Here is a 230,686-nt window from a genome sequence, read left to right as displayed (position 1 = left end):
CTGCGGGTCCATTTGCTGCTGGCAGTGTTCGAGGGCCTTCAAGATATAGCGTCCGGCCATGCTTTCCGAGACCCCCAGGCGTTCACCGATCTCACGCTGGGTCAGCCCGTCCAGGCGATTCCACAACAACGCCTGGCGCAGGTGCGGCGGCAAATCCTGAACGACGCGCTGCAGTCGCTCCAGGCGCTGGGCGTCGCTTACCGCTCGCTCCGGACCCGGCTGGGCACTGACCAATTCGATGGATATCTCCTCCTCGATGGGGCGCGCTTTCTGCTGACGGCGGTAGTCAATGATCAGGTTGCGTGCGATGCGATAGAGGAAGGCGCGAAGATTGCCGATCTCCTCGCCGGACGCTCGCCGGCGGAAGCGCAACCAGGTCTCCTGGCGCAGGTCGGCCGCCAGCTCTTCGCACTTCACCTGCCGCGTGAGGAAGCGCAGCAGTTCGCTCGAATGGTTTTCGAACTGGCCGTCGGCGGAATGAGGATCGGAGGGCCGGGACACGCAAGCGACTCGAACGGGAAAGAGCCGCGATGTTATATAAAATGATAATGATTTGCAATTGCTGCGATGTTCGCGCCTCGCCCTTTACCTGCCGCAATGGGCGAGGCTTATTGCACTTAGGCTGAAAATTCTCGTGCCAACGTCTATGGTAGACAGTTGCAGCTGCGTTCAGCGTCTGAATGGCGCGTCGCAGTGGTGGCACTTTGCGGACTTCACGCCTGACTGGAGCATTTCATGACCCCGCATAGCACGCAGGCAACTCCCAGCGAACTTGCAGCGTTCGTCAACGACCACTTTTCGGGGCGCGGGATCCGGCCGGACGGCGTCATCGCCCAGTCCTGGTACCGCAGCGTCGTTGAGCACCGCCTCGACCCTGGCGCGGCAAGCCGCAAGAACATCCTCAGCGCCGAGGACATCCGTCGCCATCAGCAACACCATCAGCAATACCTGGCCATCGCCAGCCAGGGCGTCAGCGGACTGGCGCGACGCGTGGTGCCGGCCGGCTTTGCGGTGCTGTTGAGCGACGAATACGGCATTACCTTGGATTCTCGGTTGCCTAGCCAGCACGATGCCTACACCCAATCAGGCTTGGTGGTGGGCGCGAGATGGGACGAATCGGTGGTGGGCACCAACGGCATCGGTACCACGCTGGCAGCGACGCAGCCATTGATCATCCATCGTGACGAGCATTTCCTGGCGGCCAATTCCCGCCTGAGCTGCTCGGTAGCGCCCATCTTTGATGCCCAGGGCCTGTTGCGCGGTTGCCTGAATGCGACCTGCATGAACAGCGACGGTCCTCGGGAAAGCCAATACCTCACCTTGCAACTGGTGATCATGTACGCGCGCATGATCGAGAATGCACACTTTCGCCAGAGCTACCGCGACCGTTTGACCCTGTCTCTCGTACCCATCGATGAGATCGCCGACCTGGGCAATGAACAATTGCTCGCCCTGGATGAAAGCGGGCGCGTCATTGGGGCCAACCGGGCCGCGTTTATCGCCCTGGACGCGGCCGACACACCAGCATTGATCGGTGCCTCCATCGAGCGCCTGCTCTCGATCACCGTGGATGAGCTGCTCCAGCTCACCAGCGGCGGCGCCCGTGGCGTGCGTCTGCGGGGCCCTCGGCACGAATCCCTGCTGGACGTCGGCCTGCGTATCCCCTCTGAACGGCACCGTCCGCTCCCCGTCGCCCGCCCTGCTCTTCGGGCTCACCCGGATCTTCAGCAACTCGCCGGCCTGGATGCCCGGCTGCAGCAAAACACCCAGCGTGTGCGCAAGGTGATCGACAAGGGCATACCGATCCTGATCACCGGTGAAACCGGCACCGGCAAGGAGGCGTTTGCCCGTGCGATCCACCATGCAAGCCATCGCCGCGCCGGGCCTTTCGTGGCGTTGAACTGCGCGGCGATCCCCGAGACGCTGATCGAGAGCGAGCTGTTCGGTTATCGCGCCGGCAGCTTCACGGGCGCTAACCGAAAAGGCATGAAGGGCAAGCTGGAACAGGCCAACGGCGGGACGTTGTTTCTCGATGAGATCGGCGACATGCCTGCCCATTTGCAAACCCGCTTGCTGCGGGTGCTGGCGGAGCGAGAGATTTCGCCGCTGGGGGCCGAGGCGCCGGTGACGCTGGATGTTCAGGTGATCTCGGCCACTCACCAGGATCTGCATGCGATGATCCGCGACAAACACTTTCGCGAAGACCTGTTCTACCGCCTGGCCGGCATGAACCTGGCGCTGCCGGCCCTGCGCGAGCGCAGTGACCGAGCCGAACTGATCGATACGCTGCTCGCGGCCCAGCCCGGCGCCCAAGGGTTACAGCTTGACGCCGATGCCCGCCAATGCCTGCTTGATTACGCCTGGCCCGGCAACATTCGTCAGTTGCTCAATAGCCTGCGCTACGCAGTCGCCCTGGCCGAAGGCGGCGTGATTGATCGGGAGTGCTTGCCCTGTGAATTGCTGGCGCCGCAAAAGCCGTCCCCGTCAATCAGCGCCGTCGCGCAGGCCAACCACCTGGAGGCGCAACTGGACGGTGAGGAGTCCCGCCACTTGCTCGGTACTCTGCGCCGGCATCGCTGGAACATCAGCGCCGCCGCGACGGACCTGGGCATCTCGCGCTCGACGCTGTATCGCAAGATGAAAAAGCACGGTCTTGTCGCGCCCAACGACCTGCCCTGACAGCGGGTCCCGCGGCCAATGAAAATGCCGGCGCCCGTTGCAGGCGTCGGCATTTTCCAGGGGCAGACTATGGATCAGATCTGAATGTAGACCACGTGGGTGTGGGTGTACTCATACAAGCCGTGTTTGCCGTCCGCGCCGCCAATGCCGGATTTGCGCGCCCCCGCATGGAAGCCCTGCATCGCTTCAAAGTTCTCGCGATTGATGTAGGTCTCGCCGAAATCCAACTCATTGCTGGCGCGCATGGCCGCGCTCAGGCTACGGGTGTAGACCGAGGATGTCAGGCCGTACTCGCTGTCATTGGCCAGGGCGATGGCTTCGTCCAGGTCCTCCACGATCTGGATCGGCAACACCGGGCCGAAGATTTCCTGGCGCATGATCGCCATGTCGCTGCCACAGCCAGCCAACACCGTTGGCTGATAATGAAAGCCCGCGCCCTTGTCCGCCACCGCCCCGCCCGTGACCACTTCAGCGCCCTGCCCTGTGGCGGTCCTGACCATCTGCGCGACTTTGTCCAGCGCGGCCTGGTTGATCAGCGGCCCCATGTCCAGGTCGTCTTCAGCCAGCGGGTCGCCGTACCGGGTCGCGGCCATCGACGCGGCCATCTGCTCGATGAACTGATCGGCGACCTTGCGTTCGACGTACACCCGCTCGGCGCAATTGCACACTTGTCCGGTGTTGATCACCCGCGACGCAGTGACGGCCTTGACCGCCAGTTCCAGGTCGGCGTCCGCGAGCACGATGGCCGGCGCCTTGCCGCCCAGCTCCAGGTTGAGCTTGGTGATGTTCGGCGCCGCTGCGGCCATGATCCGCGAGCCGGTATCGACGCTGCCGGTGAAGCTGATCAGGTCGACGCCGGCGTGACGGGTCAGGCGTTGCCCCGCAGTCGCTCCCGTACCGCTGACCACATTGAATACCCCGGGCGGCAGGTCGGTCTCGGCCACCAGGCGGGCAAACTCGAAGCAGTTGATGGGGGTTTCTTCGCTGGGTTTGATCACGATGGTGTTGCCGGTCACCAGCGCGGGCGCCATCTTGCGAGCGATCAGGAAGAACGGGAAATTCCACGGCAGAATGCCGGCCACTACGCCCAAGGGCTTGCGCAGCAGGAAGATGTTTTCGCCGACACGGTCGCTGGTCAGCACCTCCCCTTCAAGACGCCGTGCCCATTCGGCCATGTAATCCAGGTAATCGGCGGTGAAGTTCACCTCCACCCGCGCCAGTCCCAGCACTTTGCCTTGTTCGGCAGTGATGAGGTGGGCAAGTCGTTCGGCGTTGTCGCGCACTTTGCTGGCGATCTTGCGCAGGTAACCTGCGCGCTCGATGGCCGGACGGGCCGCCCAATTTTTCTGCGCGTGGCGCGCCGCGGCAATGGCCGCTTCAACCTGCTCGCCGCTGGCTTCGGGCACGCGTGCCAACAGTTGATTGTTGGCCGGGTTGCGCACTTCGATGCTGGGGTCGCTGGGAACGAAGGCATTGGCGATGAAGTTCTGGTAATGGATGATTTCGGTCATGTGCTTGCTCTCGCGGACAGTGTCGAAAACGATGCAGCGGCGCCCCGCCCCTGCATCACGGGTATTCATTGGGCGCTGAAGGTCTTCCAGACGCCGCCTTCCTGCTGCAGGTCGTGGGCGCGCTTGATCAGGTATTGGTGGATCTGCTCCACCTGCTCCGGCGTGAAGGCGTCGGCAAAGGACGGCATGCCGTCAGGCACCCGGCCGCCGTAGAGAATGCCGAGGAACAACTGGTGTTTTTCCGGCGTCAGCTTGCGCAGGTCCGGCAGCACGCCACCGCTGACCGCATGAATGCCATGGCACTGCGAGCAGTAGCCGTCATAGAGCTTGCCACCCGCGTCCACCGCGACGGTGTCACCGGTCAACGGCGGCGGCTTAGGGGTCTCGGCAAGCGGTGCTGGCTCGTTGAGTTTCGCGGTGCCACCCAGTTTGTAGGTCAATACCTGGGAAAACGGACGGACCCCGGCGCGCAGCGACAAAGCACCGGCAAAGGTCGAGAAGGCTCCGCCCCAGCCGGCCATGAAGGTGACGTATTGCTCACCGTCGACACTGTAGGTAATCGGCGCGGCCATGACGCCGCTGGCCGCCGGTTGTTCCCACAGCTTCTTGCCGGTATCGGCGGCATAGGCTATTACCCGGCCATCGGCGCTGCCCTCGAACACCAGGTTGCCGGCCGTGCTCAAGGTGCCGCCGTTGAAGATCGTCACATAGGGCACTTCCCATGCCGGCTGCTGCTTGACCGGGTCCCAGGCGATCAGCTTGCCAGACCAGCCCTTGGCCATTTCCAGCAGCCCGTCAGCGTTTTCCGGCATCATCCCGGTGCGCAGGCCCAACTGATACATGCTTTTGAATGGGTTGCGCTTCGGCGCCTCGGGGATGTGCTCGTAATAGGCGGACATGATGTGCGCCGGGATGTACACCAGCCCCGTGTTCGGGTTGAACGACATCGGCTGCCAGTCATGGGCGCCCCAGAACGCAGGCGTCACCAGTTTGCGCTTGCCGTCCTTCCAGTAGGCGGCGTTCTCGTCATCGACGATGGGCCGGCCCGTCTTCATGTCCATGCCCTTGGTCCAGCTCTGCGGCACGATGCCCTTGGCCGACAACAGCTCCCCCGTGGCGCGGTCGATCACATAGAAGAAGCCGTTCTTGGGCGCTTGCATCAACACCTTGCGCGGTTTTCCATTGATCGGCAGTTCCGCCAGGATCATGTGCTGGGTGGCGGTGTAGTCCCAGGCATCTCCCGGCGTGGTCTGGTAGTGCCAGACGTATTCTCCCGTGTCGGCATTGACCGCGACGATCGAGGACAGGAACAGGTTGTCACCCTTGGCCTGGCTGCGCCATTTCGGGTCCCACAACGAACCATTGCCCACGCCGATGTACAACAGGTTCAGCTCAGGATCGAAGGCAAAAGAGTCCCAGGCGGTGCCGCCGCCACCCTGCTCGACGAACGCGTCGCCGTGCCAGGTCTTGGCGGCGATGGCCATGGCCTTGTCTTCCGGCGGCAGCTTGGGGTCGCCCGGTACGGTATAGAAGCGCCAGGCCTGCTTGCCGGTTTCTGCATCGTAGGCGGTGACGTAGCCACGCACGCCGAATTCAGCGCCGCCGTTGCCAATCACCACCTTGCCGTTGACCACCCGAGGGGCACCCGTGATGGTGTAGCTGCGCGCGTGATCGGCCCGGGTGTCCACCGACCAGGCGCGCTGGCCGGTCCTCGCATCAATGGCTTCCAGGCGCCCATCGAGCACGCCCACGTAGACCTTGCCCTTCCACACCGCAACACCGCGGTTGACCGCATCACAGCAAGCCTCACCGGCGCGGTTGCGGTCGGACTGTGGGTCATACTTCCAGATCAGCTTGCCATTGCGTGCATCCAGGGCGTACACCACCGAAAACGGCCCGGTGGTGTACATCACGCCGTCGACCACGATGGGCGTGGCTTCGACACCACGGTCAAGATCCAACTTGTAGCTCCACGCCAGGCCGAGCTGGCTGACGTTCTGGTCGCTGATCTTGTTGAGCGGGCTGTAGCGTTGCTCATCGTAGGTACGACCGGTGCTCATCCAGTTACCGGGTTCCTGGTTGGCGGCAATGATCCGCTTGCCATCGACATTGGCCGGCATGTCCTGCGCCCAGGCCGGCATGACGCTCAGGTTCAGAGCTAACGCGACGAACAGGCTCTTGAGCGGAGCGCCGATGGGCGCGGTTCGGGGGGCGGGAGGCACGGCGAGACCAAACTGTGTCATGGGGAACTCCTGATTCTTATTAGTAGCGAAGCCATTGCGCTGCGCAGGGGGACAAGAGCAACCCCTGTGCCAGCCTTCGCCAAAGACCTGCAAGCCACGTCATACAAGGCTTGCAAGCCGGATCGCTGACTGCGTCAACCTGCGACAGGTGTCGCACCCATGGGGCATCTGTCCCACCCTTGGCACACTTGGGTTTTATTAATAGGAATGTGGTTAAAATCCGATCGCCCCACGACAGTCGCCACAGGAACCCGCTAAATTAGCGCCTCCAGACCTGATGAGGTTCTGCGTCATGCCTTTAGAGTCCGATGTCTTTTTCAACCGCCGCGAGCAACGCGGCGCAGACCTGCTCGTAGAAGTGCTTCGCAGCGAAGGTGTGCGCTACGTCTTCGGCAATCCGGGAACCACCGAACTGGCTTTGCTCGACGCCCTCTCAGGCGCCCCGGACCTCCAATACATTCTCGGCCTGCAGGAGGCCTCAGTCGTCGCGATGGCCGACGGTTATGCGCAGGCATCCGGTCGCCCCGCCTTCGTCAACCTCCATACGGCCGGTGGACTGGGCAATGCCATGGGCGCAATGCTCAACGCCAGGATGGCGAACACGCCGCTTGTCATCACGGCAGGTCAACAAGACACGCGACATGGCGTGACCGACCCGCTGCTCCACGGAGACCTCGTCGCTCTCGCCCGGCCGAGCGTCAAATGGGCGGAGGAAATTCATCATCCCGAACATATCCCGATGCTGCTGCGCCGTGCGTTTCAGGACTGTCGCACGGGGCCGGCCGGCCCGGTTTTCCTTTCCCTGCCGATTGACGTGCTGGAGCAACACACGGATGTCACGGTAGGCCCACCATCGCGAATCGAGCGCGGTGCCGTGACCGGGGCGATTGAGGAACTGGCCGCTGCCCTGGCGAACATCACCCCCGGTCGCCTGGCGATTCTCGTGGGAGAAGAAGTGATCCAGTCGCGCGCGGAATTTGAAGCCGTGAGGCTTGCCGAGGCACTCGGCGCGCCGGTCTACGGGCCGTCCTGGCCCGGGCATATTCCGTTCCCGACGGCTCATCCGCAGTGGCGGGGAACGCTGCCTGCAAAAGCTTCCGATATCAGGGAGACGTTCTCCGACTTCGACGCGGTCTTCCTGCTCGGCGGCCATTCGTTGATCAGCTATCAATACTCCCAGGGCCCCGCTATCCCTTCTCACTGTCGCCTTATCCAATTGACCAGCGATGGACACCAACTGGGCAGAGTCCACGAGACTGCGCTAGGGCTGATCGGCGATGTAAGACTTTCCTTGCAAACGCTGTTGCCGATACTGGACAAGCGATTGGCGCCACACCGGGAGACCATCGCGACGCTGCGACACGTTGCGAGCCAAGCACGCGATGCACGTCGCGCCGACGTCGCCGCTCGCTTCAGTCGTGAATTCAGCGCGCCGGTGACGACACCTTTCGTGGCTGCCCACGAGGCCGTCCGGGCCATCGGGCCGGACGTCTGGATCGTCGACGAAGCACCCGCCACGATTCCCCATGTCCGCGCCTGCCTGGATTCCCATTCGGCCCGCCAGTATCTTTTTACCCGCAGCGCCATCCTCGGCTGGGGCATGCCGGCGGCTGTCGGAACATCGCTTGGCCTGGACCGCAGCCCGGTCGTGTGTCTGGTCGGTGATGGCTCGGCCATGTACTCACCGCAGGCACTCTGGACGGCGGCGCATGAACGGTTGCCGGTCACGTTCGTTGTGATGAACAACGGCGAATACAACATTTTGAAGAACTACGCTCGTGGCCAGGCGCACTACCTGAATGCGAGCAGTGACCAGTTCATCGGCATGGACCTGCGCGATCCGGCGATCGATTTCCTGGCCCTCGCCTCTTCCCTGGGGATCGCTTCGCGCAGGATCGAGCGCGCCGGCGACATTGCCGGCGCGGTGGAAGAAGGTATTCGTTCAGGCGTCCCGAATCTCATTGAATTGCCGATCATGGCCTGAAGATTGCCCAACCTCGAAGCACATCCACCGCGCTGAAGAAAACGACATCAAGCGGCAGGCGGCCCACCCCGACCTTTATTGGTGAAGCCCTTACGGCCCTCAGCTATCCCAAAAGTGAGTCGATTTCCCTGGGGGATTTGAGCTGCGAGATGCCCTAAGCACCGCGGCTTCGAACTCGGCGATCATCCGGTCCCGATTATCAGCGACCAGCTTCTTGACCATGGCCGAGTAGGGTTTCGAGGGGGCAGTCCGGGCTTGCAGTTCAGCGAAAATGTTCTTGGCTTCATCGCGCAGGTGTTGGAAGAATGGTTCGCTGTGATCCATCGGGGCGGCTTTCTTGAGCGCGTTTTCCGCCTTCATCAACTGGTTCTGAACCTCCAGCATCAGCTCGGTGCGCGCCTCCACCAGGTACACTCGGTTCAAGCCAAATATTTGATAGGTGGCAAGTCCGTAAGGGTCCCAGTCATTCCCCACTTTCAGCGGAGCAATCAGACTCAGGCCCCGTTCGACGATCCATTGCAGGTGCATATCCGGGTTACGTTGAGTGGGGTCGATGAGGCAGGCATCCTCGGCCTTCAGATCATCGCCTTTAGCCATGGCACGCTGCCCACGAATCGGGAAGGCATCATATTTGCCGAGCTTATAGGCGCTCCCCTGCATTTTTTGCGTGTAGGGCTGTTCAGCCGTGAAGGTTTGAACTTCATGGTACTCAGAACTATTGCAGTGGATACAGCTGGGCAGCAGATTGGTCCAGTCGGACGCCAGCCACCAGTAGCCCGTATGGCCAGGATGGTCGATCACCCGGTTCTTGGGCCGAAAGTGTTCGACCTGAACGGGGCCCACCGCTTTGTAACTGGATTCGCAATAGGCACATTTTTTATGGAACAGCGTATTCAACGCCTGCCTTACGTCTTTTGCCCCATAGGCCTTGAAGTTGAATTTCTTGGATTTTTTAGCTTGTTTGGCCGTCTTCCCCTTGGCTTTGGCATTCGTTTTCGCAGGCGCCGGCTGAGTGGCTCGGGCCGCATAAAAAGCGGCCGCTCGGGTACGCTCCTTGGCCGCCGGGCTGTTCAATTCGGCAAGCGATAAGGGCTCGTCGACATCCTCGCGCTTAACATAAATCATTGTCCGGCCTCGCCAGCTTCGCGAAGCGTCTCCAGGATCAGGCGTACCGATTCCTCACGCACTTCTGCCCGGTCAAGCCGATTGGAGTGAAACTGTTCGACGATGTGCCGGCGCAACGCTTCATTTACGACTTGGCGTTCCGGGGTGTCGCCAATCATCGAGAACGCCTCCAGCCGCTCGGAGAACTGCTCTTGTGGCTCAAGGCTACGGGATTCGGAAAGCAGCAACTGATCGATACGCCGAAGGGTCTCGGGCTCGGCGGTACTGGCGAGGCCGAAGTATTCGGACGTCAACAGTTGCTCGGCCCGCATGGCACTGACATCGGGCAACCCGGTCATTTCAACGACGGCCCGGTCCTCATCGCGGACCAGTACATGCACTTCACCATCGAGCATCCCCCTCAAGCAAAGCGGATCGTGGGTGGTGAAGATGAACTGGACCTGCGGCAACGCACGACGCAAGGCGCCAACCACCTGCATTTTCCAGCGTGGGTGCAGATGGATTTCGATTTCGTCGATCAGCACGATGCCTCGTGAGCTCTCCAGGTCACCCCAACGCTTCACCATGTTGCGGATGATGTCCAACGCCATGGCGAATAACGATCGGTAGCCATCGCTCAACCTCGACAGTGGTATGTCTTCGCCGTGCTTGCTGATCATCAGCCCGGAGCGCTCCGTGCGAATGATTTCATCTTCGTCCGTCAGGTTGAGGATTTCCCGAAGTGCTCGGGCCACCGTTGGAAAGATTTTCTCGTCAAGTGATTCGAGCCAATCGGCCGAATGTGGCAGCACGCGTTGTTTGTTGAATAATGAAACGATGCTCGAGACTGGCTTGATGTTCTTGTAGTTCGTCGGTTGTTCGCTGAATTGTCGATGGGCACCATAGCCAAGCACCAGCGCGCTCTCGAAAGACACATCGTGGATCTCGCCACCCCGCAGGATGTGCACTTCATTGAAGCTGCCGTCGTCAAATTCGATCCGGATACTGGCCTGAGTCGCGCCTTTGCTGCCGGAGAGCTGTTGCCAACCCTGGTCTGCGCGGCTTTGCGGCTTTCGAAGAAAGGCATCGAAGTCTGTCTTGACCTGGTTGCGCAAATGCCGACCCATTGTGCCCAAGGCAATGGCCTGGAGCAGAGAGCTTTTGCCCACCGAATTCTCCCCTAGCAGCACCACCGCCGGCGCGATGCCCTGCTCGGCCACGGACCGACTGGAAAAGTCCAGGGTAAAGCGTTTGAACCCTTTGAAGTGTTTGATATCGATCGAGCGGATACGGGCAAACTTGGTCGTCTGCACCTCGCCCACCGCGTCGACGAGATCCGACCGCAGAATGCGCCGGGGCTCGTGCTCAACCTTGAGGTGATCGATGAACCGGCGCCACATCGGCGGATTGCAGAGGCTGATGAAACCTGCCAACTCACTGAAAAATTCAGCTTCGCGTGGCAGTGTGCTCCTCTCTGAGGTCGCCAGCAACGAGTCACTGATCCAGATCCTGACCGCCCCGACATGAGCACGGCGATCATCCAGCCGGTTCTCGATCTCGGCGAGGATTACTGCATAGTCCCTGCCGCGCAGTTTTTCGAAGAAGACCACCCACTCAGAAAAAATGGCGGCACGTCGACCGACCAGCTCGCTTCGATTGAGCTTCAAGACGTCGATCGTTTCCTTGCCGCGATCGTTTTTGCCCAGGCAGATCCCTTCGACGGTGAATGCCAGGTGCTCAAAAGGCTGGTCGTTCGAGGGGTCAATCAGGACGGGGCGCTCTTGATCGGCCAGCGCCAGCGGGGTAAAAGGCGCGACACGCTCGTGTTGCGTGGGGAACTGAGAACTCTTGTAGCGCGCACACACGGAACAGGCCAATACCAGGTTGGCCCATTCATAGGCATACCAGGCGTAATGGTCAGGGCTCGGAGTGGCCGAATAACCCAACCGATTCTTGGCGTTGAGCAGTGGACGGTGGTGATGGACTTCGAAATCGAAGGGGCCGGTCTCTTTCTCGCAGTAACCGCACTTCTCATGGAAGGCCGCGACCAGCGCTGACTTTACTTCCCGGGAACTCCATTTTCGTCGGTTCAACTTTGGGCGTCGGGTCAGCCGAGAGGCAGTTGCCCTATCAAAGTGCTCCCGCAGGAGCGCCATTTCATCGACCAACGCCTCGGCTGTGAGCGAAACAGGTGTACTGCTGGGATCCCGCCAAACAAATCTCAAAGTCAGTTCCTTTTAACTTTAGAAGGCATAAAGATCCATCAACCATCCAGGCAACGCTGGAAATCGCTCTGGACCGCGAGCTCTGGCTCGCACCGCCGAGTGAAATCTAGCACGTTTGATGAATGGAAAGCAGGCACAACGACATCATTGGTCCCGTCGCAAAAACGCCCCTCCCTGCTCCATCCTGGCGAGGCGTACCGAATATGCCGGCCCTTCTAGAACAAGCCACCCAGCCTGGACAGGCTTGCCGACAGCTCATCCTTGCGAAACGGCTTGTTAAGGCGCGGGATATCCGGGTCAAGTCCTCTGCGTTCGGCGTAACCAGAAACGAGCAGGATCGGAATACCGGGCCGCGAAACGCGGACCGCCCGGGCCAGTTCAGTGCCGCTGATACCAGGCATCAGGTGGTCGGTGACAATGAGATCGAATTGTTGCCCCGCCTCCAGCAATTGCAGGGCCTCTTCGCCTGATGCGGCCTCGATGACGTGGTAACCGAGGTCTGCCAGCATGTACGAGGTCGTTGCACGTACCAGTTCTTCATCGTCGACTAGCAGCGCAGTGCCTCGCACCGATTGTCGATCCAGGGCCTCGGTATAAGGCAAGGCCGCTGTCGGCAGGGTCATGCTGCGCTGGAGCCAAAGCTCGACGTTTGTCCCTAAGCCGGGTGAACTCTGAATCGTGAGCGCGCCGTTCAGTTGGGATGCCAGGCCATGGACCATCGAGAGGCCGAGCCCCGTGCCCTTTCCGATCCCCTTGGTCGAAAAGAACGGCTCCACCGCCCGGGCCAGTGTGGTCGCGTCCATGCCAATGCCCGTGTCCGCCACCGAAAGGCAGACGTAGTGACCTGCAGGAAGATGCGAACGGTGGCCGTTACCCACCACCTCGGTGCTCGCCGATATCCTCATCGTTCCGCCTTCCGGCATCGCATCGCGCGCATTCACGGAGAGATTGAGAATCGCCATTTCGAGCTGGTTCGGGTCCGCCATCGCCGCCGGCAGTTCCATTGGCGCTTCGACGACCACCTTGATCTGTGGCCCGGTCGTGCTGGCCACCAGGTCACCCATTTCGCCAACCAGCTTTGCCACGTCCACGGGAACGGCTTGGAGCGGTTGGCGGCGGGCAAAGGCGAGCAATCTCTGCACCAGCGTTTTTGCCCGATCAGCCGATTGCAGCGCGCCGCCAATCAGCCTCTGTTCCCGATCCCCGCCCACACCTCTGCGCTGGAGCATGTCGAGCGTGCCAACGATCGGGGTCAGCAGATTGTTAAAGTCGTGGGCCACACCGCCGGTGAGCTGTCCCATCGCTTCCATTTTCTGACTTTGACGCAATGCCTGTTGGACCTCTTCCCGCTCGGCGATGGCATGGGCCACCCTCAATTCAAGCGTGGCGTTGAGCTCGCGCAGTTCCTCTTCGGCCACCTTGCGAGGGGTGACATCCACCGCCGTACCGGTGAAGCGCAAGCAGCGGCCGAACGCATCGAACACGGCTCGGCCCTTGGCCGCCACCCAGCGAACGATGCCATCCTCGCGACCAATCGTGCGGTAGTCGACTTCATAGAGTGCACGCCGTTGCGGGTCGATGGCCGCCGCGAATGCTTCGATCGTTGCCTCTCGGTCCGCCGGGTGCAAGCCGTCATAGAAATCCTGCAACGTGACTGGCACATCAGCAGAGATGCCGAACATCGCTTTGGTTTGAGCGGGCCAGATCAGCGTGTTGTGAACGATATCCACGTCCCAGAAGCCGATATCGGCGTTCTCGACGGCCAGTCGTAGTCGCTCCTCGCTCTCACGCAAGCGCATTTCGGCGCCTACCCGTTCCACGTGCGCCCAGCAACGTTCCGCCACCTCCCTCACCCACGATATTTCGGACTGTGACCAATCCCTGGGCGAATTCTGATGGACGGCCATCATCGCGGTCAGACGACCGTCCTTGACCAACGGGCAGCAAATAATCGCGTGAATGCCAATGGACAGAAAGGTCTCAAGCCCTTCGCCGTGGGTCAGCTCCACGGCGACGTCACGTATGATCAAGGTTCGCCCGGCGCGCATATCGGCAGCAGCCCGTGGTCCGAAGACATCGAGGCTGTACGTCCCGACCGAGCTCTCGATGCCGGGCGCGCTGTAGTCACTGCGAATCCAGAAACGGTCATGATCGCCATCGACATCTGCATAGGCGCAGCGCGATACGTTGAGCTTCTCGCCCAGCAAGCCGGTCGCGGCGATCATCGCGTCTTCGGCCTGATGGACGTGAAAGAGGCGGCCATCGAGTTCATCGAAAAAGCCCAGTCGCGACGCGCTCTGCTCCAGCGCCGCTTCCGCTTGATGCTCGACCGTCCGGTCGCGGAAGATCTTTACAAAACCGCCGTGATCCAGGGCCAATGGCATCATCAGCCCCGAACCCCAGAAACGCGTACCGTCCTTGCGCACGTGCCAGCGTTCGTTGACAGCCCGGCCGTGATCCTGGGCGATGTGGAGTTCGCCGTAAAACACCCGCTCGGCCTGGTCCAGGGCGGTATAGAAGAGGTCACCCTTACGCCCCACTACCTCCTCGGCGACGTAGCCGACGATGCGCTGTGCACCGGTGCTCCAGCTCGTGACCGTGCCTTGCGCATCGAACGTGATAATCGCGAAGTCTTCCGCGCCCTCGACGATCTGGCGATAGCGCGCCTCGCTAATGCGCATCTTGGCTTTAGTTTGCTCGCGGTCCAGGACCAGCCCGACTGTCTGGACAATGAAGCCGAGGATCTCGACATCCGTCGATAAAGGCTCATGTGGTTCAGGGTGATACAACATGAAGACACCCAGCACAGCGCCTTGGGCTGAAAGGATCGGGAATGAGGAGCACGTGTGCAGGCCATAAGCGGTAGCCAGCGCCTGTAACTTGGCCGAAAGCAGATCGTTGAGCGCCCCGGGTAAAAGCCCGGTATCGCTCGGCAACGGCGAGGTGCGGGTGGCGCCACCGCTCAAGCCCGCGATCAGTTTTTTTACCTCGTCATTGTAGGCGCGGGGAAGACTGGGGCCTGCGCAATACCGCAGATTCGGGTCATCGTCGTTGAGAACCACGATGCTTCCCAGAAATCGGGACATGGACAACGCCTCGACCTCGCGAACGATCGCATCCAGCGCGACGTCGAGGGGGGTATCTTCAACAGACAGTTTCAAAATGCGGTTCTGTGCCTCCCCAAGCGCCGCCGCACGATTGCGTGCCTGGGTGAGGCGCGCGTTCTCGAGCGCAATCGTCGCCAGGCTCGCCAGGCTTTCCAGCCGCTTGATCGTATCGCGATCGGGGGTGTGAACCTGCGACCAGTACGCGCCCAGCGCTGCAACCGCAACGGGCCGGCCGATGGGCACTATGATGAGGCTACGGACGAACGTCGCGGCGTAAGCGTCCTTGGGAACGCGTGGATCCAGCAGAACGTCATGGATGACGACCGTTTCGCGATGGCGCATCGCCCAGCCTGAAACACACTGGTCGACCGCAAAGCTCTGGCCCTGCCAAAGCGCAGAGACCGCATCCTCCGCGACGTAATGACAACGCCCATCATGCTCAATGACAACCGCGATGCCCTCAGCCCCGACGGCGGCACGTGCGGTGTCGCGGAGCACTGCAACCACGTCCTCTACCGATCCAGCGGCAGCCAAACGCTCACTGGCATCGAGCACATGAAACAGGCGGTCCTCGCCTTCCAAATCAACCGGTACAGTAGACAAACTGGGTCTCCAAATGCCGGCCAAGTGTTCTCTTCCCGGACTGGCTGAAATAAATGTGGTTCATTGAGGCAATGGAAGTCATGACATCCGGAGTCGGTTCCCGTTCGATTTTGTAGACGCGTAGCGCCGCGCCTCGTTTCAAACGGAACTCGTTCGACAGCTTGTATCGAGCCCCCAACCTCTGGATTGCAACAAACTGACGAAATTGTAATACACCCATCACCTTGGCGTTATCCGCAGATTGCAACGATGTCACACGGCGACCATGCCGGTGGGTCCTTGCCCGCCGAACAATAAAACCTACGCCGACGCACGTTCCCGTTCTGCCGAACCCAAGGAGTGATTGATGGTTAACCCTTCAAAGATGTCGATGGCCGCTTTAGCGGTGATCGCGGGCGTTGGTTCGCCCGCGGTGTATGCCGAGGAAAAATCCGAGGGCTTTATCGAGGGCAGCAGCCTGACGGTGCTCAACCGCAACTTCTACTTCAATCGTGATCACCGTAACGGCCAGTCCAGCCCAACCGGCATTGGCTATTCCGAGGCCTGGGCCCATGGCGTGATCGGCAGGTTCGAGTCCGGTTTTACGCAGGGCACCGTCGGGTTTGGTGTCGATGCATTTGCAATGATGGGTCTCAAGCTCGATACCGGTAACGGTCGCAACGGCGGCCGCAGTTCGTTCGACGTACTGCCGGTCGACCGTGATGGTGAGGCACGGGACGAATACTCCAAGGTCGCAGGCGCCGCCAAAGTGCGTGCATTCGATACCGTGGTCAAGGTAGGGGACGTGTTCCCCGCCACCCCAGTGGTCGCCGCCGGTGATTCGCGATTGCTACCGGAAAGCTTTCGTGGCGTCACGGCTACCAACACCAGCATCGAGGGCCTGTCGGTCCAGGGCGGTCGCCTGCATGCGATGAGCCAGCCGGTGTCAGCGACATGCGCGAGAACTTCTCGACTTTCTATGCAGGCCCCGTCGATTCGCCGTGGGTCGGCTATTTCGGTGGCGACTACACGCTGAACAAGCACCTGGGTTTCAGCCTGTACTCCAGCCGTCTCAAGGATGCCTGGAACCAGTATTACGCCGGCACCGCCTGGACCTATCCGCTGTCGGACAGCTTGTCATTGTTCGGTGACCTGAACTATTACAAGGCGGTCGACGAAGGCAAACAATTGCTCGGCAAGTTCGACAACGACATCTGGAGTGGTCGGGTCGGGGTGAAACTCGGCGCGCATTCCCTGGCCCTGTCGCACCAGCGCAACAACGGCGACGACGACTTCGACTACTTGCGCCAATCCGACTCGATCTTCCTCGACAACTCCATCCAGTACAGCGACTTCAATTCGCCCAAGGAGCGTTCGTGGATGGTGCGTTACGACCTCGACATGACCTCCTATGGCGTGCCCGGCCTATCGTTCATGACGCGCTACGCCCGCGGCACCGATGCCGATTACTCCAACGCCAACGCCACCTACATGCGCCGCGATGACGCAGGCACCCCGTTGACCGACCAGAAGCGCTGGGAGCGCAACATCGAGGTCAAATACGTCGTGCAGACCGGTTCGCTCAAGGACATGTCCCTGCGTATGCGCCAGGCCACCACGCGCGCCACGGCGTTCGAATCGGACCTGGATGAAGTCCGGGTGATCGTCGAATACCCGCTGGCGATTCTCTGATTGTGCGGTTGATCCAAATTCACCTTTAGAAGCGCCTTGCTCCTTTGGTAAGAGGTGAATCCTTTGGCGTCCTTCGGGACGCTTTTTTTATGCTATTCACTTAAGGTCTATCACTTATCGTGGCGAGGGAGCTTGCTCCCGCTGGGCTGCGTAGCAGCCCCAAAAGCCTGAGACCGCTACGCGCTCCAGCGCGAGAAAGCGTTCTCCTCGCCACGGGACGGTGAACGGTATCACGCCCCCAACAGGAGCATTCAGCCCCCTCGCTGGCGGCATTCCCCCGCCACGCTGTACCGGATGGTGTTGAGCTGCCCGCTGGAGTCCTCGTAGGTCATCGCCGCCGGGACCACCTCACAGGCGGTCTGCGGGCGCACGACGCTGACCACTTTCACCACGTCCAGCGCCATCCCGTACTCATACTCTTTCACCACCGGCGCAGCCTTGCCCTGGTTGGCAGCGTATTGCGCCATAGCGCTGGCATTGGCCCCGAGCGCCCGGTCGAACGTCCGGTCACCGCCGCCTTCGGCCAGCGCATTCAGCGACACGGCCATGGCTGTGGCGAAGGTCATCAACGTGATCAACTTCATGTACATCTCCTCCAAAATGGCGCTCAAAAAAAACCCGCCATCGACAGTCGATGACGGGCTGATTCATGGGCGGTACGCTTACAAGTTTTGGGTGTTGTCGTCTTTCTTCTCGTTCACGACGACGGGGTTGCGCGCCTGTTCCTTGGCGACGAACAGCTCCATGGAGCGGTCGCGGGATGTCATCATGTTCTCGAAAGTCTTGTCGCCACCCCCTTCCGCCAGTGCTACGCCCGATATCAACAACGCTGCTGCAAAGGCACTCACTTGTGCAAATTTCATGTTTTCAGACCTCGTTTGGGTTAACGAGATCAGGTTAACAATCGGTACCTATCATCACGGTGGCGGGTAAATTACATATCCGTCATGTACCCGGCCTCGGGGCATGCCCGGTCAGGTGTTCAAACCGCCGAGGCCTGCTCATCCCGCCGATGTGCCAACTGATACAACGCCGGCAAGATCAGCAACGTCAGGATGGTCGAGGACAGAATCCCGCCGATCACCACCGTCGCCAACGGTCGCTGCACTTCCGCGCCGGTCCCGGTGGCCAGGGCCATCGGAATGAACCCCAGGGAAGCCACCAGTGCCGTCATCAATACCGGGCGCAAGCGGGTCAACGCACCTTCGCTGATCGCATCGGCCAGGGAACGGCCCTCCTCGCGCAGGTTACGGATGAACGCGATCATCACCAGACCGTTGAGCACCGCCACCCCCGACAAGGCGATGAACCCGACACCGGCCGAGATCGACAGGGGAATGTCGCGCAGCCACAGCGCCATCACGCCGCCGGTCAACGCAAATGGAATTCCGGTGAACACCAGCAAGCCATCCTTCAGGTTGTTGAACATCATGAACAACAGGCCGAACACCAGCAGCAACGCCACCGGCACCACGATCTGCAGGCGCTGGGCCGCCGACTGTAATTGCTCGAACTGCCCGCCCCAACGGGTCCAGTAACCCGCGGGAACCTGAACGTCGCGAGCAATCACATCGCTCGCCTCGGCGACGAACGAACCTATATCGCGCGCCCGTACGTTGGCGCTGACGATCACCAGGCGCTTGCCGTTTTCACGACTGACCTGATTGGGCCCCTGCACCAGGTCGAGGCTGGCGACGTCCTTGAGCGCGATGAAGCCGATCTGCCCGGTATTGCCATTGGCCGGTGCCGGCACTGGAATCAATAGCGCCGACAAGCCTTCGATGTCCTTGCGCATGGCGTCGGACAGCCGCACCACCATGTCGAAACGACGGTCGCCCTCATACAGGGTGCCGGCCTGACGCCCACCTACCGCGACGGCGATGGTGTCCTGCACGTCGCCAACGTTAAGCCCGTAACGCGCAGCCTTGTCGCGGTCGATGTTGATGGTCAGCACCGGCAGGCCGGTGGTTTGCTCGACCTTGACCTCGGACGCGCCATTGACCTTCTGCATGGCCGCGGCAATTTTTGCCGCCGTGGCGTTGAGCACTTCCATGTCGTCGCCGAACACCTTGACCGCCACGTCACTGCGCACGCCGGAGATCAATTCGTTGAAACGCAGTTGGATCGGCTGCGACAGCTCGTAATTGCTGCCTGGCAACAGCGCAGCGGCCTGCTGCAGTTCCGCCATCAGCGTCTCGCGCGACTTGTCCGGGTCCGGCCATTGCGACTTCGGCTTGAGCATCACGTAGCTGTCGGAGATGTTCGGCGGCATCGGGTCGGAGGCGATTTCCGCGGTGCCGGTACGGGCGAACACACGCTCGACTTCCGGCACCTTGCCCAGAATCAGCGTCTCCAGGCGTTGCTGCATATCGACCGACTGAGTCAGGCTGGTACCGGGTACCCGCAAGGCTTGCAGGGCAAAATCGCCTTCACTGAGGCTCGGTACAAACTCGCTGCCCATACGGCTAGTCAGCACGCCACTGAGCACAATCACGCCCAGCGCCATACCCACCGCCATTGTCCGGTGGCGCATCACCCAAGCCAATGCCGGCGCATACGCCTGGCGCGCGCCCCGCATGACGGTGCCTTCTTCTTCCTTGACCTTGCCGGTCACGAACAGCGCGATGGCGGCCGGTACAAAGGTCACCGACAACAGCATCGCACCCAGCAAAGCGATGACCACGGTAAAGGCCATCGGGTGGAACATTTTGCCCTCGACCCCGCTCAGGGCGAAGATCGGCAGGTACACCACCATGATGATCAACTGGCCGAAAATCAGCGGTCGTCGCGCCTCTTTGGCCGCCGCGAAGACTTCACGAAAACGCTCGGATCGCGTCAGCAGGCGCCCATGGTGCTGCTGCGCATGGGCCAGCCGGCGCAGGGTGTTTTCGACGATCACCACCGCACCGTCGACGATGATGCCGAAGTCGAGCGCACCGAGGCTCATCAGGTTGGCGCTGACCTTGTTGCTGAACATCCCGGTGAAAGTGAACAACATCGACAGCGGAATCACCATCGCCGTGATCAGCGCCGCACGAATGTTGCCCAGGAACAGAAAAAGAATCGCAATGACCAGAACCGCCCCTTCGACGAGGTTCTTCTTCACCGTGGCAATGGCTTTGTCCACCAGGTGCGTACGGTCATAGACCGCGACAGCCACCACGCCCTTGGGCAACGAGCGGTTGACCTGTTCGAGCTTGCTGGCCACCGCCTGCGAAACCGTGCGGCTGTTTTCACCGATCAGCATGAACACGGTGCCGAGCACCACTTCCCGGCCGTTTTCGGTAGCGGCACCGCTGCGCACTTCCCGGCCGATCTCGACCGTCGCGACGTTTTTCACCCGGATCGGCGTACCGTCGACATTGGCCATGACGATGTTGGCGATGTCCTCGGTGCTTGCCACTTGTCCCGGCGCACGGATCAGCAACTGCTCGCCGCTGCGCTCGATGTAGCCGGCGCCGACGTTGGCATTGTTGCGTTCCAGCGCCGTCACCAGGTCGGTGAGGGTCAGTTTGTAGGCGGCGAGTTTTTTCGGGTCCGGCGCGATCTGGTACTCCTTGGCAAACCCGCCGATGGTGTTGATCTCGGCCACGCCGGGCACGTTGCGCAGTTGCGGCTTGATGATCCAGTCCTGGATCACCCGCAGGTCGGTCGGTGTGTAAGGCGTGCCGTCCTCCTTGAGCGCGCCTTCCTGCGCCTCAACGGTCCACAGGAAAATCTCGCCCAACCCGGTGGAAATCGGCCCCATCAGCGCTTCGGTGCCTTCGGGCAATTGCTCCCTGGCAATCTGCAAACGCTCATTGACCAATTGCCGGGCAAAGAACAGGTCGGTGCCGTCCTTGAAAATCACCGTCACCTGCGACAATCCAGAACGCGACAGCGAACGGGTCTGCTCCAGCGCCGGCAGACCGGCCATGGCCGTTTCGATCGGAAACGTGATGCGCTGCTCGGTTTCCAGCGGCGAGAAGCCGGCGGCGCCGGTGTTGATCTGCACCTGGACGTTGGTGATGTCAGGGACGGCGTCAATCGGTAGTTTCTGGTAGCTGGCGATACCGAGGCCGGCCATGAGTAGAACGGCGAGCAGCACGATGATGCGCTGCTCGATGGCAAACTGGATCAGGCGTTCGAACATGAGAACTGTCTCGTCGAGGGGGCGAATCGTGGGAGTCGTCAGTGAGCGTGTTCAGCCGAAGCCTTGCCCAGTTCGGACTTGAGAACGAAGCTGCCGGCAGCGGCGACCTGCATGCCGGACGCCAACCCCCGGGTAACTTCCACCTGGCCCTGTGAACGACTGCCCAGCTCCACCGCCTGCGCCTTGAAGCCGTCGTCGGTGCGCACGAATACCGTCGGTTTGTCCTCAATTGTTTGGATCGCGCTTTCCGGCACGGCGACCCCGGCCTGGCGGCTATCGGTAGCCACCAGTGCCGTTACGAACAACCCCGGGCGCCACGCGCCCTGTGGGTTTTCCAAGGTCACGCGTACAGTGGCGGTGCGCGTCTGTTCGCCGAGCAGACTGCCGACATACGCCACGTTGCCAACGACCTCGGCGCTCAGTTCCGGGACACTGACCGTCACCGACTTGCCCACCTGTACCTTGGGCAGTTCCTTGGGTGACACACCGAAGGTCACCCACACCCGCGACAGATCCGAAAGCGTGAACGCATTGCTGGTTTCATTCACCACTTCCCCCGGCGTCAGGTGTTTTTCGACCACCACGCCGTCGAACGGCGCGCGCAATTCATAGCGATTGCCACCCGTGGCAACCACGCTGCCACTAAGCGCGCTGATTTTTTGCCGGGCATTGTTCAGTGCAATTTCCGCCTCTTCCAATGCCTGGCGCGCCTGGAGGAAATCCTGTTCAGCGGAGATCTTGTCTTGCCAGAGTTTTTTCTCCCGCTCGAAGGTGGTCCGTGCAAGCACCACGCGCCGTTGCGCCGCCGCCTGCTCGCTGCGCTGATCGGAAATCTGCTGACTGGCGATCACCGCCAGCAACTGCCCCTTCTTCACCGTTTGTCCAAGATTGACGGAGACCGACTCGACCACACCGGGCACCCGTGGCACCACGTGCGCGGTGCGATCTTCATCAAAGCGCACTTCCGCGGGAAACGGCAGGCCAAGGCTGATGCTCTGTTCGCGGGCTTGCGCCAGTTGAATACCCGCCGCCGCAATCTGTTCGGTGCTCAGGGTCAGGTGCCCTTCTTCTCCTTCGGCATGTTCAGCCTCGGCTGCTTCCCCCTCCTCGGCATGTTCGGCGTGTTGCGCCGCTTCATCGGCATGCGCATCGATCGCTCCATCGGTCTTCCACTGCGACCCGATGCCTATGCCCAGCGCCAAAGTCGCCACGGCGACCACCAGCCATTTTTTATCCATGCAAACTCCTCTGCGCCGTACCATCACGCAGTTATCTGAAAGGTGAAATTCAACGGTGGACGGCAAGCTCGCCGAGGTCACCGAAAATGCGTTCGATACGCACTCGGGCGTCGGTCGCGTCGGCCACCGCCTGGATGTATTGGCTGCGGGCGCTGATCAGGGTGCGCTGGGCATCGAGCACGTCAAGAAAGCCGAACTTGCCCATCTCGAAACCGCGGGTGGCGTTGTCGACGGCACTTTGCGCGGCGGGCAGGATGGTTTGGTTGAAAGCCAGGACCTCGCCGTTGGCGGTTTGCCATTGCTCCAGGGTGGTCCGGGTCTCGGTGCGCAGCCGCAACTCGGTGGCATTGCGCATATCCCGTGACTGGTCGGCCCGACGCGCCGCCGCGAGCACGTTGCCCTGATTTCGGTTGAACAACGGAATCGGCATCGACAACCCGACCACGTTGACCCGCTCTCGCTCCGTTTCGCTGTATTGGCTGCCGACGCTCACCGTCAGGTCGGGGATGCGCTGCGCCTTCTCCAGCCCCAGCGACGCCTCGCGCTGACCGATCTGCAAAGCGGCCAGGCGCAATTCGGCCGTGTCACTGAGTCGATCGAGCAAACGGTCTGCGGGTGGCGCCACCGCCAGGTTGCGGGACGCCGCTTGCACGTCGACCTTGGGCGGGAGCGGCGTACCCATGACCTGTGCCAGTTGCTGCCAGGCATTGGCGCGATCGCGTTCGGCACGGCTCAGTTCCAGGCGCACCTCGGACAACTGCACCTGCGCCCGAGTGCCTTCGACCGGTGAGGATTTGCCCGCCTCGATACGCCCTTGCGCCACGCGCAGGCCCTGCTCTGCAAGTTGCAGCGACTGACGCGACAACAGCACGCGCTCCTGGGCGGTCTGTACACCGGAAAAAGCCTGGATCACATCCGCACGCAAGGCATTGCGCCGTCGCTCCAGTTCGATCCCGGCGGCGTCCTGCGCCCGGCTGGCAACATCAATCCGCGCGCCACGCTTGCCGCCCAGCTCAATGGGCTGACTGAGCAGCACGGTGGTGGTGCGTGAGTCGCGCCGGGTGTCTTCGGCCTCCCAGGACACTTCAGGGTTGGGTATCAGGCCGGCCTGCCTGCGCTCGCCTTCGGCGATGCCGATCTCCCACTGCGCCGCCGCCAGTTCGGGATTGGCGGCAAAGGCCGATTGCAAGGCCTGGTCGAGGGTCATTGAGGAACCAGCCGCAAGACTTGGGCCGAGCAGTAATAGAAGGCCTGCGGCGCTCACCCACCGCAGCACCTGTTTCGGGCGTGTTTGCGCCGCCAGTTCTTTTGCACCGGGCAATTGAATACTTCCTCTTTAAAGCAGCTGAATTCGATTGCGCCACGGTAGGGTTTTGAACTTATCGACAAGGTGACTGCAACATTACAAATCCGTTATCAACGGCCACCACAAGTTGATTTGCTCTAGCATGCGAAGAGCTTCGGCTTATTCGGCAACACATCGAAACACAACTTCTTCTCTCTCCGCCAAACAGTACTTGTTCGAAAGACCTTCTTGTGAAGGTGAGGATTCAAAGCGAATTCAACCTGCGACAGCCTGTCGCAGAGTGGCGTTCCAGACAGTCCAAGGTGGAAAAAACAGATTAACTCTGTAGCCACTACAACCTTTACCGTGCTCGCGCTGAAAGCACGAACGCGAAATTCCAAGCCGCCGCTTACTGACTAACAAAACATTAAAACTCGTTAGAAAAACCTTACAAAAAAAGCAACTTCCCCAACCCTCTTAATAATTTACCCACTCACTAAAAGGGGTGATTGACCATGCGAATCCTTGTGATTGAGGACGAGCTTAAAGCTGCCGAATACTTGCATCAGGGCCTGACGGAAAGTGGCTATATCGTGGATCGTGCGGCCACTGGCGCCGATGGCCTGCACTTGGCCAGACACCAGCTGTACGAGCTGATCATTCTCGACGTCAACCTGCCGGAACTGGACGGCTGGAGCGTGCTGGAACAACTGCGTCGCACCCACTCGACCCGCGTCATGATGCTGACCGCGCGCGGTCGCTTGACCGACAAAGTGCGCGGCCTGGACCTGGGTGCCGACGACTATCTGGTCAAGCCGTTCGAGTTTCCGGAACTGTTGGCGCGGGTGCGCACGCTGATGCGCCGTAGCGACACCATTGCGGTGCCACAGGTTTTCAAGGTCGCTGACCTGGAACTTGACCCGGCCCGCCACCGTGCGTTTCGTGGCGAGCAGCGCATCGACCTGACCACCAAGGAGTTTGCCCTGCTGCATTTGTTGATGCGCCAGTCCGGCGAGGTGCTGACCCGGACCCAGATCATTTCTCTGGTGTGGGACATGAACTTCGATTGCGACACCAATGTGGTCGAGGTGTCGATCCGGCGCCTGCGAGCGAAGATCGACGATCCGTTCGAAAACAAGTTGATCCACACCCTGCGCGGGGTCGGTTATGTGTTGGAGGCGCGCGAATGAAGCCGGCCAGCCTGTCGCTGCGCCTGGGCCTGACGGTGAGCATTCTCGGGGCGCTGCTGGTGGTGTTCCTGGCCATCCTGGCCTACTTCGCCCTCACCCATGAGCTCAACACATTGGCCAGGGACAGCCTGGCAAAGAAGATGGCGCAGGTCGAACACAGCTTGTCGTTGTACGGCGACGTCGCTGAAATCAGCGGCAAACCGCATATCCTGCTCGATCAGGTCATGGGCCATGACAATCTCACGCTGAGCATCTACGACCTGAACAATCTGCGGGCACCGGTGCTCAAGTCGGGCTCAGGGATGAGCGAAACGCGTCTGGAGCTCAGGGCCGTTCGTGCGGCCACCGAACAACTGGCCTACTCCAGCAGCACCGATGACCAGGGCATGAGATTTCTCACGGCATCCAGGCTAGTCCGCCTCAAGGACGGCAGCCGAGTGCCGGTCCTGTTGTCGACCGACAGTGCTCACGATCAGGCCTTGCTCAGTGCCTATCTGCGCTCGACCCTGATCGCCTTGCCCTTGCTGTTGATCTGCATCGGCCTCAGTGCCTGGGCGGCGGTGCAACGGGGCCTGGCACCGCTGCGTGGATTTACCGCCGTGGCCTCTCGGGTAACCACCCAGGACCTTGGCCATCGCCTGTCAGTGCTGAACATGCCTCAGGAGCTCAGCGAGTTGGCCCAGAGCATCAACTTCATGCTGTATCGCCTCGACAACGGCGTACAGCAGCTGTCGCAATTCTCAGACGACCTTGCCCACGAATTGCGCTCGCCGATCAACAACCTGATGGGCAAGGCCCAGGTGGCGCTGTCGCGCGAGCGCAACCCCGAGGAATACAGGAATGTGCTCGTCAGTTGCATCGAGGAACTGGAACGCGTTGCGCGAATCGTCAGCGACATGCTGTTTCTGGCACAGGTCAGCCATCCGGCGGAGCACGCCCCTTTCGAACCGATCACCCTGGAGCATGAAGCACTAAAAGTGGCTGAACTGTTTAACCTGGTGGCGCAGGACAAGCAGATCGAACTCAACGTGATCGGCAACGCGCAAGTGCAGGGTGACCGCCTGATGATTCAGCGGGCTATCTCCAACCTGCTGTCCAATGCATTGCGCCACTGCCCGCCGGGCAACACCGTGTCGTTGAGCATCGAATCCGGCGCCAGCCAGGCCTCATTGTTGGTCAGCAACCCAGGCCCGGGAATCGAAGCACGACATCTGCCGCACTTGTTCGACCGGTTCTACCGTGTCGACAGCAGCCGCTCCCGCTCGCAGGGCAGTACCGGCCTGGGCCTGGCAATCGTGCGTTCGATCATGAGCCTGCACCGGGGGAGCGTGAAGGTTGAAAGCCAGCCCGGCGGGATCACTCTTTTCAGCCTGACTTTCCCTAAAAGATGAAGCCAGGGACTGTACGAAAGCCTTTGAAACCGCCGTCCAACCTGGTCCGCCACGAATAGGACCAGAGCCCGCCGTGGCCATTTTCTCCATAGCCTTTAACCGCCCTGCCCGGCCAAAAACGCCAACATAATGGCGCCGATTTTGGCCAAATCAACAACACAGGCAACAGGCGACATTTTTCCGACGGAAGGCATCGCCGTGCCATTGCTGGAGGTTTGAGGGAGGGCTCATCATCCGCTTGTCATTGCTCCTCGCCTGAGCCTTTCGGGGCCAATGCAAGGTGCATCAATCGCATCGTTTCGATGGGAGCAATATCAGGATGATGACCGTCTACGTTATGGTTATGACCATTTGCACTGGCGGCGAAGGCTGCGTGGAAGAACGCAAGCACGAGCCCACCTACGCCACTAAAGCGATGTGCGTGGAATCGGCCAGGCACATGGCGGCGCGCAAAGGCGTGAAGTTCAAATGCCGCAGCGAGCGGTCGTGGGTGCCGAGCACTGCGTCGGGCGCGAGCGGCCAGGAGCGTGTCGTCTCGACCGACGTCAAGGCGCACCCGTGATCGTCCTCAGGAGCCCGGCATCTCCAGGTCCAGCAACGCCGCCCCCAGTGCCTTCCCATGCGCATCGAGCGCCAGCGAACGGGTAACCCCACCCCGCAAGATGCCAGGCAGGACAAAGTTGAGCGCCCGCACATTGGGCAGTTCATAGCGACGGATCATCGGCCCTTGCGGCTCCAGCAGCCCGGCAAAATGCTCGGCGACGCGCTCCACCGTGAGCCACTCACAGAGGCGCGGATAATCTTCGGCGTTGAACGCAATCACGGAGATATTGGAGGTGTCGCCCTTGTCCCCTGTGCGGGAATGGGCCAGGTCTCGCAGTTTGAGGCGACTCATTGCAGGTCCTCCGAATGAATCTTCACGCTGACCGCGTCGCGCGGCAGTAACAACGAAGCCACCGCCACCACCTGACGCACCGATTTGCTCGCCCCGCCACCGCCGTAAGGCCCATTGGTGTAGAGGGTTTCCACTTCGTTACCGATGCGCACGGCCGCGGCGCGCTCAGCGCAACGGGCCGCGACCCGCAAACGCACTTCCCAAGGCTCGCTGCCCGAGCGCGCGCCCAGCTCGGTGCCGTGCAGCGCGTCGACCCCGATCAGCTCGGCGCGGATCTCTTCATAGACCACGCCGGTCAGTTTCAAGCGCTCCAGCACCACCTCCCGGGCCAAACGGCCGCGCGCCAGGGCCCCCGGCCCGCCATAGGAGATCTGGCCCTCGCCGATCCAGCCATCGAGGTAACCCACCGACACTTTGAGGTCGGCGGGTCGCGCCTGGCCACCGGCCCCCTGGACGGCGACCTGGTCCGGCCCGGGCGCCGTGAACGAGACACCGGAAAAATCGGCACTGACATCGGGGGTGAGGTACGCGGCGGGGTCGTGCACTTCATAGATCATCTGTTCGGTGCAGGTCGCCGGGTCGATGCGCCCACCGGAACCTGCGACCTTGCTGATCACTGCATGGCCCGTCGCGTCCACTTCAGCCAGGGGAAAGCCCAGGCGCGCCAGGTTGGGCACATCCTTGAACCCCGGATCGGCAAAGTAGCCTCCGCTGAGCTGCCCCGCGCATTCGAGCAGATGCCCCACCAGGGTGCCGCGACCCAACCTAGTCCAATCGTCCGCCGCCCAGCCGAACTCGAACATCTGCGGCGCGAGAAACAACGACGGATCGGCCACCCGACCGGTAATCACCACGTCGGCGTCGGCCTGCAATGCCTCGATGATGCCGTCCACCCCCAGGTACGCGTTGGCCGATATCAGACGCTTGCCCAATGACGCCAAGGTCTGGCCGTTATCCAGGGTCTGCCTCGAATCTTCCAGCACGGTGGCCAGCACATCGTCGCCGGTCACCGCGACCACCTTCAGCCCCGACAAGCCCAACTGCCGGGCGATGCACCGTACTTCCCGGGCCGCGCCCAACGGGTTGGCCGCGCCCATGTTGGTGATCACCCGCAATCGGCGACGACCCTCGGTGCCACGGCCGACAAAGGGCAGCACCCGGAGCATCCGCTCACTGAGCAACGGATCGTAGCCGGCCTGCGGATCAGCAAGCCGCGCTTGTTGGGCCAGGGCAATCGTGCGCTCGGCCAGGCATTCGAACACCAGGTAATCCAGCTCGCCGTGCTCGGCCAGCTCGATCGCCGGCTCGATACGATCGCCCGAGTAACCGGCACCGGAGCCGATGCGTAAGGTTTTCATTCAAAAGACTCCAATGAGCAGCGCCGTCACGGTCATCAGCACCGAGGCGGCGAACAGGAAGGGAATGGTGAAGCGTTGGTGATCGGCCAGTTCGATCTTGCACAGCCCCACCAGCAGGAACGTCGCTGGGGTCAGCGGACTGACCGGGAAACCGGTGGTGTGCACACCCAGCAGTGACGCCTGGGCCACTTGCAATGGATCGACGCCCAGGGCGCGCCCGACTTCGGCCACCACCGGCATCACGCCGAAATAGAAGGAATCGGGGTCGAACAGCAGGCTCAGCGGCATGGAGATGAATCCCACGACCATCGGGATCAATTTGCCGTGCCCGGCGGGAATCTGCGCCACCGCCACCTCAGCCATGGCCTTGAGCATGCCGCTGCCCTGCATGATGCCGGTGAAGACCCCGGCAGCCAGCAGAATGCTCGCCATCGTCAGGGCGGTTTTCGCATGGGCGTCGATACGGGCGCGCTGGGCATCGACGTTCGGGTAGTTGATGCACAACGCCAGGACCGTGCCGAGCATGAACATCACCACCGGATCCACCACGCCGGCAATCATCACACCCATCACCACCACGGTCAGGACCAGGTTGAGCCAGAACAGGCGCGGCTTGCGCAAGGCGACTTCCGCCTCGCTGAGCACCCGCTGCGCGACCACCTCGACGGTTGCCCCGGCGCCCAGCCCCAGGCGCTTTTCTTCGCGACGCCCCAGGTACCAGGCGCAGGCAAACACGAAGACCAGGCCGACGAGTTGCACGGGAATCAGCGGCTGGAACAGATCGGCCACCGGCACATGCAAGGCCGCCGACGAGCGCAAGACCGGGCCGGTCCAGGGCAGGAAGTTGACCCCGGCGGCCATGGCGGTCACGCAGGCCAGGATGCGCTTGTCCATGCCCAGGCGGGTATACAGCGGCAGCATGGCCGGAATGGTCACCAGGAAGGTCACCGCGCCGGAACCGTCCAGGTGCACCAGCAGCGCCAGCAACGCGGTGCCCATGACGATACGCGTCGGCCGGGTGCCGACACGCTTGAGGATGCGGTCGATGATCGGGTCGAGCATGCCGGCGTCGGTCATGACGCCGAAGAACAGAATCGCGAACACGAACATCCCGACCACCGGGGCGACGTTCTTGATGCCGGTGATGATGAATGCGCTGGTTTGCAGGCCGAAACCGCCGATCAGCGCGGCGATGATCGGCAGTGCGATCAGGGCGACCAGGGGGGACAGGCGTTTGCTCATCACACAGGCGAGCAGACAAAGGATGGTGACGACACCGAGTATGGCGAGCATGGGGAGGTCCTGTTCGGCATCTCTGTTCGCGGTGGCGATGAGATGCGCTGTTGTTGTTTTCCCCGAGTATTGGAATTGCCGGTATTCTTTGTAAATTGAAATGTTCGGTGACCTGCATTCGGAAAAACAAAATGAAGAACTCGATCCAGCACATCCGCGCCTTCCTTGCCGTGGCGCAAACCGGCAGTTTCGCCAAGGCCGCGGCGGCCCTGAACCTCTCGCCTTCAGCGCTGACCGTGCAGATCCAACAATTGGAAGACTGGCTCGGCGTCGCCTTGCTCGAACGCAGCCCGCGTCACGTGGCCCTGACCAGTGCCGGGCAGAACAACCTGCTGCCGATGGAGAAACTGCTGCTGGACCTGGACAACATCGTCAACGCCTCCCGGGACCTGGCGGCGCTGCGCCGAGGCGTCGTCACCCTCGCCGCCCTGCCCTCGCTGTGTGCCGGTGCGCTGCCGCCGTTGTTGAAACAGTTTCGTGAGCAGTTTCCGGGAATCGAGGTGCGCTTGCGGGATGTCGTGGCACGCCGGATCGACACCCTGGTGCGCGACGGCGAAGTGGACTTTGGCCTCGGCGTGCGCGCGCGGACGAACCATGGGTTGGCGTTTGAAACGGTGTTGGAAGATCGGCTCTGCCTGTTTGTTCCGGCCGGTCACCGGTTGGCCCGGCGACGCACGATCAAGCCAAGCGAATTGACGACCCAACCGATCATTCTCACCGGGCGCGACAGCAGCGTGCGCGAGTTGGTGGAGCAACTGTTCGCCGACGCCAACCTGACACTCATGCCGGGACTGGAGGCCAACTACATGTCGACGGTCCTGGCGTTGGTGCGCCAGGGCTTGGGGGTGAGCCTGCTGCCGGAATCGGCGGACGATGACCGGGCGGGACTGGTCAGGATCCCCGTGGACCATCCGGACGTCACCCGCCAGCTCGGCCTGATCACCCGCACCGGCCAGGCACTGTCGCCGGCCGCCGAGCAGTTCATCGCAATGGCCAAGGCGTTTTTCTAACGCCTGGACGCAGGCGTAGGCTCACCGCTGCACCACCGTTTGCAACGCGCCCCTGGCTTCAGGCTTTTTTGCGAACAACCTCTGCGGCAACAGGAAGTACGCCAACGCCGGCAGCAGGATCAGCGCGCCGAGCATGTTCACAAGGAACATGAACGCCAGCAGGATACCCATGTCGGCCTGGAACTTGATCGGCGAGAACGCCCAGGTCGCCACGGCGATCGCCAGGGTAATGCCCGTCAACAGGACCACCTTGCCGGTGAACAGCAGCGCCCGGTAATACGCCTCGGACAGCGAGGCGCCGGCACGCATGTGCGTGAGGATCACGCTCAGCACGTAGAGGGCGTAGTCGACGCCGATGCCCACCCCAAGAGCGATCACCGGCAGCGTGGCCACCTTGACGCCCATGCCCAGGCCCACCATCAGGGCCTCGCAGAGGATCGAGGTGAGCATCAGCGGCAGCACGGCGGCGAGCACCGCGCGCCAGGAGCGGAACGTCACCCAGCAGAGCAGGATGACCGCGCCATAGACCCAGAACAGCATTTCGCGCATGGATTTCTTGACCACGATATTGGTCGCGGCCTCGATCCCGGCGCTGCCCGCGGCGAGCATGAACTTCACCTGCGGCAGTTGCTGTTGTGCAAAGAAGGCTTCGCTGGTCTGCACCACCCTTTCCAGAGTGTCGGCCTTGTGGTCGGCGAGGTAGACGTACAGCGAAAGCAGCGAACAGCCCTGGTTGAACAGCTCTCGAGGCGCTCGCGTCTGCACCGCGCCCAGGGCACCGTCGTTGGGGATCAATTCGTACCACTTGAAGTTGCCTTCGTTGTAGCCGGCGGCGGCGATCTTGCTCAGGGCGGCCATTGAGTTGGTCGACTCGACGCCCGGCAGCTGTTCCAGTTGCCAGGCCAGGGCGTCCACGGCGGCCAGGGTCGAATAACGGGTGCACTGGTCTTCTGGGGTCTTGACCATGACCACGAAGATGTCCGAACTGGCCGCGTAGTTTTGCGTCATGAAGGCCGCGTCGCGGTTGTAGCGTGAGTCGGGACGCAACTCCGGAGCACCTGGGTCGAGGTCGCCGATCTTCAAGTGCAGACTGATCGCGAACCCTCCGACCGCCAGCAGCAAGCCCGCCAGGCACGCCCCATAAGCCCACGGTTGTTGGGTGAACAGGTCGAGGAAGCGCCACAACGGGTGCTTGACGTTCGCCTGCACTTCGGCGGTTTCCGCCCGCAGGCTGCGCGCCGCCGCCTGGCTGCCAACGCCGATGTAGCTGAGCAGGATGGGCAGTAGGATCAGGTTGGTGAAGATCAGCACCGCCACACCGATGCTGGCGGTGATCGCCAGGTCCTGGATGACCCGGATCTTGATCACCATCAGCACGGCGAAACCGACCGCGTCACACAGCAGCGCGGTCATGCCGGCGGCAAACAGGCGGCGGAAGGTGTAGCGCGCGGCAACCACCCGGTGCGTGCCGCGACCGATGTCCTGCATGATGCCGTTCATCTTCTGCGCGCCGTGGCTCATGCCGATGGCGAACACCAGGAACGGCACCAGCGCCGAGTACGGGTCAAGGTCATAACCGAGCGTAGCCAGCAAACCCATCTGCCAGAGCACCGCCACCAGGGAGCAGAGCACCACCAGCGCGGTGCTGCGGGCGCAACGGGTGTACCAGTAGAGCACCGCCACGGTCACCAGTACCGCGACCACGAAGAACAGCATGACCTGCAGCAACCCGGCGACCAGGTCGCCGATGATCTTGGTGAAGCCGGTGATGTGGATCTGGATGCGCTCGTTCTGATACTTGTCGCGCAGGGCCTCCAGTTGCCGCGAGAACGCGCCTGCGTCCAGGGCCTTGCCAGTCTCCGGGTTGATTTCCAGCAACGGTACGAAGATCACGCTGGACTGGAAGTTGCCGGCCACCAGTTGCCCGATCTCGCCGGAGCGGGCCACGTTGGTGCGCACCTGTTCCAGGCTGGCCGGCGAACCGTCGTAGGTGTCGGGGATGACCGTGCCGCCATCCAGCCCTTCTTCGGTTACTGAGGTCCAGCGCGTGGTCGGCGTCCACAGCGACTTCATGTAGGGCTTGTCGACGCCCGGCAGCAGGTAGATTTCGTCGTTGAGCCTGGCCAGGGTGTCCAGGTAGTCCTTGTCGAAGATGCTGCCCTCGGTGACCGCCACGGCGATGCGGACCGAGTTGCCGAGGCCACTCAGTTCGCTGCGCTGTTCCAGGAAGTTGGCGACGTAGGGATGGGAGGTCGGGATGGTCTTTTCAAAACTGGCATTGAGGCCGATCTTGCTGGCCTGGTAGCCCAGCACCAGGGTCGCCAGCAGGCAGAGCAGGATCACCCAGGGACGGTGATTGAAGATCGCCCGCTCACCCAGGTTGCCGGAACGCGGATCGAAATCCTCCAGGCGGGCGATCACCACTTGCTGTTCGAGGGCAGGATTATGCTCGTTCACATCGGACTCCGAATACGGCCACAGGGGGCGCGGGTACAGTGCGCGCTGGCGAGTTGCTCAACGTTGCGCCGAAGAAAAAAGGACATGGTCGAGGCGGGTCGGACCGTTCAGACCGACGCATACCAGGCTGCCGTCCGGTGCCGCCACCACGCCAGCGATGGAGGTCGCGGCCGGGGCCGGTGAACGTCGAAAGTGACGTCCCGGGTCAAGACTTAGCAGCACGTCGCCGGCCTGGCTGGCCAGGACCCAAGTGCCATCCGCCAATCGGGTGGCGGCGGACAGGGCCACTTCCAGGTCGGTGTCGATCGGTTGCCAGCGGCCGCCTTGGTCCCCCGACCAATAGGCGTTGCCACGCAAACCGAAGGCCACCACCTCTCCCGTCGAACTGCCTTGCAGGCCGAAGAAGCTGCCCTCATAGGGTGATTCCAGTGCCTGAAAGCTGTGCCCGTTGTCCTGTGAACGCAGCAGCAACCCGCGCTCGCCGACGATGAACAGCGCACTCCCCGCCGCACGAATGCCGTACAGGTTGAGGTCCTCGGGGTTTTCCAGCTGCCGCATCCACGGCTGCCAGTGACTGCCGCCGTCACGGGTGTGCAGGATCAGGCCATAGGCACCGACCGCGTAGCCGGTGCGCCGGTCACTGAAGTACACGTCGAGAAAAGGCTTGTCCGGCCCGTCGGCCACCAGCCGCTCGGCGTCCTTCAACGCCTTGGGATCATCCCCTTCGCGTGCCTGGGCCAGGGCCAACTGCGCGGCGGCGACGCCGTCCAGTTGCTTGCTCCACGATTCGCCGCCGTCGGTGCTGTGCAGGATCACACCCATATGGCCCACGGCCCAACCTTCCTGCGCATCCACGAACTGCACCGCCGTGAGACTGACGCTGACCGGCACCCTTGCCTGGCGCCAGCTCACGCCGGAGTCATCCGACAGCAACACGATGCCGCGCTCGCCGACCGCCACCAACCGTTCACCGGCGCGAGTCACCGCCAGCAACACCGAATGGGCTGCCTTGGCACTTTGCAGCGCCGCCTGGTCGAGCAACGCAACCCGTGGAGTCGCCATCGCCCAGCCCGGCATCAGCATGATCGCCAGCAGCAGGGCCGCCGGCAGCGTGCGCGTGAGTGAAAATTTACCGATCATTGTCCGCTCCAACCGCCCAAGAAGAGTGATCCAACTGCCCGCCTGCGAGCGCCGAGGCCGCAGCCTCGGCGCCCTGCCCCAAGGCTCAGCGGCTGCTGTCGTTGGCCATGGCGTCCGGGGTGAAGAACGCCGCTGGAGGACGCGGATAACTCTGGTACTGCACATCCAGGTCGTTAGCCGACGAGTTGAGGAAGTAGGCCCCGGTTTCCAGGTTGTAGCTGCCCCACGACATCTGGGCCGTCAGCGCCGGCATTTCCGGTGCCAGCAAGGTCAGCGAGTAGTTGTGGCGGCCCAATTTGCCCTGGGCGTCGTAGCCGTCGACCAGCAGCACCTGCCAGGAATCCTCATCCACGTAGTAGGTGCGCTTGGGCACCACGTGGCGCTTGCCGTCCTTGAGCGTGGCACTCACCACCCAGACCCGGTGTTTCTCCCAGCGCACCAGGTCCGGGTTGAGGAAGTTCGGCTTGACCAGGTCGTCGCTTTTCGCCGCCGCCGCACGGTTGTTGTTGTAGGGCACCAACAGCTCTTTCTTGCCCACCAGCTTCAGGTCGTGCCGGTCGGTAGGGCCGAAGACCATGAACGCCTCATCGAAGAAACCGACGCCCGAGGTGACGAAGTCCGGGGTGTCGTAGGCGATGTTCGGCGCCCGCCGTACCCGACGCTGGCCAACCAGGTACTGCCAGGCGGCACGCTTGCCCGGGTCCATGTCCCAATGGGTCATCAGGCCTTCGCCGGCCTTGGAGGACGGCAGTTCCGTCGCCAGTTTGCCGATCAGGAACTTGCTCCCGAAGGTCTCCAGGCTGCCTTCCTTGAAATAGTAGGGATTCTGGTACCAGAACCGCGCCCGGGTGGCCTGGATCTTCTTGCCGCCGGCGGTCATCAGCCAGGTGTCGAACGGCGAGTAGAACGTGTCGGCGCCCTGCCAGGACAGGCGGTAGTTCCACAGCACCTCGGCGCCGTTCTGCGGCAATGGGAAAGGAATCCCGCCATAGGCGCCGCTGACTTTTTCGGTCTCCAACTCCAGGCTGGCACGGGTCGCGTTCTTCAGCGTGTTGTCGTACACCCATTGCGGCGCGGCGGCACTGCGGTGAGTCGGATAGACATCGAGCCGGTAGCCCGGATACTTCTGCAGCAAGGCTTTCGTGCCATCGGCCAACTGGTCGGCGTACTGCGCCATGTTGGCGGCGGTCACCGAGAACAATGGCTTGTCGGCGGCGAAGGGGTCGGCACGTTTGTCGCCGTTCTTGTAGCCTGCCGGCACGGTGGTGTAGCCCCCGGTCCACGCCGGAATGCTGCCGTCCTTGTTGCCGGCACGCTCGGCGCCCATGGGCGTGAGGTCACTGTTGAGCCGCGCGGCCTGCTCGGGGGACACCGCCGCCTGCACCAGGCCGGCACTGAGCAAGGCAATGGCCAGGGCCGAAATACGCAAGGAAATTTTGCTTTGCATAGCGGATGAAACCTCTTATTAGAATGTGGTTTTCACGTACATGGAAACGAAGTCGCGGTCCGCCAGCGATTGCGCATAGCTGAAGTTGCCGTCTTCGCGCAGACCCGCCGCGGCCTTGCCGAAGAAGTTCACGTAGTTGATGCCAAAGTCCCAGCGCTGCAGGTACGTGGCCTTGACGCCGACACTCCAGTCACCGGCATGGGAGTTGCCGAAACCGCCTTTGCTGACGGCCGACGAGCGCCCGTCCAGCCCGACGCCAAACCCCACCGGTACGCTCAAATCGAGGCCGTCGGCCACCTGGAAGTACGCCGGCTCGGCCAGCACCCGCAGCGCGGTGGCGTCGCGGGTGGTGTTGGGGTCCAGGGCGGCGCGGTTGTCCGTCACGCTGAGGGTGCGGTTCCAGGCCAGTTCGGCGAGCACCGAGCCGCCGTCCCAGAACGTGCCGGGCGACAGCAGGTAGATCGTCGACAGGTTGACGTGGGCGGTCTTGCCCTTGGCGTAGAGCGCGTCGCCGCTGTTGTCCGCCGCGGTACCCGGGGTCACCACCTGCAGGTTGCTGACCAGCGGCGCGTCCCAGCGCACCGAGGTTTCACCGGCGAAGTTGAACGGGCCATAGGCCGTGGAGAAACTGGCGCCGACGGTCTTGATATCTTCGGCGTAGACCTGGCGATAGGCATTGAGGATCGGCAATCCGGTGGCCGCTGCCGCGGCGCCGTCGAGGTAGGCGTACAGCGCACTCGGCGTCTTGTCGTGGTACTTGGCGGCGTAGAAACCCAGCTCCAGCTCGGTGCCTTCAGGCTTGAAGCGCAACTGCATGCCGCCCTGCCCCGAGTTCCTGGCCTCGATGTCCGAAGCGTGCACGGTGGTATTGCCGAACACCTCGGTCCAGTCACCCGCGCCCTTGCCGATGCCATCGTTGTCGCTCAGATAACTGCCCGCTCCCGGGACGTTGGAGCGTTCCCACTCGAACTGGTAGTAGGCGCCCACGGACAATTGTGGGTTGATCTGCAATTGCCCGGACACTTGATTGACCGGACGCAGGATTTCCTTGAACTGCGTCCCCGGCACGCTGAGCAACTTGACCACGTCGGTGGGCCCCTGGGCCGCGGCGATGCCGTTGCTGCCGTAGAACAGGCTCTCGCCGTAGATCAGGCTGTGCCGCCCCAGGCGCACCGTGCCCTGGCTGGTGTCTCCCACGTCGCCGCGCAGAAACACGAAGGCGTCCAGCAGTTCGGCGTCACGCCCGTGCAGCTCACGGGTGTCGTCGAGGAAATGCGGATTGGCGCTGTCGTCGGTGTCCTTGTTGTAGACATCGTCGTACCAGGCCGCGCCGCTGATGCGCAGGCCGTAGTTCTGCCGGCTCAGGTCCATTTCACTGAACAGGTCCAGGCGGTTGGAGACCAGGCCCCGGCTGAAATTCCTGTCACCCTGGCCCTGGATCGAGGGGTACAGGCCGCCTGCCGTCGATGCATTGGTCAAGTGGTCGTCGGCACCTTGCAAGCGCCAGGCCTGGCTGTACTTGATGGTGTTGTCCCAGCGCAGGCGCCAATCACTGTCACCGAGGTCGATTTGCGCAGCCTGGGACTGAGTGGCCCAACCGGCCAGACACACCGACAGGGCCAGGGCATTGCGTGTAAAGCCCGGATAGCATCGAGAATTGTGCATGGTGTTCCTCATTGTTCTTGTTGTGGGAAGCCTGTTCTGTACGCGGGTCGCCCGAAACACGAGCGCCAGCGGGTTGCACGAAAATGCGCGGGGTACCTTTCTCCCTCAGATGTAAGTGGACGCCAGGCCACCATCGACCGGCAGGTTGATGCCGTTGATCCAGCGAGACTCATCGGCACAGAGAAACGCGATGGCAGCCGCCACCTCATCGGCGTAGGCCGGCCGCTTCATGCGATGGGCATCCGCCTCGACGCGCGCTTGGCCGAGCATGCTGACGAAGTCGCCTAGGATGGGCGTGAACACCGGGCCAGGCGCCACGCAGTTCATGCGCACCGAGGTTTGCAAGAACCACGGCTGGGCCTGCTGATAGCTCCAGACGATCAGCGCCTCTTTGAAATACTGGTAGCAACTGTCTTGCGGCACCGGATGCTGGTTCAGCCAGGCCTGGGCCTGGGCAAAGCCATCGATGGCGGCCAGGGTCTTGTGCAGCGCCAGCCGCTGCGGCCATTGCGCCCCCAGGATCGATGCGACGTTGACGATGCTGCCGCCGGCCCGGATGCGCGGCAGCAGCGCGGCGCACAGGTGCCGCACCCCGAGGTAATTGACCTGGGCGACCAACTGCGGGTCGGCGGTGCCCGGAACCCCGGCGATGTTGCAGAGCCCATCGAGGGACGCCGGCAGTGACTGCACGGCGGCGTCGATGGCATCCGGGTGGCTGAGGTCGGCCTGGATGAACTGGTCCAGGCTCAGGTTGGGCGCATTGCGATCCATGCCGATGACGCTCGCTCCGTGAGCACGCAGGGTTCGGGCCGTTTCGGCGCCGATGCCCGAGGAAACGCCGGTCACCACGATCGTCTTGTTGGTCAACTTCATAGCAGGTTCCCGATTCGTGCTTGTGCTGCCCGTACGGGCGGAGGCAGCCAAGCCATGTTGTTATTGTGCCGAATTAGTTAATCTCGGTAACTAGTTGTAGCAAGCGATATGCCATCTCCTGACAAACGACCGCCGACCGCTCAAGCACGCGACATCCAGGCAGTTCAGGAAGATCAAGGCGCAGGCGCGCGGCGATGAGGGCGTTAGAAAAGTGATGATTTCAGCAATTTCGTGCTGCACTATGCGCAATATGATTAATCGAATTAGGGAATTGCGATGGCAGATAAGCTGATCTCCCTGGCCGAACTGTCCCGGGGCACGCAAAAGCAACCAGCGCGCGGCGCCAGTGAACAGTTGCCGCCCGGCGCCGCGCCGACGCTGCAGGACCTGACCGAATGCCTGATGTTCAGCCCCGGCGATGGACGCATCTGGCTGAACGGCGCGCGAATGTTGCTAATGCACAACAGTGGCGTGGGCGCCTTGCGCCGCGAACTGATCGAAAGCATGGGGCTGGCCCGCGCCCGGGGCATCATGCTGCGTACCGGCTACCATTGCGGTGCCCGGGACGCGGCGCTGATCAAGGAGCGCTTCCCCGAAGCAGACATCCTGGCGCTGTTCGCCGCCGGCCCGATCATCCATGCCATCGAGGGCGCGGTGAAGGTCGAGCCGGTGCATTTCGAATTCGACATGAACCTGGGCACCTACTACGGCGAGTTCCTCTGGCATCACTCCAGCGAAGACGACGAACACATCGCCCAATACGGCATCGGCACCGAGCCGGCCTGTTGGATGCAGACCGGCTACGCCATCGGCTATACATCGGCGATGGTTGGACGGCTGATTCTCTATCGGGAGGTCGAATGCCGTTCCACCGGATCGAGCATCTGCCGGCTGGTAGGCAAGCCCGCCGAAGAATGGGACGACGCCGAAGAGGACCTGGCCGACCTGAACGCCGAACCCTTCGTCAGCACCGGCGGACGCAGCGCGGCGCCCCAGGGCCGGGGCGATAAAGGTGCCCTGCCCGCTCGCCTGCAAGCAGACCCGACACCGGCCCAGGACAGCGACATGGTCGGTATTTCCTCAGCCTTCAACGCGGCCTGCCACATGCTGCGTCGGGTGGCGCCGACACAGGCGACGGTGCTGTTCACCGGTGAGTCCGGTGTCGGCAAGGAAATGTTCGCGCGGATGCTGCACCGCATCAGCCCGCGCCACGACGAGCCCTTCGTGGCCATCAACTGTGCGGCCATCCCAGAAAACCTGATGGAGTCGGAGCTGTTCGGCGTCGAGCGCGGCGCCTACACCGGCGCCACCCAATCGCGCGCCGGACGCTTCGAGCGCGCCAATGGCGGCACGCTGTTCCTGGACGAGATCGCCACCCTCAGTTTGGTGGCCCAGGGCAAGCTACTGCGCGCCTTGCAGGAAGGCGAAGTCGAACGGGTGGGCGGCAGTCGCACCCTCAAGGTCGATGTGCGGGTGGTTGCCGCGACCAATGTCGACCTGCGCGCCGCGGCACAGCGTGGCGAGTTTCGCGAGGACTTGTTCTTTCGCCTGAACGTGTTTCCGATCCACCTGCCGCCGCTGCGCGAACGCAAGGAGGACATCCCGCTGCTGATGACCCATTTCCTGCATCGCTTCACCCAGCGCCATGGCCGCCAGATCAGCGGCTTCACCCCGCGCACGGCAGACACGCTGCTGGCCTACGATTTTCCGGGCAACATCCGCGAATTGCAGAACCTGGTGGAGCGCGGCGTGATCAGCGCCCCGGACGGCGGCGCCATCGACCTTTCGCACCTGTTCACCAGCGGCGAGCGCCTGGCCCTGCCGATGTTCTCCATTGGCACCCGCGGCCAACTCGCGGCTGCACCGAACGCTCAAGCGGCGCCGCCTCAGGCTCCCGCCGCATCGATCCGAAGCGGCGATGAAGCCCTCCAGCAACTGTTCGGCGGCAAGGATTTGAGTCGGCTGTCGCTACAGGAAGTCGAGGACGCGATGATCGACCGCTGCCTGAGCGAAGTGAAAGGCAACGTCTCCGAAGCGGCCCGCCGCCTGGGCCTGACTCGGGCACAGTTGTCCTATCGATTGTCGCGGCGCCCAGCCAGCGACTAAACGTGGCGGGGGGCCATTCAGTGAGGGATGAAACAGCGCCCGAACATGACAAGTGCCACGTCGACCCGTTGGTCGATCTGCTCGTCGGACCAGTTTTGTTGCACGCCCAGGGTGAACAGCTTGAGCGGCTGCGAAATCAGCAGTGCGTCGATCAACTCGATGGCCGGCTCGACATCCTGCCGCGCCAGCAGGCCCTTGCCCGCAGCCTTGCCCAGCAAACCCCGCAACAGGCCCAGGCAACGCTCGGCCCCTTCCTGGTACCAGATTTGCGCAATCCCCGGCGCATGCTCGCGCCCCTGCGCGGCCATCAGGTAAAGCCCCAGCGCCAACGGCGACAGCGTCAACCGTGCCCATAACGTCAGGTACATGCGCAGCTCGCTGAGCAGATCCTCGGCGCTGTCGATGCCACTTTCCAGCAGCAGCTCAAGGGTCGACAGGTCCCGCGCAACCAACTTCGAGAGCAGTTGCTCCTTGCTCGCCACCAGTTGGTACAGGGTTTTCTTCGAAATGCCGGCAGCACGGGCAATGGCATCCATGGTGACGTTGGCAAAATGACCGCTGCCGAGTATCTGCGCCGCGGCGTCCAGCAACAGGCTCATCTGCTCTTCACGGCTGCGGACCGGCGGACGACCGCGAACGGGCTTGACGGGTTGCGAGGGGGTTGCGGGCATGGTGAATCCTGGTGAATGGCAGCGGGTGAGTCTGCCACAGGTTAAATCGCGCACCTAACCTGTGGCGAGGGCGCGTGCTCGCGCCCCTCCCTCAAACAACCGCACCCTCGCCAGCGCTACCCTCCCGCGCCGTCGCCGCTGCGCGAAACGCCTCGCCCAGCGCAGTTTCGATAACCCCCCAGGCCTCTTGCGCCGAAGCTTCCGGGCCGAGGTGGGTGAACATGTGATCGCAGCCTGCGAACATCCGCGCGTTGACCGCCACACCGGCCTGGCGCAATTTCTCGGCATAGGCCTCGCCTTCGGCGCGCAGGATGTCATGTTCGGCCGTGATCAGCGTGGTCGCGGGCATGCCCCGCAACGCCTCGACGCTCGCCAGCAACGGCGACACCAACGGGTCACTCGCCTGATCGGGATCGCTCAGGTAACAGCCATTGAAAAAACGCACCAGCCCGGCACCGAGCAATGGTTTGTCGAGGCTCGAACGCTTCAGGCCGGGGTCCTGGACCAGGTCCAGGACCGCATAGTCGATCACCTGGTGCACCACCCGCAACCGCTGATGCCCCCGCGCCAGATTGGCCACCCCGGTGGCCAGGTTGCCGCCGGCGCTGTGCCCACCGACGGCCATGCATTGGGGGTCGATGCCCAGGCTTGCCGATTGCCCGGCCAACCATTCAAGCACCGCGAAGCTCTGTCGCAAGCCCGCGGGAAATGGATGCTCGGGCGCCAGGACGTAGTCCAGGTTGACCACCAGGCAACCCAGGTTGTGTGCCAGACGCCGACAATAGCTGTCGTCATGCTCCGGCACGCCAGCGACGAAACCGCCGCCGTGCAGGTTCAGGTACACCGGCAATCGCGCCCCGTCCGAAGCCGCCGGCCAGTAGAACAACGCCCGCGCCGGGCCCCAGGACGTCGGGATGAACCGCGCCTCGACCGCACGCAGCGGGTACTGCGCCGAGTCGTAGACGAACTTGCCTTTCATGCGCTTGGCAAAGGCGCGCAACAGCTTGGCCTTGAGGGTTTGAGGCAACGTCATGATCAGGCTCCCGGCGGCTCAGTGGGCCGTCAACAATTGATCCAGCAGGCCGTGGACCATCGGCCCATACGGCGCGCGCATCGCCAGGTTGGATTCACCCACCGGGCTTTGCACCACCACCGCCTTGGCGTGGCTGAACGTGCGGAAACCATGGGCACCGTGATAAGCCCCCATGCCGGCGTGCCCCACGCCGCCGAACGGCAGCGCCTCGAACAGCACATGGCTCATGACGTCGTTGATCACCACGCCACCGGAGGTCGTGCGTTGCAGCACCTGCTGGCGCTCGCTGGCGTCCTCGCCAAAGTAATAGGCCGCCAGGGGCCGAGGTTGCCCGTTGACGTAGTCGATCGCCGTGGCGAAATCCTGGTAGGTCTTGATCGGCAACAGCGGGCCGAAAATCTCCTCGCGCATCACCTGCATGTGCTCGTTGGGGTTGAGCACCAGGGTCGGGGCGATCTTGCGGATCTCGCGATCGTTCAGGTCTTCCTGCTCCGGGTTGATCTCGATCAGCCGCGCGCCCTTGGCATGGGCATCGACCAAGTAGCCTTGCAGGCGGCCGAAATTGCGCGGGTTGATGATGGAGGTGTAGTCCGGGTTGTCGCGCAGCGTCGGGTACATCTGGGCGACGAAGCGGATGGCCTCGACGGCGAAGTCTTCCAGCCACTCTTGCGGCAGCAGCACGTAGTCTGGCGCCAGGCAGATCTGGCCGGCGTTGAGGGTTTTCACCGTCATCACCCGCTGGACCACGGTCGCCAGGTCGGCACTGCGCGAGACCAGCACCGGCGACTTGCCGCCCAACTCCAGGGTCACCGGCACGAGATTGTCCGAAGCGGCGCGCATGATGTGCCGCGCCACCGACGTGCCGCCGGTAAAAATCAAGTGATCGAACGGTTGCGCACTGAACAATGCGCCGACCTCGGCCCCACCCAGCACCGTGGTCAGCTCGTGTTCGTCGAAGTAACGGGCGATCAGCTCGGCCAACAGCGCCGAGGTGCGCGGCGTCAGCTCGGACGGCTTGAGCATGGCCCGGTTGCCGGCGGCGAAGATGCTGGCCAGCGGGCCGAACGCCAACACGACAGGAAAATTCCACGGGCTGATCACCCCCACCACGCCCAGCGGCTGATACTCGACCCGTGCCTCGCAACCCGGGAACGGCGCCGGATGGGTTTCGGATTGCGCCCACTCGGCCAAGTGCTCCCGGCAATGCTTGAGGCTTGCCACGGAGCCTGCGATATCGGTCAGCAGCGTCTGTTCACGACTGCGGTTGCCAAAGTCCGCCGACACCGCCGCGACGATGGCTTCGCGGTTGTCCAGCAACAAGGCGATCGCCCGGTCAAGTCGATCACGGCGCAGCGCCAGGCTGGGCGGCCCCTCGTCCAGATGGGCACGTTTCATCCGGGCGAGTGCCGCAGCGAGTTGTTCGGCGCTGACGGCCGTATCGTGGTGACCGAGAATGCTCATGGCGTGTCTTCCTGCTGGTTAATTGTTATGAGTCAGTACTAAATGCCCGGCAAGACAGCCACCTCTGCTGCCTCGCCGGGCGAGTATGACAAAAAACCAGACAAAGGAAACCATTAAGTTTCCTAACTTTAAAAAAGCGACAAGAGGCCTGTAGCCCCATAAAAATAAGGCTAATGGCTAGACGGGAGAGCTACGTGGATCAGTAGCCACAGCGAGCAAGACGCCATCCGAATGGTTTTCGGACAGCGGCGCAATACGCAAGCCCTTGATAAATGATTAATTACATTAATCATAGATGATGACCCAGCGAAGCCAACAAGGCCTCGCCGGGATGGCAGCCCACTACTGCTGCGAGGGAAACACCGGCGCCTGGTCCTGCTGCTCAGCCGTCGCTTCCAACGACCGCCCCGCAAGCGTCTGCAGGTACAACGCAAGCACGAACCCGGGCGCTGTCGCCAAGGCGACGTCGACGGGCGGGCTGACGCTGTCGGGGATCAGCTTGCCGCTCGTGTCCTGCTCCTCGTTCAGTTCCTGCTCCACCTTCAGCCCATACCGCTTGAACTGCACGAACCGCGGATCGGTGACCGCGACGGCCGCCAGCGGATCCCAGAAGTACAGGTACTTGCCGATGCCGGGAGCGATGGTCGAGCTTTGCAGGACCTGGGTGAGGAACTGCGCGACCGGGTTGTGGATGCGCGAGAGCTGGGCGACGAAATCCTGGCTGATGGGGATCTGGTTGCAGGCGTTCAGCGCAACCAATTGCACCCGGTTCCCGCCGCCAAAGACGTATTGCGCGCCGAGTGGGTCAACGAAAATGTTCCACTCGGCGACTTTGTTGGTGTAGTACGGCGTGTCGCCCAGGGTATCGATGATGTTCCCTCCGGCACCGGGCTGGACGTACTCCGGCAGCAGGTTGCCACCCATCATGACGATGCGCTCGACCTTGCTGGCCAGCAGGTCTCGCAGCGTCCTGTCTGTCCTGGCCTGCAAAAACAAATGCCCCCAGGTCGTGCCGCCGCCGATCATCAGCACGGTAAAGGGTTGCTTGGCGTTCTCCAGGGTTTCCCTGAGAAAGGCCACCGCATCCGTTCTCGTGGGGTTGGGGTTCGCCCGGGGAAACCGTGCGTCGTAATGCTGGTCCGCCGCCTGGCGGGTTTCGAATGGAAAGGTGTTGCTGTAGACCATGGGCCGCTGGAAGCCGGCGACCACGGGGATCCGCTCGACTTCAGGGTCTTCGAACAGCGTGAGGAAGTGGCTGATGTTCGCCACGCCATGGCTCAGGTGCACGGCACCCACGCCGGTGACGGTGATGCCTTCGACCTTGACCGCGTGGTGCTTGAGCAAATAGCCGATGGCCAGGTAGTCGTCGAAGTCGACATCAGTATCGACGAGCACGTGTGTGAGGGGTTGTACCGACATGTTGGCAGGCCTCCTGGCAATGGATGGGATCATCCTGATGTGCCAGCAAATGCTGGCATCGAGTTAAAAGTAGCACCTCCCGAAAAAAGCGAACGCTCAATGGCGTGGATTGCCTGGGGCAACAGCCAACGTGGCGAGGCACCGGCGTCCTCACCACGCAACGAGCGACCCGACTTACCAGAGCGTCATCGTGTAGCTGACGATCAGGCGGTTTTCATCCAGGTCGTTGCCGAAGTTCGAGCGCACCGATGCGTTGCGCCATTTGAACCCCAGCCCCTTCAACGTCCCGTCTTGCACGACATAGGCAATGTCGGTGTTGCGCTCCCACTCCTTGCCTTCGCCGGGTGCGGCGCGCTGTACGTTGTCGCCGGAAATGTAGCGGGTCATGAAGGTCAGGCCTGGTACGCCCAGCGACGCAAAGTTGTAGTCATAGCGGGCCTGCCACGAACGCTCGTCGATGTTGGCGAAGTCGCCGATCTGCACGAAGTTGACCAGGTACGGGTCACTGCGACTGATGTAGGGGAACGGGTCGTCGCCGCTCATGCGCTGGTAGCCCAGGCCCAGTGCATGCCCGGCGAAGCCATAGGTGAACAGCGCGCCAAAGGCCTGGTTGTCGAGGTTGCGGAAGTTGCCATCTTCGGTACTGCGCGAGTAACGCACGTCACTCTTGAGCGACTGGCCCGCCCCCAGGTCCAGGGTATGCACGAACCCCAGGTAGTTTTGCTGGTAGATGTCCTGCAACTTGCCATAGCGGTACTGCGCCGTCAGGTTCGGCAAAAATTGATAATCCGCCCCGGCAAACTGGAATTTGTCGCTGTTGCCGCCGATGCGGTTGGCGCTCATGTCCTGGTAATCGGTGGAGTCGACGACATTGATCTGCGTAAATTGCCCGCCCGTCAGCTTCAACCGGTCGATTTCCTGCACGCTGGCCAGTCCCCCCTTGAAGGTGGCTGGCAGCAGGCGCGTGTCGTTGGAGCTCACCACCGGGTCCTTGATCTGCAAGGTCCCCAGCTTCAGGGTGCTGTTGGACACGCGCACCTTGGCAGTCAGGCCCAGTTCGCCATAACGGTCTTGAGAACCGCCGGACAAATCCGCAGGCAACAGATTGGTGCCCGCCGTGCCGCCGCCGGAGTCCAGTTTGAAACCCGCCATGCCCAGGGCGTCCAGGCCAAACCCCACGGTGCCTGCGGTGTAGCCCGACTCCAGGCGCAGCAAGAAGCCCTGCGCCCATTCTTCGGCCTTGTCCCGCGCCCCTGTCTGGCGGAAGTCGCGGTTGAAGTAATAGTTGCGCGCTTCCAGGCTGCCTTTGCTGTCGGCGATGAAATCCGCGTGGGCGCTTGGCGCTCCGGCCAGGCTCAAGCCCAGCAGTGTACCGACGGGCTTATAGATCCACGGGAGGGAGGTGAACTGTCGCATGGGTGCTCCTTTTGCGGGCACGAACGAACCCGCTCGGGGCATCGCTTGCGTCCGATGTTTTTATTGTGAAGGCGCTGTGCTGGGAAACGGACGCAGTAGCCTGCGTCGTGGAGCGGATTCTTTGCGCCGCGCTCTGGGAGCGTCAAACGGGAAAAAAGCCGCATCGGACATAAGAAAATTTGATGCCCTGATCGAGCGGTTCTGGAGTAACAATTGCAACCATAAGAACGACAAGCACCAAGAGAGCCTTCATGAACCTCAAATTCCTCGAAACCTTCGTCTGGGTCGCCCGGCTGCAAAGCTTCAGCCTCACCGCCGAGAAAATGTTCAGCACCCAGGCGGCGATCTCCAGCCGGATCGCCTCGTTGGAAGAAGAGCTGGGGCTGCGCCTGTTCGTGCGTGACTCGCGAGGGGTGTCGCTGACGCCCGAAGGCTTGAAGGTACTCGACTACGCCGAGCAGATGCTGGAGGTCCAGCGCGCCTTGAAGCAATCGCTGGACACCCGCAGCCCTCAACAGGGCCTGGTGCGCATCGGCGTGATGGACACGGTGATCCATACCTGGCTCAGCCCGTTGATGTCGATGCTGATGCAGGCCTTTCCCGCCGTCGAAATCGAAATAACCGCCGATGCCGCGCGCAACCTCTGCGAGCAACTGCAAAAGGGTTACCTGGACATCGTGTTCCAGACCGACCTGGTCCGCCACGAAAGCGTGCGCAACCTCGAACTCGCGCACTACCCCATGCACTGGGTGGCCGCCAGCCACTCGATCTACGCCCGGCCCTATGCCTCGCTATTGGAGATGGCCAGCGAGCGCATCATCACGTTCGTCAAGCAGTCGAGGCCGCACCAGGATGTGCTCAACCTGTTGTATGCCCATGGCGTCGGCGCGCCGCGGGTCAGTTGCGTCAACTCGGTGTCGGCCATGACCCGGCTGATTCGCGACGGCTTCGGCATCGGCGCCTTGCCCGCGGCCCTGGTGGCCAAGCCGCTGGCCAGCGGTGAATTGATCACCCTGGAGCCCGGCACGGCCCTGCCCCAGCTTGACGTGGTGGCGTCCTGGCGCGCCGGGGTGGGGCTGGAACTGATCGAGGATATTGTCCAGATGAGTCGCCAGGTGGTCAGCCAATACGCCATCGATGTCGGCCCGCAGCGCATGGTCGCGGCACCGGGCCTGGCCGGTCATAACGTTTAGTTGTCTGTGGGTACCACTATTCCTTGTTGGACGTCATCGCCCGGCCCCTCTAAAAAATGGGCCATCCATCCCTTGGAGATACCGCGATGAGTCAACCCGCTCCGTCCTTCGAACAACTGCGCCAGTACGACCCGCTCGCCCTGCGCCAGAGCATTGCCGCCGGCCAGTACCAGGGCCATACCAGTGGCCTGGGCCAGGGTCGGGTACAAGCCAACATCGTGATACTGCCCGGCGATTGGGCCACCGAGTTCCTGCGCTACTGCACCCTCAATCGACAGGCCTGCCCGGTGCTCGACGTGACAGAGCCGGGCGATCCGTTCTTTCGCAACCTCGGCGCCGCCATCGATATCCGCCATGAGGTGCCGCGCTACCGGGTCTATCGCCACGGCGAACTGAGCGAAGAGCCGCTGGACATCGAACACGTGTGGCAGGATGACCTTGTCGCCTTCGCCCTGGGCTGCTCGTTCTCGTTCGAACAACCGTTGCTCGAAGCCGGCATCTACCTCAGGCACATCGACCTGGGGCGCAACATCGCGATGTTCCGCACCAACATCGACACCCGCCCCACCGCCCGCCTCTCTGGCAAAATGGTCGTGACCATGCGCCCGATGAAAGCTGCCGCGGCGATCCAGGCGATCCAGATCACCGGGCGCATGCCCAATGTCCACGGTGCCCCGGTGCACATCGGCGACCCGTCGCTGATCGGCATCCACGCCCTCGACGCACCGGACTATGGCGATGCCGTGCCGGTCGAAGCGGACGAGATCCCGGTGTTCTGGGCCTGTGGCGTGACACCCCAGTCGGTGGTCCAGGCGTCGCGCCCACCGTTGTGCATCACCCATGCGCCTGGCTGCATGCTGGTGACCGATTTGTGGAACCGCGATTTGTAAGCGTCTAGAAGCCGCATTCACCTGACAGGAACAGACGATGAACACCGTCCAGCAATCGATTCAAGCGTACATCAAGGCCAAGGATGGCAACCGCCCTCACCTGCTGGAGCAAGCGTTCGAAACCCAGGCGATCCTCGACATGATCGTGCGCACCGGCGCCATCTCGTTTCCTGACCACGTCGAAGGCCGTGCAGCCATCGGCGAGGTGCTGGTCAGTCGTTTCGCCCAGACCTTCGAAAACGTCTACACCTTTTGCTTGGGGCCGCCACCGGCAGCGAACCTCGACCGGTTCCAATGCCCGTGGCTGGTGGCGATGTCTGGCAAGGACGGCGGCGAGGCGCGCGTCGGCTGCGGCACGTATGACTGGCAATTCGATCCGGTGTCCAAGCGGGTCGAGCGATTGACCATTACCCTCGAACACATGAAAACCCTGCCGCCGGACAACCTGCCGGCGATCATGACCTGGGTTTCGCGACTGGACTACCCATGGTGCAACGTCGAAGCCGCCCTGGGCGACATCCCCAACCTGGGCGAGCTTGGGGATGTGATCGAGTACCTGGCCAACCGGGAACACCTACGCGCGGCGCAACGGCCGTGACCCACCCAAGGAGCCGCCTCGCGTGAACATCAAGTTTCTTGAAACCTTCGTCTGGGTCGCACGCCTGAAGAGTTTTCGCCTGACGGCGGAGAAACTGTTCACCACCCAGGCTTCCGTCTCTAGTCGCATCGCCGCCCTGGAGGACGAGATGGGTGTGCGCCTGTTCGTGCGCGACGCCAAGGGTGTGTCGCTGACCTCCGAGGGCCAGCGGGTGCTGGAATATGCCGAACGCATCATGGACACCCTGCAAAGCATGAAGGCCGTGATCAAGGACCCACGTCAGGTGCGCGGGCGGATTCGCATCGGTGCCATGGACACGGTCATCCACACCTGGCTCAGCCCCCTGGTGACACGCCTGATGGACTACTACCCGGCGCTGGAGATCGAGCTGTCGGCCGACACCGCGAGCAACCTGTGTTCGCAACTGGAAAAGGGTTACCAGGACATCATTTTCCAAACCGACATCCTGCGCCTGGACAGCGTACGCAATGCACGGCTGGCCCGTTATCCGATGCATTGGCTGGTGCGGACCGGCTCGGCCTATGACCGTCACTACTCGTCACTGGAAGACCTGTCCCAGGAACGCATCGTGACCTTTTCGCGCAATTCCCGGCCACACCAGGACATCCTCAACCTGCTGCACTCGGCCAACATCGTCTCGCCGCGCATCAACTGCGTGAACTCGGTGTCGGCCATCACCCGCCTGGTTCGCGACGGCTTCGGCATCGGTGCCATGCCGGCGGCGCTGGTCCTGGGTGAGCTGGCCCAAGGCACGCTGAAACGGGTCGATGGCGTGCCGTTGCCTTCGGTGATGGACATCGTTGCCAGTTGGCGAACCGGCGCGGGCATGGAGCGGGTGGAAGAAGTCATCAGCCTGACCCGGGACGTGGTGGCGGAATTCGTCGCCGAACTGCCCGCGGAATACCAACTGGCCGCCGACTAACCCCTTCATTGTGAAAGCGGGCTTGCCCGCGAAGACGGCTGCAAATCCGACATCTCCGTTGACTGACACACCGCTTTCGCGGGCAAGCCCGCTCCCACAGGTTCTTCGGCCTACCCGGATGGCATGTCCGACGCCCATTCATTGTGGGAGCGGGCTTGCCCGCGAAGCCCCTGGGCTTCATCAAGCGGCCTGTCAGTGAATTGCAACATCCCCGACTTAATCTGGATCGAGCGCACGGCGGCGACCCGCTGGATGTGCCTGTCTGCCCGCTCGCAATGGTCCAGGGAGTCCGCCATGAAAATCAGTGTATTGGGAAGTGGTTACGTAGGCTTGGTGCAAGCCGCCGTGATGGCCGAGGTCGGCCATGACGTGGTGTGCATGGACGTTGACGAGCAGAAGGTCGAACAACTGCGCCACGGCCAGGTGAGCATCTTCGAGCCAGGGTTGGCGGCGCTGGTGCGGGAGGGGCTGGAGGCCGGGCGCTTGCATTTCACCAGTGATGAGTCACTGGCCGTGCAGCACGGCCAGGTGCTGTTCATCGCCGTGGGCACGCCTTCGCGAGACGATGGCTCGGCCGACCTGAGCCAGGTCATGGCCGTCGGTGAGGCGGTCGCCCGCTACCGGGAGTTGCCGCTCATCGTGGTGGAAAAGTCCACCGTGCCAGTGGGCACCGGTGATCTCCTGCGGGCTCACATCGACAAATGCCTGCTCAAGACCGGACGCTTGTTGCAGTTCGATATCGTGTCCAACCCGGAATTCCTCAAGGAAGGCTCGGCAGTCGCCGATTGCCGCCGCCCGGATCGCATCGTGATCGGCTGCGAACGCGATGAAGTGCGCGCAACCATGCGCGACCTGTACGCTCCGTTCAATCGCAACCACGACCGGGTACTGTTCATGGACGTGCGCAGCGCCGAGCTGACCAAATACGCCGCCAACGGCATGCTGGCGACCAAGATCAGCTTCATCAACCAGATCGCGGAACTGGCCGAGCACCTGGGGGCCGACATCGAATCGGTGCGCCTGGGCATCGGGGCCGACTCGCGCATCGGCTATCACTTCATCTACCCAGGCTGCGGCTATGGCGGCTCGTGCTTCCCCAAGGACATGCGCGCGCTGATCCACAGCGCTGAGCAGGCCCATTGTTCCAGCGACCTGCTGCAAGCGGTGGAATCGATCAACCGCCGGCAGAAACACAAACTGTTCGAACGCATCCATGCTTTCTACAAGGGCGACCTGCGCGGCAAGACCTTTGCGCTGTGGGGCCTGGCCTTCAAGCCCAACACCGACGACATGCGCGACGCGCCGAGCCGTACCCTGCTCGAATCCCTCTGGGCGGCGGGTGCCAGTGTCCGTGCGTTCGACCCCGAGGCCATGCAGCAAACCCAACGGCTCTACCCCAACGAAACGAAGCTCATGTTGATGGGCACGCCGGAGTCGGTGCTGCCGGGGGCCGATGCACTGGTCATTTGCACCGAGTGGCAGGCCTTCAAGGCGCCGGACTTCAACCTGATCCAGCAGCGGCTCAAGGCCCCGGTGATTTTCGACGGGCGCAACCTCTACGACCCGGAGCGCATGCAAGACAAAGGCTTCACCTACTTCCCCATGGGTCGCGGGCAATCGCGCGACCTGCCCATCGCCGAGCAGTCCTGGTTTCAAGCATCCAAGCGTGCTTGAAGCCCTTAACCTCAAAATTAATGAACTCAACCTGCATTAATATGAATTTGTAAGCGTGAGTGACGAACGGCACACTGAGCACCGTTCCTCCCCCAACTGTTGGAACACTTAAAGGGCTTTCAGGGATTCCCCCGTAAGCCCCTTTTTTTGCTCGTTTTTTGGATCGGTGCTTAATGCTCTCTCGCTGGTTCCCCGCTGCTATCAATACCCGTCCCACCGAATGGAGCCGTGCCGCCTTGGGCATGGCCTTGGGAACGATGTTCAGTATCTGGCTCTGTGGCCAGGTGTACGGCTTGGAGGTGGCACAGCACATCATCGGCCCGCTGGGGGCTTCGGCGGTGCTGCTGTTTGCCGTGTCGTCCGGTGCCCTGGCCCAGCCGTGGTCGATCGTGGGCGGCTACCTGTGCGCCTCGGTGGTGGCGGTGCTGGTGGCCCACGTGCTGGGCCGCACTCTGGGCAGCGCCTGCCTGGCGGCCGGCATGGCGCTGGTGCTGATGTGCTGGCTGCGTTGCCTGCACCCACCGGCGGGCGCCGTGGCGGCGACGCTGGTGTTGGCGGACCCGTCCATCGCGGCCCTCGGCTGGCAGGCCGTCGGCGTGACGATGCTGGCTGGCAGTGGCCTGCTGGCCTTTGCACTGGCCTACAACAACCTGACCCGCGTGCGCTACCCCAAGCGCGCCAGCGAGCCGGTGGCGGTCATTCCGGCCGACCACCCGCCCGTCGACCGGCAGGCCATCACCGCCCAGGACCTGAAATTGGCGCTGGCGGAAATGGAAGCCTTCTTCGACGTCACCCCCGAAGATCTTGAGCAATTGGTCCATGCCAGCGAGCGTCATGCCAAGCGTCGCAGCATCACGGAGGTGCTGTCGGGTCGCGGATGATCCTGTGGCTGCTATAAATATGCAGACAGGACCTGCACGTATGCCGGTTGTGCTGTGCAAATTTGCACTGTTACGATCCCGTTCGCATACGCGCCTAAAAAATTGCAAAAGACAATAAAAGCAGGGAGTTAGCGATGACAGCTCAGGTTTCATCACAGGCCAGCGGAACGGTCGCCGCCCAGGTTTACGACGTGCTGGTGGAGGTCCGTAACCACATTGGCCACTTGACCCTGAACCGCCCTGCCGGCCTCAATGCGCTCACCCTGGGCATGGTGCGCAGCTTGCAGCAACAGCTCGATCGCTGGGCCCTCGATCCGCAGATTCACGCGGTGGTCCTGCGCGGTGCCGGCGACAAGGCGTTTTGCGCCGGCGGCGATATCCGCTCGCTGTACGACAGCCACAAGCAGGGCGACACCCTGCATGAAGACTTCTTCGTCGAGGAATACGCCCTCGACCTGACGATCCATCATTACCGCAAGCCGGTCCTCGCCCTCATGGACGGTTTCGTCCTGGGCGGCGGCATGGGCCTGGTGCAAGGCGCCGACCTGCGGGTGGTGACCGAGCGCAGCCGCCTGGGCATGCCAGAGGTCGGGATCGGTTACTTCCCGGACGTAGGCGGCAGTTATTTCCTGCCACGCATTCCGGGTGAGCTGGGCATCTACCTGGGGGTCAGTGGCACCCAGATCCGCGCCGCCGACGCCTTGTATTGCGGGTTGGCCGACTGGTACCTGGACAGCCGGAAACTTGCCCAGCTCGACGAACGCCTCGATCGACTGGAGTGGCATGACACGCCGCTCAAAGACCTGCAAAGCCTGCTGGCGAAGCTGGGTGTGCAGCAGCTGCCGGCGCCCCCCTTGGCTGACTTGCGTGCGGTCATCGATCATTTCTTCGGCCTGCCCGATGTGCCGAGCATGGTCGAGCAATTGCGTCAGGTCACGGTCGCCAACAGCCACGAATGGGCGCTCAAGACCGCCGAACTGCTGGAAACCCGTTCCCCCCTGGCCATGGCCGTGACCCTGGAAATGCTCCGGCGCGGGCGGCACCTGAGCCTGGAAAACTGTTTTGCCCTGGAGCTGCACCTGGACCGTCAATGGTTCGAACGCGGCGACCTGATTGAAGGCGTGCGCGCCTTGCTGATCGACAAAGACAAGAACCCGCGCTGGAACCCTCCCACGTTGCAAGCGCTGGACGCCGGGCACGTGGCCAGTTTCTTCGACGGCTTCGACGACCACGGGAACTGAACATGCACGACCTCGAACTGACCGAAGAACAAGTGATGATCCGCGACATGGCCCGGGACTTCGCCCGCGGCGAAATCGCCCCCCATGCCCAGGCCTGGGAAAAGGCCGGGTGGATCGACGACGCTCTGGTGGCGAAGATGGGCGAACTGGGCCTGCTTGGCATGGTGGTACCGGAAGAATGGGGCGGCACTTATGTCGACTACGTGGCCTATGCCCTGGCGGTGGAAGAGATCTCCGCCGGCGATGGCGCCACCGGTGCACTGATGAGCATCCATAACTCGGTGGGCTGCGGCCCGGTCCTGAACTTCGGCACCGAGGCCCAGAAACAGACGTGGCTGGCCGACCTTGCCAGCGGCCAGGCCATTGGCTGCTTCTGCCTGACCGAACCCCAAGCCGGCTCCGAAGCCCACAACCTGCGCACCCGCGCTGAACTGCGCGACGGCCAGTGGATCATCAACGGCGCCAAGCAATTCGTCAGCAATGGCAAGCGGGCAAAACTGGCGATCGTCTTCGCCGTGACCGACCCGGACCTGGGCAAGAAAGGCATCTCGGCGTTCCTGGTGCCCACCGATACCCCGGGGTTCATCGTCGACCGCACCGAGCACAAGATGGGCATCCGTGCCTCGGACACCTGCGCGGTGACCTTGAGCAATTGCGCGATCCCTGAGGCGAACCTGCTGGGTGCACGTGGCAAAGGCCTGGCCATCGCCCTCTCCAACCTCGAAGGCGGCCGCATCGGCATTGCCGCGCAGGCCCTGGGCATCGCCCGCGCCGCATTCGAAGCGGCGCTGGCCTACTCGCGTGACCGAGTGCAATTCGACAAGCCGATCGGCGAACACCAGAGCGTCGCCAATCTGCTGGCCGACATGCACACCCGCCTGAACGCCGCCCGCCTGCTCATCCTCCATGCCGCCCGCCTGCGCAGCGCTGGCAAACCCTGCCTGTCGGAAGCCTCCCAGGCCAAGCTGTTCGCCTCCGAAATCGCCGAGAAAGTCTGCTCCTCGGCCATCCAGATTCATGGCGGGTACGGTTATCTGGAGGATTACCCGGTGGAACGCTACTACCGCGATGCGCGGATTACCCAGATCTATGAAGGGTCGAGCGAGATCCAGCGGATGGTGATTGCCCGGGAATTGAAACACTACCTGGTGTGATCGCTTAAAAAGCATCGCGAGCAAGCTCGCTCCCACAGGGTCCAGTGGCGTACACAAAGGCTGCGTACACCTGAGATCCAGTGTGGGAGCGGGCTTGCTCGCGAAAGCGTTAGGTCAGTCACTTCTATGCTGGGTGTGCCGGCGTCTTCGCGGGCAAGCCCGCTCCCACAGGGTCCAGTGGCGTACACAAAGGCTGCGTACACCTGAGATCCAGTGTGGGAGCGAGCTTGCTCGCGAAAGCGTTAGATCAGCCACTTCTATGCTGGGTGTGCCGGCGTCTTCGCGAGCAAGCTCGCTCCCACAGGGTCCAGTGGCGTACACAAAGGCTGCGTACACCTGAGATCCAGTGTGGGAGCGGGCTTGCTCGCGAAAGCGTTAGGTCAGTCACTTCTATGCTGGGTGTGCCGGCGTCTTCGCGGGCAAGCCCGCTCCCACAGGGTCCAGTGGCGTACACAAAGGTTGCATGCACCCCAAATCCCCTGTGGGAGCGAGCTTGCTCGCGATGGCGCCAGTGACGGCGTCGGGTTACTTGTCCTGGAACTCCGCCGCCCGCTTCGCCACGAATGCCGCCATGCCTTCCTTCTGATCCTGCGTCGCGAACGCGGCGTGGAACACCCGGCGCTCGAAGCGCACGCCCTCGGACAGGCTGACCTCGAAGGCGCGGTTGACGCTTTCCTTGACCATCATGCTGATCGGCACCGACTTGGAGGCAATCAGCGCCGCCGTCTTCAGCGCATCATCCAGCAGCTCATCGGCCGGTACGATCCGCGCCACGATGCCGCAACGCTCGGCTTCCACCGCGTCGATAAAGCGCCCGGTCAGGCACATTTCCATGGCCTTGGCCTTGCCCACCGCGCGGGTCAGGCGCTGGGTGCCGCCCATGCCCGGGAGCACACCGAGGTTGATTTCCGGCTGGCCGAACTTGGCGTTGTCCCCGGCCAGGATGAAGTCGCACATCAACGCCAGCTCGCAACCACCACCCAAGGCAAAGCCGTTCACCGCCGCAATGATCGGCTTGCGCCGGTTGGCCACCCGATCGCTGTCGCTGAACAAATCATCCAGGTAGATCTGCGGATAGGTCAGTTCAGCCATTTCCTTGATGTCGGCACCGGCGGCAAAGGCCTTCTTCGAGCCGGTCAGCACGATGCAACCAATCTTCGGATCGGCCTCCAGGCTGTCCAGTGCCTGGTTCAATTCACTGACGATCTGGGCGTTCAGGGCATTCAATGCCTGAGGGCGGTTGAGCGTGATCAGGCCGACGCGGTCCTTGATCTCCAATAGAATCGTTTCGTAGCTCATGCAGCACTCCTGTTCAAAGATTGCGCGAAATGACCATGCGCTGGATGTCGCTGGTGCCTTCGTAGATCTGGCAGACGCGCACGTCGCGGTAGATGCGTTCCAGCGGGAAGTCGTTGAGGTAACCGTAACCGCCCAGGGTTTGCAATGCCATCGAGCAGACTTTTTCGGCCATTTCCGAGGCGAACAGCTTCGCCATGGAGGCCTCCACCAGCGCCGGCTGGCCGTTGTCCCGCAGCGCGGCGGCGTAGTGCACCATCTGCCGGGCCACGGCGATCTGGGTCGCCATGTCGGCCAGGCGGAACGCCACGGCCTGATGCTCGATGAGGGCCTTGCCGAAGCTTTCCCGCTCCCGGGCATAGTCCCGGGCCGCCTCGAACGCGGCGCGGGCCATGCCCACCGATTGCGCCGCGATGCCGACCCGGCCGCCTTCCAGGTTCGCCAGGGCAATCCTGTAGCCTTCGCCCTCCTCACCCAGCCGATTGGCCACCGGCACCTTCACGTCCTCAAAAAGAATCTGGCAGGTGTCCGAGGCGTGCTGACCAAGCTTGTCCTCGACCCGCGCCACGGTGTAGCCCGGCGAATCGGTGGGCACGACGAACGCACTGATGCCGCGTTTGCCAGCCGCCGGATCCGTCACCGCAAACACGATCACCACCCCGGCGTTCTGCCCGGAGGTGATGAACTGCTTGCAACCATTGAGTACGTAATGATCCCCGTCCAGCCGTGCCCGGGTCTTCAGGCTGCTGGCGTCCGAACCGGCCTGGGGCTCGGTCAGGGCGAACGCGCCCAGCATCGCGCCGCTGGCCAGCGGCGTGAGGAACCGGGCCTTCTGTTCGTCGTTGCCGAAGGTCAGGATCGGCACGCAGCCCACCGAGTTGTGCACGCTCATGATCGTCGAGCACGCCCCGTCACCGGCGGCGATTTCTTCCAAGGCCATGGCGTAGGCCAGGTAGCCGGTGTCGCAACCGCCCCACTGCTCCGGCACGAGCATGCCGAAGAAGCCCAGCTCGGCCATTTCACCTATGGCTTCCTTGGGAAAGCGGTGCTCGCGGTCCCACTCGGCCGCGAACGGTTTCAAACGCTCCTGGGCAAATTGCCGGGCGGCGTTGCTGATGTGTGTCTGTTCTTCAGTCGGGAGCATGGGGGTTCCTCAATACAGGCATTCGACAGCCATGGCCGTGGCTTCGCCGCCGCCGATGCAAATGGCCGCGACGCCGCGCTTGAGGCCCTTCTGGCGCAAGGCCGACAGCAGGGTAACCAGGATTCGCGCCCCGGACGCACCAATGGGGTGACCCAACGCGCAGGCACCGCCATGGACGTTGACCTTGTCATGGGGGATTTCCAGCTTGCCCATGGTCACCAGGCCCACCACGGCGAAGGCTTCGTTGACCTCGAACAGGTCGATGTCAGCCACGGACCAGCCGGTCTTCTTCAGCAGTTTCTTCACCGCGCCAACGGGAGCGGTCGGGAACAGACTCGGGGTGTCGGCGAACGCCGCATGGCCGTGAATCACCGCCAGGGGCTTCAAGCCACGCTGGGTCGCCTGGCTCTGGCGCATCAGCACCAGGGCGGCGGCCCCGTCGGAAATCGAACTGGCATTGGCCGCCGTCACCGTACCGCCGTCACGGAACGCCGGCTTGAGCGAGGCGATCTTGTCGATTCGCGCCTTGGGTGGTTGCTCGTCGTGGCGCACCGTCACCTGCTCCTTGCCGACCATGACCTGCAGCGGCACGATCTCGGCATCGAAGCGGCCGTCCTTGATCGCCTGCTGGGCCCGGGTGGTGGAGGCAATGGCGAAGGCGTCCTGGGCCTCGCGGCTGAAACCGTTGGCTTCGGCGCAATCCTCGGCAAAGGTGCCCATCAGGCGGCCCTTGTCGTAGGCGTCTTCCAGGCCGTCGAGGAACATGTGGTCGAGCACCTTGCCGTGGCCCATCCGATACCCGCTGCGGGCACGGTCGAGCAAGTAAGGCGCGTTGGACATGCTTTCCATGCCGCCGGCCACGACCACGTCGGCGCTGCCGGCAACGAGCATGTCGTGGGCCAGGATCGTCGCTTCCATGCCCGAGCCGCACATCTTGTTCAGGGTGGTGCAACGGGTCGAATTGTCGAGCCCGGCACCCAGCGCAGCCTGGCGCGCCGGGGCCTGGCCGAGGCCGGCCGCCAGCACGCAACCGAACAGCACTTCTTCCACGCTGTCGGCCGCAATACCGGCGCGTTCCACCGCGGCCTTGATGGCCGCCGCGCCCAATTGCGGGGCGCTGAGGCTCTTGAGTTCGCCCTGGAAACCGCCCATGGGGGTGCGGACGGCGCTGACGATGACAATCGGATCGTTGGACATGACAAGTGCTCCTTATTTGGCGGCCATGCGCAAGGCACCGTCGAGACGGATCACCTCACCGTTGAGCATGCTGTTTTCAATGATATGCCGCACCAGCGCCGCGTACTCGTCCGGTTTGCCCAGGCGTGGCGGGAATGGCACGCCGGCGGCCAGCGAGTCGCGCACCTCAGGGGTCATGCCGGCCATCATCGGGGTTTCGAAAATGCCCGGGGCGATGGTCATCACCCGGATGCCGAAACGCGCCAGCTCCCGGGCGGCCGGCAGGGTCAGGCTGGCGATGGCGCCCTTGGACGCCGCATAGGCCGCCTGGCCGATCTGGCCGTCGAACGCCGCCACCGAGGCCGTGTTGATGATCACCCCGCGCTCACCGTCGGCGTTTGCCTCGGTTTCGGCGATGGCCGCAGCCGCCAGGCGCAACAGGTTGAAGCTGCCGATCAGGTTGACGTTGATCACCTGGCTGAAGCTGGCCAACCCGTGGGGGCCGTGCTTGCCCAGGATCTTCTCGCCGCGCACGATGCCCGCGCAATTCACCAGGCCATTGAGGCCACCAAAGGCATCGACCGTGGCCTTGACCGCGGCTTGCGCCGCCGCTTCGTCGCTGATGTCCGCCACCACGCTGTGGCAACCCAGTTTCTGCGCCCGGGCCGCCACGGCGTCGGCGTTGAGGTCCACCAGCATCACCTGGGCGCCGGCCTTGACCAGCATCTCGCCGGTGGCCGCACCGAGGCCGGACGCACCGCCGCTGACGAGGAAAATCTTGCTGTCGATCTGCATCATGGTTTCCTTGGGTTCAAGCTGAAACGTTCTGCACCGCGGCTTCTTGGGCCTTGGCGATTTCCTGGTTGCGCAAGATAAAGCGCTGCAACTTGCCGCTTGGGGTTTTCGGCAAGTCACTGACAAATTCGATTTCACGGGGATACGCATGGGCAGCCAGGCGCTTGCGCACGTGTTGGCGAAGTTCCTCGGCCAACGCCGGGTCGGCGCGGTATTGGGCACTGAGCACGACGAACGCCTTCACCAACTCGGTACGCTCCAGGTCAGGCTTGCCGACCACCGCGGCCTCGACCACCGCCGGGTGTTCGATCAGGGCGCTTTCCACATCGAACGGGCCGACGCGATAGCCAGAGGTGGTGATCACGTCATCGCTGCGGCCGACGAAACTGATGCTGCCGTCCGGGTTCAGCTCGACGGTATCGCCGCTCAGGTAATAGTCGCCCACGAACGCCTTGGTCGGCCCGCCCTGGTAACCAGCGAACCAGCACATGGGCGATTGGCTGCGATCCACGGCGAGGATTCCCGGCTGGCCGACGCCCAGTTCCTGATGCTGGTCATCCAGTACCACGATCCGGTGGCCCGGCGAGGCGAAGCCGGCGGCCCCCAGGTGCACCGGATGTTCGAGCCCGTGGTGGTTGCACAGCACCATGCCCAGCTCGGTCTGGCCGTAATGGTCGTGGATGACCACGCCCAGGTGATCGGCGAACCAGCGGATCACTTCCGGGTTCAACGGTTCGCCGGCGCTGCTGACAATGCGCAGCTTGCCCTTGATCGACCGGGCGAACTGCTCGCCCCCGGCGATCAGCATGCGATAGGCCGTGGGCGACCCCGTGAGATTGGTGATGCCGTACTTGTTGATCACCCGGCAGGTGCTTTCCAGGGTGAACGGGCCATCGTAGAAGGTGATCGGGTGCCCCATCGCCAGGGGACCGGTCACGCCAAAGTAGATGCCGTAGGCCCAGCCCGGGTCGGCGAGGTTCCAGAAAGCGTCTTCGGGGCGCAGGTCCACGGCATCACGGGTGTAGCTCTGGAACGCCACGATGGCCTTGAGCGGCACCGACAGCGCCTTCGCAGGCCCGGTGGTGCCGGAGGTGAACATCAGCAGGAACGGGTCTTCGCCGGTGAGCATCACCGGTTCGCACTGGTTGGAATGGTTCGTCACTTCGGCCCAGAAACTGTAGTCGCCGCGCACGATGCCTCGGCCCTGTTCACCGCCGACCGTGACCACGGTGGGGCAACCGGCGACTTCGGCGAGTTTCGGTCGGTTGACCGCGTCGGTGACTACCAGGCGCGCACCGGAACTGCCCAGGCGATGCTCGATGGCCTTGGGCCCGAACGCGGTGAACAACGGCTGGTACACCGCCCCGATGCGCCAGGTGGCGAGCACCACGATCAGCAACTCGGCGGTGCGCGGCAGCAGACCGGCCACTTTGTCGCCCTTGCCTACCCCATGGGCCAGCAGGAAATTGGCGAAGCGTGCGGCCTGGTCCTGCAAGTCGCGGAACGTCCAGGTCGCCTCGCGGCCATCACGCCCTTCCCAGAACAAGGCGATGTGCCCCGGCAAGGCATGCCGGTCGCAACATTCGACACAGGCGTTGAGTGCCTCGAGCGAGCCATGCAGGGCGGCGTTGACGGTGCCTGGGTAGTCGAACTGGGAAATGGCCGACGAGTAATCGCGCATGAGCAGAATCCCTCTGTACTTTTTATTGGTTGGGGAGCCGTAGACAGCAGGGAAATACTCGCGCCGATGGGCGGGGGCGGCAATGGTCAAAGCCATCAAGTTGCTTGACTGGTTTGGCCATGGTTCAGGGTGGGGACAGAGGCCGCTCCCACGCAAAGGCATACACCTTGTCCAATTCGGCCACCTGGCAGTGGTGGTTGTCCGCCTCGGCCCCCACCAGGAACCATTCGGCCCTGGAGGTACCGCCCACGCGACGGGCTTTCTGCGGATCGTAGCAGCGGGCCATTTCCTTGCCAGGCACCAGGACGAAAGCCTGCGGGTGGCTGCGCAGCCACTGGGCGGAATGTTCCAGCGAATGACGGTTGTAGAAACCGAAATGCACCACCGGCTGGCGGGCGAACAACCAATGCCCCTCGCGCCAACCGACCAGGGCCAGCTCGGCGCCGCCGGTCAGTTGCGCCACATCGCGCATGAGGGTTTCGTGAGGGTTGAGGCCTTCTTTGTGGGGCTCGATGAAACCACGGGCAAACCAGGCGCACAGCCAGAACACCGTCAATGCCGTGAAGACCCACCGGCCCCTGGGGCGCTGGCGGAACCAACGGCGCAGCATCCACGGGAGCAACGGCGCGGCGATCAACACCAGGGCTGGCAACGCCGGGAAGATGTACAGCTTGCGCTTGCCGCTGCTCAGGCTGAAAAACAGCAACACCAGCAGCACCCAGCCCAGCAGCACCAACACTCGCCCATCGTGCTTGCGCAACTGTTTGCGCCAGGCCGGCACCAGCCAGGGCAGCATGAAGACCAGCGGCAGCCAGTATTTCGGAATCACGTGGACGAAGAAATACCAGAAGGGTTCACGATGCTCCCAGGCGTTGGCGTAACGGCTGGCCGTCTGCTTGAACAGGATTTCCTGGGCGTACGCCAGGCTGTCGGCACCGCCCTGCCCCACGATCAGCAGCAACGGCCCCAGCCACAGCGCAATGGCGGCCAACGCCACCAGCAAGCCCAACCACCATGCCCCGGCCTTGCCGGGCATCGGCACCACGCCTTTCCAACCTTTACGCACCGCATAAGCATAGGGAAACAGCATCAACGCCGGCAGAAAGCCCACACCCTTGCTGATGATGCCCAACCCCATCGCGGCGCAGGCCACGTAGTACCAGCGCCAGGCCGGTCCCAGCAACAGGTGCCGGCACAGGCCATAGATCCCGAGGATGGTCCAGAGCGCGAGGAAGCCGTCGATTTGCCCGGTGCGCAAAATGCTGTAGGTCTGGTAGGTCGCCAGGAACAACAGCGCGGCGATCACCCCGATACGCCGTCCCCACAGCCGGCGCCCCAGGTCATACAGGCACGCCGTGGTCACGGCGCTCGCCACCAGCGCCGGCAGGTACAGCGCGACTTTCGGCAGATGGGTGAGCTGCACGAAGAGCGCCACCGTCCACATGAACAGCGGCGGTTTGTCTGCGTAGATCTCGCCGGCGCGGTGGGGAATGAACCACGATCCGTTCTGCAGCATTTCCAGGGCCACGCCGAGGAAACGCTCCTCGTCGACATTCATCGGTTGGCGCCATCCGAGACCGGCACCCACCATCACCAGTGCCAGCAACACCAGGGCCAGCAGCTCCCACCGCGAAGAAGCCAAGCGTATCCGCACCGGTCAGCCCTTTTGGTCCAGTTCATGGTTGGCTTGCTCGGCCTGCTTGGCGATCAACTGCAAATTGCGCAGGTACACCACGAAGCCGAACGACTGGCCGACGATGAAGACCGGATCCTGGCGGTAGATGGCATAGGCCAGCAACAGTGCACTGCCGACGATGCTCAAGTACCAGAACCCTACGGGGATCAGGCTGCGCTTTTTGTACTCGCTGTAGAGCCACTGCAGGGCGAAACGCCCGGTGAACGCCAACTGGCCGCCGAAGCCAACCGCCAGCCATATCGATTCTCTGCCCATTTCAGACCTCGGTTTCTTGTGCGTTGACGTCCAGCCGCGTGCGCTTTATCAGCCACCACACCCCAAACAGATCGACAATGCCCACCAGGGCGCGGTCGAGGTTGCCGTAGTTGGAAACCCCGGCCCCGCGCTCACGGTGGTTGACCGGCTGCACCAGCATTCGGCCGTTGTGGCGGCGGATCAGCGCAGGAATGAAACGGTGCATGTGGTCGAAGTACGGCAGGCGCAGAAACGCCTGGCGCTCGATCAACTTGATGCCGCAACCGGTGTCGGGCGTCTGGTCCTTCAGCAGGCCGGCGCGCAACTTGTTGGCAAATCGCGACGCCCAGCGCTTGCTCGCCGTGTCCCGGCGGTTGACCCGGTGCCCGGCCACCAGCTTGACGCTGCCTGGCTGGCCTTCGGAGCCGCGCACCAGCTCAATCATCCCGGGCAGGTCGGCCGGATCGTTCTGACCATCACCGTCGAGGGTGGCCAACCAATGCCCACGCGCCACCTCGGCAGCGTGATGGATCGACGTGCTTTGCCCCAGGGAACGGGCATGGGTGAGCACGCGCAACTGCGGGTAGTCGCCGCTGTCGTGCAGCGTGCGCAATTGCGCGGCGGTGGCGTCGGTGCTGCCGTCGTCCACCACGATGACCTCGAAGGCTTCATCGGCTAATGCGGCACGCACCTCTTCGAGCAACGGAATGAGGTTGCCTGCTTCGTTCTTCGCCGGAATCAGGACCGACACATAGGGATCTTGCTGCATGACGCTCCCGCTAGAGGATGGAAAAGGAAGGGATTAGACGCCGTAATAGCCGCGGTACCAGTCAACGAACGCCTGCACGCCCACAGGCACCGCAACCTGCGGCCGGAAGCCCACGCGCGCTTCCAGTTCGCGGGTGTCCGCCCAGGTGTTGACCACGTCGCCTGCCTGCAACGGCATGCCATGCTTGATCGCACGAATGCCCAGGGACTCTTCCAGGCATTCGATGAACTGCAGCAACTGGACCGGCGCGCCAAATCCGATGTTGTAGACCTTGTTGCGCACCGCGCCCGTCTCGGCCGGTGGCAACGGCAACAGCCGCACCAGGGCCTCCACGATGTCGTCGATGTAGGTGAAATCCCGCGACATGGCGCCGTCGTTGTAGACCTCCAGAGGCCGGCCACCCAGGATCGCCTCGGTGAACTTGAACGGCGCCATGTCGGGGCGTCCCCATGGCCCGTACACGGTAAAGAAGCGCAGGCCGGTGGTGGGAATGCCGTACAGGTGCGAGTACGCGTGGGCCATCAGTTCGTTGGCGCGCTTGGTGGCCGCGTAAAAGGACACCGGCTGGTCGACGGGGTCATCCGTGCTGTAAGGCAGGCGATCATTCAAGCCATAGACCGAGCTGCTCGAAGCGAACACCAGGTGCGCCGGCCTATGGGCCCGACAGGCTTCCAACACATTGAGGAAGCCCACCAGGTTGCTTTGCGCGTAGACGTCGGGATGGTCGATGGAATAGCGCACCCCCGCCTGGGCGGCCAGGTGGACGACATGGTCGAACGCATGCCGGGCGAACAGATCCAGCAACGCCGGCTTGTCCGCCACGTCCATCCGCTGGAACTGGAATTGACTGCACGTGGCCAACTGCGCGAGCCGGGCGTGTTTCAGCTCGACGCTGTAGTAGCTGTTGAGGTTGTCGATGCCAATGACTTGATGGCCATCGCGGCATAGCCGCCTGGCGGTATGGAACCCGATGAAACCGGCGACACCGGTGACCAGGATTTTCATCGGGCGCGCCTTAACGCGATCCCGGCCAATGCATGTTCCCGCAAACCGACACAATCGTTACCCACAACGGTCATTTCCATTCACTACTCTGCTCGATGGCCTGTTTTTTCTATACCGAGGCTTATAGCAAGCAGACGTGACAGATTTATGAGCGCCGACCCGGTCGGGTCAGTGGGCGTCGTTGAGGATCAGGCTCCGATAGTGCCCCGGGTTGGATCCGGACCACTTGCGAAACGCCTTGTAGAAGGAACTGGCGTCGGCAAAGCCCAGGCGCGTGGCGATCTCGACGAAGCTGATGGCGGGCTCGGCCAGCCAGGCGATTGCCAACTCTCGACGCACGCTGTCCTTGAGGCCTTGATACGTCTGGCCCTCCTCTGCCAGGCGGCGACGCAGGGTGGACGCCGAGACGCACAACTGCTGGGCCAGGGTTTCGGTTTCCGGCCACTGTTCGGCGGGCAGTTGCCGCAGGTCGTGGCGGATGCGGCTGGCCAGGCTCTGCGGGTCGCGGTACTTGACCAGGATATTGGCCGGGGCGTGGGCCAGGAACCGCTTGAGTTCCTCGGGGCTGCGTCGGATGGGCAAGTCCAGGCACTCGGCGGCGAAGATCATTCGCGTGCGCGGCCGGTCGAAGCGCAGGTTCTGGGAAAACATCACCCGGTAGTCGTCGCAGAAGTCCGGCGCCGGGCAGCGCAGTTCGACGGAAAGAATCGGAATGCGTCGCCCCGCCAACCAGCAGGCCACGCCATGGACGATCATCCAATAGGTGAAATAGGTAAAGGCCCGCTGCGGTGCCTGATCGTCTTCGCAAAGGACGATTTCCGCCAGGCTTTGCTGGCGCACCCACTGCGCCGGCAGGTGTTCGAGCATCAGCGAAAGAAAGCCCAGCCCGGCCGTCAACCCCGCCGCCAGCGTCGGCTGGGCCATGGCGCACTGGCAGAGAAACGCCAGGCTGCCGGACCTGAGCTTGCGCGGGTCCATGCCGAAGAATTCGTCATCCAGGCGCCGCGCCAGCAAGCGCCAGAGCCGCGCATAAGCATGAGCCGGCACTCGGGCCTGAGGATCGTCCAGCAGCGCCGGGTCGATGCCGACCTTGCTCAGAACCTCGGCGCTGGCCGCACCGGGGGCGCAGCTTTGCAGCAGCGCCTCGCGGACCAGTTGAATGGAGATAGTGTCTTTTTCAGACACGACGCGGCTGTTCACAGGATCCGGTAAAGCAGCCGTTCTATCCGCACCCGGCTGACCCGTTTCAGGAACTTGGCAACGGCAGCCGGGTAATCCGGCAGGCTTTCAAGGTCCAGGAAGCGCTCGATCCGACGCGTGTGGCGGTAGATCTGCTCAAGCTCGGCCCGACGAGGTTCCAGCAGCTCGCCCTTGGGATCGTCCAGCAACAGGGCGTTTTCCAGGTCCAGGCGAAAGGCACGCGGGTTGAGGTTGTTGCCGGTCAACAAGGTGTAGCGCTCGTCGACCCACATGCCCTTGAGGTGATAGGTGTTGTCGCCATCGCGCCACAGGTGCAGGTTCAACTGGCCGCTGTCGATGTAGCGCTGGTGGCGCTTGGCGAAGCGCCGCAAGCTGATTTCGTACAGGTAGGGCAACGCCGCGATGATCTTGAACGGCTCGCTGGGCGGAATATAGAAATCGTTGGCGGTCTTGTCGCCGACGATGATGTCGATCCTGACCCCGCGGGCCAGGGCGCGATTGAGTTCGCGGGTCACGGCCAGCGGCAGGTTGAAGTATGGCGTGCAGATGGTCAGTTGCTGGCGGCTGCTGGCGATCAACTCGCCGATGACCCGGCTCAGCGGGTTGTTCTTGCCCACGCCCAGCAACGGACTGACCGACAGGCCACTCTTGTCGAGGCTGCCGGCGGTGGTGTCATAGGCCGCGTATTTCAAGCGGCTGCGCAAGTCGCCGATGTCCTTGCGCAGGCTTCGGGTGCTCGGCAGGTTCGGCAAGTCCAGGCGATGCACCGCCCTGGAAGTGACCAGGCCATGTTGCACCAGGTGATGCATGGAATCGGCCAGCGCGGTGTTGTGCAGCAGGTGGTAGCGGTCGTAACGGTACTTGTCGAACTTGTGCAAGTAGACGTTGTTCAGGCTGGCCCCGCTGTAGAGCACGCAGTCGTCGATCACGAAGCCCTTCAAGTGCAGCACGCCGAACAGCTCGCGGGTCTGCACCGGTACGCCGTAGATCGGCACTTCGCTGTCGTGCAGGCGGGTTTGTTCCTGGTACCACGCCGAGTTGCCCGGCTGCTTCTTGGCGCCGATCAGGCCCCGCTGGGCCCGCAGCCAGTCCACCACCACGACCACGTCCAGTTCCGGACGGGCCGCCTTGGCGGCATGCAGGGCATCGAGGATTTCCTGGCCGGCTTCGTCCTGTTGCAGGTACAGGGCGACGATATAAATGCGCTGGGTAGCCTGGGCGATTTTCTCCAGCAGGCAACGGCGGAACTGGGCAGCGCCATCGAGGATGGTCACCGCCTCGGCGGTCAGTGCAAAGCTGCGCAGCTTGGGCAGCAGAGAGCGTTTGAAAAGCGACGGCATAGGGCTCGCAAAAGGTCGATTCCGAAGAACGGATGAGCTTACACCATGGATCGGCTCGGGTCTTCCCGTCGTCATGAAAAAAACATTTGACCAAGGAGAACGATCGTTCTACTGTCTATTCCATGAATGAAATTACTAGCAGTGAAACACGAGACATCATTCTCGATGTCGCCGAAAAGTTGATCTATAAAAGTGGCATTGCGGCCACCGGCATGGACCTTCTGGTGAAAACCGCCGGCGTCTCGAGAAAAAGTATCTACCGTTACTTCGCCAATAAGGACGACCTGATCGTGGCCGCCCTCAAGCGTCGCGATGAACGCTGGATGCACTGGTTCAGCAGCGAGGTCGACAAGGCACCGACCCCCGCCGCGCGCTTGCTCAACCTGTTCACCGTTCTCAAGGGCTGGTTCGACAGCGAGGGCTTTCGCGGTTGCGCGTTCATCAACACCAGCGGTGAGACCGGCGATCCCGAGGATCCGGTCCGCCAGTTAGCGAAGTTGCACAAACAGAAGTTGCTCGACTACGTCACCCGACTGTGTGCCGACCAGGGTGTCGAAAAACCCGATGCGCTGGCCCGCCAACTGCTGATCCTGATCGACGGCGCCATCACCGTGGCGCTGGTGATGGGCGATCACGGCGCGGCCGACCAGGCCCGGGACATGCTGGGCAGCTTGCTGAAGCTGGACGAATCAAACGTATGACCCATTGAACCGCTGTGCCCTTCATTTATCCATTGGAGATCTGCCATGTCTGCCTCTTCCGACGTTCGCCCGCCTTTGCCGCCCTTCACCCGTGAATCGGCCATCGAGAAAGTCCGCCTGGCCGAAGACGGCTGGAACTCCCGCGATCCGCAGCGGGTGTCACTGGCCTATACGCTGGACACCCAATGGCGCAACCGCGCCGAGTTCGCCCATAACCGCGAGGAAGCCAAGGCCTTCCTGACCCGCAAATGGGCCAAGGAACTGGACTACCGGCTGATCAAGGAACTCTGGGCGTTCACCGACAACCGCATCGCCGTGCGCTACGCCTACGAATGGCACGACGACTCGGGCAACTGGTTCCGCTCCTACGGCAATGAGAACTGGGAATTCGACGAGCACGGGTTGATGGCCAACCGCTTTGCCTGCATCAACGACATGCCGATCAAGGAAAGCGAGCGCAAATTCCACTGGCCCCTGGGCCGCCGCCCGGACGATCACCCAGGGTTGTCCGACTTGGGGTTGTAAGGGCTGAATCGGCAGCCGCCGCAACGAACAGGTTGGCTGCCAGGCCGTTTTCGCGGGCAAGCCCGCTCCCACAGGGATCAGGTACAGCCGCAAGAGCCAGGTCGGTTTTGAAGCCGCCTCGGCAAGCTTCTGATCTGGGGCGCCCCGTTAACCACGAGGGCCGAACGCAAGTGTTGCGCAGTGGAAAACCCGGCATGGATGCCGGGTGCTGAGCCATGAAGGGCCCTTCGCGGCCCACGGAGCCAGGTCTGCGTTCGGGCACACCGAGCCTGAGCGAGGTGCCGAGTGGTGGGGCTTGGGTTGCTATTGGCAGGTCCGGCTCCCGGCTTTTCCAAGAGTGACCACTGTAAGACCGCAACTCTAAGCGGCCATTACGGCAGCAATGGATATGTACACAGATACACCTATACGCCAGCAGCCAAGCCTCTTCGTCAACCCCGCCTGTCAACGGCCCAGCAAAAAAGCCAATAACGTCGCCGCACAAGCTTCGATGCTTCCCTCCAGGATCAACTCATACCCATGGGTATTCTCCGTGGGGATCGCGATGCAACCGCCCTTGGCCGAGATCCCGCTGCCCATGATCGCGCTGGCGTCGCTGGCGAAATCCACCAGCAATGCAAACTGCGGCTCTAGCCCGCAGTGCTTGCCGGCACGATACAACCGGTCGACGATGTCGCGGCTATAACAGCCTTTCTCATCGCCGGTATTGATGATCGGGTTGACGCTCAGTTGCGTACCGTATTCTGCCGCCACCGGCCCAACCTCGACCGCCACGCTGACTTCCCCCGGCAAATGACTCGCCGCATACAGCGCGCCAGCGTTGGACTCTTCCTCCTGGGTGGTGAAGACAAAGTACACATCATCAGCCACCTCGCCCCGGCGCAGGGCCAGTAAAGCAGCAGTCTGCAACGTCGCGACCATGGGCGCGCGGTCGTCGAGAAAGTGCGCAGCTATGGCATCGTTGACTCGAAACGGGCGGCGCCAGTGCTGGCTCAGGACCACCCGAGTTCCCGGTCGCACACCATGCTTCTGCAACTGCTCGACCGAGCAGCGGGTAATCACATGGACATCGTCCCAATGCACATTCCCCGACAGCACGTCGGCGCCCTGGTGGGTTTCGCCCGTGCAGTGCATTGAGCCGAACGACAACACACCAGGGATGAAACCGCGGTCGCCGAGGATGTCCACCGGGCAGACGCCGAAGTTCACCGGGTTGGCACCGCCCAAGGCCAGCACCCGCAGGGTTCCGTCGGGTTCGATGCCCTTGACCAGCATGGCGATTTCGTCCAAGTGCGCCATGATCCGCACCGGTGCGTGACTGTCGCCGGCCGTACCGGTGCCCTTGATCAGCCCGATAACGTTACCGGCCGGATCGGTCCAGGTTTTATCGCAGTGGGGCTCCAGCTCTCGCAAGCATAGGCTGCGCACTTCGTCTTCCTGGCCGCCCGGACCACGGGCCATCAGCAACTCTTCCAACAGGGGCAATGTAGAGGGGTTGACGTGCATGGGTGAACGCTCTCCTTTTCCGCGCGGTTGACGCCACTTGTCTTCTTGAGGCCGCCCTTAGGGGGAAAAATTGACTGAATCACCCTTTAACCGGACGAACGGCCTTAAGCTCGAAGAGAGGCAGGCAGACAGCCGGACGCTCGCCGGGGTTGACCACCGTGGCGCCAGCCATCACATTGCCCCTCGGAGAGCGTTTCGCTGTGTTGCCGACTGTGTGGAGCCCATGACCGCGTCGATCCCGATCCGTCCCCCCTGCCCGCCTGGCGTCTGTGATTGCCAACGCGATGAGTTGCTGCAAACGCCCGGCAGTGACGTGCGCATCCTTTGCCTCAACCGCCAGGAAGAAAAGCGCTTGCTCGAACGCCTGGAGAACATCCAGAGCCTCGACGAACTCCAGCACTTGCAACAGCGCTTGTACGAGAACCTTGGCATCCGCCTGAGCATCGAGCCCGGCTACAACGAAGTGCGCACCATGCGCGGTATCGCCATCGAGTTCCAGGCGCAAGCTGGACTGTGTCGCAAAATTCGCCAGTCGATCCCCAGCGCCATCCGCCGCGGGCTGGAAAGGCGCCCGGAAATCGCCTGGCGCCTGCTCGATGCCCACGACCTGTTTCGCGACGCCTAGAAGTCGACCGTCGCCGACAGCAGGTAGGTGCGCGGCGTCGACAGCGTCAAGCCCGGCTCGCTGTCATCCGAGGCCCCGGCCGAACTCCAGTAGCGCTTGTCGGCCACGTTCTCGACGTTGGCCCGCAGGGTCACGCGCTTGTCATCGACCTTGAAGCCATAGCGGGCGCCGACATCGAAACGAACCCAGGAATCGATCTCCTTGTCGTTGGACGGGTCCAGGTACTGCGAGCTGGAGTAGATGCCGCGGCTGGTCAAGGTCAGGCCCTGCACCGTCGGCACATCCCATTCGGCGCCCAGGTTGACGTTGTACTTGGGCGTCGCCGGCGCCCGGTTGCCGTCGAAGGTCCCGCCCGTGGTGTTGGTCAACTCGCTGTCGATGAACATCACCCCGCCGAGCAAGCGGGTGCCCTTGAGCGGCTCGCCGAACACGCTCAGTTCCACCCCGGTGTTCTCACGCTTGCCGTTCGGGCCAAAGACCCGTGTCGTCGCGTCGGTGGCATAGGCCGGCTGCTTGATGCGGAACACGGCGGCGGTCATGGCGAACGGGCCGGTGTCGTATTTGGCGCCGACTTCCACCTGACGGCTGATGAACGGCGGGAAAATCTCGTCCTCGTTCACCGAGGTCGAGGGCGCGATCTTGCCCTGGCTGAGGCCTTCCATGTAGTTCGCATACAGCGACAGCTTGTCGGTCGCCTTGAACAGGATACCGCCGGACGGCGAGACCTTTTCTTCATCGTAGGCGGTCACGCCCTTGACGTCGTTCGACCAGTCATCGACCTTGACCCGCTGCCAGCGCGCACCGAGGGTCAACAACAGTCGGTCGTCGAAAAAGCCCAGGGTGTCGGACAACGCCACGCCGCTGAAGCGATTTTCGGCGTAGACCTTGTCGTCCTGGCGCGTCGGCGTGCCTGGCGTTGGTGTGTCCACCGGGTCGTACAGGTTGCTGCGACCGTTGGCATAGCGGGCGCCGCCGTTGGTGAAGTCCATGTAGAAGTAGCTGGCCGCGAGGTTGACCTCATGGCTCACGGGCCCGGTGTGGAACCAGTTGCGCACGCCGGCGGTGGCCGTCCGGACGTTTTCGTCACGGGTAAAGTCGCGGGGCGAAACGGTGAAGTCACCGGCGTCGTTGGTGACTGAAACGGCATGGCGGAGAAAGTCGTGGTTGCTTTTGCGTGCGCCCACGCCGCCATACAGCATGACGGCATCGCTGACGTCGAATTCGGCGTTCACCGCGCCGAACGTGTCGGTGGTGCGCGCCTTGCTCCAGGCCTGGGCATAGTTGCTGCGAACATCGCTGGCGTGGGGCACCTGGGCGTTGGCGCCGACCTGCACGCGCTCCTGGGGGGCGTCGGTGTCGCGCTCGGTGTGGCCGATGTCCGTCGAGAGCCGCAGGCGTTCACCGCGAAAGTCCAGGCCCAGCACCGCCATCTCACGGTCCACGCTCTGGTGGTCCCATTCGGTGTCGCCGGACTGCTTCACGCCATTGAAGCGCAGGCCGAACTGGTTCTCCTCACCGAAACGCCGGCCGACATCCACCGCGCCGCCCAGTTGGTTGTTGGAGGCATAGCTGCCGGTGAACGAGTTGATGGGGGTGTCGGTGGCCCGCTTGGGCACCACGTTGATCCCGCCACCGACGCTTCCCCTCGGCGAGATACCGTTGATGAGCTGGGTCGGCCCCTTGAGGATATCGACGCGATCGGCCATCTCCATGTCGATGGTGTAGGTCGGCAGGACTCCGTACAGGCCGTTGTAGGCGACATCGCTGTTGAACAGGCTGAGCCCGCGAATGGTGAACTGTTCGTAGCGTCCGCCCGCCGGGTTGGTGGCCCGCACCGATGGGTCGCTGGCGATCAGGTCACCGAGGGTGCGGGCCTGCTGGTTCTTGACCGCTTCGCTGGTGTAGGTGGTCATGCTGAACGGCGTTTCCATGAAGTCCCGCGACCCCAGCAGGCCTTGGGAACCGCGCCGTGCGACCTGGCCGCCGGCATACACGGGGGCGTCCGTCGCACCGTTGGCCCCGAGGATCGAGGTCGGCGCCAGTTGCAGGCTGCCGCCTTGCGGCGCGGGCATCAGGATGTAGGCCTGCTCACCCACCGGTTGCAATTGCAGGCCGGACCCTTGCAGCAACCGGGCGAAGCCTTCTTCGACCCCGTACTCGCCCGAGAGCCCGGCGCTGTTGCGCCCGCTCACCAACGCCGGGTCCACCGACAGGTTGACGCCCGCCAGCCCGGCAAACCGGGTCAGCGCCGTGCCCAGGCTGCCGGCAGGCACCTGGTAGCTGCGCCGAGCGGCCTCCTCGGCCTGGCTTGAAGCGATGAAGAAAGGGCTGGCGCTCAGGCTCAGCAGGAGGCTGAGGTTCAACAGCGGGCGCCAGCCGGCGAAGGCCGGGCGCAAACGCAACGGTACAACTGCGGACATGGGGAGGCGCTCTCATTTTGTTCGATTGCCTTGAATGACAAGCGAGACAAAAAAACGGGACAGGCTTCAGGCACTATTTTTTCGAAGCGTCAGGGTGACCCAGTAACGGGTGCGCAGGTGCACGTCCATCGGCAGGCTGGCCGAGAGCAGCGCCAGGATCCGGTCGGTGTTCTCCAGACGGAAACTGCCGGTGACGCGAAGCGACTCCAGGGCTTCGTCCCAGCGCAGTACACCTGGGCGATAGCGGGCCAGATCCCGCAGGAAATCGCCCAGTGGCTGGTCCTGCGTCGTCAGCACGCCGTCGCGCCACCCCAACTGCAACACATCGAAGCGGCGCACCGAGCCTGCGCCCGTGGCCTGGAAGTCGACCTGCTGGCCCGGCTCCAGCCCCAACAGCGGCCCACGCAACGGTTGCACCTGCGCCGCACCGCTGAGCACCGACACCCGGCATTCGTGCTCGCTCAAGCGCAGGCACGCTTCCCCCCGACTGACGCTGATCAACCCATAGGGCGACTGGATCGACAGCGGCGCGTCCCCCACCACCTTGAGGGCCATTTCGCCGCGCAGCAGCACCAGACGCCGCGTGGCGAGGTCCAGGTTCACGGCGCTGTCGGTGTTCAGTTGCAAGGCGCTGCCATCGGCCAGCGCCCAACGTCGCTGCTCACCGGTGGCGGTGTGCAGGTCGGCACGCCAGACATCCAGTGGCAGCTCTCGCCCCAGCAACCAGGCAGTGGGCACCAGCGCCGCGACACCCAATGCCCGCTTGAGCACCGCACGGCGGGCCATGGCCGGGCGATCCAGGGTGGCCATGCCCACGGAAGCCGGGACCGCAGCGAAGCGCTGGCGCAAGCGCAGGGCCTTTTGCCAGGCCGCCTCGTGATGAAGACTGCTGTCGCGCCAGCGTTGCAACGCGGCGGTGTCGAATGCCGCGTCGGCCGACTCCAGCAGTGTCAGCCAATGGGCCGCCGCCCGGGCGGCGTCGCGGGCTTCGGGTGATGGGCCTTGGCGGTTCAAAAGTCCACCAGCAGGCAGTGTTCGTAGGCCTGGGCCATGTAGCGCTTGACGGTCCGCTCGGACACCTGCAAACGCTCGGCGATCTCCCGATAGCCCAGGCCTTCGAGCTGGCTCCAGAGAAAGGCCCGCCGTACCAGGGGCGGCAGGCCGTCGAGCAATTCGTCCAGGGCGTGAAGGGTTTCCAACAGCAACCAACGCTGTTCGGGGGACGGCACGCAGGCTTCGGGCAGGCTCGCCAACGCGTCGAGATACGCCTGCTCCAGGTTGCGTCGGGTGTAGAAGTTGCTCAACAGTCGCTTGCCGACCGTCAGCAGGTAGGCCCGGGGCTCCTGCAGCTCGGCCAAGGCCTGGGAGCTGGCGAGCACGCGCAGGAAGGTATCCTGGCGCAGGTCCGCCGCATCCCAGGCATTGCCCAGGCGCCGTCGCAACCAGTTTTCCAGCCAGCCGCCGTGGTCACGGTACAACGCGTGGAGGGAGTGTTCCGTCGGCGAAGCTGCATCACCCATGTCAAGAAGCCTGTGCAAGGTCTTAAATGAGACTGATTCTAATTAATGTTCATGAACGAATCCAGGCTCTTTGGCTGATGCCCTGCACGCCAGCGAAAAAAACGGCGGGAGCCGAGGCCCCCGCCGATGCGCAGTGCTTGAAGGTGGGCTGACCCAGAGATCAGTGACTGGCGTGCAGCGCCTTGGGCACTTCCGGCATGGCCGAAGAGTGATGGTTGATGATCTTCCACTGCCCGTCGAGGCGCTCGTAGAGGAAGGTATAGCGAGCCTGGACGTTGCGCTTGGAGCCGTCGGCATTGGTCAGGGTGAAGGTGTAGACCCCACTGTCCATGGCCGCATCGGGGCCCATGTGGCGAATTTCCCGGTAGTTGATCTGCCCCACCGGCTTGCCGACCAGGAAATGGTCGAAGTAATCCTGGATCTGCGCCGGCGTGGTGCGCACCTTGTTGGACAGGGTCGGTTGCAGGACCGCATCCGGCGCATAGAGGCCGGTCATCGCGCTGGCGCTGCCAGACTTCAGCGTGGTGTTCCAGCGATCGAACAGCGCGGCAATTTCCTGGTCATTCACGTTCTTGGGCTGTTCGGCCACGGTGCGGTACACGTAGGGCGTGGCATCCACGGCGTGGACAAATGGCGTGGTCAGCAGGAAAAAAGCGGCCAGGGTGAAGGTTTTCATTTTCATCGCAGGGTTCCTTTGGGTTTCAATGGCCCCACTTTGCCGGCCCGCGCTGGCGCCGCCATCGGCCAACCGGTGCCGCTCGCCTATGCCATTCGGCAGATAGGCCCGGTGCCGTCGACACGTTTTAATGACGTCACCGCGAACCCTTGCAGTCTCTTTTCATGCTGGAGCCCCCCATGCAAAGCCCGCCCCATGACCCCGGCAGCGCCCTGGCCATCCGTAGCCAGTACCGGCAATCCCAGAGCCGCGCGGCACGCCTGGGCCTGTTGCTGGGCACCGGGCATGAACTGACCCAGCTGCCCCTGGCACAGATGCGCCAACGCGCCGTGCAGCGGGCCTGCGCGTTCATGGCCATGGACCACGGCCTGCTGCTGGAATGGACACCGGAGGCGCCGGTGCGCGCCATTGCCAGCCACGGCAGCGGCGAGCGCCTGGCACTGCTGGCCAGCTTCGCCCAGCCGCCGTCGCCCGGCCCGCAATGGCAGGAGCACCCTGGCAGCGCCCTGCCCCAGGTCTTGCGGGTGCCGTTGCGCGCCTCCGACGGCGCGGTGTTCGGGGCGTTGATGCTGGGCAACAGCGTGGCCCTCGGGGCGCCGGACACCGAGGACATCGAGTCGCTGCAACTGCTGGCGACCCTGCTGGCGGCGCACCTGGAAAACAGCCGGCTGCTCGAAGCGCTCCAGGCCCGCGAGCGCACCATGTCGGAGCTGGTCCATCGCCTGTTCAGCGCCCAGGAGGCCGAGCGCAAGCGCGTCGCCTACGACCTGCATGACGGCCTGGCGCAGAACCTGGCCGGGTTGCATCAGCGCCTGCAAGGGTTCGCCGGGCGCTGCCCGACCTTGCCGCCGGCGCTGGCCAGCGAGTTGCGCACGATTCTCGACCTGGCCCAGGGCTGCGTCGGCGAAGGCCGGCAATTGATCGGCGGCTTGCGTCCCCACGTGCTCGATGACTTCGGCCTGTACAAGGCGGTCGACAAGGAAGCCGACCGCCTGCGAGAGGCCGGCCTGGCGGTGACCTGGGCCGAACACAGCACCGCCCGCCTGCCCGGCCACGCCGAGATCGCCCTGTTCCGCATCGCCCAGGAAGGCATCAATAACATCCTCAAGCACGCCCAGGCCCGGCACGTGAGCCTGGCGCTGGCAGTGGGCGATGATTACGCGGCGCTGCGGGTGGAAGATGACGGTCGCGGCTTTGCCCTGGAACAACCCATCGAGGCCTGTCACCTGGGCCTGGCGGCCATGCAGGAACGGGCCAGCCTGCTGGGCGGCCAGCTGTCGTGCATCAGCCAGCCCGACGCAGGCACCCGACTGTTGGCCCGCGTGCCACTGCCGGCCCAGGGAGTACAGCCATGAACCGTCCCCTGCGCCTGTTGCTGGCCGACGATCACGAAGTCACTCGCACCGGGTTTATCAGCATGTTGGCCGGCAGCCCGGGGTTCGAGGTCGTCGGCCAGGCCCGCGATGGCCAGGAAGCCCTCGACCTGTGCGAACGGTTGCAACCGGACATCGCGATCCTCGACATCCGCATGCCGGTCCTCAACGGCCTGGGGGCGGCGCGCATCCTGCAGCAGCGCCAGCCGGGCATCAAGGTGGTGATCTTCACCATGGACGACAGCCCCGATCATCTGGAAGCTGCCATCGGCGCGGGTGCGGTCGGTTACCTGCTCAAGGACGCCAGCCGCGATGAAGTCCTCTACGCCCTCATGCGGGTCGCCGCGGGCGAAGAAGCCCTGAACAGCTCAGTCAGTGCCCGCCTGCTGCGACGCATGGCCGAACGCGGTGCCACGGGCGCGGCGCCTGTCCAGGCCCTGACTGCCCGGGAACGCCAGGTGCTGGGCCTGGTGGCAGCCGGTTTCAGCAATCGGGAGATCGGCGAAAAACTCGGCATCGCCTCCGGCACCGCCAAGGCCCACGTGGAGCGCGTCATCGGCAAGCTCGGCGCCGCCGACCGGACCCAGGCCGCCGTGCGCGGCGTGGCGCTGGGGCTGGTGGCGCAGCCTTCGGGGCAGTGGCCATGAGGTTCCTCGCCGCTCGCCGTTGGGCCGACCTGCCGTTGCGCGGCAAGGCCCTGGTGGTGATCTCGCTGCCGCTGGTGGTCCTGTTGCTGTCGCTGGTGCTGATCTACATCACCGAACGCCAGACCGCACGCGCCGAGGAGGACGTGCGCCGGGTGTTGCTCGTGCAGGGCGATATCCAGACCGTGCACACCCTGCTGGCCGAAGCGGCGGCCAGCGTGCGCGGCTACCTGCTGACCCGCCGCGAGGACTTCCTGCCCAGCTACGAGCAGGCCACGCCGCTGATCCAGGCCGCGTTGCAGCGCTTGGACCACAATATCCGCGATGCCCGGATGCGCGAGCACCTGCAGACCATCACCCCGCTGATCGCCGACAAGCTCGCCGGACTGGTTGCGTTGCGCGCCAACCACGGCGACGACCCCGGAGCCATCACCGCCATCCTGATCGAGAACAAGCAGGTGCTGGACGTCTTGCGCGAGCAGATCAGCGCCATGCGCATACGCGAAGACGCCCTGCTCGCCGACCGCAGCGCCGCCGCCTCGGCCACGCGCATGCGCCTGTTGTTCGCCACCTTGCTGGCCGCCGTGTGCGGCCTGCTGGGGGCGATTGTCGCGGTGCTGTTCTTGTCCAAGGGCATCGTCGCCCGGGTGCAGCAGGTGCAAGGCAACGCCCAACGCCTGGCGCTGGGCCAACCCTTGCTGCCGCAGCCGCCGGAGCAGGATGAGATCGGCCAGCTCGGCACGCGCCTGATCGAGGCCGGACAGTTGCTGGCCGAACGCGAACGGGCGCTGCGCGACAACGAGGAACGCCTGCGCCTGATCATCGATGGCGTGAAGGACTACGGGATCTTCGCCCTCGATGCCCAAGGCCACGTCACCACCTGGAACGTCGGGGCCGAGCGGATCAAGGGCTACACCGAGCAGGAGATCCTCGGCCGGCACTTTTCCCTGTTCTACCTGGCCGAGGAGTGCCCGGAGCACCCGGACATGGCTTTGCGCGAGGCCACCCGGGACGGGCACTACATGGAGGAAGGCTGGCGCTGTCGCAAGGACGGCAGCCGTTTCTGGGCCAGCGTGGTCATCACCGCCCAATACGACAGCACCGGCGCGCTGCGCGGTTTTTCCAAGATCACCCGCGACATCACCGACCGCCGCGCCGCCGAGATCGCGCTGCGCACGGCGCGCGAAGAAGCGGAAAGCGCCAGCCGGGCCAAGAGCGAGTTTCTTTCGCGCATGAGCCACGAACTGCGCACGCCGCTGAACGCGATCCTCGGCTTCGCCCAGTTGCTGGACATGGATTCCAACGCCGGCCAGCGGCCCCAGGTCAGTCACATCCTGCGTGCCGGCCAGCACCTGTTGGCGTTGATCAATGAAGTGCTGGACATCGCTCGGATCGAAGCCGGACGCCTGCCATTGAACATCGAGCCGATCGCCCTGGCGACGGTGTTGCACGAAGCCCTGACGCTGGTCTCTCCCATGGCGGCCGATGCCGGCATTCGCCTGGTCGAGTTGCCGCCCCTGGCTGACGACAGCGGCGTGCTCGCCGACCGCCAGCGCCTGGTGCAGGTGCTGCTCAACCTGCTGTCCAACGCCATCAAGTACAACCGCCCCGGCGGTGAGGTGCGCATTGAAGTGAGCGTGCGGCAGCGACAGGTGAGCATCGCCGTCATCGACACCGGCCAGGGCATCGACCCGGCCCTGATGGACCAGTTGTTCAAGCCTTTCGAGCGCCTGGGGGCCGATCCCAAGGTCGAAGGCACCGGCCTGGGATTGTCCTTGAGCAAAAGCCTGCTGGAAATGATGCAGGGCCAGCTCCAGGTCCACAGCGAGCCGGGCCACGGTTGCTGCTTCACCCTGCAATTGCCCGCCGCCCAGGTGGCCGGCGCCGGCCTGCCGCCCATCGCCACCCTGGCAGCGCCCCACGCGCCGGTCGAATACCAGGGCAAGGTGCTGTGCATCGAGGACAACCTGTCGAGCCTGGCACTGATCGAGACCCTGATGCAGCGTCGCCCCGGCATCCAGCTGTTGTCGAGCATGCAGGGCCAGTTGGGCCTGGACCTGGCTCGCCAGCACGCCCCGCAGATGATCCTGCTGGACGTCACCCTGCCGGATCTGGAAGGCCTGGAAGTCTTGCGTCGACTGCGCCAGTCAGCGGCCACCGCATCCACGCCGGTGCTGATGATCACCGCCGACGCCAGCGACCTGACCCACCGCGCCCTGCGCGAGGCCGGCGCCACGGCCATCCTGACCAAACCTATTCATATCCAGGCCTTTCTGGGCCACCTCGAACAGTATCTACCGGAGCCCGCATGAATCGCGACTTGCGCATCCTGATCGTCGACGATCAACGCCCCAACCTGGACTTGATGGAACAACTGCTGGCCCGCGAAGGCTTGCACAACGTGCTCAGCAGCACCGAGCCGTTGCGCACCCTCGACCTGTTCAACAGCTTCGAGCCGGACCTGGTCATCCTTGATCTGCACATGCCGGCGTTCGATGGCTTTGCCGTGCTGGAACAGCTCAACCGGCGCATCCCGGCCAACGACTACCTGCCGATCCTGGTACTGACCGCCGATGCCACCCGCGACACCCGCCTGCGCGCCCTCGCCCTCGGCGCCCGAGACTTCATCAGCAAGCCCCTGGACGCATTGGAAACCATGCTGCGCATCTGGAACCTGCTGGAAACCCGGGCGCTCTACAAGGCCTTGCGCGAATTGATACCGTCCCAGCAGATCGAGCTGCTCAGACAGCATCGACCCACTGCCGAGTCTCGCTAGCGCGATGGCGGTCAACGCAGAGCCCGGTAGACGCATGTCCCTGTGGCGAGGGAGCTTGCTCCCGCTCGGTTGCGCAGCGACCGCCAGCAGAGCTGGCAGACCAGGAAAAGACCGCGCGCTCAATGCCCGCGAATGTAATGCTCCAACTGCCGAATCAGGTCTGCTTGTTCAACGATAGCTTGCTTGACCAGGTCACCAATCGACAACAGACCGATCAACTGGCCGTTATCCAGCACCGGCAGGTGCCGCAGGTGGCTGTCGGTCATGACTTCCATGCAGCGCTCGATGCTCTGCTGGCTGTCGGCGGTGATCACCGGCGTGCTCATGATGGTGCGCACCGGGGTGCCCACGGACGAACGCCCGTGCAGGACCATTTTGCGTGCGTAGTCACGCTCGCTGAACACCCCCACCACCTGCCCGTCTTCGATCACCGGCAAGGCCCCGACATTCTTCTCGGCCATGATCTGCAACGCTTCGAGCACGGTCTGTTCCGGCGCGATGCTGTGGACCTGCTGGTGCAGCACACTTTTGAGTTTCACCAGTTGAGCGGCGGTTTTCATGGCAAATTCCCGGTTTGAAATAATGGCGTGCTTGTAAATCCTTGGATGGCAAGGGCGCTTGCGCCCTCGCCATCCCGTGCTCGCAGGTCAGCTTTCACCAATCTCCACCACGTCACCGTTCAAGCGCACCGGCCATACTCGCAGGCGCTGCTCCGGGTATTCCAGGCAATGGCCGTCTTCCAGGCGAAAATGCTGCTTGTACATCGGCGAGGCAATCACCAGCTCGCCCTTGATGCTGCCCAACAGGCCGCGGCCGATGACATTCGCACCCGACTTGGGGTCGCGATTGTCGAGGGCGTACAACGGCTTGTCCTGCTGCTCAGGCAGGTACAGCAGCGCAACCTGGCTGCCCTCGTGCCAGGCGACCACGCCGGAGTTGGCCACCAGGTCCTCGCGGCTGCACAGTGCGCGCCATTGCACAGGCGCCTGGGCGACTTCGCGAGTGGAAAGACGAACGACGTTTGACTGGCTCATCAGAGCACCTCCTCGGTGACGGGAATCAGGTGAAGTTCGCCGGCATGAACCGGCCGGCGCTGGCCGCGTTCCCTGACGAAATGAACGTCCGGATCGCCGCGGCCATCGTTGACGAAGGTCCGGAAACGCTTGAGCTTGTCCGGATCCTTGAGGGCGTTGGCCCATTCGCATTCGTAGCGGTCGACCACCAACTGCATCTGGGCTTCGAGCTCGGCGCCCAGGCCCAGGCTGTCGTCGATGATTACGTCCTTGAGGTAGTCCAGGCCGCCCTCCAGGCTTTCGCGCCAGACCGAGGTGCGTTGCAGCTTGTCGGCGGTGCGGATGTAGAACATCAGGAAGCGATCGATGTAGCGGATCAGCGTGGCGTCATCCAGGTCGGTGGCGAACAGTTCGGCATGGCGTGGACGCATGCCGCCGTTGCCCGCCACATAGAGGTTCCAACCCTTCTCCGTGGCGATCACGCCAACGTCCTTGCTCTGTGCTTCAGCGCATTCGCGGGTGCACCCGGAAACGGCGAACTTGAGCTTATGCGGCGAACGCAGGCCTTTGTAGCGATCCTCCAGGGTCAGGGCCATCTGCACGCTGTCCTGCACGCCGTAGCGGCACCAGGTGCTGCCCACGCAGGACTTCACCGTGCGCGTGGATTTGCCGTAGGCATGACCGGTCTCGAAGCCGGCTTCGATCAACTCGGCCCAGATGTCCGGCAACTGGTGCAACTGGGCGCCGAACAGATCGATGCGTTGGCCGCCGGTGATCTTGGTGTAGAGGTCGTATTTCTTCGCCACCACGCCGATGGCGATCAGTTTGTCCGCCGTGATCTCGCCCCCGGCAATGCGCGGCACCACCGAATAGGTGCCGTTCTTCTGCATGTTCGCCATGAACGTGTCATTGGTGTCCTGCAACGGCACCAGGGACGGGTCCATGATCGGCTGGTTCCAGCACGACGCCAGGATCGAACCCACCGCCGGTTTGCACAGGTCGCAACCGGTGTGGCCACGACCGTGCTTGGCCAGCAGCTCATCGAAACTGATGATGCCTTCCACCCGCACCAGGGCGTACAGCTCCTGGCGGGTGTAGGCGAAGTGTTCGCACAGGCTCTTGTCGACGCTGACGCCACGGGCGATCAGCTCGTGTTCGAACACCTGCTTGACCAGGGCAGCGCAGCCCCCGCAACCGGTGCCGGCCTTGGTGTCGCACTTGAGTTGGCCAAGGTCCGTGCAGCCACTGTCGATGGCCGAACAGATCGAACCCTTGGTGACGTTGTGGCACGAACAAATGGTTGCCGCGGCGGGCAATGCGGCCGGGCCCAGGGTCGGCGCGCCTTCGGAGGACGGCAGGATCAGGCTGGCCGCGTCCTTGGGCAACGCGATGCCGTTCTGCATGTACTGCAGCAAGGTGTCGTAGTAACTGTTGTCACCCACCAGCACCGCGCCGATCACGCGCTTGCCGTCGGCGTCCACCACCAGGCGCCGGTAGCTGGCGCTGGTTTCGTCGATGAACTGGTAGCTGCGCGAACCCGGCGTATTGCCTTGGGCGTCGCCAATGGAGCCAACGTCGACCCCAAGCAACTTGAGCTTGGTAGACATATCGGCGCCGGTGAAGGCTTCGCCGTGCTCACCGCACAGTTGCGCGGCGACGCTGCGGGCCATCTGGTAACCCGGAGCGACTAGACCGAAAATGCTGCCGTTCCAGGCCGCGCACTCGCCGATGGCGTAGATGTCCGGGTCGCTGCTCAGGCATTGATCGTCGATCACCACGCCGCCGCGCGGGCCGATGTGCAGGTCGCTTTGGCGCGCCAGGGCGTCCTGGGCGCGAATCCCGGCGGAAAACACGATGAGGTCGGTTTCCAGGAAGTCGTCGCTGCCGAAATTCATCCGATAGCGGTACTGTTCGCCGGCGCTGATGGACTGGGTGCCCTTGGACAGGTGCACGCCGACGCCCAGCGATTCGATACGGGCCTTGAGGGCCAGGCCACCTTGCGGGTCCAACTGCACCGGCATCAGACGCGGGGCGAATTCCACCACATGGGCTTCGAGGCCGAGACTCTTGAGGGCATTGGCCGCTTCCAGCCCCAACAGCCCGCCACCGACCACCACGCCACGCCGGGCATTGTTGGCGGCGGCCCGGATGGCATCCAGGTCTTCCAGGGTGCGGTAGACCAGGCAGGCGTCCCCTTCGGCGCCGTCGATCGGCGGCACGAACGGGTAGGAACCGGTGGCAAGCACCAGTTTGTCGTAGCTGATGCGCTCGCCGGCGGTGACGACCTGACGGGCCTGGCGGTCGATCTCCAACACCGGCACGCCCAAGTGCAGCGTGACGCCAGGCGTCTTGTACAGCGCGGCTTCGCCCAGGGCCAGGGATTCGGCGTCGCGGCCGGCGAAATACTCGGACAGGTGCACGCGGTCATAGGCGCGCATCGGCTCTTCGCTGAACACATGCAGGCGGTAATGATTGAGGGCACCGCGCTCCACCAGTTGTTCGACGCAATGATGGCCGACCATGCCATTGCCGATCACGATCAGCGTTTGCAGCTTGTTCAGAGACGCAACGTTGGAATTCATAAAAGCACCCGACAAAAGCCCATCACGATTTTTGAAAGCAAAAAAAAGACGCCTGAAACCTTGCGGTTCCAGGCGTCTTTGCCTGTTCTGTGCGGTATCGACCCGGCGACTGCGCCCCGATCTACCGATATCCCCCGGCCTGCTGGCGCTCGATCTTCGTTGACCGACGGGGCTGCCCACTCGAGTGTGTTCGCGGTGGGCCTGGACAGGCTCTTGCAGCGAGCGTGCCAACCCACGCATCGCAACGCTGCACGCCGTTGCAGCCCTTGCGGGCATGGGTTTACGGGCACCGGCGCCGGGGCTGCAAGCATTCAGGCCTCAGGCCAACGATTGCATTCCCATGGTGCGAGCCGGTGCAGTTGGCTTCATAAAAGTGCAGCCTGCCGGTGCACGGCAGACCTCATCCTTTGAAGAGGCAGCCGCTATTCGCGGGCAAGCCCGCTCCCACAAGGGATTTGGGATATACGCAGCCTTTGCATACCGCCCAATCCTGTGGGAGCGGGCTTGCCCGCGAAGACGGCGGCACATTCAGCCTCTTCATGACAGACACACCGCATTCGCGGGCAAGCCCGCTCCCACAGGGGCTGGCGCTGTTTGGGTTCTTTCACAAACAGCGGCTATACGGCCCGAGACGACCTCAGAGTGCCCGCCCCCGGGCCGCCGACAGCGGAGCATCGCGCCCATAGACATCGGGGATGTACACCGCCTGGCCTTGGCTGTCCGCCTGCACGGTCCAGTAACCCAGCAGGATCGGCACCGGCTTGGCCAACCTGAACTCGTGGGTCAGTTCGGTGGCCAGCAGCGTGTCGGTGCGGTCGCGCTCGGCCGGGGTCACCAGCAGGTCCCGCAGGTGCAGCACTTGCTCGATGCGCACGCAACCCGAGCTGAACGCCCGTGGCCCTTTGCTGAACAAGGCCTGGCTGGGGGTGTCATGCAAGTACACCGAGAACGGATTGGGAAAGCGAATCGCCATTTTTCCCAGCGGGTTCTTCGGGCCGGGATCCTGGCGCAGCATGAGGTTGCCCGGATGCTCCCAGTCGATCTGCTCGGCGGTCAACGGCAGGCCATCACGGTCGAGGATCTTCAGGTTGTGCCGGTTGAGGAATTCCGGGTCGCGACGGATCTCGGGCAGCTTGTCCTCGCGCATGATGGTCGGCGGGATGGTCCAGGTCGGGTTGAGCGTCAGGCGGGTGACCCGGGATTTGAGCAGCGGTGTCTGCCGTTGGGCACGTCCCACCTGGGTACGCGTCTGCCAGACCGGCGCACCACCCTGGTAGACCGTCAACTGGGCGGCCGCAACGTTGACCAGGACGCTGTCGGGCTCAAGGTCCTGGGCCAGCCAGCGCATGCGTTCAAGGTTGATGCGCAACTGCTCGCGGCGCATCGCCGGGCTGATGTTCAACTCGGTGACCGTCCACGGCCCTACCACCCCATCGGCTTGCAGCGAATGCTGGAGCTGGAAGCGCTTCATCGCGTCCACCAACGTGGGGCTGTAGTGCTCGTCATCCACGGTCGGCGGCGCGCTCAGGTAGCCTTCGTTGTACAACCGTTGGGCCAGGGCCGGGATGCGGGCATCCTGTTTGTCCGGTTGCAGCAACGGACCGCCGGGCACCGGTTGCCAGTCGGCCAACGGCTGTTGGCGCAATCGCGCATAGAGGCTGCGCAGGTTGCGATACAACTCCAGGTTCGGCCGCGCCTGCTCGAATGCCTTGGCCAGGTCCTGCACGCCGGGCACGGCAATGGCCAGCACCAGGGCCGGACGGTCGACGGCTTGTGGGTCGGCTTTCCACACCGGCTCCAGCCGGTCCTGGGGCAAATAGCCGAAGCGCAGCTCGTACAAGGCTTGCAGGTAGCGCTGAGTGATGGCGATGTCGACGCAATGGGCGCCCTGCAGCGAACCGGCGGCGGGCAAGCCGTAGCGCGCCGGATCCAGCCCGTCATCGGCCAGTTGCTGCAACTGCTGGTGCAACGCCTCCAGTCGCTCGTCGGTCGACCAGACCTCCTGGCCTGCGTTTTGCTGATAGAACGCCTGCAAGTTGATCATCGTCGAAAAGTCGACGCTGGCCGCGACTTCCGGGCATGTGACCGACAGTTGCGCCAGTGTGGTCTGCACCAGCGCCGGGTCGCCGTCCTCGGCTGTTGCGACCAATGGCGCGGTGAGCAACAAAAGGCTCAGGTAACATGCGGATTTTTTGAACAACTGCTTTACTCCACTCCATGGCCGTCTCGTTGACGGTCAAACATTGCGACAGGTACGACCCGCCATTATGCAAACGAACAAGACCGGACGGGATGCCGCACACACACACCGCCGTGGGAATTTTTCAATCGTGTCGGGCCTGGTGCGCCGACTCGGCCTGGTCATGACCGCATTGGGCATCACGTGCAGCCCGGCGCTGGCTGGCCAGCCCAATTCCCAACTCCTTTACAACAGCCTCGCCCACGCGGCGCCGGAACTCAATCCCCAGGCGTTGAAAAGTGCCTTGAGTGCCATGCAATGCGCCGTCGCCAACGGTGCTACCCAGGCCCGCCACCTGGCAGTGATCGACTATTCGCAACCGTCCACGGCGCGCCGCCTGTGGATCTTCGACCTGCGCCAGAAAAAACTGGTGCTACGCGACCTGGTGGCCCACGGACAGAAATCCGGGGAAAATTTCGCCACGCAATTCTCCAATCAACTGGGCAGCTACCAGTCCAGCCTGGGCCTGTTTCGTACCCAGGAAAGCTACCAGGGCACCCACGGCTACTCGCTGCGCATGGACGGCCTGGAGCCGGGCTTCAACGACCAGGCCCGCGACCGGGCGATCGTGATCCACGCCGCCGACTACGTGAACCCGCTGTGGAGCGCGCGCCAGGGCCGTATCGGCCGCAGCCAGGGCTGCCCAGCGGTGCGTCCCAAGGTGGCACGCCAGGTCATCGACAAGCTCAAGGATGGGCAATTCATGTTTTCCTGGTACCCGGACCCGAGCTGGCTCAAGCGTTCCGCCTACCTGAACTGCCGGCCACAACAGGTGGCGAGCATCCTGGCGACCCGTGGCGGTTGAACCGAGCGGTAAATCGCCTCGCCACAAGGATTGCACCTGACCGGGCTATCGCTAAAATGCCGGCCTTTCGACTCGCCGGCGTTGCCTGATGAACCCTGAAGCCCTTCACACCCTGCAGACCCATTTGCTGACCGCCCTGTCCTGCGTGCCGGCAGAAACCCGCCGCCTGTTCCATGGCCGGGGGCGTTGCTGGCCGGGGTTGGAGCAGCTCACCGTCGATTGGCTCCAAGGCGTGGTGTTGGTCTCGGTGTTCAAGGAACCGGAACCGGCACAGTGGCAAGGCCTGTTGTCGACCCTGCTCGCCCTCACGACTACGCCGGCCTGGCAACAGAGCCAGGCCCATACCCTGGCGGTGCAACACCGTTACCTGCCGCAGAGCCTCACCCAGTGGCTGGTGGGCGAGCCCATCGACGAATGGACTCTGACCGAAGGTGGCCTGCGTTACCGGATCGACCTGGGCAAGAAGCAGAACAACGGCCTGTTCCTCGACATGCGCTATGGCCGCGACTGGGTACGCACCCACGCGGCGGGCAAACGCGTGCTGAACCTGTTCGCCTACACCTGTGGTTTTTCGGTGACGGCCATCGCCGGCGGCGCGCAGCACGTGGTCAACCTGGACATGTCCCGCGCGGCCTTGAGCCGCGGCCGCGACAATCATCGCCTGAACGGTCATGACCTGGGCCAGGTGAGTTTCCTCGGCCACGACCTGTTCAAGTCCTGGGGCAAGGTGATCAACAGCGGACCCTACGACCTGGTGATCATCGACCCGCCGACCTTCCAGAAAGGCAGTTTCCTGCTGACCAAGGATTACCAACGGGTGCTGCGCCGGCTGCCGGAACTGTTGACTGCCGACGGCACCGTCCTGGCGTGCAGCAATGACCCGGCCACCGGCACAGACTTTCTGATCGACGGCGTCACCCGCGAAGCCCCCGGGCTGGCCTTCAGCGAACGCCTGGCCAACCCGCCGGAGTTTCCCGACATCGACCCTCAGTGCGGCCTGAAGGCGCTGGTCTTCAAAGCGGCAGCACCGGCCACCAGACATTGACCAGGCTTGCAGTCACTCGACGTACCAATGCCTCGATCTCCCGACTCTTGACCGAGCGATAAATGGCCATGGTCCGGCGCAGTTGGTCTTCGGTGAGGGTCACCGGCCGGCCCGCCGTCCAATCCACGTCCGCCACCGCTTCCAGCCTGACGCGGCGCCAGACCGTTTGCCCGTCCTCCATGATCGACTCCCAGGCACTGGGCAGGTCGGCCTCCGGGTGCGCCAGGTTGTCCAGCATGACCTGGGGCCATCGCGAGGGATCCACAGGCCCGCTGAAGGCGTCCACCAGGTCATCATCGACCGCTTCCCAGAGCGCCAGTCCTTCGGACCACTCCTGGGACATCAACCCCAGGTAGGGTCGCCAGGTCATTTCGCCGATGCGCGGGTCCTGGTCGTTGCTGTTGAAGGTGTCCTGGGCATCGCTGAGCCAGTCGGTGAACGCGTCGCGGTTCATGTGTCCCTGACGTTGCACGGCGTCGGGGTAGCGTCCCGTCAGCGCTTGGTCCCAAAGGGTGTGGTGAGTGTTCAGAAAAGTCCCGAACGGCGGGCCACGTCGGACCAGGCGGGCGTGCATCACCGACTCGAACATCAGGAAATGCATTTCCAGCTCGGCCAGGTCGGGCGGCTGCCTGTCGAGGCTGCGAACATGCAGGCGTGCGCGCAGTTGCTGCAATTGCTGGTCGAAATCGCCCAGTTGCGTCGGCAGGTTGACGTAGACGTCGCGATAGTTGACGTACTGCCGCATCACGCTCGCCGCTCTCTCACGGTCAGCGAACGTCAACCCGGTCGGCGAACGACCGTCGGCGGCCTGGATGCCGGAGGAGAACCAGTCGATGAACCGACGCATCGCGGGATCATCACGGGCCACTTCCAGCGCCCTTTGCAAGGGAGGAGAAATGTACAGCCAGTCATCGATGCTGTAGCGGAAAGCGTCGGGCATCAAATCGCGAAGCGACACGATTTGCGCGCTGGGCAATGGATTATCGTCGAGCCAGATTCCCAGTGTCTCCTCATTGGTCAAGCGGCGCAGCGCAGGCAGCAGGTCGTCCTCGATATTACTGATCCGGTTGTCCCGCAGATCGACAACGAACATGTCAGGAAAAAAGTTCTGCTCGGTATGCCTGGCCAACACCGACAGCACCTGCGGCGGCACCCGATCCAGCCTGGACCTCGCCAGTTCCAGCTCCAGCAGGCTCGTAAGTTCGGGCAACGCTGGTAAATCCCGGCAATTGTTTTCGCTCAGGCGCAGCTCCCGTAACGCCGTGGCCGTGCGCAGGAAGGCGCTGCCCTGCTCATCCAGGCGCAGCCCACAGCGCATCAGGTTCAAGGTCCGCAAGCCCGGTACCGCACTGGTCAGGGCTTGTAGCTGCTCAGCCGTAAAACTCAGGTTGTCGGTCCATACGACCTCACGCAAGGACGGTAGCGCGGACAGGCTGCTGATGGCCGCAAGCACCTGGGCGCTGGTGCCCGCCTCTGCACCGCTGCTGATGCCTGACAGGTTCAAGGTCCATAAAGGAACGGGCATTTCGCTGCCCAACAATGGCGCGAACACATTCGCGTTCAGATGCAGCGGATTGTGCTCCAATGACAGGTCGACCAACGTGGACAACTCAGCCACCGCCGTCGGGATGCTGGTGAGGTGATTGCCGTGCAGGTTCAGCGTGTCGATCTGGGGGAACATACGCAGAAAGTCCGAAGGATCCTCCATCAGGCCCGCGTTGCTCAAGATCACCGCTTCGATATGCTCGAAACGAACGCTGACCGGCGGCAGCCGACCCAGGGTGACGTTTTCTATTCGCAGCACCAACTCGCTGCCTTCTCGACCCGGATCCGGTGCGCGCTGCCACGCACGACGGATTCTCCTGGCAATCAGCCGCCGTTGTGCAATCAGCGTCTCGCGGTCCAGGGCCTGCTCGACCGGGTGATGGAAGCCTTCATGATCCGTCCACTGGCGCAGCTGTTCGTCCAGCGTGGCCCAGTCGCTTTCCAGGCGACTGACCAGTTCACCGATGCTGATGCCCTGGATTTCAGCCTGGTTGGCCAGACCTGACCGCAGTCGTTCGAGGCCGCCCCCAGCGTGCGCGGGATAAAGCCGCTCAAGACGCTGATTCAAACTGTCGATCCATTCTTGCAACCCGAGCCTACCGCGGCCGCTGAGCGGATACACCAGGTGTCCGTTCAACCACTGTGGCTTGGAGCCGAGGCTGCCCTGGCGGCGCATCGACAGATAGGAGCGAAGGGCTTGGCGATCGTCCAGGGCTTGAACCAACAGTTGGCTGCGCAGTTTGGCCGCCTCCCAGATGTTCAAGCCCAATGCGCCGCGGGCATCGTCCGGCATGGCTCTCAACAGCGCCTCCTCCAGGCTCAAGGCGCTGGCCAGCTCTTCACCGGTTTCGTCGAAGGGACGATACAGGTCGCCTTCCTGACGGATCACTTTCAACGGCCCGGAGCCCCCCAGTTCGAGCGGGCCCGGCAGCTCGCGTAACCACAGGCGCAGGTACACGCGGCCCTTCAACCCAGGCGCCTTGGCGAGCAGGCTGATGACGATGCGATCGCGGTCGAGCGTACTGTCGCCGCGCTCCAGCGCCCGCAGGGCCCGGCTCAGGCGCAGCTCGCGCAAGGCTTCGGCGCACTGGGTGCCGAGGTTCTCAGCAACCCGCCCCTCCAGCAGGCTCAGCCGATCATTGCCCGCCACTTCGTAGACCAGCTCGTTGGCGATGGACTCCGGCAGACCCGGGAACGCCCTGGCCAGGGGCACGGCCAGGGGTTCAAGCTGGACAGACCTGACCATCGCCAGGGTCACCCGTCGGGCGCTTCTTTCCAGGTGTGCGGCCCAACGCCCGGCCAACAGACGACTGCGCTCCAGCGGCGGCAACCCGAGACTGTTTTGTCCCAGCAGCGCACTTTGTTCATTGACGCTCAAGTCATCCAGGACCCGCGCGGCCCACGCGTCGCTGGCAAGGTCCATTTTGCTCAGCAGGATAAACCGCGTGTCGCTCATGCTGCCCACGGGATAAAGCGTGACGCCATCGTGATAACGCAGCGTTGTGTTCTTCGGCCAGCCCGGCAGTTCCGCGAGGGTCTGGACGATGCGAAAATGCCTGCCCTGGGGCGCTTCACCCCGGCGCAGGCGCTCGATGGTGTAGCGCACCCATTGCCAGTTCCGCGCCTCATCCAGCGCGTCGGCCAATATCGCCGGCATCGGTCGCGCCTCGACTTGCAGGAAGCGCAGATGCGCCTCGCTGATGCCGACCCGACGTTGCACCGCGAGAATCGTCGCGTCGTCCAGATCGGCAGGCGTCTGGTCAAAGGTGCGCAACAGCCCCAGGTTGTCGCGCTGCATCGGGTTGCGATGAGCCCACTGCCAACCACGGCTGCGGCTCCATTCCAGCGGCGGCGTCACGCCCCGATGCCCGGACGGCAGGCGCAGACTCAGATTATCCCGGGTTCCCTGCACCTCGAAGTAGCGATCCTCGATACGCACCCAGGCTTCGTCCGTGGTGCGCCAGACACCCCAGGCGTCCTGCTCGGCCTCCCGCGGTGGCAAGCGCTGCGCTTCGAAGGGACGCACGTCGCCATTCCACAGACGGGTGGTGCCGTCAGCCACCGGCATCGGCTCGATGGCCCCGCCGATGAAGCCCAGGTAGGCACCTTGTGCGACCCCGAACAACACGTTGAAGATATGCTCGATGCCTTCCTGCGCGTGGCCTTCGTTGAAGGCCTGGATACCTTCGAAGATTTCGTACACCAGGCGCACCCCGCCCACCGCCGCTGCCACCATGCCAATGGGTGCGCAAAATGGGAAAAAAGTCGTGGCGAGCATCAGTGAGCGCTCCACCAGGTTTTCCCAATACGCGAACTTCGCCAGCCACGCCCGCCAATCCTGATCCTGGGTCGGCACCATCAGCGCCGCAGCGTTACCCAGCGTATGGCCACGCCATTCATGGTAGGCGGCGTACCAATGATCCTCGCGCATCTCATTCAGGCTCCAGGGCACCTTGGGCACGGGAATGCGGATGCGCCGGGGGTTGTCGTCCTCGCCCCGTTCCCCCTCGCGCCAACCGGTGATGCGCGCGTGGATTTCCTGGAAGAGATTGGGATTGTCCGTGATCGTCCATTCCACTTGGTCATGCAGGGCTGGGCCCAGGCTGGCCTGCAGACGCTGAGGAAAATACTTCACCAGACCCTGGCGATAACGACGCTTGCGCACCCGTTCAGTCAGCTCCGCCGACAGCGCCTGCAAACTGGCGAACTGCTTGAGCGGCGCCACCCTGTCGTGGGGCATGTGCAGGACGATCGGACGAACGCCGTTGGCGTCCCCCGCCAGCCCCCAGTACACCCGAACGCCGAACAATGGCGCCCCCAGCAGCTCCAAGGCCTTGACCTCGCAGGCCAAGGGCACCACAGGCTGCTCTTCGAGATGGACGCCCGCGTAGGCCAGCAACCGCTCGCCCGTAGCGTCCAGGCGTCCGTCCAGTTTGGCCTCGTAGGCATCGTGGAGCAGTTGGCTGCGTGCATAGGCGATGTAGGCCTTCGCCACGCCGGGGAGTTGGCCGGTGATGCGCGGGAGCTTGTGTTCAAGTATCTGCCGGTAGGCTCCGCCGACGTCCATCTGCCGACAAAGGTTGGCGAAGCTGGCCGGGCTCATGCCCAGGGGCGCGCTGTCCGATGGGGCATCGCCGTGGCCGAACTCCCCTCGCCGGCCCTGGATGAACAGCTCGCCTTTCTGGTCGAAATCCCCGCCGGCAACCGCGTCGACAGGCGAATAGTTGGCCATGGCCGCCTCGATCACGGACATCGACGGATCGCTCACGGAAGGCCCGCGTCGCACCCGTGCCCGGCGCAACGCGTCGGTGACGCTGCCGCCGCCATTGACCAGGTGCCAGCCTTGCACCTGCGGCTGCACCTTGAGCCGGTCGAGGGTGAAGGCGTAAGGCGAAGGCAGGTCGGCCAGCAACGCGTTCAAGGCGTCGCTGTCGCGCTGCAACTGCCGGGTAAGCGCCTTGAAACGTTGCTGCCGGGGCCGTGTGGCCTGCTTCAACCAGGCGGGCAGCCTGGCTTCGATGAACTCGACATGGGTATCGAGGGTAGACATGGTGGACCTCCATCCTTGGGGGCAATGCGTCGTTCGACGGGTAGCGCCGGCCGAGCCGGCGCGAACTCGATGCTCCAAGAAAAGGCCGCTGTTTAAAACTCTCCAACCGTTGCAAGGGGTTGCCGGCGCCGGGCGTCTAAACCAACAGCGTCAACCACGCCGACAGCAACAGCAGCACTGCCATGGCCCGATTGAATCGCCCCATCGCCACGGCGGACCGACAGAACTTCGCGGCGCCAAGGCCCAGGCAGGCCCAGACGGTCAGGCACGGAATGGAAATCGCGAAAAATGCCAGGGACAGCCAGAGCACCCGCACCGTGCGGTCGGCGTCGGTGCCGGCAAACACGCTGACCACCGCCAGCGCCATCATCCAGGTCTTGGGGTTCACCAGTTGCAACGCGGCGGCGCCCGCCAGGCCCAGGCGCGGGCCTTCCACAGGCTGGGCCGGGTCGATGGCCTCGGCCGGGGTGCGGAAAATCTGCCAGGCCATCCAGCTCAACCAGGCGATGCCGGCCCAGGACAGCAGCGTTTGCAGGGTCGCATGGCGCGCCAGCACATCCCCCAACCCCGTCCCCACCAACAGCACCAGCAATGCCGCCGCGGCGCAGGCCCCCAGAATGATCGGCAAGGTGGTCGCCAGGCCGAAGCGCGTACTGTGGCTCAGTACCAGGATGTTGGTGGGGCCGGGGGTGATGGAGGCGACAAAGGCGAACAAGGCAAACGGCAGTAACTGGTCCATGGAGCAACATCTCGCTAGGTGATCGTGTGTCGATCATCCCGATCCGCGAGTGCTCAGTCTGGAACAATTGAGCAGCGTTTGCGGTAGTCCGCCGGGCTCAGCCGATAGGCGCGCTGGAACCAGCGCCCCAAGTGACTCTGGTCGGCAAAGCCGAGCAATGCTGCCACCGCCACGGCGCTTTCGCCACGGGCCAGCAAGCGCCGGGCGCGGGCCAGGCGCAGTTGGATCAGGTAGGCGTGGGGCGCCAGGCCGAACGCGGCCTTGAACGCGCGGGTCAGGCGAAAACGATCGACGCCGGTAACCTGTGCCAGGTCGTCCAGGCCGATGTCTTCGTGCAGGTGACTGTGCAGGTAGTCGCGGGCCTGCTGCGCCACCAGCGGCAAGCGGGGATCGGGATTGATCCGCGCCCGCCAGTGCAAATGCTGGGTCAGGTTGGCCAGCAAGGTGTCGAGCGCCGTTTGCCGGACGATGCGGATTTCCTGGTCATGCAGGCTCTGGAATGCCATCGCCGTTGCGCTGGCCAGGCGCGCGTCGTCGGCCAGGGTGGCGGCGAATCCCAGTTGCCCATGGTCCGGCGCGACGTCGAACAACGAGCGTAACTCACGCTCCAGCCAGAGAGGGTCGAGGTACAGGGTGCGGTAGGTAAAGCCACCGGCCTGGGGGGCATTGCCGTCGTGGAGCTCGCCGGGCTCCAGCAGGAAGACCTTGCCCGGCGTGCTGTTGTGTTGCTGGCGGCGGCAATGAAACTGCTGCAGGCCCTGCTCGGTCACGCCCACCAGATAAGCGTCGTGCCAATGGGGATCGTAGGCATGCCCTTCAAAATGCGCGCGCACGGTCTCGATACCGGACGTGGCGTCCTGCTTGAGATCGATCCAGTTATGCGCCGTCATGCCTTGCCCTGCTCGTTGTAGGTGCCCTGGCAGATTAACCGCTCAGGCCGATGGCTGTCTGGAAGATTTGTGCAATCGAACGCTCCCACCAGGGTGATTCCAAGGGTTCAGGCATCCGGCGTGATCACCGGCAGCACCGTCTCCAGCGCCAGCCGGGCCAGTTCGGCGTCCTGCTCGGACTTGACCCCGGACACGCCCATGGCGCCGATGCAGAGGCCGTCGTGGCGAATGGGCACGCCACCTTCGAGCATGCCTTGCAACTGCGGTGCACTGAGAAACGCATAGCGGCCGCCGTTGATCATGTCCTCGAAAAATTTGCTGTCCCGTCGGCCCATGGCGGCGGTACGGGCTTTTTCAGTGGCGATGTAGGCCGACAGCGGCGAGGCATCGTCCAGGCGCAACAGGCCCAAGGGATGGCCGCCGTCGTCCACCACGCAGACCGACACGGCCCATTGCCGTTGATGAGCCAGTTCCTTGGCCGCGACAAGCAATTGTGCAACGTCTTGTTCGGTGAGTACGGCTTTGGTTTTCATCAATCACTCCATGCCATGCAGGAAAGGCGTGCCGGGTATTGTGCTTCGATCCGCGGTGAGCCGGCAAAATTCAAACAGGTTAAGGTACACAACCATCAATGGATCCATTGAAGGCTGCATATCGTCGATAAAACCCTGAAAATCGTTGACAAGAAAATTAGTTAAGAGTGTTAATGGATCCACAGACAAGAACAACATCCGCCTGGAGATCCGTCATGTACCCCAAGAATGCCTGGTACGTTGCCTGCACCCCCGATGAAATCGCCGACAAGCCCCTGGGGCGCCAGATCTGCGGCGAGAAGATCGTTTTCTACCGCGGCCACGAGGGCAAGGTTGCCGCCGTGGAAGACTTCTGCCCCCATCGCGGCGCCCCGCTCTCCCTGGGCTACGTCGAGAACGGCAACCTGGTGTGCGGCTACCACGGCCTTGTCATGGGCTGCGATGGCAAAACCGTCGAGATGCCTGGGCAACGGGTCCGCGGCTTTCCTTGCAACAAGACGTTCGCGGTGCAGGAACGCCATGGGTTCATCTGGGTCTGGCCGGGTGACCAGGCGCAGGCCGATCCGGCGTTGATCCATCACCTGGAATGGGCGCAAAGCGATGAGTGGGCCTACGGCGGCGGGCTGTTCCATATCCATTGCGACTATCGCCTGATGATCGACAACCTGATGGACCTGACCCACGAAACCTACGTGCACGCCTCCAGCATCGGCCAGAAGGAAATCGACGAGGCTCCGCCGCAGACCACCGTCGAAGGCGACGAAGTGATCACCGCGCGGCACATGGAGAACATCATGGCCCCGCCTTTCTGGCGCATGGCCCTGCGCGGCAACAACCTGGCCGACGACGTGCCGGTGGACCGCTGGCAGATTTGCCGCTTCACCCCGCCCAGCCACGTCATGATCGAGGTCGGCGTAGCCCATGCCGGCAAGGGCGGCTATCACGCCGCGCCGCAGTTCAAGGCGTCGAGCATCGTGGTGGATTTCATCACCCCGGAAACCGAAACCTCCATCTGGTATTTCTGGGGCATGGCCCGGCACTTCCAGCCGCAGGACGAGGCCCTGACCGCAAGCATCCGCGAAGGCCAGGGCAAGATCTTCAGTGAAGACCTGGAAATGCTCGAACGCCAGCAGCGCAACCTGCTGGACCATCCGCAACGCAACCTGCTCAAGCTCAACATCGATGCCGGTGGCGTACAGTCGCGCCGCGTGCTGGAACGCTGGATTGCCCGGGAACAAGAGGCGCAGGCGGCGCTGATCGCCAGTACCCAGCCGCCCCACCACGCGGAGCAGCGGCCATGATCGAAGTCCAGGTCACGGCGCGGCACAGCGAAGCGCTGGACATCTGCAGCTATGAACTGACCCGGGTCGATGGACAGCCGTTGCCCGCCTTCACCGCCGGCGCCCACATCGATGTGCACCTGCCCGGCGGCTTGATCCGCCAATACTCCTTGTGCAATCACCCCGAGGAGCGCCATCGCTACGTGATCGGCGTGCTTCATGACCCGGCGTCGCGCGGCGGCTCGCGCAGCCTGCATGAGCAGATCCAGACCGGCGCGCGGCTGTTCATAAGTGAGCCGCGCAATCTGTTTCCCCTCGCCACGCAGGCCCGGCGCAGCCTGTTGTTTGCCGGTGGCATCGGTATCACCCCGATCCTGTGCATGGCCGAGCACCTGGCCCAGGCCGGTGCGGCGTTCGAGTTGCATTACTGTGCTCGCTCCCGGGAACGCGCCGCCTTTATCGAGCGCCTGCGCCTGGCGCCCTACGCCGACCGGGTGTTCCTGCATTTCGACGAAGAACCCGAGACGCGACTGGACACCGCCCGACTGCTGGCCGCGCCCTCTGACGACGTGCACCTGTATGTGTGCGGCCCCGGCGGGTTCATGCAGCACGTGCTCGACACCGCCAAGGCCCAAGGCTGGCAGGACACCCAACTGCACCGCGAATACTTCGCCGCCGCGCCCGTCGACACCGGCGCCGATGGTGCTTTCTCGGTGAAGCTCGCCAGCAGCGGCCAGGTGTTCGAGATCCCGGCGGACCGCAGCGTGGTGCAAGTGCTGGAGAGCCATGGCATCGAGATCCCGATTTCCTGCGAGCAAGGCGTCTGTGGCACCTGCCTGACCCGCGTCCTGGAAGGGGTGCCGGAGCATCGAGACCTGTTCCTGACCGAGGCCGAACAAGCCGGCAACGACCAGTTCACCCCTTGCTGCTCCAGGTCCAGGACACCGTTGCTGGTGCTGGATCTCTGAGCGAACATCCCCTTCGTCAGCCCGCTGGCGAAGGCGGTTTTCCTGCCCGGTAACAGGCAAGCGCCCCGCCGCATCGACCAACCGGCCGAGCCACCCCGAAATTCATCACTCGGAACGCAGAATCACCGTCATCCGCTCATCCGCCAGGGTCGAGCCGAACACTTCGGCGTAGCGCAAGGTGGCATTGGCGTGCTCACGCATGATTGCCTCGGCGCGGCTACCCTGGCGGTTGATCAGGGCGTCGAACACCGAGTGGTGCTGCATGTGGGCGTAGTTGAAGCGGCGAAACTCGCCGGCCATGTTCTGGCGATCCACCGCCAGGGCCGTGACGGAGGCGAATGGCAGGTGGTCGTTGCGAGCCAGGGCCACGGCAATCGCAGGGTTGTGGCTGCCTTCGACGATTACTTGGTGAAAACGCATGTTGAGGTCGTGGTAGACCTCCAGGTCATCCTCGGTCACGAAACCTTTGGCGAACAGCGCATCGCCCTGCACCAGGCACCGTTCGAGGGTCGCCCGGGCCTCGTCGGACAAGCCGCGCTCGGCCGCTTGCCGGGCGGCCAGGCCTTCCAGCACACCTCGCACCTCCACGGCCCCGGCGATCTCCTCGGGACTGACCGAACGCACCTGGAAGCCTCGCCCGCCAAAGCGCACCAGCAGGCCTTCCTGCTCCAGCGTGCGAAAGGCCATGCGCACCGGCATGCGTGACACGCCGAACAATTCGGCCGTGGGAATTTCCATCAGGCGCTCGCCGGCGGCCAACTCCCCCGAGGCGATCATTTTACGCAGCGCAACCAGCACCGTTTGACCGGGCTTACTCATCCAGGCGATTTCCCCAAGAAACAGCCGTCATAGTAGAAGGCTGGCGGTGACGTGTCACGGTGGCCACCGCGCGCCGACCTAGGCCAGCGCCTGCAATTGCGCCAACGTCTGCTCATCCAGCGTGATGCCCTGCTCGGCGGATTTGACCCGTTCGCGATGCCGTCGATCCCCCGGCAGCCGTCGCAGGCCGACACCGTGCATCTGCCTGACCAGTTCCTGGCTGCGCTCGGCGAAGTCCTGGCCGGCGGCCTTGCTCGGGTCGATCACGATCAGCAACTGGCCGGTCCACGGCGTCTTGGCACCCGGGTGGTTGCTCCAGTCGAACTCAAACGAAAAGTGCCCGCCAGTCAGGGCCGCGGCCAGCAGCTCGACCATCATCGACAACGCCGAGCCCTTGTGCCCGCCAAACGGCAACAGTGCGCCGCCCTCCAGGATGGCCTTGGGGTCACGCGTCGGCTGGCCGAGGCTGTCCACGCCCATGCCGGGCGGCAGCAACTCGCCCTTGCGCGCGGCGATCTGCACATCACCGTGGGCGATTGCGCTGGTGGCCAGGTCGAAGACGATCGGCTCGCTATCGGCCCGTGGCGCGGCGAAGGCGATCGGGTTGGTGCCGAACAGCGGGCGATCCGCGCCATGGGGCACGACGCAGGTCATGCTGTTGACCACGCTCAGCGCCACCAGGCCTTCGTAGGCAAACGGCTCGACGTCCGGCCAGAGCGCGGCGAAGTGATGGGAGTTACGGATCGCCAGCACGGCAATGCCGGCGCTGCGGGCCTTTTCCACCAGCAACGGACGCGCGGCGGCCAGGGCTGGCTGGGCAAAACCGTTGGCGGCGTCGACCCGCACGAAGCCTGACGCCACGTCCTCGACCACCGGCACTGCCCGCCCGTTCACCCAGCCGCTCTTGAGTGTCGAGACATAACCGGGGATGCGAAACACCCCATGGCTATGGGCGCCGTCGCGCTCAGCGCCAGCGCAGTTCTCAGCCAGCACCCGGGCGACCTCGGCAGAGGTGCCGTGCCGCAGGAAGATTTTCTCCAGCAAACTCACCAGGGCATCGAAGGACAAAGGGCGAGAACCAACGTGTTCGGATTGCGCAGACATCTGAAGCTCCAGAGTGATTGTTGGAGGTAGCAACAGCGTAAGTCGGACCAGCCCATGATTAAACACCGCTTCGCGCGCGCACTGTCAACTGTTCACGCGATAACTATGTACCGCCTCAAGATCGTCGTTCTTGCCCACGCTGGCCGCTTCCCATGGACGCGCCGCCCACGGCGCCAAGATCGAGAAGCAACGATGACGACTGCCCCCACGCCCCTGCTGTTTCCCCACGTGTTGGACGCCAATCACCTGGACCAACTGGACGACAGCCACGGCTTGACTCAGGCCGATCTGGAATGGCTGCACCACGCCGCACTCCCCAGCCACGCCCTGCGCCAGGCGCAGACGCCCCCGATGGAGGCGCAGACCATCCACCTGCAGGCCGAGGACAAACCCTCGGTGCCCCTGGCCGGCTGCCTCACCCTCAAGGCCTTGACCGATAAAAGCCCAGCGGCCGTCAAACCGGCCTTTCTTTACACGCCCTACGGCGGGATCCAGAAATTCGACAGCCCCGAAGCGTTGGATAGCCACCTCGAAAACCTGCTCAAGGACAAGACCCAACGTGACGAACTACTTAGGTTGCTCTCGATTCCCCAGCGCAGCGAACTCAACGGTGCATCCGTCATCACCTCGTCCACGCAAACCATCCGCGGTGACGTTTTCGCCACCTTGATCGAGTCCGTCGAACAGGCCCAGGGCCTAAACGCCCGGGCGATGGTGAACGAGCTGGTCAAGCTTCCGTCGCTGGCCGCCATGCTCGACCAGGTCTTGAACGAGGTGCTGTCGAATTTCGATCACAAACAGGCCCGCGTCGCACTCAGCGCAGACGTCGATCCTGGCACGATGGGCGCGGGCCGGGTCGCGCGCAACCTGTCACTGGCCGAGGCCGTCCTGGTGTATTTTCACCATCAGGGTCGGCCCGCCGGGCATGACGTCGACTTTATCCATCCAGGCATCACCACGACGCCGTCCAACAGCCAGCAGTGGCAAGCCATCCTGCGGGATACGGCCCGGAACCTGCTCCCCAAGCTGGCCGCGCGCCTCGACGCCTATTGGGATGCCATCGCGCCGTTCCATGCCCCGCGCCGGGACTTTCTCGCGCAGGTCATCAGCGACGGCTTTCGCGCCGCCGTGTTCATCCAACGGGAGAAGCGGCAACTGACCGAAGCGCAGAGCCAGGAACTGCTGCGCCTGTACCGCTCCTCCGGCCCGCAGGAACCGCTGTTGTTCGTGGAATCGGTTCGCCTCTGGGAGTACGCGCCGCTTTACGTGGAATTGGCGGGCTCATTGATGATCAGCGGCAAGGAGCATTACCTGTATACCCCTCACCACGGCCTGTCGAGCGTCGACGGCCACCTGGGGTTCAAGACCGCGCTGCTCGGTGCGCCCACCTCGGTTGCCCGCAAGGACGCGCTCTACAGCCTGCTGAGCCTGCAAGAGCGCAACCGTTTCCTGCGTCTCGACGAGCCGCACGTGTCAGGCAAGACCCTCTCATATCCGGTGTTCGAGTCCCTGGCCGAGGCCATCATCGACAAGCAGATGAACAACCTGCACTACGCCATGGAAATGTCGCGCCAGGGCGACATGGACGTCCACGCACTGGTCGACAAGGCGCTGGACATCCGCAGCCTGATCAACGGCAAACTGCTGGAGCAGCAGGCACACGGACACTGGGGCACCCAACCGTCGTTCTATGGCGAACTGCGCCTGTCCAACTTCATGGCCGACCGACTGGAACGCCAGGGCAACACCTATCAATCGGTCGAGCAGGCCTTCAACGGCCTGTTCAGCCAGTTGCCGCAATCCACCGATGTGGCACTGGACGACGAACTTCGGGCGCTGCTGCCGGAACTGACCCATGTGTTCTCCCAAGGCGTGCGCGCAGAGGCCGAACTGCGGGAGCTCAACGGCACCCTACCGCCCGCCGCGCACGATCTCATCCGCACCGTCTTCGCCTTCGACGCCGAAAACCCGGACCGCACCCAGCGCCCGGGAGTCAAGGGTTTCCGGCCTGACGTCTATTCGTTGCGACTGAGCTGCACCCTGGACGGCTCGACTGTCTCCCTGCCACTGCCCAACTGTTTTCTGTTGACCGAACGTGGCGGGCTGGACACGCCCTACTCCGGCCTGGGGATTTTCTGGTCACCCGCCGATGGCCTGCGGGCCTTTTCCTCCGTTGAATTGGCCGAGCAGCAATTGAACCAATACCTGCAGGATTCGCAAAGGCGCTTCGGCCTGCTCGCCAACCTGCCGCCAGCGCAACGCAAGCCTCACGGCCTCTATCGCCTGGCGTCGTTCGAGCTGATCGAGGACAACGTGCTGGTGAACCGGATGAATTCGTTCATCGGTTATTTCGAGGCCGAGCATGGTTACCTGAGGCAATTGAAGGCCGGTGACTGGCGCCTGGCCGGCCCCGCGCTGGTAGACAGTCTGCGCGCCCTGGTCAGGAAAGGCGCGCCCACCAACCTGATGCGCGCCGCGCAGATCGCCAAGACTGACCGCTGGCAACAGAAACTGCCCGCCTGGTTCGGCACTGCCACCCTTGAAGACCAGTGCCTGCAGGTCAATCTGCTGGAGCAATACCAGGACAGCGCCTTGGACGGCAAGGATTACCTCGACGGTATCGAGCCCCTGCCCGTCTATGTGAGCGTCCGGCTCAAGGCTTTGCTGACCGCCCGCTTCGCCGACAAAAAACTCGATCCGGCCACCTTGCTGATCACACCGAAACTGGCGTTGGCAGGGCCTGCCAGATCACTGACCGAGTTTGCCCTGAGCCACCTGAACATCACTGCCCTGCCCGGATTCAAGGTGTCGTCCAGCACCGGACAGAAGCTGCCGGATAACTTGAACGAAACCGCGATCCGGCAAATCCTGTTGTCGCTGGACATCTCTGGCACTTACAAAAACCAGGTGCTGGAACACTTGTCGGACACCGGCGCGGGTGTCGAAGACCGCAAGCGCAGGTTCCGTCGGCAGGTCCCTTGGCAACTTCTGCAACACGCGCATGCGCACCACCTGCAACAGCACCTCTCGCCCACCGCCTTCGACCTGATTCGCCAGGTGCTGGACATCCCCGACGGCCTGGCGCGCCAGGCCGTGGAAGGCGCCGATGCCGTGGTTCGGCCGTTGGAGCTGATCAAGACCGCGGGCGCCACGGCGGTCAAGGCGTTGGGCCTGTACCTGATCGGCCGAGGCGCCAACGGCACCGGACCGCAGATTCTGTATGCCCCCTATCACACGGGCCACAGCTTTACCGAATTCAAGGACGAAGCCAGCGTCGTCAGCACTTTCAACACCCCAGGGGCGCTCCAGGACCTGCTGCTTCGCCGCCTGCCGGAGCACCAGCAGGCCACGTTCAAAAACCTGTTCGCCAGCACGGTCGGGCACCTGTCGGAAATCACCCTGGCCGCCAACCCGATCCAGACCAACCTGCTCGACACCCTATTCAATGACAACCGGCAACTGTTGTCTCAGATGCTCGACACGCAAACCGACCGGCACCGTCAGTTCGATTGGGAGACGGTCCTGCATCTGTTCAGCGCCGGGGTCAAGTTCATCGGTCGGCAATTGCAGGGCAAACTGGCCTTCATTGAGACGCTCTGGGAAAGCTACCAGGACTTCAAGGCCTCGGCCGAAGCGTTACAGCAGCACGATTGGAAAGCCGGGCTGCACAATTTTATCGCCGGCGCCGCCGAGATGGTGTCATTGGGCTGGATGAACCGCGACGACACCTTCGGCCTGCTCGCCCCGGTGGAGCCCGTTGCGCAGGATGTCCGGGCGGTGGCACCACCACGCTGGCAGGACATCGCCTCCACGGGCCCGACCCGCACCAACCTGCAAGTCTTCGAGGCGCTGGGGATCAATCTCGCCGATCTCCAGCAGAGCGCCACCGACGGCATTTACCGGGCCCAGGCGTCCGGCCGGTTCTATACCAGCTTGGCCGGCAAAGTGTTCGAAGTGGCCAAGGTCAACCGGACCTGGCAGGTGGTCCATGAACAGGGCGAGGGCCCGTTACTCAAGCTTTCCCACGCCCCCGGGAAATGGCTGATCGACCCGCAACGACAGACCATCCGCTACGGCAGGGTGATGTCCACCCTGGCCAACGCCTACAGCGACCACAAGGCTGGCGAAACCCTGAACATCGAAGCCCGGGGCATGGACGAAATCCGCCGAAAATACCCGCACCATGCCACCGTCATCGTACAGGCCCTGGAGACGGCGCGGTATTACTGCACCAACGCCCTGCACAACCTCGATCGAGTCAAGCAGGGAGTGCCGGTGGGCTCCCGGCTGGACACGTTCCTCAAGGCTTTTTTTGGCGTCTATACCGTCGATGTGGCGCTGATCAAGAAAGTCCATGCGGCAATCTCGCCCCTGTGCCAAGCGTTGGCGAACCCGGCCTGGGAATGGCAGAACGGCAAGCGCATCGTCATCGGCAACCTCAAGAGCAGGATCGACGGCGCGACGGCATTCGTGCTCGAACCCGAGGCAAAAGGCCGGATCTATCTCACCCAGTTGTTCTTCGATGCCGGGCTGGACAGCTACAAAGCCCTCGTCCCGGACGCGTTCAACGTCGATGCCCATGCCCAGGCGGCGATACTGATCCACGAGATTTCCCATCAACTGTTCGACACGCTCGACATCATCTACCTGGACGCGTCGTTGCCGTTCCTCGACCTGATTTCAAGGGTCACGCACCTGGGACGGGTGGCCTATAACCAACAGGAAGAACTGCAGCGCCACGGACTTTCGCTGAGCACGCCGCGCAGCAAACTGTTCCGGGAATGGGACATTGCCGCCAAAGAGTCCAGGAGCCTGGAGTTCATCCCCCGCCACAAGGACACGGTCAAGGCCATCCTGGAAATGACCGGCGCCAGGAGCCTGGACGAGGCACGTAATGCCTTTCTGGACCCGCACCTGCCGGAAAAACGCATCGACGTCATCCTGCGCAATGCTGATTCCATGACGTTGCTCATCTGTGAGCTGGGCAGGCAGCTCGACCCGGCCTGATCGAGAAGCAGAGTGTTGGCGAGCGGCGTTGATCTTTTTTTCACGACGCGTGTGCGAAGGTAGGACTTTGTTCGAATCTTTGGGTAAAAACCGGCTCATTTGATGTTCAAACGCCATGACGGCAGTTCTCGGCAGCGCCTGCCGAAGGTTAGAATGCGGCAAACCAGGAAGAGTCAATGACCGAACCTACACTCTCGGAAGCCGAATACGACGCCATCACCGATGCAGCCGCCCATTGGTGCATGCGCTTGCATGCCAGCGACTGCACCGATGCCGAGCGACGGGCCTTCAAGCAATGGCACGATGCCGATCCCCTGCATGCCGTCGAATATGAAGCCATGCTGGAGATCTGGACGACGGCCGATCACCTGCCCCGCGTCGAGCCACCCGCCCCCCTCCCATCCCCGGCGCCTCGGCCTCGGTCGCGCTGGAGCCGGCTGGCCGTTGCGGCGGCAGTGCTGGCCGTCGGCTTGCCCCTGGCGGCGTTCACGGGTTGGCACCTTGGCTGGGTCGCCAATTCCTATGAACACTTCGAGGCCGGCGCAAACGTGCGCCATATCACCTTGAGCGACGGCAGCCAGGTGGAGCTCAACCTCGGCAGCGAGCTGGTGTTTGCCAATTACAAGCATGAGCGTCGGGTGACGCTGGAAAAAGGCGAGGCATTTTTCGATGTCAGCCATGACAAGCAGCACCCCTTTGTCGTTCGCGCAGGCCAGGGCCAGGTGCGCGTGACAGGCACTCGCTTCAATGTCTGGATGTACCAGGATCAGGTGCGAGTCACGCTGCTGGAAGGTTCCGTGTGGGTGACCAGCAATCAGGCGCCCGCCAGTACCGGTTCGCAACTGACCCCGGGCATGCAGGCCAGCTACAAGGCCGGCGACTACCAGCCGCAGGTGCGTGACATTGGCGCCGATGACAGCTCACTGGCGTGGCGCAACGGCAAGCTGGTGCTGGACAACCTCGCCCTCAGCGAGGCACTGCCGCTGATCAATCGCTATCTCGCCCGCCCGGTCATGCTGGCCGACAACAGCACCGGCTCCCTGCGTATCGGCGGGATCTACAACCTCAATGAAGTGCAGAACCTGGTGCCTTCCTTGCCCAAGGTCCTGCCGGTCTACCTGACCCAGAACAAGGACGGCAACCCGGTCCTCAACGCCATAGGGCAACGGCCAGCCCCTCACTGAGTGATTCCCCGGTGGGGAGTGAGCCTGCTCGCGAAGACTTGAGCCCAGCCAACATCAATGTCGACTGGACTGCCGCTTTCGCGAGCAAGCTCGCTCCCACAGGGGTTCCCGGCCGGCCCCATCTCTGCTGTAGGAATAAGGCCTAGTGCGTTGCCACCCGGCCTGTTTCGTCGCGCTCACGAATGGTCTGGGCCTGGTAATCCGGGTCGGCCTTGATCTGCTGCTCGGTGAACGGCAGCACATTCCATTGCTTCTGCGAAAACGCCCGGGTCTGGTCGGTTGAGTAAGGCGACGCGGGGTCGCTGGACAACGAGAACGCCAGCAACCCCTGGGCCTGGGGACCCTTGTCGTCGAAGGTCACCACTTGCAGGTAGCTGGTGCCGCCGACCACTTCGCGCTTGCCGTTCGCCGCCGGTACGCTCTGGATGGCGTTGTAGATCCCCAGTTCCCCTGGCCCGCCGTGGATCGGTGTCTGCCGGTCACCGCTGCTGGCGACTTGAATGTCTTGCCATTGACGGTCCTTCGACCATTGCGCAGCCGCCACCGAGGCCAGCATGGCCTCGCGCACAGCCTTGAGCACCGCCGGCCGCTCGATCGCCAGGCCGCGCGGGGTGTGTTGCGGGTCTTTTGGATCGAACGCGACCCGCCACGATTCAGGCAGCGCCTGCACGCGTTCCATGATGTGCTGGAAGTGCACGAAACCCAGCCCACTGTGCAGGCCCGCCGTGCGGTCCCAGGTCTTGAGGCTGGCACAGGCCTCGGCGATTGCCGCGGCGTCTTTGCCGGCCTCGGCGGCGCATGCGCCAAGCAAGTCCGGCACGACCTGGTCAGCCAGGTAGACCCGATCGTCCATGACCATGCGCTGCAGATCTTCCACCTTCACCGCTCCGTCCTTGGCGAGCGAGCCCAGCCGATCCAGGGCAAACCGTGAACGCAAGCCCAGCGGCTGGCCGTGCTGGCTGATGAGCGGCGAATAGCCGGTCAGCGGCTGTGCCGGATTGACCATCCAGGCCGAATCGTTGGAGTTTTGCACGTAATCGCGTCGCAGCAACTGCGGCAACTGGTCGGCCGCATAGATGCCCTGTTGCGCGGCCTTGGGATCCACGTCCCAGGCACATTCGCTGCGCGAACCGTCCAGCACGATCAGTTGCAGCCCGGCCCGGGGGTCGCTGCAACGTGCCAGCTTGGCGGCGTTGACGTTCGGCACCACCGACAGGTTCATGTAGAGGCTCTGCCCCTGGTCGTCCACCGCCAGGGTGTTGACCCAAGGGATACCCTGGATGCGGTGCACGGAACCCTGCAAATCCTTGAGCGAGACCGCCTGGTTCATGGCGTACCACTGCTCCAGCACTCGGTCGTTGTCCAGGTTCGCGTCCCGCAGGCTGAAAGCGAAGCGGTTATCCCAGTCGAGCTTGCCTGGCCACTGGACGATGGGCCCGAACTGCGAGCCGTAGACCACGCGGGACACCGCTTTGACCTGCCCGTCAGGTTGCTTGACGTCCACCGTGACCGCTTGTTGGCTCATAGGCACCGACTGGCCGTCGATCAGGTAGCGGGTCGGGTCCTTCGGGTCGAGTTGCAGGCGGTACAGAGTGAAATGCTTGGAGGTGTCGACAGTGTGGGTCCAGGCCAGGTGCTGGCTGAACCCGATGTTGATCACCGGCAGACCTGGCAGGGCCGCGCCCATGACATCCAGCTTGCCGGGAATGGTCAGGTGCATCTGGTAGAAGCGCATGCCGCCCACCCAGGGAAAGTGCGGATTGGCCAGCAACATCCCGCGACCGTTGAACGAACGCTCGCTGCCGATGGCCAGCGCATTGCTGCCACGCTCCAGGGCGAACCGTTGCTGCCGGGTCGCGGCGTCTGCAAAACCATTGGCGACAGCGCCATTGAGTGCGCTCGCCTGGGGTGGCTGTGCCCCGGCCAGGGCTTCAGCGAACTGGCCAATGCCGCCTTCCACCAACAGGCGCCGGGTCAGCTTGACCAGGTCCAGCGCCGTGATCGGCCGAACCCATTCGCTGGCGCACTCCACGGGCAGGCCCGTGGCCTTGCGCTTGGCCAGCGCCCGGTTGTAACCCGCCACGTAGCCTTCGATCCGTTGCTGGACCGGTGGCGTCTGGGCCTGCCAGAAACCGGACACCGCCTGCGGCGTGTTGAGCCAGTTGAAAAACACATCGCTGACACGGTTTTCCCGCTGCTCCACCGTCAGTTGCTCGGGCCCGAAGTAGCGCGAGCGCTGGCCATTGACCGTGACGATCTCGTTCGCCAACAGGCAGAGATTGTCCTGGGCGTACGCATAGCCGATGCCGTAACCCAGGCCGCGCTCATCCTGGGCACGAATATGCGGCACGCCAAAACGGGTGCGGCGGATCTCGGCGCTGGCCTGCGCCAGGTCGTCTTGCGCCACGGCCACGGGACTGAGCCCCAGGGCCACGCCCATAAAAGCGCCCGCGAGGGCCATCCTCGATAACTGCCCGGACATTCTCACGTTCACTCCAGATGAAGACTTCAGAAAACCAGGACGGCCACCGAGGCTCGTGACAACCGGCTGCGGTTCGCCCTGGAACATCCACACGCCGCCCGTTCGAACGGAATGTGCCTCCCCTGGAAACGAACCGGATGAAAAAAAATTAATCGCCTGAAGGGCGTTCTATCACGGGGTTTGACGAAGCAAGGGCAAATTTTTCACATACCGCCCTTCATGATTGCCCGCCCTCGTTCGTCCTATTACAGGAGAGTATCCGTGACCTTTTCTGAACAGGCTGGTAAGGAGTTTCTGCATGCGTAACGCGCAACTGCCCATGGAGGGCAAGCCACGACCGACCGGCGTTTCGCTGGGCGTCCCCCACACCGTTTTCGCCAGGCCCGCCGAGCGCGGCGGCAATGAACACATCCGGCGCCTGCTCAAGAGCTTCGGGCTGAGGACCAGCCTGATTCGCCTCAAGGTCATCGACGCGCTGCTCAAGGCGGCCGAGGACAATCACGGCCTGGGCGTGCGGGGGGTACACAGTCAGTTGCTGGGGTTGGACATTCCGTTGTCCTTCCTCAGTGTGCGCGAGGTGCTCAAGCGCCTGTGCAGCGAGGGGGTCATCGTGCTCAATCCCGACAAGAGCTATTGCCTGCACCCCAAGGCCATGGCCGTGATCGAAGCGGGTGAATGACGCCCGGGGTCAGGGCTTGACCTTGCGTCGCATCACGCCGTTGATCACCACCACGATGACCGCCACGGCAATGGCGATGTATTGAAACAGCTGCTCGCTGATCATGCCTTTGCCCTGCATCCAGGACAGGCCCAGCATGATCGCCAGGACCACGAGGACGATCAGAATCGAGTACTTCAAGCGTTGTGAATGAGTCATTGCCAATTTCCTGAATGTTGCCGTTCTGTAGCCCGGGGCCTGCCGGGGTGACACCGGATCGAGCGATGACGGGCAGCGCACGGGCGGCCCATGGTACAGGCCAACCCGCCTGTTCGCCTACGGGCGATCACTTGCCGGATGGGCCCACGACACCGCCGATGCACGGTATTCAAGCTTGGGCGAGGCGCGCCGATACAAGTTGGTACGTTTATCCCAACTGTCCTTGAAAGACGCCTCCGTGCAAGGAACCACCCCCATGCCCGCATTCCGAACGATTCAGGCTCGCTACACGCTGTTCCTGGTTCTATTCATCCTGGTGCTGTCGATCTTGACGGTCGTGGGCATCAGCTACCTGGTCGCGCCCAAGCTGCGCCATACCGAAGAACAGGTGGTCCTCAACCGCATTGGCGAAGTCGCCCAGCAGATCCAGGGCGAACTGAGCAAGGTGCAGGCCCAGCAGCGCAGCATCACCCAGACCATTCCACTGCTCGACAGCGACGCCATCGACAAAGTGCTGCCGGGGCTGGTGGACCAGTACGGCGAGTTGAAAGTGTTTGGCGGCGGGATCTGGCCGCTGCCGAACCAGCGCGCCGAGGGGCGCAGCAAGTTCAGTACGTTCTGGCACCGCGATGCCTCCGGCAAGCTGGTGGTCAATACCTTCTGGAACAGTGACGCCGCGCCGAACTACTACGAGCAACCCTGGCACAAGGGCGGCATGGCCACCCCGGCGGGCAAGTGCGCCTGGGCCGCGGCCTACAAGGACGACGCCAGCGCCGAGCCACGCACCAACTGCGCCATGGCCATCCAGAAAAACGGCGTGCCCTATGGCGTGTCGACCATCGACGTAACCCTGGGCTTCTTCAATGAGCTGGTGGCGCGCAAGGAAGCCGACCTGAGCGCCGAGATGCTGATCGTCGAAGGCGACGGCAAAATCATCAGCAACAGTTCGCGCATCAACGGGCCGATCGTCCTGAAGAACATCAGCGAACTGGCCGCCAGCTCGCCCTTCGCCGCCCAGGTTCAGGCCGGCCTGGCCCACCGTGACCAGCCGCTGCAACGGATCGAGTTCGACAACAACGGCGTGGCCAGCACCTTTTTCATGCGCCCCATCGAAGGCTCGCCGTGGTTCTTGGCGACAGCATTGCCGACCCGCCTGATCACCGCCCAGCGCGACGACGTGTTGAACACGCTGAGCCTGCTGCAAATCCCGATGGTGATCCTGCTGATGCTGATGCAGTTGTACGCGATCCGTCAACTGACCAACCGCATGAAGATCCTCAAGGGCAACATCGACGCCTTGTCCACCGGCGATGCCGACCTGACCCGGCGCATCACCATTCGCGCCGAAGATGAACTGGGCGCCATCGGGCATTCGGTCAACGGCTTCATCGCCTACCTGCAGAACATGATTGGCGAAGTCACCCAGGCCACCGGCGCCATGGCGTCCAGTCTGGAGAACCTGCAACGGACCTCGGCCCACACCAGCGAGATCCTGATGCGCCACGCCTCGGAAACCGACCAGACCGTGACCGCCATCACCGAGATGAGCTCCACGGCCGAAAGCGTGGCGCAGAACGCCGCCGAGACCGCCGCGTTCACCCAGCGCGCCAACGAGCACGCCGATCGCTCCCGCGTGGTCGTCGGCGAGGCGTCCAACAGCGTCGTCGCGCTGATCGACGAAGTGTCCAGCGCGACCCGCAAGGTCGAAAGCATGCAGCAGGATGCCCAGCGCATCACCGAGATCCTCGGCGTGATCGGCGCCATTGCCGGGCAGACCAACCTGTTGGCCCTCAACGCCGCCATCGAGGCCGCCCGGGCCGGCGAGCAGGGTCGCGGCTTTGCCGTGGTGGCCGACGAGGTCCGCGCCCTCGCCGCCCGTACCCAGGCCAGCACCTCGGAGATCAACGAAATGCTGACTCGACTGACCCAGGGCGTGAGCTCCTCGGTGCAGGCGATGGAAAACACCCAGGCCAGTTGCCAGTCGGCCGCCGATGCGACTTCCCGGGTCAACTCGGGCCTGGACGAAATGGCCGGCTCCGTCAGCCAGATCAACAGCCTGAGCACCCAGATCGCCACCGCCGCCGAGCAGCAAAGCGCGGTGACCGAGGAGATCAACCGCAGCATGGTGCAGATCCGCCACATGGTGGAGGAACTGGTGGAAAGCGGCCTGGCCAGTGAAAACAACACCCGACAACTGCTGGACGCCAACAGCCGGGTGAATGCGATCATGGGTCGATTCAAGGTGCGCTAACGGCTACGGCCATAACCTCCGTGGGAGCCGAGCTTTCGCGATAGCGGTATGTCAGTCGACAAATCTGTTGGCTGGTCAGCCGTTATCGCGAGCAAGCTCGGCTCCCACAGGGTATGACTGACACCCTCATCCTCAGTCCCACCTGACAATTCTGTCATCTGCGCTTCAGCCCCCTGTCAGCTCTGCCCCGCTACTCTGTTATCCTCCCGCCCAATCGTTCGACATGAGAGCCTTTCCATGGCCAAGCCCCTGCACCTGCTCGCCCTGAGCGCCTTGTTCCTGACCACCCTGGCCCAGGCCGCCGAACCGGTCACCATCGACGTGCACCGCGATGCCAACTGCGGCTGCTGCAAGAAGTGGATTTCGCACTTGCAAGACAACGGTTTCAAGGTCAATGACCATGTCGAAGCCGACATGGCTTCGGTCAAGCAACGCCTGGGCGTGGCGCCCAACCTGCGCTCGTGCCACACCGCCGAGATCAACGGCAAATTCGTCGAGGGCCATGTCCCGGCCGAGCAGGTACTGGCGTTGAGCAAGCGCGATGACTTGCTCGGTGTCGCCGCGCCCGGCATGCCCATGGGTTCGCCCGGCATGGAAATGGACGGCATGAGCGACGCCTACCAAGTGATCGGCCTGAAGAAGGACGGCACGCAAACCGTGGTGGCGGATTACCCGGCCCATTGACGGCGCGCGGTGGAACGTTCGAGCGGTTTGGTTGCCTGTGGTTAATGTCGCCATAATCGGACCGCCCCAGGATCGGCGGCGGTCCCCAAGGAGATTGACCATGTCGCGTTCCACCGCCCGCTGGCTGCCGAGCCTGTTCCTGACTGCCTCGCTGCCCTGGTTCGCCCAGGCCGCCAACCTGTCGCAAGGCCCGGCCTACGGCGCGCAACTGGAAGGCTTCGACTACCCCTACACGCTCAAGCACTTCGCCTTCCAGTCCCAGGGCAAGGCCTTGCAGATGGGCTACATGGACGTACCGGCCCAGGGCAAGGTCAATGGCCACACGGTGGTGCTGATGCATGGCAAGAACTTCTGCGCCGCCACGTGGGGCGACTCGATCAAGACCCTCAGCGAGCAAGGCTACCGGGTGATCGCGCCGGACCAGATCGGTTTCTGCACCTCGAGCAAACCCGACCATTACCAGTACAGCTTCCAGCAATTGGCGAGCAATACCCAAGCCCTGCTCAAGACCCTCGGCGTACAGAAAGCCACGGTGCTGGGTCACTCCACCGGCGGCATGCTCGCCACCCGCTATGCCCTGCAGTTTCCCGATCAGGTCGAGCGCCTGGCGCTGGTCAACCCCATTGGCCTGGAGGACTGGAAAGCCCTCGGCGTGCCCTACCGCAGCGTTGACCAGTGGTATCAACGCGAGCTCAAGCTCAGTGCCGATGGCATCCGCGATTACGAACGCAAGACCTATTACGCAGGGCGCTGGAAGCCTGAGTTCGACCGCTGGGTGGACATGCTCGCCGGCTTGAACAAAGGGCCGGGGCATACGCAAGTGGCGTGGAACTCGGCGCTGATCTACGACATGATCTTCACCCAGCCGGTCTACTACGAGTTCAAGGACCTGCGCGTCCCCACCCTGCTGCTGATCGGCACCGCCGACACCACGGCCATCGGCAGCGACATCGCGCCACCCGCCGTGAAGGCCAGGTTGGGCCGCTATGAGGTATTGGGCAAACAGGTTGCGCAATTGATCCCCCAGTCGACCCTGGTGGAGTTCCCCAACCTGGGGCACGCGCCGCAGATGGAAGAGCCGGAGCGCTTCCACAAAGCCTTGCTCGACTGGCTGGACAAACCCATTCCCTGATGAGGTGTTCCATGGCGGTGCAAATAGCAGTCATCGACGATTGGCAAGACGTGGCGCGAGACGTGATCGACTGGTCGCCGCTGGACGCCGTGGGTCACGTGACCTTTGTCCACGACTATCCCGCCGACCGCGACACCCTTGTCGAGCGTTTGCAGCGCTTCGAAGTGATCTGCGTGATGCGCGAGCGCACCACCTTCGATGAAGACCTGTTGCAGCGCCTGCCGCGTCTCAAGCTGTTGCTCACCGGCGGCATGCGCAACGCCGCCCTCGACCTTGAAGCCGCCGCCAGACTGGGCATCCAGGTGTGTGGCACGCAAAGCTACAAGCACGCGGCACCCGAACTGACCTGGACGTTGATCATGGCCCTGACCCGTAACCTGGTGCAGGAGGCCAACGCCCTGCGCGCCGGTTTGTGGCAGCAAGGCCTGGGTGGCGACCTGCACGGCAAGACCCTGGGGATCCTCGGCCTGGGCAGCATCGGCACGCGGGTGGCGCAGTTCGGCCAGGTGTTCGGCATGCGGGTGATCGCCTGGAGCCAGAATCTCACGGCCGAACGCGCCGCCAAAGCAGGCGTGACCTATGTGAGCAAGCAAGCGCTGTTCGAGCAGGCCGATATCCTGTCGGTCCACTTGGTGCTCGGCGAACGCAGTCGCGGCCTGGTGGATGCCCAGGCCCTGGGCTGGATGAAACCCTCGGCGCTGCTGGTCAACACCGCTCGCGGACCGATCGTCGATGAAGCCGCGCTGATCGATGCCCTCCAGCACAAACGCCTGGCCGGCGCCGCCCTCGACGTCTTCGCCCAGGAACCCCTACCCGTCGACCACCCGTTCCGAACCCTGGACAACGTACTGGCCACCCCGCATGTGGGCTACGTCACGCAACAGAACTACCAACTCTTCTATTCCCTGATGATCGAAGACCTCCTGGCCTGGGCCAGCGGCCACCCCATCCGCCTGCTGACCGCCACCTCCTGAACCCACCCTCCCACAATTCAAACGGGCATGTTCACAAAACCCGCACCTGGGCAAAGATCCCTGTGGGAGCGGGCTTGCCCGCGAACACGCCATCCCAGCCAACATCACCGCCCCAGACAGACCGCTTTCGCGGGCAAGCCCGCCCACAATTCAATCGGGCATGTTCACAAAACCCGCGCCTGGCAAAGCCCTCTGTGGGAGCGGGCTTGCCCGCGAAGACGCCATCCCAGCCAACATTACCGCCCCAGACAGACCGCTTTCGCGGGCAAGCCCGCTCCCACAAGTGGCCCGGGTCGGGCACGGCCAATCCTGTTCCCACATTCCATCCCAGCCTGTCATTCACCTGTAGTTTTTCAATAGCACACAGGCCATCAAAAAGCCTCCATCGCTCACGCCCCTTAATGGTGCGCTACGCCATTCCATCGCGCGCCGCTATAAAACACCGCATGCCCTGTACACGGTTCTGGTTTCAGAAACATGCACTTCGTCGGCGCGTCTTTCGCGCTGTCGTGTAAGACATTGCCGACAAAAAACGTGATTGTCGGACAATTCGACGAAGCGCACCGCAGCGCTCTAGCTTCTGACCTAGACTCGCGATCCGGGGGTAATACCGACCGGTCATCCAGACGAAAAAAAGTCGAAACTTTTCGCGACGGCGACAGGTCAGGGTAATGGAAGGGCAACAGCGGCTGGTGCAGTCCTTGCAACGGCCCTCCCACCTGATTCGCTTCGCCGCATTGGGCAGCGCTTTGCTTACCTTGCGTAGCGCTTGTGCGCCTGGCCGCAGGATTCGGCCAATGTAACAACAGCTCTGGCGCATGCCGGAAACAGATCGAGAAAACAGGAGATATTTATGATCAGTGCTGCCTTGGAACCACAACAGGTCCGTTCTCAATTACCGCCGGCGGCCGATTCGCCGACGGCTCCGGTGCTCGCCACCGGCGGCAAGGCACTGCTCCCCGTCGTTCGCCACAACCCCAATCGCAAGAAGGTCTTGTTCGTCACGTCGGAAATCGCCGACCTGGTGAAAACCGGCGGGTTGGGCGACGTGTCTTCGGCGCTGCCCCGGGCCATGGCTGGCCTGCATGATGTACGGGTACTGATTCCCGGCTATCCGCAGGTGATGAACAGCGGCAATCCGATCCACATCATCGGCGAACTGGGCGGCCACGCCGCGCTGCCGCCGTGCAAGATCGGGCGCATGGACATGGCCGACGGCCTGGTGATCTACGTCCTGATCTGCCCCGAGCTGTATGCCCGCGAAGGCTCGCCCTATGGCGCCAACAACGGTCGCGACTGGCCGGACAACCACATTCGCTTCGCCCGCCTGGGCCTGGCGGCCGCCGACATCGCCGCCAACCTCGCCCAGATCCACTGGTGCCCCGACCTGGTCCATGCCCACGATTGGCCGGCTGGACTGGCGCCGGCCTACATGCACTGGCGCGGCCAACGGACCCCCACCCTGTTCACCATTCACAACCTGGCCTACCAGGGCGTGGTGAGCCTGGCGTGCTGCCCGGAGCTGGGCATTCCCGAACACGCCTTGCAACAGGAAGGCATGGAGTTCTACGGCAAGCTGTCGTTCCTCAAGGCCGGCATGGCCTACTCCAGCCACATCACCACCGTCAGCGCCACCTACGCCCAGGAAATCACCACCCCCACCTTCGGTTGCGGGCTCGATGGCTTCCTGGCGGCCAAGACCCAGCAGGGCCTGCTCAGCGGCATCCCCAACGGCATTGACGAAAGCTGGGACGCGGCGACCGACTCGCACCTGTTCCGCCAGTTCGCCATCGGCGACTGGGAAGGCAAGGCCGTCAACGCCGCCCATGTACGCGAGCTGTTCGGCCTGGACGATTGCACCGGGCCGCTGTTCGCCGTGGTCTCGCGCCTGGTGTACCAGAAAGGCCTGGACCTGACCGAGGCGGTCGCCGAGTTCATCGTCGAGTCGGGCGGCCAGATCGCGATCATCGGCCGTGGCGAGCCGGAAGAAGAACAAGCCATGCGCGAACTGGCGCTGCGGTTCCCCGGCCGGATCGGCGTGCGCATCGGCTTCAACGAAACCGATGCGCGGCGGATGTTCGCCGGCAGCGACTTTTTGCTGATGCCATCGCGCTACGAGCCTTGCGGCCTGAGCCAGATGTACGCGCAGCGCTTCGGTTCTCTGCCGGTGGCACGCAACACCGGCGGGCTGGCGGACACCATCGAGGACGGCGTCACCGGTTTCCTGTTCGACGAGTCCACCGTCGACAGCTACAAGCAGGCCCTGAGCCGGGCCTTCAAGGTCTTCGAGTTCCCCGAGCTGCTCAATGCCATGCGTTGCCGGGCCATGTCGGCACCTTTCAACTGGAGCAAGGCGGTGGAGCCCTACGCCGAGCTCTACGAACAGCTGGTGGCTAAATCACTGGGTAAATCGGCCAGACAATGAGGTAACGATGTCGTCAAGGACGCCTGATACATGGACCCACGGCGCGGTGATGCTCGATAACGAGCACACCCGCTTCGCCCTCTGGGCACCGGATGCTTTTTTTGTCAGTGTCGAATTCGACTCTGGAGATTCAATCCCCCTGCTGCCCCAGGCCGACGGCTGGTTCATGATCCAGACCCGTTGCCCCGCCGGCACCCGCTACCGCTTCAACATCGACGGCGAGCTGGAAGTGCCGGACCCGGCCTCCCGCGCCCAGGCCGGCGACATCGACCGCCACAGCGTGGTGGTCGACCCCCATGCCTACCAATGGCGCCACACCCACTGGTCCGGCCGGCCCTGGTACGACGCCGTCATCTACGAACTGCACGTTGGCGCCCTCGGGGGTTTCGAGGGGGTCGAGCAGCACCTGGCGCGCCTGGCCGGGCTCGGGGTCACCGCCATCGAACTGATGCCGCTGGCGCAGTTTCCCGGCGACCGCAACTGGGGCTACGACGGCGTCCTGCCTTACGCGCCACAAGCCTCCTACGGCACGCCGGAGCAGCTCAAGCACCTGATCGACAGCGCCCATGGCCACGGTCTGGCGGTGATCCTCGACGTGGTCTACAACCACTTCGGTCCCGACGGCAATTACCTGCACCGCTATGCCAAGGGGTTCTTTCGCGAAGACAAACACACGCCTTGGGGCGCGGCGATCGATTTTCGCCGCCGCGAAGTTCGGGACTTCTTCATCGACAACGCGCTGATGTGGCTGCTGGAATACCGTTTTGACGGCCTGCGCCTCGACGCCGTGCACGCCATCGAAGACCCGGATTTTCTCCAGGAGCTCGCGGCGCGGGTGCGCGAACAAGTGGACCCGACCCGGCACGTCTGGCTGACCGTGGAAAACGAGCACAACCAGGCCAGCCTGCTGGAGCAAGGCTACGATGCCCAGTGGAACGACGACGGCCACAATGCCTTGCACGTGTTACTGACCGGCGAGACCGACGCCTATTACGCCGACTACGCCGAGCAGCCCACCGAACAATTGGCACGCTGCCTGAGCCAGGGTTTTGTCTTCCAGGGCCACATCAACCGCCACGGTGAGCCACGCGGCGAACCCAGCGGGCACCTGCCGCCCAGCGCGTTCGTACTGTTCCTGCAGAACCACGACCAGATCGGCAACCGCGCCCTCGGTGAGCGCCTGCATCAACTGGCCCCGCCCCAGGCCTTGCAGGCTGCGACGGTCCTGTTGCTGCTCTCGCCGATGATCCCGCTGCTGTTCATGGGCGATGAAGTGATTGCACCACAGCCCTTCCTGTTCTTCACCAGTCATCACGGCGAACTGGCGCAATTGGTGCGTGAAGGCCGACGCAATGAGTTCAAGGCCTTCAGCGCCTTCGCCGACCCGCAACAGCGCGAGCGAATTCCCGATCCCAACGCGGCCACCACCTTCGAAGCCTCGCGCCCGAACCTGGAGGCTCATGAACCGGAACAACTGGCCCGCGAGACGCTGTATCGCAGCCTGCTGAAGATCCGGCGCGAGGAAATCGTCCCACGCCTGCCCGGCGCCCACGCGCTGGAAACTGACGTGCTCGGCCCGGGCGCCGTCAGTGCCCGCTGGCAGTTGGGCGACGGCAGTGTGCTGCGCATCGACCTCAACCTCAGCGCCGAGCCGGTGGCGCATACCGCCGCCGAAGATCCACGCATTCTTTTCGAACATCCGCCCCACGCCATGGGTCTGTTGCAACAGGGCCACCTTGCGCCCTACAGCGCGCTGGTCAGCCTGACACAGGCGGCCCCGTTGCCCACCATCACTGGAGAGCGCCCATGAGCGATGCGCAACTGGAAATCCTCGCTGGCCGGGCGGGCCTCGCAGTGGATTGGATCGATGCCAACGGCCGGGCCCAGAAAGTCTCGCCCGCCGTCTTGCGCTCGGTCCTGACGGGCCTCGGCCATCCCGCCGGCAGTGCCCAGGAAATCGACGCCAGCCTGCTGCAATTGCAGCAAGAACAACGGAACCATCAACTGCCACCGCTGCTCACGGCCGATGTCGGGGTCAGTGTCGACTTGAGTCGTTACTTCGAGGCCGGCACCCCCTGCGAGGTCCGCCAGGAGGATGGCGCCACGCTGAACCTCAAGCTCGACGCCGACGCCAGGCTGCCGGGCATGCTGCCGGTGGGTTACCAGCATGTCAGCATCGACGGGCAGCACTTCACCCTGGCGGTCGCGCCGGCGCGCTGCTACAGCGTCGCCGATGCGGTGAACGACCCGACGCCGCGCACCTGGGGCCTGAGTGCCCAACTGTATGCGCTACGGCGCCCCGGTGACGGCGGCTTCGGTGACACCCAAGCCCTGGAAGACCTGGCACGGGTGGCCGGTGAGCGCGGTGCCGAGGCCATCGCCATCAGTCCGATGCACGCGATGTTCAGCAGCGACACGGGTCGCTACAGCCCTTATTCGCCGTCCAGCCGGTTGTTTCTCAACAGTCTGTACGCGGCGCCAGGCACCATCCTGGGCGAGCGCGCCCTGCGCACCGCCATCGATGCCACCGGCCTTGCCAACCAACTGCAAAAGCTCGAAGACCAACCCCTGGTCGACTGGCCGGTGGCGGCCGAGGCCAAGCAGAAGGTCCTGCGGGCGCTGTACGACGGTTTCAGCCAGGGCGAACACCCCTTGCACGAAGACTTCAGCAGTTTCCGCCACGCCAGCGGCGAGGCCCTGGAAAACCACTGTCGCTTCGAAGCCTTGCAGGCCGAGCGCGCCGCCCGCGGCGAAAGCCTCGACTGGCGGCAGTGGCCGGAGGAATGGCGCAACCCGCGCAGCGCCGTGCTGGCGCATTTCGCCGAAGAAAACGCCGATGAAATCGGTTTCTATGCCTTTTGCCAATGGCTGATCGCCCGCTGCCTGGAGCGCGCCCAGAGCGCCGCCAAATCCAGTGGCATGGGCATTGGCCTGATCGCCGACCTCGCAGTGGGGGCCGACGGAGCCGGTAGCCAGGCCTGGAGCCGCCAGGATGAACTGCTCGCCTCGCTGACCGTGGGCGCACCGCCCGACATTCTCAACCGCTCCGGCCAGGGCTGGGGAATCTCGGCGTTCTCCCCCGAAGGGCTGGTGCGCAACGGCTTTCGCGCATTCATCGAGATGCTGCGGGCCAATTTCGCTCACGCCGGTGGCTTGCGCATCGACCACGTCATGGGCCTGCAACGCCTGTGGGTGATCCCCAACGACGCCCCGCCTTCGGACGGCGCCTATCTGTATTACCCGGTGGACGACCTGCTGCGCCTACTGGCACTCGAATCCCACCGTCACCAGGCCATCGTGCTCGGCGAAGACCTCGGCACCGTGCCGGACGGCCTGCGGGAAAAACTCAGCGCCCGGTCGATCCTGGGCATGCGCGTGCTGTTGTTCGAACAGGACAACACCCACTTCAAGCCGATCCTCGACTGGCCGGACAACGCGCTGGCGACCACCAGCACCCATGACCTGCCGACCCTCAATGGCTGGTGGCACGGGCACGACATCGATTGGAATGCGCGGCTGGACCTGATCGACTCCCACACGGAAATAGACTGGCGCAAGCACCGTGAACGTGAACGCGAAGGCCTGCGCAGCGTGCTGAACCAAGACCCACAGAACTTTCGCGAAGAACACCGCGAGACCGACCAGGTGCTGGACGCCAGCGTGCGCTTTCTCGGCCACACCCGTGCGCCGCTGGTGCTGTTGCCACTCGAAGATGCCCTGGGTATCGAAGAGCAGGCCAACCTGCCCGGCACCATCGACACCCACCCCAATTGGCGCCGCCGCCTGGCCCATGACAGCCAGGCGTTGCTGGATCACCCGGACGCCGCCCGGCGCCTGGAAATACTTGCCTGTGCGCGACTCCAGGCGAACGAGCGTGACCGATGAATCTGCCTACGATCCAACCACTGCGGGCGACCATTCGCCTGCAATTCCATAAAGGCTTCACCCTGGACGATGCCGTCGCGCAGGTGCCGTACTTCGCCGCGCTGGGCATCAGCCATATCTATGCCTCCCCGCTACTCAAGGCCCGTGCCGGCTCCATGCACGGCTACGACGTGGTCGACCCGACCCTGGTCAACCCGGAACTGGGCGGCGAGGACGCCTTGCGACGCCTGGTGGCGACCCTTCGCGAGCACCGGATGGGGCTGATCCTCGACATCGTCTCCAACCACATGGCGGTCGGTGGCAACGACAACCCCTGGTGGCTGGACCTGCTGGAATGGGGGCGCCTGAGCCCGTATGGCGAATTCTTCGACATCCAGTGGCACTCTCCCGACCCATTGCTGGAAGGCCAGTTGCTGTTGCCGTTCCTGGGCAGCGACTACGGCGTGGCCTTGCAGGAAGGCACCTTGCAACTGCGCTTCAATGCCGCGCAGGGAAGCTTCTACGTCGAACACTACGAGCACCATTTCCCCATCTGCCCGATGCACTATGGCGAGTTGCTCAAGCCCGGCGACAGCCTGCCTGCCGAACGGGCCGAGGCGCTCAAGTCGCTGGCTGAACGCTTCACCACGCTGAACTACCAGACCGACGCCCACACCCTCGCCCGTCCGCTGCAAGTGCAATTGCGCGAACTGGCGGCAGCCCCGGACATCCTCGCCGCCATTGAGGGCAATCTACGCGACTACGATTGCACGCAACCGGAAGGCTTCGAGCGCCTGCACCAACTGCTGGAACGCCAGAGCTACCGGCTGGCCAGCTGGCGCACGGCCGCGGATGACATCAACTGGCGACGGTTTTTCGATGTCAACGAACTGGGTGGGTTGCGGGTCGAGCGCCCGGCCGTGTTCGAAGCGACCCATGCGAAGATCTTCCAGCTGATTAGCGAAGGCCTGGTGGATGGCCTGCGCATCGACCACATCGATGGGCTGGCCGATCCACGGGGCTACAGCCGCAAGCTGCGCCGGCGACTCGATGCCCTGTCCCCGTCGCGGCACCTGCCGATCTTCATCGAGAAGATCCTTGGCGACGGCGAGACCTTGCGTCGGGACTGGAACGTCGACGGCAGCACCGGCTACGAGTTCATGAACCAGATCTCGCTGCTGCAACACGACCCCGCCGGTGCCGAACCGCTCGCCGAATTCTGGAGCCGCCAGAGCGAGCGACCGGCGCACTTCATCGAGGAAGCCCGGCTGGCCCGCCAGCAGATCCTCAACGGTTCCCTCGCCGGGGATTTCGAAAGCGTCGCCCAGGCCCTGCTGCAAGTGGCGCGGGACGACGTCATGACCCGTGACCTGACCCTGGGCGCGATTCGCCGGGCGTTGCAGGAACTGATCGTGCATTTCCCGGTGTACCGCACCTACATCAGCCCTCTGGGACGCTCGGCCGAAGACGAGGCGTTTTTCAACCAGGCCCTGGAAGGCGCCCGGCAAACCCTCAGCGAAGCCGATTGGCCAGTGCTCGATTGCCTGGCCGGCTGGCTCGGTGGCATGCCCTGGCGCCAACGCCCCCGCGGCCCCCAGCGCAAGCGCCTGCGCCATGCCTGTGTGCGCTTCCAGCAACTGACCTCGCCGGCCGCCGCCAAAGCCGTGGAAGACACCGCGCTGTATCGCTCGGCCGTGCTGTTGTCGCGTAACGACGTGGGCTACAACACCGAGCGTTTCAGTGCCCCGCCCCAGGCGTTCCATGAAGCCTGCCTCGAGCGGCTCGAGCATTTCCCCGACAACCTGATGACCACCGCGACCCACGACCATAAGCGTGGCGAAGACACCCGCGCCAGGCTGGCCGTGCTCAGTGAACGCGCCGACTGGTACACCGCCAGCGTGGAGCAATGGCGCATCCTCGCGCCCTCGCTGCACAGCGACCCGGCGGCGCCTTCGGCTGGTGATGAACTGATCCTGTACCAAGCGTTGCTGGGGAGCTGGCCGCTGGACCTGGACATCCAGGACCACAAGGCCCTGGCCGAGTACAACGAACGCCTCTGGCAGTGGCAGCGCAAGGCCCTGCGCGAAGCCAAGCTGCAAAGCAGCTGGGCGGCGGTCAACGACGCCTATGAACAAGCAACGCAGATGTTTCTCGAACGCCTGTTGCTGGGTGATGAAGGGCTGCCGTTGCGCAGTGCCATCGCCGAGGCGGTCCAGGCCATCGCACCGGCGGGCGCGCTCAACAGCCTGGCGCAAACCTTGCTGCGCATGACCGTACCCGGCGTGCCGGACCTGTACCAGGGCAACGAGTTCTGGGATTTCAGCCTGGTGGACCCGGACAACCGGCGCCCGGTGGATTTCCAGGCGCGTCGCCAAGGATTGCAGGCCGACAGCACGCCGGCGGCGTTGTTGCGCGACTGGCGCAATGGCCGGGTCAAACAGGCGCTCATCGCCAGGACGCTGGCCCTGCGCGCCCAATGCCCGCAGTTGTTCCAGCAAGGCCGCTACCAACCGCTGGAAGTGGTTGGCGAGCAAGCCCGCCGGGTGCTGGCGTTCATGCGCGAGCACGGGCAGCAACGGGCGGTAGTCGTGGTGCCGATCCATGCTGCCCGCTTGCTGGAAAACAGTGCGCAGCCGCGGGTGGCCGCCTCGGACTGGGGCGATACCCGCGTGTCATTACCGTTCGCCACCCAGGAGGGAAAACTGAAGGGACTTTTTTCAAGCACAGCAGTCACACCCCAAGGGGAGCTGATGGTCAGCGCCGCGCTGGGGGATTTCCCGGTCAATGTCTTTATCCAATCTTGAGTTGTCAGGAGCACTGCGATGAGTACCGACGATAAACGTATTCGCGAATTCGCCTACCAGATCTGGGAGTCCGAAGGTAAGCCTACCGGGCACGAAAAACGCCACTGGGAGATGGCGCGCAAACTGGCGGAAGCCGAAGCCCTGGCCCCGAGCAAACCGCCCAAGGCCGCAGGCAAGGCTCCTGCTGCCAAGGCCGACGGCGCCAAGCCTGCCGCCAAACCCGCGGCCAAGCCGGCACCGAAGGCCGCTGCCCCCAAGGCCAAGCCCGCCGCCAAACCTGCGGCAGCCAACTCGGCGATTGAAAAACCGGCCGAGAAAAAACCACGGGCGGCCCGCAAGCCTCCGGCGGTGTAATCACAACGCTCACGCAGTGCGCCTGTTGATGTACCACTGTGGCGAGGGAGCCTGCTCTCGCTGGGCTGCTCAGCAGTCCAGGCCCGGGCCGCGTCGCGCCTCGGCGGGGATGAGTCTTCCTCGCCCCGGGTGTCGTGCGCCCGGGACGACCCTTGAATCAACGGACCTTGAACCGATCGCTTTGCCGTAACTGTCTGTCTTTTGCAGGAGCAACTATGACCCGTCCAAAAAAAACCACGCCGCCGCCTGTTATCGAGGCTTCGCGGATTCGTGAAGGGCTGCCTTTTCCGCTTGGTGCGACCTGGGATGGCCTCGGGGTCAATTTCGCGCTGTTTTCGGCCAACGCCACCAAAGTCGAGCTGTGCATTTTCGACGATGCCGGCGAAGTCGAACTCGAACGCATCGAGCTGCCGGAGTACACCGACGAGATTTATCACGGCTATCTACCCGACGCCCACCCCGGCCTGATCTACGGCTATCGGGTCTATGGCCCGTACGACCCGGAGAACGGCCATCGTTTCAACCCCAACAAGCTGCTGATCGACCCGTACGCCAAGCAATTGGTGGGTGAGCTGAAGTGGTCCGAAGCACTGTTCGGCTACACCATCGGCCACCCTGACGGCGACCTCAGCTTCGATGAGCGCGACAGCGCGCCGTTCGTGCCCAAGTGCAAGGTCATCGACCCGGCGCACACCTGGGGCCACGACCACCGCGTCAGCGTGCCGTGGGACAAGACCATCCTGTACGAGACCCACGTGCGCGGCATCAGCATGCGCCATCCCTCGGTGCCGGAGAACCTGCGCGGCACGTTCGCCGGGTTGATGGTCGACGACGTGCTCGAACACATTCGCAAGCTCGGCGTGTCGTCGGTCGAACTGTTGCCGATCCACGGTTTCGTCAACGACCAGCACCTGCTGCACAAGGGCATGACCAACTACTGGGGCTATAACAGCATCGCCTTCTTCGCCCCGGACCCGCGCTACCTGGCCAGTGGCAAGATCGCCGAGTTCAAGGAGATGGTCGCGCACCTGCATGAAGCCAACCTCGAAGTCATCCTCGACGTGGTCTACAACCACACCGCCGAAGGCAACGAACAAGGCCCGACCCTGTCCATGCGCGGCATCGACAACGCCTCGTACTACCGGCTGATGCCTGACGACAAGCGCTACTACATCAACGACTCCGGCACCGGCAACACCCTGGACCTGAGCCACCCGTGCGTCTTGCAGATGGTCACCGACTCCCTGCGCTACTGGGCCACGGAAATGCACGTCGACGGCTTTCGCTTCGACCTGGCCACCATCCTCGGCCGCTACCACGATGGCTTCGATGAGCGCCACAGCTTCCTCGTCGCCTGCCGACAGGACCCGGTGCTGCGCCAGGTGAAGATGATCGCCGAACCCTGGGACTGCGGCCCCGGTGGCTATCAGGTCGGAGGGTTCCCGCCCGGTTGGATGGAATGGAACGACAAGTTCCGCGACACGGTGCGCGCCTTCTGGAAAGGTGACGACGGCCAACTGGCCGACTTTGCCAGCCGCATGACAGCCTCCGGCGAAATGTTCAACCAGCGGGGCCGACGCCCTTACGCCTCGGTGAACTTCGTCACTGCCCACGACGGTTTTACCCTCAATGACCTGGTCTCGTACAACGACAAGCACAACGAGGCCAACGACGAGAACAACCAGGACGGCAGCAACAACAACCTGTCCTGGAACCACGGCGTCGAAGGGCCGACGGACGATCCGCAGATCAACGCCCTGCGCCATCGGCAGATGCGCAACTTCTTCGCCACGCTGCTGTTTGCCCAGGGCACGCCGATGATCGTCGCCGGGGACGAGTTCGCCCGCACCCAGCACGGCAATAACAATGCCTACTGCCAGGACAGCGAGATCGGCTGGGTCAACTGGGACCTGAGCGAGGATGGCGCGGCGCTGCTCAAGTTCGTCAAGCGCCTGATCAAGTTGCGCCTGGCCTACCCGATCCTGCGGCGCGGACGGTTCCTGGTGGGCAATTACAACGAGGACATCGGCGTCAAGGACGTGACCTGGCTGGCACCCGATGGCAACGAAATGACCGTCGAGCAATGGCAGGACAGCCACGGTCGTTGCCTGGGCATGTTGATGGACGGTCGCGCCCAGGAAACCGGGATCCGGCGCAAGGGCGGCGATGCGACGTTGCTGTTGGTGGTCAATGCACACCACGACATCGTCAACTTCCGCCTGCCTGAAGTGCCTGAAGGCAGTTTCTGGACGTGCCTGGTCGACACCAACCAGCCCACCGTGCGTGGCCAGGAACGGTTCGAGTTCGAGTCCGAATACTCGGTGACTGGGCGCTCGCTGCTGTTGTTCGAGCTGCAACGTGAGGAAGAAGATTAACTATTGGAGTTAAGCCATTGAAAAACGAGGGCCGCATAGATGTGGCCCTTGTTTCTATAGGCCCAGTTGGGAGAAAAAAGTACGGTTCAGACATCGATGCCACGCGACGAAACGACCGACATGGTCAATACTTCGCTTGCGGTAGACTCCAGGATCAGGAGCGCCGCCAATGGCAATCGTGACTTGATGCGCCGCATCGGGCGGTATGCTCGGTGCAAGGCCGCAGGATTGAATACAACAAGGACGTCTTCCCCATGAAACCCGCCTCTCGCCTGAACAGTCGACAGCACCCGCAAATATGGAACAGTGCGCCGCAACTGGCCGACATTCCCATTATCAGTACCCAGACCCTCGTGCCTGCCGGCGCCCGCGCCGTGATCCTCTCCCCGCATCCGGGCGATGAGGTCGGGGCCTGTGGCGGCTTGATCCAGTTGCTGAACAACCTGGCCCATCCCATGTTGTTGATCTCGGTCTCCGATGGCGACATCGGCCATCCGGGCTCACCGCTGTGGACCGATGAACGCTTGCGCATGCACCGCCCCCACCCCCAGGAAAGCGTCGACGCCCTGCACCGCCTGGGTATTCCCGCCCATGGCCTGCAATGGGTGCGCGGCGGTTTTCCGGAAAAGGCCCTGGCCGAACACGAAGCCGAGTTGACGGCCTTCATCAGCCACCACTTGCGACCCGGCGACGTGGTCTTCAGCACCTGGCGCCTGGACGGTGACAGCGACCATGACACGGTGGGCCGAGCCGGTGCACAGGCCGCCGAGGCCGTCGGCGCGCTGTTCCACGAACTGCCCGTGTGGGCCTGGCACTGGCCGGTGCGCGAGCAGAAGAAGATCCCCTGGCATCGGGCCCGCAAACTGCGCCTGGACGTCTGGACCACCGCCCGCAAGCGTCACGCCATGTACGCCTACACCAGCCAGCTGAACGGCGAACCGGCCAACGGCATCGCGCCCCTGGTACCACGGGTGATCCTCGATCGCATGGGCATGCCGTACGAGATTGTCTTCATCTGAAATCTCAGCCCCTGTGGGCGCAGGCCTGTTCGCGAAAGCGGTGGACTCATCGGCATCTCTGTTGCATGCAAGGCCACCTTCGCGGGCAAGCCCGCTCCCACATGGGGCTTCGCATGGCCTGAGACTCGGATACAACGCAATCAGGTGTGGGAGCGAGCTTGCTCGCGAAAGCGGCGGATCCGCCAACATCTCTGTTGGATGCAAGGCCGCCTTCGCGGGCAAGCCCGCTCCCACATGGGGCGTCGCATGGACTGAGACGCGGATACAGCGCAAATCCGGTGTGGGAGCGGGCTTGCTCGCGAAAGCGGCAGCCCTGGCCACAACAATGCCCCAGGAAAAATCCGGAACTGCCGAAGCCTCCTGTCAGTCGCATGAACAGGTACGTCTGATTCAGGAGTGAACGTGACCCGAGATCCCGATTGGCGAGCCGTCGAAACCATGCCATTGGACACGCCTGCGGCGGTTCATCGGCTGCGAGTCTTGACGGTCAATACGCACAAGGGTTTCACCGCCCTCAACCGCCGTTTCATCCTGCCGGAGCTGCGCGAAGCGGTACGCAGCACGGGCGCCGACCTGGTGTTCCTGCAGGAAGTGCTGGGCGAACATGACCGCCACGCGTCGCGCTACGACAACTGGCCGCAGACCTCCCAGTACGAATTTCTCGCCGACAGCATGTGGAATGACTTCGCCTACGGCCGCAACGCGGTGTACCCCGATGGTCATCACGGCAACGCCCTACTGTCCAAGTACCCGATCCGCCAGTTCCGCAACCTCGACGTGTCCATCACCGGCCCGGAACGCCGCGGCTTGCTGCACTGCGTGCTGGAGGTCCCGGGCCACGCGGAGGTCCACGGGATCTGCGTGCACCTGAGCCTGTTGGAAAGCCATCGGCAACTGCAACTCAAGCTGCTCTGCCAACTGCTCGACTCGTTGCCCGAAGACGCCCCGGTGATCATTGCCGGCGACTTCAACGACTGGCAGTTGCATGGCAACACCACCCTCGCCCGCCGTGGCTACCTGCACGAGGCCTTCGAGCACCATCACGGCCGTCCCGCCCGGACGTATCCGGCGCGTTTCCCGCTCCTGCGCCTGGACCGCGTCTACTTGCGCAATGCCAGCAGCCACGCGCCGCAGATACTTGGCACCAAGCCGTGGACCCACCTGAGCGACCATCTGCCGCTATCGGTGGAAGTGCATTTGTAGCCCCGATTTTGCGCCGCGCGCAGCGTAAGCACCTGTAAGTTCTGACAGTAGCGACGCTCGCTATTCGTTGTTAGGGTCCCATCCCATACAGCGAGCGTTGCCAGGTCCCGTGTGCCAGTAGCCGTGCAACCGATGCTGAAACCGGCATTCCAGGATGCTGCTGCAGAGGGAAAGCACATGAGCTTGCGCGATCATGGACTCAATCGACTGTTCAACGCCTTATCGGTTTCAAGCCTGTTCCTGCTCAACACCCCACCGGCCCTGGCGGCCTGCACCTTGACACCGACCGCAGGCGACGATGCCTACGTCTGCGACAGCGGCAGCGCCCCGGGGTTGACCGACCTGGCCGGCAACAACCGCCTGACGATGCCGGCCAATGGCAGCGGCGCCATCACCGGCGACGTCACCTTCGGCGCCGGCACCGACTACATCGAGATCAATGCCAACGGCACCATCGGCGGCGATGTTCAGCAAGGCTCGGGCATCGATGACTTCGTCATGCACGGTGGCAGTATCCAGTCCCTGGCCCAGGGCGATGGTCTGGACACCTTCCTGATGACCGGTGGCACCATCGTCGAGGCCTTCGAGGATGGCGACATCGCCCACATGACTGGCGGCACCATCGGCCGGGTCGACATGAAGCTCGATGACAACCTGTTCGACATGTCGGGTGGGCAGATCCTCGGTAACCTGGTGACCGGCTTTGGCCAGGACACCATCATCCTCTCCGCGGGGCGTATCGGCGGCAACGTGAGTGTCAGCGGGGGCGACGACAGCGTCACCGTGAGCGGCGGGGAAATCGATGGCGAGGTGCGCACCAGCTTCGGCAACGACCGGTTCCAGTGGAGCGGCGGCGTCATTCGTTCAGCCATCCTGATGGGCGACGGCACCGACACGGCGCTGCTGCAAAACCTGGATGAAACCCGGCTCGCCAGTACCCCCAGCCTGGACGGCGGGTTGGGCCAGGACAGCCTGACGTTCGAGGCCACCACCTCCAGCACCGGCGCCCGCTATGTCAATTGGGAGACTGTCAATCTGGCCCAGGGCTCGCGCCTGGACCTCAACGACACGCTGGTGCTGGGCGACTCCGCCACGGCCACCGGCGTGCTGAACATCGACAGCAGCAGCGTATTGACGTCAACCCAAGGCAGCGTCAATCCGTTTACCGCTGGCCAATCGGTCACCCTCAACAACAGCGGGACGATTGACCTTACGCGAGACAACACGCGCACCAACGACAGCCTCACCGTGCAAGGCAACTATGTCGGCAACAACGGCCAGTTGCGCCTGCAAACGGTGCTCGGCGCCGACGGTTCCCCCAGCGACAAGCTGGTGGTCAACGGCGGCACGCTCACCGGCAACACCGCCATTGCCGTCACGAATGTCGGGGGCGCGGGCGGCTTGACGACCCAGGACGGGATCGAACTGGTCCAGGCCCAGGGTGGCGCGGTCAGCGACAGCGGCGCCTTCTCCCTGGCGCAATCGGTCTCGGCCGGTGCGTTCGACTATCGCCTGTTCAAGGGAGGCGTGACGGGCAACGCAAACAACTGGTACCTGCGCTCGACCGTGGTCGCCGGACCGGTGGCCGCGCCTCCCCCGCCGCCCCAGCCAAACGCTCCCACCCCGCCACCCTTGCCGCCGTTGCCGGTGGCCGTGCCGGGCGCCGCGCCGATCCCGTTGTATCGTCCGGAAGTGCCCACCTGGTCGGTGTTGCCGCCCGCCGCGGCACAACTGACGCTGATGGCCCTGGGCACCTTCCACGACCGCCAGGGCGACCAGCGCCTGCTGACGGAGAACGGCGCCTTCGGCGCGGGCTGGGGCCGGGTCTATGGCAAGGACCTGGACCAGACGTGGGCCGGTACCGTGACACCACGCCTCGATGGGTCCATCAAGGGGTTCCAGGTCGGGAATGACCTGTACAGCGCACCGATGTCCGGCGGCCAGACCCAGCGAATCGGCTTCTTCGTCGGCCATACCGAATTGAACGGCCACGTCGATGGCTTCAACCTGGGCTTCCAGGGTCGTCGCGCTGGCAAGATCGAGCTCGATGGCGACAGTTACGGGCTGTACTGGACCCTCACCGACCCCTCCGGCGGCTATGTCGACGCCGTCGTGATGGGCACGCGCCTGGACGGTGACAACCGCTCCGAACGCGGCGTGAAGATCGATAACCGCGGCCATGCACTGACACTTTCGGCAGAGGCCGGCTACCCGTTCGCGGTGACCGCCGACTGGGTCCTCGAACCCCAGGTCCAGGTCATCCATCAGAAGGTCTCCCTGGACACCCAGAACGATGGGATCTCCAAGGTCGAATTCGATTCCGACGGGGCGTGGACCGGCCGGGTCGGGGCCCGGCTCAAGGGCCGCTACCAGGTCAGTGGCATGCCCGTGGAACCCTACCTGCGCGCCAACCTCTGGCACACGTTTTCCGGCACCGACGCCGTGACCTTCGATGACAGCGACCGGGTCGAGACCCAGCAGCGGGCCTCCACCGGCGACCTGGGCGTGGGCGTCATCGTCACCTTGGCGCCTGCGGTCAGCGTGTACGCCGCTGCCGACTACAGCAACAACCTCGACAGCAACCAGCAACGCAGCGTGGCAGGTAATCTTGGCGTGAGGATCAGTTGGTAGACCCGCCACCTGCCCCCGAAAGCCTGCCACCACAGCCCGCCCTTGGGTGGCGAGGGGATCATTCCCCCCGCCACCGTTTCATCCTTCACTTAAAAAACACCTCCATTAAAGGGTATAACCCTAAAAGCGATTGACGCCTGCAAGCCCCTGGCTCATTTCATTGATGGAGTAACGACATGACCACCGCCCCCCTGCTCGCCAACCTGTTCCCCGGCGCCGACCGGATTCCGGAGGCCTACCGCCTCGAAGGCCAGATCGAACAACGCGAATACCTGGTCGACGGGGTCTTGAAGTCCTGGCAAGGCCCCCTCGCCGTCGTGCGCAGTCCGGTGTACCTGGCCGGTGCCCACGGCGATGAGCAAGTGATCCTGGGCAGCACGCCGCTGCTGGATGCCGAGACCGCCCTCACCGCTCTGGACGCCGCCGTCCGCGCTTATGACCGCGGCCAGGGCCAGTGGCCGACGATGCGCGTGGCCGAGCGTATCCGCCATGTGGAAACCTTCCTGGCGCGCATGCGCGAGCAGCGCGAAGCGGTGGTCAAGCTGCTGATGTGGGAAATCGGCAAGAACCTGAAGGACTCCCAGAAAGAATTCGACCGCACCTGCGATTACATCGTCGACACCATCAATGCCCTCAAAGAACTGGACCGCCGCTCCAGCCGCTTCGAACTGGAACAGGACACCCTCGGGCAGATCCGCCGCGTGCCCCTGGGCGTCGCCTTGTGCATGGGCCCCTACAACTATCCGCTGAACGAAACCTTCACCACGCTGATTCCGGCGCTGATCATGGGCAACACCGTCGTGTTCAAGCCGGCCAAGCTCGGCGTGCTGCTGATACGACCGCTGCTCGAAGCGTTCCGCGACAGCTTCCCGGCAGGCGTGATCAACGTGATCTACGGCAGTGGGCGCGAAACCGTCAGCGCACTGATGGCCAGCGGCAAGGTCGACATCTTCGCCTTCATCGGCACCAACAAGGCCGCCAGCGACCTGAAGAAACTTCACCCGCGCCCCCATCGCCTGCGCGCGGCCCTGGGCCTGGATGCAAAGAACCCGGGGCTGGTGCTGCCCGAGGTCGACCTGGACAACGCTGTCAGCGAGGCCCTGACCGGTTCGCTATCGTTCAACGGCCAGCGCTGCACGGCGTTGAAGATCCTCTTTGTCCATGAGGATGTGGCGCCGGCGTTCATCGAAAAATTCAACGCCCGCCTGGCGGCCCTGAAACCCGGCATGCCGTGGGAGGACGGCGTGGCGCTGACGCCGCTGCCCGAGTCGGGCAAGGTCGACTACTTGCACTCGTTGGTGGCCGATGCGCTCGCCAAGGGCGCGCAGGTGACCAATGCCCACGGCGGCGAGGCCCGCAGCTCGTTCTTCTACCCGGCGGTGCTCTACCCGGTGAACACGGCGATGCGGGTCTACCACGAAGAACAGTTCGGCCCGGTCGTGCCCATCGTGCCGTACCGCGACCTCAATACCGTGATCGACTATGTCCTGGAGTCCGACTTCGGCCAGCAACTGAGCATTTTCGGCACCAACCCGGCGGAAGTCGGCAAGCTGGTGGACACCTTCGCCAACCAGGTCGGGCGCATCAACATCAATGCCCAGTGCCAGCGCGGGCCGGACACCTTTCCGTTCAATGGCCGGAAAAACTCCGCCGAAGGCACGCTGTCGGTGCACGATGCGCTGCGAACCTTTTCCATACGGACCCTGGTGGCGACCAAGTTCCAGGAGAGCAACAAGGCACTGATCAGCGACATCATCCGAGCGCGCGATTCGAACTTCCTGACCACCGACTACATCTTCTAGCCCGACAGCGGCGCATCACGACAAGGCCGGGCGGCGCAGCCTGCTGCCCCAGCCCTGTTGCATGCCGGCCGCCGCCAACAGGATCGCCGCCACGCCCAGCCATTGCAAAGGCTCCAGGCGGTGACCGAAGGCGAACCAGTCGACGAAGATCGCCGCGATCGGGTAAATGAACGACAGCGCCCCGGTCACCGCTGTGGGCAGGCGCTGGATGGCGCTGTACAGCAACACGTACATCACGCCGGTGTGCACCATGCCCAGGGTCACCAGGCTGGCCCAGGCCTCGCCCTGCTGGGGCAAGGCCGCGAAGTTGGCCCAGGGCGCCAGCAGCAACACGCCGGTGCTGACCTGGATCAGCGCGATCAGATGCGGTGGGGTACCGGTCAGGCGCTTGATGATCAACGCCGCGATGGCGTACAGCAGTGCCGCCCCCAACGCCAGCGCGATGCCCAGCAAGTATTCATCGCCCCCTTGTTCCTGAGTGCCGTGGGCACTGACGATCGCCAGCATGCCGAGGAACGACAAGGTCAGCCAGGCCAGTTTCTGCAGACTGATCTTTTCCCCGAGAAACAGCGCCGCCAACCCCACCAGCATGAACGGCTGAACGTTGTACACCGCCGTGCCGATGGCAATCGACGCCCGAGAGTAAGAAGCGAACAACAGCACCCAATTGCCGACGATCGCCACCCCGCTGATCACCGCCAGCCCAAAAGTGGCGCGGCTGAGGATGCCGCGACGCAGGAAGCCGAAGCCGGCGCAGATCAGCAGCAAGGTGACGGCACCGAACACGCAGCGCCAGAACACCACATCCAGCACCGGCAAGCCGGAAACCAGCACGAACCATCCGATGGTCCCGGAAATCAGCATGGCGGCGGTCATTTCCAGCGAACCGCGACGTAAGGTCTTGTCCATCTTCAGGCTCCTTCAGCAAGTGAGCACAGTATGCCGAGGCCACCGGCCGCTTCTCCATGGCATGGAAAAGGCTAAACTGCCTTTCGACCTTTTTTATCAAGGCAACCTGGCGTATTTGCCTAACGGAGCTGAAATGACTGACGACATCGACCAGATCCTCATCGGCGCCCTGATGGAAGACTCACGGCGCTCCCTCAAGGCCCTGGCGAACCTGAGCGGCCTGTCTTCTCCCAGCGTTGCCGAGCGGCTTCGGCGTCTGGAGGAACGCGGCGTGCTCAGGGGCTACACCGTCGAGGTGGACCCGAAGAGCTTCGGCTATCAGCTACAGGCCATCGTGCGTATTCGCCCGCTGCCGGGGCAGTTGCAGGAAGTGGAGCGGCAGATCCAGGCCATCGCCGAATTCACCGAATGCGACAAGGTGACCGGCGACGACTGCTTCATCGCCCGCCTGCATGTGCGCTCGATGGAACAGCTCGACACCTTGCTGGACAGGCTCAATGTCCACGCCGAGACCAATACGGCCATCGTCAAGAAGACGCCGGTCAAGCGGCGATTGCCGCCGATGGCGTGAACGAAAAAGCCGGCCTCGGGTGTTCCGAGGCCGGCAAGGGGCGTTACTCGAGCTCTTCCAGTTCAGGACTGCGTTGCACTTTGTGCACTTCGTCCTCAGGCGCATTGCTCGCCTTGATCAGCTTGAGCGTCTGGAGCTTGGTGCAGGCATTGACGCCATCGGCATAGACGCCGCTGTGGTTGCACTTCCAGTCATAGAAGTTGGCCAGGGCCCCGGACAGTTGCAGGCTGTAGTCGGTGCTTTGCGTGCCTGGGCTGAACGGCTGACCGGCCGGGATGTTCTGGAACCATTTCATCCACTCGTCACCTCCCACCGGGGGCGGGTTGGCCTGGAACGTAGGGTTCATGAGCGCCAGTTGCTGGTACTCGGCCGTCATGTGGCAACTCAGGCAAGACGCCTGCGGATTGTCCACCGGCCCGTTGAGCCGTCCGTTCCAACCCAGGTGGGTCGGTGGCAGTTGCTGGGTGTTGGCATTGATCGCAGTCTGCTTCAAGGCCGGGTTGATCTTGGTCTCCACCGGTTTGGGATTGGTGAAGTCGTTGCCGGTCTCCTTGGGATCATTGCCCCACATGATCCCCACCGGCACCAGGTTGTTCCAGTTCGCCTTGCCGGTCACGGCGCCGTTGTACTGGAAGGTGCCGAACAGCCAGCCGGTGTCGCTGACGCGGGTATCGCGTACGGCGATGTCCATCTGGATCAGCGCGACCTGGGTGACGGACCGGTCGGTCGAGGTGAAGGTTTCGGTGGTGTAGGCTTTCCACAGCAGAGGGTTCGCCAGGAACGGCACCGTCTTGACGTCTATGTCAGCGAACAGCGCCTTGCACACCACCGTGCCGTTGGGGAAGCTCTTGGGTTTGGAGGTGTAGCTCGGGTCCGGGTTGTCGGGGTCCTTCCAGACCTGGCCGATGGTGTAGGCGCCTATGTCGTTATAGATCCCCACCGCGTAGGTTTGCCCGCTGTCGGTCTGGGTACTTGCCAACTGCCCGGGCTGGATCGGTGCCTCCTTGGTCAGCCCGCTGATGCCTTCACGACCATTGGGGCCGTAATGCTGCCAAGGCATGTGATACCAGCGGCGAATCTTGTTGTTCTGCACCTTCCAGCCGATTTCGGTATTGCCTTCCAGGCAGTACTTTTTCACCTCCTCCATGTAGGGACGCCAGGTTTCGAAGTCATTGGAGAATGTCTTGGGCAAATGCTGGAAGAATGCCGGCATCGAGGAAGCACCCGGCGGCGCCTTCGGGTAATCCTGGCTGAGCTGGAACGGCGGTCCGGAATACTCGCTCTTGGGCGGGGCGTAGCCGAAATCGGGGAAGACTCCGGCGTGGACGCTGGCGGTGAACAGCGCACCCGTCAGGGCCAGCAACGCAACGATCTTTCCTTGAGACTGGTTCATCAATATCTCCTTATAGGGAAACGCCTGCTGCCGCATCGGATTCCTGGCCGATGTGCAGGGCTTCCTTCTGTTATCAGGCTGCAGCACGATGCCCAAAGCCTGTTCACGGTCCTACGGAGTCGACGTGATAAGCCTCCCTGCCCCAACAGACAGCCACGAGCAGACCGCGCTCGATGGCCAGATACGTGATGGGGAAAATGTCAGGCAGGTCACTCGGCGATCCACTTCTTGCCTCCCATGGCACTACGCTTCCATGTCCATAGGTGTAGATCATTTATCCAAAGTCGCCATCATGGTGGCGCTTTTTTACGGCAATTGGCCATGACGGGACGCATCGTAGGCGAGAAAACCACCGAGGCGTTTTTTGGAAGGGGTATTCACGTGCCTGGTGCGGCCTCGTCAACGGCACAGCTGCCGCTGGGATAAAACATCGCTCGCGCGCCCTCACCCGTCGCCAGCCATCGCTCACTGACACTCAACAAGCGCGCCAATTGGGGGAGCCGCGCCTGAGGTACACCCCGGGCGCACCAGTTCGCCAGGCATTGGGGGCTGACCTCAAGCACCTCGGCGAAACTCGCGCTGGAGATGGCGTAGTCTTCGAGCGTAGCTCTCAAGCGTTGTCCGCCCGCACGCCGGGTTGCAGGTGATTGTCTGCGCGACTTCGCACGCCGAGCGCTGGTCATTTGTCAGGCTCGCCTCCTTGCCATTCGATGAGCGCGGCAGAATCAGGTATTGGGGGTGGGCTGGGTAGGCGTGGAAACGTGTCTTTCAGCGCAAAAGGAATAGGCCTACCGGCAGAAGGTAAAACACCTACAGATATGTCCCAAACATCGGGACTACGGGAAGAGATTGACCGCTCTCGCGAATTACCTGCCACAAGAAACCGTGCCCAGGGCCAGGGCAGGCGTATCAATCCGCGGGCAAGAAAAAGCCCGCCGAAGCGGGCTTTTTCTCACTCATCGAGCGGCGTTGGATCAGTCGTCGCGGCCCATCAGGCCGAACAGCTGGAGCAGGCTGACGAACAGGTTGTAGATCGATACATACAGGCTGATGGTCGCCATGATGTAGTTACGCTCGCCGCCGTGGATGATCGCGCTGGTCTGGTACAGGATGCAGACCGACGAGAACAGTACGAAGCCGGCGCTGATCGCCAGTTGCAGGCCGCTGATCTGGAAGAAGAAGCTGGCAACGATCGCACCCAGCAAGACGAAGAAACCGGCGGTGATGAAGCCGCTCAGGAAGCTCATGTCCTTGCGGGAGATCAGCACGTAGGCCGACAGGCCGCCGAACACCAGCGCGGTCATTGCGAAGGCCGAGCTGACCACCTCGGCGCCGCCCTGCATCTGCAGGTAGCGGTTGAGGATCGGGCCGAGCAGGAAGCCCATGAAACCGGTCAGGGCAAACGCCGACACCAGGCCCCAGGCCGAATCACGGAGCTTGTTGGTGAGGAAGAAAAGGCCGTAGAAACCGATCAGCACCACGAAGATGTTCGGGTAACCCACCCGCATCTGCTGGGCGACGTAGGCCATCACACCGCTGAAGGCGAGTGTGAGTGCCAGCAGGCCGTATGTGTTGCGCAGGACGCGGCTAACTTCTAGCTGCTCAGCCTGCACGCTGTTGTTCACTGCGTAATCCTGTTCGCGCATGGCGACACTCCTCCGGTTCTGAAACATTCAGTGGCAAGGATAATAACAGACGCTCTGTAACAAGCTACGTAGAGAGTTTGACAGTGTGTTTCATTCGGGTATTATGGCGCCCGCAACGCAGTACGGAGGTGTGGCCGAGTGGTTTAAGGCAACGGTCTTGAAAACCGTCGACTGTAACAGGTCCATGAGTTCGAATCCCATCGCCTCCGCCATTTCATGTACGAAAGAGCCCTGATCATTCAGGGCTTTTTTGTGCCTGGCGTTCTGGGTAAACCGCCGACAAACAGGACGCCGGCCCCCACTTATGCGCTATCGCCCACCCACGTGATCAAGGAAAGAAAAGTGACCAGCAAAACCATCGGTTCTCTTGTTGCCGCCCTCATCGGCGTCGTCCTGTTATGCGTCTTCTTTGGCAGTTGGTACACGGTCGACGAAACCGAACGCGGCGTGCTGCTGCGCAACGGTGCGCTGGTCGGCGTGGTGGAACCGGGGCTGTCGTTCAAGACCCCCTTCATCGAATCGGTGCGCCTGATCAGCGTCCAGAGCCAGGTCACCGCCTATGAAGACCTCCAGGCCTACAGCAAGGACCAGCAGTCCGCGCAATTGAAGGTATCGGTCTCCTGGCACATCGCGCCCTCCGATGTGGCCAAGGTCTACACCCAGTTCAAGGACCTCGAAGGCATCCGCGACCGCATGATCAGCCGCCAGGTGCCGACCCAGGTAGAAAACGTGTTCGGCAAGTTCAACGCCGTGGCCGCCGTGCAGAACCGTGTCCAGCTGGTCAACGACATTTCCACGGCGATCAAGTCGACCATCACCGGACCGGTGATCATCGACAGCGTCCAGGTCGAGAACATCGACTTCAGCGATGCCTACGAAAAGGCCATCGAAGCGCGCATGGCGGCGGAAGTGCAGGTCAAGACCCGCGAACAGCAACTCGCCACCGAACAGGTCCAGGCGCAGATTCGCGTGACCCAGGCCCAGGCAGAGGCCGATTCGCAAGTCGCCCAGGCCAAGGCGGATGCACTTGCCACCGAACTGCGCGGCAAGGCCGAAGCCGAGGCCATCAAGGCTCGGGCGCAAGCGCTTGCCAGCAACCAGAACCTGGTGGAGCTGACCAAGGCCGAACGCTGGAATGGCGTCCTGCCAACCACCGTGGTGCCCAACGGCGCCCTGCCCTTCATCGACATCAAGTAACGCCTGCGGCGCGGTCTGTCCTGGCCGCGCCTGCTCCCTCCCGCTGCGTACCCGTCGCCCACAACACCCCCCTGGTTGACGCTACACTCACCCACACTGTTCACCGTTAGCAGGGAGCTCAACGTGTATCCAGGCAAACGCAGCCCATCCCTCCAGCCGTCCCTCCGCACCACTGCCCACCGCGCCGACTGGCCTCGCGAACCCTCTTCACGCCTCGGCCACTCACCGACGCCTTCGACAAGCGCCCTGAACAGGAGAGCAGCGTGACCACCTTTATCGCGAAATATAAATGGCCGGCGCTGCTGGCCCTGGCGCTGTTTGTTTTTTCTGCCCTGATATTCTTTCTGATCAAGTCCTACACCTACGACTCATCGACCTACTTCGAGTCCCGTGACTTCATTCGCCAGCTCAAACAGGCCGATGCCAACTGGAACAGCAAAATCCTGAGAAAGAAAATCGGCGTCAACAACAACCTGTCGCTGACCCCACCGCCTGAAGCGAACAGCCGCTGGGAGCAGTTGGAGCGCCTCAACAGCACCGGCCCGCTGGCGAACCTCTGGGCATCCAGACGCCAGGGCTACGTGGATGCCGTCAGGAACAAGACCCTGTTGGTGGAGCAATTCCAGCAACACAACGCCCAACTTCGCAACGCCCTCGATGCATTGCCGACAGCCGAGGACGATATCCAGGCCCTGCTCAAGGATATGGACATCGAGAGCCCGACGGAACGCCTTAGCGCAGCGTCCAACATCCTGGAGCTGACCCTGACGACCTTGGAGTACGCGCTTTACGTCACCGAAGACAAAGCCAAGGAGCTGCGCAGCCAACTCACGGCGCTGGCCATCTACATCGACCGGCTGCCTTTGCAACATCGATCGGCCTTCATCACGTTGACAGGGCACGTCAACGCCATCGTCCAGGAACAACCGATCGTCAATGACCTGCTCGACCGCATCAGCGTCATCCCGGTGGCGCAGGAGCTGGACAACATCAATGAGCTGCTCAACGAGACACAACGCCGGACAGCCGCGACGGACCGCCAATACCATATCTACCTCGCCATGTGCGCCAGCCTGATGGCGATCCTGATGATCTACCTGGCCGTGCGCCTGGTACGCAGCGCCGCCGTGATCAACCAGATCAACCAGGCCCTGCAAATGTCCAACGAACGCCTCGAAGAACGGGTGCAGGAACGCACTCGCGAGCTGAAAGAAGCCGAGCGCGAGTTGATGGACGCCGCGCGAATGGCGGGCATGGCCGAGATCGCTACGAACGTCCTGCACAATGTCGGGAACGTGCTCAACAGCGTGAATATTTCAGCGGAACTGGTGACCCGCAAGTTGAAGAACAGCAAGACATTGGGGTTGGGCAAGGCGGTCAAGATGATGAATGAACACGCCGACGACCTTGGCCGCTTCATCACCGAGGATGAAAAGGGCAAATTGCTGCCGCGCTACTTCAATGAGCTGATCGAGTCTATCGGGGCCGAGCAGGCGTTGCTGGTCGACGAGCTGGCGCAGTTGACCAAGAGCATCGACCACATCAAGGAAATCGTCACGACCCAACAAACCTACGCCGGGGCGGCCAGGCTGGTCGAACCCCTCCACGTTACCGACTTGTTCGAGGACGCCTTGCGCATGAACTCGGGCGCCCTGAGCCGGCACCACGTCACGGTGATCAAGGACTACCAGGACACGCCCACGATCCTGGGGGACAAGCACCGGCTGTTGCTGATCCTGATCAACCTCATCAGCAACGCCAAGTTCGCCATGTCACACATTTCCGAACCACGGGAGATGACCCTGGGCCTGCGCATCCTGGCCCCCGGTACCTTGAGCTTCAGTGTCAAGGATTGCGGCGAAGGCATTGCCCCCGAGAACCTGGCGCGCATCTTCAACCACGGGTTCACTACCCGCAAGGATGGCCACGGCTTCGGCTTGCACAGTTGCGCGCTGGCGGCGGTGGAAATGAATGGGCGCCTGCATGTCCACAGTGACGGGCCGGGCCAGGGTGCCCTGTTCACCTTGGAGATTCCCCTGGAACTGGCGCCGCACTGATCTGCGGCGGGCGAGCTTGCTCCCGCCGGGCTGCGCAGGCGCCCTCTACGCCCCATCAGTGGGCATCCGAATCCCACAGCCAGTCCCATAACCCCGGCAGGTGCACCGGCTGGCCGCTGTTGCGCACCGTGCGCGCCAACGCTGCGCGCTCCAGCGCCTGGTGGTCATCGTAAAAAGGCTTGGCGTCGGTCCTCACGCCGGTTTCCCTGGCACTGTCGAGCAGGATTTGCAGGTACTCGCGGGCATGGCGGGCGGTATAGCGGTTGATGTCGTGAAACGTCACCACCACCGGAATCACCCCGTCCACTGCCGGCAACTGCCCGGCGGCGATGCGCTCGCGCACTTCGGAGAGCTGGCGGACCAGGTTGATACGCCGTCGCGGGCTGGCCGTGATGCCCCAGACCTTGCCATCGTTGGCGCTCAGGTCAGTCAACAGCACGTGCATGCCATGGCGCTGGTAGGCGGCAAAGGTACGTCGGTCGTAGCTCCAGAACGGTGGTCTCACCAGGCTCGGTGTCGCACCGCTGATGCCGGCAATATCGTTGCCGCCATCGACAAGCGACTGCTCCAGTTCATCAGGGCTCAGGAAGCGGTGATTGGTGTGCCAGTGCGTCGCCGTGTGGAAGGCCAACACGTGGCCTTCGCGCTGTTCACGGTGCATCACCGAGCGCCCGATATGACTGTTGCCCGCCCGTGCCGCCCGGGTCTGCAGGAAAAACACCGCCTTGATCCCAGGCTGCACGGGGTTCTGGGCCAGGGCGTCGAGCACCTCCTGGCTGGGGTTCCAGAACGACGAAGCACTGGGGCCATCATCAAAGGTCAGGAGGAAGCGGATCGGCGGCTGTTCACGCAAGCGTTGCTCGGTTTGCGGGGTCAGTTCGATGGGCGGGCCGATGCATCCCGACACACCGACGGCGAGGCCTGCAATGACCAGCGCCCTGGCGATGATGTTCATGTTTTGCCTTAAAGAGTAATACCGCACTGCCCTGCCTTGAATCCCTGGCCCACGGTGACGAAGCTCACCTTGGAGAAGGTTAACCGGGTTTGGTTCCAGGCCGCGAGCACTGTGCGCTTGCCCTTGGCTGCGCGGGTCGCCTGCGCGGCTGGCCGGTCTCAATTTGACCGTCTGGAAATCCGATGGAATTTTCCGCGCGACGCCGTATCCATCCGTATAGGACTAATTAGGGAGGATTTATGGGCGGGCCATCGCTTTACATCATCGACTACATGCTCCATGGCGAGCCTAAGTCATTCATCATCCGCGCCGAGGTGATGAATAACTCCGAAGCTTGGCATTGGGCCAGTTGCGATGCGGGTGTCGGGCGTATACCCAAGTTTGGACGGGAAAAGGTCAAGCGGGTGTCAAAACCCATGGCGGAAAAGTACGGCATCACTGACGTACGCTGGCGCGCAAGCGTCGCGCCCACTTGGGTCAAGGAGTCCGGCTGATTCACTGAACCTGTACGCCGGCGCACCGACTGTCCAGCCGGGCGCCGGATTTCGACAGATCCGCAATAACTCGACTACGCTCAATGAACGGTACGACCCGCCTCCCTGGCGGGTTTGCTGCTGCCTATCCACTTTGTATGGAGGTGTGACATGTCGGAAAAAGAGTCCATCACCGCCCTGCTCACCCTGCTCGAATCCCGCCAGGCAAGACTGACGGCGGCCTGCAAGGAAATCGCCGACTGGGTCGACCACCAGGGCGGGCATCCCGCCGCCGTGCGGATCCGCGACCGGCTCAACGAGATCGACAAGGACGCCCCGTCGATCCAGAGCGCGCTGACGTCCCTCAAGCCTGTCGAACGGCCATTGCCGAAATTTCGCTGAGAGGCTTTTCTTGCAACGCGCCATGGGACGGTGACCCACCCGAGGCCGTCGACATTGCCGTGACCGGGCGTGCCGTAGGCTACCCTTTGCTGTGCTCCGGCGAAGACGGGCCTTCCTTGATCCCCCGTGGCCCGGCCACACCCCAGATAACCAGGCCCAGCACTGGCAGGATGATCAGCAGCAGCGCCCAGCCAGCCTTGGTGCCCGCCGACTTGTCGCTACGAAACACGCTGACGATGGCCCACAGGTCCACCAGCAGCAAGAGCACCGCGACGGCAATCCAGAAATAACTGGCTAATTCAGACATGGCCTAATCCTCGTGATGTCCGTGTAAGGGATTAGGCACAACGGGACAGGGTCCGTTCAAACAATCTGCCGGGCCTCCCTACAGACGCTCGTTCAGATAGGCCACCCAGCGCTCATAGGCCTCATGCTGGCGCTGGACCGCCGCGTCCCAGGCCGATCCAGCCATCTGATGGGCACCAATGAGCGACATCATTTCAGATGTGGCCGTGTCGAGTTCTACCAACAGTTCTTGGGACCTGACTTTAAAGTCTTCGACAGTGGTCATCTCTTCTCTCTCCCCTGTGCGTGGGGTCGGTATCCACAACATGGATGCCTTTTTTTCAATCTGATTCATTTTAGGCGATGACCGGTCGATAGGCAGATAAGGGCCTCGGCGGAGAAATTGAAGTTAAACGTTTCCCGCCTGGCCGCGGTCAACTGAATAGCCCCAAAAGGCCACTAACGCGGTGTCAGATTCAAATATTTCAGTTATATTTCAATTTAATGACAGTCACTGATTGAGCAGGCCATGAAGATACGAGCGACCGTCATCTGCGAGGAAGACCGCCACGTTTTGTTGGTGCGTAAACCCAACAGTCGATGGGCCCTGCCGGGCGGCACGGTCGAGCGCGGTGAAACCCACGCCAGCGCCGCCATCCGGGAACTTGCCGAAGAAACCGGGCTGGACGCCGAGAACCTGCTCTACCTGATGCGCCTTAGCGATGGCGACACCGTACACCACGTGTTTGAAGCCTCGGTGGCCGACCTGCGTGCCGCCCGACCACAGAACGAAATCAGCGACTGCCTCTGGCAGCCTTTGGACGCGGTGGCTCACTTGCAGATGAAAAAGGGCACCCGGGAGATCCTCGAGGCATTTCGGCGGCGGTTGTAGCGAGCGGTTGCATGCATGAGACGCAAACAAAAAGGGTTGCATGAAGTAGTTCATGCAACCCTTTGTTTTATCAGTCTTTCCGAATCTTTACTGTATGGCTCATAGGGGACAGTGTCCGCCGCCAGCGCCCATTATTGCGGAGCTGAAATGAACAAGGGTTTGCATTAGCTTTCGCCTGCAAACCCTTGATTTATATGGTGCCCGAAGCCGGAATCGAACCGGCACGCCCTTACGAGCGGGGGATTTTAAGTCCCATGCGTCTACCAGTTTCGCCATTCGGGCGGTAGCGCGGTGTAGCCTTGGAAGGCTGGCAAGATGGGGATCTGCCAGGATCGAGGCGGGTACAGCAAGAGGGGGAATATATACATCCCTCCCCGGCGAAGCAAGGTTGCTCATGTCCTTTTCAAGACAAAACCTTACCCTGCTTCGTAAACAAAAAAGCTCTGTAGATCATGGATCTACAGAGCTTTTTAAAAGTGGAGGCCGAAGTCGGAATCGAACCGGCGTAGGTGGATTTGCAATCCACTGCATAACCATTTTGCTATTCGGCCTCAAGACGTTCGATGCAATACAGCCACATCAACCGCGTACAAACCTGATCAGGAAAACAGACTTCTGATGAAGCGCTATCTCCTTGAAAACATTGAGATTTTTTACGTCCCAGTGCGTTCGATGGGCGCAATTATGTACTCATTTCCCAAAGCTGACAACCCCTTGATTTCAAAAAAAAATTGGCGTCGAGCTGATTTCCGTGCCTGATGATTCACTCGGCAATTGATGTCCGTGGCGAGGGAGCTTGCTCCCGCTGGGCTGCGCAGCAGACCTGTTCATGAGCGTTGCGCACTCAAGCGGGAGCAAGCTCCCACGCCACCGATCCATCACTGACAGTCGCGGCCCAGGGTCATTGCCGGTAACATACCGGACTCCCCCCGCAACCCTTCGGCCACTCGCCGAATAAGCCGATTCCATGCCTTTTGAACTCAGCGTCGACCTCACTACCCTCGCTATCCTGATTTTTGTTGCGTTCCTTGCCGGTTTCATTGATGCCATTGCCGGCGGTGGTGGCTTGTTGACCACCCCGGCGCTGTTGACGGCGGGCCTACCACCGCACCTGGTCCTGGGCACCAACAAACTGAGCTCGACCTTTGGCTCGGCTACGGCCAGTTTCACCTTCTACCGGCGCAAGCTGTTTCATCCCCGGCAATGGACCCACGCCCTGGTCGGCACGCTGATCGGGGCCTTGGTTGGGGCGGTCGTCGCCCATTACCTGCCCGCCGAATGGCTGAACAAGATGCTGCCGGTGATCGTCTTCGCCTGTGGCCTGTACCTGTTGTTTGGCGGCACGCCCAAGGCCCCGCTGGACAGCGACGCCCCGATCAAGAAGACCTGGCAAGCGCCCCAAGGTTTCAGCCTGGGTTTCTACGACGGTGTTGCCGGTCCCGGTACGGGCGCGTTCTGGACGGTCAGCAGCCTGCTGCTCTACCCCATCGACCTGGTCAAGGCCAGCGGCGTGGCGCGCAGCATGAACTTCGTCAGCAACATTGCCGCGCTGTCGGTGTTCATCTTTTCCGGGCAAGTGGACTGGGTCATCGGCCTGAGCATGGGCCTGTCGGTGATGACCGGGGCATTCTTCGGGGCACGCACCGCCATCAGCGGCGGCGCGAAGTTCATCCGGCCGGTGTTCATCACCGTGGTGTTGGGCCTGACGGTGCGCCTAGCCTGGCAGCACTGGTTCAGCATGGCCTAGACGACGAGCCACGTAGAGGTCGATCAGGTAGCGCGCGATGGAGCGCGAGGCCGGCAGCGGTGGCAGGTTGTGCACGTTGAACCACTGGGCGTCCTCGATTTCGTCCTCCTGGGGCACGATGTCGCCACTGGCGTACTCGGCGTGGAAACCCAGCATCATCGAATGGGGGAACGGCCAGCACTGGCTGCCCACGTACTGGATGTTCTTCACCTCGACGCTGACTTCTTCGCGCACTTCGCGCACCAGGCAGTCCTCGGCGGACTCACCAGGCTCGGCGAACCCCGCCAGGGTGCTGTAGACACCGCTGACGAAACGCGGCGAACGCGCGAGCAGGACCTCATCGCCGCGAGTGATCAACACGATCATGCTCGGCGAAATCCGCGGGTAGTGGCGCAAGTCGCAGGCATCACAGTACATGGCGCGTTCCCGTGGGACCTGGCTCATGCGCTTGCCGCAACTGCCACAGAATCGATGCTCGCGGGCCCAGGTGCCGATCTGCGCCGCATAGCCCAGCACCTTGTAGAGCGTGTGGTCATCTCCGAGCATGAACGCCCGCAGGCCCTTCCAGTTGCACCCTGCTATCTCCTGCGTGCTCTGCAACTCCAGCAAGTACACCGGCTCGCCATCCAGGTGACCGATACCGTGTTCGGCAAGGATCGACAGGTCCTGGCGCTTGAGCCATTCGCGGGGAAACAGTGCGCCGTTGTCATCGAACAGAAAGCCTTCCGGGCTTCGGGCCACAGCCCAGCCGCCAGGAAGCTCGGTGTCGATTACTGCGGTGGTCCAGCGTGAAATCATGGTCAGTCAATCCAGAAATTCGGGTTTCTGTTTGCTCATATGGGCGGCCATGGCCACGCGCAGGTCGGTCGACTGCAACATGGCGGCGTTCCACGTGGCGACGTACTCCAGCCCGTCGTCGATGCGGTGGTCGCGCATGTAGCTGATCATTTCCTTGGTGCCGGTCACGGCGATCGGCGACTTGGCGGCGATCTCCCGGGCAATCCCCATGACGCCGTCGAGCAAGCCGGCCGCATCGCTGTAGACACGGTTGACCAGGCCGATGCTGCGCGCTTCGTCGGCCCCGAAGGTACGACCCGTATAAGCGAGTTCACGCAGCATGCCGTCCCCGATGATCCGGGGCAAGCGTTGCAACGTGCCAACATCGGCGGCCATGCCGATATCGATTTCCTTGATCGAGAACTGGGCGTCCTCGGCGGCATAGCGCATGTCGCAGGCCGAGATCAGGTCGATGGCACCGCCCAGGCAATAGCCCTGGATCGCCGCCAGCACGGGTTTGCGGCAGTTGTCGACGGCGTTGAATGAGGCTTGCAGTTGCAGGATCTTGCGTCGCAGCAGGCGCGCATTACGGCCCACGTCCTTGCCCATTTCGTTGGCCACGCCGGCCAGCATCATCAGGTCTATCCCCGAGGAAAAATGTTTGCCGGCGCCGCTCAGCACCACCACCCGTGCCTCGTCGGTGTCATCGATCCATTGGAAGATCTCGATGATCTCGCTCCAGAACGCGGCGTTCATCGAATTGATCTTTTCCGGCCGGTTGATCTGCACGTGGGCGATGTTGTCTGCAAGTTCGACGCTGAATGCTTGGTATTGCGACATGGCAGTGATCCTTTACCGGCTGAAAAGAGGCCTGAACTATAACAAGCCAACGCGACGGGACGTAGGCAGTGCATCGGCCAAAAGCGGGACTTGCCGGCTATCATGAAGATCAACCTGTGGCGAGGGAGCTTGCTCCCGCTGGGCTGCGCAGCGGCCCCATTTTTTGAGTGCTCGCACTCGGGCGGTAGCAAGCGCCCTCGCTACAGGCTAATTACTCAACCTTGTCAGTCGCCTCCAGCCGCCCGTCCCACCCGCCCCCCAGCGCGGCAATCAACAGCACGCTGGCGATCAGGCGGCTCTGCTGCAGGCTCAGCACGCTACGCTCATTGCTCAAGGCGGTGGCCTGGACAGTCACCACATCCAGGTACGCGATCAACCCGGCCTTGTACTGGTTCTGGGTCAGGCGCAAGGACTCGCGAGCGGCATCGAGGGCCTCCTGGCGCACGCGCGCCTCGTCTTCCAGGACCTTGAGCTGGATCATGTAGTTCTCCACCTCACGAAAGCCGTCGAGCACGGTCTGGCGATAGGTGGCGACGGTCTGATCGTAGGCGGCGACGCTGCGGTCGACTTCCGCCGAGCGCTGGCCGCCGTCGAACAGGGTCATGGCCAACTGCGGCCCAACCGACCAGAAACGGTTCGGCACGCTCACCCAGTTGTCATAGGTGCTGCTGCTGTAGCCACCGCTGAGGCTCAGGGTCAGGTCCGGGTAATAAGCCGCCTTGGCCACGCCGATGTTGGCGTTGGCGGCCATCACCGAGCGCTCGGCCGAGGCGATGTCCGGTCGGCGTTCGAGCAGTTGCGAAGGCAACGCCACCGGAATTTGCGGCAGCGCCGGGACCTCCTGGGTCTCGGCCAGGCTGAACTCGGCCGGCGGCAGGCCCATCAGCACGGCGATGGCGTTTTCGAACTGGGCCCGCTGCCAGATCAGGTCGATCAGGTCGCCCTGGGTGGTCTTGAGCTGGTTCTGGGCCTGGGCCACCGCGTCCCTGCCTGAAACGCCGGCGCGGTATTGGTTCTCGGTCATTTTCAGCGAGCGCTGATAGTTGTCGACGGTGCTTTGCAGCAAACGCTTCTGTTGATCGAGAACCCGCAGCTGCAGGTAATTTTGCACCAGCTCCGACTGCTGGCTCAGGCGCATCGCGGCCAGGTCGGCAAAGCTGGCCTGGGCGCTCGCTTCGTCGGCCTCCAGGGTACGCCGCAGCTTGCCCCAGATGTCGGCCTCCCAACTGACGCCGGCCTGGGCGTTGTAGGTGTCACGGATGCCACTGGAGGAACTGCTCAGGCTCGAACTGCTGCTGCCGGTGCCCTGGCTGGAGCGGGTCTTGCCCACGGTCAGGTCCACGCTCGGAAAAAACGCCCCCCGGGCACTGCGCACCAGCGCCCGGGCCTGGCGGTATTGCGCCTCGGCCTGGGCCACGGTCTGGTTGGAGGTATTGAGCTTTTCCACCAGGCCGTTGAGCTGCGTATCGCCGTACAACTCCCACCAGGCCCCCCGGGCCAAGGCGTCGCTGGGATTGGCCTGGCGCCAGCCCTGGGCCTGTTTGTACTGCGCCGGCGCGGCGGCCGACGGGCGCTGGTAGTCCGGGCCGATGGCGCAGGCACTGAGCATCGCCACGCACAGCGCCAGGCTCAGTCCCCGTGACCCACGGGCGGTCGCCAACACGGTGGCAAGATGGAAGGGCGAACGATCGGTCATAGCGGAGTTTCCAGGGCAGCATCAGTGCGCACGCCGCGCCAGCGGTTGAAGCGATGGCGCAACTTATCAAGATAGAGGTACACCACCGGCGTGGTGTAGAGGGTCAGGACCTGGCTGAACACCAGCCCGCCAATGATGGTCAGGCCCAGCGGCTGGCGCATTTCCGCGCCTTCGGCATTGCCGAGCAACAGCGGCAAGGCCCCCAGGATCGCCGCCAGGGTGGTCATCAGGATCGGCCGCAAGCGCAGCAGGCAGGCACTGCGAATCGATTCGAGCGGCGATTGGCCGCCTCGCTCCAGTTGCAATGCCAGGTCGATCATCAGGATCGCGTTTTTCTTCACCACGCCGATCAGCAGGAACAGCCCCAGCAGCGAAATCAGGCTGAACTCGCTGCCCAGCGCATAGATCGACAGCAACGCGCCGACCCCGGCCGATGGCAGCGTGGAGAGGATGGTCAGCGGGTGGATGTAGCTCTCGTACAGCACGCCCAGCACCAGGTAGACCGCCAGCAATGCCCCAAGGATCATGAATGGCTGGCTCTTCTGGGTGGCCGCGAACGCATCGGCGGTGCCGGCCATTTTCACGATGACGTCTTCGGGCATCCCGAGCTTGGCGATGGCGCGCTCGATGGCGGCGCTGCCCTGCTCCACCGTCACGCCCTCGGCCATGTCGAACGAAATGCTCTCGGAAGCGAACTGGCCTTCATGGCTGACGCGGTCGTCCTCCAGGCTGTTCTCGTAATGGGCAATGGTCGACAGTGGCACCCTCGCTCCGTCGGCGGTGATCACCTGGACCTGCTCTAGCGTGCTCGGGTCCTGGGCGTACTTGGGATTGACCTCCATCACCACCTGGTACTGGTTGAGGCTGTCGTAGATGGTGGAGATCTGCCGTTGGCTGTAGGCGTTGTTGAGCACCGCCGTGACCATGTTCATGTCGATGCCCAGGCGCTTGGCCTGGTCGCGGTCCACAACCAGTGTCACTTGCTGCGCCCCGCCACCGTCGCGCGCGTCGATGGCGGTCAGCTCCGGCAAGGCACGGAACGCCGCCGTGACCTTGGGGTACCACTCGCGCAGGGACGCCAGGTCGGCACTTTGCAGGATGTAGGAATACTGCGAGGTGGTCTGCTCACGCCCGCCACCGAACTGCAGGTCCTGGTCGGCCATCAACATCAGCTGGGCACCAGGAACCTTGGGCATTTCCTTGCGCAAGCGCTCGATGACTTTCTGCGCGGAAATCTCCCGGTCCTTGATCGGCTTGAGGCGCACCAGCATGAAGGCATTGTTGGTGCCGTTGTTGCCGCCAATGAAGCCGGCGACGCTCTGCACCGCATCATCCTTGAGCACCGCACGCCGGAAGATTTCCATCTTCGGTTGCATCACGTTGAACGACAGCCCGTCATCGCCGCGCACGAAACCGATCAACTGGCCGGTGTCCTGCTGCGGCATGAAGGTCTTCGGCACCACCACGTACAACGCCACGTTCACCCCGATGGTCACCAACAGGCTGAGCAAGGTCAGGCGGCGATGGCGCAGGACCCAATCCAGGCTGATGGCGTAACCACGCACCATGCGCTCGTTGAGGCGGTGGCTCCAGCGCTGCAAGCGGTTCTCCTGACCCGGCACGTGCGGCTTGAGCCAGCGGGCGCAGAGCATTGGCGTGAGCGTCAGCGAAACCACCAGCGAGACCACGATGGACGCGGCCAGGGTGATGGAGAACTCGCGGAACAGGCTCTCGATGATCCCGCCCATGAACAGGATCGACAGAAACACCGCCACCAGGGACACGTTCATCGACAGCAGGGTAAAACCGACTTCCTTGGCCCCCAGGTAAGCCGCCTTCATCGGCGCCACGCCCTCGTCGATGTGCCGGGAAATGTTCTCCAGCACCACGATGGCATCGTCCACCACCAGCCCGGTGGCAAGGATCAGCGCCATCAGCGACAAGTTGTTCAACGAAAAGCCGTACAGGTACATCACCGCGAACGTGCCCACCAGCGACACCGGTACCGCCAGGGTCGGGATCAGCGAAGCACGGAAGTTGCCGAGGAACAGAAACACCACCAGCACCACCAGGGCCACGGCGATCAGCAGGGTCATTTCCGCTTCATGCAAGGTCGCCTTGATCACCGGCGAGCGGTCCATCGCCAGGTTCAGCTTGACGCTGGCCGGCAGCACCGCCTGCAACGCCGGCAACTGAGCCTTGATCTCGTTGACCGTCTCAATGATGTTGGCCCCGGCCTGCCGGTTGATCACCAGCAGCACCGCGGCATCGTCGTTAAAGAAACCGCTGTTGTAGCGGTCCTCGACGCTGTCGGTGACTTTCGCCACGTCCTTGAGCCGCAACACCGAGCCGTCCTGGTAACGGATGATCAGCGTTTCGTAGTCCTTGGCCTTTTCCAACTGGTCGTTGGCCTGGACCTGCCACATGCGCCGGTCGTCCTCCACCGAACCCTTGGGCCGGCGCACGTTGCTGTTGGCAATCGCGGTGCGCACGTCATCCAGGGCCACGCCGTACTGGTCCAGCGACTTGGGCTCCAGTTCGATGCGCACCGCCGGCAGAGAGCTGCCGCCGATCTGCACTTCACCGACGCCCGAGACCTGGGACAGGCTCTGGGACAGGATGGTCGAGGCCAGGTCATAGAGCTGGCCTTTCTCCAGCACGTCCGAGGTCAGCGACAGCACCATGATCGGTGCCTGGGACGGGTTGACCTTCTTGTAGGTGGGCATGCTGCGCATGCCACTGGGCAACAGGTTGCGCGAAGCATTGATCGCCGCCTGCACCTCCCGCGCCGCGCCGTTGATGTCGCGGTCCAGGTCGAATTGCAAAATGACGCGGGTGGAGCCCTGGCTGGAGCGGCTGCTCATGGTGTTGACCCCGGCGATGGCGCCGAAGGAGCGCTCCAGGGGCGTTGCCACCGTCGACGCCATCACTTCCGGGCTGGCGCCCGGCAGGCTGGCCTGGACGACAATCACCGGGAAATCCATCTGCGGCAGCGGCGACACCGGCAACAGGCCGAAGCACACCCCGCCGAGCAGCGTGATGGCGAAACTCAGGAGCATCGTCGCTACGGGACGGCGGATGAAGGGGCCGGAGAGGTTCATCAGCAACCGCTCCTGGCTTCAATGCGCAGGTTGTCGTGGCGAGGGAGCTTGCTCCCGCTTGAGTGCGCAGCGCTCACGCGAGGGGCCGCTGCGCAGCCCAGCGGGAGCAAGCTCCCTCGCCACGAAGCGTCCGCCCGCCCCGGGTTTTCGGGCGTCGCCGTCATGCCTGCACCTCTTTCCCATCCGGCTTGGCAAACCGGCGGCCCAGGCGGTCGAAGTACAGGTAGATCACCGGCGTGGTGAACAGCGTCAGCACCTGGCTCACCAGCAGCCCACCCACCATCACCAACCCCAGGGGTTGGCGCAGTTCCGCGCCGGAGCCGGTGGCCAGCATCAGCGGCACCGCCCCGAACAAGGCGGCCAGGGTGGTCATCAGGATCGGCCGAAATCGCAGCAGCGCGGCCTGGTAGATCGCCGTCTGCGGGTCCACGCCCTGGTTACGTTCGGCGTCGAGGGCAAAGTCGATCATCATGATCGCGTTCTTCTTGACGATGCCGATCAGCAGGATGATGCCGATGATCGCGATCATCCCCAGGTCGTTGCCGGTGAGGATCAGGGCCAGCAAGGCGCCGATGGCCGCCGAGGGCAGCGTGGACAGGATCGTGATCGGGTGGATGTAGCTTTCGTACAGCACGCCGAGGACGATGTACATGGTCACCACGGCCGCCAGGATCAGTAGCAAGGTACTCGACAACGAGGCCTGGAACGCCTGGGCCGCCCCCTGGAACTCGGTCTGTACCCCCAGCGGCATGCCGATGTTGTGCTGGACCTTTTCGATCACCTCCACCGCGTGCCCGAGGGCCACGCCGGGGGCGAGGTTGAACGACATCATCACCGCCGGAAACTGGCCGATGTGGGCAATCGCCAATTGCGCCTGGCGTTCCTCGACCCGGGCCAGGCTCGACAGCCGCACTTGTCCGCCATCGGTGGTCTTGACGTGGATCTGGTCCAGCGCCTGGGGCCCGATGCGCTCCCCGGCCTGGGCCTGCAACACCACGCGGTACTGGCTGGCCTGGGTGTAGATGGTGGAAATCTGCCGCTGGCCGAAGGCGTCATACAAGGCATCGGTGATGTTCGACACCGATACGCCCAGGCGTGACGCGGCATCGCGGTCGATCACCAGATAGACCTGGAGGCCCTTGTCCTGCAAGTCGCTGGCGACGTCGGTCAGTTCCGGCTGGCTGGCCAGGGCTTCGACCAGTCGACCGCTCCAGAGGCTGAGCAACTCGGCGTCCGGCGACGACAGGCTGAATTGGTACTGGGTGCGGCTGACCCGGTCCTCGATGGTCAGGTCCTGCACCGGCTGCATGAACAGGCGGATGCCCACCAGTCGATCCAGTTGCGGCTGCAACCGGGCAATGATCTCGGTGGCGCTCTCATCTCGTTCGCCGTGGGGCTTGAGGTTGATCAACAGGCGGCCGCTGTTGAGCGTGGCGTTGTCGCCGTCCACGCCGATGTAGGACGACAGGCTGTCCACCGCCGGATCGGCGAGGATCACCTTGGCCAGTTGCTGCTGGCGTTCACTCATGGCGGCAAACGAAATCGATTGCGGCGCTTCGGAAATGCCTTGGATCACGCCGGTATCCTGCACCGGGAAAAACCCCTTGGGCACGGCCAGGTACAGCACCACCGTCAGCACCAGGCTGCCCACCGCCACCAGCAGGGTCAGCGGCTGATGCTTGAGCACCCACTGCAACCGACGTCCGTAGCCGGCGATCAACCAGTCGATCCAGGCCCCGCTCGCGCGGTAGAAACGGCCTTGTTCATGTGCCTTGGGTTCACGCTTGAGCAGACGCGCGCACATCATCGGCGTCAACGTCAGGGACACCACCAGGGAAATCAGGATCGCCACCGCCAGGGTGATGGCGAACTCGCGGAACAGCCGCCCCACCACGTCCGCCATGAACAGCAACGGGATCAGCACCGCGATCAGCGACAGCGTCAGGGAAACCAGGGTGAAGCCGATCTGCTTGGCCCCCTTGAGCGCGGCCTGCAACGGACTGTCGCCTTCTTCGATATAGCGGGCGATGTTCTCCAGCATGACGATGGCGTCGTCCACCACGAACCCGGTGGCGATGGTCAGGGCCATCAGCGTCAGGTTGTTGATGGAGAAGCCCGCCAGGTACATCACGCCGAATGTCCCGATCAACGACAGCGGCACCGCCACGGATGGGATGATGGTGGCGCTGACACGGCGCAGGAACAGGAACGTCACCATGACCACCAGGGCAATGGCGATCAGCAGTTCGTGTTGCACATCGGTGACCGAGGCGCGGATGGTCTGGGTACGGTCGGTAAGCACGGTGACGTCGAGGCCGGCCGGCAGGTTGTCGGTGATGCTGGGCAGCAGGGCCTTGATCCGGTCCACCACCTCGATGACGTTGGCCCCTGGCTGGCGCTGGATGTTCAGCAGCACGGCCTGGTTTTCGTTGGCCCACGCGGCAAGACGCTCGTTCTCGGCGCCATCGACGATCTGCGCCACATCCTTGAGCCGCAACGGCGCGCCGTTGGCGTAGGCCAGGATCAGTTCGGCGTAATCCTTGGGCGAGGTCAACTGGTCGTTGGCGTCAAGCATCGAGACCCGGGTCGGGCCGTCGAAGTTGCCCTTGGGCTGGTTGACGTTGGATGCACCAATCAACGTGCGTACATCCGCCAGGTTCAGGCCGTTGGCCGCCAAGGCCTCAGGGTTGACCTTGATCCGCACCGCCTGGCGCTGGCCACCGGCAATGGTCACCATGCCGACCCCGCTGATCTGGGCGATCTTCTGCGCCATACGGGTGTCCACCAGGTCATTGAGCTTGGGCAGCAGCATGGTCTTGGAAGTAATCGCCAGGGTCAGCACCGGGGTGTCCGCCGGGTTGACCTTGTTGTACACCGGCGGCGCCGGCAGGTCATTGGGCAGCAGGTTGGTGGCCGCGTTGATCGCCGCCTGCACCTGTTGCTCAGCGACGTCCATGTTGATTTCGAGATTGAAGCGCAGGGTGATCACCGACGCACCGCCGGAACTGGTGGAGGCCATCTGCGTCAGGCCCGGCATCTGCCCGAACTGGCGCTCCAGGGGCGCGGTCACCGCACTGGTCATCACATCGGGGCTGGCGCCGGGGTACAGGGTCATCACGCGGATGGTCGGGTAATCGACCTGGGGCAACGCCGACACCGGCAACAGCCGATAGGCGATCAGGCCGGCCAGGACGATGGCCAGCATGCTCAGGGTCGTGGCGACCGGACGCAGGATGAACAGCCGCGAGAGATTCATGCGCCGCCCTTTTTCGCCTTGTCGGCCGCTGCCGATTCAGCCGGCGCCGCCGCGGCCTTGCCCTGCAAGTGTTCGGTAGGTGAAGTGGGCACGTCCTGGCTGTCGTTGACCACTTCCACTTCGCTGCCTTCCTTCAGGCGGTCGGTGCCTTCCAGCACCACCCGGTCGCCGGCGGCCAGGCCCTCGGTGACCACGGTGTTCTCGCCGTCGCTGGCGCCGATCTTGAGTTTCTTGAGGGTCACCTTCTTGTCGCCGTCCAGGGCATAGACAAAGGTGCCATTGGTGCCGAACTGGATGGCAGCCGTCGGTGCCAGGATCACGCCCTTGAGGGTGTCGGCCAGCAAGCGCACGTTGACGAACTGGTTGGGGAACAGCGACTGGTCGCGGTTATCGTAGCGGGCCTTGAACTTCAGGGTGCCGGTGGTCACGTCGATCTGGTTGTCCAGGCTTTGCAGGACACCCTTGGCCTGGAGTTTTTCGTCGCCCCGGTCCCAGGCTTCGACCGGCAGCTTGGCGCCACTGTGGTAGCGCGCCAGCACGGTTTCGAGGCTGTTCTCCGGCAGGGTGAACACGACGCTGATCGGTTGGGTCTGGGTGATGACCGCCAGGGCCGTGGTGTCGTTTGCCGCCACCAGGTTACCGATGTCCAGCTGGCGCAAGCCGACGCGCCCGGAGATCGGCGCACGGATCTTGGTGAATTCAAGGTTGAGCCTGGCGTCGTTGACCGCCGCCTGGTTGGTCTTCACCGTGCCCTGGTACTGGCCTACCAGCGCGGCGGCCGTGTCGAGGGTCTGCTTGGCGATGCTGTCTTCGGCATACAGCCCGCGATAACGCTCCAGGTCCACTTGGGCATTCTTCAATTGCGCCTGGTTCTGCAACAGCGTGCCTTCGGCCTGGAGCAACGCGTTCTGGTATGGACGCGGGTCGATCTCGGCCAGCAGGTCGCCGGCCTTGACCATCTGCCCTTCTTCAAAGGCAATCTTGACCAGTTCCCCACCCACTCGGCTGCGCACATTGATCGTGTTGAGCGCCGTGACCGTGCCCAGCGCCTTGTAGTACAACGGGAAATCACCGGTGACCGCCGGCGCCACGCGGACAGGGATCGGCCCCGCGGCACCGCCGAACCCAGGCCGCATGCCGCCCGAGCGCCCCATGTGCCCGGCTGCGGCCTTCTGCCCTGCCCCCGGCTTCTGGGTCGTGCTGGAGGGCCAGAACTTCCAGGCCAGCAGCGCGACGACCAGGAGGATGAGCAAGCCGAACAGCCAGCGGCGGGAATGACGGGAAACAGAGGATTGCATGGAGTGATCAACCATTGGGCGCGTGGGCTTCTTCTACGGGAGGCTGAACGATAAGCACTGGGCGGTATTTAGCAAAGCGGCTTTACCGGCAATTTACCTTGGGCTTACCTTTCGTCAAATCGGCTAAAGCCTTGAAGTACAAATAAAAACGGCCTGGGTTGGACCCTGGCCGTCGAAATTGTAATAAATGATCTGTTTCAGAACACTTATTTCAGGACGCTTGGTTTCAAGGCATCACTTCAGCGCGCTGAGCGCCGCGTCGTAGTTAGGCTCTTCGGCGATTTCCTTGACCAGCTCGCTGTGCAGCACGGTGTCGTTCTCGTCCAGCACGACAACGGCCCGGGCGGTCAGGCCCTTGAGCGGACCATCGGCAATGGCCACGCCATAGTTCTGGATGAACTCGGCACCGCGCAGGGTCGAAAGGTTCTGGACGTTGTCCAGGCCTTCGGCGCCGCAGAAACGTGCCTGGGCGAACGGCAGGTCGGCGGAGATGCACAGCACCACGGTGTTATCCAGCTCGTTGGCCTGGGCGTTGAACTTGCGCACGGAAGTGGCGCAGGTCGGCGTGTCGACGCTTGGGAAAATGTTCAGCACCTTGCGCTTGCCGGCGAAGCTCGCCAGGGTAACGTCGGACAGATTGCCGGCCACCAGGGAAAAGGCTGGCGCCTTGGAGCCGGCTTGGGGCAATTGGCCGTTGACTTGAACCGGGTTGCCTTTGAGCGTGACTTGAGCCATGAACGGATTCCTTCTGACAGGTTTGAAAGGTCGAGGCCGGAGTTAACCATGAAATGCCGCCATGACCTATGCCCGGACAGAAAAAGTCATGGTTCGGGCACCGCTACCTGGCCTTGAGTTTCAGGAATGACTGGTGCATGTCATTCGCCCAGCCATCGATGACCGGTTTGACATCATCGACTTTCATCACCTGGGCGTCGTTGGCCAACGGCTTGCCCGTGCCTTTGCGCACCACCTGGGCGATCACGGCATTGCTGCCGCCGTCGAGAAACACCGCTTCGGTGCCCAGGGTGGTTTCCTGGTCACGAATACCACTGGCCGTGCTGACCGCTGCCGCCACCAGCGCAATCGGCACCACTTCATAAGGCTTCAGGCCTTGGGTCTTGCTGCCCACGGCAGTAATGGCCGCGCGTATCACCAACACCCCAGGGCCCGGGCTCTTGGCCAACGGCAGGGATCTTCCCGCTTCACGCATGAGCGCCTGGTCGTAGTAAGCCGTGATGCCGGACAAGGTGGCCTGGGGAATCCTCACGGTCGGCTGGGGTTTGGGATAAAGCTGCGTCGGCTCGATATAGATGCTGGTGTACTTGCTCGGATCGATCGTGGGATCAACCCAGCGCATCACCTCGGCGCCCGATGGCGACTTGTCCTGCTTGAGCCGGCTGTAATCGCCCAGGAAACCGGAGTACTCGTCCGGCTGGGTGACTTGACTGGAGCAACCCAACAAGGCGAGCGAGGCGATGCATACGGTGCCGATCATTGACGCGAGCTTCATGCGAGCACTCCTGTCATTTGCCCGGAGTCGGGTTTGAATTTAAAGGTATAGACAATGTCTGAGGCTTTGCCTGTTTTATCGAGGGCACCCCAATGGCGAGAGCGAGCCTGCCGGCGAAAGTGGTCGGTCAGCCAGCACACCGGTCGACTGTGCCGACGCCTTCGCGAGCAGGCTCGTTCCTACAGGCATTTGAGGTAAATGCCGATGAGGCCAGGACTTATGTCTGAAACCAGTCCCGGCGCTCATCCAGGGTATGGCGGATCAGGTCGACGAGCATTTGTATCTCTGCCGAGGCTTGGGCGTCGGCGTTGATGGCCATCCATGCATCGCGCTGCATCGGCGGGCCGAAGATGCCTGGCAAGGCCACCAGGCCGCGGTCGAAGCGGCTCATATACTGCGGCAGCAAGCCGATGCAGGCGCTGCATCGGATCATCTCCAGCATCAATTCATAGGATTGCACCTGCACCACGCCGGCCCGGCGCTGCTCCATCAGGCTGTTCCAGGGCGCGAAGCTGTCCACCTGCCGGTCCGCCAGCCATTGCACCAGCATGTAATCGCTCAGATCCTCCAGGCGCTGCGGACGCGTCGCCGGCCGCGAATAGCGCTTGGCCATATGTGGCACATAGTCCAGCCGCGCCAGGCGCTGCGCCGGCAACGTGGTGAAGCTCGGCGCGGGCGTCGGCGCCTGGGTATCACTGAGCCACAACACCAGGTCGGCGCTCACGGCTTGCAGCGCCAGGTCGCTGTCCAGGGTGATGATCTGCAAGCGGACGCTGGCATTGCGTCGCAACAGCGAGATCAGGTCGCGCCCGAGGATGTCGTGCAGGATCGGTTCGGCCACCGCCAGGCGAATCAACGGCTGGTCGTTCAGCGGCGGCGTCCCTTCCTGAGCCAGGGCAATCAAGCGTGCCTGCAATTGCCGGCCTTCGCGGCTGAGGGTCAGGGTGCTGCCCTGGTAGCTGAACAGCGAGCGTTGCAGGCGCCCTTCCAGGTGCGCCAGTTGCTTGCGCAACCAAGTGGCCTTGACGTTGAGGCTGCGCGCCGCTTGCATGAAGCAGCCACATCGCGCACTGACCAAAAAACATTGCACCACCTGGGGCTCGATGTTCCCGGCCAAGGCAAGCCAGGGGTCAGGGGCACGCAACGGAGTGCGATAAGGGTGGATGACAGCCTGGCGTCCTGCTGGCTCGGTGAAGGTCATGGGTGACTCCCTGTCGGTTGTACGGATAAGCGGGTGCTACACAATCATTCATTCCTGGTTGAACGCGCCTCTGGCCAAGAGGTAACACCCTTCGAGTCCAAGGCTAGCGGACCTCCTCCAGGACCTTGCTCAACTGCGCCCCGTCAATGCTCAAGGTCGCGGTGTCGAGCATGCCCTCCAGGTAGGCCTTGGCGATCTGTTCCTGGCGCTGGGCGCGCAGGGCCTGGGTCAACCGTTCACGGACTTCCTCCAGGGTCGCGTCCCGGGCCGGCTGCTGCTCGGTGAGCTTGATCACATGGAACCCCGCCGCACTCTGCACCGGGTCGGAAACGGCGCCGACCTTCATCCGCGCCACCGTCTCGCGAACCGGTGGCACGAATTGCTGCAACGGCTGGTAGCCACTGTCACCACCGCGCTCGGCACTGCCGCGCTCCTGGGAATAGCGGCTCGCCAGGGCGGCAAACTCGGCCGGCGACGCCTGGGCCTTCTTGCTCAACTCCAGCGCTTGTCGGCGCACCGCCTCCACCGTTTGCGGCTCGGTGGCGGCGAGGAATATCTGACTGACGCGGTACAGCGCCGGCGCGGTCCAGTTGGCTTTGCCGGCATCGTAGGCCTGCTTCAGCTCGTCTTCGCTGGGGTACCCGGCGGGCACCTGGCTGACCGATTGCAAGTAGTCGCGAAACACGATCTGCTCGGTCGCCGCCCGGGTCTGGCGCTCCACGTCCGGACGCTGTCGCCAGCCTTGCGCGTCGGCCTGCTCCAGCACGGCTTTTTCTGCCAGGCGCGCGCGGATCCAGCCTTCGAGCGCGGTCCGATTGCCGCGCATCTGCTGACGCACCTCGGGGGCCAGCGCTGCCAGCAGCGACTTGAGTTCGTCCGGGCTGACCTGCTGGTTGCCCAGCCGGGCCAGGCTCGGCGATTCGGACGAAACCACGCTGACGGCCTGCACCGCGGCCACCGGATCGCTGCCCGGCCGCATGCCCAGGACTACCGCCACGGCGACCAGGCCCAGGGTTGCGGCGCTGACGACAAAGGTCGGCTTGTTCACGATGCGACAGCCTCTTGCAGCGCAGCCTCGGCCGGCGACGCCGGGTCTTGCAGCCGCGCGGCGTTCTGGCTGTATTCGCGCAGGTAGACAATGAACTCCTGCAATAGCCGGTCCCACAGTTCAAGCTGGCTGCGCAGGTGATCGGCGCTCACGCCGGCCGCCACCACCACGTCCATTTCCATCACCAGGAACTCACCCTGCACCGACAACCGGGCAAAGCGGCGCGAGGCGTTCCACAGCTCCGCCAGCCCGGCCGGCAACTCACCCTGCACACGCAAGGCACAACTGAAGGTGAAATCCAGGTACTCGCCAGCGCTCGGTGTCGGGTTGCCAAAACGCACGGCGTAACCGATGCCCTGGCTGGCGCTGAGCAGTTGCACGATGCCGTTCTGCTCGGTTTCGTTGACCCGGTAACCTGCCGCTTGCAACAGCTCGGTCAGGGATTTGACAGAAACCTGTTCAATCATTGCGTTCATGCTCGGTTCTTCCTTGTTCTGTGTCAGTGGGTGATCGAGGCCTGAGGCGCATCGAAACGGTTCTTGTAGAGGTCATCGCCAAAGCCCTGGGCCAGTTCCTCGAAACGCACCCGGGTCTTGGCGGCGAATGGCTGGCGGATCTTCATCACGTCGGCCACGTCGATGGTTTCGTAGGCGTGGAGCAGCGTCTTGGCCACGTCGTACATCTGTTGATTCTTGACCGAACATTGCTGCACTTGTGTGTCACGTTCGGTCAATTGCGCCTCCAGGCGCGCGCGCTCGGCTTCCTTGCCACGGGCCAGGGTCAACAACTCGTCGTAGGCTTTCTTGAACTTGCCGATCTGCTCGTTGCTGGCCGCGACCTGGGCCTGCGCCTGGCTTTGCAGGCTCTGCTGATGCCCGGCCAGTTGCTCGTTCAGGGCCTGGGCTTTGCTCAGTTGCGCGGTCAGTTGCTTGATTTGCGCCTGCGCGTCCCGGGCTTGGGTCTCGGCGGCCTGGCGCGCGGCGCTGGCCTGGGCCTGTTCGCTTTGCAGGGCCTGCAATTGCGCCGTGGTGCTGCGCAGTTGCGCGCGCAAGCGTTCCTCCAGGCCTTCGCCGTGGGCACTGCCGTTGAGCAGCAGGCCCGCCAGCAGCAACGTCACCGGCACATGGTTCATGGCTCGCCTTTTCATGAGGCCTCCCTGCGCTTAGAAGCGCGTGTTGATTTCAAGCTGCAAGACATCGATGTCGTACGGCGCGCCGTACACCGCTTCGGAACTCAACCAGCGGCCCGTGGCGAAGACGTTGCTCGCCAGGCCGTAGTTGCCGCCCAGGAAATAACCCTTGGCGTTGGTGCCGCCCAAGTGGAACGACGAATCGTTGAAGCCGTCCGGCAAGGCATCCGGCTGGATGTACTTGTAGCCGGCGAACAGGTTCCAATCGCCCTGGCGCTTGAGCTCCAGCGAATTGCCCAGGGTGAACTGCAACATCCAGGCGTTGGCGCCGCTCTGCACTTCGCCATCGCTGTCCAGGTTGTTGGCGAACTGCCCTGCCGAGCGTTTGCGCATCTCGCCTTCGTCGTAGCCCAGGTTGTGGACGTAGTGGGCCTGGCTGCGCAGCTTCAGGTCGGCGGGCAGGTCGGCGTCCCAGGCGAAATTCAGGTCCAGCAGGTTGAATTCCGAGGCCAGGCCGACGAACTGCGGTTGTGGCGTGGTGGCCGGGTTGAGGGGGTTGGGCGTGATGTCTCGCAGCAGGAACACGGTGTTGCCCTTCTGCATGAACGCCACGCGCGAGCCGTCGCTGTCGCAGCCAGGGTCGCCGGCCCACGGCTGGCAAGGCGAGGAGCGCTGGCCTTCGATGTCGTCGAAGCGGTAGTAGGCCATGGCGGCCTTGATCCGGTTGCTGTCGTTGATGGCCCAGTTGGCCCCCAGTTGCGCACCGTACAGCCACTTGTTGTCGCTCTCCTCCTTGTCGGAACCGTTGCTGGTACTGGTGTCGTTGGTGTACTCCACCGGGAACGCGCCGACGGTGCCGAACAGCCCCCAATCCTGGTTGAGCTTGCGATTGAAAATCGCCGCCACGCCATCGAAGTTCAGGTCGCCGGAGTACAGCAGGTCGGTGGAGAAAAACGGGTTGGCGAAACGCCCGCCGGTCACGGTCAGCTCATCCGAGGGCTTCCAGGTCAGGTAGCCCTGGTCGAGCCAGATGTCTTTCTTGCCAAAACCACCGCCCAGGGTCTGGGTGGTGGACACGGGGTTGTTGTCCGAGCCGGTGCCGATGCGGATGCCAGCGGTCCACTCCGGGGCGATCACCGCCTTCATGCCCAGGCGCGCCCGCAGGCGGAACAGATTTTCCCGGTCTTCGCGGGTGTTGAGCAACGGCGGCAGGCCCGTGCTGCTGTTGGGGTTGACGTCGTACGGCCCCTTGTCGTTGAGCCGGGCGAAATCGACGATCTGGTTGCTGTTGGTGCCTGAGTAGTAGCGCGACTCATCCCGCAGGCGAATGTCGCCATCGAAACTGATCCGCGAAACCCAGTCCGGGAAGGTGTTGGGCTGGGCCCAGTTTTCCTGTTTGGCGGTGGCCATGACTTCAGCCTTGACCTGGTCGCGGATCTGATCGCGCACGATGTTCGGCACGTACTGCACCCGTACGTCCCCCGGCGCACCGGCCGGCGCCGCAGTCACCGCGGTGGCAGCCTGGCGCGCCTGCACCGCTTCGCGCTCGGCCTGGGCGATCAGGCCGTCGGCCTGGTCCTGCTTCAACACCCCCTGCTGCACCAGCAGGCGGATCAGATTGATCGTGGCATTCTCCGAGGGCGCCGGGGCGCAGACCCCGTGCCCGGCCAGGCTCAAGACCACCAGCCCAACCGCCCACGACAATCGATTCACATTGGAAATCATCTGCACACAACTCCTGTTGGCGAACTTTGAAATAGTCGATTAACCCGGACGCCGTCCCTGCAGGGACAGGCGTACCGGCAACGTCAGGGAAGCCGGTGGCCGCTCACTCAAATGCGGGGCGGCCCGCAGCGCGGAGATCACCTGGTTGTCCACTTGCGCATTGCCGCTGGACTTGACCAGCTCGACCCGGGTGATCTCGCCCACGGCGCTGAGCCAGACGTCGGCCTGCAGCGAGAACGCCAGGCTGCGCAGCTCGGGGTTCTCCCGCAGCAAGCGCTGGAAGGTGAAGGCCAGGAACTGGCTGTAGGTGCCATTGCCCAGCCGGCCACCGCCCGCGCCTGCCATGCCGCCCCCCTTGCCCGCGCCGATGTTGAAGGCGTCGTTGCCGGACTGGGCATCGCCGTCCATCTGCATCGGGTTCGCCAGGTCATCCACTGGCGAGGGCGGCGCTTCTTCCTCGGGCTTGACCTCTTCGGGTTCCGGGGTCGGTTCGGGCTCGACCACCTTTTCCTCGACCTTGGGCTCCGGTTCCTTGGGTTTTTCCGGAGGGGGTGGCGGCGGTGGTGGCAGCGGGATGATGGTCGGCACCTTCGGTGCTTCACGGCGCACACCGCTCATGTCGTTGGCCCACTGCCACAGCAGCCAGGCGGCCACGCCAGCCAGCAGCAGGCCCGCGGCCCATTTGAGCAGGCGCAGCGGCGAGCGCTTCACCGGGGGCGGGTTGATGGGAAGTTTCGCGGTCATGGTCAGCCCTGGTTCGGTTTGCCGGTCACGAGGCCGACCTGGGACAGTTCCAGCCGCCGCAACAGGTCGAGCACTTCGATGACTTTCTGGTACTGCACCGTGGCGTCACCGCGCACGATGATCGGAAAGTCCGGGTTCAGGGCCTTCTCGATGCGCAAGCGCTCTTCCAGTTCGGCCAGCGTCACCGGATAGGCGTCGAGGAACACCTGGCCGCCGTCATTCACCGAAATCGCCTTGGTCTTGGCCTCGGACAACGACACCGAGGCGCTGGCCTTCGGCAGGTTGATCTGGATGCCCGACACCTGCGCCGTGGCGGTCAGGATGAACATCACCAGCACCACCATGAGCACGTCCACCAGCGGCGTGATGTTGATGCTGTCCACGGCCGCGTCATCGTCGTCATCGTGTGAAGCATTTACGCTAGCCATCGCGATCCCCTCAGGCCGGTACGAACGATTGGGCGTGATGGTCGCGGCGATGGGCCGACTCACCGGCCTGGCCTTCACCATGCATTTCCGCCAGGCGGGTGATGAACTCGTCGACGAACACCCGCATGTCGGCGCTGACTTCCTTGTTGCGGGTGATCAGGCGGTTGTAGCCAAACAGCGCCGGGATCGCGACGAACAGGCCCATGGCGGTGGCGAGCAACGCGGCGGCCATGCCGGGGGCGATGGCGTTGATGTTCACGTCACCGGCCATCGCCGTGCCGAGGAACACCACCATGATCCCCAGCACGGTGCCGAGCAGGCCGATGTAGGGCCCACCGGCGATGGCGTTGGACAGGGTCGAGAGCTTCGAACTCAGCAGTTGGTTTTCCCGGGTCCGCACGCCGTCCATGGAGCAACGGATCGCCTCGATGGTGGCGGCCGACACCGACGAGGTATCGGCGCCCTGCTCCCGCCGGGTGCGGATCTCCTTGACGGCCACCAGGTACAGGCGCCACAGCGAGGAATGCTGCAGGCGCTGGGCGAGGTCCTGGTCGTCGGCGAACATTTCCAGGCGCGTGCCGATCCTGGCGAACTGCTCGCGAAAAGCCTGGTTGGCCGCGCTGAGACGGCTGACCATGCGATTCTTGCGGATCATGATGATCCAGGACTGGAACATCATCAGCACCAGCACCGCGATGATCACCCAGGCATCCAGCGGCACGGCGTTCAACAGGAACCCCAGGCTGCCGAAACCGAAACCGGACTGCTCTTCATCGACGCCGTAGGCCACTAGTTTCGATTCGGCGCCCTGGGCGTTCGCATCGGCCAGCAACAGCGGTGCCGGACGAGCGACCTTGGAAAGGCGTGCTTCGTCCATGGCGCCGCTGAACGGTGCGAACGCACCGGCCGTGACGTCGGCGCCCAGCGCAATCGGCGAATTGAATGCCGGCATCGCCACGGCGAGGCTAGCGCTCTCGCGGCCGTTGACGTACAGCACCACCCGGTCACCCGAGGCAGTCAAGGCCAGGTGTTGCCATTGACCGGGGTTCAGCGGCTGGGTCGAGACCGCCCGCTGACCGTCGATCGCCACGAACGGCACGCCCTGGTTCACCCCCACCAGCAGGCTGGCGGCGCCTTCATGACGGGCCAGGACGATCTGCTCGCCGCCGGCCTGGTCCTGGCGCAGCCAGGTGCTGAACGTGAACGCCGCGCCGGCATTGTGTTGCAGCGAGGGGCTGGCGGGCAGCAGCAGCGGCTGGCCGCCGAACTGCAAGGCACGACCGATCACGCCATCGATGCTGGTGCCCGTTGCGCCCTGGGCATTGTTGCCGTAGGCGGTGGTGTCACGGGGCGGCACGCCGGTGGCGCCGTCGAAGTGGTACAGCGCGGTGTAGTCCGGATCGAACGTCAGCTGGCCGCTGCCGGTGGCCGGCGCTTTCTGGTTGCCGTAGTACATCCACAGGTCCTGGCGTTGACCGCCCTCCACGCTCGGCACATCGACCCAGATCAGCGCCATGCCCATCAACGGGTCGAAGCTTTCGATCTGGTGGTTGAGCACGGTCTTGTCGTCGGCACTGACGAAACGCAGGTCCGAGCCATCGTCCTTGACGCCGTCGAAGGTGAAGTTGCCGGTATGCAGGCGCACCAGCAGCGCCGTGCGACCCAGGGTCTGGGCGATGGCGGCGCCCTGGGGCGTGGTGTCCACGGAAATCTGTTTGCGGTAGTGCCAATCGTCCTGCCACCAGGCATTGGCGGTCGCCGGAAGCACCAGCCCCAGGCAAATAAACACGGATAACAATAAGCGTTGCATGGACATGACTCCTGGGTTCAAAACGTCGCTTGCAGGTTGAAATGCAGGCGCGATTCCTGTTTCGAGGTGTTCGGCCCGTCGAGCAGCGGAAAGCCCCAATCGAGGCTGCCGGACAGCCATTTGCTCAGGCTCGCCCGGGTGCCGAGGCCAACGCTGGCAAGGGCGTAGTCGGCGTCCTGGTCGGGCAGTTCGTCACGCAGGTACAACTGCGCCCCTTCGGCGAAGGCATAGAAACGCCACTCCTGGACATAGCTGCCGAGGAACTTGGCCAGGGACGGTGTGCGCAGCTCCTGGGACAACAGGTAGCCGTCGTCGCCGGTGCGTTCGGCCGCCAGGTAACCACGTATGGATGTGGCGCCGCCGGCAGAGAATTGCTCGTTGGAGACCAGCGGCCCGGAGGCCAGTTGGAATGCCGCTTTCGATGCGCTCTGCCAGTCGTTGCCGAAGGTGAAGGTGTAGTTGCCGTCGCCCTTGAGCACGGCAAAGCTGGGGCTGGCGCGGTAGCGCTTGTAGTCGAAGTCTTCGTCGGAACTGCCGTAGCCCAGCAAGCTGCGCGTACCCGCCACCAGGCTCAGGCCCAGGCCCAACTGGCTGCTTTCGGTGTAGCGCAGGCCGTTGTAGGCGAAGGTAAAAGGCGCGTACTTGAGCGGTGCCTTGTCGCTGGAGCCACCCAGGCTCAGCTCTTCATCGAAGTCCTTGAAATCCACGCCAACGGAAAACGTGTTGGCCCAGGTTGGGCTCGACGGGAGGCTGTAGATCGCCGAAACGCCATAGGAGTGCCCCTTGCCCAGCACGTTGCTGCCGCCGACGGTCGCCACGTTGCTGTCGGACTGGTAGCCGGAGAACTGCACGCTCCAGCGATCGTCCAACGGCGCCGTGTAGGAGCCCGACCAGACCTTGGCGTTTGCGGTGTCCTGGGGGGCGGTGAAGAAGGTCAGCGAAACGCTGTGGCCCAGTTGCCAGAGGTTGTTGTAGCCGAGGCTGGCAACGGTGCGCAGTTTTTCCGTGTCGGCGCTGTAGTCGTTGTTCAGCCCGAGGCTGGCTTGCCACGGATTCTGGTCTTCGACCTGCAAGTCCACGTCCATGGTGCCGGGCCGCTGGCCTTCGCGCACCAGCGGCATCACCTGGCGCCCCGGGGTTTTGTTCAAGCGCGCCAGTTCTGTCTGGACCTGGGCGAAATCGGGCACCTCGCCCTCCTTCAGGGCCGGCACGTCGTCACGGATTTCCACCGGCGAATAATGCTTGGCCCCCACCACTCGCACGCGACCGACCTTGGTTTCGCTGACCTGCAGATAGACAATGCCGTCTTCGACCTTCTGCTCGGGCAATTCGACGAACACCGATTGATAGCCGCGCGCCTGATAGACCTTTTGCAAGGCGTCGCGGGCCCCTTCGATGTCGCTCAAGGCCTTTTGCGGGCCGAGGAACGGGTACACCGCTTCCTCGATGGCCCGGGCATCGAGCACGGTGTTGCCGCGCACGAAATATTCGTTCACGTCCACCCGCCGCGCCGCAGCCGCCTCGGCCTCCTGCCCGCCTTCGGCCGCGAATGCCGACGGCCCGCCGACCGCCAGTAGCAACCAGCCCCACACTGCCGGCCGCGCTTTGAAGAAATGCTCCACACCACCCCCTGAATTCAAGATACGGCTCAATTGCTGGCAGTCGATGTCGTGGCGTGCCGGGCCAGCCAGGTGTGCAGCAGCGCGAAGTTCAAGGAGAACTCCGGCATTTGCAGCAAGGCGCCACAGAACACTTCACCGATGATTTTCTCGATGAGCCTCACCGCCCGCGCATCGCCCAGCAGCGTGGCGAGGTCTTTGCTCAAGACGTTGAAACTCCAGACCTTCTGGTTCAGGTCGAGGCCGACGAACCAGCGGAACAGCAGGTTGTAATTGAGTTGTTCGTAGAGTTGCTGCTCGCTGGGCACCGAATAGAGCAGTTGCAGCAAGAGGATGTGCATGGCGGTCTGCGGCGCGATGAGCATCTCGGCATCGGCGTTGAGGCCCTGCAACACATCGCGATGGTCGTCGAGCAAGTCGTCGATCTGCGGACGCAGCAGGACCAGCGAATGGCCCTGCGGAATGTAGCTGGACACTTCCTTGAGCGCGCCCTGCCAGTCATCCTGGGAAACGATCCAGACCCACGGCGCGCCGTAGCGGTACACCGAGACCGGCCGCTTGCGCGCCGCCTCGACGATTTTCGACAGCCGCTGGTCAAGCTCCTGCATGCCCACTTTCGAATAACGTTCCATAGTCCCCATCGCCCTCACTCCCGGCTCCAAACGACCCCAGAGGGGCCCCTCGAACACGTCACACAGGCATGACGGGAATGGCGATGTGCTACCGAACTTTTGTCATGAAAGCTTCATTCTTTGGCAAATGGAGGGGGTGTGGTGGGTGGCTGAGCAGGTGCTTGAAAACGGTTCTCGGGTGCTCACACACCTAAGCAACGCCAGGCGCAGGTTTTGTGGACATCCCCCGTTTAGTTGTGGGAGCGGGCTTGCTCGCGAAAGCGGTTTGTCTGGGCCGGTGATGTTGGCTGGGACGGCGTCTTCGCGGGCAAGCCCGCTCCCACAGGGGATCTTTGGCTGGCGCAGGTTTTGTGGACATGCCCCATTTAATTGTGGGAGCGGGCTTGCTCGCGAAAGCGGTTTGTCTGGGCCGGTGATGTTGGCTGGGACGGCGTCTTCGCGGGCAAGCCCGCTCCCACAAGGGGATCTTTGTCGGGCGCAGGTTTTGTGAACGCCCTGCTCGCGATTCAGTGGATCCCTCGTCTATTGATGTTGGACTTGCACCATCGAGTTCACCTGCACCCGGGCCTGCATGTGTTCCGCCCCGCCACCGCGACGCATGCCGCGTACGGGGCAGGCGTCGAGGTAGTCCAGGCCGACGGCCAGTTTCAGGTGACGGTCGGGGCGGGTCAGGCGGTTGGTGATGTCGAAGCTGTACCAGCCATCGTCCAGCCAGGCCTCGGCCCAGGCGTGGCTGGCCAGGTGATGTTCATCGTCGGTGCACAGGTAGCCCGAGACATAGCGCGCCGGAATTCCCAGGCTGCGGGCGCAGGCCAGGAATGCATGGGTATGGTCCTGGCACACCCCCGCGCCACCGGCAAAGGCTTCGGCCGCCGTACTGTTCACCGCCGTGGTGCCGAGGCTGTAGGGCATTCGCGTGACCAGCCCGTCCATCAAGTCGGCCAGCGCCGCACGGTCGCGGCGCCCGGCACATTGCTCAAGGGCGAACGCACTGAGGGCCTCGTCGGCGAGCGTCAGCCGGCTGGTACGCAGGTACGGCAGCGGTGACTGATCATCGGGTTCCTTTTCCACCGACTGATCGATTTCCACCTCGCCATAAGCGCTCAGCACCAGCGCGCCATGGGGCTCGTCCATGGTCATCACGTGCAGGATGTTGCCGTACGGGTCGAGCTGGCTGCGCACCAGGCGCGGCAGTTCCAGGTGCCATTCCAGGATGCGCTGGCGCGGGGTGTCTCGGGGCGTCAGGCGCAGGAACTGGATGCTGGTGCAGACTTCATCGGCATAACGGTAAGTGGTGTCGTGGCGTATGGACAGTTTCATACGACCTCCAGGTAAGACTCATGAACGGTCTGGCCCAGGTGGCGCACCTGGCCAATAAGGTCGGTCAGCCATTGATGCAGGCCGGATGCGAGGATCTCGTCGATTCCCGAATAGCGCAGGCGTGCATGCAACTCCGCCGCCAGGCGTTGGGCGGGCCTGCCGTTGTGGCCCGGCAGGCTGGCGAGGATCTGGTCCAGTTCCTCGATGCAGGCCAGCAGCGAACGCGGGACATCGGCGCGCAGCAGCAACATCTCCGAAACCTGCTCGGCATTGGGCGCGTTACGGTAGATCTCGTTGAACGCCTCGAACGACGACAGCGCCCGCAGCAAGGCGCTCCACTGGTAGTAACCGCGGGCCGAATTGTCGCTGACCTCCTCCGACTCCTCACCGAACATTTCGTAGCGCGCATCCAGCAGGCGCAAGGTGTTGTCCGCCCGCTCGATAAAGGTACCGAGACGAATGAAGCTGTAGGCGTCGTTACGCATGATGGTGCCCGACGTCGCGCCGCGGAACAGGTGCGAGCGCTCCTTGACCCACTCGCAGAAATGGCTGATGCCGTAGCGGCCCAGGCCGTTGCTGGCAATGTTGCGCATTTCCAGCCAGGTGGCGTTGATGTTCTCCCACATGTCGGCGGTGATTCGTCCGCGCACCGCGTGGGCATTGGTCCGTGCGGCCCGCAGGCAACTGTAGATGCTGCCGGGGTTGGTTTCGTCCAGGGCGAAGAAATGCAGCATGTGCTCGCTGTTGAGGGCGTCATAGCGCGCGTTGTAATCGTCCAGGGTGCCGGCGGCCAACAACGACATGGCCAGCTCGGCGTGCCCGTCGCCGCGCCCGGCCTGGGGCATCAGCGACAGCGAATAACTGACTTCGAGCATGCGCGCCAGGTTCTCGGCGCGCTCCAGGTAGCGGGACATCCAGTAGAGGTCAGAAGCGGTTCTTGAAAGCATGTCTTAGTCCTCCACGACCCAAGTGTCTTTGGTGCCGCCGCCCTGGGACGAATTCACCACCAGCGAGCCTTCGCGCAGTGCCACGCGGGTCAGGCCGCCGGGTACCAGGCGGGTTTCCTTGCCCGACAGCACGAACGGACGCAAGTCGATGTGCCGCGGCGCGATCCCGCTCTCGACGAAGGTCGGGCACGTGGACAGGCTCAGGGTCGGTTGGGCGATGTAGGCTTCGGGTCGAGCCTTGAGGCGAGCGCGGAAGTCCTCGATCTCAGCTGCCGTGGCGGCCGGCCCCACCAGCATGCCGTAGCCGCCGGAACCCTGGGTTTCCTTGACCACAAGGTCCGGCAGGTTGGCCAGTACATGGGACAGGTCCTGGGGCTTGCGGCATTGCCAGGTCGGCACGTTCTTCAGGATCGGTTCTTCGGTGAGGTAGAAGCGGATCATCTCGTCGACATAGGGGTAGATCGACTTGTCGTCGGCGACGCCGGTGCCGACCGCATTCGCCAACACCACATTGCCGGCACGGTAGACGGCGATCAGCCCTGGCACCCCCAGCATCGAGTCAGGGTTGAACGACAGCGGGTCGAGGAAGGCATCGTCGAGGCGGCGATAGATCACATCCACCTGCTGAGGGCCGGCCGTGGTGCGCATGTACACGTGGTCGTCGCGCACGAACAGGTCGGCGCCCTCCACCAGTTCCACGCCCATTTCCCGGGCCAGGAACGCGTGTTCGAAATAGGCGCTGTTGAAGCGACCCGGGGTCAGCACCACGGCGGTGGGGTTGTCCAGGGGGCTGGAGCGCTTGAGGGTATCGAGCAACAGGTTCGGGTAATGATCGATGGGGGCCACGCGCTGGGCGGCGAACAGCTCGGGGAACAGGCGCATCATCATCTTGCGGTCTTCGAGCATGTAGCTCACGCCGCTGGGCGTGCGCAGGTTGTCTTCCAGCACGTAGTAACTGCCGTCACCGTCGCGCACCAGGTCGACCCCGGCGATGTGGGCGTAGATGCCCCGGTGCAGGTTCAGGCCCTGCATCGCGATCTGGTAGCCCTCGTTGGCGAGCACCTGCTCGGGCGGGATGATGCCTTCCTTGAGGATGCGTTGGCCGTGATAGATGTCGGCCAGGAACATGTTCAGGGCCTGGACCCGCTGAATGCAGCCGCGTTCGACGGTCCGCCATTCGCTGGCCTTGATGCTGCGGGGGATGATGTCGAAGGGGATCAACCGTTCGGTGCCCTGCTCATCGCCGTAGAGGGTGAAGGTGATACCGGCGCGGTGGAACAACAGGTCGGCTTCGCGCCGGCGCTGTTCGAGCAATTCGTGGGGCGTGTCCGCCAGCCAGCGTGAGAAGGCCTGGTAATGCGGGCGGCAGTCACCCCTGGCGTCATACATTTCATCAAAAAAAGCGTGGGGCATAGCCAACTCCCAGCCGCGTTCTACACGGCATTTCTTATCACTGCGTCATTCCAATGGTTCGGCCTTGCCTGGTTTTAATCAGCCCCTGTTTCTACGAGCCCCTCTAATTGCAGCGGTCTCTGAACTGGCCTTTGCGTCTGGATGACGAGCGCCCCCTGGTTGAATCTGCGCGGTAATGGGCTCCTAGGGGTTTAGTCCTCTTGCGGTGGTTGCTGGATGAACCTTAGCAATCGCTGTGCCTAACCGGTTTTGGCGGGGAAAACCTGGGCGAAGGTCCGCTAATGCGAAGGTGATTTGCGTGGTGCGGGCCGGAATCCGGCCTGCGGGGATGAAACGTTCAGCTCCTGCCGTCGGTGTGTCGCCTGGAACGGGTCGAATAGGTGCAACAAGACGGGTAACCAGCGCTCGTTGCACCGAAAGAGGGACATTATTTCCAGAGGATAGACGGCCTTTGGCCTTTTTGTGGCCGCGAAGCCTGTTGTTACAGATTGCGCCTCACCGTGCGCCCTCCCCGATCCCTCCTTTTGTCGCCCCTTTGAAACATTCTGAAAGCCACCTCTTGCGCTTACAGTATTATGGTATACCATCATACGCACAGACTTCCTTCACTCTCCTATGGAGCAGCTCATGAGTTTCGAAATTCGCAAGATCGTCAGCTATGTCGAAGAAACCTTCATCGAAGGCGGCAAGGCCACGGATAAGCCGGTGACCATGGTCGGGTTGGCGGTGGTCATGAAGAACCCTTGGCTGGGCCGTGGTTTTGTCGAGGACCTGAAGCCGGAGATCCGTGCCAACTGCTCCGACCTCGGCGCGCTGATGGTCGAGCGCCTGGTGGGCATCATCGGTGGCGCGCAAAAGATCGAAGCCTACGGCAAGGCCGCCGTGGTCGGTGCCGACGGTGAAATCGAACACGCGTCCGCCGTCATCCACACCCTGCGCTTCGGCAATCACTACCGTGAAGCGGTCAAGGCCAAGAGCTACCTGAGCTTCACCAACAAGCGCGGCGGCCCGGGCACTTCGATCCAGATTCCGATGATGCACAAGGACGACGAAGGCCTGCGCTCGCACTACATCACCCTGGAAATGCAGATCGAAGACGCCCCGCGCGCCGACGAAATCGTCGTGGTCCTGGGCTGCGCCGATGGCGGTCGCCTACATCCGCGTATCGGTAACCGCTACATCGACCTGGAAGAACTGGCCGCCGAGAATGCGCAGTAATCCAGCCTGGGCAACCACAATAAAAAGGCATGCAGGAGCGCTCCATGATTCGGCTCACCGCTGAACTCACCCCGGCCGGCACCAGTTACCTGGCGACCGGCCAAGGCCAGCCCGTGGTACTGATCCACGGCGTGGGCCTGAACAAAGAAATGTGGGGCGGCCAAGTCGTCGGCCTGGCCACGAAGTACCGCGTCATCGCCTACGACATGCTCGGTCATGGCGCCAGCCCGCGTCCGCAGAACGGCACGTCGTTGCTAGGCTACGCCGATCAGTTGCTGGAGCTGCTCGATCACCTGCAACTGCCCCAGGCCACGGTCATCGGCTTTTCCATGGGTGGCCTGGTGGCCCGTGCGTTTGCCTTGCATTACCCGCAACGCCTGCAAGGCCTGGTGGTGCTCAACAGCGTGTTCAACCGCAGTGCCGAGCAGCGCGCCGGGGTCATCGCCCGCACCGCCCAGGCCGCGGAGCACGGCCCGGACGCCAACGCCGAGGCCGCCTTGTCGCGCTGGTTCAGTCGCGAATACCAGGCAGCCAACCCGGCGCAGATCGCCGCGCTGCGCCAGACCCTGGCGCAGAACGACCCGCAAGGCTACCTGACCACCTACGAATTGTTCGCCACCCAGGACATGTACCGCGCCGACGACCTGGGCAGCATCCAGGTGCCGACGTTGATTGCCACTGGCGAACTGGACCCGGGCTCGACCCCGGAAATGGCCGAGCAACTGGCCGCGCGCATTCCCGGTGCCGACGTTGCCGTGCTCCCCGAGCAACGGCATATGATGCCGGTAGAATCGCCGCGCCTGGTCAATCAGTTGCTGCTGCAATTTCTCGACAAGGCGTACGCCCGACCCAATCCAATCAAGGGGATCGTTGCATGACTCTCGCACGCTTTTCGATGTGCATCGGCGGTGAATGGGTCGATGCCCTGTCCGGCAAGACCTTCGAAAGCCTGAACCCGGCGCTCGCGCAAGCCTGGGCCGAACTGCCCGACGCTGGCGAAGCCGATGTCGAGCGTGCCGTGCAGGCGGCGCAGACCGCCTTCGAAAGCCCGGCATGGCGCGGCCTGACCGCTACCGCTCGCGGCAAGTTGCTGCGGCGCCTGGGCGACCTGATCGCCGAGAACAAAGAACAACTGGCCCAGCTGGAAAGCCGCGACAACGGTAAGTTGATCCGCGAAACCCGTGGCCAGGTCGGTTACCTGCCGGAGTTCTTCCACTACACCGCGGGCCTGGCCGACAAGCTCGAAGGCGGCACCCTGCCCCTCGACAAACCGGACCTGTTTGCCTACACCGTGCACGAAGCCATGGGCGTGGTCGCAGCGATCATCCCCTGGAACAGCCCGCTGTACCTGACCGCGATCAAGCTGGCCCCGGCGCTGGCCGCCGGCAACACCATCGTGATCAAGCCTTCCGAACACGCCTCGGCGACGATCCTGGAACTGGCCCGCCTGGCGCTGGAAGCCGGGATCCCGCCTGGCGTGGTCAACGTCGTGACCGGCTACGGCCCGAGCACCGGCGCGGCCCTGACCCGCCACCCGCTGGTGCGCAAGATCGCCTTCACCGGTGGCGCGGCCACGGCCCGTCACGTGGTGCGCAGCAGCGCCGAGAACTTCGCCAAGCTGTCCCTGGAACTGGGGGGCAAGTCGCCGAATATCATCTTCGCCGACGCCGACCTCGACAGCGCCATCAACGGGGCAATCGCGGGTATCTACGCGGCCTCGGGGCAAAGCTGCGTGTCCGGCTCGCGGCTGCTGGTGCAGGACGAGATCTACGACGAGTTCGTCTCGCGGCTGGAGGAACGCGCCAAGCGCATCCGCCTCGGCAATCCGCAGGACGACGACAGTGAAATGGGCCCGATGGCCACCGCGCAGCAACTGGCCGTGGTCGAAGGCCTGGTGGCCGATGCCATCGCCGAAGGCGCGCGCCTGCGCTTCGGTGGCAAGCGTGCGCAGCAGCTGGGTGAAGGCTGGTTCTATGAGCCAACCCTGTTCGAATGCGACCGCAACTCGATGAAGATCATGCAGGAAGAAGTCTTCGGCCCGGTGGCCTCGGTCATTCGGTTCAAGGACGAAGCCGAGGCCCTGGCGATTGCCAACGACTCGCAGTTCGGCCTCGCCGCCGGCATCTGGACCCGCGACCTGGGCCGTGCCCATCGCCTGGCCCGTGACGTGCGCTCCGGGATCATCTGGGTCAACACCTACCGCGCGGTCTCGGCCATGGCGCCGATCGGCGGCTTCAAGAACAGCGGCTATGGACGCGAAAGCGGCATCGACTCGGTGCTGGCCTACACCGAACTGAAAACGGTGTGGATCAACCTTTCCCAGGCTCCCATGCCTGACCCGTTCGTGATGCGCTAGGAGTCCTGAGAAATGATCGAACCCGGCATTTACAAAGAAGTCATGGGCTCCTTCCCATCCGGCGTCACCGTGGTCACGACCCTGGACCCGGGCGGGAACATCGTCGGCATCACCGCCAGTGCGTTCAGCGCCCTGTCGATCGACCCGGCGCTGGTGCTGTTCTGCCCCAACTATGCCTCCGACACCTACCCGATCCTGCGCGACAGCAAGCAGTTCGCCATCCACCTGCTGTCCGCCGACCAGACCGCCGAAGCCTACGCGTTCGCCGGCAAGGGCAAGGACAAGGCCAACGGCATCGATTGGCACCTGAGCGACCTCGGGAACCCGATCCTGGCCAAGGCCACGGCGATCATCGAGTGCGAACTGTGGCGCGAATACGATGGCGGTGACCACGCGATCATCGTCGGCGCCGTGAAGCACCTGATCCTGCCCGAGCAGGCGGTCACGCCGATGATCTACCACAAGGGCAAGCTCGGCGCCCTGCCCGCGCTGGGCTGATTCGAGAATCACAAGCCAGGCAACATCCGTGGCGAGGGAGCTTGCTCCCTCGCCACAGGTCTTTCTTTTATTGCTTCAGGGAGCCGGCATGAGCCCAGCAGCCTTGCAACTGTTCCGCCAGCAGGCCTATATCGACGGCCAATGGCTCGAGGCGCCCGATGGCGCTTGCCAGGACATTTTCAACCCGGCCAATGGCGAGTTGATCGGCCGGGTGCCGAACCTGGGCGCTGCCCATGCTCGCCAGGCCATCGCCGCGGCCAACAAGGCCTGGCCAGCCTGGCGCGGGCTGACCGCCAAGGCCCGCAGCCAGGCCCTCAAGCGCTGGCACGGGCTGATGCTTGAACACGCCGACGCGCTGGCAGAAATCCTCACCCTCGAACAAGGCAAGCCGTTGGCCGAAGCCAAGGGCGAGATTCTCTACGCCGCCAGCTTCATCGAATGGTTTGCCGAAGAAGCCAAGCGCATCTACGGCGACACCATCCCCAGCCACAAGGACGATGCGCGCATTGTGGTGAGCAAGGAGCCCATCGGTGTGGTGGCCGCCATCACGCCCTGGAACTTCCCTGCCGCGATGATCACCCGCAAGGCCGGCCCGGCCCTCGCCGCGGGCTGCCCGTGCATCGTCAAGCCCGCGCCGGAGACGCCGTTCTCGGCCCTGGCGATGGCGGTCCTGGCGGAACAGGCCGGGATCCCGGCCGGTATTTTCAACGTGATCACCGGCGACGCCGTGGCCATCGGCGGCGAGCTGACCAGCAGCCCGCAGGTGCGCAAGCTCTCGTTCACCGGCTCCACGGCCATCGGCAAGTTGCTCATGGCCCAGTGCGCACCGACCCTGAAAAAGGTCTCGCTGGAGCTGGGCGGTAACGCCCCCTTCATCGTGTTTGACGACGCCGACCTGGAACGGGCCGTGGACGGTGCGCTGGTCGCCAAGTTCCGCAATGCCGGGCAGACCTGCGTTTGTGTCAATCGCTTCCTGGTCCAGGACGGCATCCACGATGCCTTCGTCGCACGCTTGTCCGAGCGGGTGGCCCAACTGACCGTCGGCAGCGGCTTCGAGGCAGGCGTGACCCAGGGCCCGTTGATCAACGAACGGGCCGTCGCCAAGGTCGAGGAGCACGTGCAGGACGCCCTCGCCCATGGCGCCCGGTTGCTTTGCGGTGGCGAACGGCATGCCCTGGGCCATGGGTTCTTCCAGCCGACGGTTCTGGCCGGCGTGACCCCGCAAATGAAAGTCGCCCGGGACGAAACCTTCGGGCCCCTGGCGGCGGTTTTTCGCTTCGCCACCGAAGCGCAAGCCGTGCAGATGGCCAACGACACCGACTCCGGCCTCGCCGCCTATTGCTACACCCGCGACCTGGGCCGCGCCTGGCGCATGAGCGAGGCGCTGGAGTACGGCATGGTGGGCATCAATGAGGGCCTGATCTCCACCGAGGTCGCCCCATTCGGCGGGATCAAGACCTCGGGCCTGGGCCGCGAAGGCTCCCGATATGGCATCGACGATTACCTGGAACTCAAATACACCCTCATGGGTGGACTCCAAGACAGTGGGAGCATGGCGCGATGAGCAACGACAAGTACGAACAGGGCCTCAGGATCCGCACCCAAGTGCTTGGCGAGGCCTACGTCAAGCGCTCCATCGAGAACGCCGACGACTTCACCCGACCATTGCAGGAAATGGTCACCGAATACTGCTGGGGCCATGTATGGGGGCGCGAGGGCTTGTCCCTCAAGGAACGCAGCATGATCAACCTGGCGATGATCTCGGCGCTCAATCGCCCGCACGAACTCAAGCTGCATGTGCGTGGCGCCTTGCGTAACGGCCTGAGTCGTGAGCAAATACGCGAAATTTTGCTTCAGGTCGGTATCTATTGCGGCGTTCCCGCGGCAGTAGACAGTTTCCGACTTGCCCGTGAAGCCTTTGCCGAAGCCGACGCCGAGGCCTCCAGTCAACCTTCGGCTGTTTGACCTGACCGTGCAGATGTTGCCCGTTGGGCATGGACAGCCTTACTACAGAGCGGACCCCATGAAACGCCTGCCACTCGACGACAGCTTCAAGGTCAATCGCAACCCCGTTACCCTGCGCGAAATCGTGCTGGATAAATTGCGAAGCGCCATCATGAACTTCCAGCTTTTGCCGGGAGATCGCCTGGTCGAGCGCGACCTGTGCGATCGCCTGGGCGTGAGCCGCACGTCGGTGCGCGAAGCCCTGCGCCACCTCGAATCCGAAGGCCTGGTGGAATTCGCCGACGCCAAGGGCCCGCGGGTCGCGATCATCACCCTGGCCGACGCCGTCGACATCTATGAGCTGCGCTGCGTGCTGGAAGGCCTGATCGTCCAGTTGTTCACCCTGCGGGCCAAGGCCAAGGACATCAAGGCCCTTGAGCGCGCCCTCGAGGAAAACCGCCAGGCCCTCAAGGAGGGCGAGCTGCAACAGGTGATCGATTCGGTGCAGGGTTTCTACGACGTGCTGCTCGAAGGCTCCGGCAACCATGTGGCGGCCACCCAGCTACGACAGCTGCAGGCACGCATCAGCTACCTGCGGGCGACGTCCGTGTCCCAGCAAAACCGCCGCGGCGCGAGCAACCAGGAAATGGAACGCATGGTCGAGGCGATCAAGAGCGGCGATCCGCTGGCCGCCCACCAGGCCTCGGTGGACCACGTGCGCGCGGCAGCCAAGGTGGCGCTGGAATACCTCAAGCGCAAGCAGGAAGAAACCGGCGACATCCCCGAGATCACCGCGCCCATCGCCCTGAAAGAACCTCGCATAGGCCACTGACATGTTCAGCCCGAGCTTTTGTCCAAAGTGTGGCGGCAGTGACCTGAATCACCGCGTGCCAGCGGGCGATACCCATGAACGGCTGATGTGCGACGGCTGTGGCTACATCCACTACGTCAATCCGAAGATCATCGCCGGCTGCATCATCGAGCAGGACGGCAAGTACCTGTTGTGCCAGCGCGCCATTCCACCACGTCCCGGCACCTGGACCCTGCCGGCCGGGTTCATGGAAGGCAACGAGACCACCGAGCAGGCGGCGCTGCGCGAAGTCTGGGAAGAAACCGGCGTGCGCGCCGACATCGTCTCGCCCTACTCGATCTTCAGCGTGCCGAAGATCAGCGAGGTCTACATCATCTTTCGCGCCGTCGCGTTGGAGATCACCGGCCAGTTCGGCCCCGAAACCCTCGCCTGCCAGTTCTTCGCCCCGCAGGACATCCCTTGGGACAGCATCTATTACCCGGCCATCCGGCAGATCCTCGAGCGCTACATTGAAGAACGCCAGGCCGGGGTCTATGGCATCTACATCGGCAACGACGACAGCGGCAAGATCCATTTCATTCGTTGATCACCCTTGTGGAGCCCAGCCTGTGAAATCCACCTTGTGAAATCCTCTGTGGGAGCGAGCTTGCTCGCTCCCACAGTGAATGACCTGGCATCCACGCCTACACAGGCGCCACGCCCTCGACAATGATCACTTCGGCCTGGGCCACGTCCTTGCGGTGGCGCTTGGCCTCCTGGTACTGCGGCGAGTGATAGCACGCCACCGCCTGTTCGTACGAGTCGAACTCGATCACCACGCTGCGCTGCGGCGTCGCCCTGCCTTCCATCGCTTCGCTGCGCCCGCCCCGGGCCAGCATGCGCGCGCCATACAAGGCGAACGCCGCGGGCGCCCGCTGGGTGTATTGGCTGTATTGATCGGGGTCGGTGACATCCACATGAGCAATCCAGTACGCCTTCATAGTGACCTCTCGGTTTATTTTGTATTATGGTATACCACAAGTTGTTTCCATCAAGCACTCCATAAAGCACAAGAGAGCCCGACATGGCCTTTAACAGCATTCAGGAAATCATCGAAGACTACCGCCTGGGCAAGATGGTGTTGCTGGTGGATGACGAAGACCGCGAGAACGAAGGCGACTTGCTGCTCGCCGCCGATCGCTGCAACGCCCAGGCCATCAGCTTCATGGCCCGGGAAGCCCGTGGGCTGATCTGCCTGACCCTGACCGACGAGCATTGCCAGCGCCTGGGCCTCGAACAGATGGTGCCGAGCAACGGCAGTGTGTTCAGCACCGCGTTCACGGTGTCCATCGAAGCCGCCACGGGCGTGACCACCGGTATTTCCGCCGCCGACCGGGCTCGCACCGTCGCGGCCGCCGTGGCGGCTGATGCCGGCCCTGCCGATATCGTGCAACCGGGGCATATCTTTCCGTTGCGCGCCAAGGAAGGTGGCGTGCTGACACGCGCCGGGCACACCGAAGCCGGTTGCGACCTGGCGCGCCTGGCGGGTTTCACGCCCGCTTCGGTGATCGTCGAAGTGATGAATGATGACGGCACCATGGCCCGCCGTCCGGACCTGGAAATCTTCGCCCGCAAACACGGCATCAAGATCGGCACCATCGCCGACCTGATCCACTACCGCCTGAGCACCGAGCACACCGTGGTGCGCATCGGTGAGCGTGAGCTGCCGACAGTGCACGGCACCTTCCGCCTGTTCACCTTTGAAGATCGCATCGAGGGCGGCGTGCACATGGCGATGGTCATGGGCGACATTCGTCGCGACGAACCGACCCTGGTGCGGGTGCACGTGATCGACCCACTGCGGGACCTGGTGGGCGCCGAATACAACGGTCCGTCCAACTGGACGCTGTGGGCCGCCCTGCAACGGGTCGCCGAGGAAGGTAGTGGCGTGGTGGTCGTGCTGGCCAATCACGAATCGTCCCAGGCGCTGCTCGAACGCGTCCCGCAGCTCACCCAGCCTCCCAGGCAGTTCAGCCGATCCCAATCGCGCATCTATTCTGAAGTAGGCACCGGCGCGCAGATTCTCCAGGACCTGGGCGTCGGCAAGTTGCGACACCTGGGACCACCACTCAAGTACGCGGGGTTGACGGGGTATGACCTGGAAGTGGTGGAGAGCATTCCGTTTACCGGATGAGCCGAAGCTAACGCGGATCACTGTGGGAGCGGGTTTGCTCGCGAAGGCGGCCTTCGAGGGACAGCCATTTGCAGGTCTACCGCCTTCGCGAGCAAGCCCGCTCCCACACGAGGATCATTGCCGGGGCTGAGTATTCATTCACAGGAAGATAGAAAAAATCTGCCCTCAGGCAGATAACCGGTAAGGCAAAGTGCTTGCAGAAAGTTTGGAATACCATAATATGATATTCCATAGACCGAACGCTCCAGCCAAGCGCACCCGGCAGGGAACGCGCATTCAACCCGCCCTTGGCACGGTCAGCCGCAAGACCCGATGGACCTAAGCTCCCGATAAGCGGGCACACACAAGCCCGCTCAATAAACACAACAATGAGGGCGTGAAAATGGTGTTGAAGAAAAGTGCAGTCGCCGTTCTTTTTGCGAGCCTGCTGAGCGTCGCCAGCCAGGCGTCGATGGCCGCTGAAAGCGTCAACTTCGTCAGTTGGGGCGGCAGTACCCAGGACGCGCAGAAGCAGGCCTGGGCCGACCCGTTCAGCAAGGCCAGCGGCATCACCGTGGTCCAGGACGGCCCCACAGACTACGGCAAGCTCAAGGCCATGGTCGAAAGCGGCAACGTGCAATGGGACGTGGTCGATGTGGAAGCGGACTTCGCCTTGCGTGCAGCGTCTGAAGGCTTGCTCGAACCCCTGGACTTCTCGGTCATCCAACGGGACAAGATCGACCCGCGCTTCGTTTCCGATCACGGTGTCGGTTCGTTCTACTTCTCTTTCGTCCTCGGCTACAACGAAGGCAAGCTCGGTTCCGGCAAGCCGCAGGACTGGTCCGCACTGTTCGACACCAAGACCTACCCCGGCAAGCGCGCCCTGTACAAATGGCCGAGCCCTGGCGTGCTGGAGCTGGCCCTGCTGGCCGACGGCGTACCACAAGACAAGCTCTACCCTCTGGACCTGGATCGCGCCTTCAAGAAACTCGACACCATCAAGAAAGACATCGTCTGGTGGGGCGGCGGCGCGCAGTCCCAGCAACTGCTCGCGTCCGGCGAAGCCAGCCTGGGCCAGTTCTGGAATGGCCGCGTCTATGCCCTGCAGCAGGACGGCGCTCCCGTTGGCGTGAGCTGGAAGCAGAACCTGGTCATGGCCGACATCCTGGTGATTCCGAAGGGGTCGAAAAACAAGGCCGCCGCCATGAAGTTCCTGGCCAACGCCAGCAGCGCCAAAGGTCAGGCCGATTTCTCCAACCTGACCGCCTACGCGCCGGTCAACGTCGACAGCGTCGCACGCCTGGACTCGGTGCTCGCTCCCAACCTGCCGACCGCCTACGCCAAGGATCAGATCACGCTTGATTTCGCGTACTGGGCCAAGAACGGTCAGGACATCGCGACACGGTGGAACGAATGGCTGGTCAAATAAAAATGTCGGCAACGGCAACCCAACACTCCGGGGGCGCTGCGGGCGCCGCCGGCGTGCCAACCACCCGGGCCGCCGCTGCACAGGCCCCGTCGCTGGCCCAGCGCTGGCGCGGGGTCGGCAACCTCGCCCCGGCCCTGCTGTTTCTTGGTCTGTTCTTCCTGGCGCCGCTGATTGGCCTGCTGCTGCGCGGCGTGCTGGAGCCGGTGCCCGGGCTCGGCAACTATGAACAACTGTTCGCCAACTCGGCCTATGCCCGGGTGTTGTTCAACACCTTTTCGGTGGCCGGGCTGGTGACGCTGTTCAGCCTGCTGCTGGGGTTCCCCCTGGCCTGGGCCATCACCCTGGTGCCCCGTGGCTGGGGCCGCTGGATGCTCAACATCGTGCTGTTGTCGATGTGGACCAGCCTGCTGGCCCGCACCTACTCCTGGTTGGTGCTGTTGCAGGCCTCCGGGGTGATCAACAAGGCGTTGATGGCGCTGGGCATCATCGATCAACCGCTGGAGATGGTGCATAACCTCACCGGCGTGGTGATCGGCATGAGCTACATCATGATTCCGTTCATCGTCCTGCCGTTGCAAGCGACCATGCAGGCCATCGACCCGATGATCCTGCAGGCGGGCTCGATCTGCGGCGCCAGCCCGTGGACCAACTTCTTCCGGGTGTTCCTGCCGCTGTGCCGGCCGGGGCTGTTCTCCGGTGGGTTGATGGTGTTCGTGATGTCCCTGGGGTACTACGTGACGCCGGCCCTGCTGGGCGGCGCGCAGAACATGATGCTGCCCGAGTTCATCATTCAGCAGGTGCAATCGTTCCTCAACTGGGGCCTGGCGAGCGCCGGTGCCGCGTTGCTGATCGTCATCACCCTGGTGCTGTTCTACTTCTACCTGAAGCTCCAGCCGGAATCCCCGGTCGGCGCCAGTCACGCGAGGTAAACCGTCATGCTCCTGACTCCCAATGCCATGAGCCGGCGCATGCGCTTCGGTCTGTACGCCACCACCGGCCTGATCGGACTGTTCCTGCTGTTGCCGATCGTGTTCATCGTGTTGCTGTCGTTCGGCTCCTCCCAGTGGTTGGTGTTCCCGCCACCGGGCTGGACATTCAAATGGTACGGCCAGTTCTTCTCCAACCCGGACTGGATGAACGCCGCGCTGACCAGCCTCAAGGTCGCCCTGCTGACCACGGTCTGCGCGGTGGCGCTGGGCTTGCCGACGGCTTTTGCCCTGGTGCGCGGACGATTCCCCGGACGGGAAATGCTCTATGGCCTGTTCACCCTGCCGATGATCGTGCCGCTGGTGATCATCGCCGTGGCGGTGTATGCGCTGTTTCTCAAGCTCGGCTACACCGGGACGATGTTCGCGTTCGTGGTCAGCCACGTCATCGTCGCGCTGCCGTTCACCATCATTTCGATCATCAACTCGCTCAAGTTGTTCGACCAGTCCATCGAGGACGCGGCGGTGATCTGTGGTGCCTCGCGCCTGCAAGCGGTGTTCAAGGTGACATTCCCGGCGATTCGCCCGGGCATGGTCGCCGGTGCGCTGTTCGCATTCCTGGTGTCGTGGGACGAAGTGGTGCTGAGCGTGATGATGGCCAGCCCCACCCTGCAAACCTTGCCCGTCAAGATGTGGACCACCCTGCGCCAGGACCTGACGCCTGTGATCGCCGTCGCCTCGACGCTGCTGATCGGCCTCTCGGTATTGGTGATGGTGATCGCCGCCGCCCTGCGCCGGCGCAATGAAATCAGCGCCTGAGCGCCTAGGAGAACACGATGAGTGCTGTCAAAGACCCCGTACAACAGAACGACAAGACCCTGGTCAGCCTGCGCAACCTGAACAAACACTACGGCGACTTCGCCGCCGTGGACGATATCTCCCTGGAGATCCAGGATGGCGAGTTCCTGACCTTCCTCGGCTCCAGCGGCTCGGGCAAGAGCACCACGCTGTCGATGCTGGCCGGGTTTGAAACCCCCAGCAGCGGCGAGATCCTGGTGGACGGCAAATCCCTGGTCAACGTGCCGCCGCACAAGCGCGACATCGGCATGGTGTTCCAGCGTTACTCGCTGTTCCCGCACCTGTCGGTACGGGACAACATCGCCTTCCCGCTGGCGATCCGCAAACTCGCCCCGGCCGAACGCGATCGCCGGGTCGACGCGATGCTCAAGCTGGTGCAATTGGAACAATTTGCTCATCGCCGCCCTTCCCAACTCTCCGGCGGCCAGCAACAGCGCGTGGCGATTGCCCGGGCGCTGGTCTACGAGCCTCGCATCCTGTTGATGGACGAACCCCTCGGCGCCCTGGACAAGAAACTGCGCGAAGACCTGCAGGATGAACTGCGTCAGTTGCACCGGCGCCTGGGCATCACCATCGTCTACGTGACGCACGACCAGGAAGAAGCCATGCGCCTGTCCCAACGCATCGCCATTTTCAGCCATGGCAAGATCGTCGGCCTGGGCAGCGGCTACGACCTCTACCAGAATCCGCCGAATGCTTTCGTCGCGTCGTTCCTCGGCAACTCGAACTTCCTCAAGCTCAAGGCCCAGGGCAACGCCGTGGCGAGCTTCGAAGGCCAGTCGCTGTCCATTCGCCTGACTGCCGGCCTGCAAACCGCGCAGGATGTGCTGCTGATGGTCCGCCCGGAAAAAGCCCTGGCGCTGAGTACCGAACAGGCCGCGCAACAACCGCTTGCGGCAGGCTGGAATGAGGTGTCGGCCAAGGTCGTGGAAGTGCTGTTTCTCGGCGAAAGCCAGACCTGCAGCGTGGTGACGTCCGGCGGCACCGCCATGACCGTCAAGGCGCTTTCCGCCGCGGGCATGCCGCTCAAGGCCGGCGATCCGGTGCGCGTGCGCTGGGCCACCGCCGATGCCTGCGTCTACACCCAATGGGCCGAAAGTGACCTGAACAAGGCCGCCGGGGCACACTGATCCCCTACTGGCCCACTTCGGTGGGCCGTCTCAAAGATGTCACCCTCAAGGTCGCCGCAACGTCGGGTTGCGGCGGCCTTTTTTGTTTGGTGATGGGGTACGAAAGCGGTGGGCCCACTTGCATTCATACTGAATGTGCAGGTGCCTTCGCGGGCAAGCCCGCTCCCACAGGGTTCCGTGGTGTACCTGAAACCTGTGGACATCCACCCATCAGTGTGGGAGCGGGCTTGCTCGCGAAAGCGGTGGCTCAGCTTGCAAATATGTTGAATGTACCGCCCCCTTCGCGGGCAAGCCCGCTCCCACAGGGTTCTAAGGTGTATCTGAAACAGGGTTTTATGGACATCTGAAACGTGTGGACACCCACCCAAACAAGAATGCCCGGCAAAAAGCCGGGCACTCGATCAAACGGAGCTTGGATCAGTCGGTGTAACCCAATCGCGCCGCCGCACGCCGCTGGGCCTGGCCGCGGGTCGCCAGGCAGTAATACAGCGGGCACGTCACCAGTAACCCCACCAGCCACGACAGGTCGGCACCGTCCACCAGGTTGGCGTAGGGTCCGACATACAACGACGTATTGGCAAACGGCAACTGCACGATGATCCCGATGAAGTAAGCCACGATCGCATGCAGGTTGAAGCGCCCGTAAATCCCGCCGTCGGCCCGGAAAATCGAGGCGATGTCGTAGTGGCCGCGCTTGATCACATAGAAATCGATCAGGTTGATCGACGCCCATGGCACCAGGACCAGCAGCAAGGCCAGGATCAAGCCGATGAACTGCGAAATGAAGTCCGCCGAAGCCCCCAGCGCCACCACGCAGCAACCTGCCAGCACGACGCCGGACAACACCACTCGCACTTTGACGCTCGGCGTCCACTGGCTGGCGAAGGTCTGGATCGAGGTGATGATCGACAACACCGCGCCATACAGATTCAAGGCGTTGTGGCTGATGATGTTGAGCAGGAACAGCACCATCAGAATCGGCCCCAGCCAACCGGTGGACTGCTTGACCGCCGCCATCGCCTCAGTGCCCTCAGGGGTTGCCAGCACGGCCACCGCGCCGAAGGTAAACGACAGGATGGTGCCCAGCGTCGCCCCCAGGTAGGTGGCCAGGAACGGCCGGGCGATGCCGATATCCGCCGGCAGGTAGCGCGAGTAGTCCGAGACATAGGGCGAGAAGCTGATCTGCCAGATGATCCCCAGCGACACCGTGGCCAGCCAGCCGGATAGGTTGAAGCCGCCGCGGCTGAAAAAGTCCGCTGGCAGGTCGTGGACGAAGATGTAGAAAAAACCGGCGAACAACGCACCGCCCATCACCCAGGTACCGATGCGGTTCAGGGTATGGATGAAGCGATAGCCAATCACACCGATGGCCGTGGCACCGAGGGCACCCATCAGGATGCTGGCCGGGACCGGCACCGACGGCGCGATGCCAACGATGGATTTGCCCGCCAGGACGATGTTGGAAATGAAGAACCCGACGTAGATCAGCGCCGCGAAGAACACGATCAACAGCGCGCCATAGCGACCGAACTGGCCGCGACTCTGGACCATCTGTGGGATCCCCATGCGCGGTCCCTGGGCTGACGCGAGGGCAATCACCGAGCCGCCGAGCAGGTGTCCCAGCGCAATCGCCAGCAACCCCCAGAACAGATCGAGATGGAACACCTGGATCACCATGGCGCCGGTGACGATGGGCAGCGGCGCAATGTTGGTGCTGAACCACAGGGTGAACAAGTCGCGGGCCTTTCCGTGGCGCTCTGCGAGAGGAACGTAGTCGACCGTATGGTTCTCGATCAACGGGTCTTGCCGGGACATCTGGGACATAGGCATGAACTCGAGTTTGTCTGTTCTTATCGTTGTATGAAGCCAAACCGGAGGCACTCTGGGTGCCCCTCAGATGAACACCATATTATGGTATTCCAACACTTTCACAAGACTGATCCGCTCTTTCGGCGCCCAACTGATCCGCCATCCCGCCTGGCCGCCCTAAGTGAAACCCCTGTAATCATTGGCTTAGAACGCTACGAACAACGTTCATCGATTCACCGAAAAAGACCTTGCAATGAATGTATTACGGTATACCATCAGACCTACAAACCTATAAAAAACCGTTTCACACGAGGACCGCGCAATGATCGACGCCGCCATCTATAAACAAGTCCTGGGTTCGTTTCCCTCCGGTGTGACGGTGATCACCACGCTGGACGAGGATGGCCAGGTCGTCGGCCTGACCGCCAGCGCCTTCAGCTCACTGTCCATGGACCCGGCCCTGGTGCTGTTCTGCCCGAACTACAGCTCCGACTCCTACCCGGTCCTGATCAAGAACAAACGCTTCGCCATCCATGTACTGTCCGGCGGTCAACAAAGCGAGGCCTATGCTTTTGCCCGCAAGGGCAAGGACAAGGCCCAAGGTATCGAGTGGACATTGAGCGCCCTGGGCAACCCAATCCTGGCGAACGCCACGGCGGTGATCGAGTGCGAACTGTGGCGCGAATACGAAGGGGGTGACCACGCGATCATGGTGGGTGCCGTGAAAAACCTGATCGTGCCTGAGCAGCGCACCAGCCCCCTGGTTTACTGCAACGGCAAAATGGGTGCCCTGCCCGTTCCGGCTTAACGGCTGGTAGAAATATTTTGTAGATATTCCGTATTATGGTATACCAATAATCAGTCAGCCAGGCCGCCGTCGACCCCTACCCCGCGCGGCCTTGCGAGAACACCCGGGAGCCCCGCGCTCGTCCCAGGCAACAGGCCCGCAAACGACAGGCCGCCAACAAAAAGATCCGAGGTAAGCGTCATGAAATTCTCGCTGTTCATACACATGGAACGTTGGGACGAAAGCGTCAGCCACCGCCAGTTGTTCGAAGACCTGACCGAACTGACCCTGCTGGCCGAAGCCGGCGGTTTCAGTACCGTGTGGATCGGCGAACACCACGCCATGGAATACACCATCTCGCCCAGCCCGATGCCGCTGCTGGCTTACCTCGCCGGCAAGACCACCACCATTCACCTGGGCGCCGGCACCATCATCGCACCGTTCTGGCACCCATTGCGGGTAGCCGGTGAATGCGCATTGCTGGACGTGATCAGCAATGGCCGGATGGAAGTCGGCCTGGCGCGGGGCGCCTACCAGGTCGAGTTCGACCGCATGGCCGGCGGCATGCCGGCTTCGGCCGGTGGCCAGGCCCTGCGGGAAATGGTTCCGGTGGTCCGCGCCCTGTGGCAAGGCGACTATGCCCATGACGGCGAGATCTGGAAATTCCCGACCTCCACCAGCGTGCCCAAGCCGATCCGCAAGCCGCACCCACCGATGTGGATCGCCGCCCGCGACCCGGACTCTCACAACTTCGCGGTCGCCAATGGCTGCAACGTCATGGTCACGCCGCTGATGAAGGGCGACGAAGAAGTCCTGGACCTGAAGAACAAGTTCCAGGCGGCCCTGGACAACAACCCCGACGTTCCGCGCCCGCAACTGATGGTGCTGCGTCACACCCACGTGCACGCGGCGGACAACCCCGAGGGCTGGAAAGTCGGCGCCCAGGCGATCGCCAAGTTCTACCGCACCTTCGACGCCTGGTTCGGCAACAAGCAAACCCCGGTCAACGGCTTCCTGGCGCCCAGCCCCGAGGAAAAGTTCGCCGGTCGCCCGGAGTTCGAACTGGAGAGCCTGCACAAGACCGCCATGATCGGCACGCCGGAAGAAATCATTCCGCGCATCAAGTACTACCAGGAACTGGGGGTCGATGAGTTCAGCTTCTGGTGCGACAACAGCTTGCCTCACGCCGAGAAGAAAAAATCCCTGGAGCTGTTCATCAAGCACGTAGTGCCAGCGTTTCGCTGAGTCGCGAGTCGCCAGCGTTGGCGAGCAAGCTCCCACACAGAATTTGGGGTGGACTCAGCCTTTGCATACACCAGCAAGACCTGTGGGAGCGGGCTTGCCCGCGAAGACGGCGGCACATTCAGCATCTTCATGACAGACACGCCGCATTCGCGGGCAAGCCCGCTCCCACACGGGATTTAGGTGTACTCAGCCTTTGCATACACCAGCAAGACCTGTGGGAGCGAGACCGCTGGCGAAGCGGCGAACAGATGATGCCAAATGTGACAATCTTCCCCACTCCACTGCCGTCGCCGGTCGCGCCGCTGTTCAGCGCCGGAAAACCCCAATAACGTCTACCCCAACGGATCAACTCTGATTAAGGATGATGCGCGTGGGGGTTTACCGTCTGCTGCTGGCCTTGCTCGTGGCCATTTCGCACATGGGCGTGACGTTCATGGGGTTCAACCCTGGCGTCGTTGCCGTCGTGTCCTTCCTGATCATCAGCGGCTTCGTGATGACTTCGCTGATCGAGCGCAATTACGCCACAGCCGAGCACATCGGTCTGTTCTACCTGGATCGACTGCTGAGGTTGTACCCCCAGTTCCTGCTGTACTTCGTCGTGTCCTGCCTGGTGATTCATTTCCTTCTGCCCGGAACGCCCCAGGCAGAGGCCCTGACCCTGGAAAACATCGCCACCAGCCTGCCGATCCTGCCGCTGGGTTTCTACATGTTCGGCATCACCGTGCCCGAGATCCTGCCGCCAGCCTGGTCTCTCGGGCTGGAAATGTGCTTCTACCTGCTGATCCCCTTTCTGATCCTCTACAAGAGCCGGGGGATTGCCTTCGCGGTATCGGTCACGGTCTTCCTGGTAGCGGCGCTGGGCTACATCAACACCGACCTCTATGGCTATCGCCTGCTGCCTGGGGTGCTGTTCATTTTCCTGTGCGGCAGCTATTTGTACCGCGCTCGGGCAAAGGGGCTGTGGATCGCGGCCATCACCACGATCATCGCCATCTTGCTGTTTGCGGCCATTGTCCTGGGCGTCATTGCCCGGCGCCCGTTCAACGCCGAAGTCACCCTCGGCATTGCCGTGGGCCTGCCCGCCGTGTTCCTGCTGAGCCGCTTGAGGTACCACCGGTTGGATGAACTGTTGGGAAACATCAGCTATGGGGTGTTTCTCAATCACTTTGTGGTGATGTATGTACTGCGCGCGTTCTGGCCGGTGGCATACAGCGAGCTGATTGTCACGGCGGTGCTGGTGCTATCGTTCGCCTTGAGCGGCGTGTCGTATTACTGGGTCGAGCGGCCGGCACTGAAGCTGCGCCATGCCCTGCGGACCGGCGTGCGGCGTGAAGCCGTGCCAGCGCCGACTGGCAGCTCGGTGACGTAGCCACTTCAAGGGGTATCACCGTGGCGAGGGAGCCGGTGCCCTGGCCACGGAGGGGCTTTAACCGAAGATCAGAACGTCACGCTGGCGCTCAAGCGTGCGGTGCGCGGCTCACCGACATTCACTTGCAACTGGCTACCCGTGGAAGACGGGTAGTACTGCTTGTCGAACAGGTTGTCGACGTTCAGTTGCAGCGAGGTCTTGTAACCCAGCACCGGCGCTTCCCAACGCACGAAGGCATCGGCCACGGTGTAGCTGCTCAGCCAGAAGTCGTTGGCATTGTTGGCCGCACGCTCACCCACGTAACGAGCACCGCCACCGGCGTGCCAGGCACCGAACTCGGCGGGAACGTTCAGGTGATGGGTCAGGTACAGGCTGGCGGTGTGTTTCGGTGCGTCGGCCAGGCGATGGCCTTCGTCGTCCGGGTCGTCGAGGATTTCCGTGTGGGTATAGGCGTAGGTGCCGATCAGGTCCCAGCGCTCGGACAGGCGACCGGTGATGTCCAGCTCCAGGCCTTGGGAACCGACTTTGCCGGCGGCTTCCGCCAGGGTCACCCCATTGACCGTGGAAGACGTCACGACGTTCTTCTTGACGATGTCGAACAACGCCAGATTGATGTTCAAGCCAGGCAATGGATCGTACTTGGCCCCCACTTCGTAGCTGCGGCCCTCCTCCGGATCGAAGGTGTTGCCGGCATCGTCCACGGTGTCATTCGGCTTGAACGAGCGGCTGTAGTTACCGTACAGCGACAACGCGTCGGTGGCTTTGTAGACCAGGCCCAGGAACGGTACGAAGGCATCGCCGTTGTCGTCGCGGTTCACTTTGTAGGTATTGCCGCGCCCTTGGTCACCGTACTGGTCGTAGTGCTGGTAGCGTCCCCCCAGGACCAGAATCCAGCGGTCGTCGAGGTGCCAGTTGTCCTTCAAGTACACGGAACTGGAAGTCAGCTCGTTGCTCAGATCGCTCTGGGCGGCGCTGACCAGGCTAGGCTCCGGCAAGTTGCCATAGACCGGAGCGGTGATGTCGAAAGCGGCGCGGGCCGCATTGCGATAGGTCTTGCCGCGAAACTGGTTGGAGACCTGGTTATCGACACCGATCAGCAAGTCATGCGCCTGACCGAACAGTTCCTGGTTGCCGATGAAATCCCAGCTCGCGTAACGGGTTTCATCGTCGTAGTGGGCGCCGTTTGCTGCCCGGCGCAACGTATTGCCCGTCAGTGAGTTGGGCTGCGCAATCGAAAGACTGTATCGATCATTGTTCCAACCGTAGGTCACGCGCGTCTTCCACGCGTCGCTCAGCTCGTACTCGAAACGGGCCGTCGCCGTTTCGCGAATCCCCACGCTCTTGGCCCAGCGCTCGTCGAGGCGCTTGTCGTAGTCGATGTCGACCGGGTGCCCGTTGCGAAACATCGTCCCACGGTCAAACGGATTGGAATATTCGTTGTACTCATAGCTCAGGTTCAACGAAGCCCGCTCACCGGTCCAGGCCAGGGACGGCGCGACCAGCGTGCTTTCATTCACACCGTAGTTGCGCCAGTAATCTTCATGACCACGCTCGGCAATCAGCCGATACGCCAACCCGGTATCGCCCACGGGCCCGGTGGTATCCAGGCCCATGGTGCCGCCGCCTTCGCTGTAGGCAGAGCCGCTCAGGGTGGTGCTCTGGGTGTACTCTGGCTGCTTGCTGATGACATTGATCAGCCCACCGGGCTCCAACGCACCGTACAGCATCGAGGCCGGGCCCTTGAGCACTTCGACCCGTTCGGTGGTGGCGCTGAAGTTGTGCCCCAGGTTCGAACGCACACCGTCGCGCAGGATCGAGCCGTCGTCGTTGGTGCCGAAACCGCGCTTGACCAGCGAGTCCCGCGAGCCGCCCAGGGTATTGCCCTGGCTGACGCCGCTGACAAACTTCATCGCATCGCCCAGCGAACGCACCTGGTAATCGTCCAGCGTCTGCTGGGTCACCACGTTGATCGACTGCGCTTCTTCCTTGATCGGTACGTCGCTCTTGCTGGCCGTGCTGGCTTGCGACGCCGTGTAGCCTTCGTCCTGGAGGATACGACTGCCCTGGATGGCCGTGGCCGGCAGTTCGAGCGCGTCCTGCGCCCACAGTGGGGTGGCGATGAAGCAGCAGGATACGGCGGGTAGTACACAATGGATGAAGACGTTGCGTTTCGCGGAAGGGGTGGAACGATTCAAAGCGCTGCACTCACGGGAGGGAGGTTAATGAGAGCGACTATACTTTGAGAACCATTCCCAGTAAATACAAATAGGAGTCAGTTTGCGTGGGAAAGCCCGGGCTTGAAACCCTGGAACACGGGTGAGTGAACGCCTTCGCGAGCAGGCTCGTTCCCACAGTGGTTTGTCGGACGGGCCCGCGGTGATATCAAAACGCCCTAATCCGCTAAAGCTTTGGCCCTTGCGGTCGAATGTATTCCATTGAGAGATTTTTTTGCCCAGGAGCAGCGGCATGCAGACGTTAAAGGCCTTGTACGAGTCTATCGAGATGCAGTTTTTCGATACGCTCACCAAAAAATTGTCGAGCCTTTTCCTGCTGGTGATGGTCAGTGCGCTGCTGTACTGGGTGGCCTTGAGCGCCCGTGCCGACATCCTGCTGCAATTGCACAATGCTCAACTGGACCCCGCGTTGCTGGGGCAGATCGAAGGCCGGCTCGACAGCCTCAGCCATGCCCTGCTCTTCGGCGCCGTCCTGACCCTGGGCATGATCAGTTTCATGGTCTGGTACTTTCGCCACCTGATCGTGCGCCCCGTCACCGCCATGACCAAGGCCCTGGAGGAAATCGCCAACGGTGAAGGCGACCTCTCCAAGGACCTGCCCCTGGTGACCCACGACGAAATCCGCGTGCTGGCCGGCACCTGCAACCGTTTCCTGGCCAAACAGCGGGAAATCATCAGTAACGTCCAGGCGCTGACCGTGCACATCGCCGTGGAATCGGCGCGCTCGCTGAAGAACATCAGCGACTCCAGCGACAGCGCCACCCACCAGGCCCGGTTCGCCAAGGAAGTGATGGACCAGAGCAACACCGCCGTGGGCCGCATCGAAGAGGTTTCGCGTCAGACCCAGGGCATTTCCAGCACCACCGCGCAGAACCTGAGCATGGCCCGTGACTCCTACGCCGAACTGTTGGAAGTGACCGGCAACATCAGCGAGATCTCGGCCAGCCTCGGTGAGTTCGCCACGTTGGTGAGCGCGTTGAACCAACGCTCTTCGAGCATCAAGTCCATCGTCGGGTTGATCCAGCAGATCTCGGCCCAGACTAACCTGCTGGCCCTCAACGCCGCCATCGAAGCCGCCCGGGCCGGCGAAAGTGGCCGGGGCTTTGCGGTGGTGGCCGATGAGGTGCGCACCTTGGCACAGAATGTCAGCCGGGCCACCGACGACATCTCGCGCAACATCGACGCGATGCTGGAGGAAGTCAGCTCCACCCACGAACAGACCACCCAGATCAGCCACAGCGCCCGGGAAACCCAGAAGGTGGTGGAACGGGCCTCCGGCCACTTCGAAAGCATGATCGGCGACTTCGAATCCACCAATGGCAAGCTGGCTGACATTGCCGAGCATATCCAGCAGTTCGCCGACAGCAACACCGGCATCAACGACCGGGTGACCCAGATCCATGCCGACAGCCAGTCGATCGACCAGCGCATGCAGCAGTCGGCGACGGCCACCCGCGACCTGTCCGGCGTTGCCGAAAAGGTCCAGGCGCTGCTGGGCCGGTTCGTGCTGGGCCACGGCAAGCTGGACGCCGCCATCACCCGCGCCAGCGAATGCCGCGATACGCTCCAGGTACGCCTGGAGGCGCTGCATCGCGAGGGCCTGAACCTGTTCGACCAGAATTACCAACTGGTCCCCGGCACCGATCCCAAGCAATACATGACCTGCTACACCGAGCGCTTCGCCCAGGTCTGCCAGGAAGAATGCGACAAGCTCACCCGCAGCACGCCGGGGGGCAAGGTATCGTTCATCGTCGACACCAAGGGGTATTGCCCGGTGAACAATAGCTGGGTCTCCAAGCCCCCCACCGGTGACCGCGCGGTGGACCTGCCGGTGTGCCGCAACAAGCGCATCTTCAACGACCCGATCGGCCTGCGCGCGGCCGGCAACGTCCAGCGCTTCCTGCTCCAGACCTACTTGCGCGATACCGGGGAAATCATGACCGAGATCGACGTCCCCTTCTTCTTCGGCGGCCGCCATTGGGGCAACCTGCGGGTGGGGTTCGATGCAGCGGTGTTGTTGGCGGAGTGAGGGTGATCGCCCTGGGGCAGGAGTGAGGCCGCAACGTCTTCATCGCTGAACGGCCGCCTTCGCGGGCAAGCCCGCTCCCACACAAGGGATCTGTGGCGCACCCACCTCTTGAGTCCACCAAAAAACACTGTGGGAGCGGGCTTGCCCGCGAAGGCGTTGGGTCAGCCAACCTTTTCATCGACTGATCCACTGCATTCGCGGGCAAGCCCGCTCCCACACAAGGGATCTGTGGCGAAACCACCTCTTGAGCCCCACCAAATAACTCTGTGGGAGCGGGCTTGCCCGCGAAAGCGGTGGGTCAGCCAACCTCTTCATCGACTGACCCACTGCATTCGCGAGCAAGCCCGCTCCCACAGAGGGATACCTCAGGGCTGCCGGGTCAGCAGCACTTGGGCCCGGCCTTGCCGCCGTAACGGGCTTCCTGGCGTTCGCGGAAGAACGTCTCGTAGTCCATCAGCGGCTTGTCCGGGTGCTGGGTCTGCATGTGCTCGACGTAGTTGTCGTAGTCGGGCATGCCGACCATCAGGCGGGCAGCCTGACCGAGGTATTTACCCAGGCGACTCAAGTCATTGAACATCGTTGCAATCCTCGTTTCAGGCGTCCGGCAGCGCTTGGAAAGGCGCTTCCTTGTCCGTGCGTTCCTTCGTGCCCCAGGCGGCGATGCCGACCTTGAGCGCGTAGAACAGGATGCTGAAGACCACGAACAGGAACAGTGCCGTCAACGTCGCGTTGGTGTAGGCGTTGAACACCACGTGCTGCATCTGCTCGATGCTCTTGGCCGGGGCCAGGACTTGCCCGGCGGCCAGCGCCTCGTTGTATTTGCGCGCCAGGGCCAGGAAGCCGATCGCCGGGTTGGCGTCGAACAGCTTGATCAGGCCCGCGGTGGTGGTGCAGATCAGCAGCCAGGTCGCCGGCAGCAGCGTGACCCAGACGTAGCGCTGGCGCTTCATCTTGATCAGCACCACGGTGGCGAGCATCAGCGCGATACCGGCCAGCATCTGGTTGGAGATGCCGAACAGCGGCCACAAGGTGTTGATGCCGCCCAGCGGATCGATCACGCCCTGGTACAGCAGGTAACCCCACAGCGCCACGCAACCGGCGGTGGCGATCAGGTTGGCGGTCCAGGATTCGGTGCGCTTGAGGGCCGGCACGAACGAGCCCAGCAGGTCCTGCAGCATGAAGCGCCCGGCACGGGTGCCGGCGTCCACCGCGGTGAGGATGAACAGCGCTTCGAACAGGATCGCGAAGTGGTACCAGAACGCCATGGTGTTCTCGCCCGGCAGCACCGAGTGCAGGATCTGCGCGATGCCCACCGCCAGGGTCGGCGCGCCGCCGGCACGGGCCAGGATGGTGGTCTCGCCGATGTCCTTGGCCACGGCCTGCAGGGCGTCCGGAGTGATGGCAAAGCCCCAGCTGCTGACGGTCTGCGCCACGGCCACCACGTCGCCGCCGACGATGGCCGCCGGGCTGTTCATGGCAAAGTACACGCCCGGCTCGATCACCGACGCGGCGACCATCGCCATGATCGCCACGAAGGACTCCATGAGCATGCCGCCGTAGCCGATGTAGCGGGCGTTGGTTTCGTTATCCAGCAGCTTGGGCGTGGTGCCCGAGGAAATCAGCGCGTGGAAACCCGAGACCGCGCCACAGGCGATGGTGATGAACAGGAACGGGAACAGACCGCCCTTCCACACCGGGCCCAGGCCGTTGGTGAACTGGGTCAGCGCCGGCATTTTCAGCTCGGGCATGGTGACCAGGATGCCGATCGCCAGGGCGACGATGGTGCCGATCTTGAGGAAGGTCGACAGGTAGTCCCGCGGTGCCAGGATCAGCCACACCGGCAGCACGGCGGCGACAAAGCCGTAGCCGATCAGCATCCAGGTGATCTGGATCCCGGTGAAGGTGAAGGCCTTGGCCCAGACCGGGTCGGCGGCGATCTGCCCGCCCAGCCAGATCGACCCCAGCAGCAACAGCACGCCGATCAGCGAGATTTCGCCGATGCGGCCCGGGCGGATGTAGCGCATGTACAGGCCCATGAACATCGCGATCGGGATGGTCGCCATCACCGTGAAGATCCCCCACGGGCTCTCGGCCAGGGCCTTGACCACGATCAGCGCCAGCACCGCGAGGATGATGATCATGATCAGGAAGCAGCCGAACAGCGCGATGGTGCCGGGAATGCGGCCCATTTCCTCGCGGACCATGTCCCCCAGGGAGCGCCCGTTGCGGCGGGTGGACAGGAACAGGACCATGAAGTCCTGCACGGCCCCGGCCAGCACCACGCCGGCGATCAGCCAGAGCGTGCCGGGCAGGTAGCCCATCTGCGCGGCCAGCACCGGCCCCACCAGCGGCCCCGCGCCGGCAATGGCGGCGAAGTGGTGACCGAAGAGGATGTGCTTGTTGGTCGGGACGAAGTCCAGGCCATCGTTGTTGAGCACGGCAGGCGTGGCCCGGCGCGCATCGAGTTGCATCACGTTGTTGGCGATGAAGAGGCTGTAGTAGCGGTAGGCGACCAGGTAGATGGCCACGGCTGCGACGACGATCCAGAGGGCGTTGATGGCTTCGCCGCGGCGCAAGGCCACGACGCCCAGCGCGCACGCGCCGACGACGGCCAGCAGAAGCCAGGGGATATGGCGCAGCAGGCTATTATTGTTTGTCATTTTTATATTCCAGCCAGGGGTGGACAAGAAGACAGCTACCGGAGTTTAGCGCTAACCCGGGCAAAGGCCATACCCGACATTCGTCTGCCGCCGGCCGAACGGTGATGAAGACGCGCAGGTTGGGTCTATAGTCAGTGAATCTTCAAAGAGGATGGGTCATGAGCGAACGCCGCCGCTTCGTACGAATCGAGTTTCACGCCAGGACGGAACTGAGCCAGGGCCCCTTTATCTGGCCAGTGGAGTTGCTGGACCTGTCCCTCAAGGGCCTGCTGATCAAAAAACCCGAGCCCTGGCTGGGTAACCCGGAAGAACCTTTCGTGGCCGATGTCCACCTGAGCAATGAGGTGGAGGTGCGCATGGAAGTTCGATTGGCCCACGACGACCATGGCCACCTGGGCTTTGTCTGCGAACACATCGACCTGGATTCGATCGCCCACCTGCGGCGCCTGGTGGAACTGAACCTGGCCGACCATGACGAACTGGAGCGGGAGTTGGCGGCATTGATCCAGGTCTGAGCCCCACGCCACAGATTCATTTGCTCAAATGGGCACTGCAAAAGCCTGGGCTTATTCGAACAACGAATCCAACGCCTGCTCCAGGCGTGTCACGGCAATGATCTGCAACCCCGCCGGGGCTTCCTTCGGGGCGTTGCCCTTGGGCACGATGGCGCGCTTGAAGCCGTGCTTGGCCGCTTCCTTGAGTCGCTCCTGCCCACTGGGCACCGGCCGGACCTCACCCGACAACCCCACTTCACCGAATACCAGCAAGTCGTGGGACAGCGGTCGATTGCGCAGGCTCGACATGACCGCCGCCATCAAGGCCAGGTCGGAGGCGGTTTCCAACACCTTCACCCCGCCCACTACGTTGAGGAAGACATCCTGGTCATGGGTCGGGATCCCCCCGTGCCGGTGCAGCACGGCCAGCAGCATGGCCAGTCGATTCTGATCCAGGCCCAGGGTCACGCGGCGCGGATTGGCCAGGTGGCTGTCGTCCACCAGCGCCTGCACTTCGACCAACATCGGGCGCGTCCCCTCCCAGGTCGCCATGACCACGCTGCCCGGCACTTCTTCCTGGGCACGGGTCAGGAAGATGGCCGACGGGTTGGAGACCTCCTTCAGGCCCCGGTCGGTCATGCCGAACACTCCCAGCTCATTGACCGCGCCAAAACGGTTCTTCACCGCCCGCAGCAAACGCAGGCGGCCATCGGACTCGCCTTCGAAATACAGCACGGTATCGACCATGTGCTCCAGCACTCGCGGTCCCGCCAGCGCGCCTTCCTTGGTGACGTGGCCCACCAGGAAAATCGCCGTGCCGCTCTGTTTCGCATAGCGCACCAGCAGCGCCGCGCTTTCGCGCACCTGGGACACGCCGCCCGGCGCCGATTGCAGTTGTTCGGTGAAGATCGTCTGGATCGAGTCGATCACCATCACCTTGGGTTTTTCCAGGCGCGCCGTGGCGATGATGGTTTCGATGCAGGTCTCGGTCATGACCCGCAACTGATCCTGGGGCAAGCCCAGGCGTCGGGCACGCATGGCGACCTGCTGCTGGGATTCTTCGCCGGTGACGTACAGCGCCGGCATGCGCGTGGCGATGTTGCACAGGGTCTGCAGCAGGATGGTGGACTTGCCGATGCCCGGGTCGCCCCCGATCAGCACCACCGAGCCGTCCACCAGGCCGCCTCCCAGCACCCGATCCAGTTCCCCGGAGGCCGTGGAAAAACGCGGGATCTCTTCGACACTGACTTCAGCCAGGGTCTTGATCTGGGCCTGCTGACCGGCCCACCCCGTACGCCCGGCAGGCGCCGCCGCCCCGCCGCTCTCCACCATGGTTTCAGTCAGGGTGTTCCAGGCCCCGCACTCACCGCACTGGCCGGCCCATTTGGGAAAGGTCGAACCGCACTCGGTGCAGCCGTACATGCGCTTTGCCTTGGCCATCTGAACTCCGGGGTAAAAATCGCGATGATAGCTCAGGCGAGCATCAGCGCGGGGCCGGCATTCTGATTTCACCGCGGGCCAGGTCCGTCGCGCTATTGCCCAGCGGATCCCGGGCTTGCAGGTCGGCGCCCTTGGCCTTCAAGGCCTCCAGCAGTTCATCACGCTTGAACAGGCCGGCGTACATCGCTGCGGTCTGCCCCGCGCCATTGCGCTGGTCGGGGCTGCAATCGGTGGACAGCAAGCGCCGGGCGATCTGCACTTCGCCCTTGAAGATGGCGCCCATCAGCGCGGTGTTGCCGCGCTTGTCCTGGGCGCAGGCATCGGCCCCGGCGGCCAGCAGCCGCTCCACCGCCGGCCCTTGGCCGTGGTAGGCCGCGAGGATCAGCGCGGTATAGCCCTTTTCGTCCTGGGTATCGAGCGCGTAGCCGGCGTCGATGAAGGCATCGAGCATGGGCACGTCGCCCCGGCGGGCAGCGTCGAAGTAATAGGTTTTCAACTCGGCCTGCACGGCCGCCGGGTCGGTGGGCAGGGGCTCATCGGCCAGTGCGGCGAGTGAGCAGGTGGCGAGCAGTGAACACAGGAAATAGCGCATCGTCATGTCTCCTTTTGACACAAGAGCGTGGGAACAAAGCCCGCTCGCGAGCCCGTGGCTGCATCGCGGGCTTGCTCCCACTCGTCATGTGCCTGATCAGTCAGCCAGCTTTTCCGCCAGCGCCTTGACCCGGGCCAGGTCACCCTTGGCGACACGGGCCACGCCGGTGCCGTACTCAGGGTCTGCCTTGTAGAGGAACGACAGGATGATGTGCTTGCTCTCGTCGTCAGTGGTGGCCAGGGACCCACCGAAATTCTCGATCAGGTCGTTGCGTTCCTTCTGGTTGAACGAGCGGTACAGGTCACCGGCCTGCTTGAAGTTCTGCTCGCGCTGGATCTTCGCCTGCTGGGTGCTGCCCGTCAGCACCGTCTGGCTGTAGCGCGCCGCAGGTTGTTCGTCCCGAGGCGTCAGGCGGCTCGGCTGGTAGTTCACGCCGGTGCTGGTGCTGCCAGGGTTCATGGCACCGTCCTGGTTGCCGTTGTTCACCGCCACCTTGGGTGCGTTGATCGGCAATTGCAGGGCGTTGGCGCCTATGCGGTACATCTGTGTATCGGCGTAGGAGAACACCCGCCCCTGGAGCAGGCGGTCTTCCGAAGGCTCGATGCCCGGGACGAGGTTGGCCGGCGCCATCGCCACTTGTTCGGTTTCCTGGAAGACGTTCGCCGGGTTGCGGTTCAAGACCATCTGCCCGACTTTGCGCTCAGGCACACCGGGCCAGATCTTGGTGGCGTCCAGTGGGTCGAAATCAAACTTGGCGAGGTCTTCAGGCTTGAGCACCTGGACATACAAGTCCCACTTTGGAAAGTCGCCTTTATTGATGTGGGTGACCAGGTCGTTAGTCATATGACTGTAATCCTGGCCTTGAACTTTCACGACTTCTTTCGGATCGAGGTTTTTCAGCCCCTGCAAACTTTTCCAATGGAACTTGACGTAATGAACTTCGCCTTTGGCATTGATCAGTTTGTAGGCGTGCACACCATTACCGTCCATTTCACGATAACTGGCCGGCGTCCCGGAGTTGGAATACAACTCGGTCAGCGTGCGGGTGGATTCTGGAACATGGGAGAAGAAATCGAAGCGACGTGAATCATCGTCCAGGTTGGTCCGCGGGTCGGGCTTGAACGCGTGGACCATGTCGGGAAACTTGATGGCATCGCGAATGAAAAAGGTCGGGAAGTTGTTGCCCACCAAGTCCCAGTTACCGTCCGCCGTATAGAACTTGGTGGCGAAACCGCGAGGATCGCGCAAGGTTTCCGGGGAATGATTGCCATGGACCACCGCCGAAAAGCGCACGAACACCGGCGTGACCTGGCCACCGGCAAAGACCTTGGCCTTGGTCAGGTCGCTGAGGTCATCGGAGACCGTGAAGGTGCCATGGGCACCGGTGCCCCGGGCATGCACCACGCGTTCCGGGATGCGCTCGCGGTCGAAGCGCTGGAGCTTCTGGATCAACTGCACGTCTTGCAACAGGGTCGGCCCGTTGGGACCAGCGGTTTGCGAGTTCTGGTTGTCACCGACCGCCGCGCCATTATCACGGGTCAGGGTGGCGGCATTGACGGACAAGGACAGCAGGCTGGCGGTCAGCACAAAAAACGCGCGACGGTGGGAAAAAGCCCCGCGGCCAAGTGAGGTATTCATAGGCGTGTTCCTCTGATGTTGTAGAGCGCATCCAGGTGCGCCTGTCAGAGGCTAGTGCCCGAAAAACCAAAACCTAAATAGAAATCCCGTACCGCTTCGATAGAAAAAACGTTGTGGGGAATCGGTTTCAAACCACGTATCACGCGCGATTGGTGGCACTTTGTAACTTTTGACCTGCGGCCGGGTCGATAACTAAGCTCTAGGCTCTGTTTGAAAAGTCTTGAGACGAAGGTCAGGCAAGGCGAAAACCGGCGAGGAAGCGGAGTTTACTGGAGTAAATGAGCATTCCGAGCCGGTTTTCAACGCAGCATGAACGAGTATCAAGGCTTTTCAGACAGAGCCTAAGCAGGCGTTTGCGCAAGACACGCCAGGCTGATTTACACTGCCACTCACCCCTCACTTGCCAAAAGGAATAACACATGGGCGTGCTAAGCGAGTTCAAGGCCTTCGCGGTCAAAGGCAATGTCGTCGACATGGCCGTCGGGATCATCATCGGTGCCGCCTTCGGCAAAATCGTGTCGTCATTCGTTGGCGATGTGATCATGCCTCCCATCGGCATGCTGATCGGCGGGGTGGACTTCAGCGACCTGGCCATTACCCTCAAGGCCGCCCAAGGTGACGCGCCGGCGGTGGTATTGGCCTACGGCAAATTCATCCAGAGTGTCATCGACTTCATCATTGTCGCGTTCGCCATCTTCATGGGCGTCAAGGCCATCAACCGCCTCAAGCGCGAAGAGGCCGTGGCCCCGAGCGCGCCCCCTGTCCCGAGCAAGGAAGAGCTGCTGCTGAGCGAGATTCGCGACCTGCTCAAGGCGCAGAACGAGAGGCCTTGAGCGGTCTTTATCCTATGGGAGCGGGCTTGCGCGTAAAAGCGTAGGTCAGATTGCGGTGATCTCGAGCGTGCCGTCGTTGTCGCGCGCAAGCCCGCTCCCACGGGCTTCACGTCGGGCCTCTACCAGTAGTTCTCTACCGCCACCTGGCCGGGTCGGCGGGTCAGGCTCAACTGCAAGCCCCTGGCCTTGAGCAACTGGCGCGTGTCGTCGATCATCTGTGGGTTGCCGCAGAGCATCACGCGCGAATGCTCCGGCGTCAGCGCCACCTCCGCCGCCCGCTCCAGCTCGCCATTCTCGATCAACGTGGTGATGCGCCCATTGAGCGCGCCCGGATGCTGCTCGCGGGTGACGGTGGCGATGAAACGAAACTTGTGCGCGTACTCGGCCAGGTATTCACGCCGGGGCAACGCTTCGATCAGGTCCTGATACGCCAACTCCCGCGCTTCACGCACGCTGTACACCAGGATGATGCGTTCGAACTTCTCCCAGGCCTCGAAATCCTGGAGGATCGAAATGAACGGGGCCACGCCCGTCCCCGTGGACAGCAGCCACAAGTCCCGGCCATCGGCGAAGCGGTCCAGGGTCAGGTAGCCAAACGCCTGGCGATCCACCAGCAACGTGTCGCCCGGCTGCAACCGGCTGAGCTCGCTGGTGAACTCGCCATTGGGCACCACGATGGAGAAGAATTCGAGGAACTCATCGAACGGCGAAGACACCATGGAGTAGGCCCGCCAGACGATACTGCCATCTGCCTTGGTCACGCCCAACCGGGCGAACTGACCGGCGCGAAAACGAAAGCCGCGATCCCGCGTCGCACGCAAGGTAAACAAATGAGGGGTCAATGTCTGGACATCGAGCAGGGTCTGACGGGTGAACTTCTCTGCACTGTCGGTCATGCGTCACTCCAATGGGACCAGTGCACAGTGTCCCGCAAACGGACGATCGCCACCACCGCCGCGATGCAGTGGCAATTTAATAGCTATGTAGCCGCAGCGGCCGCGAACACTTAACAAACTTGTACAAAGTTACAAACGCTGTAAAAACAACCGACTAGAAAGTTTATTTTTTTAAACACCTTACACTGTCAGCAAACTAAAAAAATTCCACTACAAATCAGGAATAGTCCTACACTGAAATTTCGCATCATGGATTGGATCCGGCATGGACGAAATCAACCCAGGAGAACGCGATGGATAATTGGAAGGACTCGCAGCTGAGAAAACTGTCCTGTGAAAAAGACCTGCAGGCGGCCTATCGTCTGGTCCTGAATTTCTTTAACAATCAGGGGTTTGAATATTGTGCCTTCGCCAGCTATCACGGCAGCCCCGACAAGCACACCAACAAGGTCAACCTTAATAACTACCCTTATGGCTGGGACCGGTTCTATGAGCAAAATGGCTATGCCTCGCAGGATCCATTAGTAGCACATTGCAATCAATCAATGATCCCCATTCTCTGGAGTGAAACAGTCTTTGCCAAAGCGCCGAAGTTATGGCGCGAACTCAATCGACAGGGGCTCAAGTACGGCTGGACCCAGGCCGTCCATGATGAACAGGGCACTCATTGCAGCCTGTTCAGCCTGGCCAGGTCTCATTACCCCATCGATATCGACGAGCATTACGGCAACCTCGGTTATGCGATCTTCGCCAGCCAACGGCTGCATGCCCTGGCCAGCAAGAAGTTATCCGACACCGTCACCAGCAAGCCGAGCGTTCACCTGTCGCCCAGGGAGATCGAAGTGTTGAAGTGGTCCGCCGAAGGCAAGACAGCATCGGAAGTGGGCAGGATCCTTTGCCTTTCCGAACGCACCGTGAATTTCCACGTGTGCAGTTGCATGCGCAAACTGAATGTCAGCAACAAGATTTCCGCCGTCGCCAAGGCCGCCCACATTCACGTGATCTGACGTGCCGTGTGGCCTGACCTGTCATGAAAAACCCGCGGGCAATACGAGGTAAAAAAACGTACCATTTACGGTTCCACTTGAATGATGCCGCTCCATCTGCGCGACGTAGTTCATTCAGGCGGTCCCGCCCAGACTCCTACCCCAGGCAGCGGGACATCCACCGATCTCCAGAGTCCCAGTCATGCCCCTGCTCGACAGCCCTTTCGCCCAGCTCGACCTGATCCGCCAGCCCGAACAGCAGAACGAACCGCTGCAAGCCTTTGACGCGGCCGACGAATACCTGCTCGCCCACCTGGCCGAACAACAGCCCACGGCGCAGACCCGGGTCCTGGTGCTCAATGACGGCTTCGGCGCACTGGCCGCCAGCCTGGCCGGCAAGGTGGCCGTGACCAGCAGCGGCGACTCATTCCTGGCCCTGCAGGCGCTGGAGAAAAACCTGGTGCGTAATGGCCGGCCCTTCGATGCAGTGCCGACAGTGCCCGCCAGCGAAGCGTTGACCGGCCCCTTCGACCGCGTCCTGATCAAGGTGCCGAAAACCCTGGCGCTGCTGGAAGAACAACTGATCCGTCTGCAAGGGCAACTGGCGCCCGGCGCCCAGGTGATTGCCGGGGCCATGATCAAGCACCTGCCCCGCGCCGCCGGCGACCTGCTGGAGCGCTACATCGGCCCGGTGCAGGCGTCCCTGGCGGTGAAAAAGGCCCGCCTGCTGATCGCCACGCCAGAAGCCAAGGCGCCAGTCGTGTCACCCTACCCCACCCGCTACTGGCTCGACGAACCCCGTATCGAGCTGCGCAACCACGCCAATGTGTTCTGCCGCGAAGGGCTGGACATCGGCACCCGCGCCTTCCTGCCGCACCTGCCGAAGAATCTCGGCACGGCCCAGGTTGCAGACCTGGGTTGCGGCAACGGCGTGCTGGCCATCGCCAGTGCCCTGCAAAACCCCGAGGCCCGCTACACGCTGGTGGATGAGTCGTACATGGCCGTGCAGTCGGCGGCCGAGAACTGGGCGGCCGCCCTGGGCGAGCGCGAGGTAACGCTGCGCGCCGGCGATGGGCTCGCCGGGCAACCGGCACAATCACTGGATGTGGTGCTGTGCAATCCGCCGTTCCACCAGCAGCAGGTCGTAGGGGATTTCCTCGCCTGGCGCATGTTCCAGCAGGCACGCGAAGCCTTGGTCGTCGGCGGTGCCCTGTACATCGTCGGCAACCGACACCTGGGTTATCACAGCAAGCTGGCCCGGCTGTTCCGCGGCGTCGAGCAAGTGGCCGCGACGCCGAAGTTCGTCATCCTCAAGGCCCGCAAGTAACCACCACGGTCACTCAGTGGGTAGTCAGGCCGGCAGCGTTCATGAACATCCGCATCAGGCTGGCCACGATGAACAGCGCCAGCACGCTGCCGGCCCAGATCATCGCCAGCCAACCCAGCCGCTGCCACAAGGGCTTTCGCTCGGCCGCCTCGATGTCCTTCAAGTCAGGTTTGGCCATGTGCATGCCTCGCAGGTCGGTCAATGGTAACCGTCGTCATGGGTCACCTTGCCGCGGAACACGTAGTAGCTCCAGAAGGTGTACACCAGGATCAACGGAATGATGAACAAGGTGCCGACCAGCATGAAGCCCTGGCTCTGGGGCGGTGACGCGGCGTCCCAGATCGAGATGGACGGCGGCACGATGTTCGGCCACAGGCTGATGCCCAACCCGCTGTAGCCGAGGAAAATCAGCACCAGCGTCAGGATGAACGGCGTGTAGTGGGCGTTGCGGGCCACCGCGCGGAACAGCCCGTACATGGTCACCAGCACCAGGATCGGCACCGGCAGGAACCAGAACAGGTTCGGCAGGGTGAACCAGCGCGCGGCAATGTCGGCATGGGCCAGCGGTGTCCAGAGACTGACGATGCCAATCACCGCCAGTACCACGAACGCCAGCGGCCTGGCCAGGTCGTGCATCTGCTCCTGCAACTTGCCTTCGGTCTTCATGATCAGCCAGGTACAGCCGAGCAAGGCGTAGGCGGCGATCAAGGCCAGGCCGCAGAACACCGTGAACGGCGTGAACCAGTCCAGGGATCCGCCGGCGAACTGGCGATTGACCACCTCGAAGCCGTCGATGAAAGCCCCCAGCGCCACGCCCTGGAAGAAGGTCGCCGTCAGCGAACCGCCGATGAAGGCCTTGTCCCACAGATGCCGCTTATGCGCCTTGGCCTTGAAGCGGAACTCGAAGGCCACGCCCCGGAAGATCAGGCCGATGAGCATCAGGATCAATGGCAGGTACAGGGCCGACAACACCACCGAATAAGCCAGCGGAAACGCCCCGAACAGCCCTGCGCCGCCCAGCACCAGCCAGGTCTCGTTGCCGTCCCAGACCGGCGCGACGGTGTTCATCATGACGTCACGGTCGCGCTCGCCCTTGATGAAGGGGAAGAGAATGCCGATCCCCAGGTCGAAACCGTCCATGATCACGTACATCATGATGCCGAAGATGATGACCACGGCCCAGATCAGCGGAAGATCAATACCCATGGTTCAATTCCCCTTGTTCGTGCGGTCGTTGTGGTCCATGTCGTCGTCGCCTTCGTCGGCGGCCGACAAAGGTCGGGCCGGGGTGCGTTTCTGGCCTGGGCCACCGTCGCTCGGCTCGGCTTCGTGGGCCTCCGGCCCCTTGCGCACCAGGCGCATCATGTAGCTCAGCCCAGCGCCGAACAGGGCGAAATACACCACGACAAACAGAACCAGGGTGATGCTCATCTGCGCGACGCTATGCCCGGACGAAGCATCGGCCGTGCGCATCAGGCCGTAGACGACCCACGGCTGGCGGCCGATTTCGGTGGTGAACCAGCCCGCCAGGATCGCGATCAACCCGGACGGCCCCATCCACAGCACCATGTGCAGGAAAGGCCGGGATTGGTAGATCCGGTCATTGCGGCGCAGCCACAAGCTGCACAGGCCGGTGAAGATCATCAGCAGGCCCAGGCCCACCATGACCCGGAACGACCAGAACACGATGGTCGAATTCGGACGATCCTCTGGTGGAAACTCCTTGAGGGCCGGCACCTGCTTGTCCAGGCTGTGGGTCAGGATCAGGCTGCCCAGGTAGGGAATCTCCACGGCGAAGCGGGTTTTCTCCGCCTGCATGTCGGGCAGGCCGAACAGGATCAACGGGGTCGGCTCGTTGCCGACGTTTTCCCAGTGGCCCTCGATGGCCGCGATCTTCGCCGGCTGGTGCTTGAGGGTGTTCAGGCCGTGGAAGTCGCCGATCACGGCCTGGATCGGTGCTACCAGCAAGGCCATCCACATCGCCATCGACAGCATCCGGCGGATCGCCGGGGTGTCACGGCCGCGCAGCAGGTGCCAGGCCGCCGACGAGCCGACGAAGAACGCCGTGGCGACGAACGCCGCGGTCGACATGTGCAACAGGCGATAAGGGAACGACGGGTTGAACACCACCGCCAGCCAGTCCACCGGGATCACCCGCCCGTCGACGATCTCGTAGCCCTGCGGGGTCTGCATCCAGCTGTTGGAAGACAGGATCCAGAACGTCGAGATCAGCGTGCCGATCGCCACCATGACCGTGGAAAAGAAGTGCAGGCCACGGCCGACGCGGTTCCAGCCGAACAGCATCACACCAAGAAAGCCGGCTTCGAGGAAGAACGCCGTGAGCACCTCGTAGGTCAGCAGCGGCCCGGTCACCGCCCCGGCGAAGTCGGAGAACCGGCTCCAGTTGGTGCCGAACTGATAGGCCATGACCAACCCGGACACCACGCCCATGCCGAAGTTGACGGCAAAGATCTTCGACCAGAAGTGGTACAGGTCACGGTAGGTGTCGTCTCGGGTCTTGAGCCACAGGCCTTCGAGCACCGCGAGGTAACTCGCCAGGCCAATGGTGATCGCCGGAAACAGGATATGGAACGAGATGGTGAACGCGAACTGGATTCGGGCGAGATCGAGCGCCTCCAAACCGAACATAAGTCTTCCTCTGTCAGGTAAAACCGGCTGCGGGCGGGGCTTGCATCACCGCCTCCAGGGATATGGAGTGCGATGCTTTTCAAATCGTTCTTTTTAAACCGTCACAACGCAGGATTCTGGCCGGATGGCCGCCAGCCCAGCACCCGGCAGGGTATTGATCTGGATCAAGCAATGATCAAAGAGTAGTCGCATTATGGCCGATGGACGGCGTGGTCTTTTGTCGCGTGACAGGTTGACTCAGCGACAATTGATAGCATCCGGCCGGGGCACCATTAGCCAACCGTGGCGAGGGAGCTTGCTCCCGCTCGACTGCGCAGCAGGCGCATTGGGTTCATGCAGTTTTCATGGACAGGGGCGGCTTCGCCACCCAGCGGGAGCAAGCTCCCTCGCCAGGAGGCCACCTCGGAAGGTGCTCTGGGCAAAATCGATGTTTGGCTAACTATTTTTCCCACCACCGCAACTTCCGGTTACAGCTCGGTGATAATCTCATGGCCTTCATCACCGGACCTCTTCCAGATGCCCAGCCAAGCGCCGCTGCTGCTCCGTCAACATCGTCCCTTCATTGCCTTCTGGCTGGCCAGGATCTTCACCGCCAGCGGCTTCCAGATGCTGACCGTGGCCATCGGCTGGAACCTCTATCAACTGACCGGCAACGTCTTGGACCTGGGGCTTGTGGGTCTGGTGGAATTCGCGCCGCGCGTGCTGTTCATGCTCCACACCGGGCACGTGGCCGATCGTTATGACCGGCGCAAGGTCGCGGCCCTCTGCCAGTCGTTGCAGGCGATGATCGCCCTGGCGCTGGTGATCGGCAGCGCCACCGACAACGTCACGCGGGAGATGATTTTCATCCTCGCCTTCCTGCTCGGCGCCGCCCGCTCGTTCGAAATGCCGACCACCCAGGCACTGCTGCCGAGCATCGTGCCGGCCGCGCTGTTTCCACGGGCCGTGGCCGCCGCCCAATCGGCCCAGCAGTCAGCCACCATCGTCGCCCCGGCCCTCGGCGGCCTGCTTTATGCCTTCGGCAGCGTCTGGGTCTATGGGCCGACCGTGCTGCTCTACGTCATCGCCTGCTGCCTGATGCTCAATCTCCCGGCCCGGCAAACCCCGTTGAACAAAGGCAAGGCGACGATGGACTCGTTGCTGGCCGGGATTCGCTTCATCCGCAGCCGCCCGGATATCCTCGGGGCGATCTCCCTGGACCTGTTCGCGGTGTTGCTCGGTGGTGCGACGGCGTTGCTGCCGGTGTTCGCCAAGGACATCCTGCTCACCGGCCCCTGGGGTCTGGGCCTGTTGCGTTCGGCGCCCGCGGTCGGGGCCTTGCTGATGTCGTTGTGGTTGGCGCGGTTCGCCGTGGAGCGCAAGGTCGGCCGGGTGATGTTCACCGCCGTGGGCGTGTTCGGCGTTGCCACCATTGCCTTCGGCCTTTCCACGTCGTTCTGGTTTTCCCTGGCGGTGCTGGTGGTGCTCGGCGCGGCGGACATGATCAGCATGGTGATCCGCGCCTCCTTCGTGCAACTGGAAACCCCGGACGAAATGCGCGGCCGCGTCAGCGCGGTGAACGGGTTGTTCATCGGCGCCTCGAACCAGTTGGGCGAGTTCGAGTCCGGCCTCACTGCCCACTGGTTCGGCACGGTGCCGGCGGTGGTCATGGGCGGTGTCGGCACGCTGCTGGTGACCGGGGTCTGGATCAAGCTGTTCCCGACCCTGGCCCAGCGCGACCGGATGCACGAGCCGGTCGCCGAGGCGACACCCTAGAGCAACGTGTCGAGGGTGATGGGGAAATCCCGCACCCGCTTGCCGGTGGCGTGGTAGATCGCATTCGCCACGGCGGCCGCCACGCCGACGATGCCGATTTCTCCCACGCCCTTGGAACCGAGCGCGTTGACGATCTCGTCCTGCTCGTCGACAAAGATCACTTCAATGTCGCCAATGTCCGCGTTTACCGGCAGGTGGTACTCGGCCAGGCTGTGGTTCATGTGCCGGCCCAGGGCGTGGTCGGTGAGGGTTTCCTCGTGCAGCGCCATGCCGATGCCCCAGACCACGCCACCGAGGATCTGGCTACGCGCGGTTTTCGGGTTGACCACCCGCCCGGCGGCGATGGCGCTGACCACCCGGCTGACCTTCACCGTGCCCAGGTCTTCATCCACCCGGACTTCGACAAACACCGCAGAGTGCGTCGCGGTGGCGTAGGCCTTGCGCTTTTCGTCCGGCTCGGCGGTGACTTGGGCCTGCACGGGTATCTCGGCGCTTTGTCCTGCCAGCGCCGCCAGGGCGATCCGGGCTTCGCCAAAACGCAAATGGCCGTCGGCGAAGGTGACCTGCTCAAGGGTCGCACCGCTGAAATCCGGACAGGTCTGCCAGGCCACGGCCAGCAGTTTTTCCTTCAGCGCCTCGCAGGCCTGCTGCACGGCCGTGCCGACCGATGACACGGTGAACGAGCCGCCTTGCAGCGGCGCGGTCGGCAGTGATGAGTCGCCGAGGACAAAGGTGATGTCTTGCACGGGCACGCCTGACGCCTCGGCGGCGATCTGGGTCATGACCGTGTAGGTGCCGGTGCCGATGTCCGTGGTGGCGCTGCTGACGGTGAGTTTGCCGTCCGCGTCCAGGGAAGCCCGGGCGCTGGCCTTCTGTTGCATGGCTTCCCACACGCCGCCGGCCATCCCCCAGCCCACCAGTTGCCGGCCTTCGCGCATGCTGCGCGGCTCGGGGTTGCGCTTGTCCCACCCGAAGCGACGAGCCCCCTGGGCGTAGCACTCGCGCAGCTCCTTGCTGGAGTACGGCTTGTCTTCGTTTTCGTTGCGCTCGGCGTAGTTGTTCAAGCGCAACTGGACGGGATCGATCGCCAGGGCGCAGGCCAGTTCATCCATGGCGCACTCAAGGCCGATCAACCCGAGGGCGGCACCGGGTGCGCGCATGTCCAGCGGCGTGTAGACGTCCAGTGGCACCAGTTTGTAGCTCAACTCGACGTTGTCGCAGTGATAGAGCATGCCGCTCCACTCCACCACGTGTTCGGTGAAATCCTCGAAACGCGAGGTCTGGCCGACAGCGCTATGCGCCACCGCCAGCAGCCGCCCATTGGCCGCGGCCCCCAATTGCAAACGCTGGAACGTGCGTGGCCGGTAGCCGAAGGTGAACATCTGCTGGCGGGTCAGGCTGACCCGTACCGAGCGCTTGAGGGCCAGCGCCGCCATCACCCCCAACGCCAATTGATACTGCGGCCGCAGCCCTGAGCCGAAGGCGCCGCCGACGAACGCGGCAAACACGCGGACCTGGTCTTTCTCCAGGCCGAATACCTTCTGCACATAGGCCTGGCAGTTCTGCGTGCCTTGGGTCTTGTCATGGATGTGCAGGCTGCCGTCAGGCTGATACAGCACGGTGCAGGCATGAGGCTCCATCGGGTTGTGGTGTTCGATCGGTGTGCTGTAGGACACATCCACACTCAGCGCCGCACTGGCGTACTCGCCCTGGAAATTCCCACGGGGCTTGGGCAGTTCGGCCGGTGCCGGATAGGCCTCGCCTTGCACGAGGGCCAGGTCGGTCTGGTGGTCCCGGGCCTCGTATTCGATCTCGACCAGCGAGCCGGCATAGCGGGCCAGTTCGAGGTTCTGCGCAACCACCAGGGCCAGCGGCTGGCCGCTGTAGAGCACCTCGTCGTTGTACAGCGGCCGGAACGGCGAGCCATCCGCCGCGTCGGCATCCTGGTAGGGCTCATCGTAGCTGGCGACCTTGGGCCGGTTGGTGTGGTCGATGACCGCGACGACGCCAGGCAGCGCCAAGGCTTTGGAGGCGTCGATGCGCAGCACCCGGCCGCAGGCGATGGTGCCCGACACGACACTGCCGTACAGCAAGCCGTCTTCGGGGTATTCGCCGGCATAGCGGGCCTGGCCCGTCACCTTGAGCAGGCCATCGACCCGGTCCAGTGGCTGCCCTATGGATTTGCTCGGAGCATTCATTTGGCTTGCCCTCCCAGTGCGGCATCGCTCAAGGCGCGCACGATCGCCCGGCGCGCCAACCTGACCTTGAAGCCGTTGTGCTCCAGCGGCTCGGCGTTTTGCAGCAGCGCGTCGGCAGCGGCGGTGAAGGTTTCGCGGCTGACGGTCTGGCCGCTCAGCCAGCTTTCCACCGCCCGGTCGCGCCAGGGCTTGTGCGCCACGCCTCCCAGGGCCAGGCGCGCCTGGCGGATCACCGGTCCGTCGAGTTCCAGCGCCGCCGCCACCGACACCAGCGCAAAGGCGTAGGAGGCTCGGTCACGGACCTTCAGGTAGTGACTGTGCTCGGCAAAACCGGCGGCCGGCAGTTCGATGGCGGTGATCAGTTCATCGTCGGCCAGTTGGTTATCCCGCTCCGGGGCATCGCCGGGCAGGCGGTGGAAGTCGGCGAACTCGATGGTCCGCGCCCCGCCCCGGCCCAGCACATGGACCACCGCTTCCAGGGCCGCCAAGGCCACGCACATGTCGGACGGATGCGTCGCGACGCACTGGTCGCTGGCACCGAAAATCGCGTGGATCCGGTTCAGCCCGCTGCGCGCCGGGCAGCCGCTGCCGGGCTGGCGTTTGTTGCACGGCACGTTAGCGTCATAGAAGTAGTAGCAGCGGGTGCGTTGCAACAGGTTGCCACCGGTACTGGCCATGTTGCGCAGTTGCGGCGAGGCGCCCGCCAGGATCGCCTGGGACAGCAGCGGGTAGCGGCGCTCGATCCACGGATGCCAGGCCAGGTCGGCATTGCTCACCAGCGCGCCGATCATCACCCCGCCCGATGGGGTTTCGCTGAGGTCCGCCAGGGGCAGCCCGGTGATGTCGATCAGGTGCGCCGGACGGGTGAGGTTCTCCTTCATCAGGTCCAGCAGGTTGGTGCCACCGGCGATGAAGCGCGACACCGGGCTCGACAGGTCGATGGCAGCCTGCACGGTCTCAGGCTTGCTGTATTGAAAGGGGTTCATTGCTCGCCCTCCGGTGCCAGGGGTTGCGGGCAAAGCGGCAAGGCCTCTTCGATGGCATCGCGGATGTTGTTGTAGGCACCGCAGCGGCAGAGGTTGCCGCTCATCAGCTCACTGATCTGCGCGCCGGTCCGCGCCCGGCCCTCGTTGGCCAGGCCGACGGCCGAACAGATCTGCCCCGGCGTGCAGTAGCCGCACTGGAAGGCATCATGGGTGATGAAAGCCTGCTGCATAGGGTGCAGCGCGCCATCATTGGCCAAGCCCTCGATGGTGGTCAGTTCGACGCCGTCGCACATCACCGCCAGGGTCAGGCAGGCATTGATGCGCTTGCCATCGCGCAACACCGTGCACGCGCCGCACTGGCCGTGGTCGCAGCCTTTCTTGCTGCCCACCAGGTCCAGTTGCTCACGCAGAAGGTCCAGCAGCGTGGTCCAGGGCAATACCTGCAACTCGCGCACCTGGCCATTGAGTGTCAGGCGGATCGGATGACGGACGAAGGACGCCTGCGTCGCTTCGGACAGGGTCGCGCTCATAAACACCTCACGGTTGGTCGTACACTCGCGGCGTTTTGGGAAACCGCCGTCATAAGGGGTACGACTTCGGGGGGCGGTGAGCGTTCAAAGGCGTTCGTGAAGGCGAACAGGCGCGGCAAAGCGCACCTTTATGTCGCTCAAGTGCGGTCTCTATATACCGCACCCTGTGCAATACATCGCCTTACACTCGGCGCCATGATTAAAGCCTTCCAGCTTTCCCACAACACGCCTGGCGCCCGTCAGGCCAGCAGTTCCACCGCCACCACATTGCGCACGCCCTTGCCGCTGAGTTGTTCCACCAACGCCAGGGCAAACGCCAGGGCGGCGGCCGAGCCTTGGGCGGTGATGCAGTTGCCATCCACGACCACGGGTTGGTCGACGAAGGTACACCCGGACAATTGCTGGCTGACGGCGGGCAGGCAGGTCATGCGCCGTTGGCGCAGCACGCCGCAAGGTTGCAATGCCAGCGCAGGCGCTTCGGCGATGGCGGCGAAGAAGCGGCCGGCGGCGGCCTGGCCCTTGAGCAGTTGTTGCAGGGGTTGATGGGCGGCCAGGTGCTGGGCGCCGATGAGGCCGCCGGGCAGGACGATCAGGTCGAAGTCCTGCACCAGCACGTCCACCAGCATGCCGTCGGCGGTCAGGCGGGTGCCACGGGCGCAGGTCAGCATCCGCCGGCCTTCGATGCTCGCCAGCACCACTTCGAGCTGCGCCCGGCGCAGGACGTCGATCAGGGTGACGGTCTGCAAGTCGTCGACACCTTCGGCAACGGCGATCAGGGCTCGGGGTATCGCGGTTCCAGCAATCATGGGTGTTCTCCGCAGGGGTGTTCCTGAAGACTAGGCTGTGTACGAAATAGTTTGAAACGCAGGTTAGGCAAGGCAAAAACCGGCGAGGAAGCGCAGTTGACTGGTTGTCAATGAGCATTCCGAGCCGGTTTTTAACGCCGCATAACCAAGTTTCAAGCTATTTCGTACATAGCCTAGTCAGGTTTGCCGGACTGCGTCCTGCCAACTGCCCGTCACTTGATGTACAACTGGGTCGACATCCGATTGCCCGGTGCATTGATCGAGACGTTGCTGTAGCTGAAGGTACCTTCCTGCTTGCCCTTCAGGTCGAAGATGTACAGATAGCCGACGACCTTGGTGCGGCTCGAACAATCGTTGAGATTGCCATTGCTGAACGCGCACACCGGCGAGCGGGTGCCGTCGACTTCGAAGCCGTCCAGCGTGACATGGGGCTGGCGGCCATAACCGACTTCCAGCACGTAGACCTTGATGTTCGCACCACTGTGGTCACAACGGGTCTGTGCCTGCCCCGGGGTGATGTCCTCGAAGCCACAGGCCGGCGACTCGACCTTGAGCACCTTGACCTCGCTCAACGGCGGCGCCGAGGCGGCATTAACGGGCAGGCCGGGCAACCACAGGCCCAACGCGCAAGCCACGGCCAGCAGATTTCTGTTCATGGGAGACCTATCGAGCTTCTGAACCGCGCGCAGTATGGCGCTCTTTTTGCTTCGGTAAAACATCGACGACGATCGCAGCCACATGGCCACGCTGCTGGTATGATGCGCGGCTTTTTCCGACCCGCAGAAAATTCAGGCGCCCCTGGCGGTCTGTGCTTTGCTGTTGAGGTCGATACATTCACGGCGCCCTGCGCGCCACGGGGAGCAGACATGCTGGAAAGGCTGTTTCAACTCAAGGCACACAACACCAACGTGCGGACCGAGATCCTGGCGGGCGTCACGACCTTCCTGGCCATGGCCTACATCCTGTTCGTCAACCCGAGCATCCTCGGTGAAACCGGCATGGACAAAGGCGCGGTGTTCGTCGCCACGTGCCTGGCGGCGGCCATCGGCTCCACGGTCATGGGCCTGATCGCCAACTACCCGATCGCCCTGGCCCCAGGCATGGGCTTGAACGCCTTCTTCACCTACACCGTGGTCCTGCACATGGGCCATACCTGGCAAGTGGCGCTGGGCGCGGTATTCGTCTCCGCGGTGCTGTTCTTCCTGCTGTCGATCTTTCGCATCCGCGAGTGGATCATCAACAGCATCCCGCTGCCATTGCGCTCGGCCATCGCCGCCGGCATCGGCCTGTTCCTGGCGCTGATCGCCCTGAACAACGCCGGCATCGTGGTGAAAAACCCGGCGACCATGGTCGGCCTCGGCGACCTGAAGCAACCAGCACCGATTCTCGCCACGCTCGGTTTTGTCCTGATCGTCGCGCTCGAAGCACTGAAAGTGCGCGGCGCCGTGCTGATCGGCATCCTCGCGGTGACCATCGTCTCGATCCTGATGGGCTTCACCCCATTTGGCGGCGTGATATCGATGCCGCCCTCCCTGGCCCCGACCTTCCTGCAACTGGACATCAAGGGCGCCCTGGACATTGGCCTGGTCAGCGTGATCTTCGCCTTCCTGTTCGTCGACCTGTTCGACAACTCCGGCACCCTGATCGGCGTCGCCAAGCGCGCCGGGCTGATGGGCAAGGACGGCCACATGCCGAAAATGGGCCGTGCGCTGATCGCCGACAGCACCGCCGCCATGGCCGGTTCGCTGCTGGGCACCTCCACCACCACCAGCTACATCGAGTCGGCGGCAGGCGTCAGTGCCGGCGGCCGCACCGGCCTGACCGCCATCGTGGTGGCGATCCTGTTCCTGCTGGCGTTGTTCTTCTCGCCACTGGCAGGCAGCGTCCCGGCGTTCGCCACCGCGCCGGCCTTGCTGTTCGTCGCCGTACTGATGACCTCGGGCCTGGCGGAAATCGACTGGGACGACATCACCGTCGCCGCCCCGGTGGTGGTGACCGCGCTGGCCATGCCGTTCACCTACTCCATCGCCAACGGCATCGCCTTCGGTTTCATCGCCTGGACCGCCATCAAGCTGGTGTCGGGCCGTGGCCGTGAGCTGAACCCGGCACTGGTCATCCTGTCCATCCTGTTCGTGATCAAGTTGGGTTGGTTCAACGCATGACTTTCGATTCCCAGGCGTACGCCACGCAGCTCCAGGACAAGGTCACCCGCTTGCGTGAGTTGCTGGCCCCCTTCGATGCGCCGCAACCTGCGGTATTCGACTCGCCACTGCAGAACTTCCGCCTGCGGGCCGAATTCCGCCTGTGGCGCGAGGCCGGCGAGCGGCACTACGCGATGTTCTCCCAGGAAGACAAGCGCACGCCGATCCTCATCGAGACGTTCCCTATCGCCAGCCTGCGCATCAACCAGTTGATGCCGCAACTCAAGGCCGCCTGGCAGGCCAGCGCGGCCCTGAGCCACAAGCTGTTCCAGGTGGAGTTCCTGACCACCCTGGCCGGCGACGCGATGATCACCCTGTGTTATCACCGTCCGCTGGACGAGCATTGGCATGCCGCCGCCACGCAATTGGCCAACGACCTGGGCGTCAGCATCATTGGCCGCTCCAAGGGCAAGCGAGAAGTGATCGGCCACGACTACGTGGTGGAGCGCCTTGAGGTGGGCGGTCGGACCTTCAGCTATCGCCAGCCAGAAGGCGCCTTCACCCAGCCCAACGGCACGGTGAACCAGAAGATGCTCAACTGGGCCTACGACGCTCTCGGCGATCGCAGCGACGACCTGCTGGAGCTGTACTGCGGCAACGGCAACTTCACCCTGCCCCTGGCAACCCGCGTACGCAACGTGCTGGCCACCGAAATCAGCAAGACTTCGGTGAACGCGGCGCTGAGCAACCTGGACGAAAACGCCGTGGCTAACGTGACACTGGTGCGCTTGTCGGCGGAAGAATTGACCGAAGCGTTGAACGAAGTCCGGCCGTTCCGCCGCTTGCAGGACATCGACCTGAAAAGCTACGCGTTCGGCAGCGTCTTCGTCGATCCGCCGCGCGCAGGCATGGACCCGGACACCTGCGAACTGACCCGGCGCTTCGACAACATCCTGTACATCTCCTGCAACCCGGAAACCCTCGCCGCCAACATCGCGCAACTGAACGACACCCACCGCATCACGCGCTGCGCGTTGTTCGACCAATTCCCCTGGACCCATCACATGGAATCCGGAGTGTTGCTGACTCGGCGTTGAGGCAGTTCCCTCGCCACCTATCCCACACAGTGGCGAGGGAGCTTGCTCCCGCTGGACTGCGCAGCAGTCCCAAACCCTACTTCATACAACCCAGATAACCGGTACAGAACTCGGGTCTGCTTCGCAGCCCAGCGGGAGCAAGCTCCCTCGCCACGGATCTGATATCGAGCATAGCCGCTGTTCGATCATCGAACACTTATTAGCCTTGAAGAACGGCTTCGTTTGACCAAACTAACCATCTAGTACAATTTATCTCCAACGGCTGGAACCCGGCCAACACCAACAATAAAAAGTGTGGAGAGAATTGCGATGCCTCCGATCGTCCTGGTGCTGAACGGCCCGAACCTGAACCTTCTCGGTACACGCGAGCCGGGCACCTATGGTCATGAAACCCTGGCGGACATTTCCGCGCTGTGCGCACGCGCCGCTGAAGAGTTCGGCCTGGCGGTGGAGTTTCGCCAGACCAACCAGGAAGGCGAACTGCTCGACTGGATTCACGGCGCCCGTGGCCGCTGTGCCGGTATCGTCATCAACCCGGCCGCCTGGACCCACACCTCGGTGGCCATCCGCGACGCCCTGGTGGCCAGTGAAATCCCGGTGATCGAAGTTCATTTGTCCAACGTCCATGCGCGGGAAACCTTCCGCCATCACTCCTTCGTCTCCTCCATCGCCATCGGTGTGATGTGCGGGTTTGGCAGCCACGGCTATCGCCTGGCCCTGGAACATTTCAGTCAGCGGTTGAAGGGTTGATCCACATGTCGAACATCACTGTGCTCGCCGGGCTGATCGGCGCCGGTATCCAGGCCTCTCGCACCCCTGCCCTGCACGAGCACGAAGGCGACGCCCAAGGCATGCGCTACCTCTACCGGTTGATCGACCTCGATGCGCTGACACTCGACAGCAGCGCCCTGCCCGACCTGCTGGCCGCCGCCGAACGCATGAGCTTTACCGGCCTGAACATCACCTTTCCGTGCAAGCAGGCGATCATCCCGCTGCTGGACGAACTGTCGCCCGAAGCCCGCGGCATCGGCGCGGTGAATACCGTGGTGCTCAAGGACGGCAAACGCGTCGGCCACAACACCGATTGCCTGGGGTTCGCCGAAGGGTTTCGCCGTGGCCTGGGGGATGTTTCCCGCGGGCACGTGGTCCAGATGGGCGCCGGCGGCGCCGGTGCGGCCGTTGCCCACGCGCTATTGGCTGAAGGCGTACAGACGCTGAGTATTTTCGATGTGGAAGTCAGCCGCGCCGAGGCCTTGGCCCACAACCTGAACCAACACTTCGGCGCCGGTCGCGCCCGGGCCGGGCATGACTTGCCCGCCGCCATGGCCGAGGCCGACGGCCTGGTCAACACCACCCCGATGGGCATGACGAAGTTGCCGGGCATGCCGGTGCCGGTCGAGCTGTTGCGGGGCGCGTTGTGGGTGGCGGAAATCGTCTACTTCCCCCTGGAAACCGAACTGCTGCGCAACGCCCGCGCCTTGGGCTGCCGCACACTCGATGGCGGCAACATGGCCGTGTTCCAGGCGGTGAAGGCCTTTGAATTGTTCAGCGGCGTGGTGCCGGATGCGCAGCGGATGCTGGAACACTTCCAGCGCATGAATCACTGAAGACCTGTCGGAGCGGGCTTGCTCGCGAATGCGATCTGCCAGTCAACCTCCATGGCGACTGTGCGGGCCCTTTCGCGAGCAAGCCCGCTCCCACAGGGGTTGCGTTCAGGCCTGCAAATAGCGCAGCACCGACTCGCAGATCATCTGTCGATGACGCTGCTTGATCGCTTCGTCCGACAGGTCAATCTGAAAAATCTCGCCAAAGGTGTGACGGTTCGACACCCGGTGAAAACAGAACGAGCTGATCAGCAAGTGCACATCCAGCGGTGCCAGGCCCGCCCGGAACACGCCGTCTTCAGCGCCCCGCCGCAGGATCAGGTCGAGGGAGTCGAGGATGGTGCTGTTCATGGCCTTGATCACCCGCGACTGCTTGACGTACTCGGCGTTATGGATGTTCTCGATGGCGACGATCCGCACGAAATCCACATTGCGATCATGGTGGTCGAACGTGAACTCCACCAGGCGCCGTATCGCGTGGACCGGCGCCAGCTCGGCCAGGTGCAGTCGGCCCTCGGTGCTGCGGATATCGCCGTAGAGCTTCTCCAGCACCTCGATGTACAGCTGCTCCTTGCTGCCGAAGTAGTAATAGATCATGCGCTTGGAGGTATGGATGCGTTCGGCGATGGCATCGACCCGGGCGCCGGCCAGGCCCTGCTGGACGAATTCGACGATGGCTTCCTGAAGAATGTTTTCCCGGGTTTTCTCCGGGTTGTTCTTGCGACTCTTGCGCGGCGCGACGAGGGGCTCGTCGAGGTCTGCGGGAAGCTCTGGATTCATAGTCATTGTGGGCTCACGGCCATCACTGCAAGGCTTGCGATTATGGGCCGCGCCGTGCAGCGAAGGAAGTCACGGGGCCGCCCTTTGCCGCCACTTTTACGATTTCCCTACAACTTGGCATGCCGCAAGCCACCGCTGCGGGATTTCGCCATGGCCGCCAGCCGCACCGCCACGTTGGCCGCGCCGTAGCCGGCGTAACCGTTCTTGCGCTGGATGATCTCGAAGAAAAACCGCCCCTCGAACGGTTCGGTGTAGACATGAAACAACTCGCCGCCCTGGGCGTCGCGGTCATACAGCACGTTGAAATAGGCCAGCTCGCTGAGGAACTCATCGTCGAAATCGAAACGCGCGGCCAGGTCGTCATAGTAATTGAGCGGAATGTCCAGCAGCGGCACTCCGGCGTCCTTGGCGCGGCTGACCTGGGCGAAGATGTCATCGCAATCGAAGGCGATGTGGTGCACGCCAGAGCCACGATAACTCGACAGCGCGTGTGAGATTGCCGTGTTGCGGTTTTCGGAAATGTTCAGCGGCAACCGGATCGAACTGCAGCGGCTGCGCAGGGCGCGGCTTTTCACCAGGCCATAGGGGTCGGGCAGCACCACTTCGTCGTCGGCCTCGAAATCCAGCAGGCTCTTGTAGAACAACACCCAACTGTCGAGGCTGTCGGCCGGCAACGCCATGGCCATGTGGTCGATGCGCTTGAGCCCGGCCCCGATGACCGCGCCCGGTTGCAAATTGAAATCGGTGCCATAGACGTCGGCGTCCTGGTCGACCAGGTAGATCAGGCTGCCGTCGGGTGCGCGCACCGCCGCCAGCTCCAGCTCATTGGGCCCGACCAACCCGCGGTAGGGCTGGCCCTTGTAGGCCACCGCCCGCGCCAGAGCGCTGGCACTGTCCTTGACCCGCAACGCGGTGGCGCACAATGACGGCCCGTGGGCTTCGAAAAAGCTGTGGGCGAAGGAGTACGGTTCACTGTTGAGGATCAGGTTGATATCGCCCTGACGCAGCAGGCTGACGTTCTTGGAACGATGCTGGCCGGCCTTGACGAAGCCCAGCCGCTCCAGCCAGTGGGAGAGCTTGGCGCCGAGGTTGTCGTCCACGGCAAACTCGAGGAACTCGATACCGTTGTATTCGCTGGCCGACGGCGTCGCGAACAGGCAATCGGCGTGACTGACCGGCACGGCCTCTTCGGCCAGGCGTTGGCGGGTTTTCTCTTCCAGGTACAGCAGCGAGCGCAAGCCATCGGCGGCGTTGGCCCGGGGCGGCGCGGCGCGGAAGCCGTCGTTGAAGATCTCCAGCGACAGCGGACCGCGGTAGCCACTCTTGATGATCGGCGCCAGGAAACCCGGCAAGTCGAACTCGCCCTGGCCGGGGAAGCAACGAAAATGGCGGCTCCACTCCAAAACATCCATTGCCAGGATCGGCGCGTCGGCCATCTGCACGAAAAAAATCTTCTCGCCGGGGATCTCGGCAATCGCCCTCGGATCGCCCTTCAGGGACAAGGTGTGGAAGCTGTCGAGCAGCACGCCAAGGCTTGGATGATCGGCCTGGCGCACGATGTTCCAGACCTGTTGATAAGTATTGACGTGCCGGCCCCAGGCCAACGCTTCATAGCCGATGCGCAGGCCGCGCGCGCCAGCCCGTTCGGCCAGCAACCGCAGGTCATCGACCAACAATTGCTCATCGCCCAGGCTGTCGGCCGAGGCATTGCTGCACACCAGCACCAGGTCGGTGCCCAGCTCCTGCATCAGGTCGAATTTGCGCTCGGCCCGCTCCAGGTTGCGCGCCAGGCGATCACGACGGCAGCCTTCGAAGTCACGAAACGGCTGGAACAAGGTGATGGCGATGCCCAGGTCGGCGCACATCTGCCTGATTTCCCGCGGGCTGCCATCGTAATAGAGAAGGTCGTTCTCGAAGATTTCCACACCGTCGAAACCGGCGGCGGCAATGGCTTCGAGTTTTTCCGGCAGGGTACCGCTCAAGGAAACGGTGGCAATGGAACGCTGCATGACTTCGGCTCCCGGGAGGCATCGGCTACAGAGTTGCGGCGCTGTTGGCAGCGCTTTTGAAGGAATGAACCGATTATTGAGGCGCTGATGGCTTTCAGCAATTTAATATGTACCACCCAGTTAGTTTTTTGGGCGATTATCGAACAAAATGCCTTGGGGCGAATTGACGATTTTTCGTCCACTGCGCACCATCAGCCCCACATTGACGCAGCCGGATTGGCCGGCGTCGTGGAATACCCCGATCACCCCATAAAAATTTCAAAAACGGGTACACGCTATGAATCCTTCCCAAAGTTCTCCCCTGAGCCCAGGCATGGGCGTCACGACCGGCGGCATCGGCGACAAAATCCGCGGCGCCCTGGCCGTGGGCAAGACCCGTTGGGGCATGCTCGCGCTGGTGTTTTTCGCCACCACCCTGAACTACATCGACCGCGCCGCCCTCGGGGTGATGCAGCCCATCCTGGCCAAGGAAATGAGCTGGACGGCGATGGACTACGCCAACATCAACTTCTGGTTCCAGGTCGGTTATGCCGTGGGCTTTGTCCTGCAGGGCCGGCTGATCGACCGGATCGGCGTCAAGCGCGTGTTCTTCTGCGCCGTGCTGCTCTGGAGCCTGGCGACCGGTGCCCATGGCCTGGCCACTTCGGCGGTCGGCTTCATGGTCTGCCGCTTCATCCTGGGCCTGACCGAAGCGGCCAACTACCCGGCCTGCGTGAAGACCACGCGGCTGTGGTTTCCGGCCGGCGAACGGGCGGTGGCCACCGGTATTTTCAACGCCGGGACCAACGTCGGCGCAATGTTCACGCCGATGCTGCTGCCATTGATCCTGCACGTGTGGGGCTGGCAGGCGGCGTTCCTGTGCATGGCCGCGCTGGGCGGGGTCTGGTTGCTGTTCTGGGGCCTGAAATACTTCAACCCGGAAGACCACCCCAACGTCAAGGCGTCGGAACTGGCCTACATCCAGGCCCAGGACGAACCGGAGCAGGCCCGCGTGCCCTTCTCCCGCATCCTGCGCATGCGCGGCACCTGGGCGTTCGCCCTCGCCTACTCGATCACCGCGCCGGTGTTCTGGTTCTACCTTTACTGGCTGCCGCCGTTCCTGAACCAGCAATACAACCTGGGCATCAACGTCACCCAGATGGGCATCCCGCTGATCATCATCTACCTGACCGCCGACTTCGGCAGCGTGGGCGGCGGTATCCTGTCTTCGTTCCTGATTGGCCGCGGCCTCAACCCGATCAAGGCGCGCCTGCTTTCCATGCTGCTGTTCGCCTGCTGCATCATCGGTGTGATCATGGCCGCCGGCGCAAGCAACCTATGGATGGCGGTGTTCGCCATTTCCCTGGCCATCGGCGCGCACCAGGCCTGGACCGCCAACATCTGGAGCCTGGTCATGGACTACACGCCCAAATACATGATGAGCACGGTGTTCGGCTTCGGCGGCATGTGCGCGGCCATCGGCGGGATGTTCATGACCCAGTTGGTAGGCCACATCCTGACCGTCACAAACAACAACTACACCGTGTTGTTCACCTTGATCCCGGCGATGTACTTCATCGCCCTGACCTGGCTGTACTTCATGGCGCCGCGCAAGATTCCAAATCTGGAGAGCTGATACGACCGCAGCCCCTGTGGCGAGAGACCTTCTTCCCTCACCACAACGGTTGCGGCAGCCAGTCACTTGCGTCGCTGCTGCCACGCCGCCGCCAGGCCACTCAGGCAGATCAGCACAATCCCGAACACCGTGGTCAACGTCGGCGTATGGTTGAACAACAACCACCCCAGCAGGCCGGCGAACACGATCTGACAGTACCCGAACGGCGCGAGCAGCGCCGGGGCGGCAAAGCGGAACGCCTGGGTCAGCATCAGGTGCGCCGTCATCCCGCAAGCCCCCAGCGCCAGCATCATCAAGCCGTGCACCAGGCTCGGCACCTGCCAGAAGAACGGCACCAGCGCACTCATCACCAACGTATTGCACAGGCCGGCGAAGAAGTTGCTGGTGGTCGGGCTGTCGATCTCGCTGAGCTTGCGGGTCAGCAACTGGTAGAAACAGAAGAACAGCGCCGAACAAAACGGCAGCAACACCGCCGGCTTGAACAGATCCCCGCCGGGATGGACGATGATCAACACCCCGATGAAACCGAAGATCACCGCGATCCACTGGCCACGCGTCACCCGTTCGCCCAGCAACGGCACCGACAACGCCGTGACCAGCACGGGGGCCAGGAAGTTGACCGCCGTCGCCTCCGCCAACGGGATGTACAACAGCGCCGTGGTGAAAAACAGGCTGGTGCCCAGCAGGCACAGCGCCCGGGCCACTTGCCACAGGGGACGCTTGGTGCGCAGCACCCGCAATCCCGAACGGGGCAGGAAGATGCCCGCCATCAACAGGGTGTGCACCACGTAGCGCGCCCACACCACCATGATGATCGGGTAGAAGCCCGAAAGGTATTTCGACAAGGCGTCATGGCTGGAGAACAGGAACGTTGCGCAAAGAATCAGCAGGATGCCCTTGAAGGCCTGATTGACGCCGGAAAGCGGAGTGCTGACGGTCATGTAGGAATCCCGCGGTGCATGATGTAAGAGGCCAGGGCTGGCGTGTGACGGATAAGACCGTGCCCACGCCCATTCAATCGCTGCGACGACCGGTTCAGTTGAACAACTCCGAAGCCTGGCTGGCCTGGGACAGCTCTTCGGCAAACGCCAGCAAGGTCGGTGCCAGCTCATGCAGGCGCGGCCGTGTCATCCGCACGCTGGGCCCGGCCACGCTGAGCACACCGACGACCCGGCCATCCACCGGATGACGCACTACGGCGGCAATGGCCGACGTACCGATCGCTGAACTTTCCTCGACACAGGCGTAGCCTTGCTCGCGCGCCTGGCGCAGGTACTCCAGCAACTGCGCCGAGTTGCGCGGCGCGTTGGGCCCCGCCTCTGCCGGCAGTTGGGCCGCCTGGCGTTCCACCCGCGACAGCGCCTCGGCGTCGCTCATGCACGCCAGCCAGGCATGGCCCGAAGCGGTATAGAACAGCGGCGCCTCGCGGCCCATGTCCGGGTCGTAGCGCAGCCCGGACCGCGCGCCCTGGGATTTGGCGATCCAGGTCTGGCAATCGCCTTCGATGACGCCCAGGCGCACCAGCTCGCCGGTTTCCCGGGCCAGGCGATCCAGCACGGGCTGCACGATGTCGGCGCCGCTTCGCGACAGGTAGCGAAACCCCATGGCCACCAGCCGGGTGGACAGGTGATACCGCAGGTTATCGGGGTTCTGGCGCACATAGCCCAGGCGCATCAGCTCGGCGAGCAAGCGATGGGTGGCGCTCTTGGGGATCTGCAACTGCTCGGCCAGCCCTAGCAGCGGCCAGCCTCGGGGATCGCTGGCGAGATTTTCCAGCACATTGAAGACACGTTCGATTTGACTGCCGGCCATGGACGATCCAGATGAGTACGCTAATTCCAGAATAAGCGAAGTGTAATGCAAATTCTGGAACGACATGGAATTTTAATCCATACCGTTGTCAGCAAGCCGGCGCGAGAAGCGGCACTTCGCGCCATGCTGAAGGTCAACGGATACAGCGCACTCGCGAGCCGATCCGTTCCCACAGTCAAAAATCTGTTAGTGAACTGGCGGCAATCCCACTCAGCGGCAACACTGTTCACACCGGTCAATCAGAGGACTGCCCACATGCTATGGAAAAAAGGTCGCCGCAGTGACAACGTGGTGGACGCCCGAGGCGATGGCGGCGGCGGTGGCGGATTGCGCTTCGGCGGCGGCAAAGGCTTGAGCCTGACGGCCATTCTCCTGATCGTCGGCATCGGTTGGATCACCGGCCAGGACCCGATGCAGATCCTCGGGCAACTGGCCGGGCAGATGGACACGTCCGCCCCCGCCTCGTCGCAAACCCGCCAGGCGCCGCCGGCCAACGACGAACAGGCCGAGTTCGTGCGCTCGATCCTCGGCGATACCGAAGACACCTGGGGCCAGGTCTTCCAGCAGGCCGGGCGCCAGTACCAGCAACCGAAGCTGGTGCTGTTCAGCGGTCGGGTCAACTCGGCCTGCGGCCTCGCGTCATCGGCCACCGGGCCGTTCTATTGCCCGGCAGACCGGCAGGTCTACCTCGACATGAGCTTCTTCAAGGAAATGGCCCAACGTTTCTCCGCGGCCGGGGACTTCGCCCAGGCCTACGTCATTGCCCACGAGGTCGGGCACCACGTGCAGACGCTGCTGGGCGTGTCGGCGAAAATCCAGCAGGCCCGCCAACAAGGCCGGCAGATGGAAGGCGACGGCGGCCTGTTGGTGCGCCAGGAATTGCAGGCCGACTGCCTGGCCGGCGTCTGGGCCAACCATGCCCAGAAACGCCTGAACTGGCTGGAACCGGGTGACATCGAAGAAGCCTTGAACGCCGCCAATGCCATCGGCGACGACCGCTTGCAGCAGCAGGGCCAGGGCCGCGTGGTACCCGACTCCTTCACCCACGGCACCTCGGCGCAGCGGGTACGCTGGTTCAAGACCGGGTTCGCCCAGGGCCAGGTCAGCCAGTGCGACACTTTCGCGGCGAAAACCCTGTAGATGAAGTGGGCCGCCTGGTTCGTGCTGGTGCTGGGCTGTGCCTTGGCCCAGGCCAATGAGCACGGCGTCAACGTGGTCGCGCAAGGGCGCCTGCAACTCAAGGGTGGCGCCATGGCCGTGGACGTCAGCCCGGCCCCGGCGTCCATCCAGCGCGTGCTGATCATTCTCCACGGTCGGCTGCGCAATGCCGACACCTACCTGCACAGCGCCGAAAAAGCGGCCGGGCAGGCCGGGCAACTGGGCACCACCCTGATCATCGCCCCGCAGTTTCTCAACGAGCAGGACGTTGCTCGCCACCTATTGCCCAATGACCTGCTCCGCTGGCAGGGCAACGACTGGATGGCCGCAGGCCTGTCCACGGGGCCGCATCCGGTCAGCTCGTTCCAGGTTCTGGACGACATCGTCGCGCGGGTCAGTGACCGGCAGCAGTTCCCCGAAGTGCAACAGATCGTCATCGCCGGCCATTCCGGTGGTGCCCAGGTCGTGCAGCGCTACGCCCTGCTCGCCCACGGCCCCTTCAGGATCAACCCGCGCTTCGTCGTCGCCAACCCGTCGTCCTACGCCTATTTCGATGAACAACGGCCGATGGCCTTCGATGCCGCCAGTTGTCCGGGTTTCAATCACTGGAAGTACGGGCTGAAAAACTTGCCGGCCTACGCCGCCGGGCAAACGCCGGCCCAACTGGAAGACAACTACATCAAGCGCGACATCGTCTACCTGCTCGGCCAACAGGATGTCGACCCGGAGCATCCAGCCCTGGACAAAAGCTGCGAAGCGCAAACCCAGGGGCCGTATCGGTTATCGCGCGGGCATTTCTTTTTCGACTACTTGACCAGAAGGCACCCAGGGGAGATGCCCCAACGGCTGATCGAAGTGCCCGGGATCGGGCACGATGGCAGTGGGATGTTCAATTCGCCCGAGGGGCTGAAGGCCTTGTTCGGGCAGTAAGCCTCGTCCTGCCTGAGTTGGTCTCATCGCGAGCAGTCGATCAACGCTTCAAGCCAACAGCATCCGCCGCAGCTCGTCACAATCGCGCGCATGCCAGTCCGTCAGTTCCGGCCACGGGTTGTCCGGTAGGTTCACCAGCACCGTTCGCGCCCCTGCCGCGCGACCGCAGTCCAGGTCGAAGCGGTAATCACCGACCATCACCATTGTCTCGGGGGCCACGTCCCAGGCCTGCGCCAGCTTCAACAAGCCACCGGGATGCGGCTTGGGCGGCGCCTCGTCGCGGCCCAGTACATCGGCCACGTCGAAACAGTCGGCCAGGCCGATGGCCTCCAAGGTGATATGGGCCAGTTCGCGGGCGTTGCGGGTCAGGATCCCCAGGCGATCACCGCGTCCTGCCAACTCGCGCACCAGCTCGACCGCCCCCGGTGCAGGCCTGGAGCCCAGCGCCAGGTCGCGCTCGTGCTCCAGCAGCCAGGCGTGCTTGGCCGCGGCCTCATCGGCCGGCAGGGCCGCCAGGTGGGTAAGGATGTCGTCTTCGGGCGGGATCGCCAGGGCCACCCGGATCGCCGCGAAGTCATGCACGGCGATGGTCAGCGTGCCGTCCATGTCGAAGACCCAGTGACGGACATCGGCCAGGCTCATGCCCAGTCCTTGCGATGGCGAATCAACCCTTCCTGGGTGACCGAAGCCACCAGTTGCCCGGCGCGGTTGAACACGCTGCCCCGGGAAAACCCGCGGGAGTTGCCGGCCCACGGGCTGTCCATGGCGTAGAGCAACCAGTCGTCGGCCCGCAGGTCGGCGTGAAACCACAAGGCATGGTCGAGGCTGGCGACCTGCATGTCCTTCTGCCAGACCGACTTGCCGTGGGGCAGCATCGAGGTGGTCAACAGGCCGAAGTCCGAGGCATAGGCCAGCAGGTATTTATGCAAGGCCGGCGAATCCGCCAGGGCGCCATCGGCGCGGAACCACACGTACTTGATCGGGTCGGCCGGCTGCGGGTTGTAAGGATCCTTTTCCGTGACCGGGCGCACTTCGATCGGCTTGGGGCACAACAGCTTTTCGCGCATGTGCTCAGGCAACAGGTGCGCGCGCTGCTGGGTCAGTTCCAGCTCGGACGGCAGGTTTTCCGGCCCGACCACCTGCGGCATGCTGCTCTGGTGCTCGAAGCCCAGTTCGTCGTACTGGAACGAGGCGCTGCAAGTGAAGATCGGATGGCCCTTCTGGATCGCCGTGACCCGGCGGGTGCTGAAGCTGCCGCCGTCACGCACCCGGTCCACCTGGTAGACCACCGGCAAGGCGGCGTCGCCGGGGCGCAGGAAATAACCGTGCATCGAATGGACGTGACGAGCCTCTTCCACGGTCTGGCTGGCCGCCGACAATGACTGGCCCAGCACCTGGCCGCCGAACAACTGGCGAAACCCCAAATCCTGGCTGCGACCGCGAAACAGGTTTTCTTCGATCGGTTCCAGGGTCAGCAGGTCGACCAGATCTTCCAACACGTGGCTCATTCAGACTTTCCTCACACAGCGCAATACCGCGCAGTCTGTGCTGCGGCGGTGGATCGATTGTTGGCCCGGGCCATTGGGCGGGCATTGTAAACGTCCGTGTTGGCTAACCGTGAAGGGTCTGCAACCACTGCTCACGATTGATGCGATAGAGCACATGGTGACGCAACGGATGGCCGACTGCGAGTGTTGGGTGTTCGAAGTCGTCCGCCGGGTCATGCTGCATGCCGATGGCCTGCATGACCTTCTGCGACGGCAGGTTGTCGACAGCGGTGAACGCCACCACTTCCTCCAGCCCCAAGGCATCGAAGGCACACCGCAGCGCGGTCCACGCGGCTTCGCTGGCATACCCCAGGCCCCAGTGCTCGCGGGCCAGGCGCCAGCCGATCTCGATCGCCGGGGTGAAAGGTGCGTCGAAGCCGACCACGCCAAGGCCGGTGAAGCCGACGAAGGCGCCGGTGTCCTTGCGCTCCAGCGCCCACAAGCCGAAACCGTGCTCGGCAAAATGCCCGCGCACGCGCCCGATCAGCGCGGCGCTTTCCAGGCGGCTCAGCGGCGCGGGGAAATAACGCATCACCTGCGGGTCCGCGCACATGGCGGAAAATTCCGGCAAGTCGTCGTCACGCCACTGGCGCAAGACCAGCCGCGCGCTTTCCAATTCGAGTATCGGCTCCATCTTCACTCCCTCTCCATGCCCTGAGTCTACATCGCTGGTAGGATCCGTCACTTAAATCACCTTTGAAAAACACCATGCCGTTGCCGCTGATCTACCACGAAGACTACAGCCCCGAATTCCCGGTGGAACACCGTTTCCCCATGGACAAGTTTCGCCTGTTGCGCGATCACCTCGTCGACAGCGGGCTGACCCGCGACGCCGACCTGCTGCGCCCTTCACTGTGTCCGCCGGACATCCTCGCCCTGGCCCATGACCGTGCGTATATCGAACGCTACATGGGGGGCGAGTTGTCCCGCGAGGACCAACGGCGCCTTGGCCTGCCCTGGAGCGACGCCCTGGCCCGCCGAACGGTTCGCGCCGTGGGCGGCTCGCTGCTGGCCGCCGAACAGGCCCTTGAGCACGGCCTGGCCTGTCACCTGGCCGGCGGCACCCACCATGCCCACTACGACCACCCGGCCGGCTTCTGCATTTTCAACGACCTGGCCGTGATCAGCCGTTATTTCCTGGCCAGCGGCCGGGTCTCGCGGGTGCTGATCTTCGACTGCGACGTGCACCAGGGCGACGGCACCGCGCGAATACTTCATGACACTCCCGACGCAGTGACAGTTTCCCTGCACTGCGAAAAGAATTTTCCGGCACGCAAGGCGCAAAGCGACTGGGACATCCCACTGCCGATGGGCATGGGCGACGCCGCCTACCTGGAGGTGGTGGACGACGCCCTCAACTACCTGTTGCCGCTGTACCAGCCGGACCTGGTGCTGTACGACGCCGGCGTCGATGTGCACAAGGACGACGCCCTCGGTTACCTGAAGCTGACAGACGAAGGCCTAGCCGCCCGCGACGAACGGGTCATGCGCCATTGCCTGGGGCGCGACATCCCGGTGGTCGGCGTGATCGGCGGCGGCTACAGCAAGGATCGCCAGGCCCTGGCCCGCCGCCACGGAATCCTGCACCACAGCGCACAAAAGGTCTGGACGTCATCAGGTTGTCATTGAAACCAGGGCGCGTTACCCACAATGCCTGTGGAGCGGCCTGTGGATAACCTGAGCGAAACGACTTGCAGGCCATGGCAAACATGGCTTGCGGAGCCCTGACTGTTTTTTGAACACCTGCACCTGCATCTCCCGCTCCCACAGGATTTGCGTGCTGATAGAATGCCGCGCCTACTCACTTCTTTGTCAGCGCCCATCATGACCTCGACCGGCCCATCCACCCCTCCAAACGTCACCGTCATCGGCGGCGGCCCCGCCGGCCTGATGGCCGCCGAGGTATTGAGCCAGGCCGGGATCC

184 protein-coding genes, 3 tRNA genes and 2 pseudogenes (2 of these 189 cut by a window edge) are annotated in these 230,686 nt (G+C 63.2%); 84 read left to right on the top strand and 105 right to left on the bottom strand.

Features of this window, described 5'->3' with window-relative positions:
* Nucleotides 1-501, bottom strand: the 5' portion of a protein-coding gene (locus tag AD664_RS03720; protein WP_042731766.1) for an RNA polymerase sigma factor. 6 nt of this gene lie to the left of the window's left edge; the window shows 501 of its 507 coding nt (coding positions 1-501); it begins with the start codon at nucleotides 499-501; the stop codon falls past the left edge of the window.
* Nucleotides 502-735: 234 nt separating this feature from the next.
* On the opposite strand from AD664_RS03720, the gene AD664_RS03715 reads away from it, so the two are divergent.
* Nucleotides 736-2,679 (top strand): sigma-54-dependent Fis family transcriptional regulator, encoded by a 1,944-nt coding sequence (locus AD664_RS03715; protein WP_053144483.1) that lies wholly within the window; start codon nucleotides 736-738, stop codon nucleotides 2,677-2,679.
* 74 nt (nucleotides 2,680-2,753) lie between these two features.
* On the opposite strand, the gene aldA is transcribed toward AD664_RS03715, so the two are convergent.
* Together aldA and AD664_RS03705 are read right to left on the bottom strand one after the other, a co-directional pair.
* Complete coding sequence (aldA, locus tag AD664_RS03710) at nucleotides 2,754-4,190, bottom strand: aldehyde dehydrogenase (protein WP_053144725.1); 1,437 nt, start codon at nucleotides 4,188-4,190, stop codon at nucleotides 2,754-2,756.
* A gap of 65 nt (nucleotides 4,191-4,255) precedes the next feature.
* Nucleotides 4,256-6,433, bottom strand: coding sequence for a PQQ-dependent dehydrogenase, methanol/ethanol family (locus AD664_RS03705; protein WP_157061535.1), 2,178 nt, complete (start codon nucleotides 6,431-6,433; stop codon nucleotides 4,256-4,258).
* Between the two features lie 292 nt (nucleotides 6,434-6,725).
* Between AD664_RS03705 and AD664_RS03700 the strand changes: the two genes are divergently transcribed.
* The gene (locus AD664_RS03700) at nucleotides 6,726-8,417 is read left to right on the top strand and encodes a thiamine pyrophosphate-binding protein (RefSeq protein WP_053144721.1); all 1,692 of its coding nucleotides are present in this window, start codon (nucleotides 6,726-6,728) and stop codon (nucleotides 8,415-8,417) included.
* A 99-nt stretch (nucleotides 8,418-8,516) separates the two neighbouring features.
* Here AD664_RS03700 and AD664_RS03695 read toward each other — a convergent pair whose 3' ends face one another.
* From AD664_RS03695 to AD664_RS27735, 3 genes are all read right to left on the bottom strand, one after another.
* Nucleotides 8,517-9,542, bottom strand: a complete 1,026-nt coding sequence (locus tag AD664_RS03695) for an HNH endonuclease (RefSeq protein ID WP_053144481.1) — start codon at nucleotides 9,540-9,542, stop codon at nucleotides 8,517-8,519.
* Nucleotides 9,539-11,746 (bottom strand): AAA family ATPase, encoded by a 2,208-nt coding sequence (locus tag AD664_RS03690; protein ID WP_157061534.1) that lies wholly within the window; start codon nucleotides 11,744-11,746, stop codon nucleotides 9,539-9,541. The genes AD664_RS03695 and AD664_RS03690 overlap by 4 nt, the downstream gene beginning before the upstream one ends.
* Nucleotides 11,747-11,961: 215 nt before the next feature.
* Entirely contained in the window at nucleotides 11,962-15,351 is a 3,390-nt protein-coding gene (locus tag AD664_RS27735; RefSeq protein WP_371260938.1) for a PAS domain S-box protein, read from the bottom strand.
* Between the two features lie 451 nt (nucleotides 15,352-15,802).
* Between AD664_RS27735 and AD664_RS03675 the strand changes: the two are divergent.
* Nucleotides 15,803-17,127, top strand: a pseudogene (locus AD664_RS03675) (OprD family porin).
* Nucleotides 17,128-17,378: 251 nt separating this feature from the next.
* Here AD664_RS03675 and AD664_RS03670 read toward each other — a convergent pair.
* The 5 genes from AD664_RS03670 to AD664_RS03650 all read right to left on the bottom strand — a co-directional run bounded on the left by AD664_RS03670 (nucleotide 17,379) and on the right by AD664_RS03650 (nucleotide 23,818).
* Entirely contained in the window at nucleotides 17,379-17,711 is a 333-nt protein-coding gene (locus AD664_RS03670; RefSeq protein ID WP_053144475.1) for a DUF2790 domain-containing protein, read from the bottom strand.
* A 78-nt stretch (nucleotides 17,712-17,789) separates the two neighbouring features.
* Nucleotides 17,790-17,990 (bottom strand): co-regulatory protein PtrA N-terminal domain-containing protein, encoded by a 201-nt coding sequence (locus AD664_RS03665; RefSeq protein WP_053144474.1) that lies wholly within the window; start codon nucleotides 17,988-17,990, stop codon nucleotides 17,790-17,792.
* Nucleotides 17,991-18,109: 119 nt separating this feature from the next.
* Nucleotides 18,110-21,259, bottom strand: coding sequence for a CusA/CzcA family heavy metal efflux RND transporter (locus AD664_RS03660; RefSeq protein WP_053144472.1), 3,150 nt, complete (start codon nucleotides 21,257-21,259; stop codon nucleotides 18,110-18,112).
* A 38-nt stretch (nucleotides 21,260-21,297) separates the two neighbouring features.
* Nucleotides 21,298-22,497 carry an efflux RND transporter periplasmic adaptor subunit gene (locus AD664_RS03655; protein ID WP_053144470.1) on the bottom strand — a complete coding sequence of 400 codons (1,200 nt, stop codon included), beginning with the start codon at nucleotides 22,495-22,497 and terminating at the stop codon, nucleotides 21,298-21,300.
* A gap of 49 nt (nucleotides 22,498-22,546) precedes the next feature.
* Nucleotides 22,547-23,818 carry a TolC family protein gene (locus AD664_RS03650; protein ID WP_053144468.1) on the bottom strand — a complete coding sequence of 424 codons (1,272 nt, stop codon included), beginning with the start codon at nucleotides 23,816-23,818 and terminating at the stop codon, nucleotides 22,547-22,549.
* A 479-nt stretch (nucleotides 23,819-24,297) separates the two neighbouring features.
* Here AD664_RS03650 and AD664_RS03645 point away from each other — a divergent pair, with 479 nt between their 5' ends.
* The 3 genes from AD664_RS03645 to AD664_RS03635 all read left to right on the top strand — a co-directional run bounded on the left by AD664_RS03645 (nucleotide 24,298) and on the right by AD664_RS03635 (nucleotide 26,925).
* On the top strand, nucleotides 24,298-24,972 hold the full coding sequence (locus AD664_RS03645) for a heavy metal response regulator transcription factor (RefSeq protein WP_053144466.1): 675 nt from the start codon (nucleotides 24,298-24,300) through the stop codon (nucleotides 24,970-24,972).
* A complete protein-coding gene (locus tag AD664_RS03640) occupies nucleotides 24,969-26,363 on the top strand; it encodes a heavy metal sensor histidine kinase (protein WP_053144464.1) in 1,395 nt (464 codons plus the stop codon). Before AD664_RS03645 ends, AD664_RS03640 begins: the two co-directional genes overlap by 4 nt.
* 343 nt (nucleotides 26,364-26,706) lie before the next feature.
* Nucleotides 26,707-26,925 (top strand): hypothetical protein, encoded by a 219-nt coding sequence (locus AD664_RS03635; RefSeq protein WP_042731508.1) that lies wholly within the window; start codon nucleotides 26,707-26,709, stop codon nucleotides 26,923-26,925.
* A gap of 6 nt (nucleotides 26,926-26,931) precedes the next feature.
* On the opposite strand, the gene AD664_RS03630 is transcribed toward AD664_RS03635, so the two are convergent.
* Genes AD664_RS03630 through AD664_RS03620 form a run of 3 tightly spaced genes read right to left on the bottom strand, consistent with a single transcriptional unit; the run spans nucleotide 26,932 to nucleotide 29,909 of the window.
* Nucleotides 26,932-27,258, bottom strand: a complete 327-nt coding sequence (locus tag AD664_RS03630) for a hypothetical protein (RefSeq protein ID WP_053144462.1) — start codon at nucleotides 27,256-27,258, stop codon at nucleotides 26,932-26,934.
* Nucleotides 27,255-28,616, bottom strand: coding sequence for an acyclic terpene utilization AtuA family protein (locus AD664_RS03625; protein WP_053144460.1), 1,362 nt, complete (start codon nucleotides 28,614-28,616; stop codon nucleotides 27,255-27,257). The genes AD664_RS03630 and AD664_RS03625 overlap by 4 nt, the downstream gene beginning before the upstream one ends.
* Complete coding sequence (locus tag AD664_RS03620) at nucleotides 28,617-29,909, bottom strand: CitMHS family transporter (RefSeq protein WP_042731505.1); 1,293 nt, start codon at nucleotides 29,907-29,909, stop codon at nucleotides 28,617-28,619.
* Nucleotides 29,910-30,040: 131 nt separating this feature from the next.
* Between AD664_RS03620 and AD664_RS03615 the strand changes: the two genes are divergently transcribed.
* A complete protein-coding gene (locus AD664_RS03615) occupies nucleotides 30,041-30,919 on the top strand; it encodes a LysR family transcriptional regulator (RefSeq protein WP_053144458.1) in 879 nt (292 codons plus the stop codon).
* A 21-nt stretch (nucleotides 30,920-30,940) separates the two neighbouring features.
* On the opposite strand, the gene AD664_RS03610 is transcribed toward AD664_RS03615, so the two are convergent.
* From AD664_RS03610 to AD664_RS03590, 5 genes are all read right to left on the bottom strand, one after another.
* Complete coding sequence (locus AD664_RS03610; protein ID WP_053144456.1) at nucleotides 30,941-33,376, bottom strand: RND family transporter; 2,436 nt, start codon at nucleotides 33,374-33,376, stop codon at nucleotides 30,941-30,943.
* 57 nt (nucleotides 33,377-33,433) lie between these two features.
* Nucleotides 33,434-34,516 carry a YCF48-related protein gene (locus tag AD664_RS03605; RefSeq protein ID WP_053144454.1) on the bottom strand — a complete coding sequence of 361 codons (1,083 nt, stop codon included), beginning with the start codon at nucleotides 34,514-34,516 and terminating at the stop codon, nucleotides 33,434-33,436.
* A gap of 85 nt (nucleotides 34,517-34,601) precedes the next feature.
* Entirely contained in the window at nucleotides 34,602-35,963 is a 1,362-nt protein-coding gene (locus AD664_RS03600; protein ID WP_053144452.1) for a DUF1329 domain-containing protein, read from the bottom strand.
* An 18-nt stretch (nucleotides 35,964-35,981) separates the two neighbouring features.
* Nucleotides 35,982-37,628, bottom strand: a complete 1,647-nt coding sequence (locus AD664_RS03595; RefSeq protein ID WP_042730977.1) for a DUF1302 domain-containing protein — start codon at nucleotides 37,626-37,628, stop codon at nucleotides 35,982-35,984.
* Nucleotides 37,629-37,733: 105 nt separating this feature from the next.
* On the bottom strand, nucleotides 37,734-38,501 hold the full coding sequence (locus AD664_RS03590) for a coniferyl-alcohol dehydrogenase (protein WP_053144450.1): 768 nt from the start codon (nucleotides 38,499-38,501) through the stop codon (nucleotides 37,734-37,736).
* A gap of 276 nt (nucleotides 38,502-38,777) precedes the next feature.
* Here AD664_RS03590 and AD664_RS03585 point away from each other — a divergent pair, with 276 nt between their 5' ends.
* Nucleotides 38,778-40,607: a sigma-54-dependent Fis family transcriptional regulator gene (locus AD664_RS03585; protein WP_053144448.1), complete on the top strand. Its 1,830-nt coding sequence runs from the start codon at nucleotides 38,778-38,780 to the stop codon at nucleotides 40,605-40,607.
* A 17-nt stretch (nucleotides 40,608-40,624) separates the two neighbouring features.
* Here the strand turns inward: AD664_RS03585 and AD664_RS03580 are convergent, their stop codons facing one another.
* The 5 genes from AD664_RS03580 to AD664_RS03560 all read right to left on the bottom strand — a co-directional run bounded on the left by AD664_RS03580 (nucleotide 40,625) and on the right by AD664_RS03560 (nucleotide 46,607).
* On the bottom strand, nucleotides 40,625-41,278 hold the full coding sequence (locus tag AD664_RS03580) for a TetR/AcrR family transcriptional regulator (protein ID WP_053144446.1): 654 nt from the start codon (nucleotides 41,276-41,278) through the stop codon (nucleotides 40,625-40,627).
* 91 nt (nucleotides 41,279-41,369) lie between these two features.
* Entirely contained in the window at nucleotides 41,370-42,311 is a 942-nt protein-coding gene (locus AD664_RS03575) for an alpha/beta hydrolase (protein WP_053144445.1), read from the bottom strand.
* 18 nt (nucleotides 42,312-42,329) lie between these two features.
* Entirely contained in the window at nucleotides 42,330-43,772 is a 1,443-nt protein-coding gene (locus AD664_RS03570; protein WP_053144443.1) for a coniferyl aldehyde dehydrogenase, read from the bottom strand.
* A gap of 342 nt (nucleotides 43,773-44,114) precedes the next feature.
* Nucleotides 44,115-45,191: a nucleoside hydrolase gene (locus AD664_RS03565; RefSeq protein ID WP_053144441.1), complete on the bottom strand. Its 1,077-nt coding sequence runs from the start codon at nucleotides 45,189-45,191 to the stop codon at nucleotides 44,115-44,117.
* Nucleotides 45,192-45,365: 174 nt separating this feature from the next.
* Nucleotides 45,366-46,607, bottom strand: coding sequence for an OprD family porin (locus AD664_RS03560; RefSeq protein WP_053144440.1), 1,242 nt, complete (start codon nucleotides 46,605-46,607; stop codon nucleotides 45,366-45,368).
* A 251-nt stretch (nucleotides 46,608-46,858) separates the two neighbouring features.
* On the opposite strand from AD664_RS03560, the gene AD664_RS03555 reads away from it, so the two are divergent.
* From AD664_RS03555 to AD664_RS03515, 8 genes are all read left to right on the top strand, one after another.
* Nucleotides 46,859-47,800: a LysR family transcriptional regulator gene (locus AD664_RS03555; protein ID WP_053144438.1), complete on the top strand. Its 942-nt coding sequence runs from the start codon at nucleotides 46,859-46,861 to the stop codon at nucleotides 47,798-47,800.
* An 86-nt stretch (nucleotides 47,801-47,886) separates the two neighbouring features.
* A complete protein-coding gene (locus AD664_RS03550; RefSeq protein WP_047739309.1) occupies nucleotides 47,887-48,690 on the top strand; it encodes a putative hydro-lyase in 804 nt (267 codons plus the stop codon).
* A gap of 37 nt (nucleotides 48,691-48,727) precedes the next feature.
* Nucleotides 48,728-49,288, top strand: coding sequence for a hypothetical protein (locus AD664_RS03545; protein ID WP_053144435.1), 561 nt, complete (start codon nucleotides 48,728-48,730; stop codon nucleotides 49,286-49,288).
* Between the two features lie 22 nt (nucleotides 49,289-49,310).
* A complete protein-coding gene (locus tag AD664_RS03540; RefSeq protein ID WP_053144433.1) occupies nucleotides 49,311-50,231 on the top strand; it encodes a LysR family transcriptional regulator in 921 nt (306 codons plus the stop codon).
* A gap of 294 nt (nucleotides 50,232-50,525) precedes the next feature.
* Entirely contained in the window at nucleotides 50,526-51,905 is a 1,380-nt protein-coding gene (locus tag AD664_RS03530) for a UDP-glucose/GDP-mannose dehydrogenase family protein (RefSeq protein ID WP_053144429.1), read from the top strand.
* 173 nt (nucleotides 51,906-52,078) lie between these two features.
* Nucleotides 52,079-52,786: an HPP family protein gene (locus tag AD664_RS03525; protein ID WP_042728092.1), complete on the top strand. Its 708-nt coding sequence runs from the start codon at nucleotides 52,079-52,081 to the stop codon at nucleotides 52,784-52,786.
* 134 nt (nucleotides 52,787-52,920) lie between these two features.
* On the top strand, nucleotides 52,921-54,027 hold the full coding sequence (locus AD664_RS03520) for an enoyl-CoA hydratase/isomerase family protein (RefSeq protein WP_042728093.1): 1,107 nt from the start codon (nucleotides 52,921-52,923) through the stop codon (nucleotides 54,025-54,027).
* Between the two features lie 2 nt (nucleotides 54,028-54,029).
* Complete coding sequence (locus tag AD664_RS03515; RefSeq protein WP_042728094.1) at nucleotides 54,030-55,181, top strand: acyl-CoA dehydrogenase family protein; 1,152 nt, start codon at nucleotides 54,030-54,032, stop codon at nucleotides 55,179-55,181.
* A gap of 525 nt (nucleotides 55,182-55,706) precedes the next feature.
* On the opposite strand, the gene AD664_RS03510 is transcribed toward AD664_RS03515, so the two are convergent.
* The 11 genes from AD664_RS03510 to pssA form a co-directional block, all read right to left on the bottom strand.
* On the bottom strand, nucleotides 55,707-56,480 hold the full coding sequence (locus tag AD664_RS03510) for an enoyl-CoA hydratase (protein WP_024617255.1): 774 nt from the start codon (nucleotides 56,478-56,480) through the stop codon (nucleotides 55,707-55,709).
* A 13-nt stretch (nucleotides 56,481-56,493) separates the two neighbouring features.
* Nucleotides 56,494-57,621 (bottom strand): acyl-CoA dehydrogenase, encoded by a 1,128-nt coding sequence (locus AD664_RS03505; protein WP_053144427.1) that lies wholly within the window; start codon nucleotides 57,619-57,621, stop codon nucleotides 56,494-56,496.
* Between the two features lie 9 nt (nucleotides 57,622-57,630).
* Nucleotides 57,631-58,818 (bottom strand): acetyl-CoA C-acyltransferase, encoded by a 1,188-nt coding sequence (locus tag AD664_RS03500; protein ID WP_053144425.1) that lies wholly within the window; start codon nucleotides 58,816-58,818, stop codon nucleotides 57,631-57,633.
* A gap of 12 nt (nucleotides 58,819-58,830) precedes the next feature.
* On the bottom strand, nucleotides 58,831-59,592 hold the full coding sequence (locus tag AD664_RS03495) for an SDR family NAD(P)-dependent oxidoreductase (RefSeq protein ID WP_053144423.1): 762 nt from the start codon (nucleotides 59,590-59,592) through the stop codon (nucleotides 58,831-58,833).
* Between the two features lie 16 nt (nucleotides 59,593-59,608).
* A complete protein-coding gene (locus AD664_RS03490) occupies nucleotides 59,609-61,273 on the bottom strand; it encodes an AMP-binding protein (RefSeq protein WP_053144421.1) in 1,665 nt (554 codons plus the stop codon).
* Between the two features lie 124 nt (nucleotides 61,274-61,397).
* Nucleotides 61,398-62,864 carry a glycosyltransferase family 39 protein gene (locus AD664_RS03485; RefSeq protein ID WP_053144719.1) on the bottom strand — a complete coding sequence of 489 codons (1,467 nt, stop codon included), beginning with the start codon at nucleotides 62,862-62,864 and terminating at the stop codon, nucleotides 61,398-61,400.
* 66 nt (nucleotides 62,865-62,930) lie between these two features.
* Nucleotides 62,931-63,224 carry a lipid-A-disaccharide synthase N-terminal domain-containing protein gene (locus tag AD664_RS03480; RefSeq protein WP_053144419.1) on the bottom strand — a complete coding sequence of 98 codons (294 nt, stop codon included), beginning with the start codon at nucleotides 63,222-63,224 and terminating at the stop codon, nucleotides 62,931-62,933.
* 1 nt (nucleotide 63,225) lies between these two features.
* Entirely contained in the window at nucleotides 63,226-63,972 is a 747-nt protein-coding gene (locus AD664_RS03475) for a glycosyltransferase family 2 protein (protein ID WP_053144417.1), read from the bottom strand.
* Between the two features lie 33 nt (nucleotides 63,973-64,005).
* Complete coding sequence (locus tag AD664_RS03470) at nucleotides 64,006-64,977, bottom strand: NAD-dependent epimerase/dehydratase family protein (RefSeq protein ID WP_053144415.1); 972 nt, start codon at nucleotides 64,975-64,977, stop codon at nucleotides 64,006-64,008.
* A gap of 168 nt (nucleotides 64,978-65,145) precedes the next feature.
* The gene (locus AD664_RS03465) at nucleotides 65,146-66,162 is read right to left on the bottom strand and encodes an AraC family transcriptional regulator (protein ID WP_042728122.1); all 1,017 of its coding nucleotides are present in this window, start codon (nucleotides 66,160-66,162) and stop codon (nucleotides 65,146-65,148) included.
* Nucleotides 66,163-66,173: 11 nt separating this feature from the next.
* Entirely contained in the window at nucleotides 66,174-67,517 is a 1,344-nt protein-coding gene (gene pssA, locus AD664_RS03460; RefSeq protein ID WP_053144413.1) for a CDP-diacylglycerol--serine O-phosphatidyltransferase, read from the bottom strand.
* 122 nt (nucleotides 67,518-67,639) lie between these two features.
* Between pssA and AD664_RS03455 the strand changes: the two genes are divergently transcribed.
* Entirely contained in the window at nucleotides 67,640-68,218 is a 579-nt protein-coding gene (locus AD664_RS03455; protein WP_053144411.1) for a TetR/AcrR family transcriptional regulator, read from the top strand.
* 45 nt (nucleotides 68,219-68,263) lie between these two features.
* Complete coding sequence (locus AD664_RS03450; RefSeq protein ID WP_042728105.1) at nucleotides 68,264-68,743, top strand: nuclear transport factor 2 family protein; 480 nt, start codon at nucleotides 68,264-68,266, stop codon at nucleotides 68,741-68,743.
* A gap of 444 nt (nucleotides 68,744-69,187) precedes the next feature.
* On the opposite strand, the gene AD664_RS03445 is transcribed toward AD664_RS03450, so the two are convergent.
* Nucleotides 69,188-70,249, bottom strand: a complete 1,062-nt coding sequence (locus tag AD664_RS03445; protein WP_053144409.1) for a peptidase M42 — start codon at nucleotides 70,247-70,249, stop codon at nucleotides 69,188-69,190.
* A 223-nt stretch (nucleotides 70,250-70,472) separates the two neighbouring features.
* Here AD664_RS03445 and AD664_RS03440 point away from each other — a divergent pair, with 223 nt between their 5' ends.
* Nucleotides 70,473-70,874, top strand: a complete 402-nt coding sequence (locus tag AD664_RS03440; RefSeq protein WP_053144406.1) for a hypothetical protein — start codon at nucleotides 70,473-70,475, stop codon at nucleotides 70,872-70,874.
* On the opposite strand, the gene AD664_RS03435 is transcribed toward AD664_RS03440, so the two are convergent.
* From AD664_RS03435 to AD664_RS03420, 4 genes are all read right to left on the bottom strand, one after another.
* Entirely contained in the window at nucleotides 70,871-73,294 is a 2,424-nt protein-coding gene (locus AD664_RS03435; protein WP_053144404.1) for a TonB-dependent receptor, read from the bottom strand. The two genes, AD664_RS03440 and AD664_RS03435, sit on opposite strands and share 4 nt — an antisense overlap.
* A 66-nt stretch (nucleotides 73,295-73,360) precedes the next feature.
* Nucleotides 73,361-74,308, bottom strand: a complete 948-nt coding sequence (locus tag AD664_RS03430; protein WP_053144402.1) for a FecR domain-containing protein — start codon at nucleotides 74,306-74,308, stop codon at nucleotides 73,361-73,363.
* Nucleotides 74,305-74,814: a sigma-70 family RNA polymerase sigma factor gene (locus AD664_RS03425; protein WP_053144401.1), complete on the bottom strand. Its 510-nt coding sequence runs from the start codon at nucleotides 74,812-74,814 to the stop codon at nucleotides 74,305-74,307. Before AD664_RS03425 ends, AD664_RS03430 begins: the two co-directional genes overlap by 4 nt.
* A gap of 160 nt (nucleotides 74,815-74,974) precedes the next feature.
* Nucleotides 74,975-75,496, bottom strand: a complete 522-nt coding sequence (locus AD664_RS03420) for an SgcJ/EcaC family oxidoreductase (RefSeq protein ID WP_053144399.1) — start codon at nucleotides 75,494-75,496, stop codon at nucleotides 74,975-74,977.
* Between the two features lie 173 nt (nucleotides 75,497-75,669).
* Here AD664_RS03420 and AD664_RS03415 point away from each other — a divergent pair, with 173 nt between their 5' ends.
* From AD664_RS03415 to AD664_RS03400, 4 genes are read left to right on the top strand one after another with little or no spacing between them, the layout of a single operon-like run.
* Nucleotides 75,670-76,845 (top strand): sensor histidine kinase, encoded by a 1,176-nt coding sequence (locus AD664_RS03415; RefSeq protein ID WP_053144397.1) that lies wholly within the window; start codon nucleotides 75,670-75,672, stop codon nucleotides 76,843-76,845.
* The gene (locus AD664_RS03410) at nucleotides 76,842-77,510 is read left to right on the top strand and encodes a response regulator transcription factor (protein WP_053144395.1); all 669 of its coding nucleotides are present in this window, start codon (nucleotides 76,842-76,844) and stop codon (nucleotides 77,508-77,510) included. The genes AD664_RS03415 and AD664_RS03410 overlap by 4 nt, the downstream gene beginning before the upstream one ends.
* Nucleotides 77,507-79,819: an ATP-binding protein gene (locus AD664_RS03405; RefSeq protein WP_053144393.1), complete on the top strand. Its 2,313-nt coding sequence runs from the start codon at nucleotides 77,507-77,509 to the stop codon at nucleotides 79,817-79,819. The genes AD664_RS03410 and AD664_RS03405 overlap by 4 nt, the downstream gene beginning before the upstream one ends.
* A complete protein-coding gene (locus AD664_RS03400; protein WP_042728114.1) occupies nucleotides 79,816-80,283 on the top strand; it encodes a response regulator in 468 nt (155 codons plus the stop codon). The genes AD664_RS03405 and AD664_RS03400 overlap by 4 nt, the downstream gene beginning before the upstream one ends.
* 119 nt (nucleotides 80,284-80,402) lie before the next feature.
* Here AD664_RS03400 and AD664_RS03395 read toward each other — a convergent pair whose 3' ends face one another.
* The 4 genes from AD664_RS03395 to AD664_RS03380 form a co-directional block, all read right to left on the bottom strand.
* On the bottom strand, nucleotides 80,403-80,843 hold the full coding sequence (locus tag AD664_RS03395; RefSeq protein WP_042728115.1) for a CBS domain-containing protein: 441 nt from the start codon (nucleotides 80,841-80,843) through the stop codon (nucleotides 80,403-80,405).
* A gap of 87 nt (nucleotides 80,844-80,930) precedes the next feature.
* On the bottom strand, nucleotides 80,931-81,317 hold the full coding sequence (gene nirD / locus AD664_RS03390; RefSeq protein ID WP_042728116.1) for a nitrite reductase small subunit NirD: 387 nt from the start codon (nucleotides 81,315-81,317) through the stop codon (nucleotides 80,931-80,933).
* Nucleotides 81,317-83,878 carry a nitrite reductase large subunit NirB gene (gene nirB / locus AD664_RS03385; RefSeq protein ID WP_053144391.1) on the bottom strand — a complete coding sequence of 854 codons (2,562 nt, stop codon included), beginning with the start codon at nucleotides 83,876-83,878 and terminating at the stop codon, nucleotides 81,317-81,319. The genes nirD and nirB overlap by 1 nt, the downstream gene beginning before the upstream one ends.
* A gap of 637 nt (nucleotides 83,879-84,515) precedes the next feature.
* The gene (locus tag AD664_RS03380; RefSeq protein WP_053144390.1) at nucleotides 84,516-86,078 is read right to left on the bottom strand and encodes a murein L,D-transpeptidase; all 1,563 of its coding nucleotides are present in this window, start codon (nucleotides 86,076-86,078) and stop codon (nucleotides 84,516-84,518) included.
* Between the two features lie 163 nt (nucleotides 86,079-86,241).
* Between AD664_RS03380 and AD664_RS03375 the strand changes: the two genes are divergently transcribed.
* Complete coding sequence (locus tag AD664_RS03375) at nucleotides 86,242-86,922, top strand: murein L,D-transpeptidase catalytic domain family protein (protein ID WP_053144717.1); 681 nt, start codon at nucleotides 86,242-86,244, stop codon at nucleotides 86,920-86,922.
* A gap of 88 nt (nucleotides 86,923-87,010) precedes the next feature.
* The gene (locus AD664_RS03370; protein ID WP_053144388.1) at nucleotides 87,011-87,967 is read left to right on the top strand and encodes a class I SAM-dependent methyltransferase; all 957 of its coding nucleotides are present in this window, start codon (nucleotides 87,011-87,013) and stop codon (nucleotides 87,965-87,967) included.
* On the opposite strand, the gene AD664_RS03365 is transcribed toward AD664_RS03370, so the two are convergent.
* From AD664_RS03365 to AD664_RS03350, 4 genes are all read right to left on the bottom strand, one after another.
* Nucleotides 87,936-93,062, bottom strand: coding sequence for a dermonecrotic toxin domain-containing protein (locus AD664_RS03365; RefSeq protein ID WP_053144386.1), 5,127 nt, complete (start codon nucleotides 93,060-93,062; stop codon nucleotides 87,936-87,938). The two genes, AD664_RS03370 and AD664_RS03365, sit on opposite strands and share 32 nt — an antisense overlap.
* Nucleotides 93,063-93,198: 136 nt before the next feature.
* Nucleotides 93,199-93,801 (bottom strand): LysE family translocator, encoded by a 603-nt coding sequence (locus tag AD664_RS03360; RefSeq protein ID WP_053144384.1) that lies wholly within the window; start codon nucleotides 93,799-93,801, stop codon nucleotides 93,199-93,201.
* 53 nt (nucleotides 93,802-93,854) lie between these two features.
* The gene (locus AD664_RS03355) at nucleotides 93,855-94,691 is read right to left on the bottom strand and encodes an AraC family transcriptional regulator (protein WP_042731820.1); all 837 of its coding nucleotides are present in this window, start codon (nucleotides 94,689-94,691) and stop codon (nucleotides 93,855-93,857) included.
* Nucleotides 94,692-94,798: 107 nt separating this feature from the next.
* Entirely contained in the window at nucleotides 94,799-95,224 is a 426-nt protein-coding gene (locus tag AD664_RS03350; protein WP_053144382.1) for a heme-binding protein, read from the bottom strand.
* A gap of 215 nt (nucleotides 95,225-95,439) precedes the next feature.
* Between AD664_RS03350 and AD664_RS03340 the strand changes: the two genes are divergently transcribed.
* Nucleotides 95,440-96,525 (top strand): aromatic ring-hydroxylating dioxygenase subunit alpha, encoded by a 1,086-nt coding sequence (locus AD664_RS03340; protein WP_042731823.1) that lies wholly within the window; start codon nucleotides 95,440-95,442, stop codon nucleotides 96,523-96,525.
* Nucleotides 96,522-97,472, top strand: coding sequence for a PDR/VanB family oxidoreductase (locus AD664_RS03335; RefSeq protein WP_053144378.1), 951 nt, complete (start codon nucleotides 96,522-96,524; stop codon nucleotides 97,470-97,472). Before AD664_RS03340 ends, AD664_RS03335 begins: the two co-directional genes overlap by 4 nt.
* Nucleotides 97,473-97,577: 105 nt before the next feature.
* On the opposite strand, the gene AD664_RS03330 is transcribed toward AD664_RS03335, so the two are convergent.
* Together AD664_RS03330 and AD664_RS03325 are read right to left on the bottom strand one after the other, a co-directional pair.
* Entirely contained in the window at nucleotides 97,578-98,291 is a 714-nt protein-coding gene (locus AD664_RS03330; RefSeq protein ID WP_053144376.1) for a GntR family transcriptional regulator, read from the bottom strand.
* A 78-nt stretch (nucleotides 98,292-98,369) separates the two neighbouring features.
* Nucleotides 98,370-99,395 carry an Ldh family oxidoreductase gene (locus AD664_RS03325; protein WP_053144374.1) on the bottom strand — a complete coding sequence of 342 codons (1,026 nt, stop codon included), beginning with the start codon at nucleotides 99,393-99,395 and terminating at the stop codon, nucleotides 98,370-98,372.
* A gap of 192 nt (nucleotides 99,396-99,587) precedes the next feature.
* On the opposite strand from AD664_RS03325, the gene AD664_RS03320 reads away from it, so the two are divergent.
* Together AD664_RS03320 and AD664_RS03315 are read left to right on the top strand one after the other, a co-directional pair.
* A complete protein-coding gene (locus tag AD664_RS03320; RefSeq protein WP_053144371.1) occupies nucleotides 99,588-104,402 on the top strand; it encodes a dermonecrotic toxin domain-containing protein in 4,815 nt (1,604 codons plus the stop codon).
* Nucleotides 104,403-104,578: 176 nt separating this feature from the next.
* Nucleotides 104,579-105,586 carry a FecR family protein gene (locus tag AD664_RS03315; RefSeq protein WP_053144369.1) on the top strand — a complete coding sequence of 336 codons (1,008 nt, stop codon included), beginning with the start codon at nucleotides 104,579-104,581 and terminating at the stop codon, nucleotides 105,584-105,586.
* Between the two features lie 142 nt (nucleotides 105,587-105,728).
* Here the strand turns inward: AD664_RS03315 and AD664_RS03310 are convergent, their stop codons facing one another.
* The gene (locus AD664_RS03310; protein WP_053144368.1) at nucleotides 105,729-108,068 is read right to left on the bottom strand and encodes an acylase; all 2,340 of its coding nucleotides are present in this window, start codon (nucleotides 108,066-108,068) and stop codon (nucleotides 105,729-105,731) included.
* Between the two features lie 298 nt (nucleotides 108,069-108,366).
* Between AD664_RS03310 and AD664_RS03305 the strand changes: the two genes are divergently transcribed.
* The gene (locus AD664_RS03305; protein ID WP_053144366.1) at nucleotides 108,367-108,747 is read left to right on the top strand and encodes a fe2+ zn2+ uptake regulation protein; all 381 of its coding nucleotides are present in this window, start codon (nucleotides 108,367-108,369) and stop codon (nucleotides 108,745-108,747) included.
* A 9-nt stretch (nucleotides 108,748-108,756) separates the two neighbouring features.
* On the opposite strand, the gene AD664_RS03300 is transcribed toward AD664_RS03305, so the two are convergent.
* Nucleotides 108,757-108,945 carry a hypothetical protein gene (locus AD664_RS03300; RefSeq protein ID WP_042731964.1) on the bottom strand — a complete coding sequence of 63 codons (189 nt, stop codon included), beginning with the start codon at nucleotides 108,943-108,945 and terminating at the stop codon, nucleotides 108,757-108,759.
* A gap of 256 nt (nucleotides 108,946-109,201) precedes the next feature.
* Here AD664_RS03300 and AD664_RS28105 point away from each other — a divergent pair.
* The 15 genes and pseudogenes from AD664_RS28105 to AD664_RS03230 form a co-directional block, all read left to right on the top strand.
* Nucleotides 109,202-110,335: pseudogene (locus tag AD664_RS28105) on the top strand (cache domain-containing protein); the annotation flags it as partial.
* Nucleotides 110,336-110,350: 15 nt separating this feature from the next.
* On the top strand, nucleotides 110,351-111,196 hold the full coding sequence (locus AD664_RS28100) for a methyl-accepting chemotaxis protein (protein WP_371260937.1): 846 nt from the start codon (nucleotides 110,351-110,353) through the stop codon (nucleotides 111,194-111,196).
* 237 nt (nucleotides 111,197-111,433) lie between these two features.
* Complete coding sequence (locus AD664_RS03290) at nucleotides 111,434-111,880, top strand: DUF411 domain-containing protein (RefSeq protein WP_042731966.1); 447 nt, start codon at nucleotides 111,434-111,436, stop codon at nucleotides 111,878-111,880.
* A gap of 100 nt (nucleotides 111,881-111,980) precedes the next feature.
* Nucleotides 111,981-113,012, top strand: coding sequence for an alpha/beta fold hydrolase (locus AD664_RS03285; protein ID WP_053144362.1), 1,032 nt, complete (start codon nucleotides 111,981-111,983; stop codon nucleotides 113,010-113,012).
* An 11-nt stretch (nucleotides 113,013-113,023) separates the two neighbouring features.
* On the top strand, nucleotides 113,024-113,986 hold the full coding sequence (locus AD664_RS03280) for a D-2-hydroxyacid dehydrogenase family protein (protein ID WP_053144360.1): 963 nt from the start codon (nucleotides 113,024-113,026) through the stop codon (nucleotides 113,984-113,986).
* A gap of 853 nt (nucleotides 113,987-114,839) precedes the next feature.
* Nucleotides 114,840-116,411 (top strand): glycogen synthase GlgA, encoded by a 1,572-nt coding sequence (glgA, locus tag AD664_RS03275; RefSeq protein ID WP_053144358.1) that lies wholly within the window; start codon nucleotides 114,840-114,842, stop codon nucleotides 116,409-116,411.
* Nucleotides 116,412-116,418: 7 nt separating this feature from the next.
* The gene (gene treZ / locus AD664_RS03270; RefSeq protein WP_042730661.1) at nucleotides 116,419-118,221 is read left to right on the top strand and encodes a malto-oligosyltrehalose trehalohydrolase; all 1,803 of its coding nucleotides are present in this window, start codon (nucleotides 116,419-116,421) and stop codon (nucleotides 118,219-118,221) included.
* Nucleotides 118,218-120,296 carry a 4-alpha-glucanotransferase gene (malQ, locus tag AD664_RS03265; protein WP_053144356.1) on the top strand — a complete coding sequence of 693 codons (2,079 nt, stop codon included), beginning with the start codon at nucleotides 118,218-118,220 and terminating at the stop codon, nucleotides 120,294-120,296. Before treZ ends, malQ begins: the two co-directional genes overlap by 4 nt.
* On the top strand, nucleotides 120,293-123,079 hold the full coding sequence (locus AD664_RS03260) for a malto-oligosyltrehalose synthase (protein ID WP_053144354.1): 2,787 nt from the start codon (nucleotides 120,293-120,295) through the stop codon (nucleotides 123,077-123,079). Before malQ ends, AD664_RS03260 begins: the two co-directional genes overlap by 4 nt.
* 18 nt (nucleotides 123,080-123,097) lie before the next feature.
* On the top strand, nucleotides 123,098-123,433 hold the full coding sequence (locus tag AD664_RS03255; protein ID WP_042730658.1) for a DUF2934 domain-containing protein: 336 nt from the start codon (nucleotides 123,098-123,100) through the stop codon (nucleotides 123,431-123,433).
* A 215-nt stretch (nucleotides 123,434-123,648) separates the two neighbouring features.
* Entirely contained in the window at nucleotides 123,649-125,808 is a 2,160-nt protein-coding gene (gene glgX, locus AD664_RS03250; protein ID WP_042730657.1) for a glycogen debranching protein GlgX, read from the top strand.
* Between the two features lie 254 nt (nucleotides 125,809-126,062).
* The gene (locus AD664_RS03245; protein WP_053144352.1) at nucleotides 126,063-126,827 is read left to right on the top strand and encodes a PIG-L deacetylase family protein; all 765 of its coding nucleotides are present in this window, start codon (nucleotides 126,063-126,065) and stop codon (nucleotides 126,825-126,827) included.
* 438 nt (nucleotides 126,828-127,265) lie between these two features.
* Nucleotides 127,266-128,030, top strand: coding sequence for an endonuclease/exonuclease/phosphatase family protein (locus tag AD664_RS03240; protein ID WP_371260936.1), 765 nt, complete (start codon nucleotides 127,266-127,268; stop codon nucleotides 128,028-128,030).
* A gap of 177 nt (nucleotides 128,031-128,207) precedes the next feature.
* A complete protein-coding gene (locus tag AD664_RS03235; RefSeq protein ID WP_053144350.1) occupies nucleotides 128,208-130,661 on the top strand; it encodes an autotransporter outer membrane beta-barrel domain-containing protein in 2,454 nt (817 codons plus the stop codon).
* A 176-nt stretch (nucleotides 130,662-130,837) separates the two neighbouring features.
* Nucleotides 130,838-132,463 (top strand): NADP-dependent glyceraldehyde-3-phosphate dehydrogenase, encoded by a 1,626-nt coding sequence (locus AD664_RS03230; protein ID WP_053144348.1) that lies wholly within the window; start codon nucleotides 130,838-130,840, stop codon nucleotides 132,461-132,463.
* A gap of 15 nt (nucleotides 132,464-132,478) precedes the next feature.
* Here AD664_RS03230 and AD664_RS03225 read toward each other — a convergent pair whose 3' ends face one another.
* On the bottom strand, nucleotides 132,479-133,372 hold the full coding sequence (locus AD664_RS03225; protein ID WP_053144346.1) for a DMT family transporter: 894 nt from the start codon (nucleotides 133,370-133,372) through the stop codon (nucleotides 132,479-132,481).
* A gap of 133 nt (nucleotides 133,373-133,505) precedes the next feature.
* Between AD664_RS03225 and AD664_RS03220 the strand changes: the two genes are divergently transcribed.
* Nucleotides 133,506-133,943 carry an Lrp/AsnC family transcriptional regulator gene (locus tag AD664_RS03220; protein WP_053144344.1) on the top strand — a complete coding sequence of 146 codons (438 nt, stop codon included), beginning with the start codon at nucleotides 133,506-133,508 and terminating at the stop codon, nucleotides 133,941-133,943.
* Nucleotides 133,944-133,986: 43 nt separating this feature from the next.
* Here the strand turns inward: AD664_RS03220 and AD664_RS03215 are convergent, their stop codons facing one another.
* Both AD664_RS03215 and AD664_RS03210 read right to left on the bottom strand, forming a co-directional pair.
* Nucleotides 133,987-135,336, bottom strand: a complete 1,350-nt coding sequence (locus AD664_RS03215) for a hypothetical protein (RefSeq protein WP_053144342.1) — start codon at nucleotides 135,334-135,336, stop codon at nucleotides 133,987-133,989.
* 974 nt (nucleotides 135,337-136,310) lie between these two features.
* Nucleotides 136,311-136,982 carry a Bax inhibitor-1/YccA family protein gene (locus AD664_RS03210; protein WP_053144340.1) on the bottom strand — a complete coding sequence of 224 codons (672 nt, stop codon included), beginning with the start codon at nucleotides 136,980-136,982 and terminating at the stop codon, nucleotides 136,311-136,313.
* 124 nt (nucleotides 136,983-137,106) lie between these two features.
* Between AD664_RS03210 and AD664_RS03205 the strand changes: the two genes are divergently transcribed.
* The 3 genes from AD664_RS03205 to AD664_RS03195 all read left to right on the top strand — a co-directional run bounded on the left by AD664_RS03205 (nucleotide 137,107) and on the right by AD664_RS03195 (nucleotide 140,236).
* Nucleotides 137,107-137,194: transfer RNA gene (locus tag AD664_RS03205), tRNA-Ser, on the top strand.
* A 130-nt stretch (nucleotides 137,195-137,324) separates the two neighbouring features.
* Nucleotides 137,325-138,179, top strand: a complete 855-nt coding sequence (locus AD664_RS03200; protein ID WP_042731637.1) for a prohibitin family protein — start codon at nucleotides 137,325-137,327, stop codon at nucleotides 138,177-138,179.
* A gap of 263 nt (nucleotides 138,180-138,442) precedes the next feature.
* Nucleotides 138,443-140,236, top strand: a complete 1,794-nt coding sequence (locus AD664_RS03195) for a DAHL domain-containing protein (protein WP_053144337.1) — start codon at nucleotides 138,443-138,445, stop codon at nucleotides 140,234-140,236.
* Between the two features lie 55 nt (nucleotides 140,237-140,291).
* Here AD664_RS03195 and AD664_RS03190 read toward each other — a convergent pair whose 3' ends face one another.
* A complete protein-coding gene (locus tag AD664_RS03190) occupies nucleotides 140,292-141,191 on the bottom strand; it encodes a polysaccharide deacetylase family protein (RefSeq protein WP_053144335.1) in 900 nt (299 codons plus the stop codon).
* A 239-nt stretch (nucleotides 141,192-141,430) separates the two neighbouring features.
* On the opposite strand from AD664_RS03190, the gene AD664_RS03185 reads away from it, so the two are divergent.
* The gene (locus AD664_RS03185; RefSeq protein WP_053144334.1) at nucleotides 141,431-141,685 is read left to right on the top strand and encodes a DUF6555 family protein; all 255 of its coding nucleotides are present in this window, start codon (nucleotides 141,431-141,433) and stop codon (nucleotides 141,683-141,685) included.
* A gap of 150 nt (nucleotides 141,686-141,835) precedes the next feature.
* A complete protein-coding gene (locus AD664_RS03180) occupies nucleotides 141,836-142,066 on the top strand; it encodes a hypothetical protein (protein WP_053144332.1) in 231 nt (76 codons plus the stop codon).
* A 79-nt stretch (nucleotides 142,067-142,145) separates the two neighbouring features.
* Here AD664_RS03180 and AD664_RS03175 read toward each other — a convergent pair whose 3' ends face one another.
* On the bottom strand, nucleotides 142,146-142,373 hold the full coding sequence (locus AD664_RS03175) for a PLD nuclease N-terminal domain-containing protein (protein ID WP_042731642.1): 228 nt from the start codon (nucleotides 142,371-142,373) through the stop codon (nucleotides 142,146-142,148).
* A 78-nt stretch (nucleotides 142,374-142,451) separates the two neighbouring features.
* The gene (locus AD664_RS03170) at nucleotides 142,452-142,637 is read right to left on the bottom strand and encodes a hypothetical protein (RefSeq protein WP_042731644.1); all 186 of its coding nucleotides are present in this window, start codon (nucleotides 142,635-142,637) and stop codon (nucleotides 142,452-142,454) included.
* A gap of 243 nt (nucleotides 142,638-142,880) precedes the next feature.
* On the opposite strand from AD664_RS03170, the gene AD664_RS03165 reads away from it, so the two are divergent.
* Nucleotides 142,881-143,243, top strand: a complete 363-nt coding sequence (locus AD664_RS03165) for an NUDIX hydrolase (protein ID WP_042731643.1) — start codon at nucleotides 142,881-142,883, stop codon at nucleotides 143,241-143,243.
* Between the two features lie 195 nt (nucleotides 143,244-143,438).
* Here AD664_RS03165 and AD664_RS03160 read toward each other — a convergent pair.
* Together AD664_RS03160 and AD664_RS03155 are read right to left on the bottom strand one after the other, a co-directional pair.
* Nucleotides 143,439-143,525: transfer RNA gene (locus tag AD664_RS03160), tRNA-Leu, on the bottom strand.
* A gap of 195 nt (nucleotides 143,526-143,720) precedes the next feature.
* Nucleotides 143,721-143,794, bottom strand: a tRNA-Cys gene (locus AD664_RS03155).
* A gap of 416 nt (nucleotides 143,795-144,210) precedes the next feature.
* Between AD664_RS03155 and AD664_RS03150 the strand changes: the two genes are divergently transcribed.
* Entirely contained in the window at nucleotides 144,211-144,990 is a 780-nt protein-coding gene (locus AD664_RS03150; RefSeq protein ID WP_053144330.1) for a TSUP family transporter, read from the top strand.
* On the opposite strand, the gene nudC is transcribed toward AD664_RS03150, so the two are convergent.
* From nudC to AD664_RS03045, 21 genes are all read right to left on the bottom strand, one after another.
* Nucleotides 144,958-145,788: an NAD(+) diphosphatase gene (gene nudC / locus AD664_RS03145; protein ID WP_053144328.1), complete on the bottom strand. Its 831-nt coding sequence runs from the start codon at nucleotides 145,786-145,788 to the stop codon at nucleotides 144,958-144,960. The genes AD664_RS03150 and nudC overlap by 33 nt on opposite strands.
* Nucleotides 145,789-145,794: 6 nt before the next feature.
* On the bottom strand, nucleotides 145,795-146,607 hold the full coding sequence (locus AD664_RS03140; RefSeq protein ID WP_053144326.1) for a crotonase/enoyl-CoA hydratase family protein: 813 nt from the start codon (nucleotides 146,605-146,607) through the stop codon (nucleotides 145,795-145,797).
* Nucleotides 146,608-146,818: 211 nt separating this feature from the next.
* The gene (locus AD664_RS03135) at nucleotides 146,819-148,303 is read right to left on the bottom strand and encodes an efflux transporter outer membrane subunit (RefSeq protein ID WP_053144324.1); all 1,485 of its coding nucleotides are present in this window, start codon (nucleotides 148,301-148,303) and stop codon (nucleotides 146,819-146,821) included.
* The gene (locus AD664_RS03130) at nucleotides 148,300-151,404 is read right to left on the bottom strand and encodes an efflux RND transporter permease subunit (protein ID WP_053144322.1); all 3,105 of its coding nucleotides are present in this window, start codon (nucleotides 151,402-151,404) and stop codon (nucleotides 148,300-148,302) included. The genes AD664_RS03135 and AD664_RS03130 overlap by 4 nt, the downstream gene beginning before the upstream one ends.
* 160 nt (nucleotides 151,405-151,564) lie before the next feature.
* Nucleotides 151,565-154,660: an MdtB/MuxB family multidrug efflux RND transporter permease subunit gene (locus AD664_RS03125; RefSeq protein ID WP_053144320.1), complete on the bottom strand. Its 3,096-nt coding sequence runs from the start codon at nucleotides 154,658-154,660 to the stop codon at nucleotides 151,565-151,567.
* Nucleotides 154,657-155,973, bottom strand: coding sequence for an MdtA/MuxA family multidrug efflux RND transporter periplasmic adaptor subunit (locus AD664_RS03120; RefSeq protein WP_053144318.1), 1,317 nt, complete (start codon nucleotides 155,971-155,973; stop codon nucleotides 154,657-154,659). Before AD664_RS03120 ends, AD664_RS03125 begins: the two co-directional genes overlap by 4 nt.
* Nucleotides 155,974-156,192: 219 nt before the next feature.
* The gene (tpx, locus tag AD664_RS03115) at nucleotides 156,193-156,693 is read right to left on the bottom strand and encodes a thiol peroxidase (protein WP_053144316.1); all 501 of its coding nucleotides are present in this window, start codon (nucleotides 156,691-156,693) and stop codon (nucleotides 156,193-156,195) included.
* Between the two features lie 103 nt (nucleotides 156,694-156,796).
* Entirely contained in the window at nucleotides 156,797-157,468 is a 672-nt protein-coding gene (locus AD664_RS03110) for a DUF3313 domain-containing protein (protein WP_053144314.1), read from the bottom strand.
* A 217-nt stretch (nucleotides 157,469-157,685) separates the two neighbouring features.
* Entirely contained in the window at nucleotides 157,686-158,669 is a 984-nt protein-coding gene (locus tag AD664_RS03105) for a LysR family transcriptional regulator (protein ID WP_053144312.1), read from the bottom strand.
* A 103-nt stretch (nucleotides 158,670-158,772) separates the two neighbouring features.
* Nucleotides 158,773-159,717: a peptidylprolyl isomerase gene (locus AD664_RS03100; RefSeq protein WP_053144310.1), complete on the bottom strand. Its 945-nt coding sequence runs from the start codon at nucleotides 159,715-159,717 to the stop codon at nucleotides 158,773-158,775.
* Nucleotides 159,714-160,193 (bottom strand): YbjN domain-containing protein, encoded by a 480-nt coding sequence (locus AD664_RS03095; protein ID WP_053144309.1) that lies wholly within the window; start codon nucleotides 160,191-160,193, stop codon nucleotides 159,714-159,716. The genes AD664_RS03100 and AD664_RS03095 overlap by 4 nt, the downstream gene beginning before the upstream one ends.
* A 23-nt stretch (nucleotides 160,194-160,216) precedes the next feature.
* Entirely contained in the window at nucleotides 160,217-160,864 is a 648-nt protein-coding gene (locus tag AD664_RS03090) for a hypothetical protein (protein ID WP_053144307.1), read from the bottom strand.
* Nucleotides 160,865-160,879: 15 nt separating this feature from the next.
* The gene (locus AD664_RS03085; protein ID WP_053144305.1) at nucleotides 160,880-162,571 is read right to left on the bottom strand and encodes a putative porin; all 1,692 of its coding nucleotides are present in this window, start codon (nucleotides 162,569-162,571) and stop codon (nucleotides 160,880-160,882) included.
* A 39-nt stretch (nucleotides 162,572-162,610) separates the two neighbouring features.
* Nucleotides 162,611-163,315, bottom strand: coding sequence for an energy transducer TonB (locus AD664_RS03080; RefSeq protein ID WP_053144304.1), 705 nt, complete (start codon nucleotides 163,313-163,315; stop codon nucleotides 162,611-162,613).
* A gap of 2 nt (nucleotides 163,316-163,317) precedes the next feature.
* Nucleotides 163,318-163,743, bottom strand: coding sequence for a biopolymer transporter ExbD (locus tag AD664_RS03075; protein ID WP_053144302.1), 426 nt, complete (start codon nucleotides 163,741-163,743; stop codon nucleotides 163,318-163,320).
* A gap of 10 nt (nucleotides 163,744-163,753) precedes the next feature.
* Nucleotides 163,754-165,553, bottom strand: coding sequence for a DUF2341 domain-containing protein (locus tag AD664_RS03070; RefSeq protein ID WP_053144301.1), 1,800 nt, complete (start codon nucleotides 165,551-165,553; stop codon nucleotides 163,754-163,756).
* Nucleotides 165,554-165,570: 17 nt separating this feature from the next.
* Nucleotides 165,571-167,175: a ShlB/FhaC/HecB family hemolysin secretion/activation protein gene (locus AD664_RS03065; protein WP_053144299.1), complete on the bottom strand. Its 1,605-nt coding sequence runs from the start codon at nucleotides 167,173-167,175 to the stop codon at nucleotides 165,571-165,573.
* Between the two features lie 26 nt (nucleotides 167,176-167,201).
* A complete protein-coding gene (locus tag AD664_RS28095) occupies nucleotides 167,202-167,804 on the bottom strand; it encodes a transposase (RefSeq protein ID WP_053144296.1) in 603 nt (200 codons plus the stop codon).
* A gap of 522 nt (nucleotides 167,805-168,326) precedes the next feature.
* Nucleotides 168,327-169,124 (bottom strand): transglutaminase family protein, encoded by a 798-nt coding sequence (locus tag AD664_RS03055; protein WP_042728221.1) that lies wholly within the window; start codon nucleotides 169,122-169,124, stop codon nucleotides 168,327-168,329.
* Nucleotides 169,121-170,071 carry an alpha-E domain-containing protein gene (locus tag AD664_RS03050; protein WP_042728220.1) on the bottom strand — a complete coding sequence of 317 codons (951 nt, stop codon included), beginning with the start codon at nucleotides 170,069-170,071 and terminating at the stop codon, nucleotides 169,121-169,123. Before AD664_RS03050 ends, AD664_RS03055 begins: the two co-directional genes overlap by 4 nt.
* A gap of 3 nt (nucleotides 170,072-170,074) precedes the next feature.
* Nucleotides 170,075-171,484 (bottom strand): circularly permuted type 2 ATP-grasp protein, encoded by a 1,410-nt coding sequence (locus AD664_RS03045; RefSeq protein WP_053144294.1) that lies wholly within the window; start codon nucleotides 171,482-171,484, stop codon nucleotides 170,075-170,077.
* A gap of 627 nt (nucleotides 171,485-172,111) precedes the next feature.
* Here AD664_RS03045 and AD664_RS03040 point away from each other — a divergent pair.
* From AD664_RS03040 to AD664_RS03005, 8 genes are all read left to right on the top strand, one after another.
* Complete coding sequence (locus AD664_RS03040; RefSeq protein WP_042728218.1) at nucleotides 172,112-172,702, top strand: amino acid synthesis family protein; 591 nt, start codon at nucleotides 172,112-172,114, stop codon at nucleotides 172,700-172,702.
* Between the two features lie 44 nt (nucleotides 172,703-172,746).
* Nucleotides 172,747-173,580, top strand: coding sequence for an alpha/beta fold hydrolase (locus AD664_RS03035; RefSeq protein ID WP_042728217.1), 834 nt, complete (start codon nucleotides 172,747-172,749; stop codon nucleotides 173,578-173,580).
* Nucleotides 173,577-175,058 carry an aldehyde dehydrogenase gene (locus AD664_RS03030; protein ID WP_053144292.1) on the top strand — a complete coding sequence of 494 codons (1,482 nt, stop codon included), beginning with the start codon at nucleotides 173,577-173,579 and terminating at the stop codon, nucleotides 175,056-175,058. Before AD664_RS03035 ends, AD664_RS03030 begins: the two co-directional genes overlap by 4 nt.
* 12 nt (nucleotides 175,059-175,070) lie before the next feature.
* On the top strand, nucleotides 175,071-175,556 hold the full coding sequence (locus AD664_RS03025) for a flavin reductase family protein (protein WP_053144290.1): 486 nt from the start codon (nucleotides 175,071-175,073) through the stop codon (nucleotides 175,554-175,556).
* Between the two features lie 88 nt (nucleotides 175,557-175,644).
* Entirely contained in the window at nucleotides 175,645-177,120 is a 1,476-nt protein-coding gene (locus tag AD664_RS03020; protein ID WP_053144288.1) for an NAD-dependent succinate-semialdehyde dehydrogenase, read from the top strand.
* Nucleotides 177,117-177,521, top strand: coding sequence for a carboxymuconolactone decarboxylase family protein (locus tag AD664_RS03015; RefSeq protein ID WP_042728213.1), 405 nt, complete (start codon nucleotides 177,117-177,119; stop codon nucleotides 177,519-177,521). The genes AD664_RS03020 and AD664_RS03015 overlap by 4 nt, the downstream gene beginning before the upstream one ends.
* Nucleotides 177,522-177,579: 58 nt before the next feature.
* Complete coding sequence (locus tag AD664_RS03010) at nucleotides 177,580-178,332, top strand: GntR family transcriptional regulator (RefSeq protein WP_042728212.1); 753 nt, start codon at nucleotides 177,580-177,582, stop codon at nucleotides 178,330-178,332.
* A gap of 1 nt (nucleotide 178,333) precedes the next feature.
* Nucleotides 178,334-178,897, top strand: coding sequence for an NUDIX hydrolase (locus AD664_RS03005; protein WP_053144285.1), 564 nt, complete (start codon nucleotides 178,334-178,336; stop codon nucleotides 178,895-178,897).
* A gap of 97 nt (nucleotides 178,898-178,994) precedes the next feature.
* On the opposite strand, the gene AD664_RS03000 is transcribed toward AD664_RS03005, so the two are convergent.
* Complete coding sequence (locus AD664_RS03000) at nucleotides 178,995-179,291, bottom strand: DUF1330 domain-containing protein (protein ID WP_042728210.1); 297 nt, start codon at nucleotides 179,289-179,291, stop codon at nucleotides 178,995-178,997.
* An 83-nt stretch (nucleotides 179,292-179,374) separates the two neighbouring features.
* Here AD664_RS03000 and ribBA point away from each other — a divergent pair, with 83 nt between their 5' ends.
* From ribBA to AD664_RS02975, 5 genes are all read left to right on the top strand, one after another.
* Nucleotides 179,375-180,484 (top strand): bifunctional 3,4-dihydroxy-2-butanone-4-phosphate synthase/GTP cyclohydrolase II, encoded by a 1,110-nt coding sequence (gene ribBA / locus AD664_RS02995; RefSeq protein WP_053144283.1) that lies wholly within the window; start codon nucleotides 179,375-179,377, stop codon nucleotides 180,482-180,484.
* 382 nt (nucleotides 180,485-180,866) lie between these two features.
* The gene (locus AD664_RS02990; protein WP_042728208.1) at nucleotides 180,867-181,892 is read left to right on the top strand and encodes an ABC transporter substrate-binding protein; all 1,026 of its coding nucleotides are present in this window, start codon (nucleotides 180,867-180,869) and stop codon (nucleotides 181,890-181,892) included.
* Nucleotides 181,889-182,821, top strand: a complete 933-nt coding sequence (locus tag AD664_RS02985; RefSeq protein WP_053144715.1) for an ABC transporter permease — start codon at nucleotides 181,889-181,891, stop codon at nucleotides 182,819-182,821. The genes AD664_RS02990 and AD664_RS02985 overlap by 4 nt, the downstream gene beginning before the upstream one ends.
* Before the next feature lie 6 nt (nucleotides 182,822-182,827).
* Nucleotides 182,828-183,637, top strand: coding sequence for an ABC transporter permease (locus AD664_RS02980; protein ID WP_042728207.1), 810 nt, complete (start codon nucleotides 182,828-182,830; stop codon nucleotides 183,635-183,637).
* Nucleotides 183,638-183,654: 17 nt separating this feature from the next.
* Nucleotides 183,655-184,806: an ABC transporter ATP-binding protein gene (locus tag AD664_RS02975; protein WP_053144281.1), complete on the top strand. Its 1,152-nt coding sequence runs from the start codon at nucleotides 183,655-183,657 to the stop codon at nucleotides 184,804-184,806.
* Between the two features lie 417 nt (nucleotides 184,807-185,223).
* Here AD664_RS02975 and AD664_RS02970 read toward each other — a convergent pair whose 3' ends face one another.
* Nucleotides 185,224-186,630 carry a cytosine permease gene (locus tag AD664_RS02970; RefSeq protein ID WP_053144279.1) on the bottom strand — a complete coding sequence of 469 codons (1,407 nt, stop codon included), beginning with the start codon at nucleotides 186,628-186,630 and terminating at the stop codon, nucleotides 185,224-185,226.
* A gap of 307 nt (nucleotides 186,631-186,937) precedes the next feature.
* On the opposite strand from AD664_RS02970, the gene AD664_RS02965 reads away from it, so the two are divergent.
* From AD664_RS02965 to AD664_RS02955, 3 genes are all read left to right on the top strand, one after another.
* On the top strand, nucleotides 186,938-187,423 hold the full coding sequence (locus AD664_RS02965) for a flavin reductase family protein (RefSeq protein ID WP_042728204.1): 486 nt from the start codon (nucleotides 186,938-186,940) through the stop codon (nucleotides 187,421-187,423).
* Between the two features lie 180 nt (nucleotides 187,424-187,603).
* On the top strand, nucleotides 187,604-188,647 hold the full coding sequence (locus tag AD664_RS02960; RefSeq protein ID WP_053144277.1) for an LLM class flavin-dependent oxidoreductase: 1,044 nt from the start codon (nucleotides 187,604-187,606) through the stop codon (nucleotides 188,645-188,647).
* A 370-nt stretch (nucleotides 188,648-189,017) separates the two neighbouring features.
* Nucleotides 189,018-190,016, top strand: coding sequence for an acyltransferase (locus AD664_RS02955; RefSeq protein WP_053144713.1), 999 nt, complete (start codon nucleotides 189,018-189,020; stop codon nucleotides 190,014-190,016).
* A gap of 68 nt (nucleotides 190,017-190,084) precedes the next feature.
* On the opposite strand, the gene AD664_RS02950 is transcribed toward AD664_RS02955, so the two are convergent.
* Complete coding sequence (locus tag AD664_RS02950) at nucleotides 190,085-192,211, bottom strand: TonB-dependent siderophore receptor (protein WP_053144274.1); 2,127 nt, start codon at nucleotides 192,209-192,211, stop codon at nucleotides 190,085-190,087.
* Nucleotides 192,212-192,482: 271 nt separating this feature from the next.
* Here AD664_RS02950 and AD664_RS02945 point away from each other — a divergent pair, with 271 nt between their 5' ends.
* Complete coding sequence (locus tag AD664_RS02945; RefSeq protein ID WP_053144272.1) at nucleotides 192,483-194,279, top strand: methyl-accepting chemotaxis protein; 1,797 nt, start codon at nucleotides 192,483-192,485, stop codon at nucleotides 194,277-194,279.
* Nucleotides 194,280-194,658: 379 nt separating this feature from the next.
* On the opposite strand, the gene AD664_RS02940 is transcribed toward AD664_RS02945, so the two are convergent.
* On the bottom strand, nucleotides 194,659-194,856 hold the full coding sequence (locus tag AD664_RS02940; RefSeq protein WP_042730733.1) for a YbdD/YjiX family protein: 198 nt from the start codon (nucleotides 194,854-194,856) through the stop codon (nucleotides 194,659-194,661).
* 16 nt (nucleotides 194,857-194,872) lie between these two features.
* Nucleotides 194,873-196,939 (bottom strand): carbon starvation CstA family protein, encoded by a 2,067-nt coding sequence (locus AD664_RS02935; RefSeq protein WP_053144271.1) that lies wholly within the window; start codon nucleotides 196,937-196,939, stop codon nucleotides 194,873-194,875.
* Between the two features lie 158 nt (nucleotides 196,940-197,097).
* On the opposite strand from AD664_RS02935, the gene AD664_RS02930 reads away from it, so the two are divergent.
* Nucleotides 197,098-197,454, top strand: a complete 357-nt coding sequence (locus AD664_RS02930) for a PilZ domain-containing protein (protein WP_047736299.1) — start codon at nucleotides 197,098-197,100, stop codon at nucleotides 197,452-197,454.
* 51 nt (nucleotides 197,455-197,505) lie between these two features.
* Here the strand turns inward: AD664_RS02930 and radA are convergent, their stop codons facing one another.
* The 3 genes from radA to katB all read right to left on the bottom strand — a co-directional run bounded on the left by radA (nucleotide 197,506) and on the right by katB (nucleotide 201,103).
* A complete protein-coding gene (radA, locus tag AD664_RS02925) occupies nucleotides 197,506-198,873 on the bottom strand; it encodes a DNA repair protein RadA (protein WP_053144269.1) in 1,368 nt (455 codons plus the stop codon).
* A 43-nt stretch (nucleotides 198,874-198,916) separates the two neighbouring features.
* Complete coding sequence (locus AD664_RS02920) at nucleotides 198,917-199,465, bottom strand: ankyrin repeat domain-containing protein (protein ID WP_053144267.1); 549 nt, start codon at nucleotides 199,463-199,465, stop codon at nucleotides 198,917-198,919.
* A 96-nt stretch (nucleotides 199,466-199,561) separates the two neighbouring features.
* Complete coding sequence (katB, locus tag AD664_RS02915) at nucleotides 199,562-201,103, bottom strand: catalase KatB (protein ID WP_053144265.1); 1,542 nt, start codon at nucleotides 201,101-201,103, stop codon at nucleotides 199,562-199,564.
* 419 nt (nucleotides 201,104-201,522) lie between these two features.
* Between katB and mscL the strand changes: the two genes are divergently transcribed.
* Nucleotides 201,523-201,936, top strand: coding sequence for a large-conductance mechanosensitive channel protein MscL (gene mscL / locus AD664_RS02910; RefSeq protein WP_047736302.1), 414 nt, complete (start codon nucleotides 201,523-201,525; stop codon nucleotides 201,934-201,936).
* A 119-nt stretch (nucleotides 201,937-202,055) separates the two neighbouring features.
* Here the strand turns inward: mscL and AD664_RS02905 are convergent, their stop codons facing one another.
* The gene (locus AD664_RS02905; protein WP_053144264.1) at nucleotides 202,056-202,832 is read right to left on the bottom strand and encodes a ferredoxin--NADP reductase; all 777 of its coding nucleotides are present in this window, start codon (nucleotides 202,830-202,832) and stop codon (nucleotides 202,056-202,058) included.
* Between the two features lie 254 nt (nucleotides 202,833-203,086).
* On the opposite strand from AD664_RS02905, the gene AD664_RS02900 reads away from it, so the two are divergent.
* Both AD664_RS02900 and AD664_RS02895 read left to right on the top strand, forming a co-directional pair.
* Nucleotides 203,087-203,839 carry an autoinducer binding domain-containing protein gene (locus tag AD664_RS02900; RefSeq protein WP_371260934.1) on the top strand — a complete coding sequence of 251 codons (753 nt, stop codon included), beginning with the start codon at nucleotides 203,087-203,089 and terminating at the stop codon, nucleotides 203,837-203,839.
* Between the two features lie 181 nt (nucleotides 203,840-204,020).
* Nucleotides 204,021-205,145 carry a methyltransferase gene (locus AD664_RS02895; protein ID WP_053144262.1) on the top strand — a complete coding sequence of 375 codons (1,125 nt, stop codon included), beginning with the start codon at nucleotides 204,021-204,023 and terminating at the stop codon, nucleotides 205,143-205,145.
* A 13-nt stretch (nucleotides 205,146-205,158) separates the two neighbouring features.
* Here the strand turns inward: AD664_RS02895 and AD664_RS02890 are convergent, their stop codons facing one another.
* From AD664_RS02890 to AD664_RS02880, 3 genes are read right to left on the bottom strand one after another with little or no spacing between them, the layout of a single operon-like run.
* Nucleotides 205,159-205,329 carry a DUF2474 domain-containing protein gene (locus tag AD664_RS02890; RefSeq protein WP_080922111.1) on the bottom strand — a complete coding sequence of 57 codons (171 nt, stop codon included), beginning with the start codon at nucleotides 205,327-205,329 and terminating at the stop codon, nucleotides 205,159-205,161.
* Between the two features lie 14 nt (nucleotides 205,330-205,343).
* Nucleotides 205,344-206,351 (bottom strand): cytochrome d ubiquinol oxidase subunit II, encoded by a 1,008-nt coding sequence (gene cydB / locus AD664_RS02885; protein ID WP_042730950.1) that lies wholly within the window; start codon nucleotides 206,349-206,351, stop codon nucleotides 205,344-205,346.
* A 3-nt stretch (nucleotides 206,352-206,354) separates the two neighbouring features.
* Entirely contained in the window at nucleotides 206,355-207,794 is a 1,440-nt protein-coding gene (locus AD664_RS02880; protein WP_053144260.1) for a cytochrome ubiquinol oxidase subunit I, read from the bottom strand.
* A 516-nt stretch (nucleotides 207,795-208,310) separates the two neighbouring features.
* Here AD664_RS02880 and AD664_RS02875 point away from each other — a divergent pair.
* Nucleotides 208,311-209,549: an MFS transporter gene (locus tag AD664_RS02875; protein ID WP_053144259.1), complete on the top strand. Its 1,239-nt coding sequence runs from the start codon at nucleotides 208,311-208,313 to the stop codon at nucleotides 209,547-209,549.
* Here the strand turns inward: AD664_RS02875 and AD664_RS02870 are convergent.
* The 5 genes from AD664_RS02870 to AD664_RS02850 form a co-directional block, all read right to left on the bottom strand.
* Nucleotides 209,546-211,747: a xanthine dehydrogenase family protein molybdopterin-binding subunit gene (locus AD664_RS02870; protein WP_053144257.1), complete on the bottom strand. Its 2,202-nt coding sequence runs from the start codon at nucleotides 211,745-211,747 to the stop codon at nucleotides 209,546-209,548. The genes AD664_RS02875 and AD664_RS02870 overlap by 4 nt on opposite strands.
* Complete coding sequence (locus AD664_RS02865) at nucleotides 211,744-212,733, bottom strand: xanthine dehydrogenase family protein subunit M (protein ID WP_047736305.1); 990 nt, start codon at nucleotides 212,731-212,733, stop codon at nucleotides 211,744-211,746. The genes AD664_RS02870 and AD664_RS02865 overlap by 4 nt, the downstream gene beginning before the upstream one ends.
* The gene (locus AD664_RS02860; protein WP_053144255.1) at nucleotides 212,730-213,263 is read right to left on the bottom strand and encodes a (2Fe-2S)-binding protein; all 534 of its coding nucleotides are present in this window, start codon (nucleotides 213,261-213,263) and stop codon (nucleotides 212,730-212,732) included. The genes AD664_RS02865 and AD664_RS02860 overlap by 4 nt, the downstream gene beginning before the upstream one ends.
* A gap of 239 nt (nucleotides 213,264-213,502) precedes the next feature.
* The gene (locus AD664_RS02855) at nucleotides 213,503-214,069 is read right to left on the bottom strand and encodes a DJ-1 family glyoxalase III (protein ID WP_053144254.1); all 567 of its coding nucleotides are present in this window, start codon (nucleotides 214,067-214,069) and stop codon (nucleotides 213,503-213,505) included.
* A 212-nt stretch (nucleotides 214,070-214,281) separates the two neighbouring features.
* Entirely contained in the window at nucleotides 214,282-214,725 is a 444-nt protein-coding gene (locus AD664_RS02850; protein WP_053144253.1) for a DUF4879 domain-containing protein, read from the bottom strand.
* Nucleotides 214,726-214,935: 210 nt separating this feature from the next.
* On the opposite strand from AD664_RS02850, the gene AD664_RS02845 reads away from it, so the two are divergent.
* From AD664_RS02845 to AD664_RS02830, 4 genes are all read left to right on the top strand, one after another.
* The gene (locus AD664_RS02845; RefSeq protein ID WP_053144251.1) at nucleotides 214,936-216,231 is read left to right on the top strand and encodes an NCS2 family permease; all 1,296 of its coding nucleotides are present in this window, start codon (nucleotides 214,936-214,938) and stop codon (nucleotides 216,229-216,231) included.
* Nucleotides 216,228-217,307 (top strand): tRNA (uridine(54)-C5)-methyltransferase TrmA, encoded by a 1,080-nt coding sequence (gene trmA / locus AD664_RS02840; RefSeq protein ID WP_053144250.1) that lies wholly within the window; start codon nucleotides 216,228-216,230, stop codon nucleotides 217,305-217,307. Before AD664_RS02845 ends, trmA begins: the two co-directional genes overlap by 4 nt.
* A 309-nt stretch (nucleotides 217,308-217,616) precedes the next feature.
* Nucleotides 217,617-218,057, top strand: a complete 441-nt coding sequence (gene aroQ, locus AD664_RS02835) for a type II 3-dehydroquinate dehydratase (RefSeq protein ID WP_053144249.1) — start codon at nucleotides 217,617-217,619, stop codon at nucleotides 218,055-218,057.
* Between the two features lie 5 nt (nucleotides 218,058-218,062).
* Nucleotides 218,063-218,914 (top strand): shikimate dehydrogenase, encoded by an 852-nt coding sequence (locus AD664_RS02830; protein ID WP_053144247.1) that lies wholly within the window; start codon nucleotides 218,063-218,065, stop codon nucleotides 218,912-218,914.
* A gap of 105 nt (nucleotides 218,915-219,019) precedes the next feature.
* Here AD664_RS02830 and AD664_RS02825 read toward each other — a convergent pair whose 3' ends face one another.
* Nucleotides 219,020-219,697: a TetR/AcrR family transcriptional regulator gene (locus tag AD664_RS02825; protein ID WP_053144245.1), complete on the bottom strand. Its 678-nt coding sequence runs from the start codon at nucleotides 219,695-219,697 to the stop codon at nucleotides 219,020-219,022.
* A 101-nt stretch (nucleotides 219,698-219,798) separates the two neighbouring features.
* Nucleotides 219,799-221,700, bottom strand: a complete 1,902-nt coding sequence (quiC, locus tag AD664_RS02820; protein ID WP_053144244.1) for a 3-dehydroshikimate dehydratase QuiC — start codon at nucleotides 221,698-221,700, stop codon at nucleotides 219,799-219,801.
* A 277-nt stretch (nucleotides 221,701-221,977) separates the two neighbouring features.
* Here quiC and AD664_RS02815 point away from each other — a divergent pair, with 277 nt between their 5' ends.
* Nucleotides 221,978-223,315: an MFS transporter gene (locus tag AD664_RS02815; RefSeq protein WP_047736311.1), complete on the top strand. Its 1,338-nt coding sequence runs from the start codon at nucleotides 221,978-221,980 to the stop codon at nucleotides 223,313-223,315.
* A gap of 62 nt (nucleotides 223,316-223,377) precedes the next feature.
* On the opposite strand, the gene AD664_RS02810 is transcribed toward AD664_RS02815, so the two are convergent.
* Entirely contained in the window at nucleotides 223,378-224,256 is an 879-nt protein-coding gene (locus AD664_RS02810; RefSeq protein WP_053144240.1) for a DMT family transporter, read from the bottom strand.
* Between the two features lie 94 nt (nucleotides 224,257-224,350).
* Complete coding sequence (locus tag AD664_RS02805; RefSeq protein WP_053144238.1) at nucleotides 224,351-225,127, bottom strand: IclR family transcriptional regulator; 777 nt, start codon at nucleotides 225,125-225,127, stop codon at nucleotides 224,351-224,353.
* Between the two features lie 255 nt (nucleotides 225,128-225,382).
* Between AD664_RS02805 and AD664_RS02800 the strand changes: the two genes are divergently transcribed.
* Both AD664_RS02800 and AD664_RS02795 read left to right on the top strand, forming a co-directional pair.
* Nucleotides 225,383-226,267, top strand: a complete 885-nt coding sequence (locus tag AD664_RS02800) for a neutral zinc metallopeptidase (protein ID WP_053144236.1) — start codon at nucleotides 225,383-225,385, stop codon at nucleotides 226,265-226,267.
* Nucleotides 226,268-227,215: a hypothetical protein gene (locus AD664_RS02795; protein ID WP_053144234.1), complete on the top strand. Its 948-nt coding sequence runs from the start codon at nucleotides 226,268-226,270 to the stop codon at nucleotides 227,213-227,215.
* A 48-nt stretch (nucleotides 227,216-227,263) separates the two neighbouring features.
* On the opposite strand, the gene AD664_RS02790 is transcribed toward AD664_RS02795, so the two are convergent.
* The 3 genes from AD664_RS02790 to AD664_RS02780 all read right to left on the bottom strand — a co-directional run bounded on the left by AD664_RS02790 (nucleotide 227,264) and on the right by AD664_RS02780 (nucleotide 229,396).
* Complete coding sequence (locus tag AD664_RS02790) at nucleotides 227,264-227,857, bottom strand: HAD family hydrolase (protein WP_053144232.1); 594 nt, start codon at nucleotides 227,855-227,857, stop codon at nucleotides 227,264-227,266.
* On the bottom strand, nucleotides 227,854-228,723 hold the full coding sequence (gene tesB, locus AD664_RS02785) for an acyl-CoA thioesterase II (RefSeq protein WP_042728438.1): 870 nt from the start codon (nucleotides 228,721-228,723) through the stop codon (nucleotides 227,854-227,856). Before tesB ends, AD664_RS02790 begins: the two co-directional genes overlap by 4 nt.
* A gap of 103 nt (nucleotides 228,724-228,826) precedes the next feature.
* Nucleotides 228,827-229,396 carry a GNAT family N-acetyltransferase gene (locus tag AD664_RS02780; protein WP_053144230.1) on the bottom strand — a complete coding sequence of 190 codons (570 nt, stop codon included), beginning with the start codon at nucleotides 229,394-229,396 and terminating at the stop codon, nucleotides 228,827-228,829.
* Between the two features lie 74 nt (nucleotides 229,397-229,470).
* Between AD664_RS02780 and AD664_RS02775 the strand changes: the two genes are divergently transcribed.
* Nucleotides 229,471-230,391 (top strand): histone deacetylase, encoded by a 921-nt coding sequence (locus tag AD664_RS02775; protein WP_053144229.1) that lies wholly within the window; start codon nucleotides 229,471-229,473, stop codon nucleotides 230,389-230,391.
* Between the two features lie 195 nt (nucleotides 230,392-230,586).
* Nucleotides 230,587-230,686, top strand: partial view of a TIGR03862 family flavoprotein gene (locus AD664_RS02770; protein WP_157061531.1) — the 5' portion only. 1,145 nt of this gene lie beyond the right edge of the window; 100 of the gene's 1,245 nt are visible here — the first part of the coding sequence; the start codon lies at nucleotides 230,587-230,589; its stop codon lies off the right edge, out of view.

The organism is Pseudomonas sp. P97.38, from assembly GCF_001269745.1.
GTDB classification, from domain to species: domain Bacteria; phylum Pseudomonadota; class Gammaproteobacteria; order Pseudomonadales; family Pseudomonadaceae; genus Aquipseudomonas; species Aquipseudomonas chlororaphis_E.
This window is presented reverse-complemented; position numbering and strand designations above follow the sequence as displayed.

Excerpts from the sequence above, each read along its gene's own strand:
- AD664_RS03715 (WP_053144483.1), top strand. The coding sequence starts at position 736 with ATGACCCCGCATAGCACGCAGGCAACTCCCAGCGAACTTGCAGCGTTC.
- aldA (WP_053144725.1), bottom strand. The coding sequence starts at position 4,190 with ATGACCGAAATCATCCATTACCAGAACTTCATCGCCAATGCCTTCGTT.
- AD664_RS03705 (WP_157061535.1), bottom strand. The coding sequence starts at position 6,433 with ATGACACAGTTTGGTCTCGCCGTGCCTCCCGCCCCCCGAACCGCGCCC.
- AD664_RS03700 (WP_053144721.1), top strand. The coding sequence starts at position 6,726 with ATGCCTTTAGAGTCCGATGTCTTTTTCAACCGCCGCGAGCAACGCGGC.
- AD664_RS03695 (WP_053144481.1), bottom strand. The coding sequence starts at position 9,542 with ATGATTTATGTTAAGCGCGAGGATGTCGACGAGCCCTTATCGCTTGCC.
- AD664_RS03670 (WP_053144475.1), bottom strand. The coding sequence starts at position 17,711 with ATGAAGTTGATCACGTTGATGACCTTCGCCACAGCCATGGCCGTGTCG.
- AD664_RS03665 (WP_053144474.1), bottom strand. The coding sequence starts at position 17,990 with ATGAAATTTGCACAAGTGAGTGCCTTTGCAGCAGCGTTGTTGATATCG.
- AD664_RS03660 (WP_053144472.1), bottom strand. The coding sequence starts at position 21,259 with ATGTTCGAACGCCTGATCCAGTTTGCCATCGAGCAGCGCATCATCGTG.
- AD664_RS03655 (WP_053144470.1), bottom strand. The coding sequence starts at position 22,497 with ATGGATAAAAAATGGCTGGTGGTCGCCGTGGCGACTTTGGCGCTGGGC.
- AD664_RS03645 (WP_053144466.1), top strand. The coding sequence starts at position 24,298 with ATGCGAATCCTTGTGATTGAGGACGAGCTTAAAGCTGCCGAATACTTG.
- AD664_RS03640 (WP_053144464.1), top strand. The coding sequence starts at position 24,969 with ATGAAGCCGGCCAGCCTGTCGCTGCGCCTGGGCCTGACGGTGAGCATT.
- AD664_RS03635 (WP_042731508.1), top strand. The coding sequence starts at position 26,707 with ATGACCATTTGCACTGGCGGCGAAGGCTGCGTGGAAGAACGCAAGCAC.
- AD664_RS03630 (WP_053144462.1), bottom strand. The coding sequence starts at position 27,258 with ATGAGTCGCCTCAAACTGCGAGACCTGGCCCATTCCCGCACAGGGGAC.
- AD664_RS03625 (WP_053144460.1), bottom strand. The coding sequence starts at position 28,616 with ATGAAAACCTTACGCATCGGCTCCGGTGCCGGTTACTCGGGCGATCGT.
- AD664_RS03620 (WP_042731505.1), bottom strand. The coding sequence starts at position 29,909 with ATGCTCGCCATACTCGGTGTCGTCACCATCCTTTGTCTGCTCGCCTGT.
- AD664_RS03615 (WP_053144458.1), top strand. The coding sequence starts at position 30,041 with ATGAAGAACTCGATCCAGCACATCCGCGCCTTCCTTGCCGTGGCGCAA.
- AD664_RS03605 (WP_053144454.1), bottom strand. The coding sequence starts at position 34,516 with ATGATCGGTAAATTTTCACTCACGCGCACGCTGCCGGCGGCCCTGCTG.
- AD664_RS03600 (WP_053144452.1), bottom strand. The coding sequence starts at position 35,963 with ATGCAAAGCAAAATTTCCTTGCGTATTTCGGCCCTGGCCATTGCCTTG.
- AD664_RS03595 (WP_042730977.1), bottom strand. The coding sequence starts at position 37,628 with ATGCACAATTCTCGATGCTATCCGGGCTTTACACGCAATGCCCTGGCC.
- AD664_RS03590 (WP_053144450.1), bottom strand. The coding sequence starts at position 38,501 with ATGAAGTTGACCAACAAGACGATCGTGGTGACCGGCGTTTCCTCGGGC.
- AD664_RS03585 (WP_053144448.1), top strand. The coding sequence starts at position 38,778 with ATGGCAGATAAGCTGATCTCCCTGGCCGAACTGTCCCGGGGCACGCAA.
- AD664_RS03580 (WP_053144446.1), bottom strand. The coding sequence starts at position 41,278 with ATGCCCGCAACCCCCTCGCAACCCGTCAAGCCCGTTCGCGGTCGTCCG.
- AD664_RS03575 (WP_053144445.1), bottom strand. The coding sequence starts at position 42,311 with ATGACGTTGCCTCAAACCCTCAAGGCCAAGCTGTTGCGCGCCTTTGCC.
- AD664_RS03570 (WP_053144443.1), bottom strand. The coding sequence starts at position 43,772 with ATGAGCATTCTCGGTCACCACGATACGGCCGTCAGCGCCGAACAACTC.
- AD664_RS03565 (WP_053144441.1), bottom strand. The coding sequence starts at position 45,191 with ATGTCGGTACAACCCCTCACACACGTGCTCGTCGATACTGATGTCGAC.
- AD664_RS03560 (WP_053144440.1), bottom strand. The coding sequence starts at position 46,607 with ATGCGACAGTTCACCTCCCTCCCGTGGATCTATAAGCCCGTCGGTACA.
- AD664_RS03555 (WP_053144438.1), top strand. The coding sequence starts at position 46,859 with ATGAACCTCAAATTCCTCGAAACCTTCGTCTGGGTCGCCCGGCTGCAA.
- AD664_RS03550 (WP_047739309.1), top strand. The coding sequence starts at position 47,887 with ATGAGTCAACCCGCTCCGTCCTTCGAACAACTGCGCCAGTACGACCCG.
- AD664_RS03545 (WP_053144435.1), top strand. The coding sequence starts at position 48,728 with ATGAACACCGTCCAGCAATCGATTCAAGCGTACATCAAGGCCAAGGAT.
- AD664_RS03530 (WP_053144429.1), top strand. The coding sequence starts at position 50,526 with ATGAAAATCAGTGTATTGGGAAGTGGTTACGTAGGCTTGGTGCAAGCC.
- AD664_RS03525 (WP_042728092.1), top strand. The coding sequence starts at position 52,079 with ATGCTCTCTCGCTGGTTCCCCGCTGCTATCAATACCCGTCCCACCGAA.
- AD664_RS03520 (WP_042728093.1), top strand. The coding sequence starts at position 52,921 with ATGACAGCTCAGGTTTCATCACAGGCCAGCGGAACGGTCGCCGCCCAG.
- AD664_RS03515 (WP_042728094.1), top strand. The coding sequence starts at position 54,030 with ATGCACGACCTCGAACTGACCGAAGAACAAGTGATGATCCGCGACATG.
- AD664_RS03510 (WP_024617255.1), bottom strand. The coding sequence starts at position 56,480 with ATGAGCTACGAAACGATTCTATTGGAGATCAAGGACCGCGTCGGCCTG.
- AD664_RS03505 (WP_053144427.1), bottom strand. The coding sequence starts at position 57,621 with ATGCTCCCGACTGAAGAACAGACACACATCAGCAACGCCGCCCGGCAA.
- AD664_RS03500 (WP_053144425.1), bottom strand. The coding sequence starts at position 58,818 with ATGTCCAACGATCCGATTGTCATCGTCAGCGCCGTCCGCACCCCCATG.
- AD664_RS03495 (WP_053144423.1), bottom strand. The coding sequence starts at position 59,592 with ATGCAGATCGACAGCAAGATTTTCCTCGTCAGCGGCGGTGCGTCCGGC.
- AD664_RS03490 (WP_053144421.1), bottom strand. The coding sequence starts at position 61,273 with ATGCGCGATTACTCGTCGGCCATTTCCCAGTTCGACTACCCAGGCACC.
- AD664_RS03485 (WP_053144719.1), bottom strand. The coding sequence starts at position 62,864 with ATGGTGGGTGCCGGTCTCGGATGGCGCCAACCGATGAATGTCGACGAG.
- AD664_RS03480 (WP_053144419.1), bottom strand. The coding sequence starts at position 63,224 with ATGGGCAGAGAATCGATATGGCTGGCGGTTGGCTTCGGCGGCCAGTTG.
- AD664_RS03475 (WP_053144417.1), bottom strand. The coding sequence starts at position 63,972 with ATGCAGCAAGATCCCTATGTGTCGGTCCTGATTCCGGCGAAGAACGAA.
- AD664_RS03470 (WP_053144415.1), bottom strand. The coding sequence starts at position 64,977 with ATGAAAATCCTGGTCACCGGTGTCGCCGGTTTCATCGGGTTCCATACC.
- pssA (WP_053144413.1), bottom strand. The coding sequence starts at position 67,517 with ATGCCGTCGCTTTTCAAACGCTCTCTGCTGCCCAAGCTGCGCAGCTTT.
- AD664_RS03455 (WP_053144411.1), top strand. The coding sequence starts at position 67,640 with ATGAATGAAATTACTAGCAGTGAAACACGAGACATCATTCTCGATGTC.
- AD664_RS03450 (WP_042728105.1), top strand. The coding sequence starts at position 68,264 with ATGTCTGCCTCTTCCGACGTTCGCCCGCCTTTGCCGCCCTTCACCCGT.
- AD664_RS03445 (WP_053144409.1), bottom strand. The coding sequence starts at position 70,249 with ATGCACGTCAACCCCTCTACATTGCCCCTGTTGGAAGAGTTGCTGATG.
- AD664_RS03440 (WP_053144406.1), top strand. The coding sequence starts at position 70,473 with ATGACCGCGTCGATCCCGATCCGTCCCCCCTGCCCGCCTGGCGTCTGT.
- AD664_RS03435 (WP_053144404.1), bottom strand. The coding sequence starts at position 73,294 with ATGTCCGCAGTTGTACCGTTGCGTTTGCGCCCGGCCTTCGCCGGCTGG.
- AD664_RS03425 (WP_053144401.1), bottom strand. The coding sequence starts at position 74,814 with ATGGGTGATGCAGCTTCGCCGACGGAACACTCCCTCCACGCGTTGTAC.
- AD664_RS03420 (WP_053144399.1), bottom strand. The coding sequence starts at position 75,496 with ATGAAAATGAAAACCTTCACCCTGGCCGCTTTTTTCCTGCTGACCACG.
- AD664_RS03415 (WP_053144397.1), top strand. The coding sequence starts at position 75,670 with ATGCAAAGCCCGCCCCATGACCCCGGCAGCGCCCTGGCCATCCGTAGC.
- AD664_RS03410 (WP_053144395.1), top strand. The coding sequence starts at position 76,842 with ATGAACCGTCCCCTGCGCCTGTTGCTGGCCGACGATCACGAAGTCACT.
- AD664_RS03405 (WP_053144393.1), top strand. The coding sequence starts at position 77,507 with ATGAGGTTCCTCGCCGCTCGCCGTTGGGCCGACCTGCCGTTGCGCGGC.
- AD664_RS03400 (WP_042728114.1), top strand. The coding sequence starts at position 79,816 with ATGAATCGCGACTTGCGCATCCTGATCGTCGACGATCAACGCCCCAAC.
- AD664_RS03395 (WP_042728115.1), bottom strand. The coding sequence starts at position 80,843 with ATGAAAACCGCCGCTCAACTGGTGAAACTCAAAAGTGTGCTGCACCAG.
- nirD (WP_042728116.1), bottom strand. The coding sequence starts at position 81,317 with ATGAGCCAGTCAAACGTCGTTCGTCTTTCCACTCGCGAAGTCGCCCAG.
- nirB (WP_053144391.1), bottom strand. The coding sequence starts at position 83,878 with ATGAATTCCAACGTTGCGTCTCTGAACAAGCTGCAAACGCTGATCGTG.
- AD664_RS03375 (WP_053144717.1), top strand. The coding sequence starts at position 86,242 with ATGACCGCATTGGGCATCACGTGCAGCCCGGCGCTGGCTGGCCAGCCC.
- AD664_RS03370 (WP_053144388.1), top strand. The coding sequence starts at position 87,011 with ATGAACCCTGAAGCCCTTCACACCCTGCAGACCCATTTGCTGACCGCC.
- AD664_RS03365 (WP_053144386.1), bottom strand. The coding sequence starts at position 93,062 with ATGTCTACCCTCGATACCCATGTCGAGTTCATCGAAGCCAGGCTGCCC.
- AD664_RS03360 (WP_053144384.1), bottom strand. The coding sequence starts at position 93,801 with ATGGACCAGTTACTGCCGTTTGCCTTGTTCGCCTTTGTCGCCTCCATC.
- AD664_RS03355 (WP_042731820.1), bottom strand. The coding sequence starts at position 94,691 with ATGACGGCGCATAACTGGATCGATCTCAAGCAGGACGCCACGTCCGGT.
- AD664_RS03350 (WP_053144382.1), bottom strand. The coding sequence starts at position 95,224 with ATGAAAACCAAAGCCGTACTCACCGAACAAGACGTTGCACAATTGCTT.
- AD664_RS03340 (WP_042731823.1), top strand. The coding sequence starts at position 95,440 with ATGTACCCCAAGAATGCCTGGTACGTTGCCTGCACCCCCGATGAAATC.
- AD664_RS03335 (WP_053144378.1), top strand. The coding sequence starts at position 96,522 with ATGATCGAAGTCCAGGTCACGGCGCGGCACAGCGAAGCGCTGGACATC.
- AD664_RS03330 (WP_053144376.1), bottom strand. The coding sequence starts at position 98,291 with ATGAGTAAGCCCGGTCAAACGGTGCTGGTTGCGCTGCGTAAAATGATC.
- AD664_RS03325 (WP_053144374.1), bottom strand. The coding sequence starts at position 99,395 with ATGTCTGCGCAATCCGAACACGTTGGTTCTCGCCCTTTGTCCTTCGAT.
- AD664_RS03320 (WP_053144371.1), top strand. The coding sequence starts at position 99,588 with ATGACGACTGCCCCCACGCCCCTGCTGTTTCCCCACGTGTTGGACGCC.
- AD664_RS03315 (WP_053144369.1), top strand. The coding sequence starts at position 104,579 with ATGACCGAACCTACACTCTCGGAAGCCGAATACGACGCCATCACCGAT.
- AD664_RS03310 (WP_053144368.1), bottom strand. The coding sequence starts at position 108,068 with ATGTCCGGGCAGTTATCGAGGATGGCCCTCGCGGGCGCTTTTATGGGC.
- AD664_RS03305 (WP_053144366.1), top strand. The coding sequence starts at position 108,367 with ATGCGTAACGCGCAACTGCCCATGGAGGGCAAGCCACGACCGACCGGC.
- AD664_RS03300 (WP_042731964.1), bottom strand. The coding sequence starts at position 108,945 with ATGACTCATTCACAACGCTTGAAGTACTCGATTCTGATCGTCCTCGTG.
- AD664_RS28100 (WP_371260937.1), top strand. The coding sequence starts at position 110,351 with ATGATTGGCGAAGTCACCCAGGCCACCGGCGCCATGGCGTCCAGTCTG.
- AD664_RS03290 (WP_042731966.1), top strand. The coding sequence starts at position 111,434 with ATGGCCAAGCCCCTGCACCTGCTCGCCCTGAGCGCCTTGTTCCTGACC.
- AD664_RS03285 (WP_053144362.1), top strand. The coding sequence starts at position 111,981 with ATGTCGCGTTCCACCGCCCGCTGGCTGCCGAGCCTGTTCCTGACTGCC.
- AD664_RS03280 (WP_053144360.1), top strand. The coding sequence starts at position 113,024 with ATGGCGGTGCAAATAGCAGTCATCGACGATTGGCAAGACGTGGCGCGA.
- glgA (WP_053144358.1), top strand. The coding sequence starts at position 114,840 with ATGATCAGTGCTGCCTTGGAACCACAACAGGTCCGTTCTCAATTACCG.
- treZ (WP_042730661.1), top strand. The coding sequence starts at position 116,419 with ATGTCGTCAAGGACGCCTGATACATGGACCCACGGCGCGGTGATGCTC.
- malQ (WP_053144356.1), top strand. The coding sequence starts at position 118,218 with ATGAGCGATGCGCAACTGGAAATCCTCGCTGGCCGGGCGGGCCTCGCA.
- AD664_RS03260 (WP_053144354.1), top strand. The coding sequence starts at position 120,293 with ATGAATCTGCCTACGATCCAACCACTGCGGGCGACCATTCGCCTGCAA.
- AD664_RS03255 (WP_042730658.1), top strand. The coding sequence starts at position 123,098 with ATGAGTACCGACGATAAACGTATTCGCGAATTCGCCTACCAGATCTGG.
- glgX (WP_042730657.1), top strand. The coding sequence starts at position 123,649 with ATGACCCGTCCAAAAAAAACCACGCCGCCGCCTGTTATCGAGGCTTCG.
- AD664_RS03245 (WP_053144352.1), top strand. The coding sequence starts at position 126,063 with ATGAAACCCGCCTCTCGCCTGAACAGTCGACAGCACCCGCAAATATGG.
- AD664_RS03240 (WP_371260936.1), top strand. The coding sequence starts at position 127,266 with ATGCCATTGGACACGCCTGCGGCGGTTCATCGGCTGCGAGTCTTGACG.
- AD664_RS03235 (WP_053144350.1), top strand. The coding sequence starts at position 128,208 with ATGAGCTTGCGCGATCATGGACTCAATCGACTGTTCAACGCCTTATCG.
- AD664_RS03230 (WP_053144348.1), top strand. The coding sequence starts at position 130,838 with ATGACCACCGCCCCCCTGCTCGCCAACCTGTTCCCCGGCGCCGACCGG.
- AD664_RS03225 (WP_053144346.1), bottom strand. The coding sequence starts at position 133,372 with ATGGACAAGACCTTACGTCGCGGTTCGCTGGAAATGACCGCCGCCATG.
- AD664_RS03220 (WP_053144344.1), top strand. The coding sequence starts at position 133,506 with ATGACTGACGACATCGACCAGATCCTCATCGGCGCCCTGATGGAAGAC.
- AD664_RS03215 (WP_053144342.1), bottom strand. The coding sequence starts at position 135,336 with ATGAACCAGTCTCAAGGAAAGATCGTTGCGTTGCTGGCCCTGACGGGT.
- AD664_RS03210 (WP_053144340.1), bottom strand. The coding sequence starts at position 136,982 with ATGCGCGAACAGGATTACGCAGTGAACAACAGCGTGCAGGCTGAGCAG.
- AD664_RS03190 (WP_053144335.1), bottom strand. The coding sequence starts at position 141,191 with ATGAACATCATCGCCAGGGCGCTGGTCATTGCAGGCCTCGCCGTCGGT.
- AD664_RS03185 (WP_053144334.1), top strand. The coding sequence starts at position 141,431 with ATGGGCGGGCCATCGCTTTACATCATCGACTACATGCTCCATGGCGAG.
- AD664_RS03180 (WP_053144332.1), top strand. The coding sequence starts at position 141,836 with ATGTCGGAAAAAGAGTCCATCACCGCCCTGCTCACCCTGCTCGAATCC.
- AD664_RS03175 (WP_042731642.1), bottom strand. The coding sequence starts at position 142,373 with ATGTCTGAATTAGCCAGTTATTTCTGGATTGCCGTCGCGGTGCTCTTG.
- AD664_RS03170 (WP_042731644.1), bottom strand. The coding sequence starts at position 142,637 with ATGACCACTGTCGAAGACTTTAAAGTCAGGTCCCAAGAACTGTTGGTA.
- AD664_RS03165 (WP_042731643.1), top strand. The coding sequence starts at position 142,881 with ATGAAGATACGAGCGACCGTCATCTGCGAGGAAGACCGCCACGTTTTG.
- AD664_RS03150 (WP_053144330.1), top strand. The coding sequence starts at position 144,211 with ATGCCTTTTGAACTCAGCGTCGACCTCACTACCCTCGCTATCCTGATT.
- nudC (WP_053144328.1), bottom strand. The coding sequence starts at position 145,788 with ATGATTTCACGCTGGACCACCGCAGTAATCGACACCGAGCTTCCTGGC.
- AD664_RS03140 (WP_053144326.1), bottom strand. The coding sequence starts at position 146,607 with ATGTCGCAATACCAAGCATTCAGCGTCGAACTTGCAGACAACATCGCC.
- AD664_RS03135 (WP_053144324.1), bottom strand. The coding sequence starts at position 148,303 with ATGACCGATCGTTCGCCCTTCCATCTTGCCACCGTGTTGGCGACCGCC.
- AD664_RS03130 (WP_053144322.1), bottom strand. The coding sequence starts at position 151,404 with ATGAACCTCTCCGGCCCCTTCATCCGCCGTCCCGTAGCGACGATGCTC.
- AD664_RS03125 (WP_053144320.1), bottom strand. The coding sequence starts at position 154,660 with ATGAATCTCTCGCGGCTGTTCATCCTGCGTCCGGTCGCCACGACCCTG.
- AD664_RS03120 (WP_053144318.1), bottom strand. The coding sequence starts at position 155,973 with ATGGTTGATCACTCCATGCAATCCTCTGTTTCCCGTCATTCCCGCCGC.
- tpx (WP_053144316.1), bottom strand. The coding sequence starts at position 156,693 with ATGGCTCAAGTCACGCTCAAAGGCAACCCGGTTCAAGTCAACGGCCAA.
- AD664_RS03110 (WP_053144314.1), bottom strand. The coding sequence starts at position 157,468 with ATGAAGCTCGCGTCAATGATCGGCACCGTATGCATCGCCTCGCTCGCC.
- AD664_RS03105 (WP_053144312.1), bottom strand. The coding sequence starts at position 158,669 with ATGACCTTCACCGAGCCAGCAGGACGCCAGGCTGTCATCCACCCTTAT.
- AD664_RS03095 (WP_053144309.1), bottom strand. The coding sequence starts at position 160,193 with ATGAACGCAATGATTGAACAGGTTTCTGTCAAATCCCTGACCGAGCTG.
- AD664_RS03090 (WP_053144307.1), bottom strand. The coding sequence starts at position 160,864 with ATGAAAAGGCGAGCCATGAACCATGTGCCGGTGACGTTGCTGCTGGCG.
- AD664_RS03085 (WP_053144305.1), bottom strand. The coding sequence starts at position 162,571 with ATGATTTCCAATGTGAATCGATTGTCGTGGGCGGTTGGGCTGGTGGTC.
- AD664_RS03080 (WP_053144304.1), bottom strand. The coding sequence starts at position 163,315 with ATGACCGCGAAACTTCCCATCAACCCGCCCCCGGTGAAGCGCTCGCCG.
- AD664_RS03075 (WP_053144302.1), bottom strand. The coding sequence starts at position 163,743 with ATGGCTAGCGTAAATGCTTCACACGATGACGACGATGACGCGGCCGTG.
- AD664_RS03070 (WP_053144301.1), bottom strand. The coding sequence starts at position 165,553 with ATGCAACGCTTATTGTTATCCGTGTTTATTTGCCTGGGGCTGGTGCTT.
- AD664_RS28095 (WP_053144296.1), bottom strand. The coding sequence starts at position 167,804 with ATGGAACGTTATTCGAAAGTGGGCATGCAGGAGCTTGACCAGCGGCTG.
- AD664_RS03055 (WP_042728221.1), bottom strand. The coding sequence starts at position 169,124 with ATGAAACTGTCCATACGCCACGACACCACTTACCGTTATGCCGATGAA.
- AD664_RS03050 (WP_042728220.1), bottom strand. The coding sequence starts at position 170,071 with ATGCTTTCAAGAACCGCTTCTGACCTCTACTGGATGTCCCGCTACCTG.
- AD664_RS03045 (WP_053144294.1), bottom strand. The coding sequence starts at position 171,484 with ATGCCCCACGCTTTTTTTGATGAAATGTATGACGCCAGGGGTGACTGC.
- AD664_RS03040 (WP_042728218.1), top strand. The coding sequence starts at position 172,112 with ATGAGTTTCGAAATTCGCAAGATCGTCAGCTATGTCGAAGAAACCTTC.
- AD664_RS03035 (WP_042728217.1), top strand. The coding sequence starts at position 172,747 with ATGATTCGGCTCACCGCTGAACTCACCCCGGCCGGCACCAGTTACCTG.
- AD664_RS03030 (WP_053144292.1), top strand. The coding sequence starts at position 173,577 with ATGACTCTCGCACGCTTTTCGATGTGCATCGGCGGTGAATGGGTCGAT.
- AD664_RS03025 (WP_053144290.1), top strand. The coding sequence starts at position 175,071 with ATGATCGAACCCGGCATTTACAAAGAAGTCATGGGCTCCTTCCCATCC.
- AD664_RS03020 (WP_053144288.1), top strand. The coding sequence starts at position 175,645 with ATGAGCCCAGCAGCCTTGCAACTGTTCCGCCAGCAGGCCTATATCGAC.
- AD664_RS03015 (WP_042728213.1), top strand. The coding sequence starts at position 177,117 with ATGAGCAACGACAAGTACGAACAGGGCCTCAGGATCCGCACCCAAGTG.
- AD664_RS03010 (WP_042728212.1), top strand. The coding sequence starts at position 177,580 with ATGAAACGCCTGCCACTCGACGACAGCTTCAAGGTCAATCGCAACCCC.
- AD664_RS03005 (WP_053144285.1), top strand. The coding sequence starts at position 178,334 with ATGTTCAGCCCGAGCTTTTGTCCAAAGTGTGGCGGCAGTGACCTGAAT.
- AD664_RS03000 (WP_042728210.1), bottom strand. The coding sequence starts at position 179,291 with ATGAAGGCGTACTGGATTGCTCATGTGGATGTCACCGACCCCGATCAA.
- ribBA (WP_053144283.1), top strand. The coding sequence starts at position 179,375 with ATGGCCTTTAACAGCATTCAGGAAATCATCGAAGACTACCGCCTGGGC.
- AD664_RS02990 (WP_042728208.1), top strand. The coding sequence starts at position 180,867 with ATGGTGTTGAAGAAAAGTGCAGTCGCCGTTCTTTTTGCGAGCCTGCTG.
- AD664_RS02980 (WP_042728207.1), top strand. The coding sequence starts at position 182,828 with ATGCTCCTGACTCCCAATGCCATGAGCCGGCGCATGCGCTTCGGTCTG.
- AD664_RS02975 (WP_053144281.1), top strand. The coding sequence starts at position 183,655 with ATGAGTGCTGTCAAAGACCCCGTACAACAGAACGACAAGACCCTGGTC.
- AD664_RS02970 (WP_053144279.1), bottom strand. The coding sequence starts at position 186,630 with ATGTCCCAGATGTCCCGGCAAGACCCGTTGATCGAGAACCATACGGTC.
- AD664_RS02965 (WP_042728204.1), top strand. The coding sequence starts at position 186,938 with ATGATCGACGCCGCCATCTATAAACAAGTCCTGGGTTCGTTTCCCTCC.
- AD664_RS02960 (WP_053144277.1), top strand. The coding sequence starts at position 187,604 with ATGAAATTCTCGCTGTTCATACACATGGAACGTTGGGACGAAAGCGTC.
- AD664_RS02945 (WP_053144272.1), top strand. The coding sequence starts at position 192,483 with ATGCAGACGTTAAAGGCCTTGTACGAGTCTATCGAGATGCAGTTTTTC.
- AD664_RS02940 (WP_042730733.1), bottom strand. The coding sequence starts at position 194,856 with ATGTTCAATGACTTGAGTCGCCTGGGTAAATACCTCGGTCAGGCTGCC.
- AD664_RS02935 (WP_053144271.1), bottom strand. The coding sequence starts at position 196,939 with ATGACAAACAATAATAGCCTGCTGCGCCATATCCCCTGGCTTCTGCTG.
- AD664_RS02930 (WP_047736299.1), top strand. The coding sequence starts at position 197,098 with ATGAGCGAACGCCGCCGCTTCGTACGAATCGAGTTTCACGCCAGGACG.
- radA (WP_053144269.1), bottom strand. The coding sequence starts at position 198,873 with ATGGCCAAGGCAAAGCGCATGTACGGCTGCACCGAGTGCGGTTCGACC.
- AD664_RS02920 (WP_053144267.1), bottom strand. The coding sequence starts at position 199,465 with ATGCGCTATTTCCTGTGTTCACTGCTCGCCACCTGCTCACTCGCCGCA.
- katB (WP_053144265.1), bottom strand. The coding sequence starts at position 201,103 with ATGAATACCTCACTTGGCCGCGGGGCTTTTTCCCACCGTCGCGCGTTT.
- mscL (WP_047736302.1), top strand. The coding sequence starts at position 201,523 with ATGGGCGTGCTAAGCGAGTTCAAGGCCTTCGCGGTCAAAGGCAATGTC.
- AD664_RS02905 (WP_053144264.1), bottom strand. The coding sequence starts at position 202,832 with ATGACCGACAGTGCAGAGAAGTTCACCCGTCAGACCCTGCTCGATGTC.
- AD664_RS02895 (WP_053144262.1), top strand. The coding sequence starts at position 204,021 with ATGCCCCTGCTCGACAGCCCTTTCGCCCAGCTCGACCTGATCCGCCAG.
- AD664_RS02890 (WP_080922111.1), bottom strand. The coding sequence starts at position 205,329 with ATGCACATGGCCAAACCTGACTTGAAGGACATCGAGGCGGCCGAGCGA.
- cydB (WP_042730950.1), bottom strand. The coding sequence starts at position 206,351 with ATGGGTATTGATCTTCCGCTGATCTGGGCCGTGGTCATCATCTTCGGC.
- AD664_RS02880 (WP_053144260.1), bottom strand. The coding sequence starts at position 207,794 with ATGTTCGGTTTGGAGGCGCTCGATCTCGCCCGAATCCAGTTCGCGTTC.
- AD664_RS02875 (WP_053144259.1), top strand. The coding sequence starts at position 208,311 with ATGCCCAGCCAAGCGCCGCTGCTGCTCCGTCAACATCGTCCCTTCATT.
- AD664_RS02870 (WP_053144257.1), bottom strand. The coding sequence starts at position 211,747 with ATGAATGCTCCGAGCAAATCCATAGGGCAGCCACTGGACCGGGTCGAT.
- AD664_RS02865 (WP_047736305.1), bottom strand. The coding sequence starts at position 212,733 with ATGAACCCCTTTCAATACAGCAAGCCTGAGACCGTGCAGGCTGCCATC.
- AD664_RS02860 (WP_053144255.1), bottom strand. The coding sequence starts at position 213,263 with ATGAGCGCGACCCTGTCCGAAGCGACGCAGGCGTCCTTCGTCCGTCAT.
- AD664_RS02855 (WP_053144254.1), bottom strand. The coding sequence starts at position 214,069 with ATGATTGCTGGAACCGCGATACCCCGAGCCCTGATCGCCGTTGCCGAA.
- AD664_RS02850 (WP_053144253.1), bottom strand. The coding sequence starts at position 214,725 with ATGAACAGAAATCTGCTGGCCGTGGCTTGCGCGTTGGGCCTGTGGTTG.
- AD664_RS02845 (WP_053144251.1), top strand. The coding sequence starts at position 214,936 with ATGCTGGAAAGGCTGTTTCAACTCAAGGCACACAACACCAACGTGCGG.
- trmA (WP_053144250.1), top strand. The coding sequence starts at position 216,228 with ATGACTTTCGATTCCCAGGCGTACGCCACGCAGCTCCAGGACAAGGTC.
- aroQ (WP_053144249.1), top strand. The coding sequence starts at position 217,617 with ATGCCTCCGATCGTCCTGGTGCTGAACGGCCCGAACCTGAACCTTCTC.
- AD664_RS02830 (WP_053144247.1), top strand. The coding sequence starts at position 218,063 with ATGTCGAACATCACTGTGCTCGCCGGGCTGATCGGCGCCGGTATCCAG.
- AD664_RS02825 (WP_053144245.1), bottom strand. The coding sequence starts at position 219,697 with ATGACTATGAATCCAGAGCTTCCCGCAGACCTCGACGAGCCCCTCGTC.
- quiC (WP_053144244.1), bottom strand. The coding sequence starts at position 221,700 with ATGCAGCGTTCCATTGCCACCGTTTCCTTGAGCGGTACCCTGCCGGAA.
- AD664_RS02815 (WP_047736311.1), top strand. The coding sequence starts at position 221,978 with ATGAATCCTTCCCAAAGTTCTCCCCTGAGCCCAGGCATGGGCGTCACG.
- AD664_RS02810 (WP_053144240.1), bottom strand. The coding sequence starts at position 224,256 with ATGACCGTCAGCACTCCGCTTTCCGGCGTCAATCAGGCCTTCAAGGGC.
- AD664_RS02805 (WP_053144238.1), bottom strand. The coding sequence starts at position 225,127 with ATGGCCGGCAGTCAAATCGAACGTGTCTTCAATGTGCTGGAAAATCTC.
- AD664_RS02800 (WP_053144236.1), top strand. The coding sequence starts at position 225,383 with ATGCTATGGAAAAAAGGTCGCCGCAGTGACAACGTGGTGGACGCCCGA.
- AD664_RS02795 (WP_053144234.1), top strand. The coding sequence starts at position 226,268 with ATGAAGTGGGCCGCCTGGTTCGTGCTGGTGCTGGGCTGTGCCTTGGCC.
- AD664_RS02790 (WP_053144232.1), bottom strand. The coding sequence starts at position 227,857 with ATGAGCCTGGCCGATGTCCGTCACTGGGTCTTCGACATGGACGGCACG.
- tesB (WP_042728438.1), bottom strand. The coding sequence starts at position 228,723 with ATGAGCCACGTGTTGGAAGATCTGGTCGACCTGCTGACCCTGGAACCG.
- AD664_RS02780 (WP_053144230.1), bottom strand. The coding sequence starts at position 229,396 with ATGGAGCCGATACTCGAATTGGAAAGCGCGCGGCTGGTCTTGCGCCAG.
- AD664_RS02775 (WP_053144229.1), top strand. The coding sequence starts at position 229,471 with ATGCCGTTGCCGCTGATCTACCACGAAGACTACAGCCCCGAATTCCCG.